The sequence below is a fragment of the Bifidobacterium sp. SO1 genome (genome assembly GCF_018555335.1).
GTDB classification, from domain to species: domain Bacteria; phylum Actinomycetota; class Actinomycetes; order Actinomycetales; family Bifidobacteriaceae; genus Bifidobacterium; species Bifidobacterium simiiventris.
On record NZ_JAFEJR010000001.1, the window covers coordinates 115,343 to 346,028 of the forward strand.

The 230,686-nt window shown below is 61.4% G+C and carries 203 protein-coding genes, 8 tRNA genes, 1 pseudogene and 1 riboswitch (1 of these 213 only partly in view); of the genes and pseudogenes, 54 read left to right on the top strand and 158 right to left on the bottom strand.

Annotated features, from left to right (window positions below; all coding sequences use genetic code 11):
- The first annotated feature begins 331 nt into the window (after window positions 1–331).
- Window positions 332–1,576 (top strand): site-specific integrase, encoded by a 1,245-nt coding sequence (locus JS541_RS00520; RefSeq protein ID WP_214372381.1) that lies wholly within the window; start codon window positions 332–334, stop codon window positions 1,574–1,576.
- Window positions 1,577–1,973: 397 nt separating this feature from the next.
- Here JS541_RS00520 and JS541_RS00525 read toward each other — a convergent pair whose 3' ends face one another.
- Both JS541_RS00525 and JS541_RS00530 read right to left on the bottom strand, forming a co-directional pair.
- Window positions 1,974–2,498: a DUF5626 family protein gene (locus JS541_RS00525; protein WP_214372382.1), complete on the bottom strand. Its 525-nt coding sequence runs from the start codon at window positions 2,496–2,498 to the stop codon at window positions 1,974–1,976.
- A gap of 499 nt (window positions 2,499–2,997) precedes the next feature.
- Window positions 2,998–4,425, bottom strand: coding sequence for a DUF2142 domain-containing protein (locus JS541_RS00530; protein WP_214372383.1), 1,428 nt, complete (start codon window positions 4,423–4,425; stop codon window positions 2,998–3,000).
- 460 nt (window positions 4,426–4,885) lie between these two features.
- Here JS541_RS00530 and JS541_RS00535 point away from each other — a divergent pair, with 460 nt between their 5' ends.
- Entirely contained in the window at window positions 4,886–6,256 is a 1,371-nt protein-coding gene (locus JS541_RS00535) for a site-specific integrase (protein WP_240539186.1), read from the top strand.
- Window positions 6,257–6,562: 306 nt separating this feature from the next.
- Here the strand turns inward: JS541_RS00535 and JS541_RS00540 are convergent, their stop codons facing one another.
- The 8 genes from JS541_RS00540 to JS541_RS00575 all read right to left on the bottom strand — a co-directional run bounded on the left by JS541_RS00540 (window position 6,563) and on the right by JS541_RS00575 (window position 16,493).
- Window positions 6,563–7,795 (bottom strand): histidine kinase, encoded by a 1,233-nt coding sequence (locus JS541_RS00540; RefSeq protein WP_214372384.1) that lies wholly within the window; start codon window positions 7,793–7,795, stop codon window positions 6,563–6,565.
- Window positions 7,771–8,436, bottom strand: coding sequence for a response regulator transcription factor (locus JS541_RS00545; protein ID WP_214372385.1), 666 nt, complete (start codon window positions 8,434–8,436; stop codon window positions 7,771–7,773). Before JS541_RS00545 ends, JS541_RS00540 begins: the two co-directional genes overlap by 25 nt.
- A gap of 183 nt (window positions 8,437–8,619) precedes the next feature.
- Window positions 8,620–10,656 carry a glycoside hydrolase family 20 zincin-like fold domain-containing protein gene (locus JS541_RS00550; protein WP_214372386.1) on the bottom strand — a complete coding sequence of 679 codons (2,037 nt, stop codon included), beginning with the start codon at window positions 10,654–10,656 and terminating at the stop codon, window positions 8,620–8,622.
- 132 nt (window positions 10,657–10,788) lie between these two features.
- The gene (locus tag JS541_RS00555; RefSeq protein WP_214314251.1) at window positions 10,789–11,661 is read right to left on the bottom strand and encodes a carbohydrate ABC transporter permease; all 873 of its coding nucleotides are present in this window, start codon (window positions 11,659–11,661) and stop codon (window positions 10,789–10,791) included.
- Window positions 11,662–11,663: 2 nt separating this feature from the next.
- Window positions 11,664–12,599 carry a sugar ABC transporter permease gene (locus tag JS541_RS00560; protein ID WP_169240090.1) on the bottom strand — a complete coding sequence of 312 codons (936 nt, stop codon included), beginning with the start codon at window positions 12,597–12,599 and terminating at the stop codon, window positions 11,664–11,666.
- A gap of 10 nt (window positions 12,600–12,609) precedes the next feature.
- Window positions 12,610–13,920 carry a sugar ABC transporter substrate-binding protein gene (locus JS541_RS00565; protein WP_205832454.1) on the bottom strand — a complete coding sequence of 437 codons (1,311 nt, stop codon included), beginning with the start codon at window positions 13,918–13,920 and terminating at the stop codon, window positions 12,610–12,612.
- A gap of 396 nt (window positions 13,921–14,316) precedes the next feature.
- Complete coding sequence (locus tag JS541_RS00570; protein WP_214372387.1) at window positions 14,317–15,246, bottom strand: ROK family protein; 930 nt, start codon at window positions 15,244–15,246, stop codon at window positions 14,317–14,319.
- A gap of 131 nt (window positions 15,247–15,377) precedes the next feature.
- Window positions 15,378–16,493 (bottom strand): ROK family protein, encoded by a 1,116-nt coding sequence (locus tag JS541_RS00575; protein WP_094729296.1) that lies wholly within the window; start codon window positions 16,491–16,493, stop codon window positions 15,378–15,380.
- A 233-nt stretch (window positions 16,494–16,726) separates the two neighbouring features.
- Between JS541_RS00575 and JS541_RS00580 the strand changes: the two genes are divergently transcribed.
- The 3 genes from JS541_RS00580 (at window position 16,727) to JS541_RS00590 (ending at window position 20,836) form a co-directional block, all read left to right on the top strand.
- Entirely contained in the window at window positions 16,727–18,052 is a 1,326-nt protein-coding gene (locus JS541_RS00580) for a sugar ABC transporter substrate-binding protein (protein ID WP_214372388.1), read from the top strand.
- A gap of 517 nt (window positions 18,053–18,569) precedes the next feature.
- Window positions 18,570–19,187: a DUF4192 family protein gene (locus JS541_RS00585; protein ID WP_214372389.1), complete on the top strand. Its 618-nt coding sequence runs from the start codon at window positions 18,570–18,572 to the stop codon at window positions 19,185–19,187.
- Between the two features lie 89 nt (window positions 19,188–19,276).
- Window positions 19,277–20,836, top strand: a complete 1,560-nt coding sequence (locus JS541_RS00590; protein WP_214372390.1) for a ParB/RepB/Spo0J family partition protein — start codon at window positions 19,277–19,279, stop codon at window positions 20,834–20,836.
- 117 nt (window positions 20,837–20,953) lie between these two features.
- Here the strand turns inward: JS541_RS00590 and JS541_RS00595 are convergent, their stop codons facing one another.
- On the bottom strand, window positions 20,954–21,286 hold the full coding sequence (locus JS541_RS00595; protein WP_125981157.1) for a hypothetical protein: 333 nt from the start codon (window positions 21,284–21,286) through the stop codon (window positions 20,954–20,956).
- A 28-nt stretch (window positions 21,287–21,314) separates the two neighbouring features.
- Complete coding sequence (locus tag JS541_RS00600; protein ID WP_214372391.1) at window positions 21,315–21,821, bottom strand: hypothetical protein; 507 nt, start codon at window positions 21,819–21,821, stop codon at window positions 21,315–21,317.
- A gap of 288 nt (window positions 21,822–22,109) precedes the next feature.
- Between JS541_RS00600 and JS541_RS00605 the strand changes: the two genes are divergently transcribed.
- From JS541_RS00605 to JS541_RS00670, 14 genes are all read left to right on the top strand, one after another.
- Window positions 22,110–22,514 (top strand): MobC family plasmid mobilization relaxosome protein, encoded by a 405-nt coding sequence (locus tag JS541_RS00605; RefSeq protein WP_043164798.1) that lies wholly within the window; start codon window positions 22,110–22,112, stop codon window positions 22,512–22,514.
- Window positions 22,505–23,956, top strand: coding sequence for a relaxase/mobilization nuclease domain-containing protein (locus JS541_RS00610; RefSeq protein ID WP_214372392.1), 1,452 nt, complete (start codon window positions 22,505–22,507; stop codon window positions 23,954–23,956). Before JS541_RS00605 ends, JS541_RS00610 begins: the two co-directional genes overlap by 10 nt.
- A gap of 51 nt (window positions 23,957–24,007) precedes the next feature.
- Window positions 24,008–24,910 (top strand): PcfB family protein, encoded by a 903-nt coding sequence (locus JS541_RS00615; protein WP_214372393.1) that lies wholly within the window; start codon window positions 24,008–24,010, stop codon window positions 24,908–24,910.
- Window positions 24,911–24,949: 39 nt separating this feature from the next.
- Window positions 24,950–25,948 (top strand): hypothetical protein, encoded by a 999-nt coding sequence (locus JS541_RS14695; RefSeq protein WP_240539188.1) that lies wholly within the window; start codon window positions 24,950–24,952, stop codon window positions 25,946–25,948.
- Window positions 25,945–27,405, top strand: a complete 1,461-nt coding sequence (locus tag JS541_RS00625) for an antirestriction protein ArdA (RefSeq protein ID WP_214372394.1) — start codon at window positions 25,945–25,947, stop codon at window positions 27,403–27,405. Before JS541_RS14695 ends, JS541_RS00625 begins: the two co-directional genes overlap by 4 nt.
- 18 nt (window positions 27,406–27,423) lie before the next feature.
- Window positions 27,424–28,137: a hypothetical protein gene (locus JS541_RS00630; RefSeq protein ID WP_214372395.1), complete on the top strand. Its 714-nt coding sequence runs from the start codon at window positions 27,424–27,426 to the stop codon at window positions 28,135–28,137.
- Window positions 28,134–28,442, top strand: a complete 309-nt coding sequence (locus tag JS541_RS00635) for a hypothetical protein (RefSeq protein WP_214372396.1) — start codon at window positions 28,134–28,136, stop codon at window positions 28,440–28,442. The genes JS541_RS00630 and JS541_RS00635 overlap by 4 nt, the downstream gene beginning before the upstream one ends.
- The gene (locus tag JS541_RS00640; RefSeq protein WP_214372397.1) at window positions 28,439–28,873 is read left to right on the top strand and encodes a hypothetical protein; all 435 of its coding nucleotides are present in this window, start codon (window positions 28,439–28,441) and stop codon (window positions 28,871–28,873) included. Before JS541_RS00635 ends, JS541_RS00640 begins: the two co-directional genes overlap by 4 nt.
- Window positions 28,870–30,594, top strand: coding sequence for a type IV secretory system conjugative DNA transfer family protein (locus JS541_RS00645; RefSeq protein ID WP_214372398.1), 1,725 nt, complete (start codon window positions 28,870–28,872; stop codon window positions 30,592–30,594). The genes JS541_RS00640 and JS541_RS00645 overlap by 4 nt, the downstream gene beginning before the upstream one ends.
- Before the next feature lie 213 nt (window positions 30,595–30,807).
- Window positions 30,808–31,215 carry a hypothetical protein gene (locus JS541_RS00650; protein ID WP_214372399.1) on the top strand — a complete coding sequence of 136 codons (408 nt, stop codon included), beginning with the start codon at window positions 30,808–30,810 and terminating at the stop codon, window positions 31,213–31,215.
- Between the two features lie 162 nt (window positions 31,216–31,377).
- Window positions 31,378–31,995 carry a hypothetical protein gene (locus JS541_RS00655; RefSeq protein ID WP_214372400.1) on the top strand — a complete coding sequence of 206 codons (618 nt, stop codon included), beginning with the start codon at window positions 31,378–31,380 and terminating at the stop codon, window positions 31,993–31,995.
- A 2-nt stretch (window positions 31,996–31,997) separates the two neighbouring features.
- Entirely contained in the window at window positions 31,998–32,975 is a 978-nt protein-coding gene (locus JS541_RS00660; protein WP_214372401.1) for an ABC transporter ATP-binding protein, read from the top strand.
- Window positions 32,976–32,983: 8 nt separating this feature from the next.
- The gene (locus tag JS541_RS00665) at window positions 32,984–33,742 is read left to right on the top strand and encodes an ABC transporter permease (protein ID WP_214372402.1); all 759 of its coding nucleotides are present in this window, start codon (window positions 32,984–32,986) and stop codon (window positions 33,740–33,742) included.
- Window positions 33,739–34,518: an ABC transporter permease gene (locus tag JS541_RS00670; protein ID WP_214372403.1), complete on the top strand. Its 780-nt coding sequence runs from the start codon at window positions 33,739–33,741 to the stop codon at window positions 34,516–34,518. The genes JS541_RS00665 and JS541_RS00670 overlap by 4 nt, the downstream gene beginning before the upstream one ends.
- A gap of 316 nt (window positions 34,519–34,834) precedes the next feature.
- Here JS541_RS00670 and JS541_RS00675 read toward each other — a convergent pair whose 3' ends face one another.
- The 6 genes from JS541_RS00675 to JS541_RS00700 all read right to left on the bottom strand — a co-directional run bounded on the left by JS541_RS00675 (window position 34,835) and on the right by JS541_RS00700 (window position 41,566).
- On the bottom strand, window positions 34,835–36,073 hold the full coding sequence (locus tag JS541_RS00675) for a hypothetical protein (protein ID WP_240539189.1): 1,239 nt from the start codon (window positions 36,071–36,073) through the stop codon (window positions 34,835–34,837).
- 21 nt (window positions 36,074–36,094) lie between these two features.
- On the bottom strand, window positions 36,095–37,687 hold the full coding sequence (locus tag JS541_RS00680; protein WP_214372404.1) for a CHAP domain-containing protein: 1,593 nt from the start codon (window positions 37,685–37,687) through the stop codon (window positions 36,095–36,097).
- Window positions 37,684–39,993, bottom strand: a complete 2,310-nt coding sequence (locus JS541_RS00685) for a DUF87 domain-containing protein (protein ID WP_233428114.1) — start codon at window positions 39,991–39,993, stop codon at window positions 37,684–37,686. The genes JS541_RS00680 and JS541_RS00685 overlap by 4 nt, the downstream gene beginning before the upstream one ends.
- A 79-nt stretch (window positions 39,994–40,072) precedes the next feature.
- On the bottom strand, window positions 40,073–40,453 hold the full coding sequence (locus tag JS541_RS00690) for a PrgI family protein (protein ID WP_055427677.1): 381 nt from the start codon (window positions 40,451–40,453) through the stop codon (window positions 40,073–40,075).
- A gap of 42 nt (window positions 40,454–40,495) precedes the next feature.
- A complete protein-coding gene (locus JS541_RS00695; RefSeq protein WP_055427678.1) occupies window positions 40,496–41,341 on the bottom strand; it encodes a hypothetical protein in 846 nt (281 codons plus the stop codon).
- Between the two features lie 18 nt (window positions 41,342–41,359).
- On the bottom strand, window positions 41,360–41,566 hold the full coding sequence (locus tag JS541_RS00700) for a hypothetical protein (protein WP_025263185.1): 207 nt from the start codon (window positions 41,564–41,566) through the stop codon (window positions 41,360–41,362).
- Between the two features lie 516 nt (window positions 41,567–42,082).
- On the opposite strand from JS541_RS00700, the gene JS541_RS00705 reads away from it, so the two are divergent.
- Window positions 42,083–43,084, top strand: coding sequence for a LacI family DNA-binding transcriptional regulator (locus tag JS541_RS00705; RefSeq protein ID WP_214372405.1), 1,002 nt, complete (start codon window positions 42,083–42,085; stop codon window positions 43,082–43,084).
- A 51-nt stretch (window positions 43,085–43,135) separates the two neighbouring features.
- Here the strand turns inward: JS541_RS00705 and nagA are convergent, their stop codons facing one another.
- The 3 genes from nagA to JS541_RS00720 form a co-directional block, all read right to left on the bottom strand.
- Complete coding sequence (nagA, locus tag JS541_RS00710) at window positions 43,136–44,440, bottom strand: N-acetylglucosamine-6-phosphate deacetylase (RefSeq protein WP_214372406.1); 1,305 nt, start codon at window positions 44,438–44,440, stop codon at window positions 43,136–43,138.
- A gap of 71 nt (window positions 44,441–44,511) precedes the next feature.
- Window positions 44,512–45,324 carry a glucosamine-6-phosphate deaminase gene (nagB, locus tag JS541_RS00715; RefSeq protein ID WP_214372407.1) on the bottom strand — a complete coding sequence of 271 codons (813 nt, stop codon included), beginning with the start codon at window positions 45,322–45,324 and terminating at the stop codon, window positions 44,512–44,514.
- A gap of 85 nt (window positions 45,325–45,409) precedes the next feature.
- On the bottom strand, window positions 45,410–48,571 hold the full coding sequence (locus JS541_RS00720) for a glycoside hydrolase family 2 TIM barrel-domain containing protein (protein WP_214372408.1): 3,162 nt from the start codon (window positions 48,569–48,571) through the stop codon (window positions 45,410–45,412).
- Between the two features lie 362 nt (window positions 48,572–48,933).
- On the opposite strand from JS541_RS00720, the gene JS541_RS00725 reads away from it, so the two are divergent.
- Window positions 48,934–50,415, top strand: a complete 1,482-nt coding sequence (locus tag JS541_RS00725) for a glycoside-pentoside-hexuronide (GPH):cation symporter (protein ID WP_214372409.1) — start codon at window positions 48,934–48,936, stop codon at window positions 50,413–50,415.
- A gap of 171 nt (window positions 50,416–50,586) precedes the next feature.
- Here the strand turns inward: JS541_RS00725 and JS541_RS00730 are convergent, their stop codons facing one another.
- Window positions 50,587–54,882: an LPXTG cell wall anchor domain-containing protein gene (locus JS541_RS00730; RefSeq protein WP_214372410.1), complete on the bottom strand. Its 4,296-nt coding sequence runs from the start codon at window positions 54,880–54,882 to the stop codon at window positions 50,587–50,589.
- A 389-nt stretch (window positions 54,883–55,271) separates the two neighbouring features.
- Between JS541_RS00730 and JS541_RS00735 the strand changes: the two genes are divergently transcribed.
- Window positions 55,272–56,285, top strand: coding sequence for an Abi family protein (locus tag JS541_RS00735; protein ID WP_214314315.1), 1,014 nt, complete (start codon window positions 55,272–55,274; stop codon window positions 56,283–56,285).
- 101 nt (window positions 56,286–56,386) lie between these two features.
- Here the strand turns inward: JS541_RS00735 and JS541_RS00740 are convergent, their stop codons facing one another.
- From JS541_RS00740 to JS541_RS00815, 16 genes are all read right to left on the bottom strand, one after another.
- The gene (locus tag JS541_RS00740; protein ID WP_236036979.1) at window positions 56,387–56,755 is read right to left on the bottom strand and encodes a hypothetical protein; all 369 of its coding nucleotides are present in this window, start codon (window positions 56,753–56,755) and stop codon (window positions 56,387–56,389) included.
- A gap of 17 nt (window positions 56,756–56,772) precedes the next feature.
- Window positions 56,773–57,180: a transcriptional regulator gene (locus JS541_RS00745; protein ID WP_214372411.1), complete on the bottom strand. Its 408-nt coding sequence runs from the start codon at window positions 57,178–57,180 to the stop codon at window positions 56,773–56,775.
- 130 nt (window positions 57,181–57,310) lie between these two features.
- Window positions 57,311–57,550, bottom strand: coding sequence for a hypothetical protein (locus JS541_RS14700; protein ID WP_033892026.1), 240 nt, complete (start codon window positions 57,548–57,550; stop codon window positions 57,311–57,313).
- 4 nt (window positions 57,551–57,554) lie between these two features.
- Window positions 57,555–58,151 (bottom strand): ParA family protein, encoded by a 597-nt coding sequence (locus JS541_RS00750; RefSeq protein WP_164514793.1) that lies wholly within the window; start codon window positions 58,149–58,151, stop codon window positions 57,555–57,557.
- Window positions 58,152–58,270: 119 nt separating this feature from the next.
- Window positions 58,271–58,723: a WhiB family transcriptional regulator gene (locus tag JS541_RS00755; protein WP_214372412.1), complete on the bottom strand. Its 453-nt coding sequence runs from the start codon at window positions 58,721–58,723 to the stop codon at window positions 58,271–58,273.
- Window positions 58,720–59,913, bottom strand: a complete 1,194-nt coding sequence (locus JS541_RS00760) for a helix-turn-helix domain-containing protein (protein WP_214372413.1) — start codon at window positions 59,911–59,913, stop codon at window positions 58,720–58,722. Before JS541_RS00760 ends, JS541_RS00755 begins: the two co-directional genes overlap by 4 nt.
- Complete coding sequence (locus tag JS541_RS00765) at window positions 59,910–60,065, bottom strand: hypothetical protein (protein WP_165784788.1); 156 nt, start codon at window positions 60,063–60,065, stop codon at window positions 59,910–59,912. The genes JS541_RS00760 and JS541_RS00765 overlap by 4 nt, the downstream gene beginning before the upstream one ends.
- Before the next feature lie 41 nt (window positions 60,066–60,106).
- A complete protein-coding gene (locus tag JS541_RS00770) occupies window positions 60,107–60,280 on the bottom strand; it encodes a hypothetical protein (RefSeq protein WP_165775776.1) in 174 nt (57 codons plus the stop codon).
- 86 nt (window positions 60,281–60,366) lie between these two features.
- Window positions 60,367–60,618, bottom strand: coding sequence for a hypothetical protein (locus tag JS541_RS00775; protein WP_223847824.1), 252 nt, complete (start codon window positions 60,616–60,618; stop codon window positions 60,367–60,369).
- A gap of 552 nt (window positions 60,619–61,170) precedes the next feature.
- A tRNA-Glu gene (locus JS541_RS00785) sits at window positions 61,171–61,242 on the bottom strand.
- A gap of 206 nt (window positions 61,243–61,448) precedes the next feature.
- Window positions 61,449–62,318, bottom strand: coding sequence for a tRNA (guanosine(46)-N7)-methyltransferase TrmB (gene trmB, locus JS541_RS00790; protein WP_214372414.1), 870 nt, complete (start codon window positions 62,316–62,318; stop codon window positions 61,449–61,451).
- 8 nt (window positions 62,319–62,326) lie between these two features.
- The gene (locus JS541_RS00795) at window positions 62,327–63,334 is read right to left on the bottom strand and encodes a TatD family hydrolase (protein WP_214372415.1); all 1,008 of its coding nucleotides are present in this window, start codon (window positions 63,332–63,334) and stop codon (window positions 62,327–62,329) included.
- Between the two features lie 115 nt (window positions 63,335–63,449).
- Entirely contained in the window at window positions 63,450–64,064 is a 615-nt protein-coding gene (locus JS541_RS00800) for an ECF transporter S component (RefSeq protein ID WP_214372416.1), read from the bottom strand.
- A gap of 91 nt (window positions 64,065–64,155) precedes the next feature.
- Window positions 64,156–64,263, bottom strand: a riboswitch (TPP riboswitch).
- Between the two features lie 256 nt (window positions 64,264–64,519).
- A complete protein-coding gene (locus JS541_RS00805; RefSeq protein WP_214372417.1) occupies window positions 64,520–65,038 on the bottom strand; it encodes a low molecular weight protein-tyrosine-phosphatase in 519 nt (172 codons plus the stop codon).
- 206 nt (window positions 65,039–65,244) lie between these two features.
- The gene (locus JS541_RS00810; RefSeq protein WP_214372418.1) at window positions 65,245–65,904 is read right to left on the bottom strand and encodes a dihydrofolate reductase; all 660 of its coding nucleotides are present in this window, start codon (window positions 65,902–65,904) and stop codon (window positions 65,245–65,247) included.
- Between the two features lie 135 nt (window positions 65,905–66,039).
- Window positions 66,040–66,843 (bottom strand): thymidylate synthase, encoded by an 804-nt coding sequence (locus JS541_RS00815; RefSeq protein WP_214372747.1) that lies wholly within the window; start codon window positions 66,841–66,843, stop codon window positions 66,040–66,042.
- Between the two features lie 220 nt (window positions 66,844–67,063).
- Here JS541_RS00815 and JS541_RS00820 point away from each other — a divergent pair, with 220 nt between their 5' ends.
- A complete protein-coding gene (locus tag JS541_RS00820) occupies window positions 67,064–67,477 on the top strand; it encodes an OsmC family protein (protein ID WP_214372419.1) in 414 nt (137 codons plus the stop codon).
- A 189-nt stretch (window positions 67,478–67,666) separates the two neighbouring features.
- On the opposite strand, the gene JS541_RS00825 is transcribed toward JS541_RS00820, so the two are convergent.
- The 3 genes from JS541_RS00825 to JS541_RS00835 form a co-directional block, all read right to left on the bottom strand.
- Complete coding sequence (locus JS541_RS00825) at window positions 67,667–68,704, bottom strand: universal stress protein (protein ID WP_214372420.1); 1,038 nt, start codon at window positions 68,702–68,704, stop codon at window positions 67,667–67,669.
- A 197-nt stretch (window positions 68,705–68,901) separates the two neighbouring features.
- A complete protein-coding gene (locus JS541_RS00830) occupies window positions 68,902–69,732 on the bottom strand; it encodes a C40 family peptidase (RefSeq protein ID WP_214372421.1) in 831 nt (276 codons plus the stop codon).
- 270 nt (window positions 69,733–70,002) lie between these two features.
- Complete coding sequence (locus tag JS541_RS00835) at window positions 70,003–71,004, bottom strand: CHAP domain-containing protein (RefSeq protein ID WP_214372422.1); 1,002 nt, start codon at window positions 71,002–71,004, stop codon at window positions 70,003–70,005.
- 221 nt (window positions 71,005–71,225) lie between these two features.
- Between JS541_RS00835 and serC the strand changes: the two genes are divergently transcribed.
- Window positions 71,226–72,374, top strand: a complete 1,149-nt coding sequence (serC, locus tag JS541_RS00840) for a phosphoserine transaminase (RefSeq protein WP_214372423.1) — start codon at window positions 71,226–71,228, stop codon at window positions 72,372–72,374.
- Between the two features lie 155 nt (window positions 72,375–72,529).
- Entirely contained in the window at window positions 72,530–72,784 is a 255-nt protein-coding gene (locus tag JS541_RS00845) for a DUF2530 domain-containing protein (RefSeq protein WP_214372424.1), read from the top strand.
- A 9-nt stretch (window positions 72,785–72,793) separates the two neighbouring features.
- Here the strand turns inward: JS541_RS00845 and JS541_RS00850 are convergent, their stop codons facing one another.
- Entirely contained in the window at window positions 72,794–74,098 is a 1,305-nt protein-coding gene (locus tag JS541_RS00850) for an ATP-binding protein (RefSeq protein WP_240539190.1), read from the bottom strand.
- 186 nt (window positions 74,099–74,284) lie between these two features.
- Between JS541_RS00850 and phoU the strand changes: the two genes are divergently transcribed.
- Window positions 74,285–74,965 carry a phosphate signaling complex protein PhoU gene (phoU, locus tag JS541_RS00855; RefSeq protein WP_214372425.1) on the top strand — a complete coding sequence of 227 codons (681 nt, stop codon included), beginning with the start codon at window positions 74,285–74,287 and terminating at the stop codon, window positions 74,963–74,965.
- A gap of 329 nt (window positions 74,966–75,294) precedes the next feature.
- Here the strand turns inward: phoU and JS541_RS00860 are convergent, their stop codons facing one another.
- The 3 genes and pseudogenes from JS541_RS00860 to JS541_RS00870 form a co-directional block, all read right to left on the bottom strand.
- The gene (locus JS541_RS00860; protein WP_152358234.1) at window positions 75,295–76,035 is read right to left on the bottom strand and encodes a phosphoglyceromutase; all 741 of its coding nucleotides are present in this window, start codon (window positions 76,033–76,035) and stop codon (window positions 75,295–75,297) included.
- A 113-nt stretch (window positions 76,036–76,148) separates the two neighbouring features.
- On the bottom strand, window positions 76,149–77,321 hold the full coding sequence (gene menA, locus JS541_RS00865) for a 1,4-dihydroxy-2-naphthoate octaprenyltransferase (RefSeq protein WP_236036977.1): 1,173 nt from the start codon (window positions 77,319–77,321) through the stop codon (window positions 76,149–76,151).
- A gap of 76 nt (window positions 77,322–77,397) precedes the next feature.
- Window positions 77,398–77,628, bottom strand: a pseudogene (locus JS541_RS00870) (Fic family protein); the annotation flags it as partial.
- A gap of 166 nt (window positions 77,629–77,794) precedes the next feature.
- Here JS541_RS00870 and JS541_RS00875 point away from each other — a divergent pair.
- Complete coding sequence (locus JS541_RS00875; protein ID WP_214372426.1) at window positions 77,795–78,292, top strand: nucleotidyltransferase domain-containing protein; 498 nt, start codon at window positions 77,795–77,797, stop codon at window positions 78,290–78,292.
- 33 nt (window positions 78,293–78,325) lie between these two features.
- Window positions 78,326–78,772 (top strand): HepT-like ribonuclease domain-containing protein, encoded by a 447-nt coding sequence (locus tag JS541_RS00880; protein WP_236036975.1) that lies wholly within the window; start codon window positions 78,326–78,328, stop codon window positions 78,770–78,772.
- A gap of 532 nt (window positions 78,773–79,304) precedes the next feature.
- On the opposite strand, the gene JS541_RS00885 is transcribed toward JS541_RS00880, so the two are convergent.
- The 19 genes from JS541_RS00885 to lysS form a co-directional block, all read right to left on the bottom strand.
- On the bottom strand, window positions 79,305–80,249 hold the full coding sequence (locus JS541_RS00885) for a GDP-L-fucose synthase (protein ID WP_276310669.1): 945 nt from the start codon (window positions 80,247–80,249) through the stop codon (window positions 79,305–79,307).
- Between the two features lie 6 nt (window positions 80,250–80,255).
- Window positions 80,256–81,302: a GDP-mannose 4,6-dehydratase gene (gene gmd / locus JS541_RS00890; protein WP_214372427.1), complete on the bottom strand. Its 1,047-nt coding sequence runs from the start codon at window positions 81,300–81,302 to the stop codon at window positions 80,256–80,258.
- 174 nt (window positions 81,303–81,476) lie between these two features.
- Entirely contained in the window at window positions 81,477–82,310 is an 834-nt protein-coding gene (locus JS541_RS00895) for an AraC family transcriptional regulator (RefSeq protein WP_214372428.1), read from the bottom strand.
- Window positions 82,311–82,323: 13 nt separating this feature from the next.
- Window positions 82,324–83,571 carry a nucleotide sugar dehydrogenase gene (locus tag JS541_RS00900; RefSeq protein WP_214372429.1) on the bottom strand — a complete coding sequence of 416 codons (1,248 nt, stop codon included), beginning with the start codon at window positions 83,569–83,571 and terminating at the stop codon, window positions 82,324–82,326.
- Between the two features lie 131 nt (window positions 83,572–83,702).
- The gene (gene murJ / locus JS541_RS00905) at window positions 83,703–85,205 is read right to left on the bottom strand and encodes a murein biosynthesis integral membrane protein MurJ (RefSeq protein ID WP_214372430.1); all 1,503 of its coding nucleotides are present in this window, start codon (window positions 85,203–85,205) and stop codon (window positions 83,703–83,705) included.
- 20 nt (window positions 85,206–85,225) lie between these two features.
- The gene (locus JS541_RS00910) at window positions 85,226–85,990 is read right to left on the bottom strand and encodes an SGNH/GDSL hydrolase family protein (RefSeq protein WP_214372431.1); all 765 of its coding nucleotides are present in this window, start codon (window positions 85,988–85,990) and stop codon (window positions 85,226–85,228) included.
- Between the two features lie 5 nt (window positions 85,991–85,995).
- A complete protein-coding gene (locus JS541_RS00915) occupies window positions 85,996–87,234 on the bottom strand; it encodes a hypothetical protein (protein WP_214372432.1) in 1,239 nt (412 codons plus the stop codon).
- A 28-nt stretch (window positions 87,235–87,262) separates the two neighbouring features.
- Window positions 87,263–88,459, bottom strand: a complete 1,197-nt coding sequence (locus tag JS541_RS00920; RefSeq protein ID WP_214372433.1) for a glycosyltransferase family 4 protein — start codon at window positions 88,457–88,459, stop codon at window positions 87,263–87,265.
- 36 nt (window positions 88,460–88,495) lie between these two features.
- Window positions 88,496–89,617, bottom strand: coding sequence for a glycosyltransferase (locus JS541_RS00925; RefSeq protein WP_214372434.1), 1,122 nt, complete (start codon window positions 89,615–89,617; stop codon window positions 88,496–88,498).
- Window positions 89,601–90,758 (bottom strand): glycosyltransferase family 4 protein, encoded by a 1,158-nt coding sequence (locus JS541_RS00930; RefSeq protein WP_214372435.1) that lies wholly within the window; start codon window positions 90,756–90,758, stop codon window positions 89,601–89,603. Before JS541_RS00930 ends, JS541_RS00925 begins: the two co-directional genes overlap by 17 nt.
- 15 nt (window positions 90,759–90,773) lie before the next feature.
- A complete protein-coding gene (locus tag JS541_RS00935; protein ID WP_214372436.1) occupies window positions 90,774–91,682 on the bottom strand; it encodes a glycosyltransferase family 2 protein in 909 nt (302 codons plus the stop codon).
- A 1-nt stretch (window position 91,683) separates the two neighbouring features.
- On the bottom strand, window positions 91,684–92,265 hold the full coding sequence (locus tag JS541_RS00940) for an acyltransferase (RefSeq protein WP_240539191.1): 582 nt from the start codon (window positions 92,263–92,265) through the stop codon (window positions 91,684–91,686).
- A 26-nt stretch (window positions 92,266–92,291) separates the two neighbouring features.
- A complete protein-coding gene (locus JS541_RS00945) occupies window positions 92,292–93,557 on the bottom strand; it encodes a glycosyltransferase family 4 protein (protein ID WP_214372437.1) in 1,266 nt (421 codons plus the stop codon).
- Between the two features lie 2 nt (window positions 93,558–93,559).
- Window positions 93,560–94,570: a type I phosphomannose isomerase catalytic subunit gene (locus JS541_RS00950; protein WP_240539203.1), complete on the bottom strand. Its 1,011-nt coding sequence runs from the start codon at window positions 94,568–94,570 to the stop codon at window positions 93,560–93,562.
- A 5-nt stretch (window positions 94,571–94,575) separates the two neighbouring features.
- Window positions 94,576–95,931 carry a sugar phosphate nucleotidyltransferase gene (locus JS541_RS00955; protein WP_214372440.1) on the bottom strand — a complete coding sequence of 452 codons (1,356 nt, stop codon included), beginning with the start codon at window positions 95,929–95,931 and terminating at the stop codon, window positions 94,576–94,578.
- A gap of 33 nt (window positions 95,932–95,964) precedes the next feature.
- A complete protein-coding gene (locus tag JS541_RS00960; RefSeq protein WP_214372441.1) occupies window positions 95,965–97,677 on the bottom strand; it encodes a phospho-sugar mutase in 1,713 nt (570 codons plus the stop codon).
- A gap of 42 nt (window positions 97,678–97,719) precedes the next feature.
- Window positions 97,720–99,066 carry a polysaccharide biosynthesis tyrosine autokinase gene (locus JS541_RS00965; protein ID WP_240539192.1) on the bottom strand — a complete coding sequence of 449 codons (1,347 nt, stop codon included), beginning with the start codon at window positions 99,064–99,066 and terminating at the stop codon, window positions 97,720–97,722.
- Between the two features lie 293 nt (window positions 99,067–99,359).
- A complete protein-coding gene (locus JS541_RS00970; protein WP_240539204.1) occupies window positions 99,360–101,282 on the bottom strand; it encodes a DUF4012 domain-containing protein in 1,923 nt (640 codons plus the stop codon).
- A 101-nt stretch (window positions 101,283–101,383) separates the two neighbouring features.
- The gene (lysS, locus tag JS541_RS00975) at window positions 101,384–103,063 is read right to left on the bottom strand and encodes a lysine--tRNA ligase (protein ID WP_214372444.1); all 1,680 of its coding nucleotides are present in this window, start codon (window positions 103,061–103,063) and stop codon (window positions 101,384–101,386) included.
- Window positions 103,064–103,179: 116 nt separating this feature from the next.
- Between lysS and JS541_RS00980 the strand changes: the two genes are divergently transcribed.
- The 4 genes from JS541_RS00980 to JS541_RS00995 all read left to right on the top strand — a co-directional run bounded on the left by JS541_RS00980 (window position 103,180) and on the right by JS541_RS00995 (window position 107,565).
- A tRNA-Pro gene (locus JS541_RS00980) sits at window positions 103,180–103,253 on the top strand.
- A 191-nt stretch (window positions 103,254–103,444) separates the two neighbouring features.
- Window positions 103,445–104,638, top strand: a complete 1,194-nt coding sequence (locus JS541_RS00985; RefSeq protein WP_214372446.1) for an MFS transporter — start codon at window positions 103,445–103,447, stop codon at window positions 104,636–104,638.
- Between the two features lie 190 nt (window positions 104,639–104,828).
- Window positions 104,829–106,925: a DUF4037 domain-containing protein gene (locus JS541_RS00990; protein ID WP_214372447.1), complete on the top strand. Its 2,097-nt coding sequence runs from the start codon at window positions 104,829–104,831 to the stop codon at window positions 106,923–106,925.
- Window positions 106,926–106,947: 22 nt separating this feature from the next.
- Window positions 106,948–107,565: a DUF4125 family protein gene (locus tag JS541_RS00995; RefSeq protein WP_214372449.1), complete on the top strand. Its 618-nt coding sequence runs from the start codon at window positions 106,948–106,950 to the stop codon at window positions 107,563–107,565.
- Window positions 107,566–107,700: 135 nt separating this feature from the next.
- On the opposite strand, the gene JS541_RS01000 is transcribed toward JS541_RS00995, so the two are convergent.
- Together JS541_RS01000 and JS541_RS01005 are read right to left on the bottom strand one after the other, a co-directional pair.
- Window positions 107,701–108,372 carry a hypothetical protein gene (locus JS541_RS01000; protein WP_214372450.1) on the bottom strand — a complete coding sequence of 224 codons (672 nt, stop codon included), beginning with the start codon at window positions 108,370–108,372 and terminating at the stop codon, window positions 107,701–107,703.
- A gap of 55 nt (window positions 108,373–108,427) precedes the next feature.
- Window positions 108,428–110,386, bottom strand: a complete 1,959-nt coding sequence (locus JS541_RS01005) for a PspC domain-containing protein (protein ID WP_214372451.1) — start codon at window positions 110,384–110,386, stop codon at window positions 108,428–108,430.
- A 242-nt stretch (window positions 110,387–110,628) separates the two neighbouring features.
- On the opposite strand from JS541_RS01005, the gene JS541_RS01010 reads away from it, so the two are divergent.
- Both JS541_RS01010 and JS541_RS01015 read left to right on the top strand, forming a co-directional pair.
- Window positions 110,629–112,086 carry a PspC domain-containing protein gene (locus JS541_RS01010; RefSeq protein WP_346428273.1) on the top strand — a complete coding sequence of 486 codons (1,458 nt, stop codon included), beginning with the start codon at window positions 110,629–110,631 and terminating at the stop codon, window positions 112,084–112,086.
- A gap of 27 nt (window positions 112,087–112,113) precedes the next feature.
- Window positions 112,114–112,809 carry a response regulator transcription factor gene (locus tag JS541_RS01015; RefSeq protein WP_214372453.1) on the top strand — a complete coding sequence of 232 codons (696 nt, stop codon included), beginning with the start codon at window positions 112,114–112,116 and terminating at the stop codon, window positions 112,807–112,809.
- Between the two features lie 229 nt (window positions 112,810–113,038).
- Here the strand turns inward: JS541_RS01015 and JS541_RS01020 are convergent, their stop codons facing one another.
- The 3 genes from JS541_RS01020 to serS all read right to left on the bottom strand — a co-directional run bounded on the left by JS541_RS01020 (window position 113,039) and on the right by serS (window position 115,318).
- A complete protein-coding gene (locus tag JS541_RS01020) occupies window positions 113,039–113,731 on the bottom strand; it encodes an HAD family phosphatase (protein WP_214372454.1) in 693 nt (230 codons plus the stop codon).
- A gap of 52 nt (window positions 113,732–113,783) precedes the next feature.
- Window positions 113,784–113,868 (bottom strand) — tRNA-Ser (locus JS541_RS01025).
- Window positions 113,869–114,031: 163 nt separating this feature from the next.
- Entirely contained in the window at window positions 114,032–115,318 is a 1,287-nt protein-coding gene (gene serS / locus JS541_RS01030; protein WP_214372455.1) for a serine--tRNA ligase, read from the bottom strand.
- A gap of 139 nt (window positions 115,319–115,457) precedes the next feature.
- Here serS and JS541_RS01035 point away from each other — a divergent pair, with 139 nt between their 5' ends.
- Window positions 115,458–116,585, top strand: a complete 1,128-nt coding sequence (locus tag JS541_RS01035; RefSeq protein WP_214372456.1) for a diacylglycerol kinase family protein — start codon at window positions 115,458–115,460, stop codon at window positions 116,583–116,585.
- A 707-nt stretch (window positions 116,586–117,292) separates the two neighbouring features.
- Here the strand turns inward: JS541_RS01035 and ptsP are convergent.
- The 5 genes from ptsP to JS541_RS01060 all read right to left on the bottom strand — a co-directional run bounded on the left by ptsP (window position 117,293) and on the right by JS541_RS01060 (window position 124,244).
- Window positions 117,293–118,984 (bottom strand): phosphoenolpyruvate--protein phosphotransferase, encoded by a 1,692-nt coding sequence (gene ptsP / locus JS541_RS01040; RefSeq protein ID WP_214372459.1) that lies wholly within the window; start codon window positions 118,982–118,984, stop codon window positions 117,293–117,295.
- Window positions 118,985–119,040: 56 nt separating this feature from the next.
- Window positions 119,041–119,313 (bottom strand): HPr family phosphocarrier protein, encoded by a 273-nt coding sequence (locus tag JS541_RS01045; RefSeq protein WP_214372461.1) that lies wholly within the window; start codon window positions 119,311–119,313, stop codon window positions 119,041–119,043.
- Between the two features lie 44 nt (window positions 119,314–119,357).
- On the bottom strand, window positions 119,358–120,200 hold the full coding sequence (locus JS541_RS01050; RefSeq protein ID WP_214372464.1) for a PRD domain-containing protein: 843 nt from the start codon (window positions 120,198–120,200) through the stop codon (window positions 119,358–119,360).
- A gap of 27 nt (window positions 120,201–120,227) precedes the next feature.
- Entirely contained in the window at window positions 120,228–122,327 is a 2,100-nt protein-coding gene (locus tag JS541_RS01055) for a glucose PTS transporter subunit IIA (RefSeq protein ID WP_214372466.1), read from the bottom strand.
- 333 nt (window positions 122,328–122,660) lie between these two features.
- Window positions 122,661–124,244, bottom strand: coding sequence for a sugar transferase (locus JS541_RS01060; RefSeq protein WP_240539193.1), 1,584 nt, complete (start codon window positions 124,242–124,244; stop codon window positions 122,661–122,663).
- Window positions 124,245–124,563: 319 nt separating this feature from the next.
- Between JS541_RS01060 and pgm the strand changes: the two genes are divergently transcribed.
- Window positions 124,564–126,237 (top strand): phosphoglucomutase (alpha-D-glucose-1,6-bisphosphate-dependent), encoded by a 1,674-nt coding sequence (gene pgm, locus JS541_RS01065; protein WP_214372468.1) that lies wholly within the window; start codon window positions 124,564–124,566, stop codon window positions 126,235–126,237.
- A 366-nt stretch (window positions 126,238–126,603) separates the two neighbouring features.
- Here the strand turns inward: pgm and cas2e are convergent, their stop codons facing one another.
- Together cas2e and cas1e are read right to left on the bottom strand one after the other, a co-directional pair.
- Window positions 126,604–126,960, bottom strand: a complete 357-nt coding sequence (gene cas2e / locus JS541_RS01070) for a type I-E CRISPR-associated endoribonuclease Cas2e (RefSeq protein ID WP_214372469.1) — start codon at window positions 126,958–126,960, stop codon at window positions 126,604–126,606.
- Between the two features lie 21 nt (window positions 126,961–126,981).
- Entirely contained in the window at window positions 126,982–127,824 is an 843-nt protein-coding gene (gene cas1e / locus JS541_RS01075) for a type I-E CRISPR-associated endonuclease Cas1e (protein WP_214372756.1), read from the bottom strand.
- A 765-nt stretch (window positions 127,825–128,589) separates the two neighbouring features.
- Between cas1e and JS541_RS01080 the strand changes: the two genes are divergently transcribed.
- Complete coding sequence (locus JS541_RS01080; RefSeq protein WP_214372470.1) at window positions 128,590–129,726, top strand: ribonuclease H; 1,137 nt, start codon at window positions 128,590–128,592, stop codon at window positions 129,724–129,726.
- A gap of 214 nt (window positions 129,727–129,940) precedes the next feature.
- Window positions 129,941–130,639, top strand: coding sequence for a ribose-5-phosphate isomerase RpiA (rpiA, locus tag JS541_RS01085; protein ID WP_214372471.1), 699 nt, complete (start codon window positions 129,941–129,943; stop codon window positions 130,637–130,639).
- A gap of 308 nt (window positions 130,640–130,947) precedes the next feature.
- Here the strand turns inward: rpiA and JS541_RS01090 are convergent, their stop codons facing one another.
- Window positions 130,948–131,037 (bottom strand): AURKAIP1/COX24 domain-containing protein, encoded by a 90-nt coding sequence (locus JS541_RS01090; protein ID WP_004268639.1) that lies wholly within the window; start codon window positions 131,035–131,037, stop codon window positions 130,948–130,950.
- 108 nt (window positions 131,038–131,145) lie between these two features.
- Complete coding sequence (locus JS541_RS01095) at window positions 131,146–131,826, bottom strand: hypothetical protein (protein WP_214372472.1); 681 nt, start codon at window positions 131,824–131,826, stop codon at window positions 131,146–131,148.
- 82 nt (window positions 131,827–131,908) lie between these two features.
- Here JS541_RS01095 and radA point away from each other — a divergent pair, with 82 nt between their 5' ends.
- The 7 genes from radA (at window position 131,909) to JS541_RS01130 (ending at window position 140,080) form a co-directional block, all read left to right on the top strand.
- Complete coding sequence (gene radA / locus JS541_RS01100; RefSeq protein ID WP_214372473.1) at window positions 131,909–133,378, top strand: DNA repair protein RadA; 1,470 nt, start codon at window positions 131,909–131,911, stop codon at window positions 133,376–133,378.
- An 88-nt stretch (window positions 133,379–133,466) separates the two neighbouring features.
- Window positions 133,467–134,996, top strand: coding sequence for an adenosylhomocysteinase (locus JS541_RS01105; RefSeq protein ID WP_214372474.1), 1,530 nt, complete (start codon window positions 133,467–133,469; stop codon window positions 134,994–134,996).
- Window positions 134,997–135,277: 281 nt separating this feature from the next.
- Window positions 135,278–136,675 carry an amidohydrolase family protein gene (locus JS541_RS01110; RefSeq protein WP_214372476.1) on the top strand — a complete coding sequence of 466 codons (1,398 nt, stop codon included), beginning with the start codon at window positions 135,278–135,280 and terminating at the stop codon, window positions 136,673–136,675.
- A gap of 11 nt (window positions 136,676–136,686) precedes the next feature.
- Entirely contained in the window at window positions 136,687–137,172 is a 486-nt protein-coding gene (locus tag JS541_RS01115; protein ID WP_214372478.1) for a cupin domain-containing protein, read from the top strand.
- Window positions 137,173–137,428: 256 nt separating this feature from the next.
- Complete coding sequence (locus JS541_RS01120) at window positions 137,429–138,295, top strand: ABC transporter substrate-binding protein (protein ID WP_214372480.1); 867 nt, start codon at window positions 137,429–137,431, stop codon at window positions 138,293–138,295.
- A gap of 37 nt (window positions 138,296–138,332) precedes the next feature.
- The gene (locus JS541_RS01125; RefSeq protein ID WP_214372482.1) at window positions 138,333–139,226 is read left to right on the top strand and encodes an amino acid ABC transporter permease; all 894 of its coding nucleotides are present in this window, start codon (window positions 138,333–138,335) and stop codon (window positions 139,224–139,226) included.
- Between the two features lie 104 nt (window positions 139,227–139,330).
- Complete coding sequence (locus tag JS541_RS01130) at window positions 139,331–140,080, top strand: amino acid ABC transporter ATP-binding protein (RefSeq protein WP_236036851.1); 750 nt, start codon at window positions 139,331–139,333, stop codon at window positions 140,078–140,080.
- 120 nt (window positions 140,081–140,200) lie between these two features.
- Here JS541_RS01130 and JS541_RS01135 read toward each other — a convergent pair whose 3' ends face one another.
- The 5 genes from JS541_RS01135 to nusA form a co-directional block, all read right to left on the bottom strand.
- A complete protein-coding gene (locus tag JS541_RS01135) occupies window positions 140,201–141,409 on the bottom strand; it encodes a riboflavin kinase (protein WP_214372484.1) in 1,209 nt (402 codons plus the stop codon).
- Window positions 141,410–141,517: 108 nt separating this feature from the next.
- The gene (locus tag JS541_RS01140; RefSeq protein ID WP_214372486.1) at window positions 141,518–142,738 is read right to left on the bottom strand and encodes a tRNA pseudouridine(55) synthase TruB; all 1,221 of its coding nucleotides are present in this window, start codon (window positions 142,736–142,738) and stop codon (window positions 141,518–141,520) included.
- Window positions 142,739–142,936: 198 nt separating this feature from the next.
- Window positions 142,937–143,491, bottom strand: coding sequence for a 30S ribosome-binding factor RbfA (gene rbfA / locus JS541_RS01145; protein WP_214372487.1), 555 nt, complete (start codon window positions 143,489–143,491; stop codon window positions 142,937–142,939).
- Window positions 143,492–143,838: 347 nt separating this feature from the next.
- Window positions 143,839–146,781 (bottom strand): translation initiation factor IF-2, encoded by a 2,943-nt coding sequence (gene infB, locus JS541_RS01150; protein WP_214372489.1) that lies wholly within the window; start codon window positions 146,779–146,781, stop codon window positions 143,839–143,841.
- Window positions 146,782–147,216: 435 nt separating this feature from the next.
- Window positions 147,217–148,245, bottom strand: a complete 1,029-nt coding sequence (gene nusA / locus JS541_RS01155) for a transcription termination factor NusA (protein ID WP_214372491.1) — start codon at window positions 148,243–148,245, stop codon at window positions 147,217–147,219.
- A 258-nt stretch (window positions 148,246–148,503) separates the two neighbouring features.
- On the opposite strand from nusA, the gene JS541_RS01160 reads away from it, so the two are divergent.
- Complete coding sequence (locus JS541_RS01160) at window positions 148,504–149,487, top strand: hypothetical protein (protein ID WP_214372493.1); 984 nt, start codon at window positions 148,504–148,506, stop codon at window positions 149,485–149,487.
- A gap of 470 nt (window positions 149,488–149,957) precedes the next feature.
- Here JS541_RS01160 and JS541_RS01165 read toward each other — a convergent pair.
- From JS541_RS01165 to JS541_RS01335, 35 genes are all read right to left on the bottom strand, one after another.
- Window positions 149,958–150,042: transfer RNA gene (locus JS541_RS01165), tRNA-Ser, on the bottom strand.
- A gap of 190 nt (window positions 150,043–150,232) precedes the next feature.
- Window positions 150,233–151,033 carry a transglutaminase family protein gene (locus JS541_RS01170; RefSeq protein WP_214372495.1) on the bottom strand — a complete coding sequence of 267 codons (801 nt, stop codon included), beginning with the start codon at window positions 151,031–151,033 and terminating at the stop codon, window positions 150,233–150,235.
- Between the two features lie 110 nt (window positions 151,034–151,143).
- Window positions 151,144–153,336 (bottom strand): circularly permuted type 2 ATP-grasp protein, encoded by a 2,193-nt coding sequence (locus JS541_RS01175; protein ID WP_214372497.1) that lies wholly within the window; start codon window positions 153,334–153,336, stop codon window positions 151,144–151,146.
- Between the two features lie 206 nt (window positions 153,337–153,542).
- Window positions 153,543–154,460: a tRNA pseudouridine(38-40) synthase TruA gene (truA, locus tag JS541_RS01180; protein ID WP_214372499.1), complete on the bottom strand. Its 918-nt coding sequence runs from the start codon at window positions 154,458–154,460 to the stop codon at window positions 153,543–153,545.
- 119 nt (window positions 154,461–154,579) lie between these two features.
- Window positions 154,580–155,077 carry a 50S ribosomal protein L17 gene (gene rplQ, locus JS541_RS01185; RefSeq protein ID WP_214372501.1) on the bottom strand — a complete coding sequence of 166 codons (498 nt, stop codon included), beginning with the start codon at window positions 155,075–155,077 and terminating at the stop codon, window positions 154,580–154,582.
- An 88-nt stretch (window positions 155,078–155,165) separates the two neighbouring features.
- Window positions 155,166–156,161: a DNA-directed RNA polymerase subunit alpha gene (locus JS541_RS01190; RefSeq protein WP_214372503.1), complete on the bottom strand. Its 996-nt coding sequence runs from the start codon at window positions 156,159–156,161 to the stop codon at window positions 155,166–155,168.
- A 90-nt stretch (window positions 156,162–156,251) separates the two neighbouring features.
- Entirely contained in the window at window positions 156,252–156,653 is a 402-nt protein-coding gene (gene rpsK, locus JS541_RS01195) for a 30S ribosomal protein S11 (protein ID WP_033493949.1), read from the bottom strand.
- 81 nt (window positions 156,654–156,734) lie between these two features.
- Window positions 156,735–157,112, bottom strand: coding sequence for a 30S ribosomal protein S13 (gene rpsM / locus JS541_RS01200; protein ID WP_152357696.1), 378 nt, complete (start codon window positions 157,110–157,112; stop codon window positions 156,735–156,737).
- 146 nt (window positions 157,113–157,258) lie between these two features.
- The gene (rpmJ, locus tag JS541_RS01205) at window positions 157,259–157,372 is read right to left on the bottom strand and encodes a 50S ribosomal protein L36 (protein ID WP_003814578.1); all 114 of its coding nucleotides are present in this window, start codon (window positions 157,370–157,372) and stop codon (window positions 157,259–157,261) included.
- Between the two features lie 21 nt (window positions 157,373–157,393).
- Complete coding sequence (gene infA / locus JS541_RS01210) at window positions 157,394–157,612, bottom strand: translation initiation factor IF-1 (RefSeq protein WP_003808114.1); 219 nt, start codon at window positions 157,610–157,612, stop codon at window positions 157,394–157,396.
- 387 nt (window positions 157,613–157,999) lie between these two features.
- On the bottom strand, window positions 158,000–158,563 hold the full coding sequence (locus JS541_RS01215; RefSeq protein WP_214372505.1) for an adenylate kinase: 564 nt from the start codon (window positions 158,561–158,563) through the stop codon (window positions 158,000–158,002).
- Between the two features lie 130 nt (window positions 158,564–158,693).
- Entirely contained in the window at window positions 158,694–160,031 is a 1,338-nt protein-coding gene (gene secY / locus JS541_RS01220) for a preprotein translocase subunit SecY (RefSeq protein ID WP_214372507.1), read from the bottom strand.
- Window positions 160,032–160,243: 212 nt separating this feature from the next.
- Window positions 160,244–160,702, bottom strand: a complete 459-nt coding sequence (gene rplO, locus JS541_RS01225) for a 50S ribosomal protein L15 (RefSeq protein ID WP_214372509.1) — start codon at window positions 160,700–160,702, stop codon at window positions 160,244–160,246.
- A gap of 2 nt (window positions 160,703–160,704) precedes the next feature.
- Window positions 160,705–160,887, bottom strand: coding sequence for a 50S ribosomal protein L30 (rpmD, locus tag JS541_RS01230; protein WP_033493939.1), 183 nt, complete (start codon window positions 160,885–160,887; stop codon window positions 160,705–160,707).
- 3 nt (window positions 160,888–160,890) lie between these two features.
- The gene (gene rpsE, locus JS541_RS01235) at window positions 160,891–161,628 is read right to left on the bottom strand and encodes a 30S ribosomal protein S5 (RefSeq protein WP_214372511.1); all 738 of its coding nucleotides are present in this window, start codon (window positions 161,626–161,628) and stop codon (window positions 160,891–160,893) included.
- Window positions 161,625–161,996: a 50S ribosomal protein L18 gene (rplR, locus tag JS541_RS01240; protein ID WP_214372513.1), complete on the bottom strand. Its 372-nt coding sequence runs from the start codon at window positions 161,994–161,996 to the stop codon at window positions 161,625–161,627. Before rplR ends, rpsE begins: the two co-directional genes overlap by 4 nt.
- 1 nt (window position 161,997) lies before the next feature.
- Window positions 161,998–162,537, bottom strand: coding sequence for a 50S ribosomal protein L6 (gene rplF / locus JS541_RS01245; RefSeq protein WP_152357689.1), 540 nt, complete (start codon window positions 162,535–162,537; stop codon window positions 161,998–162,000).
- A 17-nt stretch (window positions 162,538–162,554) separates the two neighbouring features.
- A complete protein-coding gene (gene rpsH / locus JS541_RS01250; RefSeq protein WP_214372515.1) occupies window positions 162,555–162,953 on the bottom strand; it encodes a 30S ribosomal protein S8 in 399 nt (132 codons plus the stop codon).
- Window positions 162,954–163,048: 95 nt separating this feature from the next.
- A complete protein-coding gene (locus tag JS541_RS01255) occupies window positions 163,049–163,234 on the bottom strand; it encodes a type Z 30S ribosomal protein S14 (RefSeq protein WP_003808046.1) in 186 nt (61 codons plus the stop codon).
- A 1-nt stretch (window position 163,235) separates the two neighbouring features.
- Window positions 163,236–163,808 (bottom strand): 50S ribosomal protein L5, encoded by a 573-nt coding sequence (gene rplE / locus JS541_RS01260; RefSeq protein ID WP_163232115.1) that lies wholly within the window; start codon window positions 163,806–163,808, stop codon window positions 163,236–163,238.
- Window positions 163,805–164,140: a 50S ribosomal protein L24 gene (rplX, locus tag JS541_RS01265; RefSeq protein WP_094730276.1), complete on the bottom strand. Its 336-nt coding sequence runs from the start codon at window positions 164,138–164,140 to the stop codon at window positions 163,805–163,807. The genes rplE and rplX overlap by 4 nt, the downstream gene beginning before the upstream one ends.
- 1 nt (window position 164,141) lies before the next feature.
- Window positions 164,142–164,510: a 50S ribosomal protein L14 gene (rplN, locus tag JS541_RS01270; protein WP_152357685.1), complete on the bottom strand. Its 369-nt coding sequence runs from the start codon at window positions 164,508–164,510 to the stop codon at window positions 164,142–164,144.
- A 91-nt stretch (window positions 164,511–164,601) separates the two neighbouring features.
- Window positions 164,602–164,862, bottom strand: coding sequence for a 30S ribosomal protein S17 (gene rpsQ / locus JS541_RS01275; RefSeq protein WP_033493921.1), 261 nt, complete (start codon window positions 164,860–164,862; stop codon window positions 164,602–164,604).
- Entirely contained in the window at window positions 164,862–165,119 is a 258-nt protein-coding gene (gene rpmC / locus JS541_RS01280; protein WP_094730273.1) for a 50S ribosomal protein L29, read from the bottom strand. Before rpmC ends, rpsQ begins: the two co-directional genes overlap by 1 nt.
- Window positions 165,119–165,538, bottom strand: coding sequence for a 50S ribosomal protein L16 (gene rplP, locus JS541_RS01285; protein ID WP_094730272.1), 420 nt, complete (start codon window positions 165,536–165,538; stop codon window positions 165,119–165,121). The genes rpmC and rplP overlap by 1 nt, the downstream gene beginning before the upstream one ends.
- A 4-nt stretch (window positions 165,539–165,542) precedes the next feature.
- Complete coding sequence (gene rpsC, locus JS541_RS01290; RefSeq protein ID WP_214372517.1) at window positions 165,543–166,355, bottom strand: 30S ribosomal protein S3; 813 nt, start codon at window positions 166,353–166,355, stop codon at window positions 165,543–165,545.
- A gap of 2 nt (window positions 166,356–166,357) precedes the next feature.
- Window positions 166,358–166,717 carry a 50S ribosomal protein L22 gene (rplV, locus tag JS541_RS01295; RefSeq protein ID WP_163232120.1) on the bottom strand — a complete coding sequence of 120 codons (360 nt, stop codon included), beginning with the start codon at window positions 166,715–166,717 and terminating at the stop codon, window positions 166,358–166,360.
- 17 nt (window positions 166,718–166,734) lie between these two features.
- Window positions 166,735–167,013: a 30S ribosomal protein S19 gene (gene rpsS / locus JS541_RS01300; RefSeq protein ID WP_015450968.1), complete on the bottom strand. Its 279-nt coding sequence runs from the start codon at window positions 167,011–167,013 to the stop codon at window positions 166,735–166,737.
- A 15-nt stretch (window positions 167,014–167,028) separates the two neighbouring features.
- Complete coding sequence (rplB, locus tag JS541_RS01305) at window positions 167,029–167,859, bottom strand: 50S ribosomal protein L2 (protein WP_214372518.1); 831 nt, start codon at window positions 167,857–167,859, stop codon at window positions 167,029–167,031.
- 36 nt (window positions 167,860–167,895) lie between these two features.
- The gene (rplW, locus tag JS541_RS01310; RefSeq protein ID WP_214372519.1) at window positions 167,896–168,192 is read right to left on the bottom strand and encodes a 50S ribosomal protein L23; all 297 of its coding nucleotides are present in this window, start codon (window positions 168,190–168,192) and stop codon (window positions 167,896–167,898) included.
- Between the two features lie 6 nt (window positions 168,193–168,198).
- The gene (gene rplD / locus JS541_RS01315) at window positions 168,199–168,864 is read right to left on the bottom strand and encodes a 50S ribosomal protein L4 (protein ID WP_163232126.1); all 666 of its coding nucleotides are present in this window, start codon (window positions 168,862–168,864) and stop codon (window positions 168,199–168,201) included.
- Between the two features lie 17 nt (window positions 168,865–168,881).
- Entirely contained in the window at window positions 168,882–169,529 is a 648-nt protein-coding gene (gene rplC / locus JS541_RS01320; RefSeq protein ID WP_163232128.1) for a 50S ribosomal protein L3, read from the bottom strand.
- Between the two features lie 17 nt (window positions 169,530–169,546).
- A complete protein-coding gene (gene rpsJ, locus JS541_RS01325) occupies window positions 169,547–169,855 on the bottom strand; it encodes a 30S ribosomal protein S10 (protein WP_003808013.1) in 309 nt (102 codons plus the stop codon).
- 1,864 nt (window positions 169,856–171,719) lie between these two features.
- Window positions 171,720–171,977, bottom strand: coding sequence for a hypothetical protein (locus JS541_RS01330; protein WP_214372520.1), 258 nt, complete (start codon window positions 171,975–171,977; stop codon window positions 171,720–171,722).
- A gap of 191 nt (window positions 171,978–172,168) precedes the next feature.
- Window positions 172,169–173,131 carry a hypothetical protein gene (locus JS541_RS01335; RefSeq protein ID WP_214372521.1) on the bottom strand — a complete coding sequence of 321 codons (963 nt, stop codon included), beginning with the start codon at window positions 173,129–173,131 and terminating at the stop codon, window positions 172,169–172,171.
- 321 nt (window positions 173,132–173,452) lie between these two features.
- Here JS541_RS01335 and JS541_RS15040 point away from each other — a divergent pair, with 321 nt between their 5' ends.
- Together JS541_RS15040 and budA are read left to right on the top strand one after the other, a co-directional pair.
- On the top strand, window positions 173,453–174,679 hold the full coding sequence (locus JS541_RS15040; RefSeq protein ID WP_346428266.1) for a YwiC-like family protein: 1,227 nt from the start codon (window positions 173,453–173,455) through the stop codon (window positions 174,677–174,679).
- 112 nt (window positions 174,680–174,791) lie between these two features.
- Window positions 174,792–175,553 (top strand): acetolactate decarboxylase, encoded by a 762-nt coding sequence (gene budA, locus JS541_RS01345; protein WP_214372522.1) that lies wholly within the window; start codon window positions 174,792–174,794, stop codon window positions 175,551–175,553.
- A gap of 145 nt (window positions 175,554–175,698) precedes the next feature.
- Here the strand turns inward: budA and adhE are convergent, their stop codons facing one another.
- The gene (gene adhE / locus JS541_RS01350) at window positions 175,699–178,431 is read right to left on the bottom strand and encodes a bifunctional acetaldehyde-CoA/alcohol dehydrogenase (protein ID WP_214372523.1); all 2,733 of its coding nucleotides are present in this window, start codon (window positions 178,429–178,431) and stop codon (window positions 175,699–175,701) included.
- Window positions 178,432–178,856: 425 nt separating this feature from the next.
- Between adhE and JS541_RS01355 the strand changes: the two genes are divergently transcribed.
- Window positions 178,857–180,119: an ROK family transcriptional regulator gene (locus tag JS541_RS01355; protein WP_214372525.1), complete on the top strand. Its 1,263-nt coding sequence runs from the start codon at window positions 178,857–178,859 to the stop codon at window positions 180,117–180,119.
- A gap of 80 nt (window positions 180,120–180,199) precedes the next feature.
- Window positions 180,200–182,818, top strand: a complete 2,619-nt coding sequence (gene glgX / locus JS541_RS01360) for a glycogen debranching protein GlgX (RefSeq protein WP_214372526.1) — start codon at window positions 180,200–180,202, stop codon at window positions 182,816–182,818.
- A 91-nt stretch (window positions 182,819–182,909) separates the two neighbouring features.
- On the opposite strand, the gene rpsI is transcribed toward glgX, so the two are convergent.
- From rpsI to JS541_RS01400, 8 genes are all read right to left on the bottom strand, one after another.
- Entirely contained in the window at window positions 182,910–183,401 is a 492-nt protein-coding gene (rpsI, locus tag JS541_RS01365; protein ID WP_214372528.1) for a 30S ribosomal protein S9, read from the bottom strand.
- A 20-nt stretch (window positions 183,402–183,421) separates the two neighbouring features.
- Window positions 183,422–183,871, bottom strand: coding sequence for a 50S ribosomal protein L13 (gene rplM / locus JS541_RS01370; RefSeq protein WP_214372531.1), 450 nt, complete (start codon window positions 183,869–183,871; stop codon window positions 183,422–183,424).
- 366 nt (window positions 183,872–184,237) lie between these two features.
- Complete coding sequence (gene malQ / locus JS541_RS01375) at window positions 184,238–186,400, bottom strand: 4-alpha-glucanotransferase (RefSeq protein WP_214372533.1); 2,163 nt, start codon at window positions 186,398–186,400, stop codon at window positions 184,238–184,240.
- A 162-nt stretch (window positions 186,401–186,562) separates the two neighbouring features.
- Entirely contained in the window at window positions 186,563–187,174 is a 612-nt protein-coding gene (locus JS541_RS01380) for an AbrB family transcriptional regulator (protein WP_236036834.1), read from the bottom strand.
- 83 nt (window positions 187,175–187,257) lie between these two features.
- Complete coding sequence (locus tag JS541_RS01385) at window positions 187,258–187,896, bottom strand: YigZ family protein (protein WP_214372761.1); 639 nt, start codon at window positions 187,894–187,896, stop codon at window positions 187,258–187,260.
- 61 nt (window positions 187,897–187,957) lie between these two features.
- Window positions 187,958–189,316 (bottom strand): CapA family protein, encoded by a 1,359-nt coding sequence (locus JS541_RS01390; protein ID WP_236036849.1) that lies wholly within the window; start codon window positions 189,314–189,316, stop codon window positions 187,958–187,960.
- A gap of 556 nt (window positions 189,317–189,872) precedes the next feature.
- Window positions 189,873–189,963: transfer RNA gene (locus JS541_RS01395), tRNA-Ser, on the bottom strand.
- Window positions 189,964–190,092: 129 nt separating this feature from the next.
- Complete coding sequence (locus JS541_RS01400; protein ID WP_214372536.1) at window positions 190,093–191,028, bottom strand: EamA family transporter; 936 nt, start codon at window positions 191,026–191,028, stop codon at window positions 190,093–190,095.
- A 195-nt stretch (window positions 191,029–191,223) separates the two neighbouring features.
- Between JS541_RS01400 and dinB the strand changes: the two genes are divergently transcribed.
- Window positions 191,224–192,522, top strand: coding sequence for a DNA polymerase IV (gene dinB, locus JS541_RS01405; protein WP_214372538.1), 1,299 nt, complete (start codon window positions 191,224–191,226; stop codon window positions 192,520–192,522).
- 79 nt (window positions 192,523–192,601) lie between these two features.
- Here the strand turns inward: dinB and dapC are convergent, their stop codons facing one another.
- From dapC to JS541_RS01470, 13 genes are all read right to left on the bottom strand, one after another.
- Entirely contained in the window at window positions 192,602–193,798 is a 1,197-nt protein-coding gene (dapC, locus tag JS541_RS01410) for a succinyldiaminopimelate transaminase (RefSeq protein WP_214372541.1), read from the bottom strand.
- Window positions 193,799–194,097: 299 nt separating this feature from the next.
- Window positions 194,098–194,418, bottom strand: coding sequence for a ferredoxin (gene fdxA / locus JS541_RS01415; RefSeq protein WP_151916205.1), 321 nt, complete (start codon window positions 194,416–194,418; stop codon window positions 194,098–194,100).
- A gap of 98 nt (window positions 194,419–194,516) precedes the next feature.
- Window positions 194,517–196,037, bottom strand: a complete 1,521-nt coding sequence (locus tag JS541_RS01420; protein ID WP_214372764.1) for an amino acid permease — start codon at window positions 196,035–196,037, stop codon at window positions 194,517–194,519.
- A 149-nt stretch (window positions 196,038–196,186) separates the two neighbouring features.
- Complete coding sequence (locus JS541_RS01425) at window positions 196,187–197,377, bottom strand: UDP-N-acetylmuramate dehydrogenase (protein WP_214372542.1); 1,191 nt, start codon at window positions 197,375–197,377, stop codon at window positions 196,187–196,189.
- A gap of 67 nt (window positions 197,378–197,444) precedes the next feature.
- Window positions 197,445–197,615, bottom strand: coding sequence for a 50S ribosomal protein L33 (gene rpmG / locus JS541_RS01430; protein ID WP_152359166.1), 171 nt, complete (start codon window positions 197,613–197,615; stop codon window positions 197,445–197,447).
- Window positions 197,616–197,665: 50 nt separating this feature from the next.
- Window positions 197,666–197,739, bottom strand: a tRNA-Met gene (locus tag JS541_RS01435).
- 4 nt (window positions 197,740–197,743) lie between these two features.
- Window positions 197,744–197,815 (bottom strand) — tRNA-Thr (locus tag JS541_RS01440).
- A gap of 1 nt (window position 197,816) precedes the next feature.
- Window positions 197,817–197,897 (bottom strand) — tRNA-Tyr (locus tag JS541_RS01445).
- Between the two features lie 113 nt (window positions 197,898–198,010).
- Entirely contained in the window at window positions 198,011–202,633 is a 4,623-nt protein-coding gene (locus JS541_RS01450; RefSeq protein WP_214372543.1) for a transglutaminaseTgpA domain-containing protein, read from the bottom strand.
- A 15-nt stretch (window positions 202,634–202,648) separates the two neighbouring features.
- Entirely contained in the window at window positions 202,649–203,689 is a 1,041-nt protein-coding gene (locus JS541_RS01455) for a MoxR family ATPase (protein WP_214372544.1), read from the bottom strand.
- Window positions 203,690–203,943: 254 nt separating this feature from the next.
- Window positions 203,944–204,237: a co-chaperone GroES gene (groES, locus tag JS541_RS01460; RefSeq protein ID WP_094730336.1), complete on the bottom strand. Its 294-nt coding sequence runs from the start codon at window positions 204,235–204,237 to the stop codon at window positions 203,944–203,946.
- Between the two features lie 243 nt (window positions 204,238–204,480).
- Window positions 204,481–205,758, bottom strand: coding sequence for a hypothetical protein (locus JS541_RS01465; RefSeq protein WP_214372545.1), 1,278 nt, complete (start codon window positions 205,756–205,758; stop codon window positions 204,481–204,483).
- A gap of 90 nt (window positions 205,759–205,848) precedes the next feature.
- Window positions 205,849–206,565: a GNAT family protein gene (locus JS541_RS01470; RefSeq protein ID WP_214372547.1), complete on the bottom strand. Its 717-nt coding sequence runs from the start codon at window positions 206,563–206,565 to the stop codon at window positions 205,849–205,851.
- 24 nt (window positions 206,566–206,589) lie between these two features.
- Between JS541_RS01470 and JS541_RS01475 the strand changes: the two genes are divergently transcribed.
- From JS541_RS01475 to JS541_RS01485, 3 genes are all read left to right on the top strand, one after another.
- Window positions 206,590–207,312 carry a 5-formyltetrahydrofolate cyclo-ligase gene (locus JS541_RS01475; protein WP_346428267.1) on the top strand — a complete coding sequence of 241 codons (723 nt, stop codon included), beginning with the start codon at window positions 206,590–206,592 and terminating at the stop codon, window positions 207,310–207,312.
- Window positions 207,313–207,466: 154 nt separating this feature from the next.
- Complete coding sequence (locus JS541_RS01480) at window positions 207,467–207,664, top strand: FmdB family zinc ribbon protein (protein ID WP_214372548.1); 198 nt, start codon at window positions 207,467–207,469, stop codon at window positions 207,662–207,664.
- Window positions 207,665–207,838: 174 nt separating this feature from the next.
- On the top strand, window positions 207,839–208,426 hold the full coding sequence (locus JS541_RS01485; protein ID WP_214372549.1) for an SAF domain-containing protein: 588 nt from the start codon (window positions 207,839–207,841) through the stop codon (window positions 208,424–208,426).
- A 287-nt stretch (window positions 208,427–208,713) separates the two neighbouring features.
- Here the strand turns inward: JS541_RS01485 and JS541_RS01490 are convergent, their stop codons facing one another.
- The 18 genes from JS541_RS01490 to JS541_RS01575 form a co-directional block, all read right to left on the bottom strand.
- Window positions 208,714–208,923, bottom strand: coding sequence for a hypothetical protein (locus tag JS541_RS01490; protein WP_214372550.1), 210 nt, complete (start codon window positions 208,921–208,923; stop codon window positions 208,714–208,716).
- The gene (locus JS541_RS01495) at window positions 208,920–212,525 is read right to left on the bottom strand and encodes a helicase (RefSeq protein WP_214372551.1); all 3,606 of its coding nucleotides are present in this window, start codon (window positions 212,523–212,525) and stop codon (window positions 208,920–208,922) included. The genes JS541_RS01490 and JS541_RS01495 overlap by 4 nt, the downstream gene beginning before the upstream one ends.
- Window positions 212,526–212,535: 10 nt before the next feature.
- Window positions 212,536–213,876, bottom strand: a complete 1,341-nt coding sequence (locus JS541_RS01500) for an FHA domain-containing protein (RefSeq protein WP_346428268.1) — start codon at window positions 213,874–213,876, stop codon at window positions 212,536–212,538.
- Window positions 213,877–214,053: 177 nt separating this feature from the next.
- Window positions 214,054–214,437, bottom strand: a complete 384-nt coding sequence (gene rplL / locus JS541_RS01505; RefSeq protein ID WP_044089143.1) for a 50S ribosomal protein L7/L12 — start codon at window positions 214,435–214,437, stop codon at window positions 214,054–214,056.
- Window positions 214,438–214,542: 105 nt separating this feature from the next.
- Window positions 214,543–215,064 (bottom strand): 50S ribosomal protein L10, encoded by a 522-nt coding sequence (gene rplJ / locus JS541_RS01510; RefSeq protein WP_214372553.1) that lies wholly within the window; start codon window positions 215,062–215,064, stop codon window positions 214,543–214,545.
- Window positions 215,065–215,348: 284 nt separating this feature from the next.
- Window positions 215,349–216,674, bottom strand: a complete 1,326-nt coding sequence (locus JS541_RS01515; RefSeq protein WP_214372555.1) for an MFS transporter — start codon at window positions 216,672–216,674, stop codon at window positions 215,349–215,351.
- Window positions 216,675–216,947: 273 nt separating this feature from the next.
- Entirely contained in the window at window positions 216,948–218,342 is a 1,395-nt protein-coding gene (locus tag JS541_RS01520) for an NCS2 family permease (RefSeq protein ID WP_214372557.1), read from the bottom strand.
- A 327-nt stretch (window positions 218,343–218,669) separates the two neighbouring features.
- The gene (pstB, locus tag JS541_RS01525; RefSeq protein ID WP_152359196.1) at window positions 218,670–219,449 is read right to left on the bottom strand and encodes a phosphate ABC transporter ATP-binding protein PstB; all 780 of its coding nucleotides are present in this window, start codon (window positions 219,447–219,449) and stop codon (window positions 218,670–218,672) included.
- Between the two features lie 49 nt (window positions 219,450–219,498).
- The gene (gene pstA, locus JS541_RS01530) at window positions 219,499–220,497 is read right to left on the bottom strand and encodes a phosphate ABC transporter permease PstA (RefSeq protein ID WP_214372559.1); all 999 of its coding nucleotides are present in this window, start codon (window positions 220,495–220,497) and stop codon (window positions 219,499–219,501) included.
- On the bottom strand, window positions 220,497–221,456 hold the full coding sequence (gene pstC, locus JS541_RS01535) for a phosphate ABC transporter permease subunit PstC (protein WP_214372561.1): 960 nt from the start codon (window positions 221,454–221,456) through the stop codon (window positions 220,497–220,499). The genes pstA and pstC overlap by 1 nt, the downstream gene beginning before the upstream one ends.
- A 129-nt stretch (window positions 221,457–221,585) precedes the next feature.
- Entirely contained in the window at window positions 221,586–222,734 is a 1,149-nt protein-coding gene (locus JS541_RS01540) for a phosphate ABC transporter substrate-binding protein PstS (protein ID WP_214372563.1), read from the bottom strand.
- 281 nt (window positions 222,735–223,015) lie between these two features.
- Window positions 223,016–223,720, bottom strand: a complete 705-nt coding sequence (locus JS541_RS01545; RefSeq protein WP_214372565.1) for a response regulator transcription factor — start codon at window positions 223,718–223,720, stop codon at window positions 223,016–223,018.
- A gap of 153 nt (window positions 223,721–223,873) precedes the next feature.
- Window positions 223,874–225,190 carry an ATP-binding protein gene (locus JS541_RS01550; protein WP_214372567.1) on the bottom strand — a complete coding sequence of 439 codons (1,317 nt, stop codon included), beginning with the start codon at window positions 225,188–225,190 and terminating at the stop codon, window positions 223,874–223,876.
- A gap of 120 nt (window positions 225,191–225,310) precedes the next feature.
- Window positions 225,311–226,018 carry a 5'-methylthioadenosine/S-adenosylhomocysteine nucleosidase gene (gene mtnN / locus JS541_RS01555; protein ID WP_214372568.1) on the bottom strand — a complete coding sequence of 236 codons (708 nt, stop codon included), beginning with the start codon at window positions 226,016–226,018 and terminating at the stop codon, window positions 225,311–225,313.
- A 15-nt stretch (window positions 226,019–226,033) separates the two neighbouring features.
- Window positions 226,034–227,260: a 3-deoxy-7-phosphoheptulonate synthase gene (locus JS541_RS01560; protein ID WP_214372569.1), complete on the bottom strand. Its 1,227-nt coding sequence runs from the start codon at window positions 227,258–227,260 to the stop codon at window positions 226,034–226,036.
- 76 nt (window positions 227,261–227,336) lie between these two features.
- Window positions 227,337–228,467, bottom strand: coding sequence for a 3-deoxy-7-phosphoheptulonate synthase (locus JS541_RS01565; RefSeq protein ID WP_217625302.1), 1,131 nt, complete (start codon window positions 228,465–228,467; stop codon window positions 227,337–227,339).
- A gap of 488 nt (window positions 228,468–228,955) precedes the next feature.
- Window positions 228,956–230,302, bottom strand: coding sequence for a C1 family peptidase (locus JS541_RS01570; protein ID WP_214372570.1), 1,347 nt, complete (start codon window positions 230,300–230,302; stop codon window positions 228,956–228,958).
- A gap of 157 nt (window positions 230,303–230,459) precedes the next feature.
- Window positions 230,460–230,686: the 3' portion of a DivIVA domain-containing protein gene (locus tag JS541_RS01575; protein ID WP_214372571.1), read on the bottom strand. It continues 1,132 nt past the right edge of the window; the window shows 227 of its 1,359 coding nt (coding positions 1,133–1,359); its start codon lies beyond the right edge, outside the window — the gene reads right to left on this strand; its stop codon occupies window positions 230,460–230,462.

The window sequence follows — 230,686 nt, forward strand, 5'->3', positions numbered from 1 at the left end:
TCCATCTCCACCACTCCGGGGGCAAATAAATTTACCTTCATTACTTACAAAATCAATCATAGCAACGGTTCTCGCTTTCTTCCAATAGACACGCAAGCAGTGTTGCTCCTTATCGTCATCTTCATGCGGCTGATGGTCGAAACGACCTGTGACGAGTGATCGAATCAGCCTAAACCTCAATGATTGCAAGGCCTAAGGCACTAGAGGTGCATTTTTAGGTGCAATGGCTCACTGAGAGCGTATTCGGCCACTTGGTGGCATTTTTGGTGGCATTTTTCCGAGGCCGTTATGCCATGCCATTGATCTTGGATTCAGCACAAGGAGCATCATCATGTCCGCAAGGACGAAGAAGGACAGTATGGGGCCGTCGCCGGGGCGGCGGAGCAGGTTCGGCACCGTGACGCCGCGCTACGATACCGCAGGCAATCTCGTCGCCTGGCAGGTGCGGTACCCGGACCCGAAACGACCGGGCAAGAAGGTCCAGCGTCAGTTCAAGCCGGACATGGAGCACGAGGCGCACCAGTGGCTCGAAGAGGAACGGCATCTGGTGGAACTGGACTGCAAGAACATCCAGGAATGGGTCCATCCGTCAGAACGCCGCCGCAGGAAGCGCGCGAGCCTTATCTCGTTCGAGGATTACGTGACCCGGTGGGCGGAAGGATACCGGCTGCCGAACGGCGAGAGGATAGCCGGCGGCACGCGCCGGAACCTGTATCTCGACATCGCGCACTTCATGCCGGGCTTCAAGGGCAAGCTTCTGACCGAGATCACGCCGAAGGACATCAAACGCTGGTACGATGCGCCGCACCCCGAGGGGCAATGGGCGTTCCGTCGCTCATGCATGCGCCTGAAGGCGGCGTTCACCAGCGCCACGAAGATGAGCATGGACGGCTCCCCGCCGCTGATCCGTGACAACCCGTTCATTCTGCCCATACCGCCGGCGCCGCGATCCGCCAGGGAGGACGTTCCGCCGGTCACGCCGCTGGAACTCAAGCTGATCGCGGAGAATATGCCCGACTACACGAGACTGGCGGTGATACTCGCCACGCTCGTCGGAGGCCTCCGTTGCGGCGAGCTGTGCGGCCTGCAGGTCAAGGACATCGACCTGAAGGCCAAACGCCTGACCGTGCGCCATTCCGTCAACAGGGGCTATGCGGATCGCGGTTCGACACGCATCGCCAGGACCAAGACCGACTCCAGCCGACGCACCGTACCCATCCCCGACGGGCTCGTTCCCCTGATTCACGACCATCTGCTCAGACACTGCGAATGGACGGACCCGGAAGCCATGGTCTTCCGTCCCAGACGAGCCTCGGTGATGAGCCAGACCACCCTGGAGGCCCAGTTCCGCAAAGCCAGGGAGAAAGCCGGCCGCCCCGACCTGACCTTCCAATCCCTGCGAGCGAGCCACGCGACCCTGCTCATGCTCAAGGGCGGCACCCTGCGGGAAGTCATGGACGAACTCGGCCACGTCAGCGAGAAGGTCGCCATCAAGCACTACCAGCGCATCGTCGCCCGACACCGCAACCAGATCGTCAACCAACTCGCCGAAGACTTCATCAAGGCAGCACAATGAATAAGACATCGATACAGGTACAGTGTTCGCAAAACCTAGCAAAACACAGTTGGAAGAGCACCCAATATGACGTGAGTCAATAAACTAGTACTTTGTCGGGTTTAAATCGCTTCATTCCATTTTTCTCGGCTCCCCTTGTCAGGGGAGCTGTCACGCAGTGACTGAGGGGTAGTTAGGACTCATCACATTAAGTCCAACAAAGTACTAGGTCTGAATTACCTAACAATAATGGTGGTTTGCGGAAGCTAAGTTCCGCAAACCACCATTAAATTTATTAGCGCTGTTGACTAACTCTTTTTATGCAGGAAGCGAATCAAGGAAATGAGAGCCACGATTCCCAGCACATCGACTCCGAGACTAAGAATTATGGCAATAGGAACAAGTATCTCACTCATTTTCAGATTCCGTCCGTAACTTTGACATTATTACCAGAACCGGTAACGTCGGCACGTAGCCAGGCGGTCCCACTGTACCAACCCTGAATACTGTAAGAGTACTTCTGCTCCGCCATCGTCGCGGTATGCGTCAGGGTACGATCACTATAGGTTCCACCGACTAGATTGACCCACCAACTGTCTGTACTGGTGATTTTGTTGTTGGACATATTGATATAATAGCCGTCATAAAATGCCAGCCATTCTCGATAAATCTTCCATCGCTTTGTAGCTCGTGCCGTTGTCGCATTTTCGATTCCGATGGTAACGGGATCGCCCGAATCGGTGGTTGTCACATATTCGAGCTTTTCTCCAGGCTTGAGCTGGTCAAGACCCTCAAAGATGATGGAACCGTCCTCAGCAGCGACAGCAGTAGGCTGAATCTCTGCTGCATATGTAGGCGTAGTCCCCGCGAACACAAGTGCGAGACTGGAGACTAGCACCACCATGAGGATGGAAACTCTGCTGGCAAAAGACCTGTATTTCATTTTGGACTCCTTGGTTTGTCTTCGTTGACATAGAGTGCCGTTTGTTATCTTTTCATGGGAAACCCGCTGATGCGGATCATCGTTGATGTGTTTCCTGACATGCAACTTATCAAATTAGGTGCTGTCAAATGTCCTCATGATTACCTTCATTGGTATCCTTTTGATATCTGCTGCATTCAGATGCAGTAACTCCATGATGCGGCCTCTGCGAAACTGGCGCTCTCTTGGAGCCTGACATGTCATCTAAAGATGACTTCAACGTCGTGGAGGCCAATGATTGCAACCACTCATCGACTTTTGGATAGACTGCGGAAAGCTATCGGCATGCTGGTACAAGCTATGTTATAGTCAAAGTTCCCGAAAATCCCTTCCCGATGCCATGTGACCACATAGCTTCGTTTTGCCGGAGTGCCGTCCTTCTTGACCACGTTGCTTTAGGCGGACGCCACCGCATGAACCAGTACGCGCATGACGTCCATGTATTTCCCAGACATGGCGATCAAAAGATCCTCCAAAGACGGTGAATCCACTTAGTTTGGACTGCGGTTCGCCAGGGTTGCCGGCTCTTCCTCCTCTCTCGGCGATGACACATTCGTGGTACTGGAGGACGTAAAACGCATGTAACGGGCTTGTCCATGACATCTTGGCTGATCGATTGCAATGCAACGGCGCATTGCATGGCCAGTAGGGGTACTAGCGGCAGGAAGTATCGGCTGTTAATGCCTATGACACCTTGCTGCCCGTCGAGCGTGAACTGCATCCACACTGCCATGTATATCAGCGTCACACATCCTGCGGTCGTCACCCATGCTGCCAGCCAGAACAGCAGACGTCGGTGGTTTTTACGCCAAGCGATCACGGTCAGTGCCAGAGTTGTGATGGAGAGCGTCCAGAACAGGAACAGCAGCGGCGGTTCCCACCATGACCAGCCTTGTAGCCGGATGATGCTGTAGAGCATTCGTGGCAGAAACAAGTGCGGGGCGGTCAGGAGTTCCCGTCGCCGTCGCGCCACTTCAACATATGGCACACGCGATGGGTTCGTGGCGAACTCGGTTCCGATGCCCACCCATGTGAGTAGCAATAGAACCGATATCACGCATCCGCCGATGAGAATAAGACAAGAACGCATGGCCATCCGCCGACGGACGGCCATCGGCAGTAGCACCATGAGCAAGCATGGCGCGTACGCGAACTTCGCCAACGTAATAATTCCGGCGGTCACGGACAACGCAATGCAATCCACAGCGCTGAAGTGATCGTTTTCCACACATCGCACCATCAGACACGCCAACGGTAGAGACAAAGCCACCAATGCCGAGTCAGGCGAAAACATGAACGAGAACGGCATCGCCATCCACACGGTCAACAACCCGGCCAGCCGTCGAAGCCAACGCAGCGCATCTCCGGACAACAGCCGCAGACAAACTCCTGCCGATGCAAGATAAACGCCCAGCTGAAATATCTCAGCCAGATAGAACCGTGCTGTCATGTTCAATTGCAGCAGTCGTCCTACGGCGAAGGCCCCCAGCTGTGGCAGATACGCGAACGGCGGATACACCGCAGTGTTATTGAACGGCACCTCGCACCGGTTCCCGTAACAGTTGGTGATGGACGCCGGGTTCACCAAGCCGGACACGTAATCACGATCATTGACCAGCGAGAACGCGATTACGTCATCACTAACCCAGCCACCCACGTTCTGCGTTGTATCGGAATGATAGTCGGATGTCGCCCGCACCGATCGGGCCAGCACATCGCCGTTGAGCATCGCATCCACCCGATACACATGTGCCCACACATCCGCAGTCGTCCCAGGCCTCACCAACAGAATGCCCAACACTCCGCACAGCAGCACCAAGGTGAGAACAATGATTACCCCGCGATTTCTTGGTAGCCAGCCATTTTGATCAGTTGAATACGAGTGCATAACACCACCACCACAGAACCGCGCACCGGCGCCATGCCGAACCAAACTCTATGATGATTACGCATGCAGGAATACACCAATTAAAAGTGAAATCTGTCATCTAAAGACGACAATGGTCGATGGCAGACACCGCGATGGACGGCCGCACAGAAGTCATAGATGGTTAGATATCGTCCCTACCGCCATCAACAGGCGTACGACAGGGGTTACTGGGAGTTTTCACAGTGGCCCTCAGTTAAATCATGGCATTTATGGATGTGACGCTGCAGGTATATCGATGTCCCATTGATATAAATGTCATGCCTATAGCACGCCAGTAAACTTCATTCGGTAATGGCTATGGCTCCTCAGAAACCATCAGCCATCGTCATTTCTTATTTCCATATTCCTTTTCAATTTATACGAATAATGTTTATCGTCGCGGATGGCGAAAGCTGTATAAGGACCGTCCGCCATGTGTATGTCATCTCAAGATGACATACACATGGCGAACTCCTCCTCTCCGGCATCATTTGACTTCAATCTCCCGAAAGGCGCACACACGGTGCGCCTTTTTGCTATCAAGGGGGATTTCATGCCCAGGAATAGGCATCCCAAGAAAAACCAAACAACAAGGCCTCGAAGCGCATGGGGAACGGTCATACCACGTTTTGACGAGAACGGAGGAATCATTGCCTGGCAAGTTCGCTACCCGAACCCGCTTGCCCCGGGGAAACGAGTGCAACGGCAGTTCAAACCTTGGCAGGAACTAGATGCCAGAACATGGCTCGAAGAAGAGAAACATCTGGTAGATCTGCACAATAAGGGCATAGCCGAATGGAAGCACCCGACCCAACGGAAAAAAGACAAGCTGAACGAGTTCAGGGAACAGGAGCAGCGTCATATCCTGTTCCGCGATTACGTGGCGCAATGGGAATCAAGCTACAAGCTCCCGGATGGCGGAGAGATAGCCGGAGGGACACGCAGGAACCTCAAGTTAGACATCCGGCATTTCATCACGAACTTTGAGTCGCTTCACCTCTCGGAAATCACACCCTTGAAAATCAAGGCATGGTATGACAAACCGCATCCAGAAGGGCAATGGGCGTTCCGCCGCTCCTGCATGCGATTCAAGGCGATTCTCGAATCCGCGACGAAGCCCGGATTGGATGGGACGGAGCCGTTGCTTCAATTCAATCCGTTCATTTTCCCGATACCTCCTGCACCTCGGTCCTCCCGCATCGACGCGCCTCCGGTGACTCCTCGTGAACTGATGCTATTGGCGGAGGCCATGCCGGAATACACAAGGCTGTCGGTTTTTCTCTCAACCTTGGTCGGAGGACTACGATGCGGCGAGCTCTGTGGTTTGCGTGTTATGGACATAGATCTAGATAGTCAGACGTTGCACGTCCGACACTCCGTGAACCGCGGCCGTACGGATCGTGGAGAAATCCGATACAGCCGGACTAAAACGGGGGCAAGCATAAGGAATGTGCATATACCCGATGCACTCATGCCGATGATTCGTCAGCATCTTCATGATCACTGCGACATGAGGCTGCCAGAATCACCGATATTCGTCCCGCGAAGAGCGAAGATAATGTCCCAAACCACTCTGGAGGAACAATTCGCCAAAGCGCGCGTAAAAGCCAGACGTCCTGATTTGACGTTCCAAGGGTTGCGGGCGAGCCATGCGACATTGCTGATGCTGCGGGGAGGCACACTCCGAGAAGTCATGAACGAGCTGGGGCATACAAGTGAGAAAGTTGCCATACGGTATTACCAACTCACTGTTGCTGAGCACCAGAGCAGGATAGTGAATCTTCTTGCACGGGATTTCATGGACGCATAACGCCATGTCAAAAGAAGAATGACACAAGCTGGTGCTGGAACCTTCTCGGTTACCAGTACCAGCTCAATGACATGACGGCGCGCATGGCATAAACAATTACCTCATGATGTTGTCATACGAAAGATGACAAGCCTTGCCAATGACAACCTGATGCGATTGCATCTATGCGATACTTCGGTCGCAGAAAGGATGACCATGAAAGTAATTACTTCGGCGTTGCTGATCGCATCATTAACAACAATCGGGGTAATGCCGGAAGGCAATGCCGACGTTATCTCATTGGAGGCATATGACGTTGCTGCCTATTCAGTTCGGATGCTTCCAGTCTGTCCCCATTCCATAAATTGGATCTGTCACATCGTGGGATGAGCTCAGTGGAATTTGCGCATGAAATTGCCATGTTCCGTCTTCTGAGGAAGTTCTAGTTGTCCCACCCAGCGATTGTATGCGTTTTTCATGCAATTTTAAACCATTTTCCGATATAGGTTTATCAGGAAATAAGCTATTTGCTGAAACTTCATTGACCTGGTCAATGGATATCTCTAAATCTTTGCAGCTTATGGAAATATAATAATCGCTATTAGGTTTTGCATGGGCGGCAGTGTTCGTATATAGCTCTTGCAATAAGGATTCTATTTCATCGAAGTAATCGCTGCTGATTTTTTCTGAAAACTCAGAAGGTATATAGGTTTTCCCGGAAAATCCCAGTGTTGATAAGAATTTATCACCTTGCTCGGCAATAGATTGCAGGCGTCTGATATAGGGCATATCTACATTATTTAGCGATGCAACATCATTGCCGTTCATTACATTAATGGCAATTCGTATTTCTTTTAATGTTTTAACAATCGTTGTTCGAAGATTTGAAATCTCTTCTTCACTGAAGTTGTAATCATGTCTTGCCGACTTGTTGTCCAGCATTATTGCCATGTATGTCAGATTTCCGCTAACCGAATCATGTATCTTACTGACGGCAATATTTTCCTTTCTAACCATTGAAAGATGCTGCTGAATCTTTTCTGCTTTAAGCTGATCCTTCTCTACTTGATTTGCCAGATTTCTCCAAGATATAGCTCTTCCGATGAAAAATGCCAAAAACATAATGAGCAGAAGCATGACATATTCATCGAATGGAGTCTTTGTTAGACTGAATCTCCACATACGAATAGCGGAAATTGTTAACGGGTAGACCGCTCCATACGGCGGCTTGATATATAGTCCAATATAGGCAAGCGCCAACCAAGTTCCCCATAGAAAACTTGGTCCGCTAGTATCTGGTATAAAACAGCCGACAATAAATGCACCCAACAGCAAGTTGCTGCCTAATAGCGGATGAACGGCCATTAGAGCGAGCGTCGATATATGAATGACCACTAATAGCCAAGTTATTATTTCTCGTGGCGGGTAAGTCCATGTTTCTGTTATCGTGATAACAATACTGACGATCGGAAGTAAGTATTGAACATACTTGGTGTTATTGAGAATGAAAGCATTGTGTGCTTTATTACCGCTCTTTATTCGTCTTTCTTTTCGAGCCATTTAATTACCGCCTGCGTTCTGTTCTTGGCACCTATCTTCTCAGCTACGCGCTTGATGTATGTCTTTACGGTTGGTTCTCCTATGCCGAGCTTCACTCCGATTTCTTTTGATGTATATCCTAACGCGCACAGATTCATGACCTCTTCCTCTCTTCTGGTGAGGTTCTTATATCGGCGTTTGGGACTGTCCTCTATGGATAGCCTTGCGTAGGCTTCCTGTGCGGTTTCCGATGACTCGTATTTCACATGAGGTGATTGTCCGTTGGCCAATAGACACAAGGCTTGGCAGATATCACGCACCTGCGCCTTGTCCATCAAGCAGGCTGCCCCGTTCTCCAGAGCCTGTGCGTAGTATCGCTCTAGGGAGAAAGCGGTTATGCCGATCAGCACGATTTGCGGTGTTTTGGAGCGGATGGCCCGGCATACCTCATAGCCGGTCATGTCTTCCAGGGACATGTCCACCAGCAGCACGTCGGGCTGCGTTTTCTTATCCAGGCATTTGTCGATAGCTGTTTTGCCCTTCGCAGCCGTCCAATATATTTCAGCGAATGGCAGAAGCTGCTTGATCATTAACTTCATCATGCCAAGTGTGAGTTTGTCGTTATCGACAATGGCGATTCTGATTCGTTTCCCTAGGTACATTGCTCAATCATCCGTAATACGGCTAGATGTGGGTGGTGCGCTGGAAGCGTTCTGGTTCCGATTGATGGCATTGGTGGTCTTGAAACCATGTTTGGACAAGACCACCAATGAGTTGCTGGTACTGGTCGTTCCCGGAATCGGGTGGCTACGGCATGGGGACTCCTCTCACGGGGCAGATGCTGCTCATAGTACGCTCTGCACTCGGTTCGCCGAGCGCAGATGATCAGTAACCCGGAAAACAGTCTCTCGTAGCCTGTGCAGTTCGGAGTCGCGGCTGGTCATACCCCATTGCGCCGCATACGCCTCCATCCAGATCTCCAATGCTTCGGCAAGGTTCGCCGCGTCGTCATGCTGGATCGCCTCACCCGGTTGCACAGTGCCAATGACCCCGGTCTCGGACGCGAGTCGGAGGCCAACTCGGTTCAGAAGTCGCTGCCCCTCGATGGCTACGCGAAATGCAGCGGCATCCCCGTTGGTCCAAGGTCCTGAGGTCGCGGCGATTGCGGAGATTCGACGGGCACTGGTCTGTAGAAGGTGATCTGCGGTTTCGCCGAGCGTGACGTGATGTTTCAGATAGCGGATCAGCATCCGTCGGGATTCCGCAAGTGACGGTGCCCGGCTTCCGTCCTGAAGGGCGCGGACCACGTCGTCCGGTCGTTCGTCTTCCGGCAGCAGTCCTGGGATGGTTTGCAGGACCCCGGTGTTGACGCCGCCCCGTCCGTCATCAAGTTCCAGCCATGTGATCAGATGGTTCCATTCGAAGCTGGCCGCATGACTGGCATGGGTGAGGATATCAAGCAGTTCGCCGCTGGTGTCGCGGTATTCGAGTCGGGAGATGCGGCGGAGCATGTCGGTTTCGTCGGGGATGCGTCCGGGGTTCCATGATTCCTGTGCGCCGATGATCATGCCGGGGATGGCCATGCGCGGGTCGTTGACGTGGCCGAGGTCGCCCCAGTCGGTGACGAGCATGCCCTGCGCGCCGTATTGCGTGCCGTAGCGGGCCATGCGGGTGATGTTGCTCCAGGCGTCGTCGATGCGCGGCAGGAGCGCGTTCCAGCACCACACGGCCGGGCAGACAATCTGCGTGGCGCCGGATTCGGCGACGGTGCGGATCTTCCCGTCGTCGACCTGCGGGTCGTACTGCCAGTTGAGCAGGGTGACGGTTTCGGGGAGCCGTTCCAGGATTTCGGGGTGTTCGAGGGCGATGTCGCCCCACATCATCGGTTGCTTGCCTTGGATTTCGAGGTGGCGGCACAGGCGGGTGACGTAGTCGGCGTACATGGCGGCGACGCCGATCCTCCCGGCGAGGGGTTTGGAGCGGCCCTTGCCGAGGTCGAAGGTCTCGTCGGCGCAGATGTTGAACTTGTCGGAGCGGAACAGCTGCAGGTAGTCGTCGATGAGCTTCGTGGACAGGGCGAAGGCGCGGTCGTCGCTGATGTTCAATGTGTGGTGGCGCATGCGGTCGATGAATCCGAACGGCTCGTCGGCGCTCTCCGGGAATTCGCCGAGGTCGCGCAGGGACTGCGTGCGCAGGGCCATGTAGAGGTGGCCGAACGTGGAGACGGACGGTACGAGCTCGATGCCCCGCTCGGCGCAGTAGTCGTCGAATGCGAGGATGTCACGCGGGGTGAGCGGACTGGAGCCGCGCCAGGTCTCGCTCATCCCGTCGAAGCGGAAGGTGTGTTCGACGTAGAGCTGGAGCTGGTTGTATTTGTAGAGGCAGAGTTTGTCGGCCCAGGTCTTGAGCCAGTCGAGGGTGGGGACGCGCCCGCGGGTGACGTCGAGGTAGTAGCCGCGCGTTTCGAAGGCGGGCTGGTCCTCGATGTGTAGGCAGGGCAGGGCGGCGCCGCATTGGCGGATGAGCTGGCGCAGGGTCTGCACGCCGTTGCGCACGCCCTCGAAGTCCGCGCCCCTGACGGTCACGCCGTCCTTGGTGATGTCGAGCGTGTACGCGCCGGACGGACGCGCATGGAGATCGTCCAGTGTCGTCAATGTGATGAATCCAGGCCAACGGTCACCCGTGGCGATGTCCCATTCCAATCCCGTAACCGCACGGATGTCGTCGGCAAGTTGTGTTGCGAGTACCTGCCGTTCGTCTCCGAACGCACGTGGCTCGTTGACTCGGCCGCACATCGGCAGCAGTGAGACGCCCGCCTTGTGTTGTACGGTCTGCGGCTTGGGAATGATGGTCCATCCCTTCAGGGTTGCTTGATCGCTCATGGAAGTCCTTTCTCAGTGGTTCACCTTTGATTGCGCTATATTGCGTTTTGGGTTCCGAGATGACGCGCGGCGCCGGAACCACTCGCGGAAATGGTCCCGGCGCCGCACGCATTGTTCATCGCTCCGTTTGGGTTATTTGACGGCTCCGGTGGTGACGCCCTTCATGATGTTGCGTTGAATGATCATGAAGAAGATCACGACGGGCAGGGAGAAGATGACGGATGCGGCCATCTGCCCGCCGAAGTCGGTGCCCATGGTGGGCGTGGAGAACGAGGAGAGCCACACGGGCAGCGTGTACTTGGACTGGTCCTTCATGAACGTGTAGGCGGTCATGTAGTCGTTCCAGGCGTTGATGAACGCGAACACGGACGTGGACACGATGCCGGGCGCGGCCAGAGGGAAGGTGATCTTCCACAGGATCTGCCAGTCGTTGGCCCCCTCGACGGCCGCGGACTCGAAGATGTCCTTCGGGATGTTGAGGAAGAAGCCGCGCATGTTCCAGATCGCGAACGGCAGGACCATGGCTATGTACGCGAGGATCAGGCCGCTGTACTTGTTGAGCAGGCCGAACTGGTTGAAGATGATGAACTGCGGGATGATGCCGCCCGAGGTCATCTGGATGGCCAGCACGAACACCATGATCGCCTTGCGGCCGCGGAACCGGTAGAGGGTCAGGGCCGCGCACGCGAAGAACGCGAGGACGATCGACAGGACGATCGACACGGCGGTCACGATCACGCTGTTCTTCAGGTTCGTCAGGAACGAGGTCTGGGTGACGGCCACCATGAAGTTGTCGATCGACAGCTTCGCGGGCCAGAACACGGGAGTCACGGTCATGATCTGGTTGCGCGGCTTGATCGACGTGACGAACATCCAGTAGACCGGGAAGATCCACACGATGCAGAACGCGACGGCCAATACGATCGTGCCGACGCGGCGCAGCTCGGCCGATGCGCTGCGCTTGGCGCGCGGCGCGATGCCGTGGTTTGCGGTTGCCCTATTCATGGTCACAGGTCCTCCCCGGATTTGAGCAGGTATCGGATGTACACGCTCGTCAGGGCGAGCAGGATGAGCGTGACCAGCACGCTCGCGGCGGCGCCGGTGCCGATGTCGAACGACACGAACGCCTTCTTGTAGGTGAAGATGCCGATCGTCGCGGTCGTCTCGCGGGGTCCTCCCTGGGAGACGAGCCAGATCTGGTTGAACACGTTGAAGTCCCAGATCACCGACAGCATCGTGATGACCATCAGACTCGGCTTGATCAGCGGCACGGTGATCTGCCAGTAGCAGCGCAGCTTCGAACAGCCGTCCAATTGGGCCGCCTCAAGGCAGGACTTGTCCACCTGCGTGGTCGCCGCGTACAGGTTGATCGCGATGTACGGGACGGCCTGCCAGACGACCAGCAGCCAGATCTCCAGGAACGCGAGCCACGTGTTGTCGGTCCACGACAGGTTCGTCACGTCGCCGAACAGACGGGTCTGGGTCAGCAGCCAGTTGACCACGCCGTACCCCGGCTGGAACAGCCACTTCCACACCACCGACGAGGCGACGTTCGGCATGGCCCACGCGAAGATCAGCACGAACGTGACCAGCCAGCGCATCACCGGCCCCAATTTGGTCATCAGCTGGGCCACGCCCATGCCGATCAGCACGCTGCCGGCCACGAGGGCGGCCGCGAACCCGAACGTGCGGGCCAGCGACTTGTAGAACTCCGGGTCGGTCAGCACGTTCTCGTACTGGTCGAACCCGACGATGTTGAACGAGCCCGTGAACAGGGTCTTCTGGTTGAAGTCCGTGAACGACGTGAAGACCAGGAAGATCAACGGCACCACGACCAGCGCGACGATGATCACGCCGGCGGGCGTCAGCAGCCACAGGGGCGTCAGATTGCGACGCCGCTTCACCACGGGGACGGCGGCAGCCGTCGATTGCGCATTGCTCATCACGCTTCCCCTACTTCTTCGCGTACAGGGAGTCCGCATGCTCGTCGAACGACTTGGCCGCGGCCTTGGCCGTGGTCGCGCTGGTGGCGATGTCTCCGAAGCAGTTCAGGGAGCTGTCGTTCTCGATGGTCAGCCATTGCGGGGACGCCGGTGTGGCCTTGGTGTCCTTCGCCGATTCGAAGAAGCCGGTCAGGTAGGACGGGAAGTCCGCGGACTTCATGACCTCGTCGAGGCCTTCGACGTAGTTGGGCATCCATCCGTCCTTGGCGAACACGTAGTCCTTCTGGATCTCGGGGCTTGCGGCGATCTTGATCCACTTGAGCGCCAGCTCCTGGCGCTTGCTCTTTTGCGCGACGCCCCACACCGATCCGGCCATCATCGCCGGCTGGAGCTTGCCGCTGGCGCCGGGCATGGGGAACGATCCCAGATCGTCGGTCGTGAGGTCGGGGTTGTACTGCTGGATGGTGCGGATGCCGGCGCTGTTGTTCAGGATCGCACTGGTCTTGCCTTCGGCCAGCAGCTGGCTGAAGTCGGGGTTGCCGGTGTCCAGCGAGCGGGATGCCTCGGAGGACCACTTGTGCTGGAATTCCAGCCATTGGTCGATGCCCTTGAGTGACTTGTCGCTCGACAGGGTGCTCTTCCAGGTTCCGTCCGACTGCTGTTCGGCGAAGTCGCCGCCGGCATCCCAGATCCACCGTGCCGCCGACTTCCAGTCACGCCCCGGCATATAGAACGGGGAGAAGTCCTTGTCGGTGTTCGCGTCCCGGAGCTTCTGGAGATCGGTCTCAAGCTCCTCGTACGTGCTCGGAGGATTGTCGATTCCGGCCGCGGACCACATCTTCTTGTTGTAGATCACGGCGCCGGCGGCTCCCAGCGCGGGGATGCCGTACAGTCTGCCGTCGATGGTGGCGGGCTCCTCAAGGCCGGACAGCCAGGTGTGCCCCTGCCTCATGTCGTCGGCCTTGTCCGTCAGATCCAGAAGGCCGCCGCTCACGGCGAACCCTGCGACCTGCGTGTTGCCCAGATCGATCACGTCCGGCGGCGTGTCCGTGGACAGCGCGGTCGTCACCTTCGTGTTGATGTCGGCCCACACCTGGGTCTGCACATCGACCTTGACGCCCGTCTCCTTGGTGAACCGCTCGTTGATCGCTTTGATGGTGTCCTCGCTCTGGTCGCCCTGCATGATCCACACCGTCAGCTTGCCGCCTGCGGATGCATCCTGCTGTGAGCCGCCGGACGGGGCTCCCATCGAGCATCCCGACAGGGTGAGCGCCGACGCGGCCGCCAAGGCGATGGCCGCTGAAATCCTCTTCGTTCTCATGATGGTTTCCTTTTCCTGGAATGCCTGCCCGACGCCGTCGTTCGGAGGAATGGCGCGACGTGCCGCTGCGCACGACGGCCCCGGGTCCGTATCCGCCCGCGCTGCCATGCGCGGGCGATGCCGCTACGGACGCCGTTGCCGACGTCCGTAGCGATACCGAGGAACATGACGCCACACCACTTCTGGGCATCGCGCCGCAGCAAGACCGGATATTTTGTTAGCAAGCCTTGCGTAATTCCTGTAGTTGGTTTCAACCTCCTTGAGAGCCAAGGATATGACGCCTTAACCTTTTTTGCAAGTCAGTCGAACAAAATAATGGATGTGGTGCACCCCGTCTGTTGGAGATTGGGGAATCTGGTTTCGGCGCGCCGATGGTCCGTCGGCACCGGGGTCTGGTCAGCAGGCGATGAGGGACGCTCCGAGCGCGCCGATCGGAATCGACGCATCGGCGAGCCGCAGGCGTTCCGTCAGCCGCAGACCCGCGATGAATCCGCTGGAGGCCTCCCTGTTGCGCAGTTCCCCGCGCAGCGCATCAAGCAACGGGGACCCGGCGCGGGAAACACCTCCTCCGATGACGATGACCGAAGGATCCGCGGCCTGGGCGACGATCTGCACGACGTCGGCGAGGGCATGCAGCGCGATGCCGAGAACCCGTTCCGCTTCGCCATCGCCGCCGTCGGCCCTCGCGAGATTGTCGGGCAGCGGAGGATCCGCGACGGGCCACATGCGCCGCAGGCCCCCTCCCGAGCATGCGGTCTCCAGGCATCCGCGCTGACCGCATTGGCACGCCATGCGGTTGGGGTCCACCGGCAGGTGGCCGATCTCCCCGAGGGCGCCGGTGTCGCCGCGTTCGACGAGACCGGCGCGGACGAAGCCGGCCGCCAGCCCCGTCCCTAGGTTGACGAACGCCATCCTGCCGCGCCTGAGTCGGTCGGGTAGTGTTCCATAGGCTCCCAGCGCCGCGGCGTTCACATCGTTGTCCACCCACACGGGAAGGCCGAGCATGCCGGATGCGCGACCTCCCAGCTCCAGGTTCTCGATTCCGAGATTGACCACGTTCTCCACGCGCCCGGTGTCGCGGTGCACCAGCCCGGGGATGCCGATGCCCACCGATCTCACCTCATCGAACCGCATTCCGGCCACCTGCCGCACGATGGCGACCGCATCCTCCACGACCTCGTCACCGCCTTTCCGGGCTGCCTTGCGCGCGGATGCGAGAACCGTGCCGGCCGCATCGGTCAGCACCGCCTCGATCTTCGTTCCGCCGACATCCACGCCGACGCGCAGGTTCTCTGTTTCCGGCGTACCACTGGCATTCATCGTCATGACGATCTCCGTTCCCGAGGGCGGACTCCTGTTTCGTCCGCCCGCCATTATGTTCGGAATCCTTACATATTGGATTCGGGAAGCGATGATACACCACGCCACGCGCGCTTGGCGGCGGGACGCACGTGGCGTCAGGACGAGGCCGCCGCGGACAGCCCGCGCCTGCCCACGATCTCGCGCAGCACGGAGACCGCCTGCCCCCGCAGAGTGGCGTCGTCACCGAGCTCACACCGGCGCACCCGCATACTGCTCTGGTAGTCGTTCCGCGACAAGGAGTTGACGGTCTCGTCGCATGCATTGAGCAGCGTCTCGCCGACGATGTCGGGAGGTCCGTAGACGGCGATGTCATGAAGATTCAGCAGGCTCGCCGGCATGGCCAGAGCTCCGCCGAGCCTCGCGCCAGCTTCGGCCAGGATGTCCGCGCGCCGATTCGGGTCCTGGCGAATGCGGTCGCGCAACGCGATGGCGGAGACGTAGGTCTCCAGGCAGCCGCGCTTGCCGCAGGTGCATGCCGGACCATTCGGGTCGATCACAACATGGCCGATCTCACCGGCCGCATGGTCGTCGCCATCCACGAACTCGTCGTTCAGCAGCACCGACGCACCGATGCCCCGGGTGATCTGCACGAGCAGGCAGTTGGGATTGCCGTGCCCGAGGAAGCGGTCGGCGAGCAGTGCGGCGTTCGCGTCGTTGTCCACTCGGACCGGCAACGAGAACTCGCCTTCGAGCATGTCGCGAAGCTCCACGTCGTCCCAGCCGAGATTGGAACTGGATATCACCCTCCCCGCACCGGAGACCACGCCGGGGACTGCGACGCCGATGCCGACAAGCCCCGAACCGGCAAGCCGGATCATCTGACCGACGAGCGAAAGCACGTCGTCGAGATCGACCCGATCGCCATCATCAAGCACACGTTCGCGACGCTCCACGATTCTGGCCCGCAGATCCATCACGGCGCCGGTCATCACATACGGGCGCGACAGATCGATGCACACCAGACGAAGCACGTCCGTATCGATGGCCAGCAAGGTGCCCGGCTTGCCGCGGCCATCCCGTTTCCCCGACCCCAGTTCACGTAGCAGGCCGTCGTCGATCATCTCGCCGGTCACATCCGTGGCGGTGGCGCGCGAGAGCCCCGTCTCCTTGCATAGGTCGGCGCGCGACAGTTGCCGGTCGGGGAACAGCAGCCGGAACAACAGTCTACGGTTGTTGGCCCTTGCGTCGCTGGGATTGGATTTAGCGTACATGGGAGCCCTCCTCGGGTGAGACGATTGCGGAAATGCGGAATCACATTATCGGGACGGACATCCCGGCGTCATCCTCGAACGGCTTTCAGAATAACACCCATCAGGGGACTGACAATATGAAAACCCCGGCACTTTGACAAGTTTCCCATCTCTGTACATAATCATGTTCGACATCCAAACAAAATAGTTGCGACATACGGCCAAAGACGGTCAAGCACGGAAAGAAGACCAACATGAACAACACCACACGCGCAGCCATAGCCACGGCCGCCATCGGAGCCCTGCTCATCCCGCTCGCGGGATGCGGCAACACGACCACAAGCTCGGGCAAGACCGAACTGACGGTATGGTCATGGGACGCCAGCATCGATCGCGCCGCCAAAAACTTCATGAAGGCCAACCCCGACATCACGATGAAGGTGAGCAACGTCGGCAGCACCGAGGAGACCTACACCGCGCTCAACAACGCGGCCCAGGCCGGCAACGGCCTGCCCGACGTCACCCTGATCGAATACCTCGCCATCCCGCAGTTCGTGCACTCCGGCACGCTCATGGACCTGAGCAAGATCTACGACACCGTCAAGCTCAAGAAGACGTTCACCCCCGGCACATGGAACTCCGTGAACATCAACGGCGGCCTGTACGCAATGCCCGCCGACTCGGGCCCCATGGCCTACTTCTACGACAAGGACGTGTTCGACAAAGCCGGCATCAGCGAACCACCGACCACCTGGGACGAGTTCTACGAGGACGCGAAGAAGATCCGCGCCACCGGCTCCTACATCACCTCCGACTCCGGCGACGCGGGCCTGTTCAACGCGATGATGTGGGCCATGGGCGGCCACGCCTACAAACTCAACGACGAAAAACTGACCATCAATATCACCAAGGACAAAGGCGCCCAGCGGTTCATGAACCTCTGGCAGAAGATGCGCGACGAAGACCTCATCGACGTCCACACGAAGACCTGGACCGACGACTGGATGAAGTCACTGGGCGACGGCTCCATCGCCAGCCTCATCAGCGGCGCATGGATGGCCAACAACCTCCTGCAGGGCGTGCCCCAAGCCACCGGCAAATTCCGCGTAGCCCTCCTGCCCACCATCGACGGCACGCCCATCAACGGCGAATACGGCGGCAGCGGACTGGCCATCACCAAGAAGATCCCCGACGGCAAACTCGACGCCGCCAAAAAGTTCGTCGAATACGTCACCACCAACGACGAAGGCATCGACGCCCGCGTATCCAACGGCAGCTTCCCCGCCACCACCAAGACCCTCAACCAGAAGGACTTCCTCGCCAAGACCACGCTCAGAAACGCCGACGGCAGCGACAACGAGTTCTTCGGCGGCCAGAAATACAACGAGGTCTTCTCCCAGGCCGCCAAGGACGTCACCGGCAAATGGGAGTTCCTGCCCTTCGAACCCTATGCCCGCTCCATCTACAACGACAATATGGGATCATTCTTCTCCGGCAAGGAGACTTTCAAGGCTGCCGCTGACAAGTGGCAAAAGGCGCTGAAACTCTACGCCGAAGATCAAGGTTTCACCGTTCAATAATCATCTACGGCGAGCGTGGCGGTATCTTCCGCCGACACGAGTAAGCACTCTGCCCCATCTCCTTCCGGGCAGGGTGCTTTTTACGTTCCGAATGTCGTTCCATAGACAATCATGGCCGGGATTTGTGCCCGGCACCGAAACGGCGACCTTGCCGATTGCGGAGAGAATGCTCCAGGCGGGGCTGTTCGACATACTCTCCGCAATCGGCGCGGGAACGCGGCCCCGGGCCATGCGCTGCGCGCATGACCGTGTTGTCTGGCCGCTCGCATGCTCGCGGCGGTGGGCCGCGCGGAATCTGACGAGGGGTTTGCGGCCACCACCAGCATGCCATGCGCTCCGTCTGCGTTCCCTGCGCCGTGTCCCGCGCCGCTCCCGTGCCTGCGCTGCGACGGCGGACCAGCATGCCGTCTTCGCTACGGCCCGGATCGTCGCGGTCCACGCCTCCGGTCTCTCCGCCTGCGCGCATGGCAGGCGGGTGGTGTCCGAAATGGAAACCACACGGAAAGGACCGATGGACATGAACGACATGGTGGACACCCGCACGGCGGGAACCGGACTGGCGAAGCGCGTACGCGACGGGTTCCTTCAGGACCGGCGTGAACTTGGGCCGGCGGAAGCGGCCGACAAGTGGTTCGCGCCCCTGATGGACAGGTGGAACGGCCTGCTGTCGCGCGACGAGGGCGGCTTCTCCCATGAGGAGCGCGTCACGCTGGCGGTGCTGATGACCGAGTGCCTGAGCATGCGGGACGCGCTGATACTCGCATCTTTGCGCGAGATGGGTGGCGGCGAACTGCACATGCTGTACGCCCAGCCGCATTCGATGGAGTCGGCGGCCGTGGTCATGCGCGAACTGTCACGGGCGTTCAAGGACGCCGCCTACCAGCCGGACACGCGACGCGGGGAACGCGCGACGGCGTTGCTGGAATCGGTGACGGCCGACGCCCCGGACGGATACAAGGCACAGCCGATGGCGTCGTGCGCGTACCTGCTGTGGATGGCCGACCGTTCGACCGCCGCCGCGGTGCGCGCGCTCAAGGCCTTGGCCTTGGACGACGACTGCTCGCTGGCATCCCTCGTGCTCGCGGCCAGCGAACACGGCATCCGCCCCGCGTGGACGGAACGCCGCCACCACTGAGCGTCGGCCGTGGATTCATCTGGCTGGGGCTTCCGATTCCGGAAGCCCCAGCCAATCCCCAATCATCTGTTTTTTTCAAGGAGACAATCATGGAAACCGCAATCATCGAACGTCCCGTAGCGGCCGACGAAGGTATGGAGGAATCGAACATCGTCATGCTGGACGTGGGACTTATCGATCCGAACCCCGCGAACCCGCGCCGTGACGTGGGCGATGTGTCGGAACTCGCGGATTCGATACGAGCGCAGGGCATCCGGCAAAACCTGCTCGTCACTCCCAAGCCGCAGGGACGCTACCTGCTCGTCATCGGGCATCGCCGCCTCTCCGCCGCCAAACTCGCCGGATTGAGCCGGGTGCCCGCCGTGGTGGCCGATTTGTCGGAACGGGAGCAACGCGAGCTCATGCTCGTGGAGAACAGCCAGCGCGCCGACCTGACCGTCATCGAGGAGGCCGACGGCTATCAGGGGCTTCTCGATTTGGGCGTGGGCGTGGACGAGGCGGCGCAACGCACCGGCCGTTCCACGTCATTGGTGCGCCGGCGCCTGAAGATAGCCGCCATCGGCGAGAACGCGCGAAGCAAGGCCGGAACAGTCCAGCTGAGCATCGACGACTGGGAGACCATCGCCGACTTCGACCGGCATCCAGACCTTCAGGAACGGCTCGCCGAGGCGGCAGGCGGCAAGAACTGGAACATGGCCGTCAAGCACGCCCGGCAGGAGCGAACATGGCGCGAATGGCTCGACACGGCGCGAGCCGAGCTGAAACGCATGGGCATCGACGCGGCCGACGAACAGCCGAACACGGACAACTGGTATGACTCGCCAAAGGGATTGCGTCGCACCACGATGCTGACCACGGGCGACATCGCCAAGGCCATCGACTCATGGCGCGACTCCCATGACGGAGCCACGCCCGTCGTGGGGGTGCGGGCCGAAGGCGCGTCATGGGCGCGCGGCATCGCCCTGTACGAAACCGTGGACGAGGAAACCGAGACCGCGGCCCGCGAGGCGCGTGAGGCGCGTTGGCGCGAGGAACGGGAACGCAAGGAACGCGAGACAGCACCGGCCAAAGAGTTCGCGCGGGCAAGCCGTGATTTGCGCATCGCGTTCGTGACGCATCTCATGGAACTGAAATCCCAGCCGAAGGGCATCGGCAAAGCCGTCGCCATGCTGTCCGCAAGATTCGCGCTCGATACGCTCACCGAGGGATTCGACCAATGGAACAGTCATGCCGAGGAAATCTGGGAGCAAATCACCGGCATCGGCACGGCGGGCGACGACGCCGATGATGCAAAGCCGGAGGACGAGGCCGAAGACCCGTTACGCGAGTCCGTCACCGCGATGATTGCCGGCGACCCGCAACGGGCCGCGTTCGGACTGCTCTACGCCTTGGCCGAAGAGCGCGTCAGTTGGGAAACGTGGCGTGACGCGGCGACCATCGCGGAACACGCCGCACCGTTGTACGAGGCGTTGGAAACACTCGGCTACCGCACCTCGGACACGGAAGCCGAAGCCCTCAACGGCTCCCTCGTACCAATCGATGACGACGGTAATGGCGGGGATACCGGCATAGGGCAGGACAGCGAACCGGACGACGATGGGACGTCGCAAGCCGACGACGCATCCGGCGAGCCGGAAGACGCCGAATAAGCGACGGACGGGGGCGGAACCGGAATACGGGTTCCGCCCCCGTCCGGGCGCGAATGGCGAAACGTGACGGCGCATGCGCGCCCGCGCCTTCCGGAGCCAAGCGGCGGCGGATGACGTTCAGCCGTGGCGGGAGGAACGTCGTCGGAGCCGCGCATCGCACCAATCCATGAGCATGCTCGCAAGCACGGCCGTGAGAAATGCGGCGACGATCAACGCGAACGAGCCGTCCAATGCCGGAGCGTCCGAGCCGGCGAGGAAATGCATGAGCAGGAACGCCAGCATAAGCAATCCCGACAGCATGGCGAACGCCGTGAACACGGAGTTCGCGAGGAACACCACGAGCCGCAACGGGTGTGCGAGCAGGGCAAGGCACGAGGCCACGCCACGCATCAGCATGCGTATCACGCCCGTCGCCAGCGACAGGCCAAGCATCACCAGCAGCATCGGCATCGCCGTCACCTCCCGTATGTAGCCAATGTCATCCAGCGTAGCCGCCAGGACGCGGGAAACCGAATCGCAATCCCTCCGGGTCCAATCCAATCGAACCGGATTCTCCGGCGTCACCGGCATCGGCCGCATTCGCCGTTGCGGCGTTGTCTTCCGTCAGGGCAATCTCCGGCGTATCGACGGCGGATGCCGGTCGGCCGTCGGATTCGAGGGACGAATCCTCGTCATCATGGATTTCGCCGTGACTATCGGCGGGATTGGTCTGCCCGTAGTCGGGCGTGACGGCATGGAACGCCATGCCCGTCTCCCTTGGCTCCATCCTGAGCGTGCGCACGAGCTGGGCGCGAGGCATGTGATGGTCGTCGCAGAACGATTGGGCGGCGTCACGGAATCGTTCCGCGGCCCAGCGCATATCGTCCAGCAGGATACCCAGACGCGACAGTTCGCCGCGTTTGCGCCGAAGCGCCTCCAACTCGGCATCCAATGCGTTGTCGGCGATGGCGCGCATCGCCCGGTTGCGTTCCCTCGGCTTCGCCATGATGGTCTCCTAACGGTGATTGTTCTTCACTGCTCCGCATCGTAGAACGACGCCGGCAATGATGCCGGCGGACACGAAACGGAACCGGTGTCGGCATGCGAAACGTGACCTGAAGTCCGCCGCGCATGGCGTGGCGCCCAGGCGAAACTGACCGGTGCGCAACCATCCCCTCCCCGGAGGGGCGGTTGGTGTGTAGCAAGCATCGCCGGTGTACGTACACCGGCGCGGCCCCGCGAGGCTCGGGGCCGATCGCGGGACACCCGTGGAACCCGATATGAGGAGGCGCCGATGGGTTGGAAAGGCAACCGTTCCAGGACGATCCGCAAGACGGTCACGTTCAGCGAGGAGGAATGGCGGTGGGTGGCGGACTCGCTCAAAGTGGAGAACCGTCAGCGCATCCAGGCCGGGCTCAGGCCCGTGGGATGGATGGCGTTCGCCCGCAACCGGATCAGATGCGCCCACCGAGTCAACATCACCGTGCCCGCGAACCTGCATGACGTGAGCGCCCAACTGGCGAGGATCGGCAACAACGTCAACCAGATCGCCCGTCACGCGAACACCACGCGGGAGACGGACCTGGCCATGCTCTCGCGTGTGTTCGACGAGCTGCGCCAAGCGGAACGGCTGGTCGCGGGCCTGAGCATCCGGGTGGAGACCGACGTTGACCCCAAAGGGGTGCCCGAATGGCTGTAGTCAAGATCGGCAAGATCAAAAGCACGCTTGCCCGCAGCATCGCCTACGTGACGAACCCGGCCAAGACCGACGGCTACCGGTGGGCCTCGACCACCGTCGGCGATGACATCACGGACGTCGAGTCCATCGCCCTTGGCTTCGAACGTGCGTTGGACGCCACGAAAGGAGGCTCACGCCGGCAGGGGGCCGTGTTGGCGCTGCATGTGATCCAATCGTTCGATCCCACCGACCAGGTCACGCCCCGATTGGCGCATCTGATCGGGGAACGGTTCGTCCGGGAGATCACCGGAGGCACGCACGACTACGTGATCGCCACCCACACCGACAGGTCCCACATGCACAACCACATCCTCATCTGCCCGGCAGACCGGATCACGGGCAAGGCCCTGCGTCTGAGGAAAGGAACCCTGGGCGAATGGCGGAAGATCAGCGACCGGCTGTGCCGCGAATACGGGCTGCACACCCTCATGCCGGAACAGTCCGGGCGCGTGGCCCCGTCGATCGGGGAACTCCACCTGAGCGCCAGAGGCGGCAACCTCAAGGACCGGCTGCGCACCGGCATCGACACGGCCTGCATGAACGCCCATGACTTCGCGGGCTTCCGCCGCGAACTCGCGACGCTCGGCGTCAACGCGACCGTGCGCGGCGGACGCATCACCTACACGCCATGCGGGCAGACCCGCGGAATCCGGGACCGGCGACTGGGCGTGGCATACAACATGCTCGCCGTCATGGGCAAGATCCACCGGCGCACGCTCAGCGAGATCACCTTCCACGAGGCCATGATCACCCGTCGGACGGATACGGCGGTGACCGTTCGGGTGCCTGGCACGCACGGACGCCTGCGCCTGTCCATACCGTGCGACCGGCTCGTACGTGACGGAAGGATCTGGCACGCCTACCTGTCCGACGACGTCAGACAGGTGCTCACCGACGAGAACGGCGGCTATGCACGTTCAACGGACTGCGAGGGCCTGTACGCATGGTTCGCGCGGCCCACGCTGCGACTGGAGGACTACTGCCGTCAACGGTTCGACGGCCGGGACCTGACCGGCGTGAACGGGCGCGCGCTGCGTCAGGCGATCGCCTGCGACCGGCTCGCCGACAGCCTGCGCGAGCTCAAGGTGCTCGCCCAGGTCATCGACGAAGGCGACGGCCGATTGGCGACGCTCGGCCGACTCACCGACTCCGTCGAACGCAACGCGAAGCACATGCGCGCCCTGATCGCGCTCATCGCCGACAACCATGATCAGGGATCCGACGCCACGGGACTGGAGGCCCAGCTCGCCATCGAGGAGCAGGAGACCCGTGGCCTGGCCTCCGACGCCCTCGCCCTGCGCCGGCTCATCGCCCGCACCGCGCCAACCGCCGAACGCTCCGACGGCGCACGGCGCGCGCAACGCCGCGATGATGGGCAGCGTGTCCGCCGCAGGAACCGGTGAGCCGGCGGAAGCTGGAACGCAACGAACCACGACGGATGACGGGAGAATCCCATGGCGGCCGAGGACCAGGCACAGGAACTCATGATGCGCGTCAGCGAGCAAGGCACGCGCGTCATCATCGACGTGACCAAATACGGGCTCGACAAGGCGCTGCACCTGCTCGGCATCGGCGTGCACGCCACCGGCGAGACATTACGGCGTATCAGGACCACCGGCAAGGTGGACGGCAAAACCCTGCACCGCACCGGCGAGCCGATCAACGTGCAGGAAGTCACCGGACGATACGCCCGACAGCTCGAACACGACCTGAAAAAGGCCGGCATCACCTTCCACATCGAGCACGACCGCGACACCGGCCGCACCTTCCTCCACTTCCAAGGCAAGGACGCCGACGAGGTCAACCACGTCGTCTCACGCATCGTCGAACGCCTCAACCGGGAACTCGCCCGGCAGGAGACCGCCACGACTCCCGAACCCGGCGACGCCGATCCCGCACGGCCGGCCACGGAGACAATGCCGGCACCGGAACGAGAGGAGCCGAATCCGTTCCTCGAACCCTCCGACGACGCGCTGCGCCTCGCCTTCGACGCCGAATCGCCATCGAACGGCCGGTTCGACTTCCGCACGGTGCCCTGGGACCGCGACGCCGCGATCATCACCGACCAGCTCGACCGGCTCCACATACCCCACCACACGCAACGGGTCGCCGACGACACGGTGCGCTTCACCTACCCGGCCGGCCAGGCCAGACGGATCGCCGACGCGATCGAATCCCTGACCGCACGCTCGCGGGGCCTGGACTGGAACCGCATGGACATCCCCGCTCCGGACGGCGGCGTGCGCCGCCCCAAAACCAAGCAGCAGACCCTGAACGACATCCGCACGCGGGCCGGCAAACGCATCGAAGGCCAACGCCGCACCGCGCCCTCGAAGCAACGCACCCGCACCCGGTGAACGGATGCGCGACGACCATGACCGGAAAGGAGCATCGCCATGCCCGAGCTTTCAGCCAACGCGCGTTGGCTCATGGACAATCTCATCGACAACGACCGGCAGGCCCTGGCGGACATCGCGCGACGCGGCGAGCAATACGCTGCCGCCAGCATGCCGCAGGACGATCGGCTGGGCCAGGTCGCCCGCATGGTCGTCGATGACGCGATCCGACGCCACAACCAGGCATGGCCCGACGCCGCGATCAGCTTCCCCTCGCCGGACCTCGATCAGGCCTCCGACGAGATCGCCCAACGCATCCGCACGCAGGCCGCACGATCATGGAACACGCCCGACGCCATGCAGACGCCGACGCTATGGCAGCCCGAGCAGCCCGGGAACGCGCGAACCCCGGTCCCGGAGCCGAGGCGGAACGAGACGGCCGTCGGCCGGCCCGGCGGCGAGCGGCCGGCGCAACCCGCGGCCGTTGGAAGAACAAGGGAGATCTGGCCGCGCGTGAACTTCCCCAATAGCTACGTGCACCTGTACCGGATGACCTCCAAGGACGGGCGCACGTTCGACAAGATGCGCGTGGCGATACCGCAAGGCACCAGCATCCGCGGCGTGGACCTGACCGGATGGCAGCTCGACCGCTTCCTGACCGACCATGCGAGGGACGCCAAACTGAACGGGCGCGACGTGACCGTCAGCTTCAAACCCGGAGAACCCGTGGAACTGTGGCGCGGCAAAGGCGAGCAACGCGAGACCATGCGCATCGACGACGCATGGCAGCTGTGCCGCGCCGTCAAAGCGCAACGCATGGCCTATGCGAGGCAACGCGCCGAAAACAAACCGGTCACCGCCACCACCGGCACCCGAACCGGCGAGGAGCCGCCAGCAGCACCCGGTCCGGAAAACCCCGAACAGGCGGCCGCGCAATCCCGGCCGGCCGGCAAGAGCCGGACGCTCGACGCCATCAAGGACAGGGCCGAGCTCCGCGCGCAAACACCATCCACCGCGCAGACAAGAACGCAGACGCAAACACAGACAAGGAGCCGATGATGGCGGAAGACGATCTGACGATCAACGTATGGGTAGGCAACCTCGGCCGATACAACGAGGGCGCGCTCATCGGCGGATGGCTGCGCCTGCCCACGGACGGGCAGCGGATCGACCGGTTCCTCACCGAACAGGTAGGACTGACGCTCGACGCGCAGCAAGCCTATGAGATCGGACGCCAAGGAGGCGTCACCTATGAGGAATACGGCATCTTCGACCACGAATACACGGGTCTGCTCGCCGCACTCGACTACCGGCCCGGCGAATACGAAGACCTCCACGCCCTGAACACGCTCGCGCAAGCCGCCCGGATCTTCGCGCAAGACCAGCCCGAAGCATTGGAGGCTGTACGGCTGGCGGCCGACATGAACGGCGTGCACGACCCGATCGGACTGGCGAACCTGCTCGTCCAATCCGAGGACATCGAATACATGACCTACGACCCGCCGCAAGGCATCACACAGGAGAACACGCCCGACCTGGACGAGATGTACGGCTGGCATTGCGTCAACCAAAGCACCGAACTCGCGAAACTCCTTGACGGACCATACGGCATGTACTTCGACGTGGCGAAATACGGGCGCGACGCCGTCATCAACGACAACGTCACCCTCGCCGACCACGGGTTCCTGCTCGACTCCACCATCCCCGACACCAAACGGTATTCCGGCACGGAACTCAAGCAGATCATCGACGCCTACACCGACGACGAGCCCGGTCTCGACGCCACGACGCAGTCGACCCCCGACGCGATGCGGATGATCGAACGCTGGGGAGACACGCACGACAACGTGATGCGATCAGACGACGCCACACGCATCACCGAACGCATCATGCAGGCCAACGACACCGATGACGAACACCTGCGCCAACAGGTCCAAGGCCTCGTCAAACCGGTGGCCGACCAGCTGGACGGCGACATGCCCTCAGGATCGGCCACGTTCGCCCAACTCGTCGCCGAACACGCAGCAGAACACGCCAATCCCGACCAGATGCCAACACGGGAACCGTTCCGGCTCGAATCGCTGCTCGAACCCGACGAACGCATCATGGAATACACGCTCGCCGGCACGGCGACGAACTGGGGAGCACCCGTCTACCAGTGCATCATGCCCGCCGATTCCACCGACATCAGCGCCGGATTGGAAGACACCCTCCAACGCATCATCGCCGACCGGACCGGGCGCGGCGACGCCGCCGCGATACTCGCCGAAACCATGGGCGCCAGACCCGCCGACGAACTCGACCCCGCCGACGGCATCACCCCGATCGACCAGGGATACGCGCTGCCCGCACCCATCGCCTCCTTCAACCCCAAACCAGTGACAGAGGAAGAACCGAATACGTCGAAAGGCAAGGACGCGGTGCTCGACGGCATACGCCAACGGGCGGGCCAACGCGCCGACGACCCCGCAGACTGTCCATCCACGCCGGACCGGACGAAGACCCGCAACCGATAAGCCGCCGAGGAGACCAGCATGACCACCATGGACACCGTTTACCGGCAACTGCAGGACGAACTCAAACGCCTCGGCTACGAGCTGCGCATGGAAGGCTTCGGCATCCTCCAGCCCCAAGGCTCCTACGGGGACATCGAACCACCGTACCGGCTCGTCACCCTGCGTGAGATCCCCATCGAACCGTTGCCCGAATGGTCGGCCGACGTGCACCCGCACGACATCACCTACCGGTTCGACGCCGCGCGATACCAGCACGACCGCGAACAACGGGACACCGTTGACGTGCGCGACTACGAAACATGGACGCGCACCGTATGCGACGAACAACACGTGCAGGGCCGCGTGCTCATCGACATGGACAAAACGGCGGAGGAACGCATCGCCGACCTCGCCACCGCAATCCACTACATCCAATCCGCGAACCCCGCCTGTCGCTCCTACCCGGTGGACCGCAAGACCCGACGCAACGAACTGCCCGACCGCACCCGCATCAGCCAGCCGATCGACGACTACCGGGACCCGTGGAGCATCCGGGTCATGGCCGCACGGGAACAGGCCCTCGACACGCTCGCCTCCAAACACGTCCGGGTGGCCAAGGCCCGCGCAGAATCCGACGCGCTCACCGGCGGCGACCGCGACGCCCGCGCCATCGGACGCGACGCCATCAACGCCATCCAAGGCAAAGCCCCAAACATCGACAAACCCGCCAGAAAACGCAGACCAGGCCGATGAGCGATACCCGACATCCGCAGGCCTATGCGCGCGGCATCCTCACCGATGACGCCAGATTCCACACCGACGGCGACGGCAGGACGACGGCAGTCATGACCGTGAACACCGGCACCATGGACACGCCACTCATCATCCGCGTGCACGCGGCCGGAGACCATGCGGCATACCTGCGCGAACAGGGCGCGCTGCAGGGACGACGGCTCATCGTCCACGGCATCATCCACGAAGAGGAAAACGCCGACGAAGCCTACATCCTGGCCGACGAAATGGCCCTGCACACCAGCGTCAAGGACACGCTCCCGTGAACACGGCACGAACAATCACGATCATCGATGCAGGCGAGGAAACCGTTGGCATTCCAATCACACGCGGGAACCCGACCATCTACGATGCGGAAACACCCGCGGGACGCATCCTTGCCGCGATGTGCGACGGAGACGACACCATCGAGAACCGCCAAGGCCTCACGCGCATCACCAGCGCCGCCGACGCGGGAAACAGACAGCCGGTACTCGGACGCAATAAGCCTTTGCAAGCGGACACCGCCGTCATGCAGCCCGCGGCCGACAATCCGCCATGGACCAGGGAACAGACGCTCACGAACATCCGCGTTCGCGCCGAACACCGCATCAACAGTCGGATCCCGCAATCGGCCGATGCCCCTGCAGGCGATGACATGCGACGAACCATGACGCAGCACCGCAGCGGCACGGAAAGAGACAGGGGAAACCAATGAAACGACTGCAAGCCATACTGCCCGCGGCCATGGGACTGTTCACGCTGTTCTGGCTGGGCGACAAGATCGGCTACCAGATACGCACCGACCTGGATGAAGACACGAGCGTGATCGACCTGATGAACAGGTTCTGGCTCGACCTGTACCATCCATTCCACCTGTCCACGAACCATACCGATTTGCTGTGCGGACTCGCCGCAATGGGCGTCGGCCTGCTGATCTGGGCATACAAGTACACGGCACGCCTGAACCTGCGCAGCGGCGAGGAACACGGCTCCGCCCACTGGGGCACCCCGAAGGACATCAAACCGTTCATCGACCCCGTGGAATCCCACAACATCCGATTCACCGCGACCGAACGGCTCTCCATAGACACGCGACGCACCCTACGCAACCTCAACGCGCTCCTGCTCGGCTCATCAGGCTCCGGCAAAACCCGCTACTACGTCAAACCCAACCTATTGTCCGTGGACATGAACTGGGCCGTCACCGACCCCAAAGGCGAACTCAAACGTGACACAGAATATGCCATGCGCGACCGCGGCTATCAGGTCAACACGCTCGACCTCATTCACCTCGACCGATCTGACCGGTTCAACCCCATGCGCTACATCGATCCCGAAGAGCCCCAATCCGCGATCCTGCGCCTGACCGATAACCTCGTCACCAACGCCACCGGAGACCGCAAAACCGGAGACAGCTTCTGGCAGGACGCCGAAAAAGCACTCCTATGCGCTCTCATCGCATGGACCTACTACACCGAAAACAACCCCACCCTCAACCATGTCACCGACACCCTCGACCGCATGGGAGCCAGCGAACAGGACGAAGACAAGGAATACATCATCGACGCGCTCTTCGCCGAAACCCAAACCGAAATCCACCGCATGCGCGAACACCCAGACGACTACGACGAGGAAACCCAGAGCATGCTCTACGGACTCGCGTTCGCATGCGCCCAATACAACACGTTCCTCAAAGGCGCCGGCGAAACCAAGAAAAGCATCATCATCACCACTGGTGTCCACCTCGCGCCCCTCCAAGTGCGCGAGGTACGCCGAATCCTCGATGGCGACGACATCCGGCTCGAAACCCTCGACCAAGGTAGACGCATCATCTATCTCGAACTACCTGACACCAACGCCACGTTCTCCTTCATCGCCAGCATCTTTTACCAATGTCTCTTCGAAACACTCGTGCGCAAAGCCGACACCAAGCCCGACGGTGTGCTCGATCGTGACGTGCATTGCATGCTCGACGAATTCGCCAATATCGGCAAAATCCCCAACTTCGTAAGGCTCATCGCAACCATACGAAGCCGGCGCATCAGCTGCAGCATCATCCTCCAGACCGTCAGCCAAGGCAAAAGCCTCTATCGAGATGACTGGGAGACCATCGCCGGCAACTGCGACAGCCAGCTCTTCCTCGGCGGCAACGAACCCAGCACCACCAAATACATCAGCGACCGACTCGGAGACCAAACCATCGACGTCATCGAAACCAGCGAAACCAAAGGCCTCAACGGCAGCTGGACCCGCAGCACCCGCAAGAACGCGAGAAAACTCCTCACCCCGGACGAACTCGGACGCATCCCCACCAGCCAGTGCATCTACCTACTCAGAGGCATACCACCGTTCCGCAGCAATAAAGAATGTCATCTAAAGATGACAAACATTCGAAACCCGATGATTCCGAATACAGAAGCTGTGCATAATCCTTAACGACCGTCTAAGGAGGTGAGAAATGAACAACAATGCAACTGAGGCAAATGAATCCATGCTCCAGAAGTATGAAGAAGAGCTCAAGAAAACGGATAGAGTTTTTGCTGAGAATCTTGTAGTTTGGCAGCATGGAGCCTGATTGAATTAATCGGTGGTATGCCCGCAATCTGGATGATTGCGGGCATACCACCGATTAGGTATTGGTAAAGAAAAATGTTATCTGAAATTCAAAATATCGCAAATTATATCCTGAATTCAAATGAAGAAATCCCGAACGTTGTATATAAGCGATCGCTGTATGCCTCCGTCTGCGCCCCAATTGCGGATAGGCCATTCTGTGCTCAGAATTATGCAACCGATCTAGGTGTTAGAATTAAGCCTGATCCGAAAATCTTCTTTGCTGAGATGAGGAAGAAATATATCCCATCATCTATTTTTTATTCTAATAGACTTGATATAGATGCATATCGTAAATATTGCGAATCAATAGACTTTTCAAATAAAAAAATATGTCATGATTTTGATGTGCTGATAAACTATTCCGGAGAGTGGGAATCTGCATCCGATATTGCAAAAAATAATGATTACGGAACCACATCTCGTGTCGGATTATACGCTTAAAACATATATTGCCGAAGCTATTGGATATGACAATGACAACAAAGCCGAAAATGTATATTCAATGATAGAAAGCACAAAGGAATATGATGTAGTAAAGAAGACCTTTGCTAAAATCAGACATGCAGCGTATGTGATAAAACGAAGAAAAAAAACAGTGAAGGCGTGAATATAATACAATCTGGTATTAACGACATTAATAAAGCTGAAATAAATCATGAAATATCAGAAGACGATTCATTGGCCCTGCAAGGTGTTTCCAATAATCTATTGGCGTTGGCATATTTACGATTACATAAGAATGACGATGCGTTAACTCTAATCGATAAAGCTTGTAACGAACTTTACTGTGTCAAAAATCTTGTAACTGTCGGTAATGATGAAAGAAAACGATATTACGATCAGGTAATTATCAATCGTAGTCAGATTGATGTTCTTAAAGGAGATTTAAAAACTGCCTATGAACGACTCTGCAATCACCAGAATTGGGTAAAAGACAATCACCCAGATTACCTTTGTGAAGTGCTTGGCGCAAGGGGATACATAGAGTATCTAATGGGAGATTATCAAAAATCGATATCAACATTGAAAGCTGCTGTGCCATTATTTGCCCGTAATGGTGTTGTTTCGGCGCTTAATAATACTCGAAAGATTTTATCTGTAGACTACTGGAAAATTGATGATTTACAAAAATCTGATTATTTCTTGAAGTCTATTAACGAAGATCCAGCGGGATTTGAATATGTTGAATCCATGAATGAGTGCGAGGAGGAAAAGCAGTGAATATGGATTTGAGGCATGCCGACGTCATACTTAGAGCTGATTCCATATCACGTTCCTTCGTGGATAAACAAGGTGTTCCTCATCAAGTATTGCATAGTGTCTCAATAAATGTAAGAAAAAGTGAGATCTGTTGCATGCTCGGTCCTAATGGTGCTGGAAAGACAACTTTTATTAAAATTGCCTCAACGTTGCTTTGTCCTGATTCCGGCAGTCTTTCAATATGTGATATTGATGCGATTAAGGATCCCATTGGAGCAAGGAAGCATGTTGCCTTATTACTTGGAGGTGATAGAGGATTCTATATGAGATCCTCTGCTATCGCTAATTTATATTTTTTTGCGCAACTTGCTGATGTTCCTTTGCATGAAATGGACAATAGAATTACTGCGGCACTTGATAAAGTAAATCTCCTTGATAAAGCGAACTCTAACGTTGAAACCTATTCTCGTGGAATGATCCAACGGCTTCATATTGCAAGGGCAATAATTGAACAAGCTCCGCTTCTGCTACTGGACGAGCCGACAATTGGCTTGGATCCAGAACATGCTATGCAAATACGCGGTATTATTGACGATTTGCGCAATGAAGGTAAGGGGATTCTTCTCACGACTCATTCAATGAGTGAAGCGGAAGCTCTATCTGATTCCGTAAATATTCTCTCTAAGGGACGTGTCATAGCTAGAGGTACGATTAGTAAAATCGCCGAAGATATCAATCTTGATGGAGTTTGTATCTTTACTCTTCCCGTTAATGAATGGAAGAGAGATGAGTCAAAGAGACTGTTGTTAGGTATGAAACAAATACAAGGGGTTTCTGAAAGCCTGCGGGGGAATCAGTACTTTATTGACATTGCATGGAAGGATAAGGAACCGGATGAGATGACTATAGGCAGAGTGCTAAGTTCCCCATCTCTTCGATTTGTTGGAAGGCGCCCGCCTACTCTTGAGGAAGTATATCTGTCCATCATGGAGAAACGTTAGGATTGAAAATGATTGCAAAAAAAATCATAAATATGATTTGCTTTCATGTGAAAAATCTATGGAGCACGTCTTTTTTTAGACAAACTTCGGTAATATTACCTTTGTCTTTCTTTTTGTTGTCTGTTATGGGTTCCCGCTGGACTTTGAAGGACGATTTATTGTTTAATGCATCTATAAGTGGTTTATGGGGAACAACAACAACCGCGACCGGACTAATTGCCTTCCAAAGGTTTCAAGGGGTTCTCCAGTATCTAGCTCTTAGTACATTACCGTCGTGGTCCGTATTTCTTTCTCTGATGATCAGCGCGGCGCTAATCGGACTCGTTGCCGTTCCCATTTCCGTTTTTTGTACTTATATTTTATCCTTACTTTCCTATCAGCGGTTTCCGGATGTCACACCTAATCAGGTAATAGGATTGCTGTTAGCGGTTCTAGCATGCGTTGCTTCGGCGGTTTTGTTGTCTACGCTATTTGTATATTCTAGACACGCTAGCTCCTTTGAACCATTGATACTGGTTCCAGTATGGATGTTATGTGGAATTGTAGTACCAACTGATACATTTCCTCCATTGCTTAAAGAAATTGCTTTTATTCATCCTCTGACTTCAGCTGTTAGAGTAGCTCGTTTTAATTCGATTGTCCCTAAAGAACTTATATTTATTTTTTTGTGCTGTTTTTTATCTTTTATATATATATTGATTGGCGCATTTGGACTTAAGAACGCTATCAATCATGCCAGAATTAAGGGGGATTTATCATTATCATGAAGAGTACAGTTAATTCTTTTTTGATTTTTTGGCGACTTATTCCTGGATGTGATTCAAAGATTTCGTTTTTGGTGATGCTTATAATTAGCCCCTCACTATCGTCATTATTTTATGCTTTATTTGCCTATTCTGGAGGAGTGAATGTTGAGATTTTTTCTTCTATATTAGCTGCTACTATTAATGTATGTTGCGTAAAGACGATTACGAATACGGCCTACATTTTTGCTTATGATCGTTTCTCTGGCGTTCAGCCATATATCCTCATGAAGGGAAATAGCCCTTTTGCAAAAGGGCTAGGTAGGTTTCTTTCTCTCTTTTGTGCGTCTTCCATTAGCGGGACTTCTTCCATTGCGTTTGCATTTTTACTGTCTCAAAAAGAATCGTTTAATGCTAGACAATTAGTTTATACTATAATAATTCTTATTTTCTCTATTTGTACTTCTATAATTGTTGGTATATTGTTTTCTGGGTTGTCGTTGCTGTTTCATGACGCATTATGGGTTAGCAACTTTTTGGAATACGCACTTCCCATACTCTCTGGAGCCGTTGCGCCGGTAAGTATTTTTCCGCCCGCATTGAGGGTGGTTTCCGAAGTGTTTCCTTCTACATGGCTGACTGATTCCATGCGAAAGGTTGCGAATGGAGTTTATGGGGATATTAATTTTTTGGCAATCCTTATCTTGTCTTTAGTTTGGTTTTTGCTTACCTATATTTTATGGGTATTGTGTTCCCTTATTAGTCGTCGATTTGACAATATTAGAGGTTTTGGTTTTTAACTACATTGTTAGTGTTATAAATGATTACCTCGAATTCAAATTATAGTTAGGTAATGCCGTTTGACTGTGAGCTGTTTTACGATTGCGGGATTTAACCTGCATGCTTTCGGCTGCACTATTGACTAGATGACTGATACCATATTTTTGTGGAATGGATGCTACTTGTTCCATTCCACAAAAAGTCCCTCGTTAACTGGACGCCCTTTTCGTTCTTAAATTGATATCTTCTAAACAGATTGGCATAGAGACCTAACTAAAGCCGTCGCATTATTCCTTGCTTATTCTTGTAGGTTAATCTGATTCATATTGACGCACTTTATCTCAGCTTATTAGGAAATGGGGGGATTGCCGATTGCCCGGGCGCATCCCAGGTCGGATTGCCCTGCATAAGTGACGGAGATAACTCTTCCGATGATGGTGCAGGTTGCCGGTTCAATGACTGGGATTCCGATTCCGGCTGTGTGGAACCATCCGAACGGCCCACATCAGATATTTCCTTGTTCTCTACAGCCGTCATGGAATCCCGGACGATTTGCATGACTTCGTTGAGGTCCTGGATGATTCTGTTATAGACATCAAGATCCTGATGGTCGCGCATCATGAGTCGTGCACGGGTGATCTGCTCACTGAGCCGTGCACGGGTGTTGTCGTCTCTGACCTTGTTCTCGGATTCTTTGTAGAGCCTATCGGAGTCTTCAATGGTTTGGCTCAGTAGGCTCCGCGCGTTGTCGATCTGTTGTTGTTCCTGTGACGTCTTGACCGTGTCAACCGTGTCATGCAGGTTCCTGATCTGGATTCTGAGCTGGCTGTTAGCTTTCTCTGTTTCCGCACGAGTGCGATCGAGACGGTCGGCCGTCAGACTCGGATCGCAATTTTCTGTTGAGGCCAATGGTTGATATTGCATGATTTTACCGAGCAGTTCCAAAGACTTCGGATCCCGCACGTCTTTATCCTGAAGCTTCGCATATGGTTCCGCCTGTTTCAATGCCTTGTCCCATTCAATCCGCACTATGTCAGATTGCTCAATTGCGTGATTGCATGACGTGAGCGCTTCCCGATGGTCGTAGTTCCTCTTCGCCATGACAAGGCCTGTGGCTAATCCCGTTACGATGACCAGAGCGAGCATAATGCCGGCAATGCGGGTAAAGGGGATATGCCGATGGACGGCTACCTCATCCGCGTCGTCAGCCGATAATTCCGCCAAGGACGCATCATCCTCGACATGTTCCCCGACCCTCATTGGTGTGTTTATCGTCGTTCCTGTCCGTTTGTCAGGCTTGGATACGGGAGTGCTGTTGTTTCGTGTATCGCGAGGCAGCTCATCGTCGATGATGGGTGTGATGGGAAACAACCGATGCTTGGATTTCCTGTCTGCCAACGGTTCCGGTGGAGCTCCGGCGGTTTCGGGGTGTGCGATGGCATGTGCAGCCCATTGGTCGAGTTCCGGCCATGTACTGGGATGATTGCGGATTTGCGTGAGGAGATCCCAGTTGGCGGAATCGCTCATAAGATCGGAAAGCTCGCAAGGGTCAAGCTTGGGATTGATGCGGCGCATGCTTCCTTCTTTCCCTCGGGATTAGTGGATGTAAGTGATGCTGGGATTGTTGGCCTGCTCCTTGGTAAGGGTTCTGAGCCATGCGTATGGAAGGCCGCCGCCGGATTCGCTGACGACGATGCTGCCGTCGTCCTTGATTTCCTCGACGATGGCGACGTGTCCGTAATCGGCGCTTGCGCCAAGATAGCCTTTGGCGAAGCTCGCCACGTCGCCGAGCTGTATGCCGCCGCCCGTCGGGTATCCGAGTTTTCTAGCGCTTGACGCCCACATCCAGCCGTCGCCCATGTAACCGTCCACAGGTTTGCCGATCTGCAATCGGCGGGCGGCCGCCCACCATGTGCACTGACCGGTTGCATAGGTGGTGATCTTGCCTACGGGCGTGCCGGTCGCCGCCACATCCACGTTCAGCGTGCCGGACCGTATGACCAACGGTGGCGTAAGCTTGCCGATGGTTCGTCCTGCCGTGGCCGAGCAGCCGCCTCCCGCGTCGATTGCCGGCTTCACGTTGTCGAGATACCGTTTGGTGATGTTGGGAATATCCGGGTATTTCATGAGATTGCCTTCGCCTGCGTTATGAGCGATGACCAAAGCCGTCAGGTCGTCAAGCTCGGCGAACGGCATGCCCGGATGCGCGGCTTTGAGTTGTTTGACGCCTTCCAGACGGTTTTTCAGGTATATGCCGCCGTAATGGGCATGGACCATGGGGTCGGTAATACCTTCAGGCGGCGTCTGGTCGGCGCCTTCGGGATGCACGCCGCGCCATACGCTCCTGTTCATCTGCAGCAGTCCCCATGTTCCGCCGTTGCTGTCGTCGGCATACGCATCCGGTCGGAAACCGGATTCCTGCTTCATGATCGCCGCGATGAAATCAGCGCTCAATCCGCTCGATCGAGCCGCCTCGCTTACCCATGGCTTCGCCTCGTCCGGAACCTCGATCACACTGGCCTCGCAGCCTCCGTCATCTCCGACGGCAACGGTGGGGATGAACCACAGCAGCAGACTGAAGGCCATCAGCACCGCCGCCACGCCCAATAGAAATGGAATGCTGACCGCAGCTGATGCCGATGCCGCGACACCGGCCCTCACTGCCGTTACGGTCCGAGAAACTGCCTGTGTGACCTGTCTTGCAACCTGCGTCGAAGCTCTGGCAGCGGATTCGGCCCCCTGGACACCCGATCGTACGGTCTTGCCGGAACGCTTCGCACGTTTGGCACGAACTGAAGCCGTTCTTCCTGCCATGGCACGTGCCGTTGAACCTCTTGCGGCATGTCTTGTGCGAATAATACTGGTCACGCCGTCGCGTACCCGGTCTGCAGGGACCATTGGAGACAACAGGTCGTCGTCCTCGCTGGTCTCCGTCTGTGTCGATTGCGATTCAAGCACGTACCGTGTCGCCTTCACACCACGTTCCAAAGCGCTGACGGTTGTTGTGCCGATCGAGCGCGATACCTCGGATTGACTGTTCCTGATGGTGGTTCGTGGCTGTTTTAGCCCGGCCAGCACGGGATCATGGGAGAGTCCATTGACATGACGGACCTTCAAGCCATGAATCGTGCCGTTCGGCTGAACGAGATTGCGCGTGGCATGGAATGAGTCTGGGACGACTGGTCTCATTCGGGTTTCCGATCCTCGAATTTCGTGGTGTACAGCCGGTAAAGCAGACTATCGGCATCGATACGCCCGTCGAACGGTATGAACGCGGTGCCGCTCTTGGCCATGCCCTGACCGGGCTGTACCCCGGTGAAAAACGCCCGCTGCTCATCGGACAGCTTCAGCAACTCGCACAAGGCGTCGGCATCTGTGGCGGTCTGGTTCAGCAGCAACAGGAAGTCGCTGTTTGCGAGCATCAGGCGCGCGTCCTGATTGGCCAGCAGCTCCTCGATGTTCTGCGTGATGCCGGTGGGGCACAAGCCCCATTTACGGGCGCGCTTGTACAGGCGCAGGAAGTATTCGGCCGCATACCGGTTCGAGAACAGCAGATGGAACTCATCCACCCACAGCCAGGTGCGTCGGCCGAGACGTCGATTCCTGACGACCCGGTTCCATATCTGATCCAGGACGACGAGCATGCCGAACGTACGTAGCTCCGCTCCCAGACCGGAAACGTCATAGACCAGGAACCGGCTGGACGTATTCACATCAGTGGCATGGGCGAAGGCGTTCAGACTGCCGGTCGCGTAGATCTCCAATGCTCGCGCGGCATCATGGGCACCTGGCTCATTCAAAGCCGTGAGACGGTCATGCAGGGTGACGAGCGTTGGCATGCCCAGTTCTGGATGCTCCCGCACCTCGCGATACATGCCGATGACCGTACGGTCGATCAGACTGCGCTGCATGCGGTCGATGCCGTCCTGTCCGCCGATCAGCACGCCGAGCATGTTCAGCACGCTCGCACATTTCGACCGTATCGGATCACCCTCGGAATCATCCTCATACTCGATATCCAAAGCGTTGATATGCGCGCGCGACGATTCCCCGATCTCGACTCGCTCGCCGCCAAGACCGGTGCACAACGGCGTGAACTCACGTTCCGGGTCGATGACGATCAGATCATCGTCCGGACGGGTCAGATAGATCTGGGTGATCTCGTTCTTCGCCGCCTGGCTCTTGCCCGAACCGGTCGTACCCAGAACGAATCCGTTGCCGTTCATGCCTTTCGTACGGTCGATGACCACGGGATTGCCGGTGCGGGCGTTCGCCCCATGGAACACCCCGCCCGGCTCGAACAGCTCCTGCGACGTGAACGGCACCAGAATCGCCGCGCTCGACGTGGTCAGCGTGCGACGCATCGGCGGCAGGGGATTCCCCAACGGCAGTACGGCGTTCAGCCCCTCCACCTGCATGTAGGCCAAGGTCTCGGCCACACACGACTGCCCATCGATTGCGGCCGTCACGTCACGAACCGTCTGGTCCAGTTGCTCGCGACTGCCCGCCGACACGTCCACGATCATGAGGGAATCCACCAGACGGTCGCCGTTATGCTCCAGATCATCACGCAGCTCACCCGCCTGAGTCATGGATTCCTGAAGATCATGAGGCAGCATGTCCTCGGGCAGATGCTGTTTGCGGTTCTTGCGCCGCTCGTCGATGGCCTGCATATCCATTTCGGCGATCGTCCGGTTCACGAGCTTCAACCCCTCGGCCTTGCCCCGCGGGGACAGATGGATGCCGACCGTGATATCCGCCTTGATGTCCGTGATGGACGACACTAGTTGATCGCTCAGATAATCCGGGAAGTCACGCACCAACAGACACTGATGCCACACCTCCGCAGTGCCCGAGCTCAACCGGAGCCGACGGCGATCCGACACATCCACGGCGAACGGGGCCACATAATCCTTCGTGGACATGCCATGCGATTTCAGGAAGCCATCCTCGGTGAACGAGAACCGGACACCGTGCCGCAGCATCCCGTGCAATACCGCCAGACGCGACTGCCGGTTCAAGCGGACGCCGACGCAGCCGCCCACCGACCGCAGTTGCGCCGTGGCACGCAACGCGGCACGGTTCAGCAGCGTGACCGCCCGTTCCCCGTCCCGCTCACGCAACGTCAACGTCAGATACTTGTCCGTCACCGCGCCCTGCGAACGCCCGGCGAGACGCCGACGCACATTGCGGTTGAAGTCCCCGCGCAATCCATCCAACGCATCGCTCCGAAGCGACATGGCGATACTGCGCGTCACCTCCTCGGGATCCAGCATGCGCGTGGCGACCGTGATCTGGACTCCCATGTTCTCGCCGATCGAATTCAGGAAACGACCCCACCGGTCCACGACATCCAGCTGCTGATCCTGGGTCGCGACCTGATAATTGATGTCGCTGATCCGCAGCGACACGCTCCACCGGTCGCCGCCAAGGAACACGATGCCATTGGACAGCATCGAATCATAGCCAAGCAACTCCTTCGACGAACGAGGCATGCGACGATTCCCGGACCGCCTGTTCCCGACCTTTCCATGTCGCTTACCGTTGCCTTTGACCGCCTTGCTGCCACTGATGTCAGACATGACGACGTACCTGCCTTCCCCTGATTCGTCTACGGGCCTTCTCTTTCAACGACGGTTTGCCGGGAAACCTCGCGGGAACATAGGGTTCGAGCAGGTAGACCTTCGGACCGAAACGCTGGCGCAGCATGTATCCCAGATACCGTTCAGGCTTCAGCCCTTTCGGACGCCACCAACCCCACAGCGCGAACGGCAGGCAAACCGCAAACAGCAGATACGACCCCAGATCGGACAAGCCCAACGACCAGAACAACGCCGCCTCACCTCCGCCCAGGACGAGCATGCATGCGGCGGCCGCCAGTTGGCGCCAGCTCAGCCCCCACATCACCTTCGCCTCGACATTGGCGATCTCCTTATATACGCGCATCTGCAACATGAAAGAATCCTTTCCCTGATTGGCCCCGGTTGTGGTAGGCGGCTACTCGCCGCCGGCTATGGCCCGGCTGACACGCTGACTCACCGCGATCACGAAGAACAGCAGGATGCCCGCCATCATGAGATTGCCGAAGTTGCCCGTCACCCACGCCACCATGCCCTTGTCCGCGGAATCCGGGATCTTCACGGCATCGACCACGACCCGCTGATAGAACACCAGACAGATGAACACGCACACCGCATTCACCGACGTGCGCGCATACGACTTGAAGAAACCCACGCCGATTGGCTTGGTGTCCTCATGCACCAGAAACGCGAATGGCAACGACTGGAACGCCGTCAACGCATACAATTCGATGAACCGCACATACAGCACCACCGTGAACACCACCGACGCCAACTGGGACAACAGCCACGGGATCACCAGCAGAAAGAACAACGCCGCCTGCCCCATCACCCCGGCATCGCGAATCTGGTCACGCATCAGATCGCCCAGCTGACCGCCGTCGCCCGTCGCCTCATACGACATCTGAGAAGACACTCCCTGCATGAGGAACTGCGTGACCTGATTGAACATCCGAATGAATAGACTGGCGTTCTGCACGGCGATGAACACCAACGCGATCTTGAACATGGTGCCGGCCACGATCTTCACACCTAGATCACGGTCCGACTCGATGCGCGTCGAGTTACGCGCCAGCTCCAACGTGAACATGACCGCGAGCACCACCGATGTCAGAGGCTTGACGGCGACTCCATGCACGTTCACCGCCAACTGGTAAAGAGCGGGATTCCACGTCTCCGGCGCCTGAGATAACAGCCCGGCTGTGATCGAACCGGCGCCTCCGCCGCCGATCATGTTGAGCATGGCTACGATGAAGTCCTCCACGGCAGGCCCCGAATCAGCTCAGCCCAGAGCCACCGCGTTGAAAATCTGCGCAGCCGCGATGATCATGCCTCCACCCACGATCTGCCACAGTCCCGATTGCGTCTGCGGCCCGTTATGATCCTTCAGACCGCCACCGAAGGTAACGGCGCCCCACACCAGCCACAAGCCACCACCGATAGTGGCGAACCTGACGAACAACTGAAGCACCTGATTCAACAAATCCACGACGGCCTCCTCTGACGACGATCAAGGAGCCCGATATGCAACGGCCTCCGTTGACCTCATCGTCAGGGAAAACCAGCAGGATAGCGGCGGACAGAGGAACCTCGTTGCCCCGCATAGGTATAGGAAGACTGTTTCCCAGTCTGGGCAGTGAAAAGGGAAGGAACAAGCAAAAACTCGCCTCTTCGATTCATAGCGCCACACTCAGCGGAATCAGACCGGAGTGCGAAGTTGGTCGAGCCGTCATCGGCATATGTGCAGCAGCACTGAAGCATTTGTACTTGCCGTTACATATTTGCAGATCTGAAAAAGTCAGAAAAGGAATCCGCAGCGGAAGAATCTTCAGAATGGCGGGCATGTCAGCTGAGATATACCCGCCATCCTATGCATTGCCCCTTTGTCGGGACATGTGCAGTCTACCAGTCATGGGTAAACTTCCACGCCGCCAATGCCGCTAACCATGCCTTCCCGGGTTATGCTGTAGTAAAACTCTTTACTAAAGTTTGCGGGGAGGATGTCATGGCCACGCTCAAGGAGGTCGCGGAACGGGCCGGAGTGTCGCAGAGCACGGTGTCGCGCTTGCTGAACGACCCATCGTTCTCCATCAAGGAGGAGACGCGACGGCGCGTGCTGCGCGTATGCGAGGAGCTGGGATACCGCAACGTGTTCCGTCCCGCGATCGCTGTGCTGGACGCCCCTCCGTCCGGGGAGGAGCTGCAGGACGCATACTTCTCCGATCTGCGGAAGGTCCTTGCGGAGTGTGCGGAGTCGATGGAATTGGACCAGCCCACGTTCATCCGGTCCATACACGAGCTGACGGAACGCGCAGCGGAGTTCGATGGGTTCATCACCGTGGGTGCCACGGTGTTTCCCGAAACAGACCTGCGCGCCCTGCATGCGGCACTCCCACATGGCGTGTGCATCGACACGAATCCGGCACCGCACCTGTTCGACTCCGTACGGCCCGATCTGTCGCAGACGATGCTGGATGCCTTGGACGCGATGATCGCGGCGGGCCGCAGACGCATCGCGTTTCTCGGTGGCGTGGGCAGCATCATGGGCATGCATGACTATCCCGAGGATATCCGCGAACTGTCGTTCCGCCAGTGGGCTGCGCACTTGGGATTGGAAACGGACGGATTGGTGTATTCGTCCGGCACGTTCACCGTGGAGAACGGTTATCGTCTCGCGGAGCAACTGGTGGCCGATCATCGTGAGGCCGGCAGCATGCCCGATGGTCTGATCGTGGCCGCCGACGTGCTCGCGGTGGGGGCGTTGCAGGCGTTGAACGCACTGCGCGTGGCGGTTCCCGACGAGTTGGCCATGGTGAGTGTGAACAACCAGTCAATCGCCCGGTACACGTCGCCGTCGCTGAGTTCGTATGCGATCGATCAAAGGGAGTTGGCCCGTATGGCGTTCTCCACCTTGATTGATGGGTTGAAGCATGAGCGGCGGGTGCGTCGTCACATCCTGCTGACGACCGAGCTGGTGCCGCGCGCAAGCTTCGTTCCTCAGGCGTAAGACGTCGTCTCGAAGACGGGCGGCACCGGCGTCGATTTTGCTGGAAGGAATTTACTTCACCTGGCGGCCGGCGCACCAGACGTGTTGGGCGGTCCAGTCGGTGGGGTCGAGGAGGTTGAGGTCGGCGGCGTATCCGGGGGCGATGAGGCCGAGCGGGGCTCCGGTGACGGGGTTGGCCTTGTCGAATCCGAAGGCGCGTGCCGGGGTGAGGGTGGCGGCCTCGACGGCGGCGACGGGGCTGAAGCCGAGTTCGTTGACCGCGCGCTGGACCGCGACCTCCAGGGTGAGCGTGGAGCCGGCGATGGCGCCGTTGGACACGAGTCGGGCGTGGCCGTCGATGACGTTCACGTCGAGTTCGCCGAGTTTGTACGCGCCGTCGGGGCAGTCGGTGGCGGCCATCGCGTCGGTGACGAACGCGATGCGGTGGGGCGCCAGTCCGAAGCCGAGCTTGACCATCGGGTTCTGGACGTGGAAGCCGTCGTTGATGAGCTCGATGGTGACGCGCGGGTCCTCGACGGCGGCCGGGATGGGGCCGGGTTCGCGGTGGTGCAGGCCGTTCATCGCGTTGAACATGTGGGTCATGATGCCGGCGCCCGCGTCGAAGCCGGCCTGGGCGGTGGCGTAGTCGGCGTCGCAGTGGCCGACCGCGGGCACCACGCCGGCGGCAGCGAACTGGCGGATGGCGCCGATGCCGTGCTCCAGTTCGGGGGCGATGGTGATCTGGCGGATGCAGCCGAGCTTGCCAGTGGCGGGGTCGGCGCCCGAGGCGTCGAGCATCTCGTCCACGAGTTCGGGCACCGGGTCCTTGAGGCAGTTCGGATCGTGCGCGCCCTTGCGCTTGAGGGCGAGGAACGGGCCTTCGAGGTGGCAGCCGAGGATGTCGGGGCGGGTGGCCATCTTCTCGCGCACGGTGCGGATGTTGCGGCAGATCACATCCATCGGGTTGGTGATAAGCGAGAGGACCTGGCGGGTGGTGCCGTGCACCGCGTGGCCGGCGCGGGCCACGTCGATGCCGTCAGGGCCGTCGTCGAAGCTCTTCTCCCAGGCACCGTGGGCGTGGATGTCCACGTAGCCGGGCGTGAGGATGCGGCCGGCCGCGTCGATCACCTCGCCGGAGCGGGAGGCCGGGTCGATGCCGACCGTGCGGCAGGCATGTTCGAACGCCTCTTCGCCGCTGCCGTCCGCCGCCGCGAAACCGGTGGCCACGATCACGCCGCGCGCGTCCGAGACCACCCAGTAGCCCGACTGCTCGCCGCGGGCGTCCACCTTGCGCGCCCCGCGGATCGCGACCGGCTTGGCCTCGCCCTCCAACGCCGCCGTCACGCGCGCGACGATCTCACTTCTGTCCTGTGTCATGATTTCCTTCCTGTATGCGTTCGGGCTCCTTCTTTGCGGAGAAAGAAGGAGCCCGAACCGTTCGATTGCCGTCAGATGCCCTGCCAGGCCGGCTTGTGGGCGAAGGCGTAGCGGTAGTAGTCCTTGTGACGCAGGCGGCTGGCGGCCTCCTCGTCGATGATGATCGTGGCGTGCGGGTGCAGCTGCAGCGCGGAGGCCGGGCAGAATGCGCTCACGCCGCCCTCGACGGTCTCCTCGATGGCCTCGGCCTTGCCCGAGCCGAACGCAAGCAGCACGAGGTGGCGGGCCTTGAGGACCGTGCCGATGCCCTGCGTGATGCAGTGGGTGGGCACCTGGTTGATGTCGTTGTCGAAGAAGCGGGCGTTGTCGATGCGGGTCTGCTCGGCCAAGGTTTTGACGCGCGTGCCGGATGCGAGGGAGGAGCCGGGCTCGTTGAAGCCGATGTGGCCGTCGGTGCCGATGCCGAGGATCTGCACGTCGATGCCGCCAGCGGTCTCGATGGCCGCGTCGTAGGCCGGGCCGGCGGCGGCGATCTTGTCGCCGTCCTCAAGGGGCGCGCCGTTCAGCACGTCGCCGGGCACGTGGACCTTGGCCGGGTCGAGGCCAAGCGGTTCGACGACCGTGCGGTGGATGGTGGAGTGGTAGGACTCCGGGTGGGTCAGCGGCAGGCCCAGGTACTCGTCCAGTGCGAAGCCGCGCACCTGGGAGACGTCGATCGACTCCTCGTGCACGATCTTGGCGAGGGCCTGGTAGGCGGCCAGCGGGCTGGAGCCCGTGGCCAGACCCAGCACCGCGTCCGGCTTGGCCTTGATGAGGTCCGCCACGCAACGGCCGTAGATCTCGCCGGCCTCCTCCTCGTTCTTGACGATGATCACTTCAGCCATGATTGATTGTCTCTTTTCTGTGGGTGTGTTTTGGGGAATATGCACGGGCGGCGGCATGGTGGTGCATGCCGCCGCCCGTTGCCGGTCAGATGAGTTCGAGGTTCACGTCGAGGGTGAGCGGCCTGCCTGCGGGCAGCTGGTAGGCCGTGTGGACGGGGGCTCCCCAGGAGTCGTCTCCGCCGACGCCCATCTGCGCCGCGAGCAGACGCAGGTAGTTGTGGCGCGGGGCGGGCAGGTCCTCATGGCGGCGCGCGGCTTCGATCATGTAGGTGTTCCATGGCAGCAGGCTGGCCGTGAAGTGACGGTCGCCGCGCTGGCTGACGCGCAATCCGTGGCCTTGGATGTCGGTGGCTTCGAGCCAGCGGACGTCCTCGTGGCTTCCGGTTTCCTGCACCATGAGATACGGCGCCATGCTCGCCTCTGAGGTGGTGTCCCAGATGCCGAGCTTGCCGCCCTGCTTGCGGTCGCGGTAGGTTTCCTCGGGGCCGGGTCCGTAGTAGCGCAGCTGCGTGTATTCGCCGGGCAGTTCCCATTCGACACCGAACGCGGGCAGGCTGGCGGCGTTGGTGACACCGCCGGGGTATTCAACGGTCAGTCGCATGCGCATGTCGGACGTGATGCGGTAGGCGACCGTCACGGGCGTGTGGCCCGGGTCGGCGAGCTCGTACCGGTATTCGGCCGTGAGTCCTCCGTCGTCGGATTGCGTGATGCTCGTATCGGTCACGATGGCGTAGCGGCCGGCCGCGAACCATGCTGCACGGTCGAATCCGGAACGGTTGCCGCGGTCGTTGTCGGTCAGGGAGCGGAAGGTGACGAGTTCAGGGCGACGGATGACCATTTCCCGTCCGTCCCGCGTCCAGGAGACGATGCCTCCCTGGGTGCGCGATAGGAGGATTTCCTCGTCGTCGCGGCGGATGCCCGCGTTCCACCGGCCGAGCGTGACCGTCGCGCGGTCGTCGTCGTCATAATCGGTCTCGGTGATGTCCCGTTCGGGGTTGAGAGTGCCGGTAAGCTGGCCGAACGCGAGCTCGTAGCCGGCCGGCGCCCATGCAGTGGCTTCGGCGAGCAGGAGATCGACCTCGTAGGTGACCTCGCGCGTATTCCCGTCCGTGTCGATGTCGGGGAAGGCGATGTCATGGCGTTGGGTGTCTCCGGCGGCCACGTCGAACCGGTAGTCGGCGTGCCAGATCTCGCGCCCGTCTTCGAGGAGCCGTGCGGCGAACACGTAATCGTCGGTGCCGATGAACAGGTTGCGGTTCTCGATGGTCACGCCGTGTCCGTCGGGGGTGAGCTTGATCGGCGAATACAGCTGCTTGACCTCCTGCGCCTTGGGGCTGGGCGTGCGGTCGGCGAACACGATGCCGTTGCCCACGAATTCGTAGTCGGTCGGCCGGTCGCCCCATTCTCCGCCGACGCTGAGTCGTTCGCTCCCGTCGGGCAGGCGCTGGACGAGCCCCTGGTCGATGTAGTCCCAGATGAACCCGCCGGAGTAGTGCTCGTACTGTTCGAGGTCGATGAACTCGCTCAGGCCGCCGCACGAGTTGCCCATGGCGTGCATGTACTCGCAGCTGACGAACGGCTTGTTCGCCGCGCCACGCTCGTCGCCGTGTTCGAGCCAGTCGCGGATCTCGTCCGGCTTGGCGTACATACGGCTTTCGAAATCGCTGATCCCGTCATAGGCGTGGTTCCAATTGACGCCTTCGTAGTGGACTGGACGGCCCGGGTCGAGCCGATGCGCGTGCATGCTCATGGCCTTGAGGACTTCGCCCGCGTAGGATTCGTTGCCCAGCGACCAGACGAGTACGCTGGGATGGTTGCGGTCACGCATGATCATGCTGTCCAGCCGGTCGATGCATGCGCCCAGCCAGGCCTCGTCGTCACCGGGAACGGAGGTGCCCACGGGGATGTCGCCGGGGCTGTTCCAGCTGCCGTGGGTCTCCAGGTTGGTCTCGTCGATCAGATAGATGCCGTATTCGTCGCACAGCTCGTACCAGCGTGACTGGTTCGGGTAGTGCGAGGTGCGCACCGCGTTGATGTTGTGGCGCTTCATGAAGCGGATGTCCCACAGCATGTCCTCTTCGGTGACGGCACGGCCGCGCCGGCAGTCGAACTCGTGGCGGTCCACGCCGCGGAACACGAGGCGCTTGCCGTTGAGCTTGAGGACGCCGTCCTCGATGGCCACATGCCGGAAGCCGATGCGGGTGCGCGCGGTCTCCAGAACCTTGCCACCCGCGTCGAGCAGGGTGACGGACAGTTCGTACAGGTCCGGGCGTTCGGCGCTCCAGGGGGCGGCGTCGTCGATCTCGGCTTCGGCGTGCAGCGTTCCGGCCGCTTCCGTGGCGGTGCGCCAGACGATGGTGCCGTTCTTGTCTCGCAGCGCGAGGTCGGCCGTCGCGGCGTTCGTGGCGCCGTCGATCAGCACGTCCAGCGAGAGCGATCCGATTGACGTGGCAGGCTCCCAATCGGCTTCGGCGTGGATGTCGGAGACGTGGGCGGCTGGTCTCGCGTTGAGCTCGACGGAGCGGAACAGGCCGTGCAGCCGCCAGAAGTCCTGGTCCTCCAGCCAGCTCGCGCTCGAATACTCGTAGCAGGCGACCGCCAGCACGTTGCCGTCCTTCCTGACGACGTCCGTCACGTCGAACTCGCTGGGCGTGAAGGAGTCCTCGGCGTAGCCGACGAACGCGCCGTTGAGCCACACGTAGATGGCGGTGGCCGCGCCCTGGAAGGTGAGCGTCACCGTGCGGCCCTCGCGGATGGCCTGGGCGACCGCGCCCTCCGCGGCGAACTTGCGTCGGTAGACCGCCACATGGCCATGCTCGGGGATGGCCGGGGCCTTCGGGTCCTCGTGGCCGTCCCACGGGTACTGCACGTTCACATACTGCGGGTCGAGCAGTCCCGCGGTCTCCAGATGCGAGGGCACCCGCACGCGGGGGAACGACGAGTCGTCGAAGCCCGGCGCGGCGAACAGCGGCGACACGTCGCTGATCCAATCCGGCCCGTCGCTCGTCCCGTCGGGGAAGCTGTTCGCCGGCGCCGTCTCGGCGCGGACCCGCCATTCGCCGTCAAGGCTCTGCGTGAGATCCGTGCCCTCGCCGCCGGAGGGGGCGTGCGACCAGCACGCATGGTCGGAATGGGCGTCGAGCCGGTGGACCGCGTACACGCGCGGGTCGGCGAGCCATGCCGTCGTCGGCATGGACGGGGAGACGATCGGATCGCCGTTCTTCCGCTGATCGTCGGTTGTGTTCATGATGTCCTCGCTTTCGCATCGGATTGCGTCGCGTCGTTGCCGCCGCAGTGCGGGAGCCTTCGAATGTGACTCCTTGCACAACGATGATAAAGATATTTACTAATTTACGCAACTTCTTGCGCATGCCTCGACGGTGACTGCGAGAACCTGTGCAAATCCATTGATTGCACTGATAATTCGGCTGTTACGGTGTCTTTTCGTCCGTGCGTCGTGTCGAATCGACGAATGCGATTCGTTGGCGTTGCTTGCGACACGCGGTAAAGTTTTTTACTTTTTCGAGAAAGTTCTATACTCGCGTCTTGCGGGATCGGAGCTGTTCCCGCGCACAGATTCTTTACAGGTCGCAAGGAGGCCACCACACCATGAGCGGATCCACCACACAGCGCACGGCGACGCCCGGACAGCCGCAGGCAACACCCGCGAGGAACATGGGCCAGAAGATCGCATACGCGTTCGGCAATCTGGGACAGGCCGCGTTCTACAACACGATGAGCACGTTCTTCATCACGTTCGTGACCACCGCGCTGTTCATCGACGTGGACAAGACGCTGGCCGCGCGCCTCATCGCGGTGATCACCGGACTCGTGGTGGTCATCCGCATCGCGGAGATCTTCCTCGACCCGCTGCTCGGCAACCTCGTGGACAACACGAACACCCGCTGGGGCCGGTTCCGCCCCTGGCAGTTCATCGGCGGACTCGTGCCCGGCATCCTGCTGATTATGGTGTTCACCGGCCTGTTCGGCCTCGTGGACGTGAACACCGGCGTGTTCATGGTCCTGTTCGTCATCGTGTTCATCCTGCTGGACGTGATCTACTCGCTGCGCGACATCTCCTACTGGGGCATGATCCCCGCAATCTCCTCCGACTCGCACGAACGCAGCACGTACACCGCGCTCGGCGCGTTCACCGGATCCATCGGCTACAACGGCGTCACCGTCATCGTCGTGCCCGTCGTCAGCTGGTTCACCTGGAAGTTCACCGGCCAATGGGAGCAGGGCCGCACCGGCTGGGCCGCGTTCGCCATCATCATCGCCGTGCTCGGCCTGCTGACCGCGTGGAGCGTCGCGTTCGGCACCCGCGAGAACCAGGGCGAGCTGCGCGCCAAGGCCGAGGCCAACGGCAACCCCATCGAGGCGTTCAAGGCCATCGCTCAGAACGACCAGCTCCTGTGGGTCGCCCTGAGCTACCTGCTGTACTCCGTGGCCAACGTCGCCACCACCGGCGTGCTCTTCTACCAGTTCAAATACGTGCTCGGCGCGCCGGACAGCTTCTCCATCGCCGGCGTCATCCCGGTCATCACCGGACTGGTCACCACGCCCCTCTACCCGGTGCTCAACCGCCGCATCCCGCGCCGCTGGCTGTACACCGCAGGCATGGCGTTCATGATCGCCGGCTACACGCTGTTCATCATCGCGCCCATGAACCTGCCCGTCGTCATCGTCGCGCTCGTCCTCTTCTACCTGCCCGCGCAGACCATCCAGATGACCGCCATCCTGAGCATGACCGACTCCATCGAATACGGACAGCTCAAGACCGGCAAGCGCAACGAGGCCGTCACCCTCTCCGTGCGCCCGATGCTCGACAAGATCGCCGGCGCGCTGTCCAACGGCATCGTGGGCTTCGTGGCCGTCGCCGCCGGCATGGTCGGCAACGCCACCGCCGCCGACATGACCGCCGCGAACATCCGCACGTTCAAGACCTGCGCCTACTACCTGCCGCTCGCCGGCATCGTCGCCAGCCTCGTCGTCTTCCTCCTGACCGTCAAGATCGACGAGAACATGCACGACCACATCGTCGAACAGCTCGAAGAACGACTCGCCTCCGAGGAACCCGACAAGCGGTAAGTAATCAAGGCGGCAAGGGAACGGCCCGGCGCTAACGGTTTGAACCGTTGGCGCCGGGCCGTTGCCATGCCCGCCGGGGAGAGAAGAAGGAAGAGAACCGGCGGGGTTCCGGCCGGATTGTCGTCCGGCCGGAAGAATCATCGCGGCAGAGAGCGGTTCCTGCCGCTTCGGTCAGATCTCGGATTGCCCGCCGGGGACCGGATCGGCGGTTTCGACGGCATCCGCGTCGGCGTCCTCGGCATCGACGGGTTGCATCGTGCCGGAGTGGCGGCCGCCGGCGTTGTTACCGCGCCTGAACCTGCGGGCGGCGACCAGTCCCCCGCCGACGGCGAGCAGCGTGATCGCCGCGGCGATCATGCCCTGGATGGCGGCGCCGGTGTGGGCGAGCCCGGTCCGGTAGCCGTTCCAGTCGTCGGCGTTGCTGACCACCTCGGTATCGGGGCAGACGAGCCTGCCGTCGATCGTGACCGCGTCATCGGGTGCGGACGTCTCGTCCTTGCCGTCGAACGGATCCGGGTCGGAGACGACGCATTCGATCAGAGGCGTGCCGGTGACCGTGGCACGGTCGGTGTGATGGTCGGTCACGCCCTTGAGGACGCCCTTGACCTCGACGCTCTCGCCGGGCTTGAGGATGCGGCTGTCCCAATCGGCGGGGTATTCGAGATCGGTCACCCGGCCGTCGCCGGCGACCAGTTGGTCCTTGAGGTTCAGGTCCTTGGTGCGGTACCATGCGCCCTGCTTGGTGTCGGGGTCGGTGGTGCTGGTGTTGGTGATGGTGAACACGATGCGCGTGTCGCCCTGCATGGCCAGCGCGTCCTTGACCTGGTCGCGGTCGCCGGCCGGCCAGCCGGAGGCCTCGTCCCATTTCTCGATCTTCAGGCTCGGTGTCATGTCGGGCGTGTGCGTCTCGACCTGGTTGGAAGGCCGTTTGGTGCCGTTTAGGGTTTCGTCGAACCGGTTGGCGATGTGTTCTCCGGTCTTGACGCGCTTGCACTGGATGAACGCGGTCCATGCCTGCTCGCTTTCGTCGTCGCCGCTGACGAGGTCGAGCATGCGCTGGGTCGCGGTAACGGTGACCACGCCCTTGTCGTCCTGCGCGAGGGTGAACAGTTCGCCGCCGTATGCGCCGGCATCGAAGCCGCTGCCGGCGATCTTCACGCCTTTATGGGCGATCACCTTGCCCTGTTCGGTCAGGTCTCGCATGGCGTACACGGCCCATTGGCCGGTGTACTGGTCATGCTCGGTGTCGAGCGGGTCGGTGATGCTCCAGTCGGTGACCTTCTGGTAGGCGCGGTGAGCGGGCAGCACGGAACTGTCGAGACGGTAGAGGAACAGGCTGTTGAGGTACACGCTCCGCTTGTCGATGGATTCGCCGTCCACCTTCACGACCACGTCCTTGGACGGGTTGACGGGTTTGAGGGGGTTGGCGACCTCGTTGGTGTCCTTGCGGGTGTCGTTGACGACCTGCGTGGCCTTGTTCTTCACGATATGTCCGTCGGTGACCTTGATGACGGTCATCGGCAGGCTCACCTCATAGCTCGTGCCCAGCATCGACTGATCGATGGCCGGCTCCTTCAACGGGTCGTGGTCCTTCTTTTCGGCGTACTCCTTGAGGTTCTTGGGCTGGGGGTCGCCCTTGATGGTCTCGCCGGTGGCCGGCACCTTCGTGTCCGCGGTCTTGGCGTACACGTAGGCGACGCCGTCGATCGCCGCGATGTTGAACTTCGCGGTCACATCCTTGCCGGTCGCGGTGTCGATGACCTCGATGCGCTTGGCGTCAAGGGAGAGATATTCGTCGTCCCAGTCATCGGTCATGCCGAGCCTCCAGACCTTGTAGGCCTGGTTGGTCTGCTTGGCGTCGATGGTCACGCGGTAGTAGATCCGGTCGCCCAGCAGCGCGGTCTTGCCGTCGATGCTGATGGACGGGTCGGCCTGGGTGTCCTTCTTCACCGGCGTGAAGTCGGGCGGCTCGTTCCATACCTTGTTGCTCGGGGTGACCATGTTGTTCAGTGTCAATGCCCACTGGTTGCCGATCTTGGTGTCCGTGGGCGCGTCCTTGGCGACCGTGCCCTCGAAGCGGACGATGATGCGCGGGTTCGCGCCGTTGCGCCAGTTGGTCTTCACGTACCCGTCGGAGAACACGAGGCGCACTGCATGCTGCCCGTCGTTCCACTGGGTCTCGTACTCGGTTTTCGGGATGAACTTGCCGGTGGACAGGTCGGTGACCTCCAGGGTCTGCTTGTCCACTTCAAGATGCTCGTCGTAGGTGTCGGTGACCGCCACCTCACTGACGGAGTACGCGAGATTGCCGGGCAGGTGGGGCTGTGTCTCCAGACGGTATTCCACGCGCTGGCCCGGGTAGACGACCCTGCCGTCCACGGACGCCTGGTCGCCTCCCTGCGAGGATTCGCCGACCACGTCCTTGACGACGGGCGGTATGTAGCCGCAGATCTTCGGTTCGTTCGTGGGGATGGTGTGCGTGTTGACGGTCTGGGATCCCTTGTTCGTCAGCGCCTTGCCATCCGGCGTGGTGCAGAACGACAGTTCGTCGCTCGACTGCTTGCCGAAGTCGTCGCGCACCTGGCCCGCGCCCTTGCCGTTGGCATAGGACGCCTTGCCGGGAATGAGCAGCGTGACCTGCTTCGCGGTCTTCAGCCCCTTCAATCCCTCGCGGTAGGCCTGGCCTGCGGTGGCGGTCACCGTGGTGCCTTCCATCGTGATCGTCCACTGGTCGGTGACGTCCCTGCCGTGGTTGGCGATGTCGGTGACGCTGGATTCGCGATCGGTGCCGGCATCGGCCTCGTACACCTTGATCTTCGACTTGTCGTCGGCGTCGAACAGGTAGTCGGCGGCCGACCAGTCGTCCGTGAGCGTCAGAGCCTCCGGGGCTTGGATGAGGTTTTTGGCGATGGTGCCGTTGACTACCGAGGCGACCCGGTCCCCGTCCAGAAGCGTCATATCGTCGGCACCGGTCTGGTTGGTCTCCTTCGGATCGATGACCGCCTCCCACTGGCCCTTCGCGTTCAGGCGGATCCAGCTCTTGTCGGGATTCGGCCGCCACGTATCGAACTGTTTCGTTCCGGCGTCGGCCTCGGGCTCGTGGTTCCACTTGCCCCACGCATGGTCCCTGACCTGCTGGAAGTCGGAGGGCTTCGACACGGTCACGTCGAAGCTGAATTCGTAGACATGGTCCATGGGCATCTCGCCCTTGTCCGCCGAACGCGCGGCTGACACCGTGTTCGACGCCTTGTCCCAGTTGATCTCAAACTCGCCGGAAACGTCGCGGTTGCCGTCGGTCCTGTCGATGAGCCTGTAGTTGTCCACGGAGTATTCGACGCCGTTGGGTTCGATCACGTCGCGGAAACGCATCTCGTAGCCGCCGCGGCCGGTGCCGTACGTGATGGTGGTGCGGTTCGTCATCCGGTCGGCGCTCACGCCGTCCTCGATTTTCTTGACCGGGGGTTCGGGCGGCACCGAGCTCACCTTCCAGGATTCGGCCGGGTCGCGGTCCGCGGTGTCCACGGCCGCCTGCATGCGGCCCTGCTTGGGCACCTGAATGTCGATCCAGTACGAGCCCTCGGCCCAGTATTTCATGCCGAAATCCTTCGGCGAGGCGAGATTGTCGAGCTGGGTGTCCCCATTGCTGGAGAAGCTGATCGGCTTGCTCACGCTCTTCGCGGGCAGGTAGGGGCCGTTCTCGTAATGGATGATCGCGGTGCCGTTCAACGTCTCCTTGATCGCGGAACCGCCATTGTCTGCATGGATGACGTCGCCGATCGGGTCGGTGGAGCCGACCTGCATGTCGGTCTTCTGCTTGTGGCTGGTGGTCACGTTCAGCTTGTAATCGACCGGCGGCTGGTTCTGCGCCAGCACGATCACGCGGAACGAGGCGTTCGGGTTGGAGTTAATCGACTCCTGCGCCAGTGAGTCAACGCTGCGCGTGCCGAGCTTGTCCTTCCACGTGGTCGAGGTCGAATACTTCTGACCCTGATACGTGTAGTCGCCCTTCGCCTCGGCCTTCCACTGCGCCTCCCAACGGTTCTTCGCGTTCGAGCTCACATAGCTGCCGTTGAACGAACCATCCGCCAATCGCACATAGCCCACAGCCACCAGACGGCAATCCGCGTTCCCGTCACCCGTATAGGAGCGTTGGCACTCATCGATCGCGTCGCTCAAAGTCTTGTTCATGTTCACGAACTGGTTCTGCCCGTTTGCCAGATCGGACGACAGACGCACCTTCGCGTCACTCAACGCCGTCTTCATGCCATCCAGCGTGGCCGGCCACGAATCCTTGTAGATCCAATGCACATCGGCCGTCTGCGTCGGACCGCCGCCCGAACCGCCACCGTCCTCGCCGGAACCGCCGCCACCGTTATCGGCCAACGCGACCGGAACCAGGCAGGCCAGCAACGCCGCGGCGGCGGTGATCGACGCCACCACGCCGGCGCCCTTCTTCCCGAACCTCATACGAAATCCTTTCCCACATACGACAGAAGCGCCCCTCTCCGGGAAAGGGAGGAGACGGGGACTTCAGAACCCGCCTCCTCCCGGGTCCCTGGAAGAAAAGCACGCCCGCAAGCCCGACGGCCGGCCGCCGGACCCCGAACGCACCATCAGCATCGCCCCGCATCGAGCGACGCTGCGGCGGACATGTGACGAAGATTGGCAACCCGTTCACGGATGAAACATGACGCGAATACTACATTTAGTGCATCGCTCTGCTTTGGATACTAGATGTACGGAGTGTTCTGTATCTTTACGAAAGGCGATATATTCGCTACAATTAGCGATGTTAAAAGCCACCATTGCCTCTCACTGAAGCACACTAGGGTGGCATTTTTCTTATCGGAGGAACGATGGACGAGAATGATACTCCACAGCTCCGCCCCTATCCGCAGCATCCGCCGAAATCATTGGATGATTTATCGGCCAAGCTTATTGACAACGGTTTGTCCGGAATAAGTCGTGAGCTGCTTGAGCGCCGAATCGAGCAAGTGGGATACTTCCGGCTGAAAGGGTACTGGTATCCGTTCCTCACCCCGGTATCGGAGCAGTCGGCGAAGCGCTCATTGCCCTTCCGTCAAGATGTGCAATTCAAGGATATCTGGGATAGATACCTGTTCGATCAGGAACTGCGGATGCTGGTATTCGACGGCATCGTCACCATCGAGATCTATCTCAAGAGCTTCCTCGCCCATGAACTATCGGTATTCGGCGGCGAATTCGGCTACATGACACGGGAAGGACTCCCGGGGTTGAGCTATGACGACCATCTGGCTTGCCTTTCCTCGTTGCGTTCGACATTCACCAAATCAAATCTTCCGTACCTCAGGCATTTTCGGAGTACCTACAGCGATCCGCTGCCTCCGTATTGGATGATCGTCGGATGCCTGAGCTACGGAACACTCAAGGAGAACTTCTACCAAGGAGCGCCAGACCATATCAAGAGAAAGCTGGCCACCAGGCTGCATATCTTCAACCCCAACCCGAATCCCGCCGTACGCGGCGACGCCAAAATCCTCTCCAATTGGCTTGAGACTATCCGGCAGGCCCGGAACATGACCGCGCACCACGATCGCTTCTGGAACGAAACCAGCACCCGCATAGCGCCGAAACTGCCGAAGCATCGCAGCGGATCCCATGCAAAGGGTTGGTGGGGCAACGATTGGGATATCTTCCGTAAGTCCTCCGGCCCCGCTGCATTCCTCACCATGGAGAACTACCTGACATCCCAGATCGACGGACCCGCATGGACGGAGAAATTCATCTCCCTCATGGACAGGTACCCTCAGATTCCAAAGTCTGACATGGGATTCCCTGACGGATGGAGGGTGTCGCCGCTGTGGCGAGTCGATGGCTCAGCTCATTGACGGGGCATCCTAATTGCATAAATGGGAAACGCGCGCCTTTCAGGGACGTGGATTCAAGGAATTACCCGTCCCTGAAATGATAGGCGACAGAAACATCGTCTTTATTTGACGATGCGAGTGATTACATAGGCCATAAGACCTGCGATGACGGTGACGGCGGCAAGGAGCGCCAGTCTGGTTTCGTGGCGTTCCTTGGCCGCCATGTCGGCTTGTCGGTTGGCCAGGGCTTCGGCTTCGGCGGCGACGCCGCTGGCGGCGATGGCAGCGATATGCGCGCTCATCTGGTCTTCGAGCGCGGAATCCTCGCTCGTGCCGTCGAAGATCTCTTCGTCTTCGTTATGGTTGTCGTTCATGGTTCTACTCCGTTCCTGATTGTTGGATTGTTTGCTTTCCCGATTGTTGGCTTGCTTGATTGCTTGCATGTCCGATTGACTGCATGCAGTCAAGTTTGATTGTTTGATTGCCTGCATGCGGGCTTGTCTGCTTGTCAGCTTTCGTTTTGCCCGGCGAGGATGGACATGCGGGCGGCGATGAGCGCGTGGCGCGCGATCTCCAGGTAGAGCTGGTGTCCCTCGCCGTCGCCCCAGAACCGGTCGAACTGTTCGGTCGGCATCATGCTGGCGGGATCGAACCCGTTCCACACGCCGCCGCAGAACACCTTCGCCGCCGCGTTCACCTCCTCGTCGGATGGCATGCCCGGATGCCCCTCCGCGGAGTCCGCGGCCGCGCGCATCTGCGCGCCGAACACGCGGGCCTGCAATGGCGCGAGCGTGTACGCCAGTCCCGTCGTGGAGCCCGCGGGGAATCCCGTGTTCACGCCGAGGGTGATGACGTGCGCCTCCTCGCCGATGCTGATCCGGTCGCCGAGCACGGAGACCTCCATCGAATAGTCCATAGTGTCTCCTTTCCGCAGACGCGCCGGCTTGCCGGATCGCGTCTGCATGTTTGACTGCCTGAACGTTTGGTTGTTGGCTTGTTTGCTTGCTGGATTGTCGGATTGCTTGATTGCTTGATTGTCTGACGGGTCACGGCTCATCGTCGCCGTCGAGCCGGTCGAGCTCGCGTTCGATGGCGTCGCGCAGGAGCTGCTGCATGGGCAATCCGTGCGCGGCGGCCGTGGTCTTGAGCCGGGTCTTGAGCGACACGGGTATGCGCAATGAGAGCATGACCAGCGGTTCGCCCGTGGTCTTGGAGGTCTTGTTCTGCTGACGCAGCACGTCGTCGAACGGCACCGGCCGTGCCAGTGGCTGGTAGTTGCCCTGCATGGTCTCACTCCTGCTTTCCGGCGATCTGCTGGAGTTCGGTGACGAGGTCCCGGTATTCGCCCAGCTGGTGCGGGTTGGTGCCGAGCGAACGCTTGTAGGACTGAGCCTTCGGCACGATCGTGTCGAACCGGGGCGTGTCCATGGCGTTGAGTGCGTCCATGGTGTCGCGGAACGCCTTCGTGTTGCGTTCGGCCTTGACCAGCAGCAGCGCGGCTGGCGTGCTCATCCTGGCCATGTCGAGGGTGCTCCATGCCTGCTGGAGGTCCATGGGCGAGTCCGACGCCGGCACGATTACGAAATCGGCGGCCTTGATGGCCATGTCCAGGGTCGGCCCCTGCGGCGGCGCGTCGATGATCGCCCATTCGTCCGGGTCCGCTCCCGCGGCGAGCTGACGGAGCGTGGCCTGGTTGGCCGGAAGCACGTCGAACGTCAGCGGGTCCGCGGTCTGTTCAGCGGCGGCGGCCCACAGGCTCGCGCTGGACTGCGGGTCCGCGTCGTACACGACGGCACTGCCGCCCCTGGAAACGATGACCGAGGCGATGTAGATGCTGGACGTGGTCTTCGCGACCCCGCCCTTGGCGTTGGCTATGGCGATGCGCATTCGTTCTTCTCCTTTGCGACTGCCGGCGATCACGCGAACCTGATCAGTCGGCCGCCTGATTGTCTGCTTGTCTGATTGCTTGGATTCCTGCTTGTTTGAATGTTTGATTGCCTGACGGCTCATGCGGGGCGGGGCGATCGGCCGTCCTGCCCCCGTGCGCGCAGGCGTCGTTGCTGGCGTTCGGCGCTGGCCTCGTCGGTGGCTTCGTCGAACACGTTCCGGTGGGCGCGTATCCAGTCCGTGAGCAGCCGCCAGCGTTGCGGCCACGGCAGGCCGCGGTCCCGGCAGGGGACGCCGTCGGCTTCGGCCATGCGCGCGATCCTGCGCCGGTCGGTGCACACCTTGCCGCCGTACACGCCCCATTCAAGTCCGCCGCTGGCCGCGTAGGCCAGGCATTCGGCGCGTACCGGGCATCGTTCGCACACGGCCTTGGCGACCGAGTGGAACGCCTTCGCGTCGCCGGGACGGTGCTCGAACTCCAGCGACCACAGGTAGTCGGACCATGGTTGCGGGAAGTCGCGGCATTCGCCGGCCTTCTTCCACGCCTCAAGACGCTGCCCGTCCCCGCTCATGGCCGCACCGCCTCCTCCGGTGCAACGGCTTTCGTCTTGCGGTGCCCGGCGACGTCGTGGGTGGCGTGGTTGCGTTTGTCGTACGCGCATACCGGGCACGCCTCCTGCGAGATGGCGCCTTCGATGTGTTCCTGACACAGCGAGGTGCGCAGCAGCGCCGCCCCGTAGATCGGCACGCGGCTTGCGGACGACGAGCTGACCGGTATCGCCCGGTTGGGGTCCTTGACGACCGGCAGCGGGGCGTCTGACGCCCGCTTGCCCGTCGGATCGGGATGGGTGAGCATTTCCAGTCGCAGCTGCACGTAGTTCGCGGCGAACCTGGCGCCGCTGGTGAGCCGGGGCAGCCAGTAGCGGTTGCGGTACGCCCAGTCCATCGTCGCGACGATCTCGCCGTACGGGCGATCGATCAGCAGCGAGTGGACGGCCTTGCGGTCGGCCATGGTCGCCGGAACATCGAACCTCTGGTCCACGGCGAGCATGCGCCGGCGGATGCCGTCGAGCACGCGCACCTCCTGGCCGGCGCGTTCCGTGACCGGCTCGGGCAGCTTGCCGGGTTCGGGCACCCATAGCGGGTTCCTGCAGCCCCTTGGAGGCAGGGCCTTGCCCCAATCGGTCGCCGGAACGGGTTCGGTCTTCGTGGGGGCTTGTTCGGCGTTGAGGGGAGCATCCCCGAAGGGGATGAGGGGAGAATTGTTTATCACTTGTCTATTGGGTGACTTTCTGTCCAAGATTCCGGGACAATTTGTCCTCGGCTCCACGCCCTTCGGTTCGGGTGACAATCCGTCGGGTGACAAATTGTCCTTGTCTGGATTCGATTTTCCGTCGCCTTCCGCCAGCGCGTCCAGATTCCTGGGCTTCTCCTCGATGTTCTCGGCGGCGTGGTCGCCGTCCATGACGACGTCCCACACGCGCGAGCGGTGTCCCTTGGCGATCGGCTTGCGCGTGCGCGGGTTGCGCGCCGACATCTCCTGATCGCCGGGCCTGATGTAGCCCTTGCGCTCCAACTCCTGCAACGAACGGATCACGGTGCGCTCACAGCACCCGCAGTTGAACGCGATGGTCTCCACGCTCGGCCACGCGGCGGCGCCATCGTCGTAGTAGGCGCGGCGGGCCAGGTACACCAGCACGAACTTGGTGATGCCCTTGACGTCGTCGCGCTCCCATGCCCAGTTCTCGGCTCTGCTGCTCATCGTTCGACCTTCCCGCCGTCATGCTCCGGGTCCTCTTCGCGGCGTTCGCGCAGCCTCGCGCCGATGTCGTCGCCCAGACGGGCGGCGCGGCACAACGCATACGAGAGAACGCCGCCGGACACGCACACGGCGGCAACGACCAGCCACCACATGGTTCGGCCGGTATCGGGGAAACGGTCCGCGGACGCGCGCCTCAGCGGCGCGAGCCCCGGGACGGGTGGGCGAGCATGGACAGCACATGCGCCTTCGCGATGCGCAGATCGACTTTGCCGCCGGCCCGCGTCGTCCGCCGCGCGGCGTCGCGCTGGCGATTAGGCTCGAAGACGGATGCCGGGCGAATGCCGGCGGTATTGGTAGAATCGGTCATGGCGATGACCCTCCTTCGGGGAATCGGAACGACGGGCGTCTGATCTTGGCGGATATGCGCGCCCGCGGCTCCATGGTTGTTGCCGTTCAATCCCCGCGCCGGGTTCCAGCCGGTCCGGGGATTCTCGTTTCGGGTTTCCACCCGCCATCCGTGAGATAGGCGTCGATGCCGAGCACATACCCAGGGGACAGGTTTCGGTGAATGGCCAGCCAGATCAGGTCGGACTGCTGCCACGGTATCGAGCCGTTGACCTTTCCCGCGACCGAGGATTTGGACGTACCCATCTCCCTCGCGAGGTCTCGGCAGCTCAGACCCGCCGCCGTCATATAGCGACGCATCGGAGAATCCATTATTTTTGCCGTCAGTCCATTCACAATAGACAATATATCAAGAAACTTGCACAGCAGCAAATCATTGTTGTAGGATTATGTCCATCGATATTGGACAACTCCAATCTGAAAGGACTTGATATGGCAAAAATCGAACCATTGCCCGAATCCAATGGACTCGGCGACTACCTGCAGAGGGTATTCATCTGGAACGTCAACATGCAGCTGACCGGCCGCGGGATGACCCAGCAGTCACTTTGCGCGGCACTGGGGCTGAAGAGGGGCGCCGTGTCCGCGAAGATGACCGGCAAGACTTCCTGGACCATCCAGGACATCGCCGCAGTGGCGGAATTCTTCAACGTCCCCCCGCTCTCCCTGCTGGATGCGTCGATGTACGAGCAGATGATGCGCGGAATGAGCAGTGACGGAGGTGCATCTTTGGTGGCAGTGGCCACCGCCGGGTTTCCTGTGCGAGCAACTGAAGGCCAAGCTGGCGGCCTGAAACCGTTGGAAACAAAAGGCTCCGGGCCACGATACCTCGTGGAACCCGGAGCCGGTGAGTACCCCCAGAGAGAGTCGAACTCTCGTTGTCAGATTGAAAGTCTGGTGTCCTAACCGTTAGACGATGGGGGCGAACAACTCGATTGATAATACGCGAGACCACGGAGTTGCGCAAATCGGCGTGTCGCCATGGCTCCACGACGGCATCACACGCTCCGATCGTTGGAATTTCGGGCTTTTCAGCTCTCTATATACCAAGGCGCCGGCGGATCGACCGTCATCAAGTACGATCCGCCGGCGCTCCAGTTTCCGGCCAGCGTGTCCGCCTTCCGGCGAACTCACACGGCCCTGTACGTGAAGTCGTGGATCACACGGCCCGCGGCCAGGCCCTTCTTCTCGAAGTTGGTGAGCACGCGACCGTCGAACCGTTCCGATTCGCGGAAGTCAGCGTGCGGCAGGTCGGCCGCAGTATCGGCATTGCCCTTGCCCACGTGCCCGGTCGGCAGGCTCACGGTCAGCGAGCCGACGTTCGCAAAACCCTCCACGCCGTCCATCACCTCGTGCACGTGCAGCGCATAGTCCTCGATGTCGGTGGCGATGCGCCACATTCCCCCGTCCGCCAGCGCGCGCCGCACGTCGCCGGCCAGTTCCGGCTGCACGATGCGCCGCTTGTGGTGCTTCATCTTCGGCCACGGGTCGGGGAAGAACGTCCACACCTCGGCCAGCACGCCCGGGTCGCACGCCTTGAACAGCTCGGGCGCGTTCACCTGCGCGATGCGAAGGTTGGCAAGACCTTGCTTGCCGGCCAGCAGCAGCGTGTGCGCCACGCCCGGATCGTACACCTCCAGCGCCAGGAAATTCACGTCCGGACGAGCGGCCGCGGCGGCGACCACGTTCTCGCCCTGACCGCTGCCGATCTCCACGATCAAGGGATGGTCGTTGCCCCACGTCCCGCGCACGAAATCCGCGTCGACCCGCAGCCCTTCACGCACATCCAAAGAGCCTTCGCGCGCGTTGATGTCGAGCAGGTACGTGTCTGCAAACGTATCCCATGCACGCTGCAAACGGTCGTCGAGCCGTGCGGAACGGCGCACGAACGAGAGCACCTTGCGGCCGTACAGCGCAGGGCGTTCCTGCGTGTCCGACGCAGCCGATGCCACACCCGGAGCGTCCGGCGTCTGATCGGCGGTTGATTCTTCGATAGTCATGGGATTATTTATAGCGGCCGGCTTGGAATAGGCGCGCAGAACGCCGCCAGGTTGCGTCGGGTCAGCGCCGCAAGACCGATCGCCGCCGTCTCCAGCCGATCATGCGCAAGCCGACCGTCAGGTCGCGGCTCATCGTCGGTCGGCCCGTTTCCGAACCGACCGTCACGCCGATCGTCACAACCGTCGCCGCACGACCCGCCGGCCCGAATCGCCGCCAACGTTCGCAGCAAGTCGATCAGTGCGCCAACGTAATCATCCACGCCGTACTCGCGGCCCAACGCCCATGTCAGCGACTCCAGCCCGTCGCTTTCCACAAGCAGCCGGTCGTCAGGAATCCGCCGCGCCAGCGAGCGCACCGATTCGTCGGCTGTCACATCCGGTCCGATCGACATGTAGCAGCCCATGCCGAGATATTCATCCTGCCAACGATCGCACGCATACCAGTGCACCATGTACCGATTCGGATACTTCCGGATCAGTTCCAGCACTTCGCGTTCGCGCGACTTGGTGTGCAGGATGACCGGTTTGCGGAGCCGGCTCGCGTAGTCGAGCTGCGCTGCGAATGCGGTCAGCTGGTCGGCCAGCGGCACGTCGGTCCACTCGCCGTCGAGTCCGATCTCGCCGATGATCGCGGCCTGTTCGAGATACGGCAACGCATCCTCGATGCGATACCGGTTCGCGTCCCACGGATGGATGCCGAAGCTGACGCGAATGTCCGGCCGCGCATCGACCGCGCCCGGCGCTTCCGGCACGGCGCGATCGTCGATCGAATCAATACTCGGCCCTGTCCGTGCACCGCCGCCGGTCTCGTCACCATCCGCCGCACCGTCGATCCATGACAACGTATGCCGCCATTGGTCGCCGTTCGCGCAGCTGATCACCGAACTCACACCGTACGTGCGCTGCACGGCGACGAACCGCGCGTCGTCGGCATGGCAGTGCGCATCGGACAGCAGCGATGCGAACGTATCCATCAGCGCGGCATCATGCCGCATGTTCGGCGACAGGTTCTCCAACGAACATCTCCTTCATATCAAAAACGGTGACCCGCGATATCGATCACAGGTCACCGTTCAGTCAATCAATCGCATCGGCCGTGTCGGACGGCCGATCCGTCAGCCAACCGACAGCTCACACGAGCGCGGCGGCGTCGCGGCCACCGGCCACGCGGTCGAGCGCGCCGGTCTTGGCGAGCGCCTGGTACAGGAACCACGCGATCACGCCGGCGAAGATGATGCCGGAGATCGTGCTGCACACGAACGCGGTGACGATGAAGAATGCGTCGTAGCTCAGGTAGTACATGACCCACGAGACGGCCATGCCGGCGAAACCGGCGGCCGCGCCGGAGAGCACGGTGACGGCGAGGTTCCACGCCTTGTACGCGAAGATGAGGAAGACGATTTCGGCGGCCAGACCCTGCACGAGGCCCGGGATGAGGGTGCCGAGACCGCCCCAGTGGCTGCCGAGCAGCGCTTCGACGAGCGCGGCGATCACTTCGGCGAACAGCGCGGCGCCCGGCTTGCGCACGATGATGGCGGCCAGCGGGCCGGCGAAGTAGTACAGGCCCCACAGCAGCGCGTCGGAGCCGGGCAGGAACGTGAACACGGCCTCGAGCGGCTGCGTGACGATGCCCGCACCCCAGAAGATCACGCCGGATGCGACGGCGATGACGGCGGCGACGGTGATGTCGGCGACGCTCCAGCGCAGCGACGGACGCGCGGCCGGAGTCTTGGAATCAGTAGACATAATCTCTCTCGCTTTCTTGTCGTTGTCTTCAAGCGAGGGCGACGCGGCAGAAGGGCCGATAGACCGGCGAGCACACGCGGCGCGCGCAGTCCAGACGACGTTCAAGGACTTCGTTCGCCGGTATTGCCCGGATCACGTTCGACGGTCGGATGCTGGCGCATCCCTCTCAGCTCGCCACGCGAGCCCCCGTGCTTGACACGTTCACACGATACGGGGATGCGGCTACAAATGTCAAGACTTTGCTGCGGGCAATAGTGCAGAATCGATGTCGCAAATATCACAAAGCGAGCGGGAATCCGTTGGAAAGATTTCTCCGCTCGCTACGCTCGGTCGAAATGACAATAAGAAAACCGCGCTCGGTCGAAATGACAGGAATGAAAAGCTGCGCTCGATCGAAACGACAGATACCGGGGATCATACTCCGCCGAAACGATAGGCAGTGCCGACGGCCCGAGCTACGCCTCCAGCCGCGCCTCGACCCAGTCGACGATGTACGGCGCGACTTCCTTGATCTGGTCGATCGCGACCTGGAACTCGTGCGGGCCGCCGTACCACGGGTCAACCAGATCGATCTCGTCCTCGCGTCCGGCCGCCGGCTTGGGCAGGTTCGGGTCGAAGCTGCGGTACATGTGCACTTCGGAGCGCTTCTCGGCCGGCAGTTGGCGCAGCAGCGCGCGCATGTGCGACGCGGTCATCGGCAGGAACAGGTCGCTTTCGTTGATCTCCTCGCGCGTGATGCGGTGCGCGAAGTGGTGCGCGGGGATCTCATAGCCGTCGGCGCGCAGCACACGCACGGCGCGGCGGTCGATCGGGTTGCCGTACTCCTCGTCGGACACGCCGCTGGACATGACGCGCACGCGGTCGGCGAGTCCGCGCGACTCGAATTCGGCGCGCAGGATGATCTCGGCCATCGGCGACCGGCAGATGTTGCCGGTGCAGACGGTCATCACGGTGTACAGGTGGTTGCTGGTCATCGATACTGCTTTCGGTCGGCGCGGTGACGCGCAATTTCGGTCTGGGATGGGTAAGACCGCGATCGGATACGGTCACGAACCGTCGATCACGGTCGGCATCGGTCGGTACATGATCGACGATGATCGGTGACGATCAGCGACGAACGGCACCAACCGACTACGGTCAGATACAGCCTGACTTACTGTCGAGTACAGTCGGCTTTCGGTCAGCGCGTCTTCTCGTAGGTCACGAAACGATACGCCTCGATGCCGTCCTCATGCTTGGCCGGCTTCATCCAATGGCTTTCGTCGGCGACGCGCCACAGGCCAAGATCGACCAGATCGCGCACGTCCGGCGCGTAGGTGTCCGCGTCGACCTTGGCCTTGAGCAGCGTCACATACGCCTTCGAGGCCAACGGCAGCGCCTCGCGGAACAGCTGCGCCCCGCCGATCACCCAGATCTCGCTGCGGTCCATGCCGTCGTCGGGAATCGCCTCCTGACGCGCATAATCCATCGCATCGTCCAGGCTTTCGGCCACGGTCGCACCGAGCGCACGGTACTGCGGGTCATGCGAGACGACGATATTGTCGCGGTTCGGCAGCGGACGGTACTTCGGATCCAGCGATTCCCAGGTCTTGCGGCCCATGATCACCGGATGCGAGACGGTCAGCTCCTTGAAATGCTTCATATCCTCGGCCAGATGCCACGGCATGCCGCCTTGGAAACCGATGGCGCCGTCATGACCTTCCTTGTCGTGCGCCTCGGCCCAGATCAGGTTCACCGAGAAGGTCTTGGGGAAATCGTCACCCCAATCCTCCCCGCTCTCAAGCCCGGCGATTCCGGGCTCGGGTTCGTGATAGCCACTGCGGCTACTGTCATGCTCCATTTCACTCACTCCTTGGGGTTAGGACTGGGGACAAGTGTACGGTCACACCGCGACGCGGCGGCGGGACGGGCGCGGAATGTCGGATACGTCACACCGCGACGCGGCGGACGTCCGCACGGCCGGCACGGCCACCGGTCACACCGCCACCGGCGCCTTGATCGTCGGATGATGCTGGTAGCCGACGATCTCGAAGTCGCTGTAGTCGTAGTCGAACAGCGAGTCGGCCTTGCGGATCCTGATCTGCGGGTACGGATACGGCTCGCGGCCGAGCTGTTCGAGCACCTGGTCGATGTGGTTGTCGTAGACGTGGCAGTCGCCGCCCGTCCACACGAACTCGCCCGGCTCAAGTCCGGCCTGCTGCGCCATCATCAACGTGAGCAGCGAATACGAGGCGATGTTGAACGGCACGCCGAGGAACATGTCGCACGAGCGCTGGTACAGCTGGCAGCTCAGGCGACCGTCGGCCACGTAGAACTGGAACAGCGCGTGGCACGGCGGCAGGGCCATCTGGTCGACCTCGGCCGGGTTCCATGCGGTGACGATCATGCGGCGCGAGTCGGGATGATGTTTGATGAGGTCGAGCACGTTCGAGATCTGGTCGATGGTGCGATTCGGATCCTCGGGCGTGGGCGCGGGCCAGCTGCGCCACTGCACGCCGTAGACCGGGCCGAGGTCGCCGTTCTCGTCGGCCCATTCGTCCCAGATGTGCACGTTGTGCTCCTGCAGCCAGCGCACGTTGCTCGAGCCCTTGAGGAACCACAGCAGTTCGTACGCGAGTCCCTTGAAGAACACGGTTTTGGTGGTCAGCAGCGGGAAGTCGCCACCGGACAGGTCGAAACGGATCTGCTGGCCGAACAAGGAGATCGTGCCGGTGCCGGTGCGGTCGGACTTGAGCGTGCCTTCAGTCAGGATCTTGCGCACGAGGTCCTCATACGGCATGGGAATGTCGGTGGCCGGTCGGGCCGGGATGCGGGTGCGGATGTCTGCGAGCTGTTCAGGTGTCAAAGCCATGCGTTCCAGCATACATGCCCGTCGGCATTGGACGGATATCGCTGCTGGACGATCGTGTGCGGACCGCGGCTCGGGTGGGCTAGATTGGATGGTGACGACGCGACGCGATCGGCGCGGCGCGGTGGGCATGGACTCCAAGGAGGACACTATGGGCAAGCGACTGTGGGTCGAGCGCAACAAGGACGGTTCGTGGGACGCGTTCAGCGACGATGGCGCGCACATCAAGTTCGGCAAGGGCAAGGGCGTGTTCACGCCGGGCGATCTGATGAAGATCGCGCTGGCCGGCTGCGCCGCGCTGTCAAGCGAGTTCGCGGTCGAGCACACGCTCGGCGAGGGCAAGGGCGCCAGGATCGTGGTCGACGGCCAGTATGATCCGGAAGGCGACGCGTACACCAGCTTCGACGAGCAGGTGGTCGTGGACGCGACGGATGCGAACCTGTCCGACGAGGATGCCGAGAAGCTCAAGGAGCGCGTCACCCGCCACATCGACAAGGGCTGCACGGTCAAGCACACCTACGTGCAGGAGACCCCCGTGCGCATGAACGTGACGATCCGTCACTGATATCGCCGATTGATCTCATCTCACCGTCGGTCTTGCCGGCGGCACTGCTGACAATCCGGGAATAGTTGCACTGACGCTATCTCAGCGCAACTATTCTCGGCGATCAACCACAATTGCCCGGATGTGTTGCGCCAAGAGAGATACCTCAGCGCGACGCATCCGGGCAATCGCTATCTACTGATGAACGGCCTACTGACGGTCGGGGTCGATCTTGGCCTCGATCTTCGCGGCGACCTCCGGCTCGGCGGTCGGCACCGCGACCTCCTCAACGCCGCTGATCTCGTCGAGCGACTTGGTCGGCACTTCGGCCGGCGAGCTCGGCACCGTGTCGAGGCGGCTTTCCGCAGCCTCCACGTACTTGCGCGGCACCACGTACACCGGCGTCACGGCGTGCTGCAGCAGTCCCTGACTGGTCGAACCGAGCAGCAGACCAGTGAAGCCGCCGCGGCCACGCGAACCGACGACCACGACGTCGTGGTCCCAGCTAGCCTTGGTCAGCGCGTTCACCGCGGAACCGGGCACGACCTGCTTGTTGACCTTGAGTCCCGGATGCGCCTCCACGATCGGCTTCAGGCGCACGTCAAGATCCTCCTTGTAGGACTCGATCACGCCCTCCTCACCGTCGATGCCCTGGATCTTCGGCACGGCGGAGATCACGTCGAGCTCCGCGCCCCACGTGTCCGCGAACGCAGCCGCGATCTCGAGCGCCTTCAAGCCCCACTTGGATTCGTCGGAACCGACCGCGACCTTGGTGATCGTGTTGTTCAGGTGCATCAGGTTGCCGTCGTCGTCGGTGTACGGCACGACGACGATCGGGCAGTACGCGTACGCCGGCAGCGACGACGACGTCGTGCCGAGGAGCCGCTCGGCCAGTCCGCCCTTGCCGCGGTTGCCGATGACGATCAGGTTGTAGTTGCGCGACAGTTCGACGAACACGGACGCCGGGTCTCCGGTGACGATCAGCGTGGCGGCCTCCACGCCCTGCTCGTCGGCGATGGCCTTGGCCTTGGACAGGATCTCCTGTGCGTCGGAATGCGCGGCGTTGTCGTCGCCCATCGCGGTATAGGTGGCATCGAACGATACCGCGGCGTAGCTGGGCAGGGAGTATGCGCAGACGATCTGCAGCGTGAGTCCGGCATGCTTGGCGTAGTTCGCAGCCCACCATGTGGCCTTGTAACTGGCGTGCGAGCCATCGACGCCCACGAGAATTGCCTTGTCGTTGATCATGACGACCTCCTTACGTCGTTTGGTGCATCTATGCACCGCCCTCATCACTTAACAATACCCGTCAAACACACAAATCGCGTGTTTCCCCACGCGGAAAAACGTGGGAAAAAACACAAAACGGCATCCGAAATCGGATGCCGTTCGCGTTGGTGTCTGGACCTAAACGTAATGCCGGATGGTCGTGACGATCGGAATGATCAGAGAACCCGTCGGATGGAGTAGCCGCTGGTGAACACGCCCAGGCCGGTGATCTGCGTGCCCTGGTACGGGTTGAGCGCGTTGACGACCAGACCGTTGCCGATGTAGATGGCGGCGTGGGTGCCGTTGGCGAGGATGTCGCCGGGCTGTGCCTCGGCGATGCTGGCGACCGCGGTGCCCACCGTGGCCTGCGCTCCGGACGATCGCGGCAGGCTGATGCCGAACTGGGCGAACACGTACTGCACGAAGCCGGAGCAGTCCCAGCCGCTGGGCGTGTTGCCGCCGGCGGCGTACGGCGCGCCGACGAACTGGGTGGCATACGAAACAAGCGCCTCGGCGCTGGCCGAGGTGACGGCCGACGTGCTTGCGGCGGAGCCGGCGGCCTCGCCAGTGGACGTGGACGAATCGGAAGAAGACGTGGACTGAGAGGACGAGTCGTTGGAGATGGACTCGCGCTCGGACGAACGGCTGGCGGCGGCCGCCTGAGCCGCAGCAGCCTCCTGAGCGGCCTGCGCGGCGGCTTCGGCTGCCTCCTTGGCGGCCTGTTCCTCGGCGGCCTTGGCCGCGGCGGCGTCCTTCTCAGCCTGGGACTGGGTCTGCGGCACATCGAGGTTCTCGGTGCTGCCCCAGTTCGCATCGTCATTCACCGACGTGGAGGTCGCTTCGGCCAGCAGATCCTTACGCACCACCTGAGCCTTCGGGAACGAGCGAGACGAGGTGACGGTTCCAGCCGCATCGGCGGCGAACGCGGCAGGGGCGACCGCAACACAGGCCATGCCCGACAACGCCGCGACGGCGACAATCACAGATACATTACGTTTAATATTCATCACCAAGCGACACTACTACGGGATCTATCCAAATGTCCGACTTGTTCAGGAATCGCCAAGATAACGCCCAGTAAAGTCGCGAACATCACACATCGTCCGGTCACCATTCCGCCGCAGATCCGAAAAATACGCGACGATCGATCAGACGAGCGGTCAGACCATACGGCACAAGCGATCGCCACGGACAACCAGCCACGAACAGTCTGTCTGGAATTTGTCTGGCGGCTTGTCTGTCGGAATCAGAAATGTCAGCGATCAGTAGTGGATGAATCAGTAGTGGATGAACTGCAGCTGCGCCGCGTCGGTCGCGCTGATCGTACGTGTCGAGATCACGCCGAGACCCTTGACGTTGGATTCGGACACCTCGATCGAGCCGTCCTTGTGGATCTTCTCGACGACCGCGACATGGCCGTAATACGAATCGGCGTTCAGCTGTCCGGGCTGGAAGACGACCACGTCGCCGACGTGACGCGCGGTCGAATCGACCCAGTAGCCGAACGTGCGCGCTGCATCGGCCCAATCCGCACCGTTGCCGAAATACGAGCCGACCGGCAGGCCGAGCTCCACGCGCCGGTTGTAGGCGTACCACGTGCACTGGCCCCACGGGTAGGCATTGCCGCCGTTCTCGCCGGTCGCATGGTTCGGGTTGAAACCTTCCGGCAGCGCGTCCGCATCCTGATCCATCAGCGCCGCAACCACGGCGTTGTCCGCAATGGATTTGGACATGCTGTCAACGTCCAGCGAGGCGGTACCGCTGTCCAGACCCCAATCGCCCTCGTTGGCGGTCTGCTGGGACGCACCGTCGGCGGAGTTCGCGGAAGAGGCGGAAGACAGCTCGCTCAGCGGCGTACGGCTTTCCGAACGCGACGCCGAGGCGGTATCAGAGCCGCTCTCGCTGGCGACGACCGGCTTGAGCTGCGTAGTGGTGGTTGCCGGATCCGCATCGGCGAGATCCAGCACGTTCGGATTGGCGACGGCGATCGCACTGGCGGCGGCACCGACCAGTGCGGCCAGGGACGCGGACGTCACGAATGCGGAACGACGTTCGGCCGCACGCGCCGCCTCGCGGATGGCGCGACGGGATTGCGGGGCGACTTCGTTGAGCTTGTCGGCGAGCGCCTGATCAAGGCCGAGGATCGCACCGCCGTTGGCGAGCTGCACCGCGCGCACGTTGCGCGGCGAATGCGAGCCGCGGCTCGAGGCAAACAGCGACTGCGCCAGCTGAAGATACTGCGGCGTAGCCTTGTGCGCCTTGTGGGCTCCATGCCTCATACGGTACGCTCCTTGCCTGTCTGCCGTTGTGCGAATTATCAATCATCAGCGAAAAAGCCTATGCTTCCGCTCCATCCCTGCACCTTACCCCAAGGCGCGGTCAACTCCCCCGTTCCCTCGTACGGCCGGACGTCTCGTCGAACCGGCGCGGCGGCGTCGCCGGCGTTTCGCACAACGGACGATTCTGCCCCGAATCCGAGTCGACGGCTAGGCTGAGGGGCATGGCCAATACGATTATCATCCCCCAGTCCATGTTGCCCGAGGACGGTCGGTTCGGTTCCGGCCCGAGCAAGATCCGCGGCGAACAGGTCGACGCCCTGCAGGCCGGCGCGCGGACGCTGCTCGGCACCTCGCACCGCCAGACCCCGGTCAAGCAGGTGGTCGCCTCGATCCGCGAGGGCCTGTCGGCGTTCTTCCACGCACCGGACGGCTATGAGATCGCGCTGGGCAACGGCGGCGCGAGCGCGTTCTGGGACATGGCCTGCGCCTCGCTGATCTCACGGCGCGCCGCGTTCGGCGCATATGGCTCGTTCAGCGCGAAGTTCGCCGCGTCGGCGGCCAATGCGCCGTTCCTGGAGGATCCCGTGGTCTACGAGGGCGAGCCGGGCACGTATCGTCTGCCTGAGTTCACCGAGGATGCGGACGCGTATTGCTGGGCGCACAACGAAACGTCGACCGGCGTAGCGGCCCCGGTGCAGCGCGTGGCCGGCTCGCTTGAGCAGGGCGCGATCACGCTGGTGGACGGCACATCGGCGGCCGGTGCGCTGCCGGTGGACGTCGCCGAAACGGATGCCTATTATTTCTCCCCGCAGAAGGCGTTCGGCTCGGACGGCGGCCTGTGGATCGCGGTGCTCTCCCCCGCTGCGGTCGAGCGCGCCGCCAGCGTGGAGCAGGGCGCGAAGCTGGACGGTGCGCGCCGCTGGGTGCCGCCGTTCCTGTCGCTGACCTCGGCGATCGCCAATTCGCGCAAGGATCAGACGCTGAATACGCCGGCCGTGGCCACGCTGGTCATGCTGGAGAATCAGGTGCGTTGGCTCAACGACAACGGCGGACTGGCTTGGGCGGCCGCACGGTGCGCGAAGTCCGCGTCACTGCTGTATGACTGGGCCGAACGTTCGCAGTACGCGCAGCCGTTTGTTGCCGATGCAAACGCGCGTTCGCATTCGGTGGTGACCATCGATCTGGACGATGCCGTCAGCGCGAATCAGGTCGTGGCCGCGTTGCGCGAGAACGGCATCGTGGATACGTCCGGATACCGCAAGCTGGGCCGCAACCAGCTGCGCATCGGCGTGTTCCCCTCGGTCGAGCCGTCCGACGTGGCCGCGCTCACGCAGTGCGTTGACTACGTTGTCGAACATCTCGCCGACTGACTCCATATCCTCGTCGCCTGTCATTTCGAGCGAGGCGAAGCCGAGTCGAGAAATCTTTCATATCCACCGTCGGCAAGAGATTTCTCCACTCGCTGCGCTCGGTCGAAATGACACCATATCCGCCACGGTAACGGGTTCGCGGTAGAGTGCACGATATGAAATTCGCACCGATCATCAATCCGGACGCCTGCCGTCCGGCTCCCAAGCCCGTGCGCGTCGATCTGCGCAAGACGTTCCTGATCGGCACGGCGATATGGTGCGTGGCGCTGATCGTGTGCGCGGTTCTGCTGTTCCTCGATCTGCCGGTGCTGCGTTGGCTGATCGTATGCGCGGCCGGCACGGTGATCGGCGTGATGATGCTGATCTGGGAGCATTTCGACCGCTGGGACTACCGCCGTCTCGGCGTGTGATTCACCAGCCTACTGTGCCAGCGGCAGCGAGAACGTGAACGTGCTGCCGCTGCCGGGCACGCTCCATACCGTCACATTGCCGTGATGAGTGAGCGCGACGTGCTTGACGATCGCCAATCCCAATCCGATGCCGTCGCGCGAACGCAACGTCTGATTGCCGCCGCGGTAGAACCGCTCGAAAATACGTGTCTGCTCGTCCTTGGCGATACCCACGCCTTGGTCGACCACCTCGACCACCGCCTGCGAACCGTTCTCCGACCGGGATACCGCAACGTTCACCGTGCCACCGGCCGGCGAATACACGAGCGCGTTGCGCACGAGCTTCGATATGGCCGCGGTGACCTGTTCCGCGTCGCCGTTCACGGTCAGCGAGTCATCACCGGATATGTTGACGGCAACGCCGTACCGTTCGCTGTCGGCATGCAACCGTTCGCAGGCCAGCCGCACCTGCTCCATCATGTTCAGACGGTTCGCCGAGGACGGCGCGATCGGCTCCTGCGCCTTGATGAGCAGCATAAGATCAGCCACCATGCGGTTGAGCCGGTCGCACGACGAACGCACCTGATGCGCATGCCACGACACCTGTTCGGCGTCCAGCGCATCGTTCGCCAGCGAATCGGCAAGCTGTTCCAACGCCTGCGACGGCTTGAGCAGCTGTTCGGACACATTGTTGATGAACGAGTCGCGCACCTGAGCGAACCGGATCGCCTCACTCACGTCATCAATGAGCACGACCACAAAATCACCGACCTTGCCGACCGTCACCTTCAGCCAGTTCGGGCGCACCACGCCGCGCACCTTCACCGGCGCATCGGGACTGTCCTGCTCGCGCGTGTGCGTGGTCAGATCGAATTGCTTGCGTCCGCCGGCGCGACGCACCTCGCGCACCGCGTCACGCACCTCGTCGCTGATGATCGACTCGTCGTCGACCACGCCGAGCGTGTATGCATCCGGATTCGCGCGGATCACCTCGTCTTGGTCGTTGATCACGACCGTTGCCTCGGGCAGCATCGCCAGCAAAGCGTTCGTGTCTTCGCCAAGATCCTCGGTCTCGGCATCGTCGTCAACCCTCCTGCGAAACACCGCATGAAACCATGAGACGATCCGCTGCGGCACCGAGCCGGCATGCTCGCCGCCGCGATCGCGCCGTCCGTTCCCGTCATCCGTCCCGTCCTGATCATCCTTGCCAACGAACCGATTGTCGAACAGTGGACGGATCAGATCGTAGATCCAGAACACCACCAAGGTCACCAATCCCAGTCCCATGATGGAGAACGGCACAAACACGATGATGGTTCGCAGGTTTTCGGGCATAGGCTCCATTCTCCCACATCGCGACTGTGAAGGCTAACGACATGCCGGGCAGATGAATGCAAGGTGAACGATTCCGTGAACAATGCCTAAACGTCGCATGGCTTTATCGCTACGTTGTTGAGAAACGTGCGATACGGCTAATACACTGGTATAGGTTGCAGAAGTGTTGAAAGGAAAGGCACAACAATGCGCGTTATCTTTAACGAGGAGATGAAGGCCGTCGCCGACGACCTCGACCGCATGGCCAAGGATGTTCGCAAGGCCATCAACGGCGCGGGCAAGGCGCTGCTGGACACCGATGTCGAAGCGGCGCAGGCCGTGATCGACGGCGACATCGAGATCGATGCCCTTGAATCCAGCGTGATCGACCAGTGCGTCAAGCTGCTCGCCAAGCAGACCCCGGTCGCCACCGACCTGCGCGTGGTTGTCTCCACGCTGCGTCTGGCCGCGACGTTCGAGCGTATGGGTGATCTGGCCCGTCACATCGCCGAATCGGCCCGCCGCGCATACCCGGAGTCCCCGCTGCCGGAGGAGGCGAAGGACATCTTCAAGCAGATGCAGGACTTCCTCGACGAGACCGCCGACAACGTTGTCGCCATGCTGGCCGACCGTGACGCGAAGATCGCCGACCGCATCATCCGCAACGACGACAAGCTCGACGAGCTGCACCACAAGACCTTCGAGCTGACGCTGTCCGACGATTGGAAGGGCACCAAGCAGCAGCTGATCGACGTGGTGCTGCTCGGCCGCTTCATGGAGCGTCTCGGCGATCACGCCGTGTCCGCCGCGCGCCGCGTGGTGTTCATCGTCTCGGGTTTTGACCCGAGCAAGGAGCCGACCCGCGACGAGGACGGCGCCGTCGACTGATCGTTCGATCAATCGTCAGCGGCTTTATGAACATGAAAACCTCCCCTTGTGGGAGGTTTTCATGTTTTCCGCGATGCCACAGCGCATCCCGCCGCTCCTCCCAGTACCGCCTTCATGGCCGGGAGCGTGACCGGGAGCGCCCCAAGGATGAGACTAGGTCTCCAAACCATTGAAAAATAGCGGTTTTCCTAAATCACTGGTTTTGTTATCCCCGCTCCCGGTCACGCTCCGCGGCACTGTAGCCACGCGACATAACGCAACGTGGGGAGCCACACAAATGCGGCTCCCCACGTTGTATATCAGATCGATGCCGTCGACGACGGCTCAGATCACTTCTGGCCCTGGGCGGCGACAGCGGCGGCGCCGGCAGCGGCGGCCTCCGGGTCGAGGTACTCGCCACGCGGCTTAACCGGCTTGAAGTCGTCGTCAAGCTCGTACAGCAGCGGGATGGCGGTCGGAATGTTGACCTTGGCGATCTCTTCCTCGGTCAGGTTGTCGAGCATCTTGACGATGGCACGCAGCGAGTTGCCGTGGGCGGCGATCAGGACGGTCTTGCCGGCCTTGAGCTGCGGCTCGATGTCGGACTTGAAGTACGGCTCGACACGCTTGACGACGTCGGCCAGGCACTCGGCTTCCGGAACCGGATCGCCGGTGTAGCGCGGGTCGTGGTTCTGCGCGTACTGGTCGTTCGGGTCGATCTCGGGCGGCGGGGTCGCGTAGGAACGACGCCACAGCATGAACTTCTCGTCGCCGTACTCCTCGCGGATCTCGGTCTTGTTCTTGCCCTGCAGAGCGCCGTAGTGACGCTCGTTGAGACGCCAGCTGCGCTCGACCGGGATCCACAGACGATCCGCGGCGTCCAGCGCGATGTTGGCGGTGTTGATCGCACGACGCAGCAGCGAAGTGAAGACGATGTCCGGCAGGACGTTCTTCTCCTTGAGCAGCTCGCCGCCGCGCTTGGCTTCGGCCTCACCCTGCTCGGTCAGCGGGACGTCGACCCAGCCGGTGAACTGATTGGTTTTGTTCCATGCGCTCTGTCCATGACGGAGCAGTACTAGTTTGTAAGTCATACGGCCCAGTCTACCGCCCCGTCAGCCCAGACACGAGCGTTTGTCTGAAAAACGGGCGGTCGGCGCGGTCAGGGCCACGGTCATCAATGTGACCATCAGCGCGGTCGGCGCGGTCAGATGCCGGATGCGAGCACGCAGACCACGATCAGAGCCGCGAAGAACAGCGTCTGATAGCCGGCGTCGGCGAGCGCCCACCGATAGTCGTGCCGTTCGACGCTGCGCAGGATCCGCAGCGGCACGGCGATGCCGGAAATCGCCAGGATCATGCCCCACGGCCACCACAGCATGGCGACGATCGCGAGAGACAGCAGCAAATCGACCACGACGCACACGGTCAGTGCAACGCGCGCTCCCCGCTCCCCCAGTCGTACGGCCAGCGTGCGTTTGCCATGCCTCGCATCCGAATCGATGTCGCGCAGGTTGTTGACCATGAGCAGGAGCATCGCGTTGAGTCCACAGCATATAGCCGCGAGCACGCCCATGAGGTCGATCGTGCCGGCGAGTGCGTATTCGGTGCCGAGCACGGCCGCCAGTCCGAAGAACAGGAACACGCCGAGTTCACCGAATCCCGCGTAGCCGTAAGGGTGACGGCCGCCGGTATAGAACCAGCCGGCGAGGAGACTCAGCATGCCGACCGCGAACAGCCACCAGGCATGCGAGATGAGGATTGCCGCGAGCCCGGCGACGCATGCGATCGCGGCGGCGATGCCGGCGGCGGCGAGGACTTGCCTCGGTGGGACACCGGATGCGACGAGCCGTTGCGGTTTGGGAGCGGAAGCCGGATGAAGACGTTCGCCGGATGACGATGTGGACCGCGCGCCGGATATCGAATGCGCGGATGACGGTTGCGATTGCGATGCCGCGAGGTCGGTTGAATTGATCGGCTGAGCCGACGCTTGAGACCGCGATGATGCTTGTGGCTGCGGTGCCGATTGCGCCGACGCCACGGCCGATTCAGGCACCGACCGCCCATCGTCCGTGCCGCGGATGCCGTCGGAGTAGTCGTTGGCGAAGTTGACGGCGATCTGCAGGCACAATGCGACGACCGTGCACAGGACGGCGACCGGCCAGAACCGCCCGGTCAGTTCGCCCAGCAGCGCCCGGTTCGCCACGCATTCCGCCGGAACCGGATAGTTCATGGTGCACACGCCGAGCACACGGATATGACTCCACGCGCAGGCCGCCCCCACTACCACCGGCGAGATCGAAGCCGGCAACGTGCGCGGTCGCGTCCCGGCCAGCCACGGTTTCCATTGCGAGAATTTCGACGATCTCGTATCGTGCATAGAGTGCATACAGAACAGCATACGCGCCCCCTCTCGTCGGAGAGAAGCTTCCTCAACACTCCATATTGACTACTCACTGAGTGAATCTTGCTCTGGATTCATCGCCCTGTTTTCTTGCTTGCTCAGCCACCGACACCGCATTCTGCGTTTCCCCGCGAGTGCCGCGCACCCCTTCCATCTCATTGGCGGCGAACAGTTCCTCACTGATGGAATGCCGTATGTAGTCCCAACGCATGACGTCGGGAATCTGGTTCCACAACCGGGACACCCGCCGTTCGGCGAGCAGCACACGTTCCGTCAATATTGAGCAAGACTCACCTTTATAACACCTGTTTTAGTTATAGAACCATAAAATAGAAGCCAAAGCGAGTCAAACAGAAATTGCTCCCGGCCTTAGTACGACAGCCACCCGATGTACGGCCTTAAATCAGCCGACATGCCTTTAAATTAGTTTTTATGCTAATGTTGGCGGTATGCGAACTATTGAACAGCTGGATCAGGTCCGCAAAGAACGCGGGTTTTCGCAAAGCTCCGTCGCCCAGGCGATGCATGTCAGCCCACCCGTGCTGTCCCGCGCGCTACGCGGTAATCCCACGCAAGGTTTTCTGGAACGGTACCAGCAAGCACTTGATGACATATCACGCGGCACCACACCCAAGCATATCGCAGCGATCGCCAAACCGATTGCGCTGCGCAACCGCGTCGACGAACTCTACCTGTTTGGCTCGATGGCACGAGGCGAGGGACGAGCCGATTCGGACATCGATTTCATCTACCACTTCTCCCCCGACGCCAACCCCCTGATCGACGTCATCGCACTGCGTGACGAGCTGCGCAGGGCATTCGGACGCGACATCGACCTCGTACGCAAGGACTATCTCACCCAACCGCAGCGCGACCAGCTCAAAGAAATGCAGAGGATACTGTTCGTCAACAGCATCACCAAACATCCTATGTACCGTATCGTATGACACGGCCCTGAAACCTTCGCCTAGGAGATTCCCATGATCAAAACGGCCAAGCCTGATCATAATGACGAGCGGCACATACGGAACGCAAACCAGACGGAGCGAGACGCCATTCACATCGTCGCCATCATGCGCGCGATGAGGGACGCCCAGCGCTTTCTGGGAAACATGACGTTGGAAGAATTCAGCGATGACGACAAAACACAGAACGCCGTCGCGATGGCGGTGGCACGCGTGGGCGAGCACGTCAAAGGACTGTCCCGCAAGTTCCGGGATGCGGAGCCGCAAACGGAATGGAAAGCTATTGCCGGCACCCGCGATTGGATCGTACACGATTACGATGAACTCGACTTCGCTCGTCTCTATCAAGCAGTCACACAGGAGTTGCCACAGGTGATCGACGTATTACAGCCATATGTCGACGAACTGCAACATGTCGAACCTCGGACTGATACGTTGTTCGATGTGCCGCGGATTGGATGACCTATACCAACGTCCGGGGGATTGGAACCGGTACTTATTCATCACGAGTTGCGTGATTCGACATGGTTCTTGTAGGTCTTCTCTGATATAGAGAGGAGGGGATGGAAGCTTTTCCCGTCCCCTCCCAGGGTCTCATGCCATCTGCAAGGCAATCCATCCCGTCTTCACGTGATGGTGACACGGCCTTCCGCATTCCAGCGGTTTCGCCCGGCCAGTAGACTACACCTTCCTAACGGTTCAAGGCTTGCGCCCGTGAAGATATCCGGCAGTGACCTAGCAAGCCAACTCCGCCAACCCGACCGGACGGCAAGTCGGTTGGGGAAGGCCTCATTAAGCTTGTTGCTATGCATGATAACCTATGCGATCCCCTCCCGTCGGAGAGGGGCCGCGTATGCAGAGAAAAACAGGCAAACGTCGTCCTGCGGGACCGCATGGATTGCGGATGCGCGCAGGATCAGTAGGTCAGCGAATCCATCAACAGAGATCCACGAATCCATGAATCCGCCGGCCAGCGGACCGACGCATCGCCGGTTCAGCGTTCCGCGCGCATCGGGTTGTTGAGGAAGTCCTCGTATGCCAGGCGGATGCCGTCCTCCAGCTCGGTCTTGTACGTCCAGCCGAGCTTGGTGGCCTTGGACACGTCGAGCAGCTTGCGCGGCGTGCCGTTCGGCTTGGTGGTGTCCCACTTGATCTCGCCGGTGTAGCCCACGACCTTGGCCACGAGCTGGGTAAGTTCCTTGATGGTGAGTTCCTTGCCGGTGCCGGCGTTCACGGTCTCATTGCCGGAGTAGTTGTTCATGAGGAACACGCACAGGTTGGCCAGATCGTCCACGTACAGGAACTCACGCAACGGTGAGCCGTCGCCCCAGCAGGTTACGGATGGCGCGCCGGAGACCTTGGCTTCATGGAAACGGCGGATGAGCGCCGGCAGCACGTGGCTGTGGGTCGGATGGTAGTTGTCGTTCGGACCGTACAGGTTGGTCGGCATGACCGAGATGTAGTCGGTGCCGTACTGGCGGTTGAGGAACTCGCAGTACTTCAGGCCGCTGATCTTGGCGAGCGCGTACGCCTCGTTGGTCTTCTCGAGTGCGCTGGTGAGCAGGCAGTCCTCCTTCATCGGCTGCGGGGCCAGACGCGGGTAGATGCAGGAGGAACCAAGGAACTCGAGCTTCTTGCAGCCGTTCTGCCATGCGGAGTGGATCACGTTCATCTCGAGGATCATGTTGTCGTACATGAAGTCGGCGAGCGCCTCCTGGTTGGCGACGATGCCGCCGACCTTCGCTGCGGCAAGGAATACGTATTCCGGCTTCTCGGCGACGAAGAACTCCTCGACCTTGTCCTGACGGGTCAGGTCGAGTTCCTTGTGGGTGCGCGTGATGATGTTGGTGTAGCCCTGGCGCTCCAGTTCGCGCACGATGGCCGATCCCACCATGCCGCGGTGGCCTGCCACGTAGATTTTCGCGTTCTTATCCATCATGATTGATCAGATCTCCTTCAATGCCTTCTCGCGCTTGGCGAGCTGACGATCGTGCTTGGCCATGATTTCAACGAGCTGCTCGTAGCTGGTGGTCTGCGGGTTCCAGCCGAGCACGGTCTTGGCCTTGGTCGGGTCACCCCACAGGTTGTCGACGTCGGTCGGGCGGAACCATGCGGGGTTCACGCACACCAGCATCTTGCCGGTCGCCGTGTCGTAGCCCTTCTCGTCGAGACCCTCGCCTTCCCAGCGCAGGGTGATACCGTTGGCGGCGAACGCCTTTTCGGTGAAGTCTCGCACGGAGTGCTGCACGCCGGTGGCGATGACGAAGTCGTCGGGCTTCTCCTGCTGCATGATGAGCCACATGCATTCGACGTAGTCTTTGGCATAGCCCCAGTCGCGCAGCGAGTCGAGGTTGCCGAGTTCGAGGTGATCCTGCAGGCCTTCGGCGATACGGCCGGCGGCGAGCGTGATCTTGCGGGTCACGAAGGTTTCGCCGCGACGCTCGGATTCGTGGTTGAACAGGATGCCGTTGACGGCGAACATGCCATACGCCTCGCGGTACTCCTTGGTGATCCAGAAGCCGTACTGCTTGGCGACCGCGTACGGGCTGTACGGGTGGAACGGCGTGGTTTCGCGCTGCGGTACCTCTTCGACCTTGCCGTACAGTTCGGAGGTGGACGCCTGGTAGACGCGGGTCTTCTTGGTCAGGCCGAGAATGCGCACGGCTTCGAGAATACGCAGTACGCCGATGGCATCGATGTCGCCGGAGTACTCGGGCACGTCGAAGGAGACCTGGACATGGGACTGCGCGGCGAGATTGTAGATCTCGTCGGGTTGAACTATGCCGATGATGCGGATCAGCGAGGACGAGTCGGACAGGTCGCCGTCGTGCAGGGTGATGGAGCCGTCTTCGAGCAGGTGGTCGATGCGAGCGGTGTTGGAGATGGATGCACGACGATGGATGCCGTGCACTTCGTATCCCTTCTCCAGCAGGAATTCAGCCAGATAGGAGCCATCCTGGCCGGTGATGCCGGTGATCAGCGCTTTTTTCATGCGTGTTCTCTTTCGTTCGGATGTGCCCAGACGGGCGTGGTTAACTGACGTCTTCTATCGTAAAAAGAGACAGCAGATGCCGCCACTCTAGGCACGAGCAAAAACTAGCACGATATTGACTTTTGCCGTTCTTGTTATATGAGGTCGCGCATCCGGCAATCAGCGGCGTGAACATCACCACATTGCACGGTATTCGCGGGGAGACATGCCCTCGATCTTACGGAACATGCGGGTGAAGTAATTGGCATCGCCCATGCCCACTTCGGCGGCGATCTCGTCGATGTTCAGTTCGGTGAACCGCAGAAGACGTTTCGCCTCGGTAGTACGTCGGTAGTGGATGTAGTCGGTGATCGTCATACCGAACGATTCCTTGAAGATGCGTGACAGATAGTATTTGTTGACGAAGAACCTGCCGGCAAGCGCGTCCAATGTAATGCGCTCCGTGTAGTGATCGTTAAGCCAATCACGTACGTCGTCGAGCTCGACCTGCTTTTTGACTAGTTTGCTGGCCGGGGGATTCCACGATTCCTCCATGATGAGCGTGAGCAACGTGCCAAGTTTTTCGTTGATGCGCATGTCACGTATGTAGTCACCGGACGATGCGAGCGCGCGAAGGTCGTCGATGATCGCTTCGATGCGACCGGGAACCTGCGGATGGAGGACCGGCCTGCCGCCGCGTTCGCGGTATTTTGCGTAGATCGCGCTCATGGAAGGACCTTGGAAATGACACCATTTGAGTGTCCACAATTCGTCACCGGTCTCATGCGAGTATGCTCTGCGGCAGTCTACGAAGACCACGTCTCCGGCATGTAGATCGTAATGCTCGCCTTCATATCGTAACGTGCCGCTGCCATTCAACACCACGAAGCACAGGAACGATCCGAGGTGGTCGCGGCTACTCACATGAGGTGAAACTGCCGTGAGCTCCCCGACCTCCTGTATATGCAGCAGTGAGGCCCGTGCGAATCGGGTCGGCGTGTACAGCAGGCGGTCGGGGATGTCGTTCATAACAGATGGTCGTTTAGTCGCGGCGGAAGAGGTCGCGGGTGTAGACCTTGTCGGCCACGTCGGCAAGATCGGCAGCGTTCCAACGGTTCGCGACGATCACATCCGCACGCTCCTTGAACGAGGCAAGATCATGCGTCACCTCGCTACCGAAGAAATCAGGCGCATCCAACGTCGGCTCATACACCAACACCGTCACGCCCTTCGCCTTGATACGCTTCATCACACCCTGAATCGAAGACTGACGGAAATTATCCGAACCACTCTTCATCGTCAACCGGTACACACCCACCACCGGACGCTCCACACCGGCCACACGCTCCAACACCTCATCCGCGACGAAATCCTTACGCGTACGGTTCGATTCCACGATCGCACCGATCAGGTTCTGCGGCACATCCGCATAATTCGCCAGCAGCTGCTTGGAATCCTTCGGCAGGCAGTACCCGCCGTAACCAAAGCTCGGGTTGTTGTACTGGTTGCGAATACGAGGATCAAGGCACACACCCTTGATGATCTGCCCCGCATCCAGACCACGAGCCTCCGCATACGTATCCAACTCGTTGAAATACGCCACACGCAACGCGAGATACGTATTCGCGAACAACTTGATCGCCTCGGCCTCGGTCGTGCCACACACCAGCTGCGGAATGCCCTTGGAGCCATCCTCGTTCACACGATCCGCCTCCGCGGGATCGGCACCCTGAGCCAACAAGCCGGCAAAGGTGCGGGCCGCCTCCACAGCCTCCGCATCATCCGTCGGAGCACCCACCACGATACGCGACGGGTGCAGATTGTCATACAACGCGTGGCCCTCACGCAGGAACTCAGGAGAGAAGATGATCCGCTTATCCCCCAGCCTCTCACGCAACGCTGCCGTATACCCCACCGGAATCGTCGACTTGATCACAATCCACGCCGTCGGATCCTGCTCACGAATCGCGGCGATCGCAGCCTCCACGCTGGAGGTATCGAAATAGTTCTTCTGCGGGTCATAATTCGTCGGCGTCGCCACCACCGCGAAATCCGCACCCGAATACGCCAACTTCGGATCCAACGTCGCCGTAAAATCAAGACCCATCGAACCATCCCGCTTGCCATCCAAGAAACGGGTGATCTCCGAATCCACAATCGGGCTCCTGCCCTCATTCAGCATCTCGACCTTCTCAGGCACGATATCCAACGCATGCACCTGATTATGCTGCGACAGCAACAACGCCACCGACAAACCAACATAACCAGTACCAGCAACCGCAATCTTCATTACAAAACTCCATTCCTATCCGTCATATAATGGCGACAGACATCAGTCTATCCTCTATACCGTATCAACTTGAGATCGTATTGCAGACCTACGTCTCAGCCACAACCTTCTATCATCCAAAACCTTTATATCTAAGCAGCACGACGAAGTAAACATAAAATAAAATCTAGGATGTAATAAACTAACCAGAAGGCTAGAAAGACAGCTCCAAAAATCACAAAATAAATAAAGAGATTGTCAAAAGAAGCAGTGATCTTTTTTAAAAATAAAACCAAAGCAATATCAACGAATGCCGCAAAGACAAATTTGCAAATTTCTGATTTTGAGATTAGATTAAGTCCTTTAATTTTTCTTTTCAACATCAACGATAGCAATATTAGAGAAATCAATGCAGACAAAGATGTTGCATATGCTATACCAGCAATTCCGACGAAATGAGAAAGGGTAAAACAAAGAACAATGTTTATACCAATCGCAAACATATTGATAGAAGTGGGCGTCTTGCTATCCTGAAGAGAATAAAATATGTACACAAAAATATCTCTTAGGACAAAAATTATGAGGCCCAAACTATAGCCCAGAAGAATTTTCCCCGCAATCAATGAAGCATTAACACTATAATTACCACGCAAAAAAAGAATCTGAATAATTTCAGTACTAAAAAAAGGTAAAACTATAGCACAAGGAATGATGAATAGCAGAATAGTCTTCACTTGTGATTGTATAATTTCATTGAACTCATCTTTATTACCTGAAACATGAGCTTTTGACATCTTAGCAAAAGCAATTTGTAAAAGAGACGTAGAAAAAACCGTATAAGCAAGACTATTTACTTTAGCAGCCTGTTGCAAGGCAGTAATACTTCCAGTGGAAAATAAAGATGCTACTTGATTATCAACTAAAGTATTGATTTGCAACAATCCCGAGCTTACCAACATAGGGGGCATCAGACAAAACATATCCTTAATATAAGGATTGTTCCATTTGAAATTTAACGATATATGCGCATGTACAAAAATAGAACCAGCCCAAAGCAACAAAGCCCTTAACGCATATCCTAAAACAAGACACGAAATCAAAATCTCCGGTGAATGAAAACCCGTAAAAGCAGCAACCAAAATAGGAATAGGAAAAATGAGTTCTGTCGCAGTAGTATAAATATTCCTATCATATAATCTTAATAAAACCGTAAAAGCAGAAATAATGACAAGTGCAACAAGTGACCACGTACTGATCTTTACAAGTTCAGAGGCAAGAGATAATGCTTCACCCGTCAAGCCTCCAGCTAGGAGCTTGACATAAAAACTCGGGAATAAATATACAGTAAATATCAGCACTAACATTATTGAAATTGTGATTGACAGCATCCCGCCCATCGTCTTACCAAGCTTGGTCCTGTCGTCCTTATATAATTTCGCTGATACAGGCATCAAAGAATTAACATACGCGCTACTAAATAAACCAAAAATAGTTATCACAAGCAAGTATGCGACATTATACGCATCAGATTCCTTTGTAGCGCCCAAGACTTCTGCAATTTTCATCTCACGTATAAGTCCGAGCAACTTAACGAGCACTGTTATCAATATAACGATAACACTAGTAATTTGTAAATTACGAATATTCTTCCCCATTATAACCACTCTCAAACAAATCAATCAATGAACAAATCAGCAATTTGTTGACTAATGATTTGATATCCGCCAATATTTGGATGAAAATGATCACGGTAATACACTCTCTGCCATCCTAAATGTTTAACTGAATTCTCGAGTTCAGAAAAGATATCACAATATACTATATTGTTAAAGGTTTCTGTCGTTCTTTTTATTATAGAATTTGCTTCTATAAAGTTAGTAATATTCTCACCACCATAAATATCCGAGTCAAGAAATACTGTAGAACAGGCTATTACTTTGTACCCTGAGAGACTTGACAATAGTTCCTTATACTTAACGCTAAAAGCTTCGAGCGTCATAATCTGAGACTTGCCTTGGGTTCTTTCAATTATAAAACGCCATATTCTTCTATAAATATCATCGAAGTAATCGAATACTTTTCTAGGATATTTTTTCGAAATAAAAGGACGAGGAAAAAGCATCGAACCTATATTTTTGTAACGACTTGGCGTCAAAGATACAAGCCCGTATCTATTTTTTGTCAAATCATACATTTTTTTTACATCGACATTACCATACATCACAATAACGTAATCGGGCTTAATAGCATGAATTTGTTCTATATGATCGATTGGATAGCATATAGTAGATCCGGTTTTTGCAAAATTTATAATTTCGGCATCACAACAAAACTTCGCATCAAGCAGACGACATAGTTCGTCAGAATAATTTACCTTCTTACTTCCAATTCCCTCTGTGATAGAATCACCTAAAAGAAGAACCTTCATCGTTTTAGACATAATAGCTACCTCATACGATTAACTAATGTACAAGAAACAACAGAATCAGAAGACATGCAATAATATGCAATGATCAGGGGGATAATCATAGCATATTGTTCAAATAAGCTTCCAGAAAAAAGGACAGCTAAAATACAAACCAAATACCAATACCTATACCAGACTTCTATATTCTTAAGCTGTAGCACCTTCAAACAAAACTTAAATAAACAGAACATGAAAAGAGAAAAACCCCAGAGTCCATACTGCACAATAATAACCGTAAAGGTACTATCCATAGCTACAGAAGTTGTTCCCATAGATCTCCCGGTATTAGTACCCACTCCTAAACCATCACCAACAAGGACTGTTCTTAGATCCATTGCAAATAAATCAGACCAAGCTTTAAAACGTCCCTGTCCAGATTTCATCAATACTCCTCGACCTATATAATCAACAGAAGCCTTGATAACAAAGAAACCTATGACAGATATTAGCAGAGGAATAAGTATATTTTTATCTCTTTTTCTAATATTTAATTTTGATAAAACACCTGTCAAAATAAACATTACTGTATAAAAAATTGACCCGCGTCCACCTGAAGCGATCGCAAGAAAAGTCATTAAAATGGCACCGATTAAATAGTATCTAATCTTTATTAGATCATATTTAATAAATATACAGGAAAAAATAACACTTACACCTACAGCGTAAAAACCTAATGTTCCGGCATTAGTGAAAAGTCCCATCATGCGATAGCCACCAGATCCGAGGGAAAACCCACCACCAGAACGAATGAACTGCACAACAACAGATAAAGACTGTAAAATCAATATCAAAAAAGAAACTCTATATAGCTTATAATAAAACTCTTCATTTAAAAGAGCACTATGACAATATACATACACAACAAATGCATAACCATAGGCACGAATTCCTGCAACTACATTCAAAGGCGTATGTCCTGAAAACACACACAGCAACATTCCAATGCCTATGAAAGCGAACGCGATAAACCATGCCTTTTTGAATTGGTGAAAACTATTTTGTGCAATAAAACATGATAGTAATAGCACCAAAAGGAACACATCTTTTACATAATTTATAACTTTAGGTAAAACTCCACCTAAAGCAGTTAAATCTCTATTATAAGACCAAAGTACAATATTACCCGACTTAATTGTAAGATAATAATAACCAGCTCCCGTCAAGCAAATAAGCACGTATAAAACAATGAGCGCATTGCCCTTTTGTCCTTTTACCATATTTAACCTCATAACGAGAACTTTATGACTAATTCATATAAAGACGATAGGCATCCGCAATATTCTTCGAGAAAGCCTCCCAAGAACATTGGTCCGCATGTTCTTTGGCGGATTTACTCATTTTTATTAGTAAATTCCTATCCCGAAATAACTTCTTTAAATTACCAACAACGACATCAATGTCACCGTTCTCATTAATAAATCCGTCTTCACCATTAATGACAATGCCGCGTCCCCCTTGAGCTACTAAGCAAGGCATTGCATTCGACATAGCCTCTAACGTAACCATACCGAATCCCTCGCAGAGTGCCTGAAAAATAAAAATATCATTATCGGCATAGACATTATTAACTTCAGAATGGGGAATACGCTCGATGTAATTGCAATTAGGCAACCGCAAAATCCTCTCGATCAATCTATTATCTTCTGGTCTTAGCGGTTTTCCGACGAAAGTGAATTCAAAGGGCTCATCTATCAATCTGCTTGCCACTTTAACTATATAATGGACTCCTTTAATCAAACTTATTGACCCAATATAGAGCACATGCAGTTTTCTCCCATTCTTTTTTCTCTCATAAATATGTTCAAACTTATCTTCGGGAAAACTGCTTTGCGAAACTCCATATGGAAATTTCACTATCGGTTTGTTTGTATAAGACGATATTGAATGTTCTGTAACAGAAGAAGCAACAATAAGAAGATCTGCAATTTGCAAATTCTCCTTTTCGTACGCGATTTTCTCTTTTGAGAATCTAGAACCTATATATGAATCAGGATAATTCTCCTTGATAATTTCTTCGCGTAAACAATTTGCCTGCACAACATCAAATGGTTGAATCTGCTCGTATACTACTTTTATTCCCTTTATATTTGCATATCTTATTACATCATTACAAAAGCTTTGTAAAACATGAATGCAATCAAACTCTTGAATATTTCTTATAACCCATTTTTGATAAGCCCAAAAATATAGGCTTTCAAATTTCCCTGGAAACTTCTTATATAGTAAGAATAATATTTTAATCATAAAATTTGTCTTTACATATGAAGTAATTGCATCATTTTTCCAACCTTTTACAAGAGAACCAAATCTCGTATTAGACAAGATACGATCTATCAGATCGCCCTTATTATAATATCCAAGATAAGCTACAACTTCATTGCCGCTTTCCACAATACCATCTATGCTGTGATATACATGATGCCTAAGCGGATGAACAACCATGACTCGCATTAAACTACCTCGTATTTAGGAAAATGGCTATCTGCTATTAGCTTCTAAGACTTTTTTATACATATATTTCATCCCCTTCAGAGTAAAGCCTCTTTGCTCTAGTTTTTGTACTCTAACTGCATATGGGATTTCCTGAGGAATAAAATTAATAATTCTGTTAACCCACAATATATAATCATCAATGGAAAGAAAGTTCACAAGACCCAACCCCAGATCCACTTCATCTGTGATTTTGTCACTTAGCAAGCACGAAGTCCCTGCGGCTTGCGCCTCTACGGCTACAGTAGGCAATCCTTCAAAATGAGATGGAAGAATAAAAAGATCGAAATATTGAATTAACTGGGGTATATCTTTTCTATACCCAACACATATAACATTATCAACTAAATCATAATCTTTGATATATCTATCAATATCTTGCCTAAGTTCTCCATTACCAACAAGAATCATTTTAAATTTAAAATTTACTTCTTTTAACCCTCTAGCAATTTCTAACATAAAAAGATGATTCTTTTGCAGATTAAACCTGCCAATATGACCTATAACAAAATCATCACTTTTTACATTAAACTCTTTATCAAACATTAAATACGTATCTTGCGATATATCTTTAAATAATGCAGTATTTACACCATTTGGGATAACATATACTTGGTGCGATTTTATAAATTTTTCTCCGTAGATATAAGCATTTGCCATCTTGCTGCAGCCCATATAAATTCGAGCTCTAGACCTTGTAAACAGTCTCGATACAGGAAGTAGGATTTTTGTCAAAAAAGAGTTCTTCTCATCTGCTGTACGATGAGCATGCATTATGACAACATGCCTTGCATTCTTCGTTAAAAACTTAAAAAAATAACCTTTTATGCCAGAAATATGACAATGAATAAAATCGTAATCCCCTTGTTTCACAACCTGTTTATAGGTCATAATTGTGTCTATAACATTTTTGTATACACTTTTAAGCGCATATACATTCCCATTCTGCGAGGCAATTGCTTCAATAAAATCATTCGGGTATCCACCAAATCCAATCACATCATGTTGAAATTCATCTTTATCATTACCGATAGCAAGGTTTTTCACAAAAGACGAAATACCTCCGCCAAAACCAGGAATGATATGTAAAATCTTAATTTTCTTCGCCATTTGTCAACAGCTTCCAATACAGAATCATGATATTATTCGCCTCGGTTTTTTTAGAAATATACTCTCGCGCATATTTGAGTTTATCCTTAAAGGCGCCATCATTCATGTCAATGAGATTCTGAATAATGCTGATAAATTCATTACGCTTCGATAGTTTTGCCCCTATATGCAAAGCCTCAATGTAATCGTCCCACGGTGTTACACCTTTACTCAAAATACACAGACAGTTATTCATCATCGCTTCTACGATGACATGACCGTAATTTTCGCCTAATGTCGGAAAGAAAAATGCATGATAGCGTTCAAACACATGCGGAATATCTTTATGCTCAACTTCTCCGCAGTATCTCACGTTTACATTTGATGGCATTTTCCGAATAAGCTCTTCACATTCTGCCCAGTAAGCCTCGTCTTCCATCGGCCCATATATATCAAAATTAACATCCCCCTCTGATATATTTTCCAATATCTCGAGAGCAAACTTAATATTTTTCTTAGGAAAGATACGTGACACAAAAACCAACGACAGTTCGCCGGGCTTCTTCGTCACACGAGCTTCCTTTGCTATGAATTTTGCTGGAAGGTTTGGAGCTATAAAGACTTCTGCTTTAGGGAATTTATCCTTTATATCTTTGCTCTCAATTTCACTAGTAGCATGCCATACTAGGTCTCTATATAGTCTAAGAATCTTGGCAAGATAAATGTAACCGTACTTCTTTAACTTTTTATTTTCGCAGCCTCCGGTAAAATCTCCTCTTGGTGTCAAGATTACTGTTGCCTTCTTATTCTTCAGTTTGCCCATTCTTCTGAGCAACAGAGGACGAATCGTGAAGATCGGCGAAAAGAATCCATTCAAATACAGAACATCATATTCAATACTGTTTAATATCTGCTCAAAACCTTTTAATGACTGTTTTTCTGGACTCATGTAAAAGACTTTGGCTTTTCCAACCTGATTCCATTGATTTATCTTAATGTCCTTATACGGCCCCTCGTCTTTATAATCTCGATCAGCGCAAAGAACATAAAAATCAAAATTGTCAGATAAATTTTCAACCATGTTAATACATGATTGAATTGGGCCACCACCTTTATAACCAGGGGCATATTGTCCGTTAAGAATAAGAACTTTCTTCTTCATGCTATCGTCTTCTTCCTAGGCCTTGAGATCAGTCTGAGGTTTTAACCTAATATGTTTCTTTTCACATTCAAAAAGCTTTGCATCCACCAAGAATCTGTACCAATACGCTTGCAGGAAATGATAAATTCGTCCCTCGGTGCCATCTAGAAAACCTAACTTAATGTAATAACGATACAAGAAATATAAATGAGCACGGAAGAACGAAGGCAACCTGTAATATCCGTCATTCTTGACTATGCGCTTTATCTGTGCTTGTTCAGAGGAAGAGCCGTGTTCCTTCAGGGTCTCATCCATTTCATGAGCCAGAGTCAACTGATGATCCAGAGCTTCACGATTGCTGTACCAATTATGCTTTGCAATCCACCATTCTAGATCTTTTTGATTATTATCAATCAAATCATTTTTAAATGTGACTATGGTTCCCCCATTTGTAAGGACTAAGTGTTCATCCATCACTTTCATCTCTGAACGCGCTTTCCCAGTCCGAAAGATACGCAGCAATAGCTCAGGATAGCGTCCTCCATGCTTTATCCACCGTCCCATGAAAATCACTCGCCGTTTAACGATGATGCCATTCACCGATGCAGGAAGATTTGACAACTTCTTATCGAGCTCGGTTGCGAGTTCCGCTGTCAATTCTTCGTCCGCATCCATTTTCATGGTCCAAACGGTTGTAATACTCGTATTATCTAAACCCCAGTTGAATTGTTCGGCATGACTAACAAATTTATGCTGATAAAAGTCAAGCGAAGAACCCTGCTGACCAAGTTCTTTGTTCAGCTGCTTGCATAGAGCCTCAGTGCCATCGGTACTGTAACTATCAACGATCACAAATCGTCGAGCCACACCTCTAAACGATTCCACGCACTTACGGAGATTCTTTTCTTCATTTTTTGTAAGAATCACTACTGTCAAATCAGCCATTTCACACCTCCAGAGTGCGGATTACACGAGCGGGATTGCCAGCGATTACCGAATTGGCGGGGAAGTTGCCACTTACCACGGCACCCGCTCCCACCACGCAACCGTCACCAAGCACAGTACCTTTGAGAATGATGGAGTTGCAGCCAATGAAGCAGTTCCTTCCGATGTGGATTTCTCGGGAAGGAATCAGATCTACGGCATCACCGCCATGCTCATCATTCAGCAAACGCAGACGATCTTCCGTATCAATCGGATGGAAATCGTTGTCAAGAATCTTGGCATTGCCACCAATGCAAGTGTTCTCACCGATATAAATGCCTTTGCGAGCATAGATGGTTGCACCGGAAATACCCACATGATCGCCGATCTCGATCACGGCACCCGGAGCACGGGTCACAATGACCGTGCGTGAATACAATCCCACCAAATTGCTCAGAAAGCTGCTCTTGATGGTTACGCCCTCACCGATGTGTAAAGTCGCGCCGCCCTTGTTGAAAATGACCGGCACACCTTTCAGTAGCAGACCCTTGCCATACTGCACTTTGGTGGCTTTCATCACTAGTTTGAACCAGTTGCTGTTCATATCACCATCACCGCCCTCATTCCGTGCTACAGCAGCGCTTCGATTGCCCTGGCATATTCGTTTACAGAAATGTCGCGAGTCAGATGATTCACGAGATATTCGCGACCGTGTTTGCCCATGTCGACCAATTCCTCAGAACCAGCGTGGTCGAGATACCAATGGATTTCGTTCGCGACCGCCTTGTAATCACCCGGTTCACAGCAACGACCGCACTCCGTTCCGTCAATCAGGTATCGTGCCTCGGAACCGGTCTCGAGCACACCGAGAATCGGCTTGCCCGCAGCCATGATGCCATACGCCTTGCTCGGTACGCTCACGCCCTTGATGCCACGGGCGTTCACGCACCAATGTACGTCACCAGCGTTTAGGCTGTACACCAAGTCTTCTTTCGGCTGGTATGGGATGAACGTCACATTGGTCAGATCATGCTCGGCAACATACCGTTTCAACTCGTCCAGCACGGCACCGGCGCCTACGAACGCGAACGCCACTTCCCTGCCGTCCGCAGTCCGCGCATTCGGGAACTTGCCGATCACTTTGACCAGGTTCTCCAGATCGTAATACAAACCGATGTTGCCTGAATACATGATGACGAACTTGCCGTCCAGACCATACCGGGCACGGAATTCCTGTACACGTTCATTCGCGGCATCCAACGGGTAGATCTGCTTTTCATCGATCCAATTGTTGATCATCGTCACACGCGGCACTCGCTGTCCACGAAAACGTTTGTTCAGCGTCTCCACCAAGTCACGCCCCACGGTAATGATCAGGTCGGATTGACGACAGCTGAACTTGTCAAACGCCATCATCAAATCAGTAACCAGCTTGTGCTTCACATAACCCACTGCTAAGGTCTGTTCCGGATTGAAGTCCTGAATGTTATACACAAATTTGGCGTGCTTCATCCATTTACCCCACACACCCAGCAGACCACCCAGAATCGGCGGCTGGGACATGGAGTATACGACGTCCTGCTTGCCGGCTTTGAATGTGGCACGCATCGCACCGAAGAAATACGATACGATATTCCTCACGCGGCTCATTTTGTTCGCCTTGGAAAACTCCGGCACACGTACTCGAATCACACGTACACCGTTGCGCATCTCCTCATAGAATCGTTTCGTCTTGTATTCGGGCGCGATCGTGCCGGTATAGGATGGCACTACACAGATCACCGTGATATTGAACCGGTCGCGCATGCCCTCGGCCAAATCGACCAGAATCTGCCCGGTAGACGCCGCATCAGGCGCATAATAATGGGCGTAAATCAGCATGTTCTTCTTGCTCATAGTCAACACCTAATCTTTAGTAGCGAAGTTTTGCCGGTAATATGGCAGCGACCGCTTCCGGCGGGGATGAAAAAACAGTCGCCTTTTTTGAATCGGATCGGACGGTGCACGGCGTCGGTCTCCAAGCCGCCTTCGCCTTCGAGGCACAGCAGCACTTGGAAGCTCGTATCCATCACGGTGAACGCGCAGCTCATGGTCACATCCAAACGTTCAGCCTCGAAATACTGGCAGCGGCAGATCGTCTCACGCGAGCAGCCGGGGTAATACGTGATGCGGCGCGGCTTCTGGCGTACGTCAGCGCCGGCCTTCATGTTGAGCACCTGCATGGCCTTGTCGAAATGCAGCTCGCGTTTCTTGCCGTTCTTGTCCACGCGGTCATAGTCGTAGACACGGTAGGTCACGTTGCTGCTTTCCTGAATCTCGGCCACCACCACGCCGGCACCCAGCGCGTGCACGGTGCCGGCGGGCACGTAGAACGAATCGCCTTTGTGCACCGGCACCCACTGCAAATGGCGAGACAGCTTGCCGTCGCGGATCGCATCGGCCAATATCTGCGGCGTCACCTGGTGAGCGAACCCGCACACCAGCTTCGCACCGGGTGCGGCATCGAGCACATACCACATCTCCGTCTTGCCGTTCTGATGCTCCACGCGGCGGGCAAACTCGTCATCCGGGTGCACCTGTACCGACAGATCTCGCTTCGCGTCGATCAGCTTCAGCAGAATCGGCAGCGAACCTTCCATGTGCCGTGTCTTGGTGCCGAGAAATTCCGGATGCTCGGCGAGCACCTCGTCAAGTCCGTGCCCCTTGAACTCGCCCGACACCACGGTGGACGGGCCATCCGGGTGCACGCTGCACTCCCATGTCTCGGCCAGCGGATCAAGGTCGATCCGCTTGTTGTATTCGCTCTTCAGCCGCGTGCCGCCCCACAGGTAATCCTTCCCTGCAGGAGACAGCAGCATCGGAGCCGGTGGCGCATCGGCCACAACCGCAGCAACCGTCTCAGGCAACATAGTGCTCACCGAGCCTCGGTATTAACCGAACCAGCCGCCACCCCGTCGGTCTCAAGCGGCCACAACTGCTTGTCTTTCACGTCGATGTCGTCGCCCACCTGCACTTCGATCACCTTAAGATCGGTGATCGCCTGCAGCGTGTGCTTGCATCCGGCCGCGATGCTGATCACATCGCCCGGCCGCACGATCTGTTCCATGCCGTCGATGATCGTGCGGCCTGTGCCGGACAGCACGCTCCACACCTCGTCGCGGCGCTCGTGGCTGTGGTAGTGCATGCCGTGACCAGCGTTAAGCGTTACCTTGATGGTGAGCGAATCCGGCTCCACGTCGATCACCTGATACATGCCCCACGACTTCTCGGCCACGCGAGCGTCGCCACCGATGCGCTCCACATACGGCTTCATATGGCTGCTGGCGTCCTTGTCGGCCACCAGGATGCCGTCGCTTGAGGCGGCCACCACCACGTTCTTCAGCCCCATGCACAGCATCGGCATGTCCAGCTCGTTGACGACGTTCACGTTCTCGCACGTGTCGTCGAGCGTCACATCGCCCTTGGTGGTATCGGCCATCACCTCACTCATCATGTTCCACGTTCCCACGTCGCGCCAGTCGCCGGCATACCGCATCACCTGAATGCTCGGCTCCTTCTCCACCACGGCGTAGTCGAAACTGATCTTCTCGCACTTGCCGTAGTTCTGGTACAGGTCGCGATAATCGTCGAAGTCGATCAGCTCGTGCGCGCGGCGCAGCAGATAGCCCAGCTTGAACGCGAATACGCCCGCGTTCCACAGCGCGCCCTGCCGGAGGTACTGCTCGGCGGTCGGCACGTCGGGCTTCTCCTTGAACTCGCTGACGCGGCTCACCTTATCCTTCGATTCAGGCATGATGTAGCCGTATTTGTCGCTCGGATACGTCGGTTCGATGCCCATGAGCGTCAGATTCGCGTCGCCGGTGTTCACCAACTCCTCGAGATCGTGCACACCCTCGTAATAGCTGTTCGCCACATACGGATCGACCGGGCACACGGCCACGCATTCGTCGTCGCCTACGCCCAGTTCGTCGTGCAGATATGCTGCGGCAAGCACGATCGCAGGGAACGTGTCACGGCGGGTCGGTTCCACGCAGATGTCGACCTGGTCGCCGAGCTGATGCTTGATCGCGCTCACCTGGGTGGCCGACGTCGCAATGGTCACATGCGCGTCCTTGTCGACGGTGCTGATCTGACGGTACACGCGCTGCACCATCGACTCATAGTCGCCGGATTCGTTGGTGAACAGCTTGATGAACTGCTTGCTGCGCACGCTGTTCGACAACGGCCACAGACGGGTGCCGCTGCCGCCGGAAAGAAGAACGATCTGCATGATGGTATCCCCTTGCCTACTGGTGTTGTCCGACTACTTGTTCAATCCGAGTTCGGTGACGATCACGTTCTGGATATGTTCGAACTTGGCTTCCGCGTCGGCCGCGTCCGTGCCCTTGATGCTGTAGTAGACCTTGATCTTCGGCTCGGTGCCGGAAGGGCGCACCGCGATCCACGAGTCGTCGTCGAGGATGTACTTGAGCACGTTCGAGGTCGGTAGATCGCCGAAACCGGGCTCTGCGGCGACCGGCGAACTGTAGTCGATGATCTGCTTAGTGCCGGAGAACGGAGAGCCGTCCGCACGCAGCTTGGTCATCATGCCTGCTATCTGCTCGAGACCGTCCTTGCCTTCGAGCGTGAAGCTGTCGAGTGCATCACGGAAGTAGCCGTACTTCGCGTAGATCTCGTTCAGACGATCCACCAGGCTCTTGCCTTCGGCCTTGAGCGCGGCGGTCATCTCGCAGATCATGAGGCTCGAAACCACCGCGTCCTTGTCACGGGCGTGCGTGCCGGCCAGGTAGCCGAACGACTCCTCATAGCCGAACAGGAAGTCATAGTCACGTTCCGCATTGCCTTCGGCCTTGGCCTGCTCAAACTGGGTGATCTTCTCGCCGATGAACTTGAAACCGGTGAGCGTGCTGAACACGTTCATGCCGTGCTCCTTGGCGATCATCGCGCCGAGTTCGCTGGTCACCACGGTCTTGACCACGGCCGGACGGGCGAACTTCGTCAGATCGGTGTGGGTGAGCAGGAAGTCGACCAGCAGCGCGCCGATCTGGTTGCCGGTCATCAGCTGATAGTCGCCGTCGCCGGTGCGCACGCCCACGCCTACTCGGTCGGCGTCCGGATCGTTGCCGAGCACGATGTCCGCGCCTTCGGCCTTGGCCTGTTCAATGCCCATCTTGAGTGCGCCACGATACTCCGGGTTCGGCGATTCCACGGTCGGGAAGTCGCCGTCCGGCACGGTCTGCGCCTCGACGAGGCTGATGTGCGTGAAGCCGTCCGCAGCAAGCATCTTGGTAACCGGCACCAGACCAGTGCCATGCAGCGGCGTATACACCACCTTGAGGTCGGCCTTGACGGCCGGATCGGTGATGCGCTGCTGCTTGAGCACGGCGGCCACGAAATCGTCGGTCACGTCCACCTGTTCGATAAGCGCGCGATCGCCCGTGAATTCGATGCTGTGATAATCGTCGACCTTGTTCACGTAGGAGATCACCTGCGCGGCTTGCCACGGTACCAGCTGGCAGCCGAACTCGTCATACACCTTGTAGCCGTTGTATTTGGCGGGGTTGTGGCTGGCGGTGATGTTCACGCCGGCCACCGTGCCCAGGTGCTTGACGGAGAAGCTCAGCTGCGGGGTGGGACGGGCCTCATGGAACAGGAACACCTTGATGCCCTTGCCGCTGAGCACATCGGCCACGGTTTCGGCCAGCTCACGGCTGTGGTTGCGGGTGTCATGGCATACCGACACGCCTCGCCGCGCACAGGTTTCGGCGCCGAACGTGTCAAGCAGATAATTCGCCAGACCGGTGGTGGCCTTGCCCACGGTGTAGCGGTTCATGCGGTTCGTGCCGGCTCCCATCACGCCGCGCAGACCGCCGGTGCCGAATTCGAGGTCGCGGTAGAACCGATCCTCGATCTCCTTGGCGTCCTTCACCGGGTCGAGCTCGGCCAGTTCGGCGCGCGTCGCCTCATCGAAGAATTCGTCGGTGGTCCACTGATCGTAGCGTTCTTGGTATGTCATGTCCTTCTCCTAATCTCCCGTGCCTACTGATTGATTACGTGACTACTTCTTGCCGCCGCGCAACGTACGCGGTTGCGGTGGTGCCGGCTGGTCGCTTTTGTGCTTGCCTTTGCCGGATTCCGATTTGCCAGTGCCCGTATCCTCGGATTCGGCGTAGTAGTAATAGTTGTTCTTCGACTGCTTCTCTCGCTCGGCATAGTTGAGCACGGTTCCGACCGGTGTGATGCCGAGCGTATCGAGCTCTGTCGCAGTATTGCGCAGGCTCTTCTTCTCGGCCACGTCGAGACCGGCCACCAGCAACAGTTCCGGCCCCTCCTTGGCGAACACGGCGGCATCATTCGACACGACCATCGGCGTGGTGTCGATGATCACGTAATCATAGATGCCGGAAACCTGCTTGATAAGATGCTTCATCGCACGAGAATTGAGCAGGATGCTCGGGTTCATGGTCTGCGTCCCCGCCGGCAATATATGCAGGTTCGGCTTCCAGTACTTCTGGAATGCATCCTGTGAAGTCACACGGCCGGTCACCAGATGGGTCAGACCCACCGTGCCTTCCAGACCGAGATGCGAGCTAACGGAAGGGTTGCGAACGTCGGCATCAATGAGCAGCACCATCGCGCCTGATTCGGCAAATGCAGCCGCCAGATTCGTGCAGATCGTTGTCTTGCCCTCATGCGGACTGCTGGAAGTCACAACGATCACGTTGGCGAGGGAATTCTCTTCAGTGTCGGCGAACGATAGGTTGGTGCGAAGACGGCGGAAATCCTCGGCTTCCGGTGAAGCAGGACGCGCAATGATCACCGGCGCGTTCTCCGTATATGCGTCGTCACGAGTAATGGTACCCAGCACCGGAACGTCGATGATCGACTGCACATCCGCAGACTCACGCACACGACGGTCAAGCTGATCCTTGATCACAGCCGCTACAATGCCCAGCACAATGCCGCCGACCAGACTCACGGCCACGTTCATTTTTACGTTCGGGAAGCTCGGTGATGCCGGCGCATACGCCTGCTGCACAATCGTCAGATTTACCGGAGGAACGATCTTGTCGCCGTCGTCGCTGTACAGCGTGCTGGTGATCTGCTTGCGCAAGCTTTCCGCCACGCTGTTGGCGATGCTTGACGCATTCTTGGGATCGGTGTCGACCACGCTCACGTCCACGAGCATGGTGTCGGTCGGGTTGGAGGCCGTTACCTTGTCGGCGAGCGCGGACACCGTGGTGTCAAGTCCAAGGTCGTCGATGACCGGCTTGAGCACTGATTCGGTTTTGACCAGTTGCGGATAGGTCGCAATCTGGGAGCTGATGTATGAGGAGCCTGAGTTGTAGTCGCTGGCGTTACCGCTGCCGTTGCTCTGCGTGGAACCACGGTAGGTGGCTAGCAACTGCGCCGTGGCCGTATATTGCGGGATCCGGGTGAGCGTATATGCGACACCCCCCCCCCGTGACGATCAGGAAGGTCGCGATTATCGTGATGACATGCTTCTTGATCGCGCCAAGGATGTCTATGGTGATCACATCGTTCTCGGCGCTTTTATCCATGTTCTCTTTGCTTGCCAACAGCCTCTACTCCTCCTGCCATGCGCAGCACATGTGCGTACGCCTCTCATATACGAAAACAGTCGCACACATTACTTTCTTCGCCTAGAGCTCAGATTATACTAAAGCTCCCCCCCGCTCACGCATTCGGTGTCTGGCGGACAGTCATTTCAGTATCTCCACCAACGGCACTGGTCATCACACGCACGGTCGCGGTCAATTCCTCACCCGGCTGCAATGTGACGTTTTTCACACCTACCGTCAATGAATTGTGGACAGTGATGCCATCGAAGTCTGATTGCTGACCGTTCGGTCCGGTGATCGTCCAGTCAACCAGACGTCCGCCCGCCGGTGCGTACACGTACAGCGTGGAAATGATCTGCCCTTGACGTTCGTTGGCTGACGAGCTGCCCAGACCATCGAATCCGCGGATCACGGAAGGCAGGTTCGCCGCGGTCTGTGCATCGAGCGTGTTCTTCAGCGTGATATGGATCGTGTACTGCTTCGAGCCGTCCGCATACGTCTTGTCAGCCTCACTGATGACCTTGTGTTCCAGATACCAGTCCATCTTGCCCATGGTGCTGTCGTTGAGATACACGCCGGTGATCGGCTTCAACTGGTTGGTACTCAGTTCGCCAGCGATCATGGTGCCGGACAGCTGCTTCTGCTCGTCGGCATGCGCACTCCACAAATACAGATGGCCATCGGCCACCGACTGTTTGACCGCGTTGATCAGCGCCGAGCTCTTGCCTCCGGCATTCGTCATCACATGCTGAAACGCGGCTCCGGCAGCCATGCTGAAGAATGCGTTCTGCTCCTGCTGGGTGGGAATGTCGAAATACGCCTGATTAAGCAACATCCGTGCCGCGTTATCGCCGTCAAGGGTCATGCCGTTGTCGAGCGTGACGTCGCCGGTGACCTTCAGCAGGTTCTGCAGCACCACCGGGTCGACGCTCAGCACGCCGTCAATATCCTGGCTGCCATACATTTGCCGCCACATTTCGACCGCCAACTGCGCCGAACGAGGGAAATCCGGAGTGAAGTTCACATCCTGCCGATAGCGGCCCATGTTGGTCGAAAACAGCATGCGCTCCTCGGCAGTCAGATCCAGGACCGGCTCATCCCACGTATAGTAGTCCGTCTGGAATTCGTCGATGGTTAGCTTACCGTTGTTCACATGCAGCAGACCCCATGCGCCAGTGATGCCGCCCGTCGTGCGGATCTCGGCGTTGTTCTGCACCAATACTAGATATGTGCGGGCAGATGAGTCAGCGGCGTTCGGGTCGACGCCCATCATCGGCGGCAGCACATTCGCCACGCGCGAACCGAAATCGACCAGTTCAGACAGCTGGCCAAGCTTGCTCCGAGCCGAATCCAACGCACTGTTCAGCTGATCTATATGCGTGTCTGCGAGTTTGGAGAGATTGCCGACGGCATCGGCGAGCACCGCGTTCGCAGCGGAAAGTTTCCCGGCCACGCTGCTCAAGCCGCCAACCTGAACGGTGCCGTTGTCGATACCGATATTGCTGAAGTTCAGCGAGTCAACGGAATCCGCCAGTTTGGGCAGCACGTTGTTCGACACGTCCTCGAAGATATGCATCGCATCACGCACCGTACGGATATCGGAACCGTAGTACGGGACGAGCGATGCGACATGCCACGACAGGCTGTTCGTCTGTTTGTACGCGGCATCGAGATGTTGCTCGAACGTCTCTATGGACCGCCTAGCCGCCGCAGTATCGCCGCCCATGACCTGCTGCTGGATGTCCGATGCGGAAGCGACCGCCGATTCGACTTCGGATTTGGCGTGCAGGGCGGACGCCACGAACCATGCGGCGAACGCCAGCGCGAGTGCCACGAACGCAAGTACGCCGATCACGAAGTGACGGATGCATTTCCTGCGCTTGATGGCCTTGACGTGCTCACGGCTCATACGACGGCGGCGCTTGCGACGCTCAGCTCGTGCGGCGTCCTCGGCCAGCACCGTCGGGTCGATGTTCGGCTGAATGACATCGTTGTCAGGGAGCGGATCTTCCTTATGTTCGGGAGCCAACGACACCATGGGCGGGCGAGGCACATTGTTGTCCATCGGATCAGACATAACGCATGACTATATAACAAGGGCTCCCCCCAAGGAGAGCCCAATCAATCGAAGACACGAAATCAGTTGAGCGCGAGCGGCTTGACGAGCGGGAACGTGATCGTTTCGCGGATCGTCGCACCGGTCAGGGCGATGAGCAGTCGGTCGATGCCCATGCCCATGCCGCCGGCCGGGGGCATGCCCACGCCGAGCGCCTCGAGGAAGTCCTCGTCGATGTCGCAGGCCTCCTCGTCGCCCGCCAGTGCGTCCTTGGCCTGCGCGACGAAGCGCTCGCGCTGCACGACCGGATCGTTGAGCTCGGAGTAGCCGGTGGCCAGCTCGAAGCCGCGCACGTAGAGATCCCACTTCTCGACCACGCCTGGCTTGGAGCGGTGTCCCTTGACGAGCGGGCTGGTTTCGACCGGGAAGTCGCGCACGAAGGTCGGCTCGTAGAGCTTGTCCTCGTAGAAGTGCTCCCACAGGTGTTCGACGAGCTTGCCGTGGTTCTCGACCTCGTCACGCTCCACACCGAGCTTGTCGGCGATCTCGCCGAGGTGCTCAACGGAGGTGCCGGGGTTGTCCGGGCCGCCGTTCGGCACGATCTCCTCACCGAGTGCCTCGGACAGCGAGTCGTACATGCTGATCTGCTTCCATTCGCCGCCGAAGTCGTATTCGGTGCCGTCAAGCAGCGTGACCTTGTGCGAGCCGAACACGTCCATCGCGGTCTTCTGCACGAGCTCCTTGACGAGACGGCCGATCGTGTCGTACGTGCCGTACGCCTGATACGCCTCGACCATCGTGAACTCGGGCGCGTGCGTCGCGTCGACGCCCTCGTTGCGGAAGTCGCGGTTGATCTCGAACACGCGGTCGATGCCGCCGACGAGGCAGCGCTTGAGGAACAGTTCCGGCGCGATGCGCAGGTACAGGTCAAGGTCGAACGCGTTCATGTGCGTGGTGAACGGACGGGCCGCGGCGCCGCCGTGCACGGTCTGCAGCATCGGCGTCTCGACCTCGATGAAGTCGTGGTCGTCGAAGGTGCGGCGCAGCGAGGCGACGGCCTTGGAACGGTTGCGCACCATGTTGCGGATCTTCTCGTCCGCGATCATGCCGATGTACGGCTTGCGGGTGCGGGTGTCGTCGTTGAGCTCCTTGTGCAGCGCGGGCAGCGGCTGCAGGGCCTTCGCGGCGATCGCCCATTCGGTCGCGAACACCGACAGCTCGCCGGTCTTGGAGGCGATCACGCGGCCGCGGATGTACAGGTGGTCGCCCAGGTCGACCAGCTGCTTGAACTGCTTGATCGAATCCGCGCCAATCTCCTTCTTCGAGATCATGCCCTGGATCTTCGTGCCGTCGCCGGCCGACAGCTGCACGAAGCACAGGCCGCCCGCGTTGCGCAGGAACAGCACGCGGCCGGCGATGCCGACCATGTCCTCGGTCTCCTGGCCGGGTTCGAGCTTGCCGTCGTACTGGGCGCGCACCTCCTCGATCGTATGGTCCACGTCGAGATGCACCGGGTACGGCGCGACGCCGGCCTCGAGCATCATCGCGCGCTTGGCGACGCGCATCTGCACCTGCTCGGGGTGCGCGAGCGGGCCGAACTCCTTGTTCGACGGATCGACCGCCTCGTCCAGCGTCGCGCCGGACTTGATCTTCGCGGCGATCGTCTCATCCTGCTTGAGCAGCATCTCCGCGCGCTCGACCGTGGTCATCGCGGGCGCGGCGGTTTCTTCCTCGTTTGCTTGGGATTCTTGGGTTTCACACATAGGTCATTAGTGTAGCGATCGGGCGATACACGCCTTGCGCAGAGGGCGGCCGCAACCGCGACACGCCGGAGTTTGACTCCCGACCTCCAGCATGTAATATAGCGGACGTTGCCAAACGGGCTGTAGCGCAGCTTGGTAGCGCGCTTCGTTCGGGACGAAGAGGCCGCGGGTTCAAATCCCGCCAGCCCGACAACTGAGGCCAGATCGTTGAAATCTCAGCGATCTGGCCTTTTTCATACCGCCGGGGACCTGCGTCCGCCGTATCATTCGGCGTACCATTGTGCGCCCGATATCTGCGGACGCTCGACTCGCGGCATCAACCGAACCGATCGGTTCGAGCACAACAATCGGACACAACCACACAACCAAGTCAGAGGGGTCATGAAGAAAAGTCTGCTTGCGCTGGCATCCGGCGCGTTCATCCTCGGCGCGGCCGAATTCGTGATGATGGGCATCCTGCCGCAGGCCGCGGACGCAATGCGCGTCGACATCCCGACCGCCGGCCATTTCATCTCCGCCTACGCGATCGGCGTGTGCATCGGCACGCTCATCCTCGTCTTCGGCCGCAAGGTGCCGCCGAAGAATCTCATCATCCTGTTCATGGTCATCGCGCTCGCCGGCAATCTGCTGAGCGCGTTCTCCGTAAGCGCGCCGATGCTGATCGCGGCCCGGTTCATCTCCGGTCTGCCGCACGGCGCGTTCTTCGGCACCGCCACGCTCATCGCCAAAACGCTGGCCGACAAAGGCAAGGAGGCGCAATCCGTCTCGATGATGGTGACCGGGCAGACCGTCGCCAACATGCTCGGCGTGCCCGCCGGCACCCTCATGGCCGAGTTCCTCTCGTGGCGACTCGCGTTCGGCATCCTCGCCGCGTGGGCCGCGATGACGATCGTGCTGACGGCCGCGTGGATTCCGTTCGTCGCGCCGATCAAGGACGCGGGCATCAAGGGCCAGTTCCGTTTCCTCACCAAGCCCGGCCCGTGGGTGATTCTCGCAGCCGTGTTCACCGGCAACGCCGGCGTGTTCTGCTGGTGGAGCTACGTCTCGCCGTGGCTGCAGAAGACCGGCGGCTGGCAGGCTTCGCTCGTACCGCTGCTGATGATGCTCGCCGGGTTCGGCATGGTCGTCGGCGGTCTGATCGGCGGGCAGATCACCGACCGCTGGCGTCACGCGGGCACCGCCGCGCTCGGCCAGACGATCTCGTGCATCGGTCTGCTCATGGTGCTGCTGCTACCGGGCAACCAGTTCACGACCGCCCTGCTCACGTTCTGGATCGCATTCGGCCTGTTCTTCATCTCCGCGCCGCAGCAGCTGCTCATGACCGAAGCCGGCCAGGGCGGCGGCGAACTGATCGCGGGCGCCGCCGTGCAGGTCGCGTTCAACTTTGGCAACGCGGTCGGTTCGATCATCGGCGGCGTCATGCTCACCACGTTCGCGATGGACTACCGGTTCACCGGTCTCGGCGGCGTGCCGCTGGCGCTGGTCGCCGTCGGTCTGCTCGCGTTCTATTCCATCCGCTGCGAGACGCACACCGACGCAGCCGAGCGTATGCGCGAAATCGACGTGAACGCGTAATCGTGCGCGCATCCGTTGTCCTGGTGGCGGTTTTCGCTCGCTGAGCGGGTGCTCAGCGAGCGAAAACCGCCACGAGACACCGAGCGAACATGATCTGAGCCGTCAGCGATATCACATCGGACACAACCCGACCACAGCCTCCCTGCCCGTACACTGGAACACAGTGCAACCCGGCAAGGAGGCTGTTTTGATGAACGACGACGAACTGCTCAGCAAACTGGAGGCGTTCGGCAACTCGATCGACGGAACCACGATCGGCGGAACCACGGACGACGGCTTCGTCAACAACGACGATTATGAAGACGACACCGCCGTCGATCATCCAGCGCACTTCGACGTGGACAGGTTCCTTGCCGGGCTTGACGCGATCTTCGACGCGCATGAGGCCGCAACGAAGGCGGGCCCGTATCTCGAACAGGCCGCCGTGGACGCGGAGAACGCCGGCGACGACGCCGGGCTGCTCACCGTGCTCAACGAAACGATGGGTTTCTACCGGTCTCAGGGCAAGCATAAGGAAAACCAGTGGATCATCCAGCGGGCGCTGGAACTCGCCGCGAAAATGGGCATCGAAGGCACCGACGCATGGACGACCACGCTGATCAACGCGGCAACCGGTCAACGCGCGGCCGGCAACTACGATCAGGCCGAAGACCTCTATCATATGGCGCTCGCTTCGGCCACGCGCACGCTCTCCCCCACCGATCGTCGGCTCGCCGCACTGCATAACAACCTGTCGATGGTCTACAGCGAAACGAATCGCAACGACAAGGCCGAAACCGAACTGCGCGAGGCGTTGCGTATCCTCGAGTCGTCCAGTCCGAACGCGGACGCCGATCTCGACGTCGCATCCACGCACACGAATCTCGCGCTGGTGCTGCTGGCCGAGCACAAACTCGACGAGGCCGACCGTCACGCGGCCCGCGCACTGGAAATCTACCGCACCGGCCATCTTGAGCACAGCGCGCATTACGCGTCCGCACTGGCCGGGTACGCGCAGGTGCGGTTCGCGGCGGGCGACTATGCGCGTGCAGTGGACCTGTACCGGCAGGCGCTGGCGGTGATCGACGAATGCTACGGACGCGACACCGACTATTACCGGGTTACCGAAGCGAATCTGCGGCAGGCCGAGGATGCGGCGCGGCAGGCCGGCGTTGATATCAGCGATGCCGCAGACACCACTGCCGCATCGCCCGTCGTCTCCAAGGAACGCGACGACTCGTCCGGCCAGCACGCTCCGGCGGAGTCGGCCGCCCGCCCGCGCATGTCCGGTCTCGAACTGGCGCGCGCGTACTGGCAGGAGGTCGGCAAACCGATGATCGCCGCGAAATACCCGCAGTATCAGGGCCGTATCGCCGCCGGTCTGGTAGGCCACGGTTCGGAATGCTACGGCTTTGACGACGCGGTCTCGCGGGATCATGATTTCGGCCCGCGCTTCTGCCTGTGGCTCACGGACGAGGATTATGCGGAGATCGGCGCGCAGCTGCAGACCGATTACGACGCGCTGCCGAACGAGTTCATGGGCTACGTGCGAGCCGACGTCGCGACGACCACGCCACGCGCCGCACGCGACGGTGCAGGCCGGCGCGACGGCGTATTCGCGATCGGTGACTTCTTCGAGTCGGTCACCGGGTATCGTACGGCCCCGGCCGAAGACAGTCCGCATGAGTGGCTGATGCTGGACGAGGCGACGCTGGCCGCCGCGACGAACGGCAAGGTGTTCGCCGATCCGCTGGGTGCGTTTTCGGCCACGCGTCAGGGGTTCACGTTCATGCCGGATGACGTGCGATTGTCGCTGATCTCACGCCGATTGGGCATGATGGCGCAGGCCGGCCAGTATAACGTGTCGCGCATGTTGGAGCGCGACGATGGCGCGGCGGCGTGGCTGGCGATCAGCGAGTTCGTGCAGGCGGCGAGTTCGCTGGTATTCCTGCTGAACGGCCCGGTGACGGTCGGATATGCGCCGTATTACAAATGGCGGTTCGCGGCGTTGCGTCGCCTGTCGCAGCGGATGGCGACCCGTCTGCCTGACGTGTGCGACCAGTTGGAGACGCTGTTGCGTTTGAGTTCCGCTGCCTGTTACGGCGGCGCCGGATTCGGCGAAGGCGGCAGGGGCGCTGCTCCGGCCGTGGCACAGGTCGAGCAGACCGTCGAACGGATCTGCGCCGAGGTCGTGGACGAGCTACGAGCCGAGGGATTGACCCGCAGCGACGAGACGTTCCTCGAATGGCAGCGACCCTATGTCGAAGAGCACATCCGCAGCAACGCCGCCTGCCTGTACTCGCTGTGACCGTTCGGAACAGGAGATCATCATGACCGACACCACCGACGCACTGATCGAACGGATCGTCCGCCGCGAATGGGATCAGTTCCAGCGCACCAATAACGAGGGCGGCCGCGCCGCATGCCAAGGCAACTGGCCGATGTTCCGCCAGATGCGCACCAGTCAGTTCCTCACATGGCCACAGCCGCTGCTGGCCAGCTATCTCAACGATCTGATCGAAGCCGATCGGATCGGCCGCAATCTCGTCACCGAGAAATACGGTCGTATGATGGCCTCGACCGCGCCGGCCGAATACCATGCGAACATCGAACCGTATATTCCCCGGCTGTCCGCCGAACGCGTCGCCGAACAGGAACGGATCATTGCCACGCAGGTCGAGTGGGCGGCTGATTTCCGCGGGCGCTGGCCGAAACTCGGCCGGGCGATGCGCGCGCTCACCACCGCACAGGACACGGCTGAGTCCACGTCGTTTGAAACGTACCTGCGGGGCGAGCTAGGCACGTATTCCACGGCGACGCTCGCACTCTACGGGCAGATGATCGACGAATACGCGGCCGCCGGGCGTAATCTCACCGAGGAGACGATCCTGCATACCGTGCAGCTCGGCGGTTTCGCCGATCTTGCCGAAGCCGAGGCCGCGCAGTAGTACTTTGTCGGGCTTACACTGACCTGTCCTGTCTTGGTTCCCCTGACACGGGAAGCCAAGACAAGGAGGCTGCGGTTTAAGCCCGGCATGCGGCGGCCTCGCGACATTCCCGCCGGTTCGCCGCATGCCGGCTGTTTACCGGTCGCCGTCCGGTTCGTCGCCCTGTTTGCGGCTGTGCAGCATGTTGGCGAGGGACCAGATCACCGCCGCCAGCACGAGTACGCCGCCGAACCCGGCGAATGCGATCGCGGCGGTAATGCGCGGATCCATAACCCACATCCACGATTGCATGACCCATCCCAATGGGAAATACTCCCCGAGCAACACGCTGAACACACCCAGCAGCAGCACGCACACGCCCAATACGATCGTCGCGGCGCTTGGCCCGGTTTTGCGTATCACCGCCGGCGGCCGTACCGGTTCGCCCGGCACTTGAATATACGGTTGGTTCGTGGACGGCGGTTGCGGATTCCCTGCCTCCGCGCCTGGCCCGCTGGGGTTGTTCCCCGCCTGATCGGCGGCGGTCTGCGGTTGGGCTGCGGCGGTGTACAAGGGAATCGTCGCGGAGACGTCTTCGGCCGCCGTGTCCGACGTGTCGGCCGCCGTGACCGGCAGCACCACCGTGTCCGCGCCCGCCGGCAGCACCGTCGTTTGCGGCGGCGTCTCCACCGCATCCGTAACCGGCAGCGTGGTCGTCGTCGCATCCGCGCCCGTAACCGCCGGCAGCGGCGTGGTCAGCGTCATCGTCTCCTCGTCCGCACGGTCACGGCTGTACTCAAGGTCATGTCTTGTTGTGTCGTTCATCATCGATGCTCCTTCGCTATGGTCGCGCGGTTCAGGGCCCGCCATGTCCGTATTCCAGTCACTGCTCATCACTCACCGCCGACGCGCCGAACAGATCCGCATTGTTGCCGACGGCATGCTTCGGGTAACGTACGAACACCCTGCCGCTCAACAGATACGGCACGTCGATGAGCAGTTCGGAACCGTCCGACGGGAAGTAGTCGTAGTCGCGCATCCATGCGGCCGAATCAGCGCCGTTCGCCTGGGTCACGTCATCGGCGTCGGCCTGCTGCGCGGTCATGGAATCCCCCGACCAGTCGGCGTCCGAATACGCGCTGTGCGAGAACGTGCCGCCACCGAAGGTCAGGCCGTCGCCGACCGATCCGATCAGAGCCGAGAAACGACTGCCGTACATGTTCGCACCGGTGAAGTTCTGTGCGCTGCTGTTGCCGAACGCGAACGGACAGCCGGTGGGCAGCGTGACGAACACCTGCGCTTGCGAAACGGAGAAATGGATGGTGCCGGTCGGGCAGTTCGTGCGCACGGTGGTGCCGTTGCCGAGCGTGGCGTCGTGTTTCGGTCGGCGCGCGTAGTCGGACAGGTCGATGTGCACGCGATCGTTGGCATAATCGTTGCCGTTGAAGGCGATGCCGTCGCTCAGTCGCGTAAACTGTTCGCTGTCGAGGCTGCGATAGTCGGGTGTTCCGGAGTTGACGAGACCGGCGTATTCGACATAACCGCGAACGTTGGTAACCGCGTATGCCTGGTTGACGTATCGCGTGGCGATGTAGCTGTAGCTCACGTTGACGGCGAGGATGCACATGGCGGTGATGCCGGCAAGCCATGCGATCGGTACGAGTCCGCCGGCGCGACGGCCACGGATGCCGAGCAGGAGGATCGTCAATCCGACGAGCACGCAGGTCGCGCCGATCCACAGGGTCGCGGATCGGATCAGCGAGGCGGCCGTGTAGCTGCGCGTCATGAACAGCGCGACGGCCGCGAAGATGAACGTCAGGCCGATGACGATGGTCACGACGAGCGGGCCGGCCGGCTTGCGGCGGGCGACGACCGGGCGCGGCTTGGGTTGCGGCGCACGGTATGGGGAGGTCATCGGCCGGACTGCGGACGGTTGCGGCATGGGCATGCCCGACGGGGCCGCCGATGCCGCATTGTGCGCTGCGGGAGCTGGCTCGGGCGCGGTGAATGCGGGATTGCCGGATGGCGCGGCATGACCGCTTGAGGGGATGAACGGATTGCCACCGGATGCGGCGGGTGACGTGCCGGTCTGCGATGCACCGTCCGCCACGGACGAGTACAGGGGCATGGCCGTCGGTGTACCGGGCTGACCGTACTGCGGCTGACCGTATGTCGGCCCGGTCGGCCGTGTGTCGTCGAACGGCCGGCCATATCCGTGACCATCGGCGTTCGGCGCGCCGGATTCATATCCGCGCTGCCGGCGCAGCTCACGTTCGAGGATCAGCCACAGCACGAACGCCGCGGCCGCCGTGGCGAACAATCCCGAGGCGGGGAATCCGACGCCGATCACCAGGCACAGGATCACGCCGAGGCATGCCCAATCCCAGTCGCCGGCAAACAGTCGTTCCGCCAGAATGCCGCCGTCGCGGCCGTCCGGCAGCAGGAACCATGCGAGCGCGTAGAACGCCGCGCCGAATCCACCGAACAGCAGCGCGCCGATCATGATCGCGCGCATCAATACCGGACTGATGCCGAAATACCGTGCCAGGCCTCCGCATACACCGCCGACCCAGCGGTCGTCGGACCGTGTGATGCCGCTGCGACGGATCCAACCGAAGAATCTCGCGGCGACGTCGTTCGTGCCATTGGACGCGGGCCGGCCGTACGGGTATGGATTGCGGCCGGCGTGCGACTGCTGGGTGTAATCGGCATTGGATGTCGCGCCGGACGCGGAGCCGCCTGTCGTGCCGTCTCCCGGCGCGGAGCCCGTCTGAGAGTACGGGAATTGCTGTTGCGGGGTTCCGCCATCCTGCGGAGCATAGGGACCATACGAATTGCTCATGATTCCATTACAGCAGCCGGGTCGCGTGAATCGGGTCGGGGAACACCCTGATTCTCCCCTGAACATTGCGTGTATGGCTCCGTGCGTTCCCTGTCAGGCTGCACAATGGAAGCATGACCCAGCCTGAGATTCCTCCGACGTACCGCGCGCAACGACCCGTGTCGTCGACGGCGAATCATGACCCGTCGCACGATGGTGATCGGTTTGCGCGAACCTATGCACCGCCAACGTTTGCGCCAACGATTGCAACACCACAGCAGCAACCGTCTCGGACACCCCGACTTCCGCTGATGCGTCCGAAGCGCGGACGTATGTTGTGCGGCGTATGCCGGGGCGTGGCGATGCATCTGGGTGCGCCCGTGTGGCTGGTACGGCTGGTGTTTCTTGCCGCGGCATGCTTCTGCGGCGCCGGAATCGCGGCATACCTGTTCCTGTGGCTGTTCGTGCCGGTGGGCGACCCAGTGGCCGCAGCGCAGGCCCAGGCGTACTCCGTTGCGCGCTCGCCGCTGTCTCGCGGCAACGTGGTTCCCGGCGGCGGCTCGTATGCGAATGGTTTCACGGAAAGTTTCACGCACGGATCGTCCAAGTCCGAAGGATTGTCCGATGGGACGCCCGGCAAAGACAACAAGCAACCCCCATTCATATCCCCGTCCGCTGCCGGCATCGATCGCAGCGCCGCATACGGCACGTCGGAAAACCTTGCCGAAGCGCTGCGTCGCGCCCCCAAGCCGGCTCTGGTCGCACTCGTCGGCATGGGCAGCATCGCGGTAGCCGTGCTGCTGTCGCTCGGCGGCGTCGAATCGGGGCTGATCCTACCGATTCTGCTCGCACTGGCCGGCGTCGGCGTGGCATGGCTGCAATACAACGCGAGCGAAGGTCGGTTCTGGTCGATGCTCGGCAGCGTGGCGCTGCTGTTCGTGGCGTATGCGGTGTTCGTGATGAACTCGGCGATTCCCGGCTGGGGGGCGTCGCCAAGACGGATCATCGCGGCCGGGCTCGTGCTGTTGGCTGGCGTGGGATTCGCAATCGTGCCGTGGATCAGTTCGCTGATCCGCGAGCTGGGCACGGAACGCGCGTTGAAGGAGCGTGAAGAGGAGCGCGCCGACATGACCGCGCATCTGCATGACGGCGTGTTGCAAACGTTGGCGCTGATCCAGCTGCACAGCGACGATCCTGCAACCGTATTCACATTGGCTCGTCAACAGGAGCGCGAGCTGCGCGAATGGCTGTATCAGGAGCGCACCACGTCCGACCGTTCAGTCGGCGCCGGCATCAAGGACATCGCCGCGCACGTCGAGGACGAACACGGCAAACCGATCGAAGTGGTCACGGTGGGCGACGCGCAGCCGAGCGCGCAGACCGACGCGCTGCTCGACGCGACCGCACAGGCCTTGGTGAACGCGGTCACGCACGGCGGCGAGCCGATCTCCGTCTACTGCGAGGCCGGAGCATCCCAAGTCGAAGTATTCGTACGCGATCACGGTGACGGATTCGACGTGAACGCGATCCCCGAAGGACGGCTCGGCATCCGCGAGTCGATCATCGGCCGCATCCGGAGGCGCGGTGGTACCGTGGAGATCGTATCGCGACCGGGCTGGGGCACCGAAGTGCGCATGCACATGCCGATCGCCGCGGACGCTGGTGGCGTGGCCGGCGGAACGACCGACGGCAATGAGACCGAACATGCGGCGCACGCATGATGCCGGCTGATATGTCAGGGAGGGACGATGAACGAACGTAAGGATTCCGAACCGATTCGTGTGGCCGTGGTCGACGATCATGAGATGTTTCGCGCGGGCGTGATCGCGACATTGCAACCGTATTTCACGATCGTCGGGCAGGCGCCGGACGTAGAAGGCTCAGTGGCGATGATCGCGGCAACCAAGCCGGACGTGGTGCTGCTCGACGTGCATGTGCCGGGCGGCGAAGGCGGCGGCGGTGCTGAGATTCTCGCCAAATCGCTCGCGTATTCGCCGCATTCGGCGTTTCTGGCGCTGTCGGTGTCCGACTCGCCGCAGGACGTCGGTTCGGTGATCCGCGCAGGGGCACGCGGCTATGTGACCAAGACGATCACCGGCGAGGATCTCATCAATTCGATCCGGCAGGTGCATGAGGGGTATGCGGTGTTCTCGCCGAAACTGGCGGGATTCGTGCTCTCCGCGTTCCAAGGCGTGCCGGTCAGCGGCCCTGATCCTGCCGGTGGCGCGGCCGGAGCGCACGACGAGGAACTCGACCGGCTGTCGGCCCGCGAACAGGAGGTGATGCGGCTCATCGCGCGCGGATACACGTACAAGGAGGTCGCGGCCGAACTGTTCATCTCGATCAAAACCGTCGAAACGCATGTCAGTTCAGTGCTGCGCAAGCTTCAGCTGTCCAACCGCACCGAACTCACCCGCTGGGCCGCCGATCGCAGAATCGTGTGACGCGCTATGTTTCCCTCTGGATGGCGGACGGCTTACGGCTGACCGACCGACCTCGAAACTGTGAGGACTCAGTTATGGCCGTTTTCCGGCTCCATCCGACCATAACTGAGTCCCCCCGTCTCCTGCCAGGACTCAGTTTCAGCCGGAAACGACGCCATAACGGCCGTGACTGAGTCCCAAAGTCAGTCAGCAGACCAACGAGAGCAGGCCGAAACGGATAAGTCAACCGTCAATCGCACGACAGCAGACGGGCGCGTACCTGCTTGACGTTGAGGAACCGGATCCCGTTGAGTCCGACGGCGGTGGCGGCATCGGCGTTGCGTGCCTTGTCGTCCACGAACGCGGTCGTCGCCGGATCCACGCCGAACCGGTCGATCGCACGGCGGTAGATCTCCGGGTCGGGTTTGTGGATCCGTTCCTCGGACGAGACGACCGTGTCGCGCAGCAACGCAAGCCACGGAAACTTGAGATGCGCGGCATGCACGAATTTCGCGGTGAAATTCGTCAGACCCCACAGCCTCACGCCTGCCGTGTCAAGATCACGCAGCAGCGTGAGCATGCCGTCGATCATGTCGTACAGGGCGAGCTGCTGACGGCCGAAATAATCGCGGAACAGTTGCACCGGATAGCCGGCGTCCATCGTGTCGCGGTGATGGCGGGCAGCGTAATCGTCGATGATGCGCTTCTCGCTCCAACCGAGATCGGACAGCACGTCATAATGCCAGAACCCGTACTCGCTTGCGCGGTCGAAGAACGTGTCCAGTTCGTCCGCCGGATACAATCCGTCCAGTGCAAGTCGCGGACGCCAGTCCAGCAGCACATCGCAATAGTCGAAGATCACATCGGTGTAGACCGGCCGGTTTCCCACAGCCGCGGCACCCGACCCGTTCGGTTCAATGCTCGTCCCAGTCAGATCACTCATACGACCAGCGTATGCAAAAAGGGTTCCGGCAACGCCGAAACCCTTCGCAACGCGGACAGAGCGAGATTCGAACTCGCGGAAGGTCGCCCTTCAACGGTTTTCAAGACCGTCTCTTTAGACCGCTCAGACATCTGTCCTTTGTGCGCCGCACGGCGAAGCCGCGAAATGCGCACGATGTTCAATTATACAGCGGGTGTGGAAATCAGGCTTCCCACTTGACGAACAGTCCAGTGGACTGTTCGTAGCCGCGCACAGCGACAGCGGCCGTGCGCGACGCAGGACACAGCAGGCGTGATGAAATCACGCTTCCCACTTGGTCGGCTCGATGACTTCCTTGCCGCCCATGTACGGACGCATGGCCTGCGGGATCTCGATGGAACCGTCCTTCTGCTGGTGGTTCTCGAGGATCGCGACGAGCCAGCGAGTGGTGGCCAGCGTGCCGTTGAGCGTGGAGACCGGACGAGTCGAGCCGTCCTCGGTGCGCTCGCGGATGTTGAGGCGGCGGGCCTGGTATTCGGTGCAGTTCGAGGTGGAGGTCAGCTCGCGGTAGCGGCCCTGGGTCGGCACCCACGCCTCGCAGTCGAACTTGCGGGCGGCGGAGGAACCGAGGTCGCCGGCGGCGGTGTCGATGATGCGGTACGGCACCTCGACCTTGGCGAGCATCTCCTGCTCCATCTCGAGCAGGTGCTGGTGCTCAGCGTAGGAGTCCTCCTGCTTCGCGTACACGAACATCTCCACCTTGTCGAACTGGTGCACGCGAATGATGCCGGAAGTGTCCTTACCCGCGGCACCGGCCTCACGGCGATAGCAGGACGACCAGCCGCAGTAGCGCAGCGGGCCGTTGTTCAGATCGAGGATCTCGTTCTCGTGCATGCCGGCGAGCGCCACTTCGGACGTGCCGACGAGGTACTGGTCGTCGGGTTCGCGCAGACGGTAGATCTCGTCGGCGTGCGAGTTGAGGAAGCCGGTGCCGGCCATGACTTCGGGACGCACGAGCGTCGGGGTGATGGCGAGCACGAAACCGTGCTGCTCGGCCTGATCGACGGCCATGGTGAGCATGGCGATCTGCATGCGGGCGACCGCGCCGCGCAGGAAGTAGAATCGGGAGCCGCCGACCTTGACGCCGCGGCGCATGTCGATGCCGGCCACGCCGGTGCCGAGGGTCAGGTGGTCCTTCGGCTCGAAGCCTTCGGCCGCGAAGTCGCGGATAGTCCCGACCTTCTTGACGACGACGTAATCGTCCTCGCCGCCTTCCGGAGCCTCCGGCTCGACGATGTTGGAGAGCTTCCACATGGCGGTGGTGTATTCCTCGGCGGCGGCGTCCGCGGTGGCCTTGTATTCGGCGACCTTGGCGGCGAGGTCCTTGGTCTGAGCGATGAGCGCGGCCTTCTCGTCGGCGGGAGCGGCGGCGACCTTCTTGCCGATCTCCTTCTGCTGGGCGCGGGCTTCCTCGAATTCCTTGAGCGCGGTGCGGCGCGTCTCATCGGACTTGAGCACTTCATCGACGAGTTCGACGGACTCGCCGCGCTTGCGCTGCGATTCCTTGACGACGTCGGCATGTTCACGAATGAATTGAATATCAAGCATAGGCCCCAGCCTACCGCCGTAAGCCGACACGCGTGGCCGGAGGCCGATCCGCCCGCACTATGCGGCGAACGTGCAGGAATCGTTGAATTTCGCCGTGTCGCAGCGGAATTGTTCGCGGGTTGCAGACACAATGTAAGGTATGCCTACAGTCGTCATCGTCATCGCAGTCATCATCGGCATCGCCGCCATCGCCGCGGCCGCGTTGTTCGCGGTTCGCGCCTACCGCAAACGCCGGCTCGCCGAACGCATCGACCAGCGCGACGACGACCAAGTACATTACGCGTTCATCGTCAACCCGTCGAAGCCGCAGGCGAAGGAACGCAAGAAGCACATCAAGCAGTTCTGCAAGGCCAAGGGTCTGAAGGAAGTCGAGTTCATCGAGACACAGCTCGACAAAGACGGCCGAGCGTGCGCGAAGGAGGCGCTGGCGAACGGCGCTGACGTGGTCGTCGCGGTCGGCGGCGACGGCACGGTGCGTACCGTGGCGAGCGCGATGGCCGGCACCGGGCACGCGATGGGCATCATCCCGATCGGCACAGGCAACCTGTTCGCCCGCAATATGGGCATTCCGGTGGACGATATCGATGCGGCGCTGTCGGTGGCGACCTCGCACGGGTCGCGGCACGTCGACGTGGGCCGTTTGACGCTGCTCGACGACCCGACCACCGATCACGGCCACGCGTTCCTGATCATCGCGGGCATCGGTTTCGATGCGGTGATGATCGACGACACCGATCCCGAACTCAAGAAGAACATCAGCTGGCTTGCGTACTTCGTGTCCGGGGTCAAGAACCTGTTCATCCCGAAGTTCCGCGGCACGGTGACGATCCGCAGCGCGGACGGCAATTCGCATACGATTCAGGGACTGCAGTTCCGCACGTTCATGGCCGGCAACTGCGGCCAGATCCCGATGTTCTCGCTGATGCCGGAGGCGTTGTACGACGACGGCATCCTCGATTTCGAGATCATCGACACATCGGGCGGTATCTTGGGCTGGGCGAATCTGTTCGGCGACGTGGTGCATCAGACAATCACCGGCAAGTCCGGTTCGAGTCCGCTGTCGGTCAACTCCACGATCGACAACATTCAGGGCGTGAGCGCGGAGATTCGGCTCGAGAAGCCGGTTCCGGCGCAGGTGGATGGTGACATGCTGCCCGAGACGCAGCACATCCGCTTTGACGTGGAGCGCAAGGCGCTGTGCGTGCGCGTACCGGAGGTCGACCCCGACTTCTCCGCCACCGGCATCATCCCACCGATTCGCGACTAGCCGCCGGCAGCCGGGCATGGTGCCGTGTGCGATGCTGTGCCACCGTATCCTTCGTCCCGCTATCGGACGCCGTATGCCGGGGGAACAAAGCTGTTCCTGGACTCTCCCCTCCGGGCTCTCTGGCTCTCTCCGCTGGACCCTCTCCCCCGGATTCTCTACCCGGGCATACGGCCACTTCAGCCGTCCATACCGGCCGTAAGCCCGGGAACAAAGCCTGCATCCGGCTACTCGCTCATTCTCTCCCGGGCATACGGCCGGTTTCGGACTTCAAGACGGCCGTATGCCCGGGAATGTTGTTGCCTTGTTCAAACCTCCCCGGGCTTACGGCCACTCTGAAGATCACAACCGGCCGTAAGCCCGGGAACAAAGCCTGCGTCCGGTTGCTCGCTCATCCTTTCCCGGGCTTACGGTCGTTTCAGAGGTCAAAACCGGCCGTATGCCCGGGACGGGTTCGAGAGCATTCCGATACTGGCTGTGAATGGTCTGGTCACCGGACGACCAGACCATCGCGCGCAGCGTGGCCCAGGGCCAGCGACCGCCGACGCATACCGCTGATGACACGCGAACCAGACCCATGGTTTTCGATTGCGCGCATAACGAAAGAGGCTCTTGTCTCCGGGAACTCGGAGGCAAGAGCCTGAAGCGATTCGTCCGCGCGGCACAAGATAGGCAAAGCCGCGTGGACGGATCAGACGAGACTCACTCGATCAGAGCAGATCGAGCAGCATCGGGTCGGCCAGGGCGATCACCGCGGCGCGGGCGTCGGCGGCGGTACGCGCATCGACCGCGTAGGCGGCCATCTGCTGGCAGGTCGACATGTCGTGCAGGCGCAGGGCGGCACGCACGGCGTTGACCTTCTTCGGGGCCATCGACAGCGACTGCACGCCGAGGCCGGCGAGCACAAGCGCCAGCAGCGGATCGCCGCCGGCCTCGCCGCACACGCCCACGTACTTGCCGGTGGCCTTGCCACCATCGCACGCGGCCTTGATCATGTTGAGCACGGCCGGCTGCCACGGGGTGAGCAGGTTGGCCAGTTCGCCCTTGAGTCGGTCGGCGGCCATCGTGTACTGCGCGAGGTCGTTGGTGCCGAGCGAGGCGAAGTCCACGACGGACAGCACCTGCGCGGAGCGGATCGCGGCGGCGGGCACCTCGATCATCACGCCGACCTTCGGCAGGCCGAGCGCACGCACCTTGTTGGCGAACCATTCGGCTTCCTCCACGGTGGCGACCATCGGGGCCATGACCCACAGATCGCCGTGGGTGGCCTCGTAGGCGTTGGCGAGGGCCTGCAGCTGCGTGTCGAGCAGGTCTTCGCGGCGCTGGCTCAGGCGCAGGCCGCGCACGCCGAGGGCCGGATTCTCCTCCTCGCCGAGATTGGCGAAGGCGAGCGGCTTGTCGGCGCCGGCGTCGAGCGTACGCACGACGACACGGCGGTCGCCGAACGCCTGGAGCACCTTGGTGTAGGTGTCGGTCTGCTCTTCGAGGGTCGGAGCGGTTTCGCGGCCGAGGAACAGGAACTCAGTGCGGAACAGGCCGGAGCCTTCGAGGTCGAACTTCGCGGCGGCTTCGGCGTCAGCCACCGTGCCGATGTTGGCGAGCAGCTTGACCTTGAAACCGTCACGGGTGCTGCCTTCGCCGCTGGAGCCGGCGAGCGCGGCGGCGCGACGGCGGGAGCGTTCGGCCAGCTGGTCGGCCTCCTCCTCGGTCGGGGAGACGATGACCTCGCCGACGCCGCCGTCGAGGGCGATCGTGTCGCCTTCGGCCACGGCAGCGGTCACGCCGGAGACCTTGACGGCCGCCGGAATGCCGAGCTGTGCGGCGAGGATGGCGGTGTGGCTGGTCGGGCCGCCCTCTTCGGTGATGACGCCGAGCACAGTGGCCGGGTCGAGCGTGGCGGTTTCGGCCGGGGCAAGGTCACGGGCGACGAGCACGACCGGGATGGTGATGTCCGGAACGCCCGGCGCGGGCAGGCCACGCAGCTCGCAGATCGTGCGGTTGCGCACGTCGTGCAGGTCGGTGACGCGCTCGGCCATGTAGCCGCCGAGCTTCTTGAGCATTTCGGCGTAGCCTTCGACCGCGTTGTACACGGCGTGAGTCACGCCGTCGCCGGCCTTGAGGCGCTTGGTGATGGCCTTGGCGAGGCCGCGGTCGCCGGCGAGCTGCGCGGTGGCTTCGAGCACGGCGCGGGACTTGTCGGACGTGGCCTTCTCGGCGCGGGCCTTGAGACTGGCAACGACCGCCTCCATGGCGGCCTTGACGCGCTCGGCGTCGGCGGCCGGATCGGTGCAGGCGGGCTCGTGCTCGTCCACGCCCGGCGCCTCGCGCACGAGCGCCAGCGGGCCGGATGCGGTGCCGGCGCACACGCCGATGCCGTGCAGAATCTTGTGTTCACTTGCCATATGTGATGCTCCTAGATAAGAAGAAACGTCAGCCTATCGAATCGAAATCGGACGGCTCACTCGGCGTCGAGATCGCGAGTCAGCATCTCGGCGAGCTCGTCCATCGCGGCTTCGGCTTCCGCGCCGTCCTCTTCGCAGGTCAGGGTGACGGTGTCGCCGCCCTTGACGCCGAGGGTCATAATTTCGAGGGCGCTGGCGGCATCCGCCTCTTCGCCGTCGAAGGACAGGGTGACGTCGATGCCCTTGTCGTCGACGGCCTGCGCGAACAGGGCGGCAGGACGGGCATGAAGACCGACGGAGGCTCCGATGACTGCGGTACGGGTGATCATGATGGTTTCCTTTCAGTTGTTTGGTTATGTGGACAGTTTGATGCTCAGTGTTTGAGCTGGTTCGCGACGCGCGCGACGTGCAGCGTGAGGTACGCGATCTCGTCGTCGCTGATGTCGGCGCCGAGTCGCAGTTCGAGCACGGATGCGATTGTCATCGCGCAGTGCAGCGCGTCCGGATAGGATTCGCGGATCGCGTTGACGATCGGCTCGGGTTCGCGCTCGAGCTGCTTGTGCTGGTGGATGCGGACGAACAGGTAGCGCAGGTGGGTGATGAACCGGCCCACGCTGACCGATCCCTGGTCGAGCGTGATCCCGTAGCTCTGCTCGATGATGTCGAGCATCTGCTGGATCACGCCGGTCATCGTGTACGTGTACGACAGGTCACCGGTCAGGAAGCCCGCGTTGACGAGATGCAGCGCGAGCGCCGTCTCCTCGCCGTCGGGCAGCGGCTTGTCGATCCGCTTGTTGATCGCGGCGAGCAGCGTGCAGCCCTGCGCGTATTCCTGCGGGTACAGGTTGCGCACCTCGCCGAGCAGCGGGTAGACGACCTTGATGCCTTGGTTGACGCGGATGATCGCGTTGGCCACGTGGTCGGACAGCGCCATGACCAGCGTGGTCGAGGCGATCTCCTGTTCGCCGAGGCCGGCCTCGCGCATGGATTCGACCACGATGCGGATGATCTCGGGCGGGATGTCCGACAGCATCTGCGCGAGGTGGTCGGGGTCGCGGCCGTCGGCCGGCACGAACTTGCGTACGACTTTGGCCGCGTCGACGGGACGCCCCGGCCGGGCCTGGAATCCCAGGCCGCGGCCGGTGAGGATCACTTCTCCCCCATCGTCATCCTTGGCGAGAACGACGTTGTTGTTGAATACGCGAAGTATCTCCATGGCATCCCATCACTTGCAACCGGCAGGTCAGTGCTCGACCTCGATCACCGGATCGCCAGTCGTGACATCCTTGCCCGCGAGCGGGGTGACCGAAGTCATCTTCTTGGTATTGGTCACGGCGATGATGGTGGCGGTGGAGTATCCGGCTTCCTTGACCTTGTCGAAATCGACGGTGGCCAGCAGGTCGCCAGCCTTCACGCGCTGACCCTTGGCAACGGCCACGTCGAATCCGTCGCCGTTCATCTGCACGGTGTCAATACCGATGTGGACCAGGACCTCGACGCCGTCATCGGTCTTGATGCCGTACGCATGGCCGGTCTTGGCCACGGTCTTCAGTGTACCCGACACCGGGGCCTTGATCTGGGATTCGGACGGCACGACCGCGACGCCTTCGCCGAGGGCCTTGGACGCGAACACCGCGTCGCCGGTCTCCTCGAGGGTGATGACGTGGCCGTTGCACGGGGAGACGACTTCCTTGGTCGGCTCGGCCGGTTCGGCCGGGGCCTCAGCGGCGGACGCGGAGGCAGCCGGAACCGGGGCAGCCGGGGCGGACTCGACGGCCGGAGCGGCGGCAGCCTCGGCCTCGAGCTTGCGATCGGCCTCTTCCTGGGCCACGCGGGCCAGCACTTCGGCCTTCTGCTCCGGGGTGCGGTAGTCGAGGGTGACGATCAGGAACATGGAGACGGCGAACGCGACAGCGATGGACACGCCGTAGACCCACATTTGGTCGAAGACCGGGACGGTCAGCAGCGAGGTGAACGCGAACGCGGTGGTGGTCACGCCGCGCACGGTCTGACCGGAGGCGACGACGGACGGGAACAGCCAGCCGAGGACGGCGATCACGACACCGCCGACGCCGCAGCCGATGAGCATGCGCTTGTAGACCAGCTTGTAGCGCAGGTGGATGCCGTAGAGGGACGGCTCGGAGACGCCACCGAGCAGACCAGCGGCGAGGGCGCCGATGGAGGTCTGGCGCATTTCCTTGTCGTGGTCGCGGATGGAGAGGAACAGCACGCCGGCGGTCGCGCCGAAGCAGGCGAAGTTCCACACACCCATCGGGCCCTGGATGAAGTCGTAGCCCATCGACTGGATGTTCATGAGCATGAGGGCGTTGAGTGGCCAGTGCAGGCCGAGCGGGACGAGGAACGGGTAGAGCAGCGGGATCGCGATGGCGAAGATGAACGGTGCGTGGCCGTTCATCCAGGCGAGGATGACGCCGAGGCCGTTGCCGACCCACACGCCCAGCGGGCCGATGAGGAACGCGGTGAGCACGCCGACGATGATCATGGAGAAGAACGGCACGAAGACGAGCTGGACGCTGTCCGGAATGATCTTCTTCAAACCGTGGTAGACGAGACCGAGCACGGCGGCCATCATGAGCGGCACGAACACGTTGCCGGAGTAATCAGACAGCTGCATCGGCAGACCGAAGACGGTGGCGGTGCAGTCGGTGGTGCCCAGCGTGGCGTTCTCGACGCACTGGACGGCGTCGCCCCACGTCTTGGTGTCGGACAGCGCGGTGAACTGCGGGGTCATGAGCATGGCCATGATGGAGCCGCCGAGCCACGGGTCGACCTTGAGCTTCTTCGCGGCGTTGTAGGCGACCATGATCGGAAGGAAGTAGAACACGCCCTTCCAGATGGCCTTGATGAACATGAGCGAGGTGTTCGCCTCGTCGTTGGCGATGACGCCGAGCGAGATGAACAGGTTAACGAGCGCGATGATGATGGACGCGCCGAGCAGGACGCCCAGGATCGGGCGGAACGAGTCGGCCAGGTACTCGAAGAACGAGTCGAGCCAGGCGGCCTTGCCGCGCGCCTTCGCGCGTTCGGCGGCCTTGACCTCGGCGTCGGTCATCTTCTTGGCCGTGCCGACGTTGGCCATCTCGGGCAGGTGCATGATCTCCTCGTACATGGAGGCGACCGCGCCGCCGATGACGACCTGGAAGCGATCGCCGGACTGCGGGACCGCGCCGAGCACGCCCTTCATGTTCTGGAGTCGATTCTGGTCAACTTTGCCCGCGTCGACAAGCTCGAAGCGAAGTCGAGTCGCGCAGTGGGTCAGGCTCTTGACGTTGCCCGCGCCACCGATGGCATCGATGATCTGCGATGCAGTGGATTCGGCCATCTTCTTTCCTTCCTTGGATTCTTCTTTTAGTTTTCCTGGTATGCTCTCCGCCCTCGCAGAGCCGCCAGCAACAAAAAAAGACCCGAGGCACGTGCCGTGCGCATGGATATGCGTATGGCAGAATGCCTCAGGTCTTGCGTCTATTGTGACTTGCAACCCTGCAAAAGTAGAAGTTCATGAGTCAATATATATCCGAGGTTAACCCGGAAGCAAACTTCGGAGTGTCGTTGACGATCCGCCGTGTGGTGGCAATATCACACCGTCATAATCTTCCGCAATATCCGGTTTCGCAGTCCCGTATAGGCTCGTCATGGTTGCAGATCGAGCGGATTATCAGTACGCGCCTTTATGGCCAAGCACTGCACCGACCGTACGGAACATCAATACAATGTCTCCCAATATCGACCAGTTCTGCACGTACGCCACGTCGAGCTGCTCGCTTTCCTCGGCGCTCAGGTCGGAGCGGCCGGAGACCTGCCACGGTCCGGTGATGCCGGGCTTGACGAGCATGCGCATCGCGTAGATGCGGTTGTAGCGCGCGTATTCCTCGGGCAGCGGCGGACGGGGTCCCACGACCGACATGTCGCCGACAAACACGTTGAGGAACTGCGGCAATTCGTCGATCGAGAAGCGGCGGATGAAATGGCCGACCTTGGTGATGCGCGGGTCGTCCTTCATCTTGAAGATGAACCGGTCCTTCTGGCCGGTCTGTTCGGCCAGCTTCGCTTTGAGCTCGTCCGCGTTCACGACCATCGAACGGAACTTGATCATGCGGAACGGCTTGCCGCGCAGGCCGATGCGTTCCTGCGTGTAGAAGATCGGGCCGCCGTCGGTCAGTTTGATCGCGATCGCGACCGGCAGCGTGATGATCAGCGAGCACAGGATCGCGAGCGACGAGACGACGATGTCGAACAGGCGTTTGACGATGCGCGTGGTCACGCCGTACTGGGCGAGACGGATCGTGAGCACCGTCGTGCCCTGGATGGAACGCACCTGGGTCTGGTGGCCGGCCACGTCCACGGACGACGTGATGAGCGCCAGTTCAAGCCCGAGCGATTCCATGCGCACGGAGAAGATGTTAAAGTTGTCGGAGAAGCGGTGCAGCACGTCGCATACCATCACGGTCTGTGCGTCCAGGTTCACGAATCGTTCGGCAAGACCGTGGTCGGCGTATGGGATGACGGGAATCGGGGATCCCCATGATTCGCCGACGATACGGTTCATGGCGTCGATGTCGGGATCGGCCTCGACCAGTCCGGTTTCGGAATCGAGCCGGATCGGGCACACCGCCACCGGACGGTAGTTCAGCTGGTCGCGCCGGGCCAGGAACCGCAGCGTCCTGCCGATGCCCTCGGGCGAGCCGACGATCACCGTGCCGTACGAATACGCGCCCTTGGAGCGGCTGCGCGTGATGATCATGCGGGTGATCACGCGTTCGATGACCGTGGCGAGCCATGCGGAGACGACGATCAACGTCACCCCGCCGAGCGACAGACCCAACCCAAGCACGAAATTCAGCGCGCACAACCCGACCCAGCTCAGCGTCACGCCCTTGAATACAAGCATGTTGAGCTGATAGCCGTCGCCCATCACGTGACGGTGGTATACGCCCGACGCTCTCAAGCACGCGATCCAGATCAGCGCGCCGACCGTCAGATACAGGCTGACGGAAAGGCGGCCGCCCCAACGCCACATCGCAAGATAGCCGGTGGTGCCATGCAGGTTGAGCACACAGGCGCCGGCCAGGATGAACATGGCCGCGTCGCACAGCATGAGCGCGAGATTGATGAAGAACCGCCAGTACAGCACATGCGACAACTGGTTCTGCTGCAGATCGCTTAAACCCGCAAAACCGCCGGACTCGCTCGCGCCCGCGCAACCGCCGCCGGCGCCGCCCTTCGCATATGGCATGCCCATGCCAGTCTCTCCTCTCGCGTTCACGCGTCGACCACACGCGCTCGGAGTTTTATCCTATCGTGTTCAGTGATCGATATGTATGCCGTTTTCGCATCACGGAACCGGTCTCATCCATCGTCGAACGGCTCCGCATCGCCGTATACGGCAGACGACGGTCTTCGGGGGTCGACGCGTTCGCGGTCACGCCGAATATCTTTACTTCCTAATCATCGCTCGACATGCCATAAAATTAAATATTCTCACAAAATATGACAGAAATTAACATGCAGGATGGATGCAAAGGTTTGCATAGACGTGAGGGCGTGGCACAATAGGGTTTATGGTAGCAACAAACGCGGGCCTTCCCGCCACCCCAGCTGATCTGATCAACGTCGACGAAGTCATCGGCAAGTACTACGACCTCGTCCCCGATCCGTCCGTCCCCGAGCAGCGTGTCGTCTTCGGCACCTCTGGCCACCGCGGATCGTCTCTGAAGACCTCGTTCAACGAGGCCCACATCGTCGCCATCTCCCAGGCCATCGCCGAATACCGCAAGAAGGCCGGCGTCACCGGCCCGCTGTACCTCGGCGCCGACACGCACGCGCTGTCCGAACCGGCCAAGAAGACCGCCATCGAGGTCCTCGTCGCCAACGGCGTGCACGTGCGCATCGACTCGCGCGGCGACTTCGTGCCGACCCCGGTCGTCTCGCAGGCCATCCTCACGCACAACCGCGCGGCCGACGGCACCCAGCGCTTCACCGGCGACGGCCTCGCGGACGGCATCGTCGTTACTCCGTCGCACAACCCGCCCACCGACGGCGGCTTCAAGTACGACCCGGTCACCGGCGGCCCGGCCCCGGCCGACGTGACGAACGCGATCGCCGCGCGCGCCAACGAGCTGCTCGGCGACTACAAGAACGTCAAGCGCGTGCCGTACGAGGAGGCCATCAAGTCCGAATACGTCGAGGGCTTCGACTTCCGCGACCACTACGTCTCCGACCTCGGCAACGTGATCGACTTCGACGTGATCCGCAACTCCGGCGTGCGACTGGGCATCGACCCGCTCGGCGGCGCGTCCGTGAACTACTGGCCGCTCATCAACGAAAAGTACGGCCTGAACATCGGCGTCGTGCGCCCCGAGGTCGATCCGACGTGGCGCTTCATGACCATCGACCACGACGGCAAGATCCGTATGGATCCGAGCTCGCCGTACGCGATGAAGGGCCTCGTTGACGAGCTCAACGCCGGCGCGTGGAGCAAGTACGATCTCGTCGGCGGCACCGATCCGGACGCCGACCGTCACGGCATCGTCTGCCCGAACTGGGGCGTGATGAACCCGAACCACTACATCGCCGTGTGCGTCGAATACCTGTTCGGCGGCAACCGTCCGGGCTGGCCGGAGGGAGCGGCCGTCGGCAAGACGCTCGTCTCCTCGTCCCTGATCGACCGCGTGGCCGCGTCGATCGGAGCGAAGGTGCTCGAGGTGCCGGTCGGCTTCAAGTGGTTCGTCGACCCGCTGTTCACCGGCGAGGTCGCGTTCGGCGGCGAGGAGAGCTCCGGCATGAGCTTCCTGCGCAAGGACGGCCGCATCTGGACCACCGACAAGGACGGCCTGATCCCCGACCTGCTGGCCGCCGAGATCACCGCCAAGACCGGCAAGAACCCGGCCCAGCTGCACCAGGAGCAGGTCGAGCGCTTCGGCGAGTCGTGGTACAAGCGCGTCGACACGCCGACCACGTTCGAGCAAAAGCAGAAGTTCGCCAAGCTCACCGGCGACGACGTGACCGCCACGCAGCTCGCGGGCGAGGACATCACCGCCAAGCTGACCGAGGCGCCGGGCAACCACGCCAAGATCGGCGGTCTGAAGGTCACCACCAAGGACAACTGGTTCGCGGCCCGCCCGTCCGGCACCGAGAACATCTACAAGGTGTACGCCGAGTCCTTCGAGTCGCCCGAGGCGCTCGACAAGGTGCTCGCCGAGGCCGAGGACGTCGTGAACAAGGCGCTGGCCTGAGTTTTGCGCCCCTTCTGATCCGAAAGCGCTATAGCCGGCTGGTTTCGCGTGCAACCACGCGAAGCCAGCCGGCTTTTTCCTGCCCTCTGCCGGGCATCGTCGCCAAGCGAACGGGAGCAGACGTCATGTAACCAAACGAAACCAGCAAAAAACGGACGCAAATCAGCCCTCCAGCGTCCGCTTCCCGCTAGGATCCTCATGTCACTATGCGAAAGCGGACACGAATCCGCCCATCAGCGTCCGTTTTCCACCAGAACATCCGTTCTACTGCATGAAAGCGGACGCAAACCAGCCTCTGCCTGATGCCCGCTATGCCGGTCATCAGGCAGACGTGAGCGCAGCACTTATCACATTGCCGCCGGTTTGCTACCGGTATTTGCGCGCCGCACGCCACTTGCTCGCATTGCTCCAGCCCGACCGCCGCGCACCGCTTGACTCGGATTGAGACGTCGCCTTCGGACGTCTGATGAGCTCCAGCCCGTCGCAATCCTCAGGCACCCAGTCGGCATGGTGCATTCGGAAGGCGAGATGCTGCTCATTGCGCGCGGAATACACCATGATCGCCCGACCGTCGCGGATGAGATCGACGATCCGCTCCCATAGCCGATCACGCACTTTCGCACTCACATGACCGACGAACACGCCGGCGGATATCTCCAGCAGCCATCTGGTGAGGTCGCCGCGCAACCCCACAGGACACGCGGTCAGCACGATCACAACCATCGTCGCACGCTCCTTGCGCCGTCACCACTCATCGCCATCGAACTCGTCATTCCCGAATTCATCGGCCCCATACGAAACGCCGGCCGCGACTTCGCCGTCCTTCCCGTCCCACAACCCCACATGGTCGGTTTCCGGCCCATCCTCGCCGGAAGCCTCGCCGCCACCCAGCAATCCGCGGACGTCCCGCACCATGCGCGTCATGATCGACAGATCGTAGACGGCATCCCTCATGCGCCGCCGCGTGGCCGAGCCGATGTCGTCCGGCTGCGTCGCCGTCGTCTCGAACGCGACGGGAATCGACAGTTCCGCCTTGTACAGATCGGCGACATCGTAGACGAACGAACGCTCGTGACCAGCGTGCACGAAGCCGAGTCCAGGCGAACAACCAAGCGCGACGATCGCCGCATGAGCCAACCCGTACAGGCAGGTGTGGGCGGCGGACAGCGCCTTGTTGATGTCGCTGCCCGCCTCGAAGTCGGCATGGTCATAAGTGCGTTTGTCCCATGCCACGCCGGTGCGTGCCGAGCAGTCCCGATACACCCTACGAACCCGCGCCCCTTCGCGCCCGCGCAACTGCTGCATGGTCAGCCGGCCGACATCCTCGTCCGGGAATCGCATCTGGTACATCGAGCGGGCCACCGCCAGCCGAGTCCGCGTGTTCGACACCAGGCGCGCCTGCCGTTGCAGCATCGCGGAGGAGTGCGTCAACGGCTTGCCGAACGCGTACATGCGCACGCCGCGCTCCCCCACCCAGATGACGGTGGCACCGTTTTCCCCGATCACCGTCATCGCCTGATGCGTGACCGACGATCCCGGGCCGAGCATCAGCACGCTCAACGCGGCGGCAGGATCATCCCCGCGTATGCGGGGAACACACTTCGAAAGTGTAGCATTTGCAAGGCAAAACGATGCATTCTTCTCACGTTTTCATTCATTTTCCATCATAGGATGAGTCTGACACGACTAGGTATGGCATGGCTATCCCCTAAATAATGCCTGCAACGCTACACGACTATCCCCGTAAGCCGACGCCTATTTCATTGGTAATCATCGGGAATGATATTCAAACGGTAATCCGCGCAGAAGTCATGCACATGGACTCACTTGCGTGGCATTTCCGCTTAACGACCGGTAAGCAGAAAACGGAAAGTCATATGGGCAGTCGGACAGGGAACTGCAGGGCAAGCCGACATCCAGTTTTTAGCGAACACCAGTCCACAGTTGCTGTCACACACGTCATCCCGCACTTAAAACAACTGCCTCGTGACTCATAGCCCAGACAAATAACAGATAGATAACACATACTCACAGATCTACCAGCGTCCGCTTCCCGCCAGGATCCTCACGCTACTACGCGAAAGCGGACACGAATCCGCCCATCAGTGTCCGCTTCCCACCAAGACACCCGCACAAGTACGCAGAAACGGACGCACACTCGCAGAAACAGGCCAACTCAGAACGAGGGTGGAGGCAGGAACCGGCCCGGAGAACAGATCCGCTCAAATAAATGACCCACCGACGCGGCGCACGATCAGAACGAGACGATCTCGAGGAAACCCCTACCGCCGTTTCAACGCCCGTTGACGACCGAAAAATCACGGAAACGACCCCTTGCGTTACTGTGGCCGTATGACGATTACGGTTTCTACAGACGGATCCGCGCTGGGCAACCCGAACGGCCCGATGGGTTGGGCATGGGCCGATCACGAGGCGCATGCGGGCGGGAGGCCCGGCCACGAACACGGCGGCGACTGCGATGCGGGCGGCGCGACGAACGGCACGAACCAGATCGGCGAGCTGTGCGCGGTGCTCGAGGCGTTGCGCTCGCACCCCGGCGCCGAGCCGCTGGTGATCGAGACCGATTCGCAGTACGCAATCAACTGCTCGACCAAGTGGGTGCACGGCTGGAAGAAGAACGGCTGGAAGAACGCACAGAAGAAGCCCGTGAAGAACGCGGCGCTGATCAAGGCGATCGACGCGGAACTGTCCCGGCGTGCCGGGTCGGTGAAGTTCGTATGGGTCAAAGGGCACGCGGGCAACGCCGGCAACGAGAAGGTCGACGAGCTGGCACGAACGTATGCAGGAGACTGCCGGTCGGGGGTACGTGACGGCTATCTGCCAAAGGAAGGATGGGAGTCGCTGCTCGCATCCGAGTATGCGAAAGGCACGGATGTGCCGGCCGATGCGCGGATGCTGATGGACGGTCTGATTTCCGCGAAGGACTATCACTTGGGACGCGGCGAGGATACGGGAGATGGCGGCGATGTGATCGGACGCGACGAACGTGCTGTGCGTTCCGACGTGGAAGATTTCTCCGCTCCGCTCCGCTCCGGTCGAAATGACAGTAAACGGGCTGGCGGCTTCGGTCGAAATGACAGTGAGCAGAGCGTCGACGTTCCCTCCCCCACTGTCATTTCGAGCGAGCGCAGCGAGTCGAGAAATCTTTCCGGCACCTCAACGCCATCATTGTCATCCGCACACTCGACTGAACCATCTTCGCAACAGCCACCCGCGACGCAGTCCGCATCTTCTCAGCCATCCGCAGCACCGTCATCACAGTCCGTCGCGCAGTCATCCCTGCCGCAACAGTCGCGACCGTCCGGACTCGCGGTGTCCGGTACGCTGCGGTTCACTCCCCCGCCGTCTTCCAGCCCGACCTACGATGGCCAGCCGCGCATGATCAGCGGCTACGTCATGATCGACGGCTACGTGAACGGCGACGGTACGATCACGATCGACAGCGCGCCGTTTCTAGTGCGGCAGTAGGCCGCAGCCGGTCAGGACCGCCCATCGATCATCTACCGGTCGTCCGTCGGCCACAAGTCGCATAACTGATCGTGCCCCGCACATGTCACAAGCATCACACCAAAAACGGGACACAACGTCACAACAAGGAACACATCGGATACACTAGGAAACTAGGCCGAGCGCCGCGCACGAAAGCGACGCGAGGCGAATTTCCCGTCGAAGGAGAGTAGATATGGATAAGGCACAGCAGGATGCGCTGAAGAAGGCGGCCGGTATCGAAGCCGCCAAGCTGATCACCGACGGCATGATCGCGGGTCTCGGCACCGGTTCGACCGTGCGGTTCCTCGTGGACGAGCTCGGCCGTCGCGTCAAGGAGGAGGGTCTCAAGTTCACGGGCGTCACCACCTCCCGCCGCACGCAGGAGCAGGCCGAAGGCTACGGCATCAAGATCGTCGACATCGACGACGTTGACCACATCGACATCACCATCGACGGCGCGGACGAAGTCGACAAGAACTTCAACGGCATCAAGGGCGGCGGCGCGGCCCTGCTGTGGGAGAAGATCGTGGCGACCAACTCCGACAAGATCGTGTGGATCGTGGACGAGTCCAAGGTCGTCGACACCATCGGCAAGTTCCCGCTGCCGGTCGAGGTGATCCCATTCGGCGCCGGCCACGTCATCAAGAAGTTCGAGACGAAGGGCTACAAGCCGACGCTACGTCTCGACGCCGAGGGCAAGCCGGTGCGCACCGACGAGAACAACTACGTGGTCGACCTGCACCTTGAGCGCATCGATCACCCGCAGGATCTGGCCGAGGACCTCATCACCACGGTCGGCGTGGTGGAGCACGGCCTGTTCCTCAACATGGTCGACAAGGTCATCGTGGGCGACCCGAACGGCCCGCGCGTGCTGACCAACTCCAACAAGTGAGTTTGGCGACTGTCCGGTTCCGGTCTTGAGAACAGTCCGGTCGGCTCGAAATCAGTTGGTAAACGGCCGCAACTGAGTCCCTGATACATCGTCGGGATTCGGTTGCGGCCGTTATTCGTACCGGAAACGACCGTAACTCAATGACGGGCACGAGCTGATGCTGAGTTACGGTCTCCGATTCTCCGGCGCATCTCCGTCGCCGTCCGATATACGGCATAGGCATACGGATACGTGTTCAAATATGCAAAAGCCCCTTGCGGAACAATCCGTAAGGGGCTTTCGTGCTGCTCACCGAGTGAGCGAGAAGACTACTTGCGCTGGTGGCGAGTCTTACGCAGCAGTTTGCGGTGCTTCTTCTTGCTCATCCGCTTGCGGCGCTTCTTGATGACCGAACCCATCTCAGCCTCCGTTCCTAAAAGGTCGTAAAGTTTGCAACTTGCCCAATAGTACACGCATTCTGGGACGAATGGTACCGGCGTTCCGCGAGTGCGTGTTCGCGCCCAGCTTTACAGCGGGAACTTCTGGTAGAACCGCTCGACCGCGGCCTTCGCGCCGGTCGCCTGGAAGACGACTGTGTCGTTCTGCCACACGGCGATCGCCTTGTTCTCGTCGTTCGCGTCGGTCTTAGCAGTGTAGCTGCCCTTCTCCTCGCCCGAGACCTTCACCTTGCCCGAACCGAGCTCGGTGCCTTTGAGCGCACCAGTCAGCGCCGTGTACTGGGTCTTCGCGGCGTCGGAGGTCGCCCACTGCGCGACGATCAGCGTCACGTCCTTCGCGTCGTCGCCGGTCGAATACGTGAGCGTGTACTCCTCCAACGGCGACGTGCTGTTCCACGTCGTGCTCGTATCAGCCTTCGTGCGCGCGTAGTTGAGCACCGTATCGGGCATCGCCTTGAGCAGTTCGCTGGCACCGTCCGGCAGCGCGGTCGCCTCGATGCTCGGCGTGGTCGGCTCAGTCTCCTCCTTCTTCTTGCTGTCGGTCGACGACGTATCGGAGCCGCCGTCGGTCGTGGTCGAGGAGGTGCCGCCCGTGGACTGCTGCGCCGTGTTGTTCTTGCTCAGCGCCCAGCCCGGCCAGATGAACGCGGACAGCAGCGCCAGCACGATCACGAGCGCGGCGGCGACCACGACGGCGATCAGTTTGCCATGGGACGGCGATACGGAAGACGATGGTTGAGTGTTCGACATGGCTTAGATTCTCTCACAGCCGCATGACTCGGGGCCGGCGCGGTTCGGGCGATATGTCGGCGAAGATCGATAGCGTCGAAGCATGGCGAAGACCTCTGTGCAATACCTGTGTTCCGAATGCGGCTGGAGCGGCACGAAATGGTACGGGCGCTGCCCCGAATGCGGCCAGTGGGGCACCATCGAGGAGTTCCGCGAGCCGAGGGCCGCCGCCACGGGCGTAGGAGCGGGCGGCGGGCGCGGCGGTGCCGGCAACCGCACCGCCGCGCCCGGTCGCACTGCACGGACCACTCCCGGCGCGGTGCCGGCCCAGTCCGCCGCACGTCCAATCACGCAGATCGACACCGACACAGTCACCCGTATCCCCACCGGATTCGGCGAGTTCGACCGCGTGCTCGGCGGCGGGATCGTACCCGGCTCGGTCGTGCTGATCGCCGGCGAGCCGGGCATCGGCAAGTCGACATTGCTGTTGGAGACGGCCGGCAACATCGCTCGGTCCGTCCGTCCCGCCGCCCAATCCGTTCTCTACATCTCCGGCGAGGAGTCGCTCGCGCAGGTGCGGCTGCGCGCCACGCGCATCAACGCGGTCGAACCGAACCTGCTGCTCGCCTCAACCACCGATCTGGCGACCGCACTGGGACTGATCGAGCAGGAACGACCGGCGCTGGCGATCGTCGATTCGGCGCAGACCATCGTTTCGCAGGACGTCGATGGCATCTCGGGCGGCTCCACGCAGGTGCGCGAGGTCGCGAGCGCACTGATCGACACCGCGAAAAGCCTTGACGTGCCGGTGTTTCTGGTCGGACACGTGACCAAGGACGGGTCGATCGCCGGACCGCGTACACTCGAGCATCTCGTGGACGTGGTGTGTCAGTTCGAGGGCGATTCGCAGACCGCGCTGCGCATGTTGCGCGCGGTGAAGAACCGCTTCGGACCGACCGACGAGGTTGGCTGCTTCGACATGAGCGGCGAGGGAATCGAGGAAGTGGCCGATCCGTCCGGGCTGTTTTTGTCGGCGTCCGGCGCGGGTGTGGGCGCGGACGGCAAGCCTGAGCCGCCGGTCGAGGGCACGTGCGTGACATTCACGTTGGACGGACACCGCAGTCTGCCGATCGAAGTGCAGTCGCTGGTGACGAGTTCGGTGCTGCCGACGCCGCGCCGCGCGGTCAACGGCGTGGATTCCAACCGGATCGCGATGCTCACGGCCGTGCTGTACCGTCACGGGAAGGTGAATCTGCTGGCGAACGACCTGTATGTGTCGACAATCGCGGGCGGGCTGGCGAAGGAGCCGGCGTGTGATCTGGCGATCGTGGCCGCGTTGGCGAGCGCCGCGAAGTCGAAGGCGATCGCGCGTACGACTTGCGCGATCGGCGAGATTTCGCTGACCGGACAGGTGCGGCCGGTGCCGCGGCTGGAGTATCGGCTGCGTGAGGCGGCGCGGTTGGGATTCACGACGGCCGTGGTACCGCCGCTGCGCAAGAAAGCCACCATTGCCGGATTGCGGATCGTCGAGGTGAGTTCGCTGCGTGACGCATTGGCTGCGTTGGGACTGTGAACTTGCGTTGGATCGCATGATGCCGGATTGTGAAACAATGCGTGAAACGGGATTGCCGATGACACGGAACTGTATGACAGGAGGATGTATGGCTGAATACGATGGCACGGCTGCGAACGATGGCCGCGATTTCGCTGAGTGGGCAGCGCGGTACTCGCAGCGGACGAACCGTTCGCTGGCCGGTGCGCGAATCGCATTGCCGACGACGGCTGACAACGACGGCGACGATACGATGTACACGTTCGCCATGCAAACAGACGACCACGATGATGCCGAGCAAACGTATACGTTCGCCGCACAAGCCGCGCAATGGGGCATGATCGTCGATCGTAAATCCGTCGACGGCGGTATTCCGGCGAACAACAACGTGGCAGACGCGAGGGAGCTATCGGGTAAGGATGCGATCGATTATGCCGAGCGGCATATGACGGTGCTGCGCACGCTGATGGCACAACTGCGCAAAACCGTTGATTTTACAGGCGTCCGCATCGCAGTGTGCCTTGTATTAGAACCGAAAACCGCGGTGCTGCTGCGGCAGCTCAAGGCCGCCGGCGCCACGGTGGGCGTGTTCGCGGACCCGTCCGAAACCGACCAGCGCGTCGCCGACCAGCTCACCAGTGAAGGCATCGCCGTCGAAGCAAACGTATGCTGGACGCCCGAGCAGACACAGGCCGGCGCGCTGCGTCTGTTGGACACGATCCGACCACAGATCATCATCGACGACGGCGCGAGCTTCGCCCGTCTCGCCGCCGCCGAACGACCGGAACTACTGCGCGACCTGATCGGCGTGGCCGAGGAGACGACCAGCGGCGTACGCGCGTTCCAAGCCATGCAGGACGCGGGCGCGCTCGACTTCCCGGTGATCGCGGTCAATGACAGCGTACTCAAAACCGGCTTCGACAACGAGCACGGCACCGGCGAAACCTGCGTGACGACCATGCAGGAATTGCTCGGCGCGCACTGTTTCGACGATACGAACGTCGCCGTGATCGGCTACGGTCCGGTCGGACGCGGATTCGCGCGACGCGTGCGCGCGCTGGGTGCGAACGTCGTCATCTGCGATACCGATCCAGTTGCCGCGCTCAAGGCCGTGTTCGACGGGTTCGCCGCGCAGGATATCGATGATGCGGTAGCAAACGCTCGCATCGTCGTGTCCGCAACCGGTGTACGGCATACGATCGCAGTCGAACACATGCGGCTTATGCACAGCGGCACGGTACTGTCGGTGATCGGCGGCATCGCCAACGAGATCGCACTGGACGACATTCCCGGATTCCGTCATGACAACGCTCGCACGATCAGCGAGATCAGCGTGCCGGATGGCCCGACGCTTACGCTGCTCGCCGAGGGCGACGGCGTCAACTACACGGCCGGCGGCGGCAATCCGATCGAAATCATGGATCTGAGTTTCGCCGTGCAGTCGAGCGCCGTCGCACGGCTGCTCGAGTCGCGCGCAACCGCCGGCGATCAGCTCGCGCCTGGCCTACATCGCCTCGATGCGGCATCAGACCGCCGCATCGCGCAGGTCGCGCTGCACACACGCGGATTCGCCGCCAGCCATGCCGTCGCCGACAACGGCTACGACTGGCAGCTCACTCGTTTCGCCGACATACAGTAGCGGAACAATCGCCCGCCGCTCCAGATCCATGTCATCTCGAGCGAAGGCGAAGCCGGAGTCGAGAGATCTTTCAGTGTCTGCGCAAGATTTCTCGACTCCGCTGCGCTCCGCTCGAAATGACAGGCAAACAACAGACACGCCATCGCCCAATCAAAATGACAGGCAACAACAGGCACACCATCGCCCGATCGAAATGACAAGTAGGCATCGCATCCTGTGGCGAACGTAATCATCGACATGGGTTCCGCACGTCAGCCATCCCCAACCGGTATAACTGAACCATGACCACAACCGACGATTTCGACCCGCTGTATGCGGCCGCGCACCCGGCACCGCTTAACGAGGTCACGCTGTACAGTGCGCCGCTGATCATTCCCGTCACCGGACCGGTGATCATGGACGGCGCGATCGCCGTGGCCGGCAGCCGCGTGGTGCATGTCGGCACACGCCGCTGGGTACTTGACACACTCAAGCAGGACATGGCTGCGAACGCTCGCATCGACGAGCATCATTGGCACGGCATCATCACGCCCGGCCTGATCAACGCGCATACGCACCTGCAATACACGAACATGGCCGAGGTCGGCCGCGACACGTACACGAGTTTCCGCGACTGGGAACTCGGCTTCAACCCGGTGTACGAGCGGCTGTGCGAGGAAGGCGATTGGAAGGCGTCCGCCGAGCAGGGCGCGCGCATGATGGTCGAGGCGGGCACCACCGCCGCAGCCGACATCGTGACCGACCCGGAGGCGGCGGGCGCGCTCGCTTCGCAGGGTATGCATGGCGTGGCGTACTGGGAAGTGATGGATTGGCATAACGACGACTGGCGCAAGGTCGGCGTGCGCGAGCTCGTGCGGCATCTGGGACGCATGCGTGCCGAGGATCTGCCGAGCGTGGGTATCAGCCCGCACGCGCCGTACACGCTGGAAACCGCGCCGTTCGTGGATTTGCCGGACATCGCGCGCCAGCTCGACATGCGTCTGCACATCCACCTTGCGGAGACGCCGATGGAGGCTGGCACGCACGGCAGCGAAGGCACACTGTCGACGTATTCGGCCGCTTCGTGGCGCGACGAGGACTGGTCAAGCTACCAGCAGCTCAAGGACGCGGGGCTTGGCGCATCCGCGATCCAGTTCCTCGACCAGCTCGGCTCGCTCGGCCCGGACGTGCATATCGCGCACGGCGTGTGGGCGGACGCGGAGGACCGTCGCATCCTGCGCCAGCGCGGCGTGGGCGTAGCGTTGTGCCCACGATCGAACCGGATCACCGTGACCGGTCGGGACGCGCCGATCCGCGAGTATCTGGAGGAGGGCAACCTGCTGGCGGTCGGCACGGATTCGCTGTCGAGTTCGCCGAGTCTGGACGTGCTCGACGATGTGGCGATGCTGTACGATCTGGCCCGCGAGCAGGGATATGCCGGCGCCGATCTGACGCATCGGCTGATCCGCATGATGACGCTCGGCGGCGCACAGGAACTCGGCATGCACGTCGGCGCGGGACGCATCGGACAGATCAACGCGGGCGCGATGGCCGACCTCGCATTCTTCGACGTGCCGGTGTATGTGGCCACGCCGCGCGGCATCGAGGACACGCTCGAGGAGCTGGTGCGCCACGGCGCGGGCACGAATCGCGCCACCGTCATCTCCGGCCGCGTCGTCTACAACAACGGCGCGTTCTGAAAGGAACCAACATGAGTGTTGCACTGGAAAATATGAGCGAATATGCGCGTTCCGTGGTGGAACGGCTTGGACTGGAGGCGCACCCGGAAGGCGGCTGGTACACGCGCGACTGGCAGGCGCCGGCGACCGACGCCGCGTCCGGTCGTCCGCTTGCGTCGCTGATCTACTTCCTGCTGGCGGAAGGCGACGCGAGCGCCTGGCACAAGGTCGACGCGGACGAGATCTGGCTGTGGCACGGGCCGGCGACCGTCACGTTGGAACTCGGCGGCAGCGGCGATCAGCCGGCCGATGATCCGACCGAAGTCCAGACGATCGTTCTCGGTTCCGGCATCGCGGATGCCGGCGAGCGCGGCGATCGCACCACCGACGATCAGCCGGTCGGCCACGCGATCGTCCCGGCCGGCGTGTGGCAGCGCACCGTTCCCGGCCGCGGCGACGCCCTCGTCTCCTGCGTCGTCTCCCCCGGCTTCACGTTCGACGGCTTCACGCTGCAGTAGCACTCAGCCGCAGTGGCGGAACACGCCCGGTGACGGGCACCGCACCGGGCGTGTTCCGCCACTGCGAACCGCGCCCGATAGCGCGCTATAGATAATCGCGATAGGCCGAGACGCGCGGCGGTAGCGGGAATACCTTAGAATTGGCGCTGATGCGCCAAAACCGCCATGCGCATATTCGCAACATATTCGCAAGAGGGTGGCCAGCCGGTCGGAATCGACCGCGCGGCGCACATCTGTTCAATAAGGAGAGGAAACCATGTTCAACAAGAACGGCATCATTCGCGCAGCCGTCGCGACCGCCAGCGTCATCGCGCTCGCGTTCTCCGCAGCCTGCGGTACGTCCAGCAACGGCAACGACACCAATTCCAACGCCGACAGCTCCGACATCACGCAGCAGACCGTCACCCCCGGCACGCTCACCATCGCGACCGGCGACCCGGCGTACGAGCCGTGGGTCATGAACGACAAGCCGGAGTCCGGCGAGGGCTTCGAGGCCGCGCTGGCCTACGCCGTGGCCGACAAGCTCGGCTTCAAGAAGGACAACGTGAAGTGGATTCGCACCACGTTCGACTCGGCCATCGCCCCGGGCGCCAAGGACTGGGATCTCAACATCCAGCAGTTCGGCATCACCGACGAGCGCAAGCAGGCCGTCGACTTCTCGTCCGGCTACTACAAGGACACGCAGTCGGTCGTCGTGAAGAAGGACGGCAAGTTCGCGTCCGCGACGTCGCTCGCCGATCTCAAGGACGCCGTGATCGGCGTGATGGTCGGCACGCAGGCGTACACGATCGTCAAGGACAAGATCAAGGACGACATCCAGACGTTCAACGACGACGCCTCGCTCGCTCAGGCGCTTGAGGCCGGCCAGATCGACGCGCTCGTGACCAACACGGTCGAGAGCGTGTACATGGTTCAGTCCGAACAGGTCAAGGACGCCAAGGTACTCGGCCGCATCGCCGGCTCCGAGGACAAGGACGGCCTGGGCATCGTGCTGCCGAAGGATTCCAAGCTCACCGCGGCCGTCACCAAGGCCGTGGACGATCTGAACGCGGACGGCACGCTCAAGCAGCTGCAGGACAAGTGGCTGGCCGAGTACACCACCGACCTGACCGAGCTGAAGTAGGCCGAACCGGTTCGCCCACTGCAATAGAATCACTACTATGGTCGATTCGCAAACTTCGCAAGACCTCGCCACCGATGCGGCCGCAACGCCGCCGGTGAGCGAGGTCGAACTTTCTCGCCGTGCATACCGACGTCAGCAACAGCTCAAGTCGGTTGTCACGAGTCTTATCAGCACGATCGTGCTGGCTGTCATCGTCGTGGTCGGGCTGCAGCTGTCGCCCGGCTGGCCGCGCGTCAAGCAGACGTTCTTCTCCGCCGAATACTTCGCGAAATCGTTCCCCGAGGTGCTCGACGGCCTGTGGCTGAACCTTAAGGTGCTGGTCGTCGCGGTGATCGGCGTTGCGATCTTCGCCACGCTGATCGCGCTCGTGCGTACGAGCAAAAGCCCGGTCATGTTCCCGTTGCGAGCGTTGGCAGCGATCTACACGACCGTCATGCGCGGCATCCCGATGATCGTCATCCTGTATCTGATCGGCTTCGGCATCCCGGGCCTCGGCCTGACCAAGCAGCGCATCGACCCGTCGCTGCTCGGTACGATCGCCGTGATCATGGGCTACAGTGCATACGTTGCCGAAGTGCTGCGCGCCGGCTTCAACGACGTGCATCCCTCACAGCGTGCGTCCGCACGCTCGCTGGGACTGACGGCCGGGCAGACGACGTGGCTGGTAGTCGTGCCGCAGGCGTTGCGCAAGGTCGCGCCCGCGCTGATGAACGACTTCATCTCGATGCAGAAGGACGTGGGCCTGATCTCCGTGCTGGGCGCGGTGGACGCGGTGCGTGCGGCGCAGATCGAGGTGGCAAGCTCGTACAACTTCACGCCGTACGTGGTGGCGAGCCTGCTGTTCATTCTGATGAGCGTACCGTTCATCCTGCTCAACGACTGGTATTCGGAACGGTTGCGCAAGCGTGAGCAGAGCGGAGGCACGGTATGAGCGGGATGAATGACATGAACAGCAACAGCGAACGTATTCAGACGGCTGGCGACGCGACTGCTCCCGGCGGCGATGGCACCGCCGCCATCGCCGAGCCGAGTGGACTGGTCACATCCACTCCCCTGCCGGTGCTGCGGCTTGACAACATTCGCAAGTCGTACGGTTCCACGCAGGTGTTGCGCGGCATCTCGTTCGATATCAAACCGCACGAGGTCGTCGCGCTGCTCGGCCCGTCCGGCTCCGGCAAGTCCACGCTCATGAAGTGCGTGAACCTGCTCGAACAAGTCGATGACGGGCAGATCTGGCTGGGCGACACCGACATCACCGACCCGCGGGAGAACCAGGACAAGATCCGCGCACGCGTGGGCGTCGTGTTCCAGCAGTTCAACCTGTTCCCACACATGACGGTGCTCAAGAACGTCACGCTGGCGGCGATCAAGGTGCATCACTGGGAGCGCGGCCGGGCCGAGGCTCGTGCGCTGGAGCTGCTCGACCGCATCGGCATGCGCGCGAAGGCCGGCGCGTATCCGGACCAGCTGTCGGGCGGACAGCAGCAGCGCGTGGCGATCGCGCGTGCACTGATGACCGATCCGGAACTGCTGCTGCTCGACGAGATCACGTCGGCGCTGGATCCGATGCTCGTGGGCGAAGTGCTGAGCATGGTCGCCGAGTTGAAGTCGCAGGGTACGACGATTCTGATGGCCACGCACGAGATGAGTTTCGCGCATGATGCGGCCGATCGCGTGGTGCTGTTGCGACGCGGCGTGATCGCGGAGAACGGTACGCCGCGCGAGGTGATGGACGAGTCCGAGGATCCGGAGACGCGCGAGTTCTTCGCTCACTTCAGGCACTGAATCAGCAGCCGGCGGGGCAATCCTCCCGATTCCTTATACAAGTTGCCCCGCTGGGAGTGATCTCAGCGGGGCAACTTCATGATGACTTCGGCGCAACGACGCGCGATCGTGCCGTTCGGGTCATGCGGTCAGACGCTTGGTCTCCTCGACGTTGCGGCCGAGTTCGGCCACAAGGGCGTCGGCCGAATCGAACTTGACCTGCGGACGCAGGAATCCGGCGAATTCAACGCGCACACGGTGACCGTACAGCTCCAGCCAGTCATCAGTGATCGCATACGCCTCAACCACGCGCTCGTGCAGTCCGGTCGTTTCGCTGAACGTCGGCTTCGTGCCGATCGAAATCGCGGCCGGCCAACGCCACGGCGATCCGTCCGCGATACGCGCCTTGTCGTCGGAAGCAACGCGATCGGCCGATGCACCGTCGCCATTCGCATCAGCCGGCCCCATATCGACCAGCCAGCCCGCGTACACGCCGTCGACCGGCAGGTAGCCGCGCACCGTCGCCTCGTCCAGATTCGCGGTCGGGAAGCCGATCGTGCGGCCGCGCTCCTCGCCGTGTACCACAGTGCCCTCGATCGCATGACGGTGGCCAAGAATCTCGTTCGCCGCGACGATACGGCCCTGGCTCAACAGGTACCGCACGTTCGTGGAGCTCCACGTGCGCTGCAGCTTGGCCTGATGCTTCTTGCTCCACGCACGCAGCTCGGCCTTGCTCATCGCCGCGAATGGATCGGCCGGCTCGCCCCACTCGGCCGGCATCTGCGGCTCGGCATTGGCCGGAATACGCACATGGCCCGGGCCTCGATCGTCCACCACGTCCAGCTCGAAGACACCGGTAGCGGCGGACAGCGTGGAAATCGCTTTCACATCGCCTGCGCGATCTTTGCCCATCGCCGCATCCTGACCGAGCACAAGCGTGCGCATGCCAAGCTTGCCGACCATCTGGCCAAGGAAGAAACGGTACGATTTCGCTGCGAACCCGAGCGTGTAGCGCACGATCAGCACATGGTCGACGCCAAGCTCGCGCATGAAGCGCAGTCGCTCGTCGATGGTGGTAAGCGCTTGCGTATCGTGCACGTCGTCGCCCGGTTCGGTGCCGTTGTGCGCGGCCGCGTAGCCGTGCACGAGGCCGGGGCGCGGATCGAACAGCACAACGACCGAGAACGCGTCGAACTTCTTCGCCAGCTCGACCGTGCGGCCGATCACCGCCTGATGGCCGCGGTGCATGCCGTCGAACACGCCAACCGTCACGACGGATTTCCTGTCGTTGCTTAAGGTCGGCCAGTCGACCAGTCCTGTCGGATCGGGGGTGAGTCGGGTGATGTTCATATAGTCCTCGTTCCAGTGTGTCTTACGCGGTTTCATCGCAACGGCATGTGCGTTGTTTTGCGGCATGCGGTGCGGGTGCGGACGTTCCTATGACAGTGTACCCATCGATCAGTCGGCGTGGAAGACGACGATGGGCTTGGCCTCGCCGCGTTTGGCACGGTCGATGATGGCGGCCACGTCGCCAGCGCGCGGGTCGCCGGACGGGTCGGGCACGTAGGCGGCGGTCGGTTCGTGAATATCGTAGGGAATACGCCGGCCGAAACGCAGGTCGACCGCATCCTCGGCAGTGATTGCGAGCGTTGGCATCGCGGCACGCACCGATTCGATCATCGTCATCGTGTACGAGGCCAGCAGCTCGTCTCCGGTCACGTCGAGCACCGCACGATTGCGGGTCACCGTCTCGCCAGCGCGGTTCGTGAACGTGCGGGATTCGGTGTGCGCGGTGACTACGTTTGCTGCGGTCACATCGAACCGACCGACGCGCGTGCGCCGCAGCCGGGTCAGGTATCCGCCGCAGCCGAGCAGCTCGCCGAGATCACGTCCGAGCGCGCGGATGTACGTACCGGACGAGCAGCTCACGCGCACGTCGAGATCGATTACCGGAACCATATCCGGCCCCGTCGCTGACGTAGACCTGTGATCGTCGATTACCGGCGCCACGTCCGGCTCATCCGACGTCGCATCGAGATCGGCGACTAACGGCCCGTCGGTACGCGCGGCATCGGTGAACCCGACGCGCATGTCGAGCACGTCGAACGCATGGATCGTGACCGGGCGTGCCTTGAGCTCGACCTCCTTGCCGTCGCGGGCGAGATCGTAGGCCCGCTGGCCGTTGATTTTGATCGCGGAGAACGTGTTCGGGACCTGTTCTATCGGGCCGGTGAGATGCTCGGCGATGGCGCGTTCGATCAGATCACGCGTGACGGATGCGGGGAAGGAAAGATCTCTCGACTCCGCCGTACTCCGCTCGAGATGACAAGAGGGATCCATGCTCACGCCAAGAGAATCGGGGACAATGTTGACTGGACGTCCGTTGCCATCGATCAGCTCGCCGTCGGCGTCGTCGGTGGTGGTGCGGCGGCCGAGCCGGATCGTCGCCTCGTACGTTTTGTCGTGGTCGACGATGTAGTTGAGCAATCGCGTCGCGTTGCCGAATCCGATGACGAGCACGCCGGTGGCCATCGGGTCGAGCGTGCCCGCATGACCGACTTTCTTCGTGTGCAATGCACCGCGGACGGCTGCGACCAGATCGTGACTGGTCACGCCCTGCGGCTTGTCGATGACGAGCAGTCCGGACGGCTGGGACTGGTGCTGCGGTTGCGCGGGCATAGGTTACCTCGATGATGGATGATGCGGATGTGTGATGCTACGGCATAGACGTATCCCACCCTGTCATTTCGAGCGAGGCAAAGCCGAGCCGAGAAATCTTTCTAGGCGACATGACGGCACAAAGATTTCTCCACTCGCTAACGCTCGGTCGAAATGACAGAGTGGGGTACCACGCTACGTGTGAAATGACAGGAGCAATCAGGCGTCGGCGTCGCCGTCTTCGACGGTCACCTCGTCGTTGTCATACTCGTCGTCTTCATAATCATCATCCTCGAAATCATCGTCGTCGTACTCGTCGGCGTCATCCGACTCGTCGCGTTCCTCGGGATGCTTGTACGGATCGGACTCGCCGGCGTACTGGGCGGTTTCGCGGGCGCGGGCCAGCTCTTCGTCGCGCTTGCGGGCGACGGCAAGGATGTCCTCGATCTCGGTGGCCTCGCCGGGCACCTCGTCGAAGATGAACTGCAATTGCGGGGTCAGTCGCAGGCCGGCCTTCGCTCCGACAAGCGAGCGCAGACGGCCCTTGGCCTGTTCGAGCGCCTGCTTGGCACGCTTGCGTTCGCCGTCCTCGTGGCCTTCGTGGCCGAGCTGCGTCCAGTAGATCTTGGCGATCTGCAGATCGTTGGTGACGCGCACTTCGGTGATGGTCACGTTCGCGAGGCGCTTGTCGTGCAGCTGCGCCTCCATGTTGGACGCGATGACGCGCTGGATGAGCGCGGCGATACGGGCCGCACGCGGGTTGGTTCCGGGCATAATGGTTCCTTTTCTATCTCACAGGGATCAGTCAATACGTGTGCTCGTACTATATTCGCATATCCCCTACTCGACCGGGAGCGGCATGCTGTACTTCTGCGAAACCGTACGCATAGCGGCTCTTCGCGTACGTTTTCGCTGAGCGTTCTGCAAAATCGTACGCGGAGAGCCGTTCAACGTACGTTATTGAGGAAGTCGTTAGCAATAACGTACATAGAGAGATGCTTGGCGTACGTTATTGCAGCGGCGTCTCATGACTGAGGAGATGCAGCAGGCGGATACGGCGAAGCGCCTGTATCTCATATGTGATACAGGCGCTTCGAAAACCCCTCTCGGGACAGGCAGGACTACTTGCGTTCGATCTCGCGCATCTCGAAGGTCTCGATGATGTCGCCGATCTCGATGTCGTTGAAGGTGCCGAGGTTGATGCCGGCCTCGTAGCCTTCCGCGACCGACTGCACGTCGTCCTTGAAACGACGCAGCGAGGAGATCTCCAGGTCGTTGACAGTGGCGACGCCGTTGCGCAGGATACGGCACTTCGTACCGCGCTTGACCTCGCCGTCCTGCACCATGACGCCGGCAATGTTGCCGAACTTGGAGGAACGGAAGATCTCGCGGATCTCGGAGTGGGAGGTGACGACCTCCTCGTATTCCGGCTTGAGCATGCCCTTGAGCGCGGCCTCGATGTCCTCGATCGCCTTGTAGATGACCGAGTAGTACTTGATCTCCACGCCCTCGCGCTCGGCGAGATCCGCGACCTGACGGTTCGGACGGACGTTGAAGCCGATGATGACGGCCTTGTCGACCGTGGCGAGATTGACGTCGTTCTGCGTGATCGCGCCGACGCCGCGGTGGATGACCTGGATGCCGACCTCGTCGGACACCTCGATCTTCATCAGGGAGTCCTCCAGCGCCTCGACGGAACCGGACGAATCGCCCTTGATGACGATGTTGAGCATGTCGACCTCGGACTTGGCGAACTGCTCCTTGAGGGACTCAAGCGAAACGACCTTGCGACGCTTGGCGAGCTGCGCGGCGCGTTCGGTGGCCTGGCGCTTCTCGGCGATCTGACGCGCAGTGCGGTCGTCCGGGGCGACGAGGAACAGGTCGCCCGCGGTCGGCACGGAGGTCAGGCCGAGCACCTGAACCGGCGTGGACGGGCCGGCTTCCTTCATGTGGTTGCCGTTCTCGTCGAGCATCGCGCGGACGCGGCCATACGAGGTACCGGCCACGATCGCGTCGCCGATGTGCAGGGTGCCCTGCTGGACGAGCACGGTCGCCACGGCACCGCGGCCCTTGTCGAGTCGCGCTTCGATGGTGGCGCCGCGGGCGTCCATATCCGGGTTCGCGCGCAGGTCGAGATCGGCGTCGGCGGTGAGCAGGACGGCTTCGAGGAGCTTGTCCACGTTGATGTTCTGCTTCGCGGAGATGTCGACGAACATGGTGTCGCCGCCGTACTCCTCGGCCACCAGACCGAACTCGGTGAGCTGGCCGCGCACCTTCTCCGGGTTCGCGCCCGGCTTATCGATCTTGTTGACGGCCACGACGATCGGCACGTGGGCCGCCTGCGCATGGTTGATGGCCTCGACGGTCTGCGGCATGACGCCGTCGTCCGCGGCCACGACGATGATCGCGACGTCGGTGATCTCGGCACCGCGGGCACGCATGGCGGTGAACGCCTCGTGGCCCGGGGTATCGAGGAACGTGATCTTGCGCTTCTCGCCGTCAAGATCAACGGTCACCTGGTATGCACCGATACGCTGCGTGATGCCGCCGGCTTCGCGTGCGACGACGTTGGTCTGGCGGATCGTGTCGAGCAGCTTGGTCTTACCGTGATCGACATGGCCCATGACGGTAACGACCGGCGGACGGGGCTTCAGGTTCTCGTCCTCCTGCAGCTCCTCCTCGTCCAGGTCGATGTCGAACTGCTGGAGCAGCTCCTTGTCTTCCTCTTCGGCGGAAACGATCTTGATGTTCCAGCCGATCTCCTCGCCGAGGATCTGGAAGGTGGACTCGTCGAGCGACTGCGTGGCCGTGGCCATTTCGCCGAGATGGAAGAGCACGGTGACAAGGGCCGCCGGATTGACGTTGATCTTCTCCGCGAGATCGGCAAGGGACGCGCCCTGACGCAGACGAACGGTCTGGCCGTTGCCGGTCGGGATGCGAACGCCGCCGATGACCGGGGCCTTCATCTCCTGGAATTCCTGGCGCTTCGCGAGACGGTTCTTACGCGCCTTCGAGGACTTGCCGCCCTGACGACCGAACGCACCCGCGGCACCGCCGCGACCGCCACGGCCGCCGCGTGCGGGACCATTGCTCGGAGCGCTATTCTGGCCGGCACCCGCGCCGAAGCGGTTGCCGCCGCCCTGACCCGGACGGGCACCCTGCGCGCCGCCCTGACCCGGACGGTTGTGTCCCCACTGGCCCGGACGCGGCGCACCCTGGCCGCCCTGACCCGGACGACCGTTGCGGAAGCCACCACGGCCACCGCCCTGACCCGGACGGGCGCCACGGCCGCGGCCGCCTTCGGAATTGTTCGCACTCGGACGCGCCATCGGATGCGGACGCGGGATATCGCCCGGAGTCGGAGTGCGCATGCCCTGCTTGCGGCTGAACGGGTTGTTGCCCGGGCGCGGACCCGGGGTCGGCACGCCGGACTGGGCGGACTGGCCGCCGTTCTGCACGGGCTGGCCGGTCGGACGCGGCGCGTGCGGCAGCGGGGCACCCGGACGGGCGCCGTTGCGCTCATTGCGCTCGCCACGCGGCTGATGGTTGCGATCGCCACGCGGCTGGCCGTTGCGATTGCGATCATCACGACGCTCGCCACGGTTGTCGCGACGACGATCATCACGACGGCCGTCGCGCTCATCACGGTCGCGCTGCGGACGCGGCATGTGCTGGGCCGGCTTCGGAACGCCCGGAACAGGGGCGAACGGCTTGGGAGCCGACGGGGTCGGCGCAGCGGTCTCGGCGGACGCGGACGGCGCGTGCGGAGTCGGGACGTGCGCGGACTGCGGTGTGCGCGGCCCCGGCGTCGGAGCAGCCGGACGCGGTGCGGCCTGAGCCTTGTGAACATTTGCATTGGCCGCAGGCTTGCGGGCAGGCTCCCCAGCCTTGCCATTGCCCTTGGCATCCCCCTGGAACGCCGCCTTGAGACGACGTACGACCGGCGCCTCGACGGTCGATGATGCGGATTTGACGAACTCGCCCATATCCTTCAGTTTTGCAAGGACATCCTTGCTTTCCACGCCAAGTTCCTTGGCCAGATCATACACGCGTGCTTTCGCCACTAAATTTTCTCCTATCCAAACCGCGCGTATGATGACGCGGTCACTGTTGGTTTATCGAGAGCCTACATTGTGTGTCCGTGCGACGTTTCATCATTCGACGTCTCATCGTGCGACCATGATCGTGCTACCTCGTGTTTCGTCATCAAGGCATGACCGCGCGGCGCGACCATGCTCGGATTCCGAAACAAGCATACTCGTGCCATTGGATGTGCGCGCCTTGCGCAACACGCCCGAAGTTTGTGCATCCCGATTCGCGGCTCCTGCCGCCTTGGCCCCTCGGTTGAAGGGGCTGTCAGCATAGCTGACTGGGGGAGCGTACACGGGTACAACCTCCGAAAGCCACGAAGGCATAACCGCTGGCTACCCTTCAGCCAGCTTCGCTAACAGCTCTCCAGCAAGGGGAGCCAAGAAAAAACAAGACCAAAATCGCGAAGATCACTCCCCCGCTTCGGCCTGCTTCTTCGCGTGCGCCTCGGCGGACTCGATGCCGATCTTCCAGCCGGTCAGCTTCGCCGCGAGTCTCGCGTTCTGGCCTTCCTTGCCGATCGCCAGCGACAGCTGGTCATCGTGAATGAACGCGATCGCGGTCTTGTTCTTCTCGCTGATCACCTGCACGCCGGTGCACACGGCCGGCGACAGTGCGGACGCCACAAACTTCGCCGGATCGGACGACCAGTCGACGATATCGATCTTCTCGGGTCCGAGGTTCTCCATCACCGCACGCACACGCGCGCCACCGGGTCCGATCAGCGCGCCCTTCGGGTTGACGCCCTCGGTGTTGGCACGCACCGCGATCTTCGTGCGGGCGCCGGCCTCGCGCGCGATCGCCATGATCGACACCGCGCCGGAGACCAGTTCCGGCACCTCGCGCTCGAACAGCTGGCGCACCAGCTCCGGGTGCGAACGGGACACAACGATCTCCGGGCCCTTCAAGCCACGGGCCACATTCACCACGTACACGCGCAGACGCTCGCCGTGGCGGTATCGCTCGCCCGGCACCTGCTCGCGGCGGGGCAGGATCGCCTCCACGTCGCCGATCGCGATGTGCACGTTGGTCGGATCCTTGACGTCCTGCTGCACGATGCCGGTGACAAGCTTGCCCTTCTGGCCGGAGAACGCGCCGAAGATGCGGTCGTCCTCAGCCTTGCGGAACAGCTGCGTAATGACCTGACGCGCAGTCGCGGCGGCCAGACGGCCGAAGTTGCGCGGGGTGTCGTCGTACTCCTCGCCCAGCGTCGGGGCCGGATGCGGGTTGTCTTCGGTGGGTTCGCCGGGGATTTCGTCCTGCGCCCACACGGTGAAGGTGCCGGCGCGGGCGTCGAGCTCCACTCGTGCATGCTTCGCGGCGTGCGGCGTCTTGAGGTAGGCGAGACGAAGGGCTTCGGCCAATGCCTCGTCCAGCGCCTCGGTGTCAATGCCTTGTCCAGCGGCAAGCTGATGGATTCCTGCCAGGTCCAGTTCCATGGGTCAAGACCTCCTATGAAGTTATATTCCGAGCGCTAGGGCCCTTACGGTCACAGTCAACTATTAGTGTAGGTTCTTATGCAGACACGTCGGGATCGTATTATGCCGGGCCTTGCCGGCCGTTGCGGCCGTACCAGTGCCGGCCCGAAGCGCACGGCCACGGCGTGTCTTTCTCTGCTCGCATCGGCCGGGATGCTGATCTCGCTGGCCGGGTGCACCGCGCCGCGCTATGCCGGCCGGGCCGAATCGGAACAGTCGATGAGCAATTGCGAACGTTCGTACTACGCCGCGTCGGCCAACCATGACATCGCGCGATCCGACGGCGGCCAGCCGCTGATGCTGCGCTATATCGCAGCCGATCACGCACGTTCGCAGTGGATCGACGTCGCGGCCGAATGCACGAACCGAATGGCCGAGGGCGTGATCCGTTCGGCCCAGAACGACAGGATCGCCGGGCAGGTCGCGCAGCGACTCGGATTTGACGACGATGTGTATATATACGGTACAAACGGCAGCGGGACCGCGGCAACGAAGGCCTCCGGCGATGCCAACGTTACTGCCGACTTGCGTGCAGTAACGTTGGCCGGCATCGACAACTTGAACGTATCCTCGGGCGTGCTGGCGAAGATGGCACTGGCCGAGGACCGCGCCGGGTTCGCCACGGAGGTGCTCGCCGCACGGGGATCGTCCGAGGCAACGCTGGCGTTGGCCGACGCGCACAAGACGACCGGGGAACGACTGATATCGTTGGCACGGTCGGGCGCGTCGCAATCCGACACGCAATCCGATACGTCATCGTCGAACGGCTCCGCACAGTCCTCGGCCATCGCCGACCCGCGGCAAAAGGTCTACGACGTCAGCCAGCTGATCGCGAACGTTGGCACCACCACCGATCCGGCCACCGGCCTGACCGCACCGACGTATGCGGTCGTCGAAATCAACTGCGCCCGCGAGGAACTCACCGCGATTGCGCAGTCGACCTCGCAATCCGGAACCGGACAATCATCGGCTCACCCTGCCAGCAACCAGCCAACGACACAGTCGCAACCGGTCGCGCAGCCACACACCTCACAGACTACAGGCAACCGGCCAACCGCACGGCCGCAGTCGGCCGCTGAGGCAGATGCGGATTCCGACCACGACGCGTCCATGCGAATCATCGCCGACCTGATCGCCTCGCGCGTCGCGCAGGCCCTTGCCGCCGGCTACCCCTCCTTCGACCACGCCCTCTTCACCGAATAACTCTCCCGGGCTTACGCCCGTTTCCACACCCCAAACCGACCGTAAGCCCGGGAGAATCACCGGAGTGCCAGTCCCTTCCCGGGCATACGCCCGTTTCACCGGCCGGAACCGGCCGTATGCCCGGGAACAACGCCAGCCGCCGCCCCTTCCTCCCGGGCATACGCCCGGTTCCAAGCCTGCTTCCGACCGTATGCCCGGGAGAATCACCGGAGCGTCAGCAGCCTCCCGAACCATCTCGCCCCGTTTCATAGGAGGTGATGACGGATGCCGAGGAGGAATCGGACACCACGAAAGTTCCTATAGGCCTGATTCGGGAGGCTGCTTCGCCCCGCTTTTCGCCCCGTTACAAACGGTCTTTCGAGATTCTTCAAGTAACTTTACGGCTGATGCCATCAAACGCAAAACACTAGATGTAGCAAGGGTTTTGCAGAAAACAAAAGGGTTTCAGGCGAAGCCTGAAACCCTAGGGGCGGATAAGGCGAGATTCGAACTCGCGGAGGAGTTACCCTCACACGCTTTCGAGGCGTGCTCCTTAGACCGCTCGGACACTTATCCATTCGCTACGTAAAACGCAACTTGTCTATTATAAGGCGACATCGCGATTTGGCAAATCGGCAGACTCGCCCGGCGTGGCGCATGTTTCGAGTGTGCTGGCTGTTACTAGGTCGTTCGTGGCCGTTGAGTGTGGCACCCCCCAGTCAGCTTTGCTAGCAGCCTCTCAACCGAGGGGCCAGGTAATCAACGCCTACAGCCGCTGCTCGTGCACGGAGGCGTTCACCCACTGGCTCTGCTTGACGTCGTAGCCGGAGAAGATGCCGATGTCGAGCATGCAGTCGCGGTAGTCGCGCCCGTGCGCGATCGTGATGTAATTGTCGTCGACCATGCGGTTGTGCGTCGGGTCCAAGCCGATCCAACGTCCGTCGTGATAGATCTCGACCCACGCGTGCGTCGCGCCCTCGCCGCCGAGCAGACCGGCAATATAACGCGCGGTGAGCCCCACATGGCGGCACACCGACAGCATCACATGCGCATAATCCTGGCACACGCCCTTGCGCTGGGCGAGCGCCTCCTCGGCCGTCGTGCGAATCGTCGTGGACGCGGGCGTGTAGACGAACGCGTGGAACACCTCGTCCATCACCTCGCGCGCCTGGTCGATCGGCGTCGCGTCGATCGGCAGCGCGGACAGACGAATCTTGCACATCTCGATCATGCGTTCGATACACGGCCCCGGAATCGTCAGCGCCGAGTTGAACCGGTACAGCGGCTTGTAGATCTCCGGCTTGATATGCGCGTTGTCGACGAACGCGATGCCCTTGACCGTGTAGTTGAACATGGTGTGCGGCTCAGGGATGAAGCCGGTCATGACCACCGAATCGAACGAGTCGATCGTCGTTTCGAGATCGACGTGCGGTTCGATGTCCACTTCCACGTCCACGACCTGCTGGCGCGGGCCGGTCGCGGGCACGCAACGCAGCTGGAATCGATGATCGGTGACCGGCGAGCTGAACGACAGCTTCATCTCATAGTCGAACACCAGTTTTTTCATGAAAATACGACTCCTCTAGTGGATGCGACCCGTACCTGCTTGCACATCCACTGTACCGCACACGACGGCCACGGCTTCACGTGCGCCCACGGCCGGGCTCACGGCCATATTCACGGCCGTTTGGCGTCCATGTTCATCGAGCTGAGCGAATTTGCGTCCTTCACGTCGCCGGCGATCGCGCGGCTGTTGAAGTCGTCGAGGAACACCTGTAGCCGTTTGGTCAGCTCCGGGTAGCCACGGTCCGGCAGCTGGCCGAGCAGCCAGCTGATGCCGGACACGAAGCACGACGGCAGCGGTTTGCCGTCGAGCGCGCGCGAATACGTCTCGAGCTTGGCGAGCGGCGCGTCGAGCTCGTCCTCCGGCAGACGGAAGCGCGTGTACAGGTCGATGCGTTCGATGTACTTGCCGATGAAGATGAACGCCTTCAACGTCACGTCAACGGTCGAGTTCTCGACGCCGCCCCAGAACGCGAGCATATCGTCGGCAATGTCGCGCTGGTTGTAGATGTCGCTCGCGTTGGCCGAATGTTCGGCCGCATCGGTGATGTTCGTGACGGCGAGTTCGATGTACTGCAACAGGCGCGAGGTGAGTTCCGGCCGCAGCACAACGGCATTGCGGAACGCGGCGACAATCGCGCTGCGCACCGAATCGGGATTCGTGTCGTCGTACAGGAACGAGTGGATGAAACCGTCGAAGTCCGCGAAGTCCTCGGGCAGGTCGAGGGCACGGGCGAACGGGCGGAACGCGTCCACGTCGGTGTCCATCACGCGGTCGTAGAACGGGAAGAACTGGACGAGCGTGGTGAACGCGCGTTCGGTGTATCGGCCGAGCCAGTACAGGTTGTCGGCCTTCGACGCGGTGACCAGTGACAACGTATGCTTGCGCGAGTGCGGGATCAGGTTCACGGAGGCGACCGATTCGCTGCGCTGCTGTGCACGCTCGTGCGATTCGGTGCCGTGCTCCGGCGCGAGCACCCAAGTGTCCTTGAAGCCGCCGCCCTGCGACGAGTTGACGATCATCTGGCCGGGCACCGACGAGTAGCGGGTCAGACCGGAATACCACACGTGCGTGTTCTGCCCGGTCACGACGAACGCGCGCAGATCGGCCTTGCGCGGGCTCGCCTCGCCGGTTTCCGGGTCGATCACGTCGATGTCGCGGAACTGGATGACCTCCTGCGCGATGAACCGGCGCGGCTCGGCCTTGATCCGGTCGGCCAGTTCCTCACGCGCTGCGGCGTCGAGCGACGAGCCGAACACGACACCGTAACCGCCGGCCTCGGCCACGTCCTTGATCACCAGCTCGCCGATCCGGTCGAGCACCTCCTTGCGATCCTTGTCAAACATCGGCATATACGTCGGCGCATTGTGCAGGATCGGCTCCTCGCCCAGATAGTACTTGATCATCTGCGGCACGAAATAGTAGATAGCCTTGTCGTCGGCTGCACCGTTGCCGGGCGCGTTGATGATCGCAACGTTGCCGGAACGGTACGCCGAGAGCAGTCCGGGCACGCCGATCACCGAATCCGGGTTGAACGCGAACGGATCCAGATACTCGTCCGACAGGCGGCGGTACACCGCGCCCACGCGATGCCGGTTGCCGGCGTAGTCAAGGAAGAACAGCTTGTTGTCGACCACTTCGAGGTCTTCCGGGAACGCCAAAGCCGCGCCGGTCTTCTCGGCGAGGTACGCGTGCTCGAAGAACGCGGAATTGTAACGGCCGGGAGTCAGCACCACGGCAATGCCCTCGGTCGAGACGAAGTCCATCGCCTTGCGCAGCAGGCGCGGATAGTCGCGGTTGTCGCGCACATGCACCTCGCAGAACAGCTTCGGGTTCGTGCGGCGTTCGATGTCGCGCGCGAACAGCGGGTAGCTGGCGCCGGACGGGATGCGAAGGTTGTCTTCGAGCACCCACCAGCGGCCGTCCTCGCCCTGCACGAGGTCCTCGCCGGCGATGTGCGCGAAGATGCCGCCGGGAGGGGTGACGCCGTTGACCTGCGGGAAGTAGCCGGCCGACGTGTACACGTATTCCTCGGGGATGATGCCGTCGTGGATGATGCGCTTGTCGGAGTAGATGTCCTTGAGGTACGCGTTGAGCGCGTTGACGCGCTGCTTCAAGCCTGCTTCGAGCTGGTCGAATTCATCGGATTCGATGATGCGCGGGATCGGGTCGTACGGGAACAGTCGGTCGTGGTACTCGCCGTTCTTGTACACGCCGAACCGCACGCCGTTGCGGCTCAGCTCGCGGTTGATCGCCTCGCGGCGGTTGACCAGTTCGCCTGCCAGATTGATCGCCGATGCAGCCATTTCGCTCCTCGCCTTCGTCCGTCCGTTCGTTGCCACGACCGTCACGCGGGCACGGTGGCATGTGCCGCATGTACGGTTTCGCGGGCGGCGATTGGTCTGCCGGCTCGCTCGTGCAAGCGCACGCTTACGCCGCGGCCATCGCCATGAATACGCGTTACGCTAGTCGCACGCGGTTACCGGACGGGGGCGAATGTGTTACGGGCGTGCTACAGCGTGCGCTTGGCGCGGATGGCTTCGGCGCGGGACGCGAGCTGGTCGTCGGGCGGGTACTGGATGTGTTCGAGCGTGAGGCCCTGCGGCGCGATCGGGCCGGTGGAGCCTTCGCGCAGCGGCGTCGCCATTTTGTCGGCGAACCAGTCCAGCGAACGTTTGCCGATACCGACCTGCACGCAGCCGTTCACCAGTGATCGCACCATGTTGCGGGCAAACGCGTCGGCCACGATCGTGAAACACAGCAGTCCGGACTCGACTGCCGGAGTACGGTACCGCTCCCCCATCGCCGCGTCGATCAGCGGACGGACCGGAATCCGTCGCCAGTACGCGGTCTTGACCTCGCGGATCGTCGTGCCGCCCGGGTTGGGCGTCGCGAACGAACCGAAATCATGCAGGCCGATCGTCATCGCGGCCGCCTCGTTCATCGCGGCGATGTCAAGATCGTCGTCAATGTGCAGCACGAAGCCGCGCGTGCGCGGGTCGACTTCGGACGCGCGGTCGGCGATTCGGTAGACGTAGGTACGTTCGAGTGCGGAGAAGCGGGCGTCGAATCCGTCCGGCGCGGGCGTGATGTCGCGGATCGTGATGTCGGACGGCAGGAGACGCTGCATGCGGCGGGTCAGTGCGACGGTCGGCGGCACGTCCATGTGACCGACCGCGCGGGCGAGAATGCTCGGGGAGATGTCGACGTGGCAGACCTGATGGCTGGCGTGGACGCCGGTGTCGGTGCGACCGGCGACGACCAGACGCAGCGGTTCGGCCTGTGATTCAGGCGATGCGGGATCGGTCGGCACGCGCAGGATCTTGTGCAGCGCGGCTTCGATCTCGCCCTGCACGGTTCGTAGGGTGGGCTGCTTCGCCCACCCGTAGAAGCCGCCGCCGTCATATGCCAAGTCGATGCGCAATCTCATGAGGCACCATCATAATGCTGAAATGGCCGTTATCGGGTCCGATAACGGCCATTTCAGCATGCAGAAGGGGTCGGGAACCCGGTTGGATTCCCGACCCCTTCAGTTGGTTGTGGTCTAGCTCACTCGGCGTTCTCGGCCGGGGCTTCCGCGGTTTCGGCCGGAGCCTCAACCGGAGCCTCGGTGGCCTCGGCAGCCGGAGCGGCCTCTTCCGCAACCTTGGTCGCGGCTTCGGCTTCCTTCACGACGGCCTTCTTGGCGACCGGCTCGGTGACGAGCTCGATGATCGCGGCCGGAGCGGAATCGCCCTTGCGCGGGGCGATCTTCACGATGCGGGTGTAGCCGCCCTCGCGCTGCTCCATCTGCTCGGCGATCTCGGTGAAGAGGGCGTGCACGACGGACTTGTTGCGGATGACGCGCATCACGCGACGGCGGGAGTGCAGATCACCGCGCTTCGCGAAGGTGATCAGGCGCTCGGCCAGCGGACGGAGGCGCTTGGCCTTCGGCAGCGTGGTGACGATGCGGCCGTTCTGGAACAGGCTGGTGGCCATGTTCGCGAGCATCAGGCGCTCGTGGGCCGGGCTGGAGGCCAGACGCGGGCCCTTCTTGGGTGTAAGCATGAATTACTCCTTGAATGCCCCGCCGCACTCAGGTGGGCATGTGCCCGAACGTCCGGGCGCGGCGGAGTGATTGGTCAAAAGCGGAAACTCACTCGTCTTCCGGCGAGTAGAAGGTGCCGCCCTCGAGGTTGGTGGTATCGAAGCCCAGCGGCGAGGCCTTGAGCGACAGGCCCAGGGTCTGCAGCTTGTCCTTGACCTCATCGATCGACTTCATACCGAAATTGCGGATGTCGAGCAGGTCCTGCTCGGTGTGGTTGACCAGCTCGCCGATCGTGTGGATGCCCTCGCGCTTGAGGCAGTTGTAGCTGCGCTGCGTGAGGTTGAGATCCTCGATCGGAACGGCCATCTCGGGGTTGGTTTCCTCGGCCACCGGAGCCGGGCCGACCTCGACGCCTTCGGCCTGGGTGTTGAGCTCGCGGCACAGGCCGAAGAGCTCCACCAGGGTCGAACCGGCGGAAGCGACCGCGTCACGCGGCGAAATGGCGGGCTTGGTCTCCACGTCCAGAATGAGCTTGTCGAAGTCCGTGCGCTGTTCCACACGGGTGGCCTCGACCTTGTAGCTCACCTTGAGCACCGGGGAGTAGATCGAGTCGACCGGGATACGGCCGATCTCGTCGTTGTCCTGCTTGTTCATCTGCGCCGGCACGTAGCCGCGGCCGCGCTCGACGGTGAACTCGATCTCGAGTTCGCCATCCTCGGCCAGGGTCGCGATGTGCATCTCCGGGTTGGCGATGGTCACGCCGGCCGGCGGGGTGATGTCACCCGCGGTGGCTTCGCCTTCGCCGCTCTTGCGCAGATACATGACGACCGGCTCGTCGTACTCGCTGGTGAGCACGATGCCCTTGATGTTGAGCAGGATCTCGGTCACGTCCTCCACGACACCCGGCAGAGTGGTGAACTCGTGCAGGGCGCCGGAGATACGAACCGAAGTCACAGCCGCGCCCGGGATCGAGCTCAGGAGGGTACGGCGCAGGGAGTTGCCCAGCGTATAGCCGAAACCAGGCTCAAGAGGCTCGATGGTGAAGCGGGAGCGCTGCGGGTTGAGGACTTCCTCGGTCAGTGTCGGACGCTGTGCGATAAGCACTGTGTTATCCTTTCAGCTTCTGGTCGGTGGTGCACTCACCGGCCAGGCAAGCGGCTTTGGATGAATTGCTATGTCTAGTGCTCAGACGGCTCAGACGCGACGACGCTTCGGCGGACGAACGCCGTTGTGCGCCTGCGGGGTGACGTCGGTGATGGAACCGACCTCAAGGCCAGCGGACTGCAGGGAACGGATGGCGGTCTCACGACCGGAACCCGGGCCCTTGACGAACACGTCGACCTTCTTCAGACCGTGCTCCATCGCCTTGCGGGCGGCGGACTCGGCGGCCATGCCGGCAGCGTACGGCGTGGACTTGCGGGAACCCTTGAACCCGACGTCGCCACCGGACGCCCAGGACACGACGGCACCGGACGGATCAGTGATCGAGATGATCGTGTTGTTGAAAGTGGACTTGATGTGAGCCTGGCCCACCGGGATCGACTTGCGGTCGCGGCGACGGACAGGCTTACGAGCGGCTTGCTTTGCAGCTGCCATTGATCCTCGTTTCCTAGTACGAACTTATTTGTCTGTCCAAACGATGGAACGTGACGTCCCGTGGCTTGGACGAGCCACCTACTACTTGGTGGCCTTCTTCTTTCCGGCGACCGTGCGCTTCGGGCCCTTGCGGGTGCGGGCGTTGGTCTTGGTGCGCTGACCGCGCACGGGCAGACCCTTACGGTGACGCATGCCCTGATAGCAGTTGATCTGGATCTTACGACGGATGTCCGCGTCGATTTCACGACGCAGATCGCCTTCGATCTTGTAGTTGCCCTCAAGATAGTCACGCAGCGTGATCAGCTGCTCATCCGTCAGATCCTTGACGCGGGTGTCCGGGTTGATACCGGTCGCGGCAAGCGTTTCCTTCGCACGAGTGCGACCCACACCGAAGATGTAGGTGAGGGCGATTTCAATGCGCTTCTCATTGGGGATGTCGACTCCGGCAAGACGTGCCATTGCGATTCCTTCTGTGTTCCGCAGGTCGTGCACCGAGTCGTCCGGTTTCCCGGCCCGGGCCTGCGTACCCGGGGTTCAAGCAAGCCTCTCGGGAGAGACTCGCCTGTGACTCAGCGCCTGATTAATTGGTGCCGCTGGATCTGCTCTCAGCCCTGACGCTGCTTGTGGCGCGGGTTCGTGCAGATCACCATGACGCGGCCGTGACGACGGATCACGCGGCAGTTTTCGCAGATCCTCTTCACACTAGGGCTGACCTTCATGGTTTTCCTTTACTTGTACCTTTACTTGTAGCGGTACGTAATCCTTCCGCGGTTCAGATCGTACGGACTCATTTCGAGCACCACGCGATCCTGCGGCAGGATACGAATGTAGTTCTTGCGCATCTTGCCGGAGATCGTGGCGAGCACGATGTGCTTGTTCTCAAGTTCGACGCGGAACATCGCGTTCGGCAGTGCTTCCACTACCTGACCTTCGACTTCAATCACACCGTCTTTTGCCATGAGCCTCGTTATCCGTTCCTCGGGACAATTACCGTTAGTGAGTCCGAAGACACACCAACGGAATAATATACACGAACACGGGGATTACGACACGCCGCGGTCGCCCGCTCGGCAGGCGACCGCGCGAGGAGCCGGACAGTCCAGTGGACTGTCCGGCGACGGAGCCATCCGTTTCCCGCACCCGGCCACCTCAACCCGGATACAACAATGGGCAGCCCTTAAGCTGCCCATTTGATATGCCCAGACGGTCATCCGTCCGACGTTCCCCTGTCATTGTCATTTCGACCGAGGCAAAGCCGAGCGGAGAAATCTTTCCGATGTCGAATCCGTCCGTAAGATTTCTCGACTCCGCTTCGCTGCGCTCGAAATGACAGAACCGAGGAGGTCTCAGGCCTCGAGCGCCTTGACGATGTTGGCCTGGATCGCGTCGATCTCGCCGACGCCGTCGATGGCGACGAGCTGGCCGCGCTGCTGGTAGATGTCGAGCAGCGGGGCAGTTTCCTTCGCATAGGTGGCCAGGCGCTTGGCGATGGCCTCCGGGGTGTCGTCGGAACGGCCCTGCTCCTTGGCGCGCTTGGCGATGCGCTCCATGAGCACGTCGTGGTCGGCGTCGAGGGCGACGACCTTATCGAGCGGGGTGCCCAGCTCCTCGAGCATCGCGTCGAGCGCCTCGACCTGGGAGGCGTTGCGCGGGTAGCCGTCGAGGATCCAGCCGTTCTTGGCGTCATCCATCGCCAGACGGTCCTTGACGATCTTGTTGGTCAGCTCGTCCGGAACCAGTTCGCCCTTGTCGGTGTACTTGAGGGCCTCAAGACCCAGCTCGGTCTTGTTCTTGATGTTGTAGCGGAAGATGTCGCCGGTGGAGATGGCCGGGATGCCGAAGTGCTCGGCGAGCAGTGCGGCCTGAGTGCCCTTGCCCACGCCCTGCGGGCCCATGATGAGAAGACGCATGTCTTGGTTCCTTTGCTGATGTGTTGGATGTTTGGAAACGGATGGCTCCGTCACTGGACAGTCCACAGGACTGTCCAGTTCCTCGCGCGGCCGCCTGCCCATCGCGGGCGGCCAGGAGCCGAGAAAATCCTTACTTGCCTTCGACGTGATCCACGTTCTCGAGCAGGAAGCCGGTGTACTGGAACTGCTCGGTCTGGGCCTTGGCCTGACGCAGCGTGTCAAGGCCGACGCCCGCGATGATCAGGATGGTCGTGCCGCCGAACGGCAGTTGCGTGTTGAGCTGCAGGCCCATGATGAGCACGGTCGGGATGAGCGCCACGAACAGCAGGTAGACGGCACCCACCGTGTTCAGACGGTTCATCACGTAGCTCAGGTAGCGGCTGGTGGCGCTGCCGGCGCGGATGCCCGGGATGAAGCCGCCGTACTGCTTCATGTTGTCGGCGGTCTCGTCCGGGTTGAACGTGATCTCGGTGTAGAAGAAGCAGAAGAACACGATCATCAACGCGTACAGGCCGATGTACCACACGGACGTGGTGTTGGCGAGGTTGTTGTTGATCCACTTAACCCAGCTCTGGTCGGAGTTGCCGAACTGGGCGATCAGGGTCGGGATGGCGAGGATCGAGGACGCGAAGATCGGCGGGATGACGCCGGACATGTTGATCTTGAGCGGCAGGTAGGTGGACGATCCGCCGTACATCTTGCGGCCGATCATACGGCGCGTGTACTGAACCGGGATACGACGCTGGCACAGTTCGACGAAGTCGACGAAGATCAGGATGACGAGCAGCACGCCGGCGACGATCGCGAACTTCGGCCAGTTGCCGTCGGTGCCGTTCGTGCCCCAGCCGATCTCCCACAGCTGCGGCAGGAAGCCGGAGCAAATGGACATGAAGATCAAGATGGACATGCCCTGGCCGATGCCCTTGTCGGTGATCAATTCGGCCATCCACATGATCAGGCCGGTGCCGCCGGTCATGATGAGAACCATGACGACGAGGTTCCACACGGAGCCGTCCGGGATGACCTGGGAGCAGGCGTAGTTGAACAGCGCGCCAGAGCGGGCGGTGACGAGGATGGTGGTGGACTGCAGCACCGCAAGGCCAATGGTGAGATAACGAGTGTACTGCGTCAGCTTCGCCTCGCCGGACTGGCCTTCCTTGTGCAGGGCCTCGAAGCGCGGGATGACGACGCGCAGCAGCTGCACGACGATGGACGCGGTGATGTACGGCATGACGCCCAGCGCGAAGATCGACAGCTGGAGCATGGCACCGCCGGAGAACAGGTTGACCAGGCCAATGAAGTTCTCGGACGCGGTCTTCATCGTGCCCACGCACTCCTGCACGACCTTGTAATCAACACCCGGCGTCGGAATGAACGATCCGATGCGGTAGATGATGATCATGCCGAAAACGAACAGTATCTTATTTCGTAGCTCTTTGGTACGGAAGGCCTGGATTAACGTCCTCACCTGGGTTCCTTTCCATATGTGCGCCCCATGCGCACCCGTCCGGACAGACTCTAACCGACGAGTCTAGCGTACAGTGTCTACCTCTGCTCCCATGCAGCGGCCGTTCTGTCCATAATTTATCGTGCGATCATACGAAACGACCCCCGCCGCGACGAATCGCGGACGAGGGTCATTGTTCGTATCGCAGTGCGGTTGCCCCGCGAGGGTAGGAACTACTCCTCGGAGACGGAACCGCCAGCGGCCTCGATCTTGGCCTTGGCCGATGCGGAGGCCTTCACGCCCTTGATGTTGAGCGCAACGGTGACTTCACCGTCGCCCAGCACCTTGACGGGCTGGTTGGCGCGCACGGCACCCTTGGCGACCAGATCGGCGACGGTCACGTCGCCACCGGCCGGGAAGAGCTTGGCGAGAGCGGCCACGTTCACGACCTGGAACTCCTGCTTGAAGGGGTTCTTGAAGCCACGGAGTTTCGGCAGGCGCATGTACAGCGGCAGCTGGCCACCTTCGAAGCCCGGGCGAACCTGGTAACGCTTCTTGGTGCCCTTGTCGCCACGGCCCGAGGTCTTACCCTTGGAGCCTTCACCGCGGCCAACGCGGATGCGATCCTTCTTGGCGCCCGGAGCCGGACGCAGATCGTGCATCTGCAGGATAGTGGTTTCTTCTTCTGCCATAATCAGTCGACCTCCTCAACGGTGACCAGGTGGCGCACCGTCAGGATCATGCCGCGAGTGCTCTTGTTGTCCTCGAGGACAACGCTCTGGCCGATCTTGCGCAGACCGAGGGTCTGAGCGGTGGCGCGCTGCTTGGGCGTACGGTTCACCAGACCGTGGTGCAGGGTGATCTTCAGGTTAGCCATCTATCACTCACCATCCTTCTGCTGAGCCTGAGCGGCGGCCGCAGCCTCTTCGCGAGCCTTGCGGGCCTCGTCGATGCCAGCGGCGCGAGCACGCAGCAGGGCATCCGGAGCGACCTCGTTGAGGGCCAGACCACGGCGGGCCGCGATCTCTTCCGGATCTTCGAGCTGCTTGAGGGCGGCCACGGTGGCGCGAACCATGTTCACGGCGGTGGCGGAGCCCATCGACTTGGTCAGGATATCGGTGATGCCGGCGCACTCCATGACGGCGCGGACCGGACCACCAGCGATAACGCCGGTACCCGGGGCAGCCGGGCGCAGCAGCACAGTGCCGGCGGCGTCGTGGCCGATCACCGGGTGGGTGACGGTGCCGCGGACGCGCGGGACGGTGAACATGTGCTTCTTGGCGTCGAGCTGGCCCTTGGCGATAGCGGCCGGGACCTCGCGGGACTTACCGTAGCCAACGCCGACGGTGCCGTTGCCGTCACCGACGACCACGAGCGCGGCGAAGCTGAACGTACGGCCGCCCTTGTGGGTCTTGGACACACGGTTGATGGTCACCACGCGGTCGAGCAGCTCATCGCCCTGCTTCTCTTCGCGACGGTTGCGACGCTCGCCACGACGGCCTTCGCCGCGCTGGCCACGACGGGACTTGCGGTCCTCGTTCGCGTTGTTGGTCTCAGCCGCCTCAGTGTTCTGAGTTTCTTCAGCCACTTGGGTTTCCTTCTGAGTTTCGTCGCTCACAGTGCCAGACCTCCCTCGCGGGCGCCTTCAGCGACAGCTGCAACGCGACCGGTGTACTTGTTGCCGCCACGGTCGAAGACGACGGCCTCAATGCCAGCGGCCTTGGCCTTCTCGGCCAGCAGCTCACCGACCTTCTTGGCGGCCTCGACCTTGGTGCCCTCGAAACCGGCGAAATCGGCGGTCAGCGTGGACGCGGAGGCAAGAGTGATGCCCTTGGTGTCGTCAACGATCTGGGCGACCATGTGACGGTTGGAGCGGGAGACAACGAGACGCGGCATTTCCGGGGTGCCGAAGATGCGCTTGCGGATGCGGGCGTGACGGCGCTTGAGCGCGACCTTCTTGCCCTTACCGAGAATCTGAACGCTCATATCACTTACCAGCCTTTCCAGCCTTGCGCAGGATGTGCTCGTCAGCGTACTTGATGCCCTTGCCCTTGTAGGGTTCCGGAGCACGAAGCTTGCGGATGTTGGCCGCAGCCTGGCCGACAGCCTGCTTGTCGGTGCCCTTGACGATCACCGTGTTGGCGTTCGGGACCTCGAACTCGATGCCTTCGGCCGGATCCACGGTGATGGTGTGGGAGTAACCGAGAGCGAACTCGATGCTCTTGCCCTTGAGGGTGGCGCGGTAACCGGTACCAACGATCTGCAGGGTCTTGGCGTAGCCTTCGTGCACGCCCTTGACCATGCTGGCGACGATGGCGCGGGCCAGACCGTGCTTGGCACGGGTCGGACGCAGGTCATCGGCCGGGGTGAGGACGATCTCGTTGCCCTCGACCACAGCGGTGATGCCTTCAGGAATGACGTAGGAGTCGGAACCCTTCGCGCCCTTGGCCGAGAAGTTCTGACCGTCGATAGTGACTTCCACGCCGGCCGGGATGGCGACGGGGAGCTTACCAATATGCGATGCCATGATCTAGCTCTCCTTTCTCACCACACGAAAGCGACGATTTCGCCGCCGATGCCCCGGTCGAGGCATTCCTTCTGGGTCATCAATCCCGAGCTGGTCGAGATGATGGCGATACCGAGACCACCGAGCGGCATCGGCAGCGCGTCGGACTTCGCGTAGCGACGCAGGCCCGGCTTGGAAATGCGCTTGATGCCCTGGATGGAGCGCTCGCCGTTCGGACCGTACTTGAGGGTGACCTCAAGAGTCTGGCCGACCTTGGCTTCCTTGGCGGTGAAGTCCTTGATGTAGCCTTCACGCTTCAGGATCTCGGCGATGTTCGCCTTGAACTTGGAGTACGGCATGTCCACGGTCTCGTGCTTTGCCGCGCTCGCATTACGCAGACGCGTAAGCATGTCTGCGATAGGATCTGTCATTGTCATTTGGGCTGTTGCCCTTTCTCGCTATGGTTTCCGCCGCCCTCACGCCCGGCCATGATGGCACGGGCGATCGGGCCGCGGACCTTCAGCGTCGATGTTTACCAACTGGACTTCGTAACGCCGGGCAGCTCGCCGCGGTGAGCCTTCTCGCGAAGGCAGATGCGGCACAGGCCGAACTTGCGGTAGACGGAGTGGGGACGACCACAAACCTGGCAGCGCGTGTAAGCGCGAACCTTGAACTTCGGCTTGGCGGCCGCCTTGTTCTTCAGAGCGGTTTTTGCCATATCAGTTCTCCTTGAAGGGGAAGCCGAGGTGCTTGAGAAGCACGGAAGCTTCCTTGTCGTCCTTGGTGGAGGTCACCACGGTGATGTCCATACCACGCTGGTGATCGATCGAATCCGGATCGATCTCGTGGAACATGGACTGCTCGGTGAGACCAAAGTTGTAGTTGCCCTGGCCGTCGAACTGCTTGCCGTTGATGCCGCGGAAATCGCGGATACGCGGCAGAGCCAGGGTCAGCAGACGATCCAGGAACTCCCACATGCGGTCGCCACGCAGGGTGACGTACGCACCGATGGCCTGGCCCTCACGCAGGTGGAACTGCGCGACGGACTTCTTGGCCTTGGTGATCTTCGGCTTCTGGCCGGTGATCAGGGTGAGGTCCTTGACCGCGCCTTCGATGAGCTTGGAGTCGCGGGCAGCGGCACCGACGCCCATGGAGACGACGACCTTCTGGATGCGGGCCACCTGCATCGGGTTGGAGTAGTTGAACTCCTTCTCGAGCTCGGGGATGATGACCTCGTTGTACTTCTGCTTCAGGCGCGGGGTCGCCGGCGCCTCAACGGTCGTATCGGTCATGCCAGCTCCTTTCCGGACTTCTTGGCCACGCGCACGCGCACGGTCTTCACCTTGCCGTCACGAGCCTCTTCCTTCACCACAACGCCCACGCGGGTCGGCTGCTTGGTCTCCGGGTCGATCAGCATCACGTTGGAGCGATGGATCGGAGCCTCGACGGAGACGATGCCGGACTGCTGGCCCTGCTGCGTGGCGCGGACGTGCTTCTTGACGATCTGCACGCCCTCGACGATCAGACGATCGTCGGCCAGCACACGGGTGACCTTGCCTTCCTTGCCCTTGTCCTTGCCGCGAATGACCTTGACCAGGTCGCCGCTCTTGATCTTGGCTACCATGTCAGATCACCTCCGGAGCGAGGGACACGATACGCATGAAGCGCTTGTCGCGCAGCTCACGAGCGATCGGTCCGAAGATACGAGTGCCCTTCGGTTCACGGCCGGAGCCGAGAATGACGGCGGCGTTCTCGTCGAACTTGATGTAGGAGCCGTCCACACGACGGTGCTCCTTGACGGTGCGGACGACGACGGCCTTGACCACGTCGCCCTTCTTGACCGAGCCGCCAGGGATCGCGTCCTTGACGGAGGCGACGATCACGTCGCCCAGATCGGCATAGCGTCGCTTCGATCCGCCGAGCACGCGGATGCAGAGGAGTTCCTTCGCACCCGTGTTGTCGGCGACATGAAGCCGCGTTTCCTGCTGAATCATTGATTCTCCTTAGCCGAGCTGGTTCTCCCCGAGCACCCCGCCCACCTGTACTAGCATGGGCGGGGTGACTCGCGGAGCCTTGCCGAACTTGTTACTTAGCGCGCTCGATGATGGATTCGAGACGCCAACGCTTGGTCTTGCTCAGGGGCCGAGTCTCCATAATACTCACGAGGTCGCCAACGTGCGCGTCGTTGTGTTCATCATGGGCCTTGACCTTCTTGGTGGAACGAACGACCTTGCCGTACAGCGGGTGGGTCGAACGCTGCTCGAGCTCGACGGTGATCGTCTTGTCCATCGCTTCGGACACGACGTAACCGCGACGAACCTTGCGGAAGTTACGCTCTTCAGCCATTAGTTCTCCTCAGCTTTCGTATCGGATGCCTCGGGCGCCTGGCTGATGCCGAGCTCACGCTCGCGCAGGACGGTGTACATCCTGGCGATGTCGTGCTTGACCGCCTTGAGGCGGGCAGTGTTGTCGAGCTGACCGGTCGCGTGCTGGAAGCGCAGGTTGAACAGCTCTTCCTTCGACTTCTTGAGGAAACCTTCGATCTCCTCGTTGGTCTTCTCGTTCAGATTCTTGATTGCATATTCAGCGGTACCGACTGCCATCAGATATCACCACCTTCACGAGCGATAATGCGGCACTTCATCGGGAGCTTGTCGATGGCGCGGCGCAGGGCCTCGCGAGCGACGTCCTCGGAAACGCCACCGATCTCGAACATCACGCGGCCCGGACGCACGTTGGCGATCCAGAACTCCGGGGTGCCCTTACCGGAACCCATTCGGGTGCCCAGCGGCTTCTTGGTCAGCGGGCGATCCGGGAAGATCGTGATCCACACACGGCCACCACGCTTGATGTAACGGGTCATGGCGATACGGGCGGCCTCGATCTGACGGTTGGTCACGTAGGCCGGCGCGAGCGCCTGAATGCCGAAATCGCCGAACGCGATCTCGTTGCCGCCCTTGGACATGCCAGAGCGGACCGGACGATGCTGCTTGCGGTACTTAGTCCTCTTCGGGATAAGCATCAGTTCACTCCTTAGTTTCCGTTGCGGCAGGAGCCTCAGCGGCGGCGGTCTCGGCCTTCGGGGCCTCGGCCTGCTGCTGGGCGGCAGCGTTGCGGTTGCCACGGCGCGGGCGGCGATCGCCACCACGGCGGCCCGGACGGCTGTTCTGCTGCGCCTGCTGCTGCTCTTCGAACTCACGCTCGGTCATGTCGCCCTTGTAGATCCACACCTTGACGCCGATGCGGCCGTAGGTGGTCTTGGCCTCGAAGAAGCCGTAATCGATCAGGGCGCGCAGGGTCTGCAGCGGAACGCGACCCTCGCGGTAGAACTCCGAACGGCTCATTTCCGCACCGCCGAGACGGCCGGAGAGCTTGATACGGATGCCCTTGGCGCCGGCGCGCATCGCGTCCTGCTGAGCCTTGCGCATCGCGCGACGGAAGGTCACGCGGTTGGTCAGCTGTTCGGCGATGCCCTGAGCGACGAGCTGGGCGTCCAGAGCGGCGTTCTTGACCTCGAAGATGTTGAGCTGGACCTGCTTGCCGGTGAGCTTCTCGAGCTTGGCGCGAACCTTCTCAGCCTCAGCGCCACGGCGGCCGATCACGATGCCCGGACGAGCGGTGTGGATGTCCACACGCACGCGGTCGCGGGTGCGCTCGATGACGATGCGGGACACGCCCGCACGCTCGAGGTCCTTGTTCATTTCCTTGCGGATCTTGTCATCCTCGAGGACGAAGTCGCTGTAGCGCTCGCCAGGCTTGTTGGAATCGGAGAACCACTTGGAACGATGGTTTTCAGTGATGCCCAGACGATAGCCAAAGGGATTGATCTTCTGACCCATCTTTAGCGGGCTCCTTCCTTGGTAGCGACAACGACCGTGATGTGAGCGGTGCGCTTGTTGATACGAGCGGCACGGCCCTGGGCGCGGGCGCGGAAACGCTTGAGCGTCACGCCTTCGTCCACATAGGTCTCCTTGATGACCAGATCGTTCTCGCGGAACGGCTCACCGGCCTTGTCGGCCTTGACGCGAGCGTTGGCGATGGCGCTCTCGAGGACCTTGCGAACCGGCAGGGACGCGTCCTGAGGAGCGAACTTGAGGATGGTGACGGCTTCGGTCGCCTGCTTGCCGCGGATGAGGTCGACCATGCGGCGAGCCTTGCGCGGCGTCACGCGGACGTGACGAGCGATTGCTTTAGCTTCCATGTTCTATTCCTTATCCTTTAGCGGCGGGCCTTCTTGTCGTCCTTCACATGACCCTTGAAGGTCTTGGTCGGGGCGAACTCACCGAGCTTGTGACCGACCATGGCCTCGGTGACGAACACCGGGACATGCTTGCGGCCATCGTGAACAGCGAACGTGTGTCCGATGAAATCAGGGGTGATCATCGAACGGCGGGACCACGTCTTGATGACGTTGTGGGTGCCCTTCTCGTTCTGCTCGTCGACTTTCTTCTGCAGGTGGGCGTCGACGAAGGGGCCCTTCTTGATGCTACGAGTCATCTACTCGACACTCCCTTACTTGCGGTTCTTACCATTCGGACGACGACGAACAATCATCTTGTTCGAAGCCTTCTTCGGACGGCGAGTACGAACTTCGCCCTTGCCCCACGGAGACACCGGCGGCTTACCACCGCGGGTACGACCACCGTGCGGGTGATCGACCGGGTTCATGGACTCACCACGGGTCCACGGACGCTTGCCGATCCAGCGGGCGCGGCCGGCCTTGCCGAGCTGGATGTTGGCGTGATCGGAGTTGCCGACCTCACCAACGGTCGCGCGGCAGCGGGCGTCGACGTTGCGGATTTCGCCGGACGGCATACGCAGCTGGGCGTAGGCGCCATCCTTGGCGACGAGCTGAACGGCGGCACCGGCGGAACGCGCGATCTTCGCGCCGCCCAGCGGCTTGAGCTCGATGGCGTGGACCACGGTACCGGTCGGGATGTTCTTCAGCGGCAGGTTGTTGCCCGGCTTGATATCGGCGTTCTCGCCGGTCTCAATGCGGTCGCCCTGCTTGACGCCTTCCGGAGCGATGATGTAGCGCTTCTCACCATCGGCGTAGTGCAGCAGCGCGATGCGGGCGGAGCGGTTCGGGTCGTACTCGATGTGAGCGACGACTGCGGGCACGCCATCCTTGTCCCAGCGACGGAAGTCGATGAGACGGTAGGCGCGCTTGTGGCCGCCACCGCGGTGACGGGAGGTCATACGACCGTAGGAGTTACGACCGCCGGTCTTGGTCAGCTTGCGAACCAGCGACTTCTCAGGCGTGGAGCGCGTCAGATCGGAGAAGTCCGAGACAGACGCGTTACGGCGGCCAGCAGTCGTCGGCTTATAAACGCGGATAGCCATAATGTAGTTCTTCCTTTAACTTTTCTCGGCTAGCCTTCAGTTGCCGAAGATGTCGATCGTCTGGCCCTCGGCGACGGTCACGATTGCACGCTTCTGGGAAACGCGCTGGCCGAAGCCGAAACGGGTGCGCTTGCGCTTGCCGTCACGGTTGAGGGTGTTGACGTTCGTCACCTTCACCTTGAAGATCTCTTCGATAGCCTGCTTGATCTGCACCTTGTTCGCGTCCTGGGCCACCACGAAGGTGTACTGGCCACGATCGGAGAGCGCGTAGCTCTTCTCGGAGACGACAGGCTTGAGGATGACGTCGTGTGCGGGCTTGTGGATTGCGACCATTTAAGATCAGTCCTCCTTCGCGGCCGGCTCGGTCTTGCCCGCGAGGAAAGCATCGAGGCCTTCCTGGGTGAAGACGACATACTGAGCCGTGACCACATCGTACGTGTTGAGCTGATCGGCGAAGATCGGGTGGACGGTCGGGATGTTGCGGACCGACAGCCACTCGTTGATGTTCTCGCGGGACAGCACCACGGTGGTGAACTTGTTCTCGGTGATCGGGGACAGCGCGGCGACGGCGGCCTTGGTGGACGGGGTATCGGTGATACCGAAGTTCACCACGGCGACGCGGCCGGCGTTCGCACGATCGGACAGGACGTAGCGCAGAGCCGCGGCCTTCATCTTCTTGGGGGTGCGCTGCGAGTAGTCGCGCGGCTGCGGACCGAACACGGTGCCGCCGTGGTACCACTGCGGGGCGCGGATGGAGCCCTGGCGGGCACGACCGGTGCCCTTCTGCTTCCACGGCTTCTTGCCGCCGCCGGAGACCATGCCACGAGTCTTGGTGGCGTGGGTGCCGGCGCGGGCAGCAGCGAGCTGAGCCACAACGACCTGGTGGATCAGCGGGACGCGGGAGGCGACCTCTTCGGCGGTGTGGCCGAAGATCTCAGCCGGGACCTCGACGGTGCCGGTGGTAGCGCCCTGGGCGTCAGACACGTTCAGAGTAACGTTTGCCATGATTGATCAGACTCCCCTTACTTCACTGCCGTGCGGACGAGAACGATGCCGCCCTTCGGGCCCGGGATCGCGCCCTTGATGGCGAGAATGCTGTTCTCGGCATCCGCGGACATGACGGTCAAGCCCTGAGCGGTCGCGGTCACGTGACCCATGCGGCCGGCCATACGCTTGCCCTTGAGAATACGGCTCGGGGTAGCGCATGCGCCGACAGAGCCGGGGCGACGCTCGTTCTTGTGAGAGCCGTGAGAACGACGGTAGGACTTGAAGCCCCAGCGCTTGATGGTGCCGGCGAAGCCCTTGCCCTTGGTGGTGCCGGTGACGTCGACTTCAGAGCCTTCCGGGAAGAACTCGATGGAGAGCTCCTGGCCCGGCTCGTACTCGGCGGCGTCCTCGGTGCGCACCTCGACGAGGTGACGGCGCGGGGTCACGCCAGCCTTGGCGAAGTGGCCGGCGAGCGGCTTGGTCACCTTGGTGGGATCGATCTGGCCGTAGCCGATCTGAACAGCCTTGTAACCGTCGGTCTCTTCGGACTTGACGGCGGTCACCACGTTGGTGGACACATCAACGAGGGTGACGGGGACGAAGAAACCGTTCTCGTCCCAGACCTGAGTCATGCCGAGCTTCTTGCCCAGCAGAGCCTTGTGGCTACCTCTCTGCGAAGTCATAGTGGTTCCCTCCTCCCTTACAGCTTGATCTCGATGTTGACATCTGCGGGCAGATCAATGTGCATCAGGGAGTCCACGGCCTTCGGGGTCGGGTCCACGATGTCGATGAGGCGCTTGTGAGTGCGCATCTCGAAGTGCTCGCGAGAATCCTTGTACTTGTGAGGAGAACGAATAACAACAAAGACGTTCTTCTCGGTCGGGAGCGGAACCGGGCCAACCACAGTTGCACCCGCGTTCGTCACCGTTTCGACGATCTTCTTCGCCGATTGGTCGATGACCTCGTGGTCATAGGACTTAAGCCTGATGCGGATTTTCTGTCCCGCCATTGCCGTCCGCCCTTTCTAGCGATTCGTGTACTGTTTACCAGCCTGCTTCGAGGGCACCGGAGGACCTGGCCGCAGCAAGGCACACCCCATGCGAGATGATTCTTGTGGCCAAACCACATCAGTGCGCGGCATCCGGGCTTCCACTGGCGTGGGTTTCCGTTCCGCGCTCGCTTTTTTGATTCCAATTTGCGAGCCCAAATCAGGCAACTTGTTTATTAAAGCACTAGGTATGGCCTTAATGAACTCGGGCGTGTCGCGACTGCGACACGCCCTTCGTGCTGTCATATTTCCTCATCCTCCCTACCGGTCGTCTTCGGCGTTGCCTACCGGAAACCCACCGGGTCCCCCGCCTTAACGACTCCGCAGTCGTGTCGCGACCGCGATATGCCCTTCTCGCTGTCATATTTCCTCGGCCTTCCCTACCGGTCGCCCTTGGCGTCGCCTACGAAGAGCCCACAGGACTCTTCGCTTCACGGCTCCGCAGGCGAGCCGCCGCACTCCCCCTCCTGAGGCTGACTCATATCCTATATTCATCACGACCAATCACGAGCTAACGCCATCCGGGACGCTACACAGCATCGCGCGTTCGCTGCCGCCGCCTCCGGCGTCACCTACCGGAAACCCACCGGGTCCCCGCCTTAACGGCTCCGCAGTCGTGTCGCGACTGCGACACACCCCTCGTGCTGCCATATTTCCTCATCCTCCCCACCGGTCGTCTTCGGCGTCGCCTACGAAGAGTCCACAGGACTCTTCGCTTCACGGCTCCGCGGGCGAGTCGCCGCCTTCCCCTCCTGAGGCTGACTCATATCTCATATTCGTCACAACCAATCACGAGCTAACGCCATCCGGACGCTACACAGCATCGCGCGTTCGCCGCCGCCTCCTCCGGCGTCACCTACCGGAAACCCATCGGGTCCCCGCCTTAACGGCTCCGAGGACGCGCCGCGCCTCGCTGCCATATTTTTCTTCATCTTCCCTTATCGGTCATCTTCGGCGCCTCACTTACGGACAGTTCCGAACTCTTCACTCCAAGGCTCTGCAGGAGATCTGCTGCGCCCCGTCTACTCTGACTGTTGTCCTATATCGTCCGGTCAATTGCGAGGTATCGTCAATTGGCGAATTCCACTTGTGCGGTTCCACGAACAGGTCATTCGGATACTGATATATATTTAGCTCCATCAATCATCATTGACATCGCGCATCAGGGTATCCAGGTTATCGCCAGTATACGCGGTGATGACTCTTTGATATGTCCGGGATCATGCACTTACTGACGAAAAGTGGGTGGTGGCGGACGCAAAAATCCGTAAGTGGGTGTTTGCCTACCACAAAAACCGGGGTTTAGCCTTCCTCGTGGTAGGTGAACACCCACTTACAGATTCATGGTATGGATTCACCCACTTATGCAGACAATTCATGGTATGCAAACGCCCACTTACGGATTCAGCGTCCGCAATCACCCACTTGCAGCATCTCTTTATGGTAGGCAAACACCCACTATCCAATATTCCGTCCGTAAACGCCCACTTGTGGCCCACCCATAATGGTAGGTGATCGCCCACTTACCATTCTCTTCGTCCACAATCACCCACTTATCGCGCCGCCTGCACCAGCAAACAGCCATACACTTCATCATCCGCGCCATCAGATATTCATTACAACCGGCACATAACCGCAAACCGCCTACCCCGTCCCAACCATCGGTCGACTATGTACAGATGCAGCAACCGTCCATCACACATTCATGTACGACTTGTCCATCACGGTCACCATCAGTCATAACTCCACGAATCGCAGCATGCACGTATGCGCCGTCTGTAATATCGATCGGCCATACACTCGCAGCCATCATCTCGGTACAAGATCAGCCACGGCTCGCCACTTCCACAAACCATCCGTTCCACAGGCCGTCCGCAGAACCAGCCGATCGTCCACAGTCATCATCTTCGTCCGCAATCATCACCTGCCGAGGCAGCATCGCCGCAAACAATTTTTCTCCCGGCATCACGGCACGAAGCTCAACCGATCCGCGGCTTTCATATTCGCGATCGACGTCGGACTCGTCATGGCTACGCAGGACCGGCGCCAACCGCCGATCGCACCGTCCATCGATTGCGGCCACACCGACGTCACTCCTTATATATAGAAGATCCAACCGGCAGACGCAGCATGGCCGCGACGCGCGTTCCGCCGCGTCACCGAACATGAGAAACTACGCATGGTCCGCCTGAGCCGGCCAGACGGCAGCGCAACGTCACCGCACGAGTAAACCTCCGCTGAATCGGAACATGAGGCGCCGGCCACCGGATCATCTCACCGCACGCGCGGAACGCCGGCTTTTTCCATTTTGGCGATCAGATCGCGCCGTTTGAACGCGTCGGCGAACGAGAACCGGAACATCTCGTCGGCCACCAGTCGAATCCGTTCCTCGCGCTCCTTCTCCGCGATCACCGTGTCTTGCAGGCTCCCATTCACGTACATTGACGGGTCGCGGTACTTCACCCGCCCGTCCAGCTCGCCGACGATGAACCGCCCGTCGCGGGTACGCCATGCGAAATCAACCCGGTCGCGATGCGCCAGATCATACGGATTAACGATCTCCTCCTGCACGCGCGGCGGCACGAACCCTTCCTCGACCATAACCGCGTATGAATACGCTTCGCCGCCGTTCTCGGTACCGCCCGGCGCATGGTCGACCGCCAGCAGCGATCGGGAACGGAACCGCCCGGGCAATGTCAGGCAGTGTTCGCGCATCTCGTCGCGTTGCATGACGTTGTTGCGCAGCGCAGCCTCCGCCACGCATAGTCCGTCCGCGAAATCGAGCCGCCGCGTGCAGTCGTAGATGGTGCGTGGCAGCGGCGTGACGCGCACGCCGTCGACCAGTTCGGAACGCTCCCAGTCCGATTCCGAAACGAAATGACGGCGGACGCGACCGCTGTCGTGCCCGTGACGTTGCCGGTTCGTGGCGATGTGGAACAGGTCGAGGTGACGGATTGAATCGTTGATACCGTACATGGCCGCCGCGCTCATGTCGCAGAACAGCCAATTTGGATGGCGGAGCGTCAGCGTGCGGGCGATGCGGCGGTATTGTTCGACCGGGTCCAGGTTGTTCCACGGATCGGGTTGCACGTAACAGGCATCGAACACGCGGACCAGCTCGCCGGCTTGGGCGCGGCGGCGTATGGCACGTTGTTCGGCGTCGGTGAGACCCCAGATGCACAGGCGGTGCCGTTCGGCCTCGATGTATCGGGCGTGCAATGCGGTATTCGTTCTCATGAGCGCACTGTAGCGGATTTCGGCGCGGGAGCAAGACGATTCCGGGGTATGTGGTCGAAAGGTCGGAGTTATCCACATTCGGCGTGTCTGTCCACATTTTTTGTGGACGGCTGAGCGACTATCCACAATCGCCGGCACGCTCGGACGCATCCTCATGATCGGCGACGCAACCACCGAACGCCTCGGAGCATGGTCATCATCATGTTCCACGTGAAACTATGTAGCACAGACAGCATTGCCGCACGCATGTTCGTCACCGCTGTCGATCAATCGTCGTATCGCAACTGGCGAGTCGGCGAGCGCCTTCATACCATATACATCATGACTACGCCGACCATGCCGTCGTCTCCAGCCGGCGACCATCCTTCCGATAATTCACAACACACACAGCATCCGTCTCCACAAACACGCCGTGCGACGACTGCAGATCAGCAGCAACAACGACAATCCATCGTCAACCATCACACCGACGACGCCGGCATCGGCCATTCCATTACAGCGGTCGATCGTTCCATCGCACCCGCCGGCCGCACCGCCGCACCCGCCGATCGGCCCGCTGTATCCGTCGATCGTCCCGCCATGCCCGACAATCCCGCCACATCCACCGTCCGCGACATCACGTACGTAGATCGCGACATCATCTCCGTCGGTCACACCGCCGAGTCCGAATCAGCTCACCGCACCGCGTCTCCGCACACCGCCACATCACCGCACACCGCCACATCGCCGCACGCCCCCTCGTCTCCGCACACCGCACGGTCTCCCCGTACCACCACACCACGCGACTGGATTCCCGACCAGCCCGGCGCATGGGCGATGGCGATCCTGCCCACGCTGGCCGGCATGATCGTCGGCGGCGCGAACACGGCCACCGTCTGGCTGCTCATCGCATGGATCCTGTGCTACTGCGTTCAGTTCACCGCCGCACGATGGCTCAAATCACGGTTCGCACGCCGCTACCTACCGCCGACCGTCATATATACGGTATTGCTCGCCGCGATCGGCCTGCCGTTCGTAGCCCTCCACCCGACGATCCTGTGGTGGGCGCCGCTGTACATCGCGCTGGCCGGACTGTCGTTCGCTGCCGCATGGCTACGCCGCGAACGCACGCTCTGGGGCAATGCGGTCGCGATCCTCGCCGCCTGCACGATGGCAATGGTCGTCGGCTCGTTCGGCAATCATGCAGCCGACGCCCGGATCCCGGCGCTCGCCAACGGCGGGTTACCCGCGGCCGTGGTGTTTCTGCTCGCACAGTTCGGTTCGGTGCTGTTCGTGAAGACGATGATCCGCGAACGCGGCAATGCCGGATACCTGTGGGCGTCGTGGATCTGGCATGGCGTACTGCTGGCGGCGGCGTTCGGACTATGGGGATTGCTGGGGTTCGGCCGCCTGTTCGCGATGTTGACTATCACCTGCGCGTGGCTGATGATGCGGGCGGTCGCGATGCCGTTGGTCGCGCGGCGACGCGCGGTCAGGCCGATTGCCGTCGGCCTGGTCGAAATGGTGTCGAGCCTGCTGGTGTTCGCAGCCGTGGTGATGACGTTCTGAACGATCGGTCGACACGAATCGCGTCTATGAGACCCTGTGATCCGCGTCACGGTTGCGGCGAACGGTGAGATGGCCGTTGAATCGTGCCGTCGGGCTTTCTATCGTGTGTCCCGTGACACAATCGCGCGGCTCCCAGATCAGACCCATCACGGCGCACAATGCCAACCAGTTGTACCAGCACGGCACGCTCGCGCTGCTCGTGCCTGGACTGCTGGAGGGCACGACGACCATCGGCGAACTACTCACGCATGGCGACACCGGCATCGGCACGGGTGAGGGACTCGACGGCGAGCTCATCATCCTTGACGGCGTGGCATACAAAGTCGGTAGCACCGGCGTGGCCGAACGCGTGCCGGACGATTTCACGATGCCGTTCGCGAACGTGCATCACGCCGCGTTCCAGTACCAGTGCGAGCGCTCGGACATCGGTCTCAAGGAACTCAACAAGCGCATCGTGGAGGCAAACGGGCGTGCGAACACGTTCTTTTCGGTGATTGTGCGCGGCACGTTCAGTTTCATGAAAACCCGCGCGGTGATCAAGCAGCAGGCTCCGTACCCGACGCTGGTGGAGGTGGCCGACCGGCAGGCAACGTTCCTGCGGCACGACGTGCAGGGCACGATGCTCGGCTATTTTTCGCCGGTGATGTTCCATGGCGCGGCGGTGGCCGGGTTCCACGAACATTTTCTGTCCGACGACCGCACGTTCGGCGGGCATGTGCTGGATGCGGTGCTCGATCACGGCAAGATCTACAGTCAGGTGTTCGATACGCTGGTGCAGCATCTGCCGGTGGATGATCCTGGATACCGCGAGCATGATTTCAGCAATGATCCGATTGCCGAGGCGATCACCAGCGCGGAAGGCGACACGAAGTAACGGCTCACGGGATGGAATTGACCCGATTATATCCGTCGCGTGAACCAGAAAGACCTCGCATGATCAACGCTCAGGCCACGAATACACAAGAGGGAGCCCGCCCGAGATGGGCGAACTCCCTCAGTGCCTGATCAGACATTCAGTCTCAGACGCGCTCGGAGGCTTCCTCCGTGGCGGCCACGCCTTCGCGCTCGACGCGGATGCGGTGGCCTTCGGCCTGCGGCACGCCGTAGTACGCGGCGATGGCGATGTCCTTCATGTCCTCGATCTGCGGGATGCGCGGGTTCGCGGGGGCGCACTGGTCCTCGTAGGCACGCATGCCGATCTGATCGAGCACGCTCCAGAAGTAGTCCTCGTCCACGCCGCAATCCTGGAAGCTCTTGTTCATGCCGAGCTTGTTGTCGCGGTAGTCCTCGACCGCGCGGGCCAGGTTCTCGACGGCTTCGGCCGGGGTCTTGCCCGGGTCGATGCCGAGGTTGATAGCGATGTCGCGGTAGCGCTCATCGGCGATGTACTTGTTGTACTTCGGCCACGAGGTCGGCTCCTCCGGCACCTGGCCGTTGTAGCGGATCACGTACGGCAGCAGGATGGAGTTGGTGCGGCCGTGGGCGACGTGGCACAGCGCGCCGATGGTGTGCGCCATGCCGTGGCACATGCCGAGGAACGCGGAGCCGAACGCCATGCCGGCCATGGTGGCGGCATTGTGCATCTTCTCCTGTGCCTTGGTCTTCTCCAGGCCCGGCTCGCCGTTGACGGACTCGGCCAGGTTGTCCCAGATGAGCTTGGCCGCGTGCAGCGCCATGCCGTCGGTGAAGTCGTTCGCGTACACGGAGACATACGCCTCGAACGAGTGGGTCAGGGCGTCGAAACCGGCGTCGGACGCGAGCTTGCGCGGCTGGGTGCGGGCGAGCACCGGGTCGACGATCGCGACGGACGGGGTGAGCGCGTAGTCGGTGATCGGGTACTTGTAACCGGTCTTGTGGTCGGTGATCACGGCGAACGGCGTGACTTCGGAACCGGTGCCGGACGAGGTCGGGATGCACACGAGCTTGGCCTTCTTGCCCAGCGGCGGGATCTTGAAGGCGCGCTTGCGGATATCGAAGAACTTCTCACGAACGTCAGAGAAGGAGATTTCCGGGTGCTCGTACAGCAGCCACATGATCTTGGCTGCGTCCATCGGGGAGCCACCGCCGACCGCGATGATCGTGTCGGGCTCGAACTCCTCGCGCATCATCTCGGCGCCACGCTCGACGGTCTCGACGGACGGTTCCGGCTCGACGTAGTCGATGATGCGGAAGGTGACGCGGTTGGCGCGGGCACGCAGCTGGTCGATGACCTTGTCGACGATGCCAAGCTGTTCCATGACCTTGTCGCACACGATGACGGCCTTCTCGATGCCGTACATGTCGCGCAGGTACTTGATGGCGTTCGGCTCGAAGTAGGTCTTGGCCGGGATCTTGAACCACTGCATGTTGTTGTTCCTCCGAGCGATGCGCTTGATGTTGAGCAGGTTGACCGCCTGCACGTTGCCGGACACCGAGTTGCCGCCGTAGGAGCCGCAGCCGAGGGTGAGCGACGGGGCGATGGCGTTGTAGATGTCGCCGACGCCGCCGAGCGAGCTCGGGGAGTTCCAGATGATGCGGCAGGCGTGCATTCTGAGGCCATACTCGCGCACGAGCGCCTCGTTGTTGGTGTGGATGGCGGCGGTGTGGCCGGCACCGAGCTTCAACATGGCCTCGCACATCTCAAACGCCTGTTCCTTGTTGTCGGCCTTGAGCACAGCGTGCACCGGGGCGAGCTTCTCGTGAGTGAGCGGCTCGTTGTCGGAGACCTCGGAGCATTCGGCGGCGATGATGGTCGCGTCGGCCGGGATCTCGAAGCCGGCGGCCTTGGCGATGTACTGCGGGGACTTGCCCGGCACCACGGAGTTAAGCTTCGGGGTGCCGCCGGAGAATGCGGTGCAGCCGAACATGTACTGCTCGAGCTTGGCCTTCTCCTCGTCGTTGACGAAGTACGCCTTGCGGCGCTTGAGTTCCTTGACCAGCGGATCGTAGATGTCCTTGTGGGCGATGATGGCCTGTTCGGTGGCGCAGATCATGCCGTAGTCGAAGTGCTTGGACAGGATCAGGTCGTTCGCGGCGCGCACGATGTCCACGTCGGAGTCGACGTAGGCCGGGGCGTTGCCGGCGCCGACGCCGAGGGCCGGCTTGCCGGAGGAGTACGCGGCCTTGACCATGCCCGGGCCGCCGGTGGCGAGGATGGTGGCGACGCCGTCGTGCTTCATGAGCGCGCCGGTGGCCTCGATGGACGGGTGCTCGATCCACTGGATGCAGTCGGCCGGGGCGCCGGCCTCGATGGCCGCGTCACGCACGATGCGGGCGGCTTCGGCGGAGCACTTCTGCGCGAACGGGTGGAAGCCGAAGATGATCGGGCAACGGGTCTTGAGCGCAATGAGCGACTTGAAGATGGTGGTGGAGGTCGGGTTGGTGACCGGGGTGACGCCGGCGACGACGCCGACCGGCTCGGCGATCTCGTCGATGCCCATGACGTCGTCCTCGCGGATCACGCCAACGGTGCGCTGGCCCGCCAGGTAGTTGGTGACATGCTCGCACGCGAAGATGTTCTTGGTGGCCTTGTCTTCCACGAGACCACGGCCGGTCTCGTCGACGGCCATCTTCGCGAGCACGAGGTGCTTGTTCAGCGCGGCGATGGACGCCTTGGCGACGATGCGGTCGACCTGCTTCTGGTCGAGCTTCTCGAACTCGGTGAGGGCCTTGAGACCCTTCTTGACGAGCGCGTCGACCTCGGCCTCGGCGGCCGCCTTCTTCTCTTCAGGGGTCGGCTTGGTGGGGGCCTCGGCCTGCTGTGCTTCTGCCATGAATCCTCCTTGACTTGCTCGGAGCAACTTATTCCCGCCACGTCAACGACCGGGCTGCCGGTCGCATGGCACCCTCTATGAGCTGCCGTTCTGTGGCCTACGTCACAATGTACCGAACGGACGTTCGCATCGCACACGCACACAAACAGCGGCGTTTCATGTGCTTTTTTGTCTTGTTTTTGTTCGTTATAAGGTCGATTTATGACAAGTTGGCAACAAAATCGGGTTTTTCGCAACCTTTTGTTCACTTTTTCCATCGATATCACAAGTGAGCTCACATCCGGCAGAATCAACTTTAGAAAAACAACTTTATATAAGTTTAACCTTCACACCAAGTTACATAAAACTGCTTTTATAAAGTATGCTTGTTATCCACAACCACGCCACCGAACAACCACCCAACCGCGAGGCCAGCAATGACAACGATGCCATCAGCGACGATCAGGACACAGAACCAAACCGCCATCATCCATCACCTCTATCAGCACCATCAAGCCACCAAACTCGAGCTGATGCAGTCGCTGAACCTCAGCAGCCCCACGGTCACGCAAAACCTACGTGACCTGACCGCCGGCGGCATCGTCTCCCCCGGCGCACTGCAGCAGTCCACCGGCGGGCGCAAGGCACGAGCCTTCATCTTCAACCCGAACCACCGACTTGCGATCGGCGTCGCACCCACACCGACCGCCGTAACGTTACGGGCGATCAATCTGTACGGAGCAACGGTCGCCGATCTCAGCCGCACGCTCCCCTATCGCAACGACGCCGCCTACTGGCAGCGGGTCGGCATCATCGTCAATGAATTTGCCGCAAACGTTACCAAGTCCACCAATCACAATGCAGACGGACCAGCAGACAACGATCGCACGATACTCGGCATCGGTCTATGTCTGCGCACCCCGGCAGCTACGCCGCTCGCCCAGACCGCGCATTATCCGTGCGCCACGATCCACTACGCGGACGCATCGGCCACCGCCGAAGCATGGTTCGACCCGACGCTCGACGATGCGATCTGCGTCTATCTCGACCGGCAGCCCAGTGGCTCGCTGATCATCGGCGGACGGCTGCACCAGCCGACGAGCAGAGCGGCCGATGCCATGAACGACAACGGCACCGCGATCGCGCATCGCAACGGCACGATCGAACACATGACGCTCGTACCAGGAGGCCGCGAATGTACGTGCGGCAGACGAGGCTGCATGAGCGCGTACTGTTCGCCGCAAACGTTGCCAGAGGACTACGAAAGCATCCCCGGCTTCTTCAGTGTGCTCGAACAAGGCGAGACGCATCACCGCGAACGTATGAACGAGTGGCTGGACTATGTGGCACAGGCCATCGCGAACGCCCGCACCATCGTGGCAGGCGACGTGATCGTCGGCGGCGAGGCGGCGCAGTATCTCGATGACAACGATATCGCCGAACTGACGCGACGCGTGATCGCGAGGTCGGGCGAACGGCACATGACGCGAACGACGGACGCGGCGACGACAACGATGTCATCACCGACAGCAACAGCGAACCGGGCACAGCCAACGACGGTCCTCACACCAATGGCGGCGGCCTTCGACCTCGATCCCATGCCGGAGCCATTCACCTTGCGCATCAGCCGCGCCGACGACCGGCTGCACGTGACCGGCGCGGCACTCGGCTTCGTGCAACGGTACATGCACCGACTCGCCGGCATCTGACACGGCCATTCGGCGGCCGCAACGTCTCCTCGCCAAATCGCGCCATATCCCCGCTAAATCAACACGGCTACAATGGGTGTATGAAACACGCGATCCCCCAGCGGTATGCGATACCTCACCGCTATGCAACGAGGCCGGGCCTGTACTTCACCGAGGACGGTGGGGCGGACGCCGTGGTGCGTTCCGAAACCGCCGACCAGATCTGGCTGTGCGTCTACGAACCGGTCGACCAGCCGACCAAATTCTTCAACGGGGCGATCCGCATCTTCGACGATTCAGCAACCCCGTTCATCAACGAGATCCACGAACATGCGGTATGCACGCGCATCATCGAGTCAATGTACGTGCGCGAGACGCTGTTCCGCATGGAAGGGCCGAATTACGGCCTGTGGTACGTGCACCTTCCGAAGGCATGGGACGGTATGCGCTACGCCTACCGTGCGGACGGCGCGTGGGACCCGAAACATGGCTTGCGGTTCAACCCGTACAAGCTGCTGCTCGACCCGTACGGCAAAGGCATCGACGGGCGGATGGAGCTGGATCCGGCCGCATTCTCGTACCGGTGCGAAATCGGCGAGGACCACAAGGTGCGAGGTTCGGCGTTCGGCGAGATGAGCACGGTGGACGCGCTCGGCAAGATGCCGGTGTCGGTCGCGATCGACGACCGTGATGCGACCAAGCATGACGGCGACCCGGTGCATCCGCATGTGCCGTGGAGCAAGACCGTGCTCTACGAGCTGCACGTCAAAGGCTTCACGAAGAACGCGCCGTGGCTGCCGCCCGAACTGCGCGGCACATATGCCGGCCTCGCGCATCCGATAACGTTGGCATACCTGCAGGGGCTCGGCGTCACGTCGATCGAGTTGCTGCCGATCCAGGCCAAGCAGGACGAGCTGTTCCTGCAGGAGCGCGACCGGCACAACTATTGGGGGTATTCGACGCTCGGCTACTTCGCTCCCGAGCCGTCGTACGCCACCGCCGAGGCTCGCGCGAAGGGCGCGTCGGCCGTGCGCGACGAGGTCATCAACATGGTGAACGCGCTGCACGAGGCCGGTTTCGAAGTCATCATGGACGTGGTCTACAACCATACTTGCGAAGGCGGCATCGAAGGCCCGACGGTCTGCTGGCGAGGCTTCGACCCGATCTCGTACTACCGACGCCAGCGCAACAACGTCGGCCGGCTCGAAGACACGACCGGCTGCGGCAACACGTTCGACTTCACGAACACGCATGTGGTAACGTTCGCAATCGACTCGCTACGGTACTGGGCGAAACGCATCGGCATCGACGGCTTCCGATTCGATCTGGCCGCCTCACTCGCCCGACTCGACGGCGACTTCACCAAGCACCACCCGTTCCTGTACGCGTTGCGATCCGATCTGCTGCTCGGCAATCTCAAGCTCATCATGGAACCGTGGGATCTCGGCCCGCAAGGCTGGCGCACCGGCGGCTTCGGCATGCCGTTCAGCGAGTGGAACGACCGGTTCCGCGATACGGTGCGCAAGTTCTGGCTGACCGACACGCAGCCGGGCGCGGGCGGCAGTATCGGCATGCAGGAGATGGCTACGCGACTGTGCGGTTCGGCTGACCTGTTCGCCACCGATCCGGGGCGCGGCTGCGTCGCGTCGATCAACTATGTCGCCTGTCACGACGGGTTCACGCTCACCGACCTGACGCGTTACGTGAGCAAGCATAACGAGTCCAACGGCGAGAACAACATGGACGGCTCGAATACGAACCATTCCGTGAACTTCGGCGTGGAGGGGCCGACCAAGGAACCCGCGATCGAACGCAACCGAGAGCGGGCCGCCATGAACATGCTCGGCACGCTCATGCTCTCGCTCGGCACGCCGATGATGCTCGCCGGCGACGAGTTCCGCAACACGCAGAACGGCAACAACAACGCGTACGCGCAGGACAACGACATCACCTGGCTTGACTGGGACTGGCTGTACCAAACCAAGAAAACGCCGGAAATGCGCCGCTTGGAAACGGTGTCGCGACTCATCGCGATCCGCAAGTCGCTTGACCTGTACCATCACGAGGAGTTCTTCACCCGGCTCACGCAGCTCGGCCTGTTCAGGCCGTCGAGCCGCGTGCAATGGTATCTGTCGGACGGCACGACGCCGATGGAACGAGACTGGTTCGACACGAGCGTGCGATCGTTTGCGATGCGGCTGCTATCGGCCGACGAGGCGGACATCCTGATCGTGATCAACGGCGTGGACCGCGACATGCAGTTCCGGCTGCCGTCCGACTGCGAGTGGCGGTGCGAGTGGAGTTCCAGCGTGGTGTGCGACGTGCGGCCGGCGCAGGGACTGTTCACACAGCGGCTCAATCCGCGCGACTATGACGATACGAACTGGACGGTGGTCGTGGACGAGCGGGATCCGATTCACGAGTTGGTCGAGGTGGTGCAGGCCGAGCTGCGTCGGCAGGAGAAGCTGGACATACCACGCGAGGTGGCGCTGGGGACGATCGGTAATGCGACGACCGATGCCGCGACTACGGCCGGATCGGCGACTGGATCGGCGATCGGATCGTCCGATGATGCGCATGCGATCGCACATGACGCCGCTGTGTCCACCGATAATCCGGCCTCGTCCAAGGACGATGCCGCGCAGTCCGACACAACAGGTGATATCGATCTGTGGACGATCCCCGCGCTCAGCATCAGCGTCATGCGCAAGATCCAGTGATCCGCGTCCGGCACGCGCCGCCCGCATACGAAGAAGACCCTCGCACCGAACGGTACGAGGGTCTTCGTATAAGCGGCAAAACCGCGAAGGCTTAACGCTTCGAGAACTGCGGAGCGCGGCGAGCCTTGTGCAGACCGGCCTTCTTGCGCTCGACGACGCGGGCGTCGCGAGTCAGCATGCCAGCCTTCTTCAGGGTGGCGCGGTTCGTGTCGCGGTCGATGGCGTTCAGGGCGCGGGCCACGCCGAGACGGATGGCGCCGGCCTGGCCGGTGGTGCCACCGCCGTCAACGAGGACGACGACGTCGAACTTGCCTTCGAGCTTGAGCAGGACGATCGGGGAGTTGACCTCACGCTGCTGCAGCTTGGACGGGAAGTACTCCTCCAGGGTGCGGCCGTTGATGGTCCACTTGCCGGTGCCCGGGATCAGACGCACGCGGGCGACGGCTTCCTTGCGACGGCCGGTGCCGTAGCCCGGAGCGATCGCGGAGGTGCCGGTGCCAGCGCCAGCGTTGGTCTCGGTGGTGTACGAGGTGAGCTCCTCTTCGGTTGCCTGAACCGCGGAGTCGTTGGTGTTTTCAGCCATGATTCTTATCTCCCTTCGGTTCACTTAGCCTGCTGCGAGATCTGAGCGATCTCGAAAACCTGCGGCTTCTGCGGGGTGTGCGGGTGCTCGGCGCCACGGAAGATGTGGAGACGGTCCAGCTGCACCTTGGACAGACGGTTCTTCGGCAGCATGCCCTTGACGGCAGCCAGGATGATGCGCTCCGGCTTGTTGGCGAGGAGCTGAGCGTAGGTGTCGCGACGCAGACCGCCCGGGCGGCCGGAGTGCGAGTAGAGTTCCTTGCCCAGCTTGTTGCCGGTCAGAGCGATCTTGTCGGCGTTGATGATGATGACGTGGTTACCGGAATCGGCGTGCGGCGCGTAGGTCGGCTTGTTCTTGCCGCGCAGCAGCGTGGCGGCCTGAGTGGCCAGACGGCCGAGAACAACGTCGGTGGCGTCGATGATGTACCAGTCGTGAGTCAGATCAGCTGGCTTCGGAGTGAAAGTTTTCACTGGTGTACCTTTTCTTAACTATTGTGTTCCGGGTTTCGGCTGCTCGATCGTGCGCTTGGTTAGGGCGCGCGAGGCGAGAGGCTTCGACCTCATTATCCGTGGGCTCCCTGAAAGTCCTCGATGGCGAGTGGGAAAGCGCTTTGAAGGACCCCTTAGGGAAACACAACAATCTACTAGTGTATCGCCGGCCTTGACATTATGCCGGGCGTGTTGCGCACCGGTTCCGTATATGCAAAAGTGCCATTTCGAGAGAAGCGATAGCCGGGACAGAGAAAATCTCCGACGGAGAACGACCTCCAGAAGATTTCTCGACTTGGCTACCGCCTCGTTCGGAATGGCACCGCTGATGAAACGTGCGACGCGCGCTCAGCCGCGCATGATGGCGGTGAGCTGCTGCAGCTTGGCGTTGTCAAAGAGCTGTTCGAGCGGAACGACGTTACCATCGCCGTCGGCCAGCGGGATGCGCCAGTTCGGGTACTCGTTGTTGGTGCCCGGCTGGTTCTGCGCACGCTTCTCCCCCACGGCGTCGGTGATCGACGCGGCGAGCAGCTTGCACGGCGAATCCTGCAGCGCGCGGTACATGGCCTCGATGATCTGCCATTCGTTGGCCTGTTCGTCAGCCAGCAACGACTCATCCAGATAGCCGTTCTTGACGAGCATGTCCATCATCGCCTTGTGCTCGGCCTGTGCGGACTGCTCGAACTCTTCCTTCGGCCCGCTCAGCAGTCCCAGCTGTTCACGCAGCTTGACGTGCTCGTACTCGAGGTAGCCGGCGACCGGCGGCAGATCGTGCGTGTTGACCGAGGCGAGCGCGTACGGACGCCAGTCGACCGGCGGACGGAACGTGCCGTCGAACTGCTCGAACCATTCGACCGCGCAGCCGAGGATACCGTGCGAGGACAGTGCACTGGCGACATAACTCGGCACCACGCCGAGATCCTCGCCAACGACCACGCCGCCGGCACGCTTGGCTTCCAACGCGAGGATGCCGAGCATGATGTCGTAGTCGTAATGCACATACGTGGCATCGGTCGCAGACCTGCCGTCCGGAATCCACCACAGACGGAACAGACCGAGAATATGGTCGATACGCACCGCTCCGGCCTGACGGAACATACCGTGCACCATGTCGCGGTACGTGCGGTAGCCGGTGTTCTCCAGATCGATCGGGCTCAGCGGCGGCTGGCTCCAATCCTGACCCTGCTGGTTGAACATGTCCGGCGGGGCGCCCACGGTCGCGCCCTTGGCGAAGCGCTCCGGGTTCCACCACACGTCGGAGCCGAGCGGGTGCACACCCACGGCCATATCGGACATGACGCCGATGCGCATGCCGGCCTTGCGGGCGGCCTCCTGTGCGGCCTCAAGCTGGCCGACGGCGATCCATTCGAGCCAGCGGTAGAAGTCGAGCGTGTCCGGGTACTGCTCGCGCAGCGCCTTGATCTCGGGCGAGTCCTTGGTGAACTTGCGCTCCCAGTTGTCGGGGTCGGCGCTCGGCGCGCCCCACTTGTCGTAGCACAGGCACCACGTGGCGTAGGACTCGAGTTCGCCGCCCTGCTCCTGCTTGTAGGCATCGAACTCCGCCTGGCGCTCGGCGTTGCGGCCGGCCTTGAAGATCAGCCACAACGCACCCATCTTGGCGCGCCACATCGCGTCGCGGTCGATGAGCTGGGAGTCGCCGTTGAGTGGCTCGACCTGCGCATGCAGCTCGCGTACCTGCGCGGCGACCGTCTCGCTCAGTCGGCCGTATTCCTCGATCGACTCGGGGCGGATGTACGTGAAGTTGACGAAGCGGCGCGACACCGGCAGGTACGGCGACGGGGTGAGCGGCGAGACCGGCTCGGCCGCGTGCAGCGGGTTGACGAGGATGAAGTCGGCGCCGGTCTTGGTCTTGGCCTCGACGAGCATGCGCTTGAGATCCTCGTAGTCGCCCACGCCCCACGACTCGGATGAGCGGATCGAGTAGAGCTGCGCCATCCATCCCCACAGGTGGCCGTGTTCCATCTCGTCGAGCATTTCCACCTTTTCGGGCGCGCTGATCAGCGTCGCGTCCTGCGTGCGGTCGCCGACGGTGATGTGCAGCGTATGGTAGCCCAGCGGCAGGTCGGCCGGCATCACGACCGATGCGGTCGCGATGAACTTGCCGTTGATCACGTACGCCTGCGAACCGTCGCCAGGGCCGACCTCCAGCTTGCCGTATTCCTCGCCGCTCTCGAGCGTGAGCGAGGCCTTCGGCACGGCAAGGATCGGCGTGTTGATCAGTGCGGTGTCTTCGCGTCCGGCGACATGCAGCACGGTGGGGCTGATGAGCCGGCCATGACGTTCGTCAAGAATGCGACGCGTGGATGCGGTGATCGATTCGTCGTTGGAGGCATCGATGCCCAAGGCGGCAAGCACGGCAACCAGGACATCGTCTTCGATTTCGTGGTAGTCATCAGACATGCCGACATAGCTGGTGGCGACGCCGACGAGCTTCGCAAGGCGAATCAGGGGGCGGGCGAGGCGCTCGGCACTTTCTGTTCTCTCAGTCATAGTCCTTAGTCTATGCCCCGGTATGGCACGCCACGCACGCCAAAACGCCCAAAACGCCGATCTTCGTCAAATGTTAGCCTTAACAATCGTCTCATAGCGGGATTCCGCCATGCGGACAGCCCTCCCATGCGTCCCGCCGGGATCACCGGGAGCGCGACACGATCACCCGCGACTGGCGGCGGCCTTCGCCACGGATGCGTCGGGATCGGCGGCCAGGCGGGCCAACGTGTCCGCCGACGTGTTCGGATTCAGCGCGACCGCGCGACGCACCATCGCCGTCAGCACGGCCGGGGCGTTCGGCTCGCTTTCCACGCCGAACCGACTCAGGAAATCGAGCGTGTCCGCATCCAGCTCGGGATCCTGCGCACCCTCGAGCCGCATCTTCCACGACGTGCGCTTGTTGCGCAGCGCCGTGTCGCGCACTTCGGGCGACGGATCCTTCGTCAGGCGGCCGACCAGCCAGTTCTTGTCGTCAGTGTTCGCGGCCACGGCCTTGCGCACCTCGTCGTCGGCGTCGGCGGACAGCTTGACGAGGATGTTCGGGAACGGCATGGACTGCGCCAGGTAGATGCGGTCGGCGACCGGCGTGTGCTGGTTGCCGGCCACGGCCTCCAGCAATGCGGTCGCACGGGAGAACCCGGCCTGATCGGACCGGTCCGGCAACGGACGGCGCGCGAACTCGGACAGTTCGGCCGCGTCGGTCGAATGCCGCAGATGCTCGTAGGTGGCGGTCAGCGGCTCGAAATCGTCCACGGATTCGTTCTCATCGGTCATGCCGACCAGCATAACCGGCGGCGGCGAACACGGCCGCCGACGATCACGGCGCGATCGCCACGACAGAATCGTCGGCGCAACCGTCACAACGCAACCGGCCGGTTGACCATGTCGATCGGCTCGGGAACGACGGATGCGTTGAACGTCTCCCGCACGCGCGCCTCGAAATCGCCGCACCGGTCCTGCGGCAGGGCGGCACGCAACGTCACGCGATCCGTATACCGTTCGTCGTCCGCCAGGCCCTCGCAATCGGCGAGCAGCCGCTGGAACTGCGCGAGCTGCGGATACTCGAGTCGCACCGCATACCGTCGGCACGGCACGATTCGCGCCAATTTCGCCGCCTTGACCGCGATCGACGCGCCGGTCGAATACGCGCGGATCAGCCCGCCCGAACCGAGCAGGATGCCGCCGAAATACCGGGTCACCGCCACCACGCAGTCGGTCAGGTCGTTCTGCCGCAGCACGTCGAGGATCGGCTTGCCCGCGGTGCCGGACGGCTCGCCGTCGTCGCTCATACGCTCGGTCATGCGTCCGTCCGAACCTCCACACACCGCCGCATAGGCGACGTGCCGCGACTTGGGATGCCGCTCGCGGATCGTCTCCACGAACGCGAGCGCCTCGTCGAGCGAGTCGATGTGGCATGCGTCGCCGATGAATTCGGACTTCTTCTCGACGAACGAGTCGTGCGCAGGCTCGCCGGCGGGGTTGAGGATGGTGTGCATGGTGGGCATACCGGCCAGTCTACTTGCGGTCTGGCCTGTTGTGCAGTCGCGCGGGGCCGGTCTACTTGCCGGACTGCTGTTTCGCGGCCTGTTCGGCGGTGATGTCCCATTCGCGCACGACGTTGCGGTCGGCTCCCATCGAATAGATGACGCTTTCGATGCGTTCGCGGACAGCCGCATCCTGCGTTTCGTTCCAACAGACGCCGTCGGGATGGTCGGAGGCGAGCGAGCACCACTGGTATTTGCCGAGCGTCTCGTTCGCGCTGGGCGTCCAGTCGATGCGGGTGACGCGCCATGTGCCGGATTGGCCGCGTTTGCCGGCGAACTGGATGCGTGCGGTGACGCCTTGGTTGTTGACGATCGTGTCCGGGCCGGCGGATTCGGTGACGGCGTTGCCGAGACCGTAGATGATCCAGGTGCCGTTGTACTGCTCGATCGGCTGGGCACAGTGGCAGCCGGCGCCGTAGATCACGTCGAATGCGCCGGTGTCGGCGAGCTCATGCGCTTCGGATTGCTGCCACGAATCGGCGTAGTCGAGGTACTCCTGCACGGAATGCATGGCGATGGCGACCACGTCGGCGCCTTGGTCGCGGGCGGCCTTGGCCTTGGCGACGGCCTTGTCTATGTCGGCCTGATGATTGGGATCGCCCGATTCGCGCAGACGGTCGACCTGCCAGTCGTGGTCGGCGGTCATGCCGTTGAGCGAGACGGTGCCGGTGACGAGGCCGAGTTTGCCGCCGCCGGTGGGCGAGTCGATGACGAGCGGTTTGACGGAGTCCGCTTCGGTTTTGTACGAGCCGGTTTGGGCGATGCCGTCGGCTGCGAGCGTGTCCCACAGGCGGGCGATGCCGTCCGCACCCTGATCCCACGAATGGTTGGTGGCGTGGGTGCAGGCGCGGTAGCCGACCTTGGCGGCCGCGTCGGCCACTTCGGGCGGGATGTTGAAAACCGGATAGCCGGAGTACGGGCCGCCGCGCTGGGCGATCGGGGTTTCGAACTCGCAGATCGCGATGTCGGAGGCGTCGATGTACTTGCGCAGCGGCTCGAACAGGCCGGTGAAGTCGAAGGCGGTGCCGTCGGTGGCGGTGGGGTTGACGGCGTACTGGTTCCACAGGCCGGGGTGGAACAGCAGGTCGCCGTTGACAAGGATGGAGATGCAGTCGGTGTCGGGGCAGTCTGGCGAGTTTCCGTGGTGTTCGGCGACGGGCTGCGGGGCGGGTTCGGATTTGTCGAGAGCGGTGTCGGAGGTGCCGTCTGCCGCATTGCGACCGGAGGATTGACCGGCCGCGGGCTGGTTTGCGGACGGAGTCAGGTAATGTGCGATCGCCCAGCCGCCGAAACAGCAGACCGCGATCAGATAGACGGCGATGACGACGAGCCGACGCATGCGTCCTGCCGTATCATTCGCAGACGTGAGCATACGAGTGTCCACATGCTGACCAAATCCGTTGACATGCTTCATAGCAGTCGCACCTTCCGATTCCCGGTTCTTTCTCCTGTTGCCATCTTCAACGTGATCTTCGACATAGTTAACGCTAACATACAATTTCGGCGAAAAATCAACGAAAATCAGCCGCGTCCCAACGCTCGTACCGCTACAATAAAACATGGAGACGGACGGACAAGGGCGTACCTCCGGCTCCGTTTACTTCCTCGAAGATCGCCCGATAATACTCGCTGTCTTTGCAAGGCCGTCAGCGTTTCGACATTCACGGTCAGATCGCCATGCATCGTGATATTATTACGTCTTGATTCATCTTGAACCCTTTTAGGTTAGGGGCGTAAGCCGATAACCTGGCAAAAGGCTCGGCGTTGGTAGCGCCGAGCCTTTTTGTTACCAGCTCACGCCAGTAACGAACCCGGAATCTAAAACACCACGTCTAGTTCCTATAACCCTAAAACACCACGTTTGGTTCCTATAGCCCGCTGTTTCTGGTATGAAAAAAGGGTTTTCGGGAAGTCCCGAAAACCCTTGATGGCGGAGTCAGAGGGATTCGAACCCTCGAGCCGCGAAAAGCGACTAACACCTTAGCAGGGTGCCCCTATCGGCCACTCAGGCATGACTCCGTGTTGCGCGACTCAGCAGCGCAACAGCATGTAACTGTACCATCAACGGCCGGACAAAACACCGAAGCTGCCGGAAATCATCGAAACCTTCCGCTCAGACGAACCACCCGACCGCGCATCTCCGGCGTCTCACTTGGCCGGAGCCTGATCGCCGGAGAAGGTGACGATCACGGCGACGATCACCAACGCAACACCGACGCACTCCCATACTGTCGGAATCTCGCCAAACGCAAGGCCGACACCCACCGCGACGGCCGGGTTGATCGACTGCATCACCGAGAACGCGCCGGACGTGGTACGCCGCATCACCACCTGGTCGACCATGTACGGAATGAACGAGGCGAGCATCGAGATCAGAAACAGCAGCCCGAGCAGTTTCCACGCGCCGCCGGGAGCCGCGGCCCACGTGGCGCTCGCCTTCGGCCGGATCACGTGCTCGACCGCACCGGGGCCGAGCACCAGCGTTTGCAGCACCCAGCCGATTGCAATGCTCACGCACAAATTGTCGAGCGAGTTACCGCGCGAGGCGACCTTGCGACCGAGCACGATGTACACGCCCCACATCGATCCGCCGATGAGGATCGCGATCAGGCCGATCAGGAAGTGGCTGCTTGACGCGCCGGCCAGCGATACGCCGGCGAGCAGCACCACGCCGCATGCGGCGATGCAGATGCCGAGCCGCTCGCGCCAGCTGCGCCCGGTGATCACGGCCACGGACAGCGGTCCCATGAATTCGATCGCGACCGCGATGCCCATATCCATGTTGCTGATGGCCACGTAGAACATCGTGTTCATCACGACGACCGCGATGCCGCAGCCGACGACGATCGCCCAGCCGGGCAGGTTGTGCGGCAGGTGATGGCGCTTCGCGGCACGCCATGGACGACGCCACGCCAGCAGCATCACGGCCATGAAACCGACGCGGTACCACACTGCGTACAGCGGATCGAGCTGCGTGAAGGCGACTTTCGCGATGGCCGTGGCGAGGTAGATGACCACGGCCTCCCCCATCACGACGAGGAACACCGGCACGCGGTTCAGGATGTCAAGCACTGCTCTCTTCATGATTGTTCAGCCTACTCGCGTAGCACGGAAGCGCGTAGCCGTACGGCGGTTTTGCCGGGTTTTGTATTGCGGCGCACAGGATCGGCGTGGCATCGCGTCGCAAACCTTTCCACACTCCGAGAACCCCGCATCCGCAACACGGATACACGACACGACAGTCGAACATTTGTTCTAGCTTTACGCTATGCTGTCGTCATGAGCACTGCACCGAGGCTGGCCGCCGCCAAGCGAGATTGGGGGCACGACGAGACCGGATGCACGGTGCTGCACATCGACATGGATGCGTTCTACGCATCGTTGGAAGTGGCACGGCATCCCGAGCTCAAGGGCAGGCCCGTGATTATCGGGACCGGCCCTCGCTCGGTGGTGTCCGCCGCGAGCTACGAGGCACGGCGGTACGGCATCAATTCGGCGATGCCGTCGGCCCGAGCGCGCCAGTTATGCCCGGACGGCGTGTTCTTGCCGGTGGACATGAAGTATTACCGGATGATGTCGCACCGCATCTTCGCGGAAGTGTTCTCGCAGATCACCGACCGCATCGAGCGGGTGTCGGTGGACGAGTGCTACATGGACGTATCCGGAGCATTGCTGCGCTGGGAACGGCCGAGCGCGATCGGCGCGTGGATCAGGCGCGAGGTGGCCACGCGCTACCACGTGACGTGCTCGGTGGGCATTGCATCGAACAAATTGGTGGCGAAGATGGCGTCGACCAATGCGAAACCGGACGGCATGCTGCTGATTCCGCTGAACCGGCATGCCGAGTTCGTGCAGATGATGCCGTTGCGCGGCATTCCCGGCATCGGGCCGTCTCTGGAACAACGACTGCGGGGCTGGGGCGTGGATTCCGTGGCCGATCTGGCGTTGCTGGACGAAACCTCGCTGGCGCAGGCATGCGGCTCGCAATCAACGGCACATGGCCTGTTTCTGGCCGCACGAGGCATGGATGGCCGGCAGATCACGCCGTATACGCCGGAGAAGTCGATCGGAGCCGAACGTACGTTCACGCATGACACGCGCGACGCACGACGTGTATGCGATCTGCTGCGACGATGCTGCGACGAAGTGGCCAGTTCGTTACGACGGCGCGGATTGTCGGCCCGAACGGTGACGGTGAAGCTGCGGTTCGCCGATCTGAGTTACATGACGAAGGCACGCACGATGGAACGGCCCACGGACACGGCGAGTGCCCTGTATCCGCAGACCGTGGCACTGCTGCACGCGATGCTGGGCATGGCACCGGGCGCGGGCGGCGACATGCCACTGCCACGCAAGATACGGCTGGCGGGCATGAGCGCCAGCGGCTTGGTCGAATCGGCCGGATTGGAGGTGCAGCCGACGCTGGACGACATGTTGGAGGAACAGGCTGTTGCTGATGCGAAAGGAGGTGACGGCCACGGCGGGGTGACCCGTACCGAGCGGCTGCGCGGCGCGGAACAGGCGCTGGACGCTGTGCGGCGCAAGTATGGCAGCAAGGCAGCCAGTCTGGGACTATAAACGTTTACTCCGTCGCGCACGTAGCCGGCGCATGCGACGGAGTAAACGGACGGCCTGTGAACAAGCTCTAGAAGACCAGCTAACGAGCGAGACGTTCGGCGGCGTCGGCTATGGCCTTGTCAGTGGCGGTGGCGGAGAACCGCAGGTACTGCGGGGCTCCGTAGAACTCGCCAGGGCTGGCGATGATGCCGATTTCGGCGAGCGCCGCCATGTCCTGCCAGCAGTCGCCGGACTTGGCCTTGACCCATGCGTAGAGTGCACCGTCCGGCATGTTGACGGCGTACCCGTAGGCGCGCAGTGCGCCGACCAGTACACCGAGACGGTTGAGATACCGGTCATGCTGGATACGAACGGACTCGCGGTCGCGCAACGCGGCTGCCATCGCGGCCTGCACCGGCCCGGGGATGATCTGGCCGATCTGCTTGCGGTAGATGCTCATCGGCTTGACGATCGCGGGGTCGCCGGCGATGAACGCGGTACGGTATCCGGCCATGTTGGACTGCTTGCTCAGCGAGTACAACGAGAGCACGCCTTGCGACGACCCCCCGCACACTTCGGGGCTCAATGCGCACGGGGCCGCGATTCGGCCCAGTGCGTTCTTCTCGTCGGACGGCGAGGCCGAACTACCGGCCGCGCACGCATCGGACCGGTTCCAGACCGGCTGCCCCCAGGTCATGAGGGCATAGCATTCGTCGGACAGCACCACCGCACCGATCTCGCGCGCGGCGGCCACGATGCCGGCCATCTGCGACGCGGGCAGGATCTTGCCGGTCGGATTGCACGGCGAGTTGATCCAGATCGCCCGTACGCCCGGCACATGCTTCCACGAGTCGACGTCGGTCACGTCGTCGACCTTGAGCACGGTGGCGCCGGCAAGCTGCGTGCCGATCTCGTAGGTCGGGTACGACACGGTCGGCTGCACGACCACGTCGCCTTCACCCAAGCGCAGCAGGGAGGCCATCAGCGCGACCGCCTCCTTGGACCCGACCGTCGGCACCACGGCCGCGTCGACGGCGGCAAGGTCGACGCCGCGGCAGTCGCGGAACCACTCGGCGATCGCGGCCTGCAGGTCAGGGGTGCCGACGGTCACGGGGTATCCGTATGCGTTCGGGTCGTCGGACGCGTCTGCCAACGCCTGACGCACGGAGTCGGGCACCGGGTCGATCGGAGAACCGACCGACAGGTCGATCATGCCTCCGAACGCGGCTTTCGCGGTGCGCCTGTATGTCGCAAGGCGCGACCAGTCATACGGCGAGGCAAATTCGTGGAACCCCATGATGCTCCTTCTTGCGATACGGCTCGGGCGACCGTGGACGCCGGCCGGTAACGGCGATTTCTACACACATAGTAGCCGTGCGTGCCGGGACACAGCGCACGGCATCTGACAGGTAAGACGACGGCGGGCGTGCCACGCCGGCCGTATCACGCCGCGCCACCGAATCACGGCACAACGGCAATCCGCCGACGCATCACCGCCCCGGACCGCCCACGTCGGCAAAGCAGGCCATGCATACGACAATGGCCGCCGCATCATATGCGACGGCCATCATGCGTATATTCAGTCGAACCGTGGTCTCACTGGTTCTGCGGCGGCAGCGCGGCGACCTGTTCGGGATCCTTGCCAATCGGCCCGTGCGCCGAGGCGCCGCCGAAATCGCCGACCTCGGCGAAAAAGTTCACCGCGGCGTCCTTGTACCACGCCCACTCCTCCGGCAGATCATCCTCGTAGAAGATCGCCTCGGTCGGGCAGACCGGCTCGCACGCGCCGCAGTCGACGCACTCGTTCGGGTTGATGTACAGCGAGCGGGAGCCCTCGTAGATGCAGTCGACCGGGCACTCGTCCACGCAGGCCTTGTCCTTGACGTCCACGCAAGGCTGAGCGACAACGTATGGCATGGTTTCTCCTTCGTTTAAGCTCACTCCAGAGTAGTCCACACTTCGGACGCCCCGGACCGACCGACCGACGGCAACCAACGTCCGCCGCAGTGTCCGGATCATGCGTTGGCGGCGAGACTTCCCTCGTCCAGTTCGGCATCCAGCTCGCCGGTGCCGAGACGCGCGTGACGGTAGCTGTAGCCGAAGTACACGCAGAAACCGACGATCAGCCACACCACGAACCGGATCCATGTGAGCACCGACAGGTTCAGCATCAGCCACAGGTTCGCGAGCGCGATCAGGATCGGCACCCATGGGTTGCCCGGCATCTTGAACGCGCGCGGCAGCTCCGGACGCTTCTTGCGCATGATCGGGATGGAGATCGCGACCAGCGTGAACGCCGACAGCGTGCCGATGTTCACCATGTCGCTCAATACGCCGATGTCGAAGAACGCGGCGACCAGCGCGACCACGACGCCGACGCAGATCTGCAATGCGGCCGGCGTGCCGTGCTTGCCGGTCTTCGAGAGTCCTCGCGGCAGCAGACCGTCGCGGCTCATCGCGAACACGACGCGGGTCAATCCCAGCAGCAGCACCATCACCACGGTCGCAAGTCCCAGCACGATGCCGAAGCTGATGATCTTCGCGGCCCAGTTCGCGCCCACCAGTTCGAACGCGGTGGCCAGCGACGGCCTGTCCTGCGCGGCGAGATCCTTGTACGAGACCATGCCGGTGGTCACGATCGCGACGAGCATGTACATGATGATGATCAGCGCCATGCCCACGCCGATGCCCAGCGGCACGTTCTTCTTCGGATTGATAGTCTCCTCGGACGCGGTGGCAACCACGTCGAAGCCGATGAACGCGAAGAACACGAGCGCCGCGCCCGACAGGATGCCAGGCACGCCGTACACGCTCGGCGTCATGCCGGTGAGGAACTGCCACAACGGCTGGGTCATCTCGCCGGTGACCATCGAGCCGGACACGGCGGACGCCGGTTCGGACGGCGGGATGAACGGCGTGAAGTTGGACGCCTTGACGTAGAAGAAGCCGACGATGACGACGAAGAAGACGATGGCGATCTTGAGCACGGTCATCGCGCCGTCGACGCGCGCGCCGATCTTCGTACCGAACACGAGCAGCGTGGTGAAGAACGCGACGATGATGATCGGCGCGATATCGATGTGGAACGAGCCGAACGTGAGGTTCGTGTTCGCGTTCCATCCCATGAGCCGCATGAAGTCGTTGAGGTAGACGCCCCAGTATTTGCTGATGACCGATCCGGCCATGAGCATTTCGAGGATGAGGTCCCAGCCGATCACCCATGCCATGATCTCGCCGACCGTGGTGTAGGTGAACGTGTACGCGGAGCCGGCGACCGGGATCATGGACGCGAATTCGGCGTAGCACATGACGGCCGCGCCGCACACGATGCCGGCGATCAGGAAGCTGATGATGACGGCCGGGCCGGCGTGGAACGCGGCGGCCTGTGCACCGACCGAGAAGATGCCCGCGCCGACCGCGACGGCAACACCCATGATGGACAGATCCCACCATGTGAGATTACGTTTGAGCGAGCGGCCCTCCTCGCCGGTTTCGGCGATGGTTTGCTCGACTGATTTCGTGCGGAATATGTGCATGGACATGCGCTTCGCCTCTTCTCTGTCGGCGTCGTTTCGACTGGTGGTCGTGTGATTATCAACACTCGAGCATAAGCGAAGCGTGTTACATCGCGCAAGAACGAATCTCATCGGCACTCCGGGCAATCCGCAAGCCGAGAGGCATACTCCTACCGCAGATCAAGGCCGACGACGACCGGCTCGGGGACGAGACGGACGCCGAACGCGGCCTCGACACCGTCCTGCACGGAGCGCGCGAGGTCTGCGATATCGGCTGCGGTCGCGTTGCCGCGGTTGGTCAGAGCCAGCGTGTGCAACGTGGACAGGCTGGCGGTGGCCGCAGCCCCGTCGCCGATCGCGAATCCCTTGTGGAAGCCGGCGTGATCGATGAGCCATGCGGCAGACGTCTTGACACCAGGGGTGCCGTCCGGCAGCGTCGCGTCGAACCGCGGCGCGTCTTCGGGGAGCACGGCCGCCGCGTCGTCGGTCAGAATCGGGTTCATGAAGAAGCTGCCGCAGCTGTGACGGTTGTAATCGGGGGTGGATTCCTGCGCGCGTTGCGCGATCTCGATCTGATCGTCACGCTTCGTACCGGCCATCGCCGGATTCGCGTACCGGCCCGCATCCTCAAGCATGCCCTTGGCCGCACGGACCTTGAGCACCGCGTTGCGGATCGCCTTCGTCTCCATGCGGTCGCCCACCTCGACGCCGAGCGCCTTGGCGAGCTGACCATAGCCGACCGTGCCGGTCGCGCTGTGCCGAAGCGCGAACGTGACCGACAACACGATATAGCGCGGAGACGGGAAAAACTCGGCCGCCGGCGTCGCCGGAGCCGCGTACATGCTCGCCTTGAGCCGGCTCATGCGATAGCCGAAGCCCATGTCCACAGCCGGGATATCGAGCGTTTTCTTGTCCGCACGATCCCAGACCTCCACGGATTCGACCGTTGTGGCGACCTCCTGGCCGTATGCGCCGATGTTCTGCACGACTGACGCGCCGACCGTGCCGGGAATGCCGGACAGCCCCTCAACGCCCTCAAGTCCAAGTTCGACGGTGAACGCGACGAAATCGTCCCAGTTGCAGCCGGCTTCCGCATTGACGTGAACGATGCGCTCGCCGTTCTCGACCGGGGCGGCCTCGTCCGGCACGGTGATGCGACGGCGCGCATCACGCACGACCACACCGTCGAACGGCGCGTCGGCGACGAGCATGTTGGAGCCGCCGCCGATGACGCACAGCGGCAATCCGCGCGAATCCGCGTCCTCGACGGCTTCGATGACGCCGACGCGCGACGTGGGCTCGACAAAACGGGTGATCTTACCGCCGACACCGATAGTGGTGATATCCGCAAAAGAAGTCATGTGTGTCAGCATAAACAAAAAACCCGACCGGTGAAGGTCGGGTTTGAAAGCTTGATGCGGAACCGGCTCAGCGAGTCTCGCGGTGCACGGTCTGCTTGCCGCAGCGCGGGCAGAACTTCTTCAGCTCAAGACGATCCGGCGTGTTACGACGGTTCTTGGTCGTGATGTAGTTACGCTCCTTGCACTCGGTGCATGCCAGCGTGATGCCCGGACGGATCTCGGCGCTCTTGCTTGCCATTTGGTTCACCTCTTGTGTTCGTTGTCCATCGGCAGTTCCGCCGATATTTGTAGCGAGAAAGAGACTCGAACTCTTGACCTTACGATTATGAGTCGTACGCTCTAGCCAGCTGAGCTATCCCGCCAGAGAGCCCCGAGTGAGAATTGGACTCACGACCTCTTCCTTACCAAGGAAGTGCTCTACCACTGAGCTATCGGGGCGTGGCGGATAGTGGATTCGAACCACTGAAGCCGAAGCGACTGATTTACAGTCAGTTCCCTTTGACCGCTTGGGAAATCCGCCATGTTGTCTCAAGCGACCGGGGCCGCAATCGGCAACTCGAATAATATGCCATGACTCAGCGCCGAACGCAAGTCCACGCGTCTTACGGCGTGTCCCCAGTCATTGCAACGGTTTTACCGATGAAACAACGAGGGAGGCAGGAGAAGAAACTTTGCCCGGATATGGATCGGAAGACGGTTTCGGACGGTCTTCAGGTCGGCCAGTACGGCAATGACCGACTCGTGCAAGCCACCTGCCGACGCGACAGGCTGCGGCGACACGCCGAACGCGATGGCGGTTGCTTGATCGGCGATGCCGGTGAGCGGCTGGGCGGTACCGATCGCATCGGCGATTCGCTCGGCGATCGCGCGTTCGGTGTCGGACGGCCGCCAGCGGATGCCGGCGTCCCATGCCGTATCGCAGATCTCCGACCATGCGGCCAGCCATGCGCGGGCATCGCCGTCATCGCCGGCGTTCCTGCCGGAGTCTGAGACAGCGCCGATGCCGGCGATCAGCCGCAGTCTCCTGCGTCTTCTCAATGCCCGCACGATCGACGGAACCGCCGCCAGCCCGGCCAACACGGTCACGCCGAGTACCACCCACAGCGCGATCGCCAGCCATTTCGGCAGTTCCAGCCGGTTCCACCACGGCCGAGCCTGCTGCGCACCGGTTACGGCCGAACCGGACTGCTGTGTGGTACCGGACTGCGAACCGTCGGCATTCGTATCATCCTGCGTGTCGGATGCGTTCGGATCCGTCGCATCCGCACCACCACCGTTCGTATCGGCACCGGTCGAGTCCGGCGTGATCGTCGTCGTGACCGAATCCCCGGCGCTGCCGGTCGCGCCGGCCGAGGTCGTGCCGTCCTGCGACGCGCTGCCGTTGTCGACGGTCGCGGGCGTCACGTCGAACGGCACCCAGCCGACCCCGTCGATGTACGCGTCGACCCACGCATGCAGCTGTTTGGCCGCCACCTCGAACTCGCCGTCCGCGTTCGCCTTCTCGACGCCCGCGTTGTAGCCCATCACCATGCGCGTCGGCACGCCCATCGCCCGGCCCAGCACGGCGAGCGCCGACGCGTAGTGCGTGCAGTAGCCGGACTTCGAATCGAGGAAGCTGTTGATCACGTCGAGGTTCGACCGACCGTTGCCGTCGGGCGAGTTGAGCGAATACACGAAACCGTTGGCCGGATCGGTGAAGTAGTCGACCAGCCAACGCATCGCCGCGATCTGATGGTCGTAGCCGTCGCCATCGGTCGCCACACCGTCCGCCTTGGCCTGCTTGACGAGTGCGGTCACGTTCGCGGGCAGGTCGTCGGGCAGCGTGCGATAGTTCGACGCGGTGTTCCGGTCCATCGCCTGCACGGTGCTGAGTGCCGATCTGGCGTACTCGGCCTGTCTCGGCGCGTTGCTGCTGCTGGACAACATTTCGTACCCAAGCTCTTTGTACAGCTGGATGAGCTCCCTCCAGCGCATCGTGGACCGGCCCTCGATGGTATTCGCCCCGCCATCCAGCGCACCATCCGCATCGCCGGCCTGTACGTCGTCATCCGAGGAACTGTCCGCATCGGCCTCCGTGTTGTCCGGCTCGTCGACCGTCATTGCCAGCGCGATGCCGCCACCTTCCGAAAACATGATGCCGACCGTCTCATCCGATCCGATGCCGTAGTCCGTCAGGAAAGAATCGCTCAGTTCCAGCGAATACGTGGGTGTCGGAGTCGCGCCGTTGCGGCCGATGTATCCGGAGATTCCCGACACGCTGGCGACGGGGTTGCCCTGCTTGTCGGTCACCGAATCCCCGACCTCCGCCACGTTGGCGGCGGTGCCGGAGGAGTGAACCTCAAGCGGCATGACGAGCCATTGACCGTGTCGTTCGGCCAGTCCGTCTTCAATGGCCTGTTCGCGTGCGGCGGTGCGCTGCGACCACGGGACCGTGTTGTCCTGCGCCGTCTTTTCTATCTGCTGCTGGATGTCATGAACGTCGCCGATCCGCGTGAATCCGCTGGTTGATGAGATCGGTTGCAGGCCGATGCCGAGCGCACGGTAGTGCATGTCCTGCGTGGTGGTGGCCATGCGGCTGTAGATCGTGGAACCGGCCTGATCCCAGTCGGATCCGAGCCCGCCGATGCCGTTCATCAGCGAGTTGGTGACACCTGGCACGGGCAGGAAACGGGAGCTGAGCGTTTCGATGGTGATGCTGGCCATGTCGGTGTATTCCGAGGATCCGAAGAACATGGCGGCTTCCCCGCCGTCCGAGGCACCGGAACCCGAACCGGCGCCGACGCCCACGCCGGATCCGGAGCCCGCACCATACCCGGAGCCGGTGGGATCGTATTCGTAGGAGCCGATCGCGCCAGTGCCCGCACTGTCTGCGGTCGATCCGTACATGCCGAGATAGCCCATGTACAGGTAGTACGAGAGTGGATCGTCAGCGTTGCGATACCGGTCGTCGTCCGACATCATGTTGCTCGAGTCGAGGCCGAGTTGGATGCCGGAACCGTACAGGTTCGCGTCCTTGGCGAGCGCCTCGTCGAAGCTCCACGTGTCGCCGTTGAAGCCGTCGAGCGTGGTCATGCGCAGGTAGGTGCGTTTCGTCGCGCGGTAGGTGAGCACGATGGAGTCGGAGCCGGCCTGGAGCGAACGTTTGAGGTCGACCATCGGATTGATCGTATTCGCCGAGAGCAAGCCGGTCGAGTCGCCGAACGACATGGGCACGGCTTCGGCCAGGCTGACGGCGGGCGTGGTCAGGGCGAGCGTGACGGCGGTGACGAGCGCGGTGACAGCGGCGGGCGTGGGTGCGAACGTTCGCTCGGGCCGGGTCTGCCAGAGCGCGATCAGGAACATGGGTATGATCAGCGCGATCTGCCACCAGTCGGTCTGCCGTCCGATGAGCGCATAGTTCGACGCGAGCACGATGACCGGCAGGACGGCGAACGCCGGGGCCGTGCGGCGCGCGACCAGGATCAGGCGGATGACGATGACGACGACGGCGACCGCGAGGATCAGGATGATGTCACCGTATTCGTCGACGGTGAGCGGCGGCAGCTGCGAATCGAGCGAGTCGAAGCCGCGTTCGAACACGTCCCGCACGACGCCGAGCGGTGTGACTCGTTGGACACTGGTGACCGTTCCGGTGGCGTTGCGCGCGGCCAGGGTCGCGGCTTCCGCATTGACCCGACGGAATGCGGCGGAGTCGAACAACCACAGTTGCGTTATGTCGTGGATGCGGACGACGACGAGAGTCACGGCAGCAACGAGGGTCGCGATGATGACGGATGCGGCGCGGACGGCGTAGCGCAGTCGGGATCGCGAGGGAACGTTCGATTCGACGGCGACGACCGCGAGCGCGGCGAGCGCGAACCACGGCCAGTATCCGGTGGCGGCGACCAGTCCGGTGAGCGAGACGACCGACAGCTCGCAGAAGACCAGCAGGGCGGCTGCAGTGAGAGCGCGGGAGACGAGAGCCGTTCTCTTGTCATTTCGAACGGACGCAACCGCTCTTCCCCTGTCATTCCGAGCGAGCGAAGCGAGTCGAGCAATCTTCCGCTCCGGAATAACGGGAGCGGCGGCGGTTTCGATGACGCGCAGATGATCAGTTCCAACGGCCTGGCGCAGGGCCGTGGCCAGCTCTCCCTGCGGATGTGGCGTGAGCAGCCGCACGCCGACCGCACCAGTCTGCCGCATCGCGATTTCAGCCACGTGTGCGGCGAGCCGGTCGGGCGCGGCGCCCATCTGCGGAGCATCCGTCGCAGCAACATCAGTCGCGGCGGAATCCTGCGTTTTGTCGGGCTGCGTCTGCCTGGCCGCATCATCGGCCGTCACACTCCCGTCCGTCGAGATCGGTGACATCGCGGCCAACAGTCGCGCGCAATCCTCGGCATCATCCGCGAATCGTATGCCGTCCGTCACGATCAGTCGGCAATCCATCGACGTCGATTCCAGCAACGGCAGCACTTGTTCGACCTGCGCGTCGATCTGCGCGTCCGTTATCCCCGCCGATCTTGCGTCAAGCATGACGATCGTGGAGACGCGTATGTCACGACCGGTTTCGCGGGTCATGAGCTCGCCGCGATGTGCAGTGGCCTTCCACGAGATGAGTTTCGGCGGGTCTCCTGGCGTGTACGCACGCACGCCGCCCGTGTTCTCGGACTGCGTCAGCCCCTGCAATCGTTGGTCGGCCATGCGCTGACCGGATGCCGGCTGCGTGGGCACGTCGGGCAGTACGATCCGCTCGTCGCGGTCGGGCAGCAGGCGCGATGCCGACCACAGGCCGAACGGGTCATGCCAGCGTGCGAATATGGCCGCGCGACGGTACAGGCCGCGCGACGAGCCGATATCGCCAACCATGCGGGCGACAACGCCACCGTCCTGATCAAGTCGCTCGTACTGGCTGCGGACGCGCATCGCGCGCGGCAACAGCACTCGTGCGAGCCGCGGGGCCGATTGCGGCACGTCGACAAGCCCGCGACGCTCGTCGATCAGTGCGACGCCGTACCGCCCGACAAGCCGCCATTGCGTAACGGCAAGGATCAGCGAACAGCCGAACGTCACCGCGACCGCAACCGCGGCGGCCATGAGCGCACGGTCATCCAGCAGCAACCCCATAAACAGGAATCCGGCGGCAAACACGACCGCGGCGACGCCGGCCACGCTAGGCCGGATCGTACCGTGCGTGCGCCAATGGCGGGGATGTCGTCCGAACAACCGCTGACGGGACCGCGAACGGGCACGACGATGAGACTGTCGGGTGCGCTGCATGGTCTGCTCCCGCCGTCAGAGCCGATCAGGACGCGGCACCGCGACCGTGCCGACCAGATCGGCGACGAGTCGGCGCGCACGTTCCATCGAGGAGAACCCGTAGCCGGCGTTGTCGAGCACCAGACGGTGTGCGAGCACGGGTACGGCGAGCGCCTGCACATCGTCGGGGGTCACGAACGAACGCCCGGCGGCGATCGCACGGGCCCGCGACATCGCGGCCAGATGGAGGCTGCCACGCGGCGACGCACCGTATTTGACGCCGTCCATCGTGCGTGTGGCCGAGACCAGCGTGACGATGTAGTCGGCCACGGCGGCGCTTACGGTCACCTGTTCGGCGGCGTGGCGGATCGCGAGCACGTCGTCGGTCGAGCAGACCTGCGCGAGTCCCTCCAACGGACGCAGCATGTGCGATCCGGTGAGCATCGCGGATTCGGCGGCGGCGCTCGGATAGCCGAAGCTCGTGCACGCCATGAAGCGGTCGAGCTGCGCCTCAGGCAGCGGGTAGGTGCCTTCGAGCTCGATCGGATTCTGCGTGGCGACGACGAAATATGGATCGGGCAGCTCGTGCGTGGACCCGTCGACGCTGATCTGGCGCTCGCCCATCGCCTCGAGCATGGCCGATTGAGCCTTCGGGTTCGCGCGGTTCACCTCGTCGGCGATGACGATGTTCGCGAACAGCGGGCCGGGATGGAAGTCGAAACGGCCGGTTCCTTGCGAATAGACGCTCACGCCGGTCAGATCGGACGGCAGCAGGTCGGGAGTGAACTGGATGCGGCGCGATTCGCCGCCGATCGCGATGCTCATCGCACGGGCGAGCGTGGTCTTGCCGACGCCGGGCACGTCCTCGAGCAGCAGGTGACCACCAGCGACGAACGTGGTGATGGCCAGGTCGATGACCTCGCGGGAGCATGAAAGCACGCCGGCGAGCGCCTCGGACAGCGCGGCGATGGTGGTCGACGGCGTTGCGCCGGTCGACGACGCCACGGCATCGGTGGCAGCTGGATTGTCGAGATCGTTCCGCCGATCAACCGTATCGGCCTGTGCGCCACCCTGCATAAGTCCCCCAATCAACATCGATTATCCGCTGTCCAGCTTAGCAGTGAGGATGCAGCGTTTCGCTGCCGGCAGACCATACGCGACACAACCGCCACAACTGTTCCCACGTGGCGGAAAACGCTTGTTGAGACACCACTGAGCGAGCGAAAACCGCCGCGCACGGAAACGCCACATCACTCCCAGCGCATACAAAAATCCCGCCCGGCGGAATGCCGAACGGGATCAGATACGATACCGCGCTGTGCGCACGTATCTCAGCCGAGGATGGCGAGAATGTCGCGAGCGGAGACGATCAGGTAGTCCTCGCCCTCGTAGTGGACTTCGGTGCCGCCGTACTTGGAGTACAGCACCTTGTCGCCGACCTTGACGTCCATCGGGATGCGCTCGCCCTTGTCGTCGCGGCGGCCCGGGCCGACAGCCAGGACTTCGCCCTGCTGCGGCTTCTCCTTGGCGTTGTCCGGGATGTACAGACCGGAAGCGGTCTTGGTCTCGGCCTCAGCCTGCTTGACGATGATCTTGTCTTCCAACGGTGTGAGCTTGATCGACACTGTAGGTCACCTCGTATATCTAGTAAAAACCAGTATGTCCGCGCCAGAGAACCGTGAGGCGAGAGGCTGACGATCACCCGCCGCGCTTCTCCTTTGCGCTGCTACACATCGTAGCGCGGTTTTTAGCACTCTGCCAACTCGAGTGCTAACGCTGAGAGTGAAACGCCCCGGAAACGGCGAAAGGCTCCCGTTCGGGAGCCTCATGTGCTGCGGTGTCGGCCTCGTATGGCCGGCCTCGTGCGGTCAGACAGATCGGCGAGCGAGGATCGCCTCGAGACCGTTGCCCAGCGAGTCGGACGTCGCCTCGGGTGCGTCGACCGCACCCTGTTCTTCCGAAGCGTGGAAGGCGGCCGTGTCGTTGACCGTTTCGGCGGTCTGATCAGACTTGGTCGCATCATCGGCCGGTGTGGCGTCTTCGGTCGGTTCGACTGCCGGCTCGGCGACGGACTCGGCCGCGTTCTGCTCGACCGGCACGGCCTTGGCGACCTGCTTGGCCGACTTGATCTCCAAACTTTCCGGCGCGGGGACGGACACGTCCACGCCGTTGCGCGGCGTACCCAGCGAGAACGAGATCAGATCCTGTCCGGACGCCATGTCGAACGCATCGAGCGCGCGGGACGGGCTCACATGGGCCAGTTCGCTCGTCTCGTCCGGCACCTGCTCATCGGATTGGACGGATTCGCTCGTCGAGACGACCTGGGCTGATTCCGCGACGGAATCGACCGGCAGCTCGTCGGCGATAGTGGCCTGGGACGGGTCGGAGGATTCCCGCACCGGCTCGGTTGCAACCTGAGCGGCTGCCCGTTCCTCGTTCCGGCGACGGGCCTCGCGCTCGGCGAACGCCTGCGCCTGTTCGCGACGTGCCTGCTCCAAGGCTCGCCTGATCTCGCGCTGTTCCATCACATGCGTGTCCGGTTCGTCCACGCGGGTCTGAACCGCACCGTCAACCGAGGCCGCACCGCTGGCCGGCTTCACATCATGGATCTGCCGGGCAGCTTGCGCCGCGGATTCAACTACCGTCTGCGCCGGCGTCTTCTTGGCTTTTCTGGTCTGTGCACGCGAGGCGGCGACCTTGCGCTCCCATGCGCGGGCCTGAGCCGCGGCGCGGGCGCCCAACGCGACCACCACCAACGTCAGGGTGAACGGGATCAACGCGAACAACGGGCTGAACTTGAGCGGGAAAGCGATGGCGAGCACCACGACGGTGATGGCCAGCAGCGACACGACAAGCATACGGCGACGACGAATCGCTGCGCGACGAAGCTGCCGCACACGGGCGACACGTTCCGCCGTGTATTTCGGGTCAGACTGCATAATAATCCCTTTCGCCTGCGGCGTGTGCTCGTCACAGAACCGCGTGCCATCGTTTGCACTGATCAGGTGCAGCGACGACGAGTACTTGTCCTCACGGTGCTCCGCCACTTTTCTCATGCCTTTGGCCGTCCGCACAGGCAGCCAGCCAACCATGATGATTACGAATATCGCCAGTACCACCACAGCACTTAACGACTCGTAACCCATGCCCTTAAGAATAGGAGAGGCCGGGCACAAATCGAGAATTGCGCTCGGGCGTGTCGTGAACGTGTCGCAAACGCGCCGCGAGCAGACGGGTCACGCGCTCCGCCGAGCCGCCATCAGCCGGGCCGCGAAGCCCTCCCCCGCGTCCTCGGCGAGCAGGCTGTACGTTTCGTGGTCGCGCCACCGACCATTGATGTACATGTATTTGGGGCGCAATCCCTCGTGATGCGCGCCGATCTTCTCGACCACGCGGCGCGAACGATAGTTCTCGGGCAGGATCGCGATCTCGAGCCGGTGCAGCCTCGGGCCGTCCGGATCGGCGAGCGCCCAGTCGGCGAGCAGGGCGAGCGCGAGCGGCGCGAAGCCGTGGCCGGCGACCTGCCGCGACACCCAGTAGCCGACGACACCGGTGCGCATCGAACCGTAGCTGATCGCGCCGAGCGAGATCTGGCCGACGATGCGGCCGTTGTGGATGATGCCGAACAGTGCGCCTGCACCCTGTTCCTCGCTGCGACGTTGACGTTGGATCCACGTGTTGAAAGTGAGCGGCGCGCCGTGCGTCGGGTCGCCGGAATCCCAGGGGGCGAGCCAGTCGCGATTGTCCCAGCGAACGGCGTTCCACTCGTCCTCGTCGTCGAGGGTCAGCGGGCGCAAGTAAATCGGCGGCTGCGCGGCGACGCCACCCGACGCGACGATCACCGGCCGTTCGGGCAGCCGCGCGGGCATACGGATCGCCGGCGCATCCGAGGGGTGGAAAACCGCCCGCAACGATTGGAAAACTGACACGCCCCCATTGTGCCACGATGACATCGCCGGCGAGCGTGCGATGGTGCAGTGTGGTACAACGTGCGTATGCAGAACATGCGGATACAGCCGGACGGGATCGGCCGTGCGGCGGACGATATGAGCGGCGAGGCCGAACGCAAGCGGGCGTTGCGCAAGGCGGCGATCGCGCGACGCAAGTCGGTGCCGCTCGAGGATCGCGCTCGGGCCGGCGAACGGCTGGCGGCCGTCTCGCAATCGTTGATCGCACAGTATGGGGCGGGCAACACGGTGGCCGCGTATGTGTCGATGGGCAGCGAGATTCCGATGCAATCGTTGCTGCAAGCGTTGCTGGAGCGAGGCGTGCGGCTGCTGGTGCCGATGCTGGGCAGCGGCATGGACGTGGGCTGGGGCGAGCTGGCGTCGCTGGATGATCTGCGCGCGGTCGGCGGCGATGCGACGCCGGCGAGAGGCGGCATGTCTGATCGTCTCGCGTCCTCCCCGCGTAAGCATACGCGTCCTGACGAGCCGGTGCATACGCGCGTATTCAGCAAGGAGGCATTGCGCGACGCCGATCTGGTCATCCTGCCCGCGCTCATGGTCGATCATGCCGGCACACGACTCGGTCGCGGCGGCGGCTGGTACGATCGTGCGCTCGAATGGCTTGATCCGGCCGCACACACCGTCACGGTCTGCTGGCCCTGGGAGGTCGTGGAGGGCCCGCTTCCCCGCGAGGCGCACGACATCCCGGTCGAATCCGCGCTGACGCCGGACGGGCTGCTGACGTTGCGCTGACAACGTGTGCGGCGGCGGGCGAATCCCGTCGGTGTGCGCGTTCACGGCGGCCATGTCCAGCCATGCGAGAACTTCTGTCGCTGCTGTCGGGCTTGCGATTAGGATAATGATTCGTTGAGTATCGTGATGAACCGTTTGACGTGGAGGAAGAGCCGTGCCTACGTACCATTACCGTTGCAAGAGCTGTAACTACGATTTCACCGAGCAGCAGTCGTTCAGCGACGACCCGATCACCGTCTGCCCCCAGTGCGGCAAGGAGCAGGTGCGCAAGGTGTTCTCCGCCGTGCCCATCGAGTTCAAGGGCAGCGGATTCTACCGCACCGATAGCGGTTCGGGTTCCAAGTCCAAGTGACCTCGACACGCCGGAATGTGGATAACTCGACCTTTCGACCACATACCCCGTTTCGGCTTGCGTAATGCATTTCGCATCCGTCATCATCATGAGATGGTGACGGATTTTTTTGATTCGCTGGGCCGCTTAGTCGGACCGGCAAGGAGTCTGCGACGACGCAGATTCACGTATGCGATGCGGCGAGTCGCGTGTGCGGCCGCGGCCGGTTTGACGATGCTCGCCGCGCTGATGTGCGTGCTGGGAACGGTGGCCACGCGCACGGTGGTGGTCGCCGCAGTCGATATCGAGCGGGGCACGGCGATCGAGGCCGGTATGCTGCGATTGGCTCAATGGCCGATCGGCGATGGCGCTGTGCTGGAGGACGCGCTCGATTCGTTGGACGGTCTGCGTGGGATCGCGCAGGTCGACATCGTCGCCGGACAGCCGATGTACCGTCCGATGATTCGCGACCAGCCGACGATACCGGACGGATTCACCGTGATCGAGGTGCGTCTGGCGAGTGATGGGGACGCGCTGATGAACGGTGATGAGATCGCGTTGGCTTCGGCTACGGGATGTACGGATGCGGCCGATGACGGGCCGAGTTCAGATGCCTGTGTGCTGGTGGAACGGGCCATGGTGATGCGTTTAGGTACGAGCGCAGGACGTACCTCGAACGGCTATGCGGCCGTGTCCACGACGCCACTGGCCATGAGCGCCGTGGACGCGTTGCGGGTGATGGCCGCACAGGAGGCCGGCGCCATCGTGGCAGTGACGCGGTAGCGAGGTCGAGCGGCGCGCTTGCGCGCTGCGTTCCAATCCAACTCCCTCCGCGAGAGGCGAGCAGTTGTTTGAGAACTCAAGAGTGGACAGCCCCTGCAGCCGAGGGGCTGAGGCTCCGCCGGCTGGTATCGCCGTGGTGCGGCGATACCATAGCATGTTCAGCGCTTGTCGTTGAAGATGTCCCAATGCGCCGAGCCGTCAAACAGACAGTCCAGTGGACTGTCTGTAGGCGAGGTGAGTGAGTTGCAAGACAGGCAACTCGCGAAGGCCGCCGCATTGGGGTATCTTCAGCGCTTGTCGTTGAAGATACCCCAATGCGGCGGCAGCTCTCCGAGGATGCGCTTGTCGTCGTCGGCGTCGCGCTGGGCGGCGGTGGTCATGTCGCCGGGTTCGAGCTTGACGCCGTCGGCGTCGAACAGTTCGGTGCCATGAAACACCACACGCCGGTGCTTGCGCGTGGTGCGGCGATTGGGATCATAGGCGGGCTGATCGTTCATCGCGTCTCCTGGTACAGTTCGCTGATGCGCGAGACGATGCGGTCGACTTCCTTGTCCGGGTTGACGAACGCGGCAACGCTCCACACGGTCATGACCGACCATCCCAACGTCGTCAGGTTCTGCATCATGAGACGGTGACGGTCGCGCGTGGACTGGGTGCTCATGAACTGCACATCGTCGGTCAGCACGGCCAACGCGAACGGCTTGCCGTTGACACCTACGACCAACGGGATGCGCAGGCCACGGTCAAACCCGTAGTTGACGGCCACGTTCAGCCCGCGCATACGCAGTCTCTCAGCCAGATCGTCGAACAGCACGTTGCCGTCGATCGGAGCCGGCGAGGCGCTGACCGAATCCTGCGTGAGCTGGCCGGCCCATTCAAGCACGGCCTTGAGCATCTTCGGACCGCTCTGGTGAATGCGATCCTCGTCCAGATCGGCCGCCGTGAACGCGGCGGTGATGTCCACGTTGCGGTCGGCGAGCGCGAGCGCGTCGAGCAGCAGGTTCTGCCCGTTCTCGATCTCCAGCGTGCCGAACTGCTGCAGCAGCCATCCGTGCGTGGTCTTGGCGTAGCTGATCGCAACGATCGCGTCGGTGGCATGTGCCCCGGCGACCTCGGTGATGTTCACGATACGTACGTGGCGCAGGAATCGTCCCATCGTCTTGTCGCGCGAAGCCAGCGTCTTCAGTTCGGCGCCGAGCCGTGAACGGAACGTGTCGGTCAGGCTCACAACGGTCAGCACGTAGCTTGCAGGCACGATGGTGAAGGTGCCGGCGCGCTCAGTGATGAGACGCACGACTTCCTCGATCTCCTGCTGGCTGGATTCGACCAGACCGGAGCTCATCACCGGCACGCCGCTGCCGTCGACGGGATGGAATCGCACGTACCCCTGCACGGTGGCCGCGTCGTGGCTCACCTCGCCGTAGCCGTGCGTCTCGAGGAACGCGGTGAGCTTAGGCGAGCGGCGCACCGGATGCGTACCGGCCTCGACCCCGGGCAGCAGCCCGATGAGCTTGGCGAGAGACGCTGACGTGACCGTGGCGCGGTGCGCGAGCACGACCACGCTGCGGGCGCGGGCGAGGATCGTCAGCAGTTCGATGGCGGGCATGTGCGCGCCGGCATCGATGATGACGACATCGGCGACCGGGGCTGGCCCGGTGAGCGCGGCTAACGTGGACGGGGTCGCGATGAGGATGGGCTTGGCGGCGGCGAGGATCTGCCCGTAGTCGCGCTGCACGCGCGCGAACGAGGCACGGGAAGCCGATCCGGCGAGCACCGTGTGCAGCTGGTTCGCCTCCTGCGTGCGCGAGAACAACAGATCGGACAGCTTGCGCATGGATTCCTGCGCGACCATCGGGCCGATCGAACGCACGTGCTCGACGTCGACCTGGGCGAACCGGTCGGCCGCGGCCTGCATGGCCGAACCGTCCTGGTTCGAGATGATCGCGGACGACTGCACGATGTTCTCGAACACGGTCGTCCACCACGCAAGCTGCAGTTCGCCGGCGACCGCATCCGCGTCGACGCGGCGATTGTGCAGGTCGTCGACCAGTTCGGTCAGTCCGACCGACTGGAACTCCTGTTCCAGGCAGCAGCGTTCCGGCAGCGTGTCGAGCGCATGACGGTCGTCGTAGAGCGCCTTGAGCCGCGTCTCGACGTCGTTGAAGTCCACCGCGTCGATGTTGCCACCGGCCGGGGTGGTCGCCAGCACCGTGTCAAGCGCGGTCATGCCGGCCGACAGGGCCTCCTGAGTCTCGATGATCGCGTCGAGCTTGGGCGGCAGCACCGGCCAGCCGCCATGCGGCACGAACATGCGCCACTGGTCGGCCTGTTTGGAAACGACCTTCAAAGCCTCGTGCAGGTTTTCGACCTGGGCGCCGACGCGAAGCAGGCTCTTGGCCTCCTTGATGTGGCGGCGACGCTCCCAGAAGCCCATCGACGTGCCTTCGGCCTTGCGCTCGGCCTTCGGCTTACTCGCCTCGATCATCGAGTCGATGTCGCGCTCGAAGATCTCGGGCTGGAATACGTCGAGCACGCGGCGCAGGTTCTTGAGCACCATGACCTGCCGGCCCCATTCGCGCGCCGTGTTCGGCACCGGGAAGCCGCACGCCTGCACGGTGGACGTGACCTGTTCGCGCGTGGCTGGCAGCAGCGTGTTGAGCAGGTCGACCACATGCTGGTAGGCGTTGATCGCTTCCTCCTCGCTGTTGAGCGAGGCCTTGAACCACGCGGTGTCCTCGGGGCCGATGGTGAATTCGCCGAGTTCGGCGGCGCGGCGCAGCTTGCCGGCCCATTCGTCCAGATTCGAGGCGACTGAATGGGCGGCCTGCGGCTGCAGGCGCACATGCGTGGCCGGGTGCGTGGGCAGCGCGGCGATGTTGGCGAGATTCTGGATGGTCTGGTATGCGGAGACGCCCCACTGCTCGTTGGTGCCGTGCAGGTCACCGAGATAGCGGGTCAGGCGCGAGCGCACGCCGACGAGTTCGTCAGACAACTGGTCGAAACGGGAGGAGGCGACCCCCGGATGGAAGCCGACCGCGGCGATGAGCTGACGGTCGATGTCGGCGGCGGCCTTCGCGTCGGCGATATCGAGCATCTGACCGCCCATCTCGCCTTCGCGCACCGCCTGCTGGAAGCGGCGCTTCTGATCGGCCACGCACGGCACGTACAGCACGGTGTGCCCGGTCATTACGCAGCGTGACGCGATCGCGGCCGCCTGGTCGGCGCTGTCCTTGCCGACCTCGCTGTCGACGAACAGGCTGCGTCCGGTCGCGGCCATGTTCGCAGCGTACCGCACCTTGTTGTCAACGTCGCCGATCTCGTATTCGGTGTGCGGGTCGGCGTCGAACGGACTATAGTCGGGCATCGCCTCGCCCTTGAGTTCGCTGACGGCATCCTCGTATCCGGCGAGTGCGTCGAGCATGCGGTTGCCGGTGCGGCCTTGCTCAAGTTGGTCGACGATGCGCTGGCTTTCGGCGAGCACCATCGACGAGGGATCCACGAAGCAGCCGACGACAAGCTGGCGTTCGATCGTGAAATCGGGGAACGCTTCGGTCGCCAGATCAGTGATCGCGCCGAACACCGCGGCGGTGTCGGGCGTGCCGTTCGCGTAGTGCGAGCCGTCGAACAGATCGTCGGCGCTCACCGTCACGCCGTGTTCACGCATCGCCGCGACGAACGCCGGGTTGAGTTCGACACGGCCAGTGAAGCGGATCGTTGCGCGCAGGCCATTCTCATCGCGCGTCACGTCGACCGGATACAGCAACACGGGCATCTGGTTGCCATCCCAGTCGGCCACGCCGACCGCGAGCGAGAGTTCGGACACACCGCTGACGCGTGCGCGCGTGGCCTTGTCGTCCAGCACGCGTTCGATGCGACGTCCGGCGGCGCGGCGCATGGCCGTGTCGCGGAACAACGCGTCCATCGGGGCGTGGCCGCTGGCGAACAGCTGGGCGATGCCGGAGGGGTGCGCGTGCGTCAGGTCGAGTTTGACGTTGAGCTGACCGATGTTCTCCAGCGGCGAGGGGTCAAGTCCGTCGCGGTATTGCTCACGCCAGGCTCGGATGTCGGCCAATGGCGCGTTCGTGGTGTTCTCACTCATGGATGTGGCCTCACTTGCCTACCGCGTGGCGGTATTCCTGGTATCCGGGATTGTCGGCGAGCGCCGCGTCGATGTCGGCGTCACCTCGGGCCGACAACCATGCGTACAGGTCGTCGTACAGCGACGGGTTCATGGCGAGGAACGGCAGCAACTGGCGATGGGCGGCCATGCTGAACTGCACCGTGAAGTCGGTGGTGTGCTTGGCCTCGTCGGAGGTCAGACCGTCGATCTCGACGGTGGGTTCCGGCTTGCGGAATTCGCCTTTGGCGACGCGATCGAACACCGAACCCGGCTCGAACACCGGAGTATACGCGGCGGTCGTCTCCGGTTCGGACGGTTCGCCGACCGTCGGCTGCGCGGACTGCTGGTCGGACTGTACGGCCGGCTGTGTGGACTGCTCGGGCTGCGTCTGATCGGCCGATGCCGTCGGTTCGGACTGCGCGGCGGTCTCGGACTGCGGGATCGCCTCCGGTTCTGCCGGCTGCGCGACGTCCGAATGCTGTTCGACCGGATGCGGGTCGAACGTGTCAAGCGGTGTGGTGTCGAGCACCGGAATACGGGTCGCCACCGGCAAGGTCGCCTCGTCGATGTTCTGCGCCGGTTCCGGCGAAACATGCTCGTCCTTCGGCGTATCAATCCCGTCCGCGCTCACGCCGGACGCGGTCGACAGCGCGTCCACGAACAGGTCGCGCGGTTCCTCGCGCTTGGGCTGTTCGACGTGCAGCGGCACGGGATCGGCGATGGCGACCGGACGGTTCGGATCCTCGACCGGCGCGACCATCGGCGTAAAGCTCTGCAGGGCGGCCGCGCGCAGCGCTTTGGCGCGCGCCTCCACGCTGCTTGCGTCGAGCGCGCTGGTCGGCTCGCCGGCACGCAGGTCGAGAATATCGTCCACCGACATGTCGGCCACGTCGGGCTCGGCCGGCTTGCCGTCGTCGGTCGCATACTCGAACAGGTCGGTCACGGACGGTTCGGGTTCCGCCGCTTCCTCGACCTGCACGAAATCGACCGGCACGTCGCCGAACTGCATACGCACCGCAGCGGACGGCATCGGAAAATCCACGTCCGCCGGCAGACGCACCAGCCGGCCGTCGTCGCGTACCAGATACGTGCCGTTCGTCGAACGCATGTCGCGCAGCGTCGCCGATCCGTTCGCGAGCACACGCAGCACCGCGTGACGCTTGGACATCGAGCGGGTCTCGTCGTTCACCTCGAACCGCGGGGTGCCGTCATCCGGCAGCGGACGGATCGGCTTGCGTCCGATCTCCAGGCTTTCGGACGGCAGCACGCTCACCTGATCGCAGCTCTTGACCTTCACCAGCCACCTGCGAGACCGCTGTTCATCACTCACCGCGCAGCCTTCCTTTCTGCCTTCCAACGGGACTTCTGCCAATATGCTACGTGCCATTGTGTCATGTTTCTCTCGACATTGCGCGTTTATTCGCAAAAACCCCGCCTCCGCGCGTGCAGCGCGATGACGGGGTGTTTGCAAAAGCTTGGTAATGTGCGGGCTTCACTCCCGCGTGTATTACTTGAGCTCGACGGTGGCGCCAGCCTCTTCCAGCTGAGCCTTGGCCTTCTCGGCGTCTTCCTTCTTGGCCTTCTCGAGGATGGCCTTCGGAGCGCCGTCAACCATGGCCTTGGCGTCAGCCAGGCCAGCGTTGGTGATGGCCTTGACGGCCTTGATGACCTGGATCTTCTTGTCGCCGACAGCGGTCAGGACGACGTCGAACTCGGTCTTCTCCTCTTCCTCAGCGGCAGCGCCAGCGGCCGGAGCAGCGGCGACAGCGGCGACCGGAGCGGCAGCCTCGACGTCAAACTTCTCCTCGAAGGCCTTGACGAACTCGGAGAGCTCGACGAGGGTCATTTCACCGAAAGCTTCCAGCAGCTCTTCGTTGGTGTACTTAGCCATGATGGCTTCCTTTCATTCTGGCGGCGGCCCGCGTGCTCATGCCGGCGCACCGTCTCAATGTTTTGTTTGTTTTCCGAATGGTTCATGCGGCGAGCCGCATGGGGATCAAGCTGCCTTTTCCTGCTTCTCGCGCAGGGCGTCGATCGTACGCACGGCCTTGGTCGGCAGAGCGACGAACAGGTACGCGGCCTTGGAGGTCGTGGCCTTGAGGTCGCCGGCGAACTTGGCGAGCAGCTGCGGGCGAGACATCATGTCCGCCAGCTTCTTCGCACCCTCGCCGTCGTAGACGGTGCCATCGGCATAGCCGCCCGAGATAACGAGAGCCTTGTTGGTCTTGGCAAAGTCACGCAGGACCTTCGCAGCCTCAATGAAGTCGCCCTTCACGAAGGTGATGGCGGTCGGGCCCTTGAGCAGGTCGTCAAGACCCTCAATGCCCGCTTCCTTGGCGGCGATACGCGCCAGCGTGTTCTTAGCCACAGTGTAGGAAGTATCGCGGCCTAGCTTTTCGCGCAGTTCGGAAACCTGCGGAACGGTAAGCCCGCGGTACTCGGTCAGGTAGACGGCATCGGCGTTACGGAACTGCTCCGTAAGCTGAGCGACCACCGCTTCCTTTTCGGGCCTCTTCATGGCGTTCCTTCCTAGATCGGCCGTTGATCTTCTCGGTCAGGAACTCAAGCTGCCAAGGCAATAAAAAAGCCCTGCGCACAGGCAGAGCAACATCCACCGCGTTTGTCTTGCGACTTGCGGCATCCCGCGAACGGGCACATATTTCTCAACCTGCGCTGGCTTGGCGAACCAAACTTCGTGGGATTTGCATCCCAAACCAACGGTCTGTGGTTTACGGATGAATAAAATACGCCCGGGACTTGACTTCCGTCAAACCCGGGCGTGTCGTACTAGTGGTCAGCGAATCACTTCGTGTAGTCCTTGTTCTTGCTCTCCTTGATCAGGAACAGGGCGACGAGCGCGAGCGCCGACATCACGGCGAGGTACCAGCCCACGGACTGGACGGTGCCGGTCGCCTGCACGAGCGCGGTGGCAATGGTCGGGGCGAACGCGCCGCCGAGGATCGCGGCGAGGTTGTAGCTCAGGCCGGCGCCGGAGTAACGCACGCTGGTCGGGAACAGCTCGGGCAGGTATGCGCCGCACGGCCCGAACAGGGCGCCCATGCAGCAGAAGCCGACGCACAGGAACAGCATCACGGTGAACGGGTTGTGCTGCAGCGACTGCAGGGCGAAGATGCCGAACACGAGCGTGCACAGCGTCGCGGTGATGAGCACGGTCTTGCGGCCGAGCTTGTCGGCGTACAGGCAGGAGATGATGATGAAGATCGCGAAGAAGAACACCGACACCATCTGCATGGCGAGGTACTCGTTCTGGGTGAACGCCGGCTTCATGACCTTCACGCCGTAGCTCAGCGACCACGTGCCGAGCACGTAGAACAGCGAGTAGGTGATGCCCATCGCGAAGGTGCCGAGCAGCACTTCCTTCCAGTACGGCAGCAGGGCGCGCAGCGGGTGCTTGACGACGCGATCCTCGGCGGCGGCCTGACGGAAGATCGGGGTTTCGGTCATGTGCAGACGCACGTACAGGCCGATGGCGACCAGCACCGCGGAGCACAGGAACGGGATGCGCCAGCCCCACGCCTGCATCTGGTCGGGGCCGAGCACGGTGTCGAGTAGCAGGTTCAGGCCGTACGCGCAGAAGAAGCCGATCGGGGCACCGAGGTTCGGGAAGGAACCGTAGAGCGCGCGCTTGTTGGCGGGGGCGTTCTCGGTGGCGACCAGCGCGGCGCCGGACCATTCGCCGGCGAGGCCGACACCCTGGCAGGCGCGGCAGATGCACAGAATGATGATCGAGAACACGCCGAGCTGCTCATAGCCGGGCAGGCAGCCGACGAGGAACGTCGAGATGCCCATCGTCATCAGCGCGACGACCAGCGTGGTCTTGCGGCCGATCTTGTCGCCGAAGTGGCCGAACAGCATGGAACCGAACGGGCGGGCGAGGAACGACACGGCGAACGTCAGGAACGCGAGCATGGTGCCGATGGCCGGGTTCGCCTTGGTTGCGCCCGGGAAGAAGATCGCGCCGAAGTAGCTGGCGGATGCGATGGAATAGCAGTAGTTGTCGTAGAACTCGATGGCGGTGCCGACCATCGAGGCTGCGATGATTTCAGGCACGGAATCGCGTTTTTCCTTGTCGGTGGCGGATTGAGCCACGGCGACGGATGCGGACATGATGAGTCTTCCCCTCTATATCTTCGATTGCGGCCGGCGATGAATTCAGGCAACAGCCGCGCGAGAAACGCACCGGGTATGCGACATCCGCGTCAGGGGCTTTTGGCCAGCGGTGTCGCACACCGCTGTGCTGACTTATGAGTGTGGTCGATAACCGGTCATCAGGGGCGGCTTTGACCACATAGTGAACGGCGGGGTGCCGTTGTCGCGGCGCAAATACAAAAATCCCCGCAGGAAATCTCCCACGGGGTTTTGTATGGTGCAATCAGTCGATCACAGCACCGCGTTCAGGATGAAGTCAAGCACGAACAGGATCGCGACGACCCAGATCACCGGGTGCACCTTGTTCGCCTTCTTCTTGCAGGTCATCACGATGCAGTACATGATGAAGCCGCCGGCGATGCCGTACGAGATCGAGTACGAGAACGCCATGAACACGGCGGCGAAGAACGCCGGGACCGCCTCGGTGATGTCGTTCCAGTCGATCTCCTTGAGGGATGCGGCCATCATGCAGCCGACGATCACGAGCACGCCCGCGGTCGCGGCGGACGGCACGGCGGAGATGATCGGGGACAGGAACGCGGACAGCGCGAAGCAGATCGCGACGACCACGGAGGTCAGGCCGGTGCGGCCGCCTGCCGCGATGCCCGCGGAGGACTCGACGTACGTGGTGGTGTTCGAGGTGCCGCAGATCGCGCCGATCGAGGTGGCGATGGAGTCGGCGAACAGGGCCTTGTCCATCTTCGAGGAGAAGCCGGAGCCGTTCTCGAGGGCCTTCTCGTCGGCCTCGGAGAAGATGCCAGTGCGGCGGCCGGTGCCGATGAACGTGCCGATCGTGTCGAACGTGTCGGACATGGAGAACGCGAAGATCGTGACGATCACGAGCGGCAGGCGCGCAACGTCGGAGAACAGGGCCGGGAAGCCGGCGCCGGTGAAAATCACGCCGAAGGTCTGCGGCAGCTGGGCGAAGGTCTCGCCGATGGAGACGGACTGACCGAAGTTGGTCACGCCGAACGGGATGCCGACGAGAGTGGTGATGGCGATGGCGAGCAGCATGCCGCCCTTGACCTTGAGCACGGTGAAGACGATGGCGAGCAGCAGACCGACGAGGAACACCCACAGCACAGGGGTGTTGAGCGTGGCGAGGCCCGGGGTGGCGCCGGTGGCGAGGCCCTTGCCGGCGGCCTTGGTATCCTTCGGGGTGAAGGTGATGAGGCTGACGTTGAGCATGCCAACGTATGCGACGAACAAGCCGATGCCGCCGCCGATCGCGTGCTGCAGCGTCTCCGGGATCGCCTGGATGATCATCTTACGAATCTTGGTGACGGTGATGACGATGTTGATCAGGCCGCACAGGAACACCATGCACAGCGTCTCCTGCCAAGTGAAGCCCAGGCCGAAGCAGACGGTGTAGGTGAAGAACGCGTTGAGGCCCATGCCGGCGGCCTGCGCGTACGGGACGTTGGCGAACAGGCCCATGACCAGCGTGCCGATGATGGCCGCGATGATCGTGGCGAGGAACACGCCGCCCCACGGCATGCCCGTCTGGCTCAGGATCTGCGGGTTGACGACGATGATGTAGCTCATCGCGAAGAACGTGGTCAGACCGGCCATGACCTCAGTGGACACGGTGGTGCCGTTCTCCTTCAAATGGAAGAACTTCTCCATATATCTCTGCTTCCTTTTCGTGGGTTGTTAGGGGCCGGTCGTGCGGTGTGCGTCCGCGGTGGCGGACGGATGCCGACGACCCACGGCCCCGGCGAGAATCGCGACTCGCCGTACGTCCGTTTTGTCGAACGCGCCCACGATAGCACCGTCACAAGTCATGGAGGTTTCGTGAACGAAATCCGCATCGTGAGCCCCGGCACAGGCCGGCGCCCGACTCGGTTATCCCAATCCGCGCCAGCAATCGGGCCAAAAGTCCGAAAACACGGAAAGCCCCGCACGAGGCGGGGCTTTCCGAAAACATGCGGGACGGCTCAATCCGTCGCGCGATCAGCCGAAGCGGCCGGAGACGTAACGCTCGGCCTCTTCGTTCTGCGGGTTGTTGAACATCGTGGTGGTGTCCGCGAAGTACTCGAGGTGACCCGGCTGGCCCACGGCCTTCAGGTTGAAGAACGCGGTGTAGTCGGCGATACGGGCGGCCTGCTGCATGTTGTGGGTCACGATCACGATCGTGTAGTCGCCCTTGAGCTCCTGAATCAGATCCTCGACCGCCAAAGTCGAGATCGGGTCCAGAGCCGAGCACGGCTCGTCCATGAGCAGCACCTGCGGGTGCACGGCAACCGCGCGCGCGATGCACAGGCGCTGCTGCTGGCCACCGGACAGGCCGATGCCCGGGTTGTCAAGACGATCCTTGACCTCGTTCCAGAGGTTCGCGCCGCGCAGCGCCCACTCGACCAGGTCGTCCGCGTCGGACTTCGAGATCTTGCGGTTGTTCAGGCGCACGCCGGCGAGCACGTTCTCGCGAATCGACATCGTCGGGAACGGGTTCGGGCGCTGGAACACCATGCCGACGTCGCGGCGCACAGAGACCGGGTCCACGTCCTTGTCGTACAGGTTCTTGCCTTCGAGCAGCACCTCGCCCTTGACGTGGGCGCCGGGGATGATCTCGTGCATGCGGTCGAGGGTGCGCAGCACGGTAGACTTGCCGCAGCCGGACGGTCCGATGAACGCGGTCACCTTGTTCGGTTCGATGTTGATGTTCACGTCTTCCACGGCGAGGAAGTTGCCGTAGTAGATGTTCAGATGGTTGACATCAATGCGTTGTCCCATGTGAATTCCTTATTTGATATTTACCGAAGTTCTTGCATCGCGGGCGGCGTCAGCGTTCGGACTTGACGGCGAAGACCTTCGCCACGAGTCGGCCGATGCCGTTGAGGATGAGGACGATCAGGATCAGCACGAGTGCGGCAGCCCACGAACGCTCCATAGGAATCGTGGTGACGCAGGCGACGGTCGCGTTGGCCGGGCAGTTCGCGTTGAGCTTGGAGTACTCCTGGAAGACGTACACCGGCAGGGTGGTCATCTTGCCGTCGAACAGGTTGAAGTTCGTGGACGCGATGTAGCCGGCGGTCATGAGCAGCGGCGCGGTCTCGCCGATCACTCGCGCGATGGCGAGAATGCAGCCGGAGACGATGCCCGGCAGGGCGGTGCGCAGCACGATCTTGGTGATCGTGCGCTGCTTGGTGACGCCGAGCGCGTACGATGCCTCGCGCAAGTCGCCCGGGACGATCTTGAGCATTTCCTCGCTGGACTTGACGACGGTCGGCAGCATCAGCAGGGACAGCGAGACGGAACCCGCGAAGCCGTTGACCGAACCCGGTCCGATGAGGATGGTGAACATCGAGAATGCGAACAGACCGGCGACGATGGACGGGATACCGCTCATCACGTCGACGAGCAGGGTGATGGTCTGCGCGAGCTTGCCGCCGTGCGCGTATTCGACGAGGTAGACGGCGCACAGCAGACCGATCGGGATGGAGATGACCATCGCGCCGAACGTGATCTCGAGCGTGCCGATGATCGCGTGGAACACGCCGCCGTAGCCGCCGGACGGGGTCGGGTTGCCGCCGACCACGCCGGTCATGTTGAAGCTCAGGAAGTTGAGATTCAGACGCTTGAGGCCGTTGACGAGCGTCGTCCACAGCACGGAGACCAGCGGGATGAGCGCGATCACGAACGCGAGCGAGATGAGCACGCGCATGATGAGATCCTTGCGCTTGCGGGACGCGATGAACGAACGCGACGGCTTGAACTTGTCGAAGTCGATGACGGGCGCGCCTTCGAGCGACGCCTTGGGGTCCTGGGTCAGGTCAGCCATCATCCCACCTTCTTTTCAGTGATCTTGCGGGCGACGTAGTTCACCACGAAGGTGATGAGGAACAGCACCAGACCGGTGCCGATTAGCACCGACACGCCGAGGTCGTTGGCCTCGGGGTACTGCGCGGCGATGTTCGCGGCGATCGTCTGGTTCTGCGAGGCCTGCAGCAGCTTGAACGAGTAGTTGAGGCCCGGGGACAGGATCATCAACACGGCCATCGTCTCGCCGAGTGCACGGCCAAGACCCAGCATGGAAGCGGACACGACGCCGGACTTGCCGAACGGGAGCACGGCAAGCTTGACCATCTCCCACTTGGTCGCGCCGAGCGCGAGGGCGGCTTCCTGCTGCAGACGCGGGGTCTGCAGGAAGATGTCGCGCGACAAGGAGGTGATGATCGGCAGGATCATGACGGCGAGCACCACGGCCACGGTCGCGACGGTACGCGACGGGTTGGCGGCCGGGCCGGCGAACAGCGGGATCCAGCCGAAGTAGGTGGCCACCCAGTTCCAGAACGGGTAGATGGCCGGCACGAGGATCAGGCCGCCCCACAGACCGTAGATAACGGACGGGATAGCGGCAAGCAGGTCGACCACGTAGCTCAGGGCCGTGGCGAGCTTCTTGGGCGCGTAGTGCGAGATGAACAGTGCGATGCCGATCGACACCGGGAACGACAGCAGCAGCGCGAGAGCAGACACGAGTACGGTGCCGAAGAGCAGCGGGCCGACGTACTGCCAGAAGCCGTTGGCCTTGCCACCGGTGAAGTCGGCGATGGTCTTGCTGTTGTCGGCCTGGTTGCCGCCGATGAGCGGCCACGCGCGGAAGAGCAGGAAGAGGAACACGGCGGCGAGCACCACGAGGATCAAGATGCCGCAGGCGTACGCGATGACGCGGAACACCTTGTCGGCGGTCTTGCCGCTCGCAGCAGGCATCGTGACCGCTGCTTTGTCTTGCGAACTCACAGGTTCTCCTTATTATTTGGGCGATATGCGAGTGAATCGCATTCGGAGCCTGACCGCCTGTAGGCCGCAGCCGCGTGATGCGACTGCGGCCTACAGGATTTCACTTCAGTCAGCGTCCGGATGACCGGTTCACTTGGTCTTGATGGCCTCGATGGAAGCGGCGTCCTTCTGGGCGATGGAGTCCGGCAGCGGAGCGGAGCCGGCGGCCTGGGAAGCGGCCTTCTGGCCGTCGGAGCTGGTCACGTAGGTGAGCCAGGACTTGACGAACTCGGCGGTCTTGGTGTCCTTGTACTGCGGGCAGGCGATCATGTAGGAAACCAGCACGATCGGGTAGGCGCCTTCGGTGGTGGTGGCGTGGTTGATCTTGACGACCACGCGGTTGTCGCCCTTGACGGAGGAGTCGAGCTCGGAATCGTCAATGACCTTGGTCGCGCCGTCAGCGGAGATCTCGCTGTACTTGTCGCCGACCTTGACGGCCACGGTGCCGAGGTCGCCGACCGCGGAGAAGTCGGCGTAACCGATGGTGCCGTCGGCCTGCTTGACGGTGTTCACGACGCCCGAGGTGCCCTTGGCGCCCTGACCGACCTCGTTCGGCCAGTTCTCGGACAGATCGTAGGACCATGCGTCAGCGGCCTGATCCTTGAAGTAGCTCACGAAGTTCTGCGTGGTGCCGGACTTGTCGGAGCGGTGCACGACGGTGATCGCGGTGTCCGGCAGGTCGAGGTCCTTGTTCTGGTCGGCGATGGCCGGATCGTTCCACTTGGTGATCTTGCCGTCGAAGATCTTGGCGATGGTGGCGGCGTCCATGTTGATGTGCTTGCCGGCGTCGGAGATGCCCTTGAGGTTGAAGATCACGGCGATCGGGGAGATGTAGACCGGGACGTCGAACGCGGTGGTGTCGGCGGCGCACACAGACTTGGAGTTGTCCACATCCTCGTCGGCGAGGGCCTTGTCGGAGCCGGCCCACGCGGTGGCGCCGGTCAGGAAGGTCTTGACACCGGCGCCGGAGCCGGACGGATCATACGCGATCTTGGCGTCCGGGTTGGTGCCCTGGAAGCCAGCGACCCACGCCTCGACGGCGGCCTGCTGCGAGGAGGCGCCGGCGCCGTTGAAGTTGCCCGAGATCGGCTCGGACTTGGAGGTGGTGTCGGAAGAGTTGTTGTTGGAAGAGCCGTTGTCGGTGGAGGCGGTGGTGTTGTCGCCGCAAGCCGCGAGGGAAGCCAGCATCGCGATGCCCGAAATGGCCGCGATGGAGCGGAAAAGCACATTCTTACGCATGTCTATTTCTCTCTATTCTGTCAATATTTCTTTTTGACAGTTCAAGGTTATGGGAGATTTTGGGGGTCACCGGCCAAAATCGGTGAACGTAAGATGAACAGTTGCCAATCAATACGACTACGCCCCGGCTACGTCGTTTTTGACATAGCCGGGGCGTGCGCACGCGCTGAACACTGCGCGACGGGCTTCGCTCGTCACTCTGTGGACAGACAGTCCCGTGGACTGTCTGTAGCCGTGCGCACCGGCGCACGCGCCGAACACTGCGTGACGGGCAAAGCCCGTCACTCCGTTGGACTATCGATCTTATATCCCAGTCCGCGCACGGTGGTCAGGTACTTCGGATGCGCCGGATCGACCTCGATCTTGGCACGCACGCGCTTGACGTGCACGTCGAGCGTCTTGGTGTCCCCCACGTAATCCGATCCCCAGATCCGGTCGATGAGCTGGTGACGCGTCATCACGCGCCCCTTGTTCTGCATCAGGTATTCGAGCAGCTCGAATTCCTTGAGCGGGAAGAACACGTTCTCGCCGCGCACGCTCACCTGATGCTGGCCGATGTGCATCACGATGTCGCCGCAGGTCAGCGGCATGTCGCCGTCCGCGCTGCCCGCGACCTCGGCGACCATCTGGTTGCGCCGCAGCACCGCGCGGATGCGGGCGAGCAGCTCGCGGAACGAGTACGGCTTGGTCACGTAATCGTCCGCCCCGATCTCGAGGCCCACGACCTTGTCGATCTCCGCGCTCTTGGCGGTCAGCATGATGATCGGCACACGGCTCTGCTCGCGAATCCTGCGGCACAGCGCAGTACCGTCCAGCCCGGGCAGCATCAGGTCGAGCAGGATCAGGTCGAACCCGCCTTGAGTGAACAGTTCCAGCCCCTCCTCGCCGGTCGCGGCCGCGGACACGTCGTAGCCCTCGCGCGTGAGCTGGTACACCAGCGGTTCTCGATACGACTCCTCGTCTTCAACGATAAGAATACGGGTCATCTGTCCTTATCCTGTTCCTCGATTGATTTCGTCTCATCTCGTCCCGACACAGGCGACGATCTCACTGCTGAGCCTTATCGTAGCCGCTCGGTGAACCGAATATGACGAACTTCCTAAACTACGTAACCGATTGCGCCGACTATATCAACGTAGTCATGCCTCGGTTTTCGCATCCTTACGATTGTCTTTCGTCGCAGTATCGTCCGCCGCCGGTAACTCGATCGTGAATGTCGAGCCCTCACCTTCGCGCGACCATACCGAGATCGTACCGCCGCATTCCTGCACGCAATGCTTGGTGATCGCTAGCCCCAGCCCGGAGCCGCCGGTCTCGCGCGAGCGCGCCGGGTCGACGCGGTAGAACCGTTCAAACACGCGGCCCAGCGACTCGGCGGGGATGCCGATGCCTTGATCGACCACGCGGATCGTGACCTTGCCGCGCCGTTGCGCGACGCCGACCGCGACGACCGTATGCGCGGGCGAATAGTGGATCGCGTTTTCGACGAGGTTCTTGACGGCGGTTTTGAGCGACTCGTCGTCGGCCATCACGGTCACTTCGTCACCGGTTTCAACCTCGGCATCATCGTCCGCGGGCACGGCGAGCGGCACCGCCGTGCCGTTGTCGGTCAGGCGGATGTCGATGTGCTTGGCGTCAGCCTGCGGCTGGTTCTCGCCGATCGCATCACGCACGACCGTCATCACCGACACCGGTTTCATCTCGACCACGCCCTCCATCGACTGCGCCTTCTGCAAGTCAATCAGGCGACGTACGAGTTCGGTCAGCCGGTTCGATTCCTTGGCCACACGACCGGAGAAATAGCGCACGGCATCCGGGTCGTCGGCCGCGTCGGTGATCGTCTCGGCCAGCAGCGAGATCGCGCCGACCGGGGTCTTCAGCTCGTGCGAAACGTTGGTGACGAAATCGCGGCGCATCGCCTCAAAACGACGTTGCTCGCTCATGTCGGTGAGAAACACCGCGTACAGACCGTCCACAATGCGACCGGCGCGAACCCGCAGATAGAGCAGATCCGAGGGGACTTCCTGTCCGGGGCGCACGCCGCGACCGTCCGACGGGGCGGCGGCGCGGTGGTCGCGGTCGGAGGGAATCGCCACCTCACGTTCACGCACACGACCGTCCGCGATAGTGAGCGAGAGGAAATCCTTGATCTCGTCGGAGTCGAGACGACCGTGATCGACCAGTGCGAACTGTTTCGCGCCGGGACTGAAGTAGCGCACGTTGCACTTCGCGTCGCAGATGATGACCGATTCGGGGGCGACCTCGATCAGGCCGCGTTCGGCGTCGCGTACCGGCATGTCCTCGCCGAACAGCGACTGTCGGGCGGGGTCGCGCAGCAGGTCGGCGACCCGCGCGTCGCCGCGCCGCCGGCCCGCATCATAGGCGAGCACGGCGGCGACGGTCGCGGCCGCGGCCATCGCCAGCAGCACGATGAGCAGGATCTGCCACCATGTCATGGAACAACCTTTCCGCACGAAACGAATGTACGGCTTCCAGCGTAGTGGCCGACATGCGTAGTTTCCACGCGCGACTACGTAAGTTCAACGGTTGTTCATGTTGAGGCGGGACGGAGCGAACTACATCCGCTTGAGAATGTTGACGGCGAGTGCGGCGGCGGTATTCGCGTATTCGGAGATGTCGAACTCCTTGAACACCTCGTAATCAGTGTCCGCATTGTCCGAAAGCGCACGGATCACGAGCGCGGGCACGCTGTTGCGGGCGGCGACGTGGGCCACGGCCGCGCCTTCCATTTCGACCGCATCGGCGCCGGTGTCGTGGATGACCTGCTCGACCTTCCTCGGGTCGTCGACGAAGTAGTTGCCGGAGGCGATGATGCCGGTGATGTGCGTGATGCCCATGTCGTTCAGCGCCGCGTCGGCGAGCGCGAGCAGACGATCGTCGGAGTGGAATTCCTCGACCGGCGTGCTTTCCGTGCCAGGCGTCCACTGGCCGACCAGGCGCATGTCGGTGTCGAGATAGCGCAGCGTGCCGCCGAGCACCACGTCGTTGATGTGCAGGTTGCGGTTGAGGTTGCCGGCGATGCCGGAGAAGATGACGGCGTCCGGCTGGTAGGCGTCGATGAGCCGCTGCGTGGTGGCGGCCGCGTTGACAAGGCCCATGCCGCCGACGGTTGCGGCAACGGTGATCTGCTTGCCGTCGGTGGTGTCGATGGTGCCGCGCGACACGTCGAGGCTGGCGGCGACGTCGTGTTCGACATTGTTGAGCGCGCCGGCGATGTGCGCGACTTCCTCGGTGAGCGCGCCGATGATGGCGATGGTGGTCATGGTGGTTCCTTTCAGTCACTTCCAGCGGCGAGTGGAGACGGCATCGGCCAGCTCGTGCAGCAGACGCTCCGTCTCCTGCCAGCTGATGCATTTGTCGGTGATCGACTTGCCGTAGACGAGCTGGTCGAGCGGCGCGGCGGGCTGGTTGCCGCCTTCGATGAAGCTTTCCATCATCACGCCGGTGATGCCGGTCTCGCCGTCGGCGATGCGCCGCGCGATGTCGCGCACGACCTCGGCCTGACGGTGTTCATCCTTGCCGGAGTTGCCGTGCGAACAGTCGATGATCAGCCCATGTGCGGCGGCCGAATCGGCCGGCATCATCGCACGAATGTCGTCCATCGCACGGGCGACGGACGTCGCGTCGTAGTTCGGGCCGTGGATCGAGCCGCGCAGCACGACGTGGCAGTCCGGGTTGCCGAGCGTTTCGACCGCGCACGCGCGGCCCATGTGGTCGATGCCGAAGAACGTGTGCTGCTGCGCGGAGGCGAAGCAGCCGTTGACCGCAGCCTTGACCGAACCGTCGGTCGCGTTCTTGAAGCCGATCGGCATGGACATGCCGGACGCCAACTGGCGGTGTACCTGCGATTCGGTGTTGCGCGCGCCGATCGCACCCCAGCTCACCGCGTCGGCGATGAACTGCGGGCTGGTCGGCTCGAGGAACTCGGTCGCGGCGGCCAGCCCCTCCCCCAGCACGCCGAGCAGCGTCTTGCGGGCGAGCAGCAGGCCCTTCTTGATGTTGTGCGTGCCGTCGATGTCCGGATCGTTGATCAGGCCCTTCCAGCCGACCGTGGTGCGCGGCTTTTCGAAGTACACGCGCATGACGATAAGCAGTTCGCCCTCGACCTCCTTCATCACGCGCGCGAGCCGGTGCGCGTAGTCGAGCGCAGCGGCCGGGTCGTGCACGGAGCACGGGCCGACGATCACGAGCAGACGGTCGTCCTGACCGTAGAGGCATGCGCGGATCTCGTCGCGCGAGTAGGCGACGATCTCCTGCGCGGTCTTGTCGAGCGGCAGTTCGGCCAGCACCTGCGCCGGCGTGGGCAACGGTTCGAGTTCGAGGATGCGGCGGTTGACGATGCGGCTGACGCCGACCTGATCTTCCCAGCGCGGCACGTCGGTGGCGATAAGCGGATTCTTGCCCTCGTCCATCGCCTGACGGATGGCGCGCAGTTCCTCGGGGGTGTTCAGCGGCTGCGGGCCGGCGTGGTGCACGGCGTCCCCCATGTTGTTCTGCTGCTGCATGATGCTCCTTTAATTCCTTGATCTTCCCCCAAGGATAAGGAATCACGGGAACAAACGGCGAGATCCGGGGCAACGATCAGGCGGCGCGACGCGTGGCGACCGCGTCGGCGAGCGTGTGCAGGAGCTGCTCAGTGCGGTCCCACGGCACGCACGAGTCGGTGACCGACTGGCCGTACACGAGCTGGTCGAGCGGAGCGGGCTTCTGGTGGCCGGCCACGAGGAAGCTTTCCATCATCACGCCGAGAATGCCCTGTTCGCCGGCCGCAATGCGCGAGGCGATGTTCTCCACGACCTCAGCCTCGACCTTCTCGTCCTTGCCGCAGTTGCCGTGCGCCGCGTCGATGACCAGGCCATGCTCGCTCGGACCGGACGCCTTCGACTGTTTGAGGTCGGCAAGCGCCTGCGCCACGGATTCCGCGTCGTAGTTCGGGCCGGTGTTCGAGCCTCGCAGCACGAGATGGCAATCCGGATTGCCCTTGGTCTCGGCGGAAATGACACGACCGTCAAGGTTGATGGACAGGAAGTGATGCTCGAACGCGGCCGCATAGCACGAGTCGGCGGCCGGCTTGATCGAACCGTCGGTGGCGTTCTTGAAGCCGACCGGCATCGACAGGCCGGACGCGAGCTCGCGGTGTACCTGAGATTCAGTGTTGCGCGCGCCGATCGCACCCCAGCTGATGAGGTCGCAGATGTACTGCGGGGTGATCGGGTCGAGCCATTCGGTCGCAGTCGGCAGGCCCAGCGACAGCACGTCGGTGAGCACCTTACGAGCGAGCCACATGCCCTTGCGGATGTCGAACTTGCCGTTGAGATCGGGATCGTTGATCAGGCCCTTCCAGCCGATCGTAGTGCGCGGCTTCTCGAAATACACGCGCATGACGATGAGCAGACGGTCGTTGAGTTCCTTGTTGACCGCGGCGAGCCTGGTCGCGTACTCGTGCGCGGCCTTGGGATCGTGGATGGAGCACGGGCCGACGATGACGAGCAGACGGTCGTCACGACCGTGCAGGATGTCGCGGATCTGCTGGCGCGACTGCAGGACGAGATCGCTCATCTCGTCGGTGAGGAGCAGTTCCTTGAGGAAATAGCGCGGGGCCGGGATCGGGTCGAGCTGGCGGATGTTCACGTCGACCGTTTCGGGAAACACGGCGTTCTTGCTTAAGCGACGCTCGTCCTCGGAACTGTCCGGACCGCGAAGACCTGCCATCGTGATGCTCTCCTCTGCTTTTCTCCTACGTACAGCGATACCGAACATAGGATAGCCGAGGGGTGCGGAATGGGGAAATTCGGGACTGGAATGTGGATATGGGATGCGAGTATGCGACCTTCGCGATTTTGTGGAGGTGGTTGGGTGTACGCTCCCTCAGTCTCGCTGTGCTCGACAGCTCCCTCAGCCGAGGGAGCCGAGGAGTTGGCGTTTTTGCTTTGAATGGCCTTCGCGAATATGCGCGTGGCGGTTTTTGCTCGCTGAGTGGGTGTTCAGCGAGCAAAAACCGCCACGCGGGATAGCTCTAGAAGCCAAGCCTTGCTGGGCTTACGCAATTACGGACTCGCCTACGGCGAGGCTGTTTTCTGCCCTCGCTGTACCGCACGGCTTGTCAGCCGTGCGCTGAGCCTACGGAAAGTCCACTGGACTTTCCGCTTGACGGCTCAGCAGCTCGGGCGCTCTCGCCTGATCGAGCCCGCTGGGCTCGATCAAGCGAGAGCGCCCATCGGGTCCCAAGCCGGAAGCATCGTGGCCGGCTCGTCGAGGGCGGCCTGGTATTCGGCGGGGAGCATCGCCTTCGGGACGGCGACCTCGTAGACGTACTCGGTGAACCAGTCGTCGCTCATGGTGAAGTAGCCCTTGTCGGCGATGTCCTTGCCCCACGAGTTCTCGACGCGCCAGCGGCGGGTGGTCTTGCCGTCCTCGGCCACGTCCACGCCGACGAACGCCATCGCGTGGTTCATCGCGGAATCGCAGTAGCGCACGCGATCTTCCTTGTTCAGGTCGAAGTCGAAGTCGTACACCTTGTCGTACTCGAACAGGTCGGTCGCCCATGCACCGTTGACGCGGTCCATGAACGGGCCGCAGTCCGCGCCGAACCACACCGGGATGCCCTGCTCCTCGAGGATCTGGCGCACGCAGTCCTTCATGAACTGGTTCGGCACGTTCAGGTACTCGGTCGGGTCGCCGCCCGCCACGTTGCCGAGGTGCTCGATGCCGATCTTCTTGCCCTTGGCGTGCTCCTGACGCGGATCGTCCACGAGGCACACGTAGCTCTCGAGATCGGCGGAGCCGACGTACTTCTTCCAGAACTCGACCGGCGTGATCTCGCCGTCGCGGTGGAACTCGCCGTCCTTGTCAGTCCACTCCCAGTCGAAGGAGACCGGCGGCTCGCCGAGGTGGATGGTCAGGATGCGGTGGCCGGCGGAGGTCGCCTCGGAGACGATCTCGGCGGTCTTCGCCTCATCACCAGCAGCCGCGAACAGGTGCGCAACGGCAGTGTGCAGCATGTGGCGCAGCTGCGTGTTCATCGGGCCAGTGTTCTTGGAGGACTCGGTCTCCGGGAACAGGTCCTTCGGCACCGCGCCGTACTTCTTGTACACGTTCATGGCCATCGTCCACTGGCCGCCGTCGCCCATCACGTCATCGAGCAGGTGCTTGATGAGGCGGGAGTCGTTCGGCTCGCCAGCGGCCACGAGGGCGGCCACGTCCTTGAGGAAGTAGTTGACGCGCTCGAGCTTGTCGTAGTACATCGCGTAGTTCTGCGAGAACTCGAACTCCTTCAAGTTCATGTTCTTCTTGGCGACGAAACGCGCGACGTTCAGCGAGCTGAACAGCCAGCAACGGCCGGAGCGATCCTGGTGCGTGACCTCGCCGTTATCGACGATCGTCGAGAAACGACGCTGCAGCAGGCGGGCACGGTCGTAGTTGCGGGCGACCTTGTCGATGCCGGCCGCAGTCACAGCGTTCATGGCGAGACGGTTGGTGCCGTCCGCATCGAATTCGTCACGCAGCTTGCCCAGCGCGTCGGCGCTCAGCGCGGTGATTTCGCTCATGCGATCTCCTTTGTATCGAAATGATGGACCTGCGTGCTGCGGCAGGCCCGGACATGCCACGGCACCCCGTGCGCGGGCGGTCAGATTGACCGCAAACCGCAGGCGCGGGGTGCCGTGACGACAAACAGTGATCAGTCTACTCGAAGCGTGTTACCGCTCACTTCGCGTCGGTGGAACTGGACTCGTCGGCCGGGGCCGCATCGTCGTCGCCGGAGGCGGGCGCGGTCTGATCGGCGTCCGGCTTGCCGTCGGCATCGTCACCGTCGACCGGCGCGGTCATGAAGTTGCCGAACGCGCTGGCGAACATGGCCTTGAGCTCGGTGACGCGCTGCGTGATCGCGGATTCGCGGTGCTGCAGCTCGGCGATGTGCGCGGTCAGACCGT

Bases quoted from the DNA above. Each gene is read 5' to 3' on its own strand.
- JS541_RS00520 (WP_214372381.1), top strand. From the start codon at position 332: ATGTCCGCAAGGACGAAGAAGGACAGTATGGGGCCGTCGCCGGGGCGG.
- JS541_RS00525 (WP_214372382.1), bottom strand. From the start codon at position 2,498: ATGAAATACAGGTCTTTTGCCAGCAGAGTTTCCATCCTCATGGTGGTG.
- JS541_RS00530 (WP_214372383.1), bottom strand. From the start codon at position 4,425: ATGCACTCGTATTCAACTGATCAAAATGGCTGGCTACCAAGAAATCGC.
- JS541_RS00535 (WP_240539186.1), top strand. From the start codon at position 4,886: ATGTCATCTCAAGATGACATACACATGGCGAACTCCTCCTCTCCGGCA.
- JS541_RS00540 (WP_214372384.1), bottom strand. From the start codon at position 7,795: ATGGCTCGAAAAGAAAGACGAATAAAGAGCGGTAATAAAGCACACAAT.
- JS541_RS00545 (WP_214372385.1), bottom strand. From the start codon at position 8,436: ATGTACCTAGGGAAACGAATCAGAATCGCCATTGTCGATAACGACAAA.
- JS541_RS00550 (WP_214372386.1), bottom strand. From the start codon at position 10,656: ATGAGCGATCAAGCAACCCTGAAGGGATGGACCATCATTCCCAAGCCG.
- JS541_RS00555 (WP_214314251.1), bottom strand. From the start codon at position 11,661: ATGAATAGGGCAACCGCAAACCACGGCATCGCGCCGCGCGCCAAGCGC.
- JS541_RS00560 (WP_169240090.1), bottom strand. From the start codon at position 12,599: ATGAGCAATGCGCAATCGACGGCTGCCGCCGTCCCCGTGGTGAAGCGG.
- JS541_RS00565 (WP_205832454.1), bottom strand. From the start codon at position 13,920: ATGAGAACGAAGAGGATTTCAGCGGCCATCGCCTTGGCGGCCGCGTCG.
- JS541_RS00570 (WP_214372387.1), bottom strand. From the start codon at position 15,246: ATGACGATGAATGCCAGTGGTACGCCGGAAACAGAGAACCTGCGCGTC.
- JS541_RS00575 (WP_094729296.1), bottom strand. From the start codon at position 16,493: ATGTACGCTAAATCCAATCCCAGCGACGCAAGGGCCAACAACCGTAGA.
- JS541_RS00580 (WP_214372388.1), top strand. From the start codon at position 16,727: ATGAACAACACCACACGCGCAGCCATAGCCACGGCCGCCATCGGAGCC.
- JS541_RS00585 (WP_214372389.1), top strand. From the start codon at position 18,570: ATGAACGACATGGTGGACACCCGCACGGCGGGAACCGGACTGGCGAAG.
- JS541_RS00590 (WP_214372390.1), top strand. From the start codon at position 19,277: ATGGAAACCGCAATCATCGAACGTCCCGTAGCGGCCGACGAAGGTATG.
- JS541_RS00595 (WP_125981157.1), bottom strand. From the start codon at position 21,286: ATGCCGATGCTGCTGGTGATGCTTGGCCTGTCGCTGGCGACGGGCGTG.
- JS541_RS00600 (WP_214372391.1), bottom strand. From the start codon at position 21,821: ATGGCGAAGCCGAGGGAACGCAACCGGGCGATGCGCGCCATCGCCGAC.
- JS541_RS00605 (WP_043164798.1), top strand. From the start codon at position 22,110: ATGGGTTGGAAAGGCAACCGTTCCAGGACGATCCGCAAGACGGTCACG.
- JS541_RS00610 (WP_214372392.1), top strand. From the start codon at position 22,505: ATGGCTGTAGTCAAGATCGGCAAGATCAAAAGCACGCTTGCCCGCAGC.
- JS541_RS00615 (WP_214372393.1), top strand. From the start codon at position 24,008: ATGGCGGCCGAGGACCAGGCACAGGAACTCATGATGCGCGTCAGCGAG.
- JS541_RS14695 (WP_240539188.1), top strand. From the start codon at position 24,950: ATGCCCGAGCTTTCAGCCAACGCGCGTTGGCTCATGGACAATCTCATC.
- JS541_RS00625 (WP_214372394.1), top strand. From the start codon at position 25,945: ATGATGGCGGAAGACGATCTGACGATCAACGTATGGGTAGGCAACCTC.
- JS541_RS00630 (WP_214372395.1), top strand. From the start codon at position 27,424: ATGACCACCATGGACACCGTTTACCGGCAACTGCAGGACGAACTCAAA.
- JS541_RS00635 (WP_214372396.1), top strand. From the start codon at position 28,134: ATGAGCGATACCCGACATCCGCAGGCCTATGCGCGCGGCATCCTCACC.
- JS541_RS00645 (WP_214372398.1), top strand. From the start codon at position 28,870: ATGAAACGACTGCAAGCCATACTGCCCGCGGCCATGGGACTGTTCACG.
- JS541_RS00650 (WP_214372399.1), top strand. From the start codon at position 30,808: ATGTTATCTGAAATTCAAAATATCGCAAATTATATCCTGAATTCAAAT.
- JS541_RS00660 (WP_214372401.1), top strand. From the start codon at position 31,998: ATGGATTTGAGGCATGCCGACGTCATACTTAGAGCTGATTCCATATCA.
- JS541_RS00665 (WP_214372402.1), top strand. From the start codon at position 32,984: ATGATTGCAAAAAAAATCATAAATATGATTTGCTTTCATGTGAAAAAT.
- JS541_RS00670 (WP_214372403.1), top strand. From the start codon at position 33,739: ATGAAGAGTACAGTTAATTCTTTTTTGATTTTTTGGCGACTTATTCCT.
- JS541_RS00675 (WP_240539189.1), bottom strand. From the start codon at position 36,073: ATGCGCCGCATCAATCCCAAGCTTGACCCTTGCGAGCTTTCCGATCTT.
- JS541_RS00680 (WP_214372404.1), bottom strand. From the start codon at position 37,687: ATGAGACCAGTCGTCCCAGACTCATTCCATGCCACGCGCAATCTCGTT.
- JS541_RS00685 (WP_233428114.1), bottom strand. From the start codon at position 39,993: ATGCCTCGTTCGTCGAAGGAGTTGCTTGGCTATGATTCGATGCTGTCC.
- JS541_RS00690 (WP_055427677.1), bottom strand. From the start codon at position 40,453: ATGTTGCAGATGCGCGTATATAAGGAGATCGCCAATGTCGAGGCGAAG.
- JS541_RS00705 (WP_214372405.1), top strand. From the start codon at position 42,083: ATGGCCACGCTCAAGGAGGTCGCGGAACGGGCCGGAGTGTCGCAGAGC.
- nagA (WP_214372406.1), bottom strand. From the start codon at position 44,440: ATGACACAGGACAGAAGTGAGATCGTCGCGCGCGTGACGGCGGCGTTG.
- nagB (WP_214372407.1), bottom strand. From the start codon at position 45,324: ATGGCTGAAGTGATCATCGTCAAGAACGAGGAGGAGGCCGGCGAGATC.
- JS541_RS00720 (WP_214372408.1), bottom strand. From the start codon at position 48,571: ATGAACACAACCGACGATCAGCGGAAGAACGGCGATCCGATCGTCTCC.
- JS541_RS00725 (WP_214372409.1), top strand. From the start codon at position 48,934: ATGAGCGGATCCACCACACAGCGCACGGCGACGCCCGGACAGCCGCAG.
- JS541_RS00730 (WP_214372410.1), bottom strand. From the start codon at position 54,882: ATGAGGTTCGGGAAGAAGGGCGCCGGCGTGGTGGCGTCGATCACCGCC.
- JS541_RS00735 (WP_214314315.1), top strand. From the start codon at position 55,272: ATGGACGAGAATGATACTCCACAGCTCCGCCCCTATCCGCAGCATCCG.
- JS541_RS00740 (WP_236036979.1), bottom strand. From the start codon at position 56,755: ATGCAGGCAATCAAACAATCAAACTTGACTGCATGCAGTCAATCGGAC.
- JS541_RS00745 (WP_214372411.1), bottom strand. From the start codon at position 57,180: ATGGACTATTCGATGGAGGTCTCCGTGCTCGGCGACCGGATCAGCATC.
- JS541_RS14700 (WP_033892026.1), bottom strand. From the start codon at position 57,550: ATGCAGGGCAACTACCAGCCACTGGCACGGCCGGTGCCGTTCGACGAC.
- JS541_RS00750 (WP_164514793.1), bottom strand. From the start codon at position 58,151: ATGCGCATCGCCATAGCCAACGCCAAGGGCGGGGTCGCGAAGACCACG.
- JS541_RS00755 (WP_214372412.1), bottom strand. From the start codon at position 58,723: ATGAGCGGGGACGGGCAGCGTCTTGAGGCGTGGAAGAAGGCCGGCGAA.
- JS541_RS00760 (WP_214372413.1), bottom strand. From the start codon at position 59,913: ATGAGCAGCAGAGCCGAGAACTGGGCATGGGAGCGCGACGACGTCAAG.
- JS541_RS00765 (WP_165784788.1), bottom strand. From the start codon at position 60,065: ATGTGGTGGCTGGTCGTTGCCGCCGTGTGCGTGTCCGGCGGCGTTCTC.
- JS541_RS00770 (WP_165775776.1), bottom strand. From the start codon at position 60,280: ATGACCGATTCTACCAATACCGCCGGCATTCGCCCGGCATCCGTCTTC.
- JS541_RS00775 (WP_223847824.1), bottom strand. From the start codon at position 60,618: ATGCGTCGCTATATGACGGCGGCGGGTCTGAGCTGCCGAGACCTCGCG.
- trmB (WP_214372414.1), bottom strand. From the start codon at position 62,318: ATGACTATCGAAGAATCAACCGCCGATCAGACGCCGGACGCTCCGGGT.
- JS541_RS00800 (WP_214372416.1), bottom strand. From the start codon at position 64,064: ATGTCTACTGATTCCAAGACTCCGGCCGCGCGTCCGTCGCTGCGCTGG.
- JS541_RS00805 (WP_214372417.1), bottom strand. From the start codon at position 65,038: ATGACCAGCAACCACCTGTACACCGTGATGACCGTCTGCACCGGCAAC.
- JS541_RS00810 (WP_214372418.1), bottom strand. From the start codon at position 65,904: ATGGAGCATGACAGTAGCCGCAGTGGCTATCACGAACCCGAGCCCGGA.
- JS541_RS00815 (WP_214372747.1), bottom strand. From the start codon at position 66,843: ATGCCGTATGAGGACCTCGTGCGCAAGATCCTGACTGAAGGCACGCTC.
- JS541_RS00820 (WP_214372419.1), top strand. From the start codon at position 67,064: ATGGGCAAGCGACTGTGGGTCGAGCGCAACAAGGACGGTTCGTGGGAC.
- JS541_RS00825 (WP_214372420.1), bottom strand. From the start codon at position 68,704: ATGATCAACGACAAGGCAATTCTCGTGGGCGTCGATGGCTCGCACGCC.
- JS541_RS00830 (WP_214372421.1), bottom strand. From the start codon at position 69,732: ATGAATATTAAACGTAATGTATCTGTGATTGTCGCCGTCGCGGCGTTG.
- JS541_RS00835 (WP_214372422.1), bottom strand. From the start codon at position 71,004: ATGAGGCATGGAGCCCACAAGGCGCACAAGGCTACGCCGCAGTATCTT.
- serC (WP_214372423.1), top strand. From the start codon at position 71,226: ATGGCCAATACGATTATCATCCCCCAGTCCATGTTGCCCGAGGACGGT.
- JS541_RS00845 (WP_214372424.1), top strand. From the start codon at position 72,530: ATGAAATTCGCACCGATCATCAATCCGGACGCCTGCCGTCCGGCTCCC.
- JS541_RS00850 (WP_240539190.1), bottom strand. From the start codon at position 74,098: ATGCCCGAAAACCTGCGAACCATCATCGTGTTTGTGCCGTTCTCCATC.
- phoU (WP_214372425.1), top strand. From the start codon at position 74,285: ATGCGCGTTATCTTTAACGAGGAGATGAAGGCCGTCGCCGACGACCTC.
- JS541_RS00860 (WP_152358234.1), bottom strand. From the start codon at position 76,035: ATGACTTACAAACTAGTACTGCTCCGTCATGGACAGAGCGCATGGAAC.
- menA (WP_236036977.1), bottom strand. From the start codon at position 77,321: ATGCACGATACGAGATCGTCGAAATTCTCGCAATGGAAACCGTGGCTG.
- JS541_RS00875 (WP_214372426.1), top strand. From the start codon at position 77,795: ATGCGAACTATTGAACAGCTGGATCAGGTCCGCAAAGAACGCGGGTTT.
- JS541_RS00880 (WP_236036975.1), top strand. From the start codon at position 78,326: ATGATCAAAACGGCCAAGCCTGATCATAATGACGAGCGGCACATACGG.
- JS541_RS00885 (WP_276310669.1), bottom strand. From the start codon at position 80,249: ATGATGGATAAGAACGCGAAAATCTACGTGGCAGGCCACCGCGGCATG.
- gmd (WP_214372427.1), bottom strand. From the start codon at position 81,302: ATGAAAAAAGCGCTGATCACCGGCATCACCGGCCAGGATGGCTCCTAT.
- JS541_RS00895 (WP_214372428.1), bottom strand. From the start codon at position 82,310: ATGAACGACATCCCCGACCGCCTGCTGTACACGCCGACCCGATTCGCA.
- JS541_RS00900 (WP_214372429.1), bottom strand. From the start codon at position 83,571: ATGAAGATTGCGGTTGCTGGTACTGGTTATGTTGGTTTGTCGGTGGCG.
- murJ (WP_214372430.1), bottom strand. From the start codon at position 85,205: ATGGGGAAGAATATTCGTAATTTACAAATTACTAGTGTTATCGTTATA.
- JS541_RS00910 (WP_214372431.1), bottom strand. From the start codon at position 85,990: ATGTCTAAAACGATGAAGGTTCTTCTTTTAGGTGATTCTATCACAGAG.
- JS541_RS00915 (WP_214372432.1), bottom strand. From the start codon at position 87,234: ATGGTAAAAGGACAAAAGGGCAATGCGCTCATTGTTTTATACGTGCTT.
- JS541_RS00920 (WP_214372433.1), bottom strand. From the start codon at position 88,459: ATGGTTGTTCATCCGCTTAGGCATCATGTATATCACAGCATAGATGGT.
- JS541_RS00925 (WP_214372434.1), bottom strand. From the start codon at position 89,617: ATGGCGAAGAAAATTAAGATTTTACATATCATTCCTGGTTTTGGCGGA.
- JS541_RS00930 (WP_214372435.1), bottom strand. From the start codon at position 90,758: ATGAAGAAGAAAGTTCTTATTCTTAACGGACAATATGCCCCTGGTTAT.
- JS541_RS00935 (WP_214372436.1), bottom strand. From the start codon at position 91,682: ATGGCTGATTTGACAGTAGTGATTCTTACAAAAAATGAAGAAAAGAAT.
- JS541_RS00940 (WP_240539191.1), bottom strand. From the start codon at position 92,265: ATGAACAGCAACTGGTTCAAACTAGTGATGAAAGCCACCAAAGTGCAG.
- JS541_RS00945 (WP_214372437.1), bottom strand. From the start codon at position 93,557: ATGAGCAAGAAGAACATGCTGATTTACGCCCATTATTATGCGCCTGAT.
- JS541_RS00950 (WP_240539203.1), bottom strand. From the start codon at position 94,570: ATGTTGCCTGAGACGGTTGCTGCGGTTGTGGCCGATGCGCCACCGGCT.
- JS541_RS00955 (WP_214372440.1), bottom strand. From the start codon at position 95,931: ATGCAGATCGTTCTTCTTTCCGGCGGCAGCGGCACCCGTCTGTGGCCG.
- JS541_RS00960 (WP_214372441.1), bottom strand. From the start codon at position 97,677: ATGACATACCAAGAACGCTACGATCAGTGGACCACCGACGAATTCTTC.
- JS541_RS00970 (WP_240539204.1), bottom strand. From the start codon at position 101,282: ATGGTGTCGTTGGCTCCCGAACATAAGGAAGATCCGCTCCCTGACAAC.
- lysS (WP_214372444.1), bottom strand. From the start codon at position 103,063: ATGTGTGAAACCCAAGAATCCCAAGCAAACGAGGAAGAAACCGCCGCG.
- JS541_RS00985 (WP_214372446.1), top strand. From the start codon at position 103,445: ATGAAGAAAAGTCTGCTTGCGCTGGCATCCGGCGCGTTCATCCTCGGC.
- JS541_RS00990 (WP_214372447.1), top strand. From the start codon at position 104,829: ATGAACGACGACGAACTGCTCAGCAAACTGGAGGCGTTCGGCAACTCG.
- JS541_RS00995 (WP_214372449.1), top strand. From the start codon at position 106,948: ATGACCGACACCACCGACGCACTGATCGAACGGATCGTCCGCCGCGAA.
- JS541_RS01000 (WP_214372450.1), bottom strand. From the start codon at position 108,372: ATGATGAACGACACAACAAGACATGACCTTGAGTACAGCCGTGACCGT.
- JS541_RS01005 (WP_214372451.1), bottom strand. From the start codon at position 110,386: ATGAGCAATTCGTATGGTCCCTATGCTCCGCAGGATGGCGGAACCCCG.
- JS541_RS01015 (WP_214372453.1), top strand. From the start codon at position 112,114: ATGAACGAACGTAAGGATTCCGAACCGATTCGTGTGGCCGTGGTCGAC.
- JS541_RS01020 (WP_214372454.1), bottom strand. From the start codon at position 113,731: ATGAGTGATCTGACTGGGACGAGCATTGAACCGAACGGGTCGGGTGCC.
- serS (WP_214372455.1), bottom strand. From the start codon at position 115,318: ATGCTTGATATTCAATTCATTCGTGAACATGCCGACGTCGTCAAGGAA.
- JS541_RS01035 (WP_214372456.1), top strand. From the start codon at position 115,458: ATGCCTACAGTCGTCATCGTCATCGCAGTCATCATCGGCATCGCCGCC.
- ptsP (WP_214372459.1), bottom strand. From the start codon at position 118,984: ATGGCAAGTGAACACAAGATTCTGCACGGCATCGGCGTGTGCGCCGGC.
- JS541_RS01045 (WP_214372461.1), bottom strand. From the start codon at position 119,313: ATGATCACCCGTACCGCAGTCATCGGAGCCTCCGTCGGTCTTCATGCC.
- JS541_RS01050 (WP_214372464.1), bottom strand. From the start codon at position 120,200: ATGGAGATACTTCGCGTATTCAACAACAACGTCGTTCTCGCCAAGGAT.
- JS541_RS01055 (WP_214372466.1), bottom strand. From the start codon at position 122,327: ATGGCCGAATCCACTGCATCGCAGATCATCGATGCCATCGGTGGCGCG.
- JS541_RS01060 (WP_240539193.1), bottom strand. From the start codon at position 124,244: ATGGGCATGCCATATGCGAAGGGCGGCGCCGGCGGCGGTTGCGCGGGC.
- pgm (WP_214372468.1), top strand. From the start codon at position 124,564: ATGGTAGCAACAAACGCGGGCCTTCCCGCCACCCCAGCTGATCTGATC.
- cas2e (WP_214372469.1), bottom strand. From the start codon at position 126,960: ATGGTTGTGATCGTGCTGACCGCGTGTCCTGTGGGGTTGCGCGGCGAC.
- JS541_RS01080 (WP_214372470.1), top strand. From the start codon at position 128,590: ATGACGATTACGGTTTCTACAGACGGATCCGCGCTGGGCAACCCGAAC.
- rpiA (WP_214372471.1), top strand. From the start codon at position 129,941: ATGGATAAGGCACAGCAGGATGCGCTGAAGAAGGCGGCCGGTATCGAA.
- JS541_RS01090 (WP_004268639.1), bottom strand. From the start codon at position 131,037: ATGGGTTCGGTCATCAAGAAGCGCCGCAAGCGGATGAGCAAGAAGAAG.
- JS541_RS01095 (WP_214372472.1), bottom strand. From the start codon at position 131,826: ATGTCGAACACTCAACCATCGTCTTCCGTATCGCCGTCCCATGGCAAA.
- radA (WP_214372473.1), top strand. From the start codon at position 131,909: ATGGCGAAGACCTCTGTGCAATACCTGTGTTCCGAATGCGGCTGGAGC.
- JS541_RS01105 (WP_214372474.1), top strand. From the start codon at position 133,467: ATGGCTGAATACGATGGCACGGCTGCGAACGATGGCCGCGATTTCGCT.
- JS541_RS01110 (WP_214372476.1), top strand. From the start codon at position 135,278: ATGACCACAACCGACGATTTCGACCCGCTGTATGCGGCCGCGCACCCG.
- JS541_RS01115 (WP_214372478.1), top strand. From the start codon at position 136,687: ATGAGTGTTGCACTGGAAAATATGAGCGAATATGCGCGTTCCGTGGTG.
- JS541_RS01120 (WP_214372480.1), top strand. From the start codon at position 137,429: ATGTTCAACAAGAACGGCATCATTCGCGCAGCCGTCGCGACCGCCAGC.
- JS541_RS01125 (WP_214372482.1), top strand. From the start codon at position 138,333: ATGGTCGATTCGCAAACTTCGCAAGACCTCGCCACCGATGCGGCCGCA.
- JS541_RS01135 (WP_214372484.1), bottom strand. From the start codon at position 141,409: ATGAACATCACCCGACTCACCCCCGATCCGACAGGACTGGTCGACTGG.
- JS541_RS01140 (WP_214372486.1), bottom strand. From the start codon at position 142,738: ATGCCCGCGCAACCGCAGCACCAGTCCCAGCCGTCCGGACTGCTCGTC.
- rbfA (WP_214372487.1), bottom strand. From the start codon at position 143,491: ATGCCCGGAACCAACCCGCGTGCGGCCCGTATCGCCGCGCTCATCCAG.
- nusA (WP_214372491.1), bottom strand. From the start codon at position 148,245: ATGGAACTGGACCTGGCAGGAATCCATCAGCTTGCCGCTGGACAAGGC.
- JS541_RS01160 (WP_214372493.1), top strand. From the start codon at position 148,504: ATGAGCAATTGCGAACGTTCGTACTACGCCGCGTCGGCCAACCATGAC.
- JS541_RS01170 (WP_214372495.1), bottom strand. From the start codon at position 151,033: ATGAAAAAACTGGTGTTCGACTATGAGATGAAGCTGTCGTTCAGCTCG.
- JS541_RS01175 (WP_214372497.1), bottom strand. From the start codon at position 153,336: ATGGCTGCATCGGCGATCAATCTGGCAGGCGAACTGGTCAACCGCCGC.
- truA (WP_214372499.1), bottom strand. From the start codon at position 154,460: ATGAGATTGCGCATCGACTTGGCATATGACGGCGGCGGCTTCTACGGG.
- rplQ (WP_214372501.1), bottom strand. From the start codon at position 155,077: ATGCTTACACCCAAGAAGGGCCCGCGTCTGGCCTCCAGCCCGGCCCAC.
- rpsK (WP_033493949.1), bottom strand. From the start codon at position 156,653: ATGGCAGCTGCAAAGCAAGCCGCTCGTAAGCCTGTCCGTCGCCGCGAC.
- rpsM (WP_152357696.1), bottom strand. From the start codon at position 157,112: ATGGCACGTCTTGCCGGAGTCGACATCCCCAATGAGAAGCGCATTGAA.
- rpmJ (WP_003814578.1), bottom strand. From the start codon at position 157,372: ATGAAGGTCAGCCCTAGTGTGAAGAGGATCTGCGAAAACTGCCGCGTG.
- infA (WP_003808114.1), bottom strand. From the start codon at position 157,612: ATGGCAAAAGACGGTGTGATTGAAGTCGAAGGTCAGGTAGTGGAAGCA.
- JS541_RS01215 (WP_214372505.1), bottom strand. From the start codon at position 158,563: ATGCGTCTTCTCATCATGGGCCCGCAGGGCGTGGGCAAGGGCACTCAG.
- rplO (WP_214372509.1), bottom strand. From the start codon at position 160,702: ATGGCAGAAGAAGAAACCACTATCCTGCAGATGCACGATCTGCGTCCG.
- rpmD (WP_033493939.1), bottom strand. From the start codon at position 160,887: ATGGCTAACCTGAAGATCACCCTGCACCACGGTCTGGTGAACCGTACG.
- rplR (WP_214372513.1), bottom strand. From the start codon at position 161,996: ATGAGCGTTCAGATTCTCGGTAAGGGCAAGAAGGTCGCGCTCAAGCGC.
- rplF (WP_152357689.1), bottom strand. From the start codon at position 162,537: ATGGCATCGCATATTGGTAAGCTCCCCGTCGCCATCCCGGCCGGCGTG.
- rpsH (WP_214372515.1), bottom strand. From the start codon at position 162,953: ATGACAATGACAGATCCTATCGCAGACATGCTTACGCGTCTGCGTAAT.
- JS541_RS01255 (WP_003808046.1), bottom strand. From the start codon at position 163,234: ATGGCAAAAACCGCTCTGAAGAACAAGGCGGCCGCCAAGCCGAAGTTC.
- rplE (WP_163232115.1), bottom strand. From the start codon at position 163,808: ATGACCGATACGACCGTTGAGGCGCCGGCGACCCCGCGCCTGAAGCAG.
- rplX (WP_094730276.1), bottom strand. From the start codon at position 164,140: ATGGTAGCCAAGATCAAGAGCGGCGACCTGGTCAAGGTCATTCGCGGC.
- rplN (WP_152357685.1), bottom strand. From the start codon at position 164,510: ATGATTCAGCAGGAAACGCGGCTTCATGTCGCCGACAACACGGGTGCG.
- rpsQ (WP_033493921.1), bottom strand. From the start codon at position 164,862: ATGGCTGAAGAGCGTAACTTCCGCAAGGTTCGTCGCGGTTACGTCGTG.
- rpmC (WP_094730273.1), bottom strand. From the start codon at position 165,119: ATGGCAGTCGGTACCGCTGAATATGCAATCAAGAATCTGAACGAGAAG.
- rplP (WP_094730272.1), bottom strand. From the start codon at position 165,538: ATGCTTATCCCGAAGAGGACTAAGTACCGCAAGCAGCATCGTCCGGTC.
- rpsC (WP_214372517.1), bottom strand. From the start codon at position 166,355: ATGGGTCAGAAGATCAATCCCTTTGGCTATCGTCTGGGCATCACTGAA.
- rplV (WP_163232120.1), bottom strand. From the start codon at position 166,717: ATGGAAGCTAAAGCAATCGCTCGTCACGTCCGCGTGACGCCGCGCAAG.
- rpsS (WP_015450968.1), bottom strand. From the start codon at position 167,013: ATGACTCGTAGCATCAAGAAGGGCCCCTTCGTCGACGCCCACCTGCAG.
- rplB (WP_214372518.1), bottom strand. From the start codon at position 167,859: ATGGCTATCCGCGTTTATAAGCCGACGACTGCTGGCCGCCGTAACGCG.
- rplW (WP_214372519.1), bottom strand. From the start codon at position 168,192: ATGGTCGCAATCCACAAGCCCGCACACGACGTCATCCTCAAGCCTGTC.
- rplD (WP_163232126.1), bottom strand. From the start codon at position 168,864: ATGGCAAACGTTACTCTGAACGTGTCTGACGCCCAGGGCGCTACCACC.
- rplC (WP_163232128.1), bottom strand. From the start codon at position 169,529: ATGACTTCGCAGAGAGGTAGCCACAAGGCTCTGCTGGGCAAGAAGCTC.
- rpsJ (WP_003808013.1), bottom strand. From the start codon at position 169,855: ATGGCGGGACAGAAAATCCGCATCAGGCTTAAGTCCTATGACCACGAG.
- JS541_RS01335 (WP_214372521.1), bottom strand. From the start codon at position 173,131: ATGAGAACGAATACCGCATTGCACGCCCGATACATCGAGGCCGAACGG.
- JS541_RS15040 (WP_346428266.1), top strand. From the start codon at position 173,453: ATGACTACGCCGACCATGCCGTCGTCTCCAGCCGGCGACCATCCTTCC.
- adhE (WP_214372523.1), bottom strand. From the start codon at position 178,431: ATGGCAGAAGCACAGCAGGCCGAGGCCCCCACCAAGCCGACCCCTGAA.
- JS541_RS01355 (WP_214372525.1), top strand. From the start codon at position 178,857: ATGCCATCAGCGACGATCAGGACACAGAACCAAACCGCCATCATCCAT.
- glgX (WP_214372526.1), top strand. From the start codon at position 180,200: ATGAAACACGCGATCCCCCAGCGGTATGCGATACCTCACCGCTATGCA.
- rpsI (WP_214372528.1), bottom strand. From the start codon at position 183,401: ATGGCTGAAAACACCAACGACTCCGCGGTTCAGGCAACCGAAGAGGAG.
- malQ (WP_214372533.1), bottom strand. From the start codon at position 186,400: ATGACTGAGAGAACAGAAAGTGCCGAGCGCCTCGCCCGCCCCCTGATT.
- JS541_RS01380 (WP_236036834.1), bottom strand. From the start codon at position 187,174: ATGACCGATGAGAACGAATCCGTGGACGATTTCGAGCCGCTGACCGCC.
- JS541_RS01385 (WP_214372761.1), bottom strand. From the start codon at position 187,896: ATGCACACCATCCTCAACCCCGCCGGCGAGCCTGCGCACGACTCGTTC.
- JS541_RS01390 (WP_236036849.1), bottom strand. From the start codon at position 189,316: ATGCTCACGTCTGCGAATGATACGGCAGGACGCATGCGTCGGCTCGTC.
- JS541_RS01400 (WP_214372536.1), bottom strand. From the start codon at position 191,028: ATGAAGAGAGCAGTGCTTGACATCCTGAACCGCGTGCCGGTGTTCCTC.
- dinB (WP_214372538.1), top strand. From the start codon at position 191,224: ATGAGCACTGCACCGAGGCTGGCCGCCGCCAAGCGAGATTGGGGGCAC.
- dapC (WP_214372541.1), bottom strand. From the start codon at position 193,798: ATGGGGTTCCACGAATTTGCCTCGCCGTATGACTGGTCGCGCCTTGCG.
- fdxA (WP_151916205.1), bottom strand. From the start codon at position 194,418: ATGCCATACGTTGTCGCTCAGCCTTGCGTGGACGTCAAGGACAAGGCC.
- JS541_RS01420 (WP_214372764.1), bottom strand. From the start codon at position 196,037: ATGCACATATTCCGCACGAAATCAGTCGAGCAAACCATCGCCGAAACC.
- JS541_RS01425 (WP_214372542.1), bottom strand. From the start codon at position 197,377: ATGACTTCTTTTGCGGATATCACCACTATCGGTGTCGGCGGTAAGATC.
- rpmG (WP_152359166.1), bottom strand. From the start codon at position 197,615: ATGGCAAGCAAGAGCGCCGAGATCCGTCCGGGCATCACGCTGGCATGC.
- JS541_RS01450 (WP_214372543.1), bottom strand. From the start codon at position 202,633: ATGCAGCGCACCCGACAGTCTCATCGTCGTGCCCGTTCGCGGTCCCGT.
- JS541_RS01455 (WP_214372544.1), bottom strand. From the start codon at position 203,689: ATGCAGGGTGGCGCACAGGCCGATACGGTTGATCGGCGGAACGATCTC.
- JS541_RS01465 (WP_214372545.1), bottom strand. From the start codon at position 205,758: ATGGGTTACGAGTCGTTAAGTGCTGTGGTGGTACTGGCGATATTCGTA.
- JS541_RS01470 (WP_214372547.1), bottom strand. From the start codon at position 206,565: ATGTCATCGTGGCACAATGGGGGCGTGTCAGTTTTCCAATCGTTGCGG.
- JS541_RS01485 (WP_214372549.1), top strand. From the start codon at position 207,839: ATGCGGCGAGTCGCGTGTGCGGCCGCGGCCGGTTTGACGATGCTCGCC.
- JS541_RS01490 (WP_214372550.1), bottom strand. From the start codon at position 208,923: ATGAACGATCAGCCCGCCTATGATCCCAATCGCCGCACCACGCGCAAG.
- JS541_RS01495 (WP_214372551.1), bottom strand. From the start codon at position 212,525: ATGAGTGAGAACACCACGAACGCGCCATTGGCCGACATCCGAGCCTGG.
- rplL (WP_044089143.1), bottom strand. From the start codon at position 214,437: ATGGCTAAGTACACCAACGAAGAGCTGCTGGAAGCTTTCGGTGAAATG.
- rplJ (WP_214372553.1), bottom strand. From the start codon at position 215,064: ATGAAGAGGCCCGAAAAGGAAGCGGTGGTCGCTCAGCTTACGGAGCAG.
- JS541_RS01515 (WP_214372555.1), bottom strand. From the start codon at position 216,674: ATGTCCGCATCCGTCGCCGTGGCTCAATCCGCCACCGACAAGGAAAAA.
- JS541_RS01520 (WP_214372557.1), bottom strand. From the start codon at position 218,342: ATGGAGAAGTTCTTCCATTTGAAGGAGAACGGCACCACCGTGTCCACT.
- pstB (WP_152359196.1), bottom strand. From the start codon at position 219,449: ATGGGACAACGCATTGATGTCAACCATCTGAACATCTACTACGGCAAC.
- pstA (WP_214372559.1), bottom strand. From the start codon at position 220,497: ATGGCTGACCTGACCCAGGACCCCAAGGCGTCGCTCGAAGGCGCGCCC.
- JS541_RS01540 (WP_214372563.1), bottom strand. From the start codon at position 222,734: ATGCGTAAGAATGTGCTTTTCCGCTCCATCGCGGCCATTTCGGGCATC.
- JS541_RS01545 (WP_214372565.1), bottom strand. From the start codon at position 223,720: ATGACCCGTATTCTTATCGTTGAAGACGAGGAGTCGTATCGAGAACCG.
- JS541_RS01550 (WP_214372567.1), bottom strand. From the start codon at position 225,190: ATGACATGGTGGCAGATCCTGCTCATCGTGCTGCTGGCGATGGCCGCG.
- mtnN (WP_214372568.1), bottom strand. From the start codon at position 226,018: ATGACCACCATCGCCATCATCGGCGCGCTCACCGAGGAAGTCGCGCAC.
- JS541_RS01560 (WP_214372569.1), bottom strand. From the start codon at position 227,260: ATGCAGCAGCAGAACAACATGGGGGACGCCGTGCACCACGCCGGCCCG.
- JS541_RS01565 (WP_217625302.1), bottom strand. From the start codon at position 228,467: ATGGCAGGTCTTCGCGGTCCGGACAGTTCCGAGGACGAGCGTCGCTTA.
- JS541_RS01570 (WP_214372570.1), bottom strand. From the start codon at position 230,302: ATGAGCGAAATCACCGCGCTGAGCGCCGACGCGCTGGGCAAGCTGCGT.